The following is a 230,686-nucleotide window of genomic DNA, read 5'->3' as shown; positions in this document are numbered from 1 at the left end:
TAACAGTTTACTTGTAACCATTGGATACAATTTTTTTGGCACGCGCATTCCAGTCATCCTGTCTAAGTAAAGGTGCGTACACTTATTCATTTCGAATAATAGAATATTTCGTGAAAAACCTACTTCGCTGGGTTGCTGTTGGGTATTAGTTGCACTGAGCGTAAAAACTCTTAAAAAACCACATCATTGTTACATTTTAGTTGTATGATTTGGACCCTATGGCTTCTCATCCACAAGGGAGAGGTAGCCGCCCGTCCAGTCTCAACAACCCAGTATCACGATGAATTCAACGAATGAACGGGAGAGCTTCAGTGAGCGACTGCAGCAGGCGCTGAAGAACGCACACTACTCTCCCGACAGCCCGACCCGCCTCGCCCGAGAATTTAATATCCGCTTCGAAGGCCGTCCGATCACGGTCCATGCCGCCCGCAAATGGCTGGTAGGCGAAGCCATCCCCACCCAGGAAAAGCTGCGCATGATCGCCCAATGGCTGGGCGTGCCGGCCGACTGGCTGCGCTTCGGCGGCGCCGAACAGGCCGCCAGCCTTGACGCCGCCAACGGTGGCGGCGCCCGCTTCGAATCGGCGGACGTCAAGCTGATCGCCGACCTGCAACGCCTGGATGAACATCACCGCCAGCTGGCGCGCGAGTTCATCCGCATGCTGGTGCGCATGAACCACCAGAAACCAGAAGCGAAGTAAGCCGGCTTACCCCGGGCTTGCACTTTTCGTCATGCCGGGCCGCACAAACGGCCGCAGCTGGGTCATAATCTGTTCAGGTGGCAGCATGTTCGCCACCGCCTCAGGACCACCCAGGAGCAGCTGACGCATGCGAAACAACTACGCCAATACCGCCCAGCTCAAGGATTTGATGACGGCGCCGCCCATGACGGCAGCGCGTCATGCCGAGGTCATGCGAGAACGCAATGCCCGGCGACGAATGCTTGAAGAGGCGCGCGAGTTGAAGAAGTCCGAAGACAAGTACGACGACAAACGCTGAACGCGTGCGCCGGCAGGACGCTGGCGCGCGTTCAGGCGTCTTGTTCGCCCTTCATGCCGCCCCAGCGAGCGGCTTGGGCATTCTCTATCCCTAATAAATCCACGACACGGTCCACCGTGTGCTCGACCATGTCCGCGATCGTCGCCGGTCGGTGATAGAAGCTTGGCAGGGGAGGGAAGATGATGCCGCCCATTTCGGTCACGGCCGTCATATTGCGCAAGTGTGCCAGGTTGAAGGGCGTTTCGCGCACCATCAGGACCAGGCGCCGGCGTTCCTTGAGGATCACGTCGGCCGCGCGTGTCACAAGGTTGTCAGAAAAGCCATGGGCGACGGCCGCCAGCGTTTTCATCGAGCAGGGGGCGATCACCATGCCGTCGGTCTGGAACGAGCCGCTGGCGATCGAGGCGCCGACGTCGCGGTTGCGGTGGACGACGTGGGCCAGTGCTTCGACGTCACGCCGCTGCAGGCCGAGTTCCTGGTGCAGGGTGAGGGAAGCGGCGTCGGAAACGACCAGGTGGGTCTCGACGCCCGGGGCGCCGTGCAGCCGCCGCAGCAGCTGCACGCCATAGGCCGCGCCGGTCGCGCCGGTGATGGCGATGACGATCCGACGCTCGGCCATGCGATCAGCCGTTTTTCAGCAGGGCCTGCAGTTCGCCGGAGTCGTACATCTCGTTCATGATGTCGGTGCCGCCGATGAACTCGCCGTTCACGTACAGCTGTGGCACGGTTGGCCAGTTCGAGAAGTCCTTGATGCCCTGGCGCACTTCAGGGTCGTCCAGCACGTTGACGGTGGCAACGTTGTCAACGCCGCAGGCTTTCAGGATCTGGATGGCGCGGCCCGAGAAGCCGCACTGCGGGAACTGGGCGGTGCCCTTCATGAACAGCACGACCGGGGTGGAGGTCACGGTTTCTTTGATCCAGGTTTGCACGTCGCTCATTTGATTCTGCCTTTGAAGAAAAGGAATAAGTAGATGGCGACATTCTATAACGACTTGGCCGACGAAGTTGGCCAAGTCGCCCCCACGCAGATGGGGGCCAAGTTTGCGACATCGTCGGCAGCCGGCGGTCTGCGGTATCATCGACTGGTTCAAGATTATCAAGAAACACGATGAAGACGTTTGCTACCTTGCCCCCAGTGGCCATGTGGGTGTTCGCGGCCGTGCTCGGCCTGCCCGCCTTGTTCGATATCGCCAGCGCCCTCTCACGCGGCTGGTTCGCCGGTATCTTCTTCGCGCTAGGGCCCCTGATGATGGCGCTGTACCTGGCCTGGTGCGCCTGGCAGCGCCAGGCCGGCCGCGCCGCGCTGCTGGAGTCGCCGCGCGTCACCCTGATCGGCTACGTCTGCTTCGGCGCCTTCGTCGGCAGCTTCCTGGTGAAGATCATGACCCAGGGCTCGACCCTGAGACTGCCTGGCTTATGACGATATGCGGCCGGCATTGCGGTATGATCGTCCGGTTTGTCATTCGATTATTGGAGTAAAGATGCAGCAACCCCGCCCGCGCGTACCATCGCCGAACATGAATTTCGTGATCGCCGCCCTGCTGGGCATTCCCGGCCTGCTGAACATCTATAGTGGCATCACGCGCTCCAGCGTGGGCGACATCCTGTCCGGCGCGGCAGCCCTGGTGTATGCCGTGCTGCTGCTGCGCGACGCCCTGCATATCAAGAAGACCGGCCTGCCGGCCATCCCGCAGGCGCGCATGCTCCTGATCGGCTTCGGCTGCCTGACGGTCTACCTGATCGGCATGTTCATGAAGCACAGCGGATAAGCGTCTTGCCCAGGCAGATCGAGACGGCGCGGCCGACGTAGCGGCCGTAAGGCGGCACTTCCAGATAGCCGTGGCGCTGATAGAAGCCGACCGCGCGCAGGTTGACGCGCCGCGTCGACAGCGACAGGCGATGGTAGCCGCAGGCAGCGGCCTGCCGTTCCAGCCCGGCCAGGATAGCCGCGCCGGCCCCGCTGCCGGGACGCGCATACATCCGCTTGATTTCACCCACCCCTTCTTCGAGCGGACGCAGCGCGCCGCAGCCGACCGCGGCGTCTTGCGTGTCGTAGGCGATCACGAAGACCGCGCCGGCCCCACGGCAATCCTGCGGGTCGAACGACGAGGCGCCGCTGTCGCCCGTGACCGCGGCCAGCGCCGCGTCGAGTTCCGCGACCAGCCGCCGTGCATCGGGACTGTCCGGATCGACGCTGGCCAGCCGCAGCATCCGCTTATTTTCCGCGCAGCTTGGCGAAGGCGTCGGCCATCGCATTATTGGACGGCGGCGCCGAACGTTCCTGGCGCCCGTGCTGGGCCACGCGCCTGGCGTCCGTGCGGTCGGGGCGCTGTTCCGGCCGCGCACCAGCCTGCGGCGCGCTGTCCGACAGGCGCATGGTCAGAGCGATGCGCTTGCGCTTGGGGTCCACCTCGAGCACCTTGACCTTGACCACCTGGCCGGCCTTGACCACCGTGTGCGGATCCTTCACGAAGGTGTTCGACAGCGCCGAGATGTGCACCAGGCCATCCTGGTGCACGCCGATGTCCACGAAAGCGCCGAAGGCCGCGACATTGGTCACCACGCCTTCCAGGATCATGTCGACACGTAGGTCCGAGATCTCTTCCACGCCTTCCTTGAAGGTGGCGGTGGTGAATTCCGGACGCGGGTCACGGCCCGGTTTTTCCAGCTCCTTCAGGATGTCGCTGACGGTCGGCACGCCGAATTTGTCGTCCGCGTACTTCGACGGATTCAAACCCTTGAGCAGCCCGGCGTCGCCGATCACCGTCTTCATGTCGCGCTTCACGTCCGCCAGGATCTTCTCGACCACCGGATACGATTCCGGGTGCACCGCCGATGCGTCCAGCGGATTGGCGCCGTTCACCACGCGCAGGAAGCCAGCCGCCTGCTCGAAGGTCTTGTCGCCCAGGCGGGGTACCTTCTTGAGCGCCGCGCGCGAGGCGAAGGCGCCGTTGGCGTCGCGGTAGGCCACGATGCCCTGGGCCACCGTGTTCGACAGGCCCGAGACCCGCGCCAGCAGCGGCGCCGAGGCGGTGTTCACGTCCACGCCCACGGCATTCACGCAATCCTCGACCACCGCGTCGAGCGAGCGCGCGAGCTGGGTCTGCGAGACGTCGTGCTGGTACTGGCCGACGCCGATCGACTTCGGATCGATCTTGACCAGCTCGGCCAGTGGATCCTGCAGGCGGCGCGCGATCGAGACCGCGCCACGCAGCGACACGTCCATGTCGGGCAGTTCGCGCGAGGCGAATTCGGACGCCGAATAGACCGAGGCGCCCGCTTCGGACACCACGATCTTGGTCAGCTTGAGTTCCTGGTTTTGCTTGATCAGGTCTTGCGCCAGCTTGTCGGTCTCGCGCGAGCCGGTGCCGTTGCCGATCGAGATCAGCGACACATTGTGCTTCGCCGCCAGCTGGCCCAGCGTGTGCAGCGCGCCATGCCAGTCGTTGCGCGGCTGGTGCGGATAGACGGTGGCGGTATCGACTACCTTGCCGGTGGCGTCGACCACGGCCACTTTCACGCCGGTGCGCAGGCCCGGATCGAGGCCCATGGTGGCGCGCTGGCCGGCCGGCGCCGCTAGCAGCAGGGCTTTCAGGTTGCGCGCGAAGACGCCGATCGCGTCCTGTTCCGCCTTGTCGCGCAGGGCGCCCATCAACTCGGTATCCAGGTGCATGAAGCTTTTCACGCGCCAGGTCCAGCGCGCGGTGTCCTGCAGCCACTTGTCGGCCGGGCGGCCCTGCGCCTTGATGCCGAAGCGCGCCGCGATGCGGCCCTCGCACGGGTTCAGCGGCGCATCCCACTTCGGCTTCTCGGGTTCCGAATCCAGGCGCAGGGAGACGTCCAGTACGCCCTCGCGGCGGCCGCGCAGCAGGGCCAGCGCGCGGTGCGACGGCACGGCGGCGAGGGGCTCGTTGTAGTCGAAGTAGTCGGCGAATTTTTCGCCTTCGTCTTCCTTGCCGGCGACGACCTTCGATTCGACCACGCCGTGGTCCTGCACGTACTCGCGCAGCGATTGCAGAAGTTCGGCATCCTCGGCAAAACGCTCCATCAGGATCTGGCGCGCGCCGTCCAGGGCGGCCTTGTTGTCCGCCACGCCGGGGTTGGCGCCGCCGTCGGCATTGGTGAATGCCTCGCGCAGGTATTCACTAGCGACTTGCTCCGGGTTCAGGGCCGGATCGGCCAGCAGAGTCTCCGCCAGCGGCGCCAGGCCGGCCTCGATCGCGATCTGGGCCTTGGTGCGGCGCTTCTGCTTGTAGGGCAGGTACAGGTCTTCGAGGCGGGTCTTGTCTTCCGCCATGGCGATGGCCTGCATCAGCTCGGGCGTCATCTTGTTCTGTTCCGTGATCGACGCGACGATCGTGGCGCGCCGGTCTTCGAGCTCGCGCAGGTAGCGCAGGCGTTCTTCGAGCAGGCGCAGCTGGATGTCGTCGAGGCCGCCCGTGGCCTCCTTGCGGTAGCGCGCGATGAAGGGCACGGTGGCGCCTTCGTCGAGCAAGGCGATGGCGGCGGCCACTTGGGCTGGGCGGGCGGCGAGTTCTTGGGCGAGGCGTTGTTCGATGGAGGGCAGCATGTCTGAATCGTTGTATCGGTGACCAAGCGGTCAATGATACGCCCTCATCGACGATGCGCCAGTCTTGACAGCGTGTCGCGGACATGAGAGAACAACCGGTTGAGGTGAAAGCGTGCGCATTGCGCACGGATGAGATTTGTCCGCTACGTGCGATTCCGAACAAAACGGAAGTGTTCGTATGCGAGATAATGCCGTTTATTGCCTTTTTTGATACGCAGCCACGAGACCCAATGACCACAGTCGATTATCTTCGCGAGAAAGCCAGCGACGCACCTCCGGTCCGCGCCCCCGCACGTTCCCCGGCTCTTCCGGCGCCGGTGGTGAGCTGGCTGCAACGGGTCGAGGCTGCGGCCCACCCCCAGCCGAAGCTGACCGATGAAGTCGTCGACCCCAAGGCCGCGCAATACAAATTCGTCTACGTCATGGCGCCCACCAGCGGCGGCCGCCACGTCGCGCTGTGCCTGTGCAAGGCGCGCCTGCGTCCGAACGGCGACGTGGCCGCAGCCAGCCCGGTCAGCGAAGTGTTCTCGTTGCTGTCGGCGCCCCCCAGCTACCTCGAAGGCGACGACGTCGACCTGGTGCGCTTCTTCATCGCCATGCGCAGCGGGTCGGCCCAGGGCACCAGCGCCACCGAACCGAAAGGCAAAGTGGGCGCGATCCTGCTGCAGATGCTGCTCGACCAGGGCAAGCTGCTGTGGGCGAACTCGTGGTCCGACATGGCCAGCGGCCTGGTCTACCCGCTGCAGGGCGGCCCGACCCGCCTGGCCAGCCTGGCCTGGCGCGACGAAGGCCGCGTGTCCAAGCTCGGATGGTCGGTGGAGCCGGTCGGTGGCGCCGCCACCCACAGCGCGGCCGACCAGATCGACTACATGCTGCCGACCGATCCGCCGTGGTACATCGACAACCTGTCCTGCGGGCCGCTCGACCTCAATCGCGGCGGCATCGACATCTCGCTGGCCGAACTGCAGGCCCTGGTGGCGCAAGCCCCGGCCCTGACCGGCACCGATAAGAAACGCGTCTCGCAGCTGCTGCTGGCCCACGGCCTGCAGGGGCTGATGCCATTGCCGCAGCCGCTCACGCAACGCCTGAGGAACGACGTCAAGCCGATTCCGCACCTGCTGCTCGACGCCGTGCAGCTCGCCGACGGCAACGTCACTCGCTGGCAGGACTTCGCCGTGCTGGCCTTCGACTACGACGGCCAGCGCGTCTCGTTCGACCCGTCGCAGCGCGTGGTGCGCCAGATCGGCGACCTCACCGAAATCATCGAACGCGACCCGAAGGCCGAGAGCGACGCCCTCGATAAACTGGGCGAGATTGGCTTTCGCAAGCCGGCCACCGCCCCGTTCAACGCCATGGCCGGTGCGCTGCAGCTCGAAAGCCAGGCGCACTGGCTGCGCTTCGCCGAGAACGACGTCGACGCGCTGTCCGACGCCGGCTGGCACCTGCAGAAATCGAACAAGTACCGGTATGACGTCGTCCCGGTAGAAGACTGGTATGCCGACATCGACGAACCGGCTGAAGCAGGCAATGCCTGGTTCGAGCTGGAACTGGGCATCGTGGTGGCGAAGAAGCGCGTGCCGCTGCTGCCGGTGCTGGTACAGCTGATCCGCAGCGCGCCGCTCGAATTCGACCCGGCCGTGCTGGCGGCCCATGCCGAAGCCGACCAGATGCTGGCCGTCCTGCCTGACGGCGTGCGCGTGGCGTTGCCGTGGGGCCGCCTCAAGCCGATCCTCGCCACCCTGGGCGAGCTGTACTTCAACGACAAGATCAAGGGCAAGCTGCGCCTGTCCACGCTGGATGCGGCGCGCCTCGAAGAGCTGGCGCGCGGCGTCGATCTGCGCTGGACCGGCGGCGAGCGCTTGCGTGAAACCGGCCGCAAACTGAGCCAGTTCGGGGCCGTGAAGAAGGTCGAGGCGCCTGCCGGCTTGCAGGCCACCTTGCGCGACTACCAGCTCGACGGCCTGTCGTGGATGCAGTTCCTGCGCGAGTATGACCTGGGCGGCATCCTGGCCGACGATATGGGTCTGGGCAAGACGGTGCAGACGCTGGCCCACATCCTCACCGAGAAAGAAGCCGGCCGTCTCACCAGCCCGGCCCTCGTGATCGCCCCGACCAGCCTGATGGCCAACTGGTTCGACGAGGCCGCGCGCTTCGCGCCGAGCCTCAAGGTGCTGCTCCTGCAGGGCAAGGAGCGCATGGACCAGTTCGACCAGATCGACGGCGCCGACATCGTCCTGACCACCTATGCGCTGCTGCCGCGCGATGAAGAAGAACTGCGCAAGCACCACTACCACCTGGTGATCCTGGACGAATCGCACTACATCAAGAACACCCGCTCCAAGGCGGCGCAGACGGCCGGCTCGCTCGACGCCAGCCATCGCCTGTGCCTGTCGGGCACCCCGCTCGAGAACCACCTGGGCGAGCTGTGGTCGCAGTTCCACTTCCTGCTCCCGGGCCTGCTGGGCGACGAGAAGACCTTCAACACGCAGTTCCGCCATCCGATCGAGCGGCAAGACGATCCGGTGCGCCGCACGCTGCTGAACCGCCGCATCCGTCCCTTCCTGCTGCGCCGCACGAAAGACCACGTGGCCAAGGAACTGCCAGAGAAGACCGAGATGGTGCGCCGCATCGAGCTGTCCGGCCCGCAGCGCGACCTGTACGAGACCGTGCGCCTGGCGATGGACAAGAAGGTGCGCGACGAGATCGACCGCAAGGGCGTGGCGCGCAGCCAGATCGTCATCCTCGAGGCGCTGCTCAAGCTGCGCCAGGTCTGCTGCGATCCGCGCCTGGTCAAGTCGATGCCGTCCAAGAAGAACACGGCGGCGATATCGGCCAAGCTGACCGACTTGATGCAGATGGTCGAAGACCTGCTGGGCGAGGGCCGCAAGATCCTCGTGTTCTCGCAGTTCACCAGCATGCTCGGCCTGATCGAGGAAGAACTCGACGCGCGCAACATCCCGTACGCCATCCTCACCGGCGAGACGCGCGACCGCTCGGCCCAGGTAGCGGCCTTCCAGCAAGGCGCGGTGCCGATCTTCCTGATCAGCCTGAAAGCCGGCGGGGTAGGACTCAATCTTACAGCGGCCGACACCGTGATCCACTACGACCCGTGGTGGAACCCGGCGGCCGAAAATCAAGCGACCGACCGCGCCTGGCGCATCGGGCAAGACAAGCCGGTGTTCGTGTACAAGCTGATCGCGAAAGGCACGCTGGAAGAAAAAATCCAGCTGCTGCAGCAGAAGAAGTCCGAGCTGGCGCAGTCGATCCTGTCCGAAGGCGAGTCGCAGAAGATGGCGTTGACGCAGGAAGACCTGCAGGCGATCTTCGCGCCACTGGACGATTAATCCGCTACCTCTTCACCGTAACGCATGCACGTCGTTACCTCCAGTGGAGGTAACGACGTGCTTATGCAGCAGGCGGCGTTCCACCAAGGTGAGTGAGCAGGCTGCGCATTGGTGACGACAAGTCATCCCAGTCCTTCCAGCACAGGCATAGCTGGCGCCGCGCCCACGGTTCGTCGAGCGTGATCGTGCGCAAGCCATGGCTGCGCCGGTTGCGGCTGGCCACGTTCTGCGGCACGATCCCGATGCCCACGCCATGCCCCACCATCTCGCATAATCCCGTGAACGTCGTCATCTGGATGCGCAGCGCCAGCGCGCGGCCGGCGTCCAGCGCCTGCGCGTCGATATAGTCCTGCAAGGCGCTGCCGTGCGTGAGCCCGACGAAGGCTTCATGCAGCACGTCCGCCAGGCGCAGCGCGTTCGCTGCCGCCAGCCGGTGGCCCGGCGCCATGATCAGCACCAGGTGATCCCGTTCGACCGGCTGCAGGTGCAGGCCCGGCGCCTCGACCGCATCCGACACCACGCCGGCCTCGACCAGTCCGGCCGCGATCGCGCGCACGATGTCGGCGCTGGTGCGCTCCTTCAGTTCGACGTGCAGGCGCGGCCGCTCGGCCAGCCAGGGCGCCAGGCGGCGCGGCAGGAATTCGGCCAGCGCCGCGGTATTGGCATGCAGGTGCAGCGTGCCCTGGGCACCCTGCGCGAAGTCGCGCAGCTCGCCCTTGAGCAGCGCCTGCTGGCGCAAGATGAGGCGTGCGTGGTGGGCCAGCGCCTCGCCGGCCTGGGTGGCGACCACGCCACGCGGACGGCGTTCGAACAGCGTCACGCCGGTATCGAGCTCGATGCTGCGCAGCCGCTCGCTGGCCGAGGCCAGCGCCAGGTTGGCGCGCGCGGCGCCGGCCGAGATGCTGCCGGCGTCGAGGATGCACAGGAACAGCTGCAGGTCGGCCAGGTCGAGGCGCATGGGATGCCCTTTATTGTCTTTCGTTGCCTTCGGAGAGGCCGAAGGCAACGACGTGAAAACCGCATTGTGCCGGGCCTGGCGCGCTGGTTCAATACGCGCCATGAACGAATCTACCTTCCTGCTGGCCAGCCTGGCCGCGACTTTCCCGGCCGCGGGCCTGGTCAAGGGCGTCACCGGCATGGGCCTGCCCACGGTGGCCATGGGCCTGCTGGGAATGGCCATGACGCCGGCCGCCGCCGCCGCGCTGCTGGTGCTGCCGTCCTTCGTGACCAACGTCCTGCAGATGACGGCGGGCCCGGGCGTTCTCCGGCTGGTGACCCGCCTGTGGCCGATGCTGCTGGGGACCGTGGTCGGCACGGCCGGTGGCGTGGTGTTGCTGGCGCGGGTCGATCCGCAGACGGCGAGCCTGGCGCTGGGCCTGACCCTGATCCTGTACGCCGGCTACGCGCTGGCGGCGCCGAGTCTGGTGCTGCCGCGGCGACATGAAGTCTGGCTGGGGCCGGTGGTGGGCGTGGCGACGGGACTGGTCACCGGCGCCACCGGCGTGTTCGTGGTGCCGGCCGTGCCCTATCTGCAGGCGCTGCGGCTGGACAAGGATGAACTGGTGCAGGCGCTCGGCCTGTCGTTCACCGTATCGACCGTGGCGCTGGCCATCGGCCTGGCAACCCACGGCGCCTTCGCATTCGAGCAATTGGGCCTGTCGGCGCTGGCCATCGCGCCGGCGCTGCTGGGAATGTGGCTGGGGCAGGCGATCCGGGCGCGCATCAGCGCCAAACGCTTCAGGCAGTGCTTCCTGGCGTTCCTGATCGGACTGGGGCTGGAGCTGGCGTCGCGCTCGCTGGCCTGAGCGCTGGCGGGGAAGGGAAGGGAAGCGGCGCGAGGCCGCGTGAAAAAGGGCCGCATGCGGCCCTTGAATCATTTGTAGAAAGCTTCGACCTTGCCCTTGAGCTTGATGAGCATCGGCTTGCCCTTGCGATCGAGGGTCTTGCCGGCGGCGACCTTGATCCAGCCTTCGCTGAGACAATATTCTTCGACGTCGTAGCGATCCTTGTCGTTGAAGCGAATGCCGATCTCGTGCTGGAACACGTCACGGTTGTGGAAAGGGCTGCTCGGGTCGATCGACAGCCGGTCTGGGAGCGGGGGGAGGGTTGCGGTATCGTTCATGGTGCGCGAATTATCCCTCAACTACAATCTGCGTGGCGCATTTGTTTATTTCCCACTTAAGCTAGCGCCTATTGTTCAATATCTAATCGAGCAGATCATGAAATGATCTTGGCGATATAGTTCACAAATATTGTCCCACAGCTATATACTTCGTGGTAAACCTCAAATACTTGCTAGTTGGTTAAGAAAGATCCCGATCATGTCCAGCCTCGATACCGCCGTCCAGTCCCCCGCGTCGGGTAGCCAAGACGACGAGGCCTTGCCGGCGCGGCAGTTCCGCGCGATAGCCGAACTGGGCGGCGACGCGGCCTTCGCCATTGCGCTGCCGGCGCGCCGCTTCCTGTATCTCAGTCCCGCCTTCGGCGCGCTGAGCGGCTTCGACCGCGAGGCGCTGCAGCGTGCGCTCGACGGCGATGTTGTCTCGCCCCTGGCGCCGCTCGCGGCCTGGCTGCGCGAGGCGGCCGGTGGCGAGCCCGGTGCGCGCAGCCAGCGCGAATTCGACCTGTTCGACGCCGAAGGCCGGCCACTGGCGCTGGAAGGACTGGCCACGGTGTCGGCCGATGCTGCCCCGACCCTGGTCGGCCAGCTGCGCGACCTGTCGGCGCGGCGCGACCATCAAAGCGAGCAGAAGCGCTTTGCCAGCATGCTCAACCATGAATTCCGCACCCCGCTGGCCACCATCGACGGCGCCATCCAGCGCCTCGAGGCGACGTCGAGCCACGCCGACGAGCCCACGCGCACGCGCTACCGCAAGATCGGCGCCGCGGTCGACCGCCTGATCGGGATGCTCGACGAATACCTGTCGCCGGACCGCATGACCGCCCTGGGCCGCGCGCGCCAGCCGAACACGATCACCGTGCGCGACCTGGTGGAAAGCGGCGCCACCCAGATTCGCGCGGCCGGACGCGAAGCCGCGCTGCGGCTGGAGGAGCTTCCACTGACCCTGCGCGGGGAGCCGGAAGGCCTGCGGCTGGCGCTGAAGGTCTTGATCGATAATGCGCTGGCGTTTTCGCCGCCGTCGGCGCCCGTGATCCTGCGTGCGCGGCGCAGCGGCGGCGGGGTCGAGCTGGCGGTGATCGACGGCGGCGCCGGCGTGCCGCTGGAAGACGTGGCACGGGTGTTCGACAAGGGCTACCGCGGCCGCAACGCCGCCGGCCTGCCCGGCAGCGGCCTCGGTCTGTACATGGCGCGCTCGATCGTCGAGGTGCATGGCGGTGTGCTGAGCCTGGCGCCGGGAGCGGAAGGCGCAGGCGCCGAATTCCGCCTGTGGATGCCTGCTTTGGCATTGTAGAGGAACAACTCCTTGCTTCAGGCAGCCTCAGCAACGATAATCGGACCGCGACCCGGCAAGGATAACGCTACCATTGGTATCATCATCGGGTTAAAGAATAATATGGCCAAGGCATGACGCAGATACTGATTGTTGAAGACAATGGCGAATACGCCGACGACATGGCCGAGTTCCTGAAGGAGCTCGACCATGACGTGACGATCGCCAGGACCGCCAGCGAAATGTGGGCGGCGCTGACGCGCACCCCGGCCGCGGTGGTCGTGCTCGACCTTGGCTTGCCGGACGAGGACGGTTTCAATGTGATTCCGCGCATGCGCCAGCTGTATCCGGAGATCGGCCTGCTGGTGCTGACGGGCCGGGTGGCGTTCGACCACCGCATCCTGGGCCTGCGCCTGGGCGCCGACCATTATTTGACCAAGCCGATCAAGTTCCCCGAACTGGCGGCCCACATCGAAGCCCTGGACCGCCGCGTGCGTCCGCCCGATCCGGCCCCGACCCCGAGCAAGTGGACCCTGCGCGTGAGCGCGCGCCAGCTCGAGCTGATGGGCAAGGTGATCGACCTGACCGAAAAAGAGTGTAATTTCCTGCACCTGTTGACGATCAACACCCGCCCGGTACCGCGCCACGTGATCGTGGCCGGCATGGGCGGCGAAGACCCGGACGCCAGCCGCCGGGTCGACATGCTGGTCTACCGCCTGCGCAAGAAAGCCCGTTCCGGCCTCGGCCAGGACCTCCCCCTGCGCAGCGCCTACGGCGAAGGCTACAGCCTCTCCGCCGGCTTCACCCTCTCATAATTAGGGTCAGAGTAGAATTATTGGCCAGTAGCCACTCGGACAATTAGGGTCAGAGTAGAATTATTGGCCAATTTCTTTGACGATCTTGTCATTTTCACTCAGATTTACACAAAATTTCTTGGCTTTTATTGCGCTTGACTTATTTGTCCAATAAATGGGGACAGAGTGAGCGCAGTTTTGCCGCGGCTTGCGATTAATTAGGGACAGAGTCAATTTCTATTGTAGAATCGTCTGCTCAACATTTGAGCAGACGCCATGGCACGCCAACCACGACTCATCGTTCCCGAGCAACCGCACCACGTCATCCAGCGCGGCAATAACCGTCAGGTGATCTTTCGCGAGGAAGCCGATTACCAGCGCTTCCTGGTGTGGCTCAAGGAAGGCGCCAAGTTCTACGATGTGGCGATCCACTCCTACGTCCTGATGCCGAACCACCTGCACCTGCTGGCCACGCCCAGCGACGCCACCGGCTTGGCGCTGATGATGCAGAAGGTGGGCCGGCTCTATGTCCCCTGGTTCAATCTCAAGTACGAGCGCAGCGGCGGCCTGTTCGAAGGGCGTTTCCGCACCTCGCTGATCGATTCGGACCGCTATTTCATGACCTGCAGCCGCTATATCGAGCTCAATCCGGTGCGCGCACAGCTCAGGGTGGCGCCGGAGAACTATCCCTGGTCCAGCTACGCCCACCACGCCGGCATTCGCACCGACACCCTGGTCGCCGATCATCCGCTGTTCTGGGCACTGGGCAACACGCCGTTCCAGCGCGAGGCGGCCTATATCGACATGGTCCGGCAAGGGCTCAGCACGGAAGAGGTCGATTTCATCACGATCGCCATTCTCAAGAACCAACCGCTCGGCTCGCTCACCTTCAAGACCGAACTCGAGCGTAAAACGCAACGGCAGATCTTGCCGGCCAAGCGCGGACGCCCGTTCAATCCGCCACTTCCGCCGCTTTCAGCAGCCTGAAGCGCACAATTCCTGACACTGCGGCACGGTTATTCGTGCCGTTTTTTTTGCCAAAAAAATCTGCAACATCAAAGACTTAGGGTCGATCCAAGCGATATCGAACAGATTGGGTTGACTCTGTCCCCAATTAATCGCTCAAACAAAAAGTTGTCAAACAATTCGACTCTGACCCTAATTATTCTGGTTGACGGGGCATTTTGCAGTGCACTATTCTCGGCGTTCGACCCCCGAAAAGTTGTGGAGAATGCCTCATGATTGCCCAAGGTTTGTATGACCCAGCCAATGAACACGATGCCTGCGGGGTCGGTTTCATCGCCCATATCAAGGGCAACAAGAGTCATTCGATTATTGAACAGGGTCTGCAGATCCTGAAAAACCTCGACCACCGGGGCGCCGTGGGCGCCGATGCGCTGATGGGTGACGGGGCCGGTATCCTGATCCAGATCCCGGACCAGTACTTCCGCGACGAGATGGCCAAGCAGGGCGTCGAACTGCCGCCGCCCGGCGAATACGGCGTCGGCATGGTGTTCCTGCCGAAGGAGCACGCCTCGCGCATCGCCTGCGAACAGGAAATCGAGCGCGCGGTGCGCATCGAAGGCCAGGTCGTGCTGGGCTGGCGCAACGTGCCGGTCGACGAGACCATGCCGATGTCCCCCTTCGTGCGCGCCAAGGAACCCGTCATCCGCCAGATCTTCATCGGCCGCGGCCCGGACATCATGGTCACCGATGCGCTCGAACGTAAGCTCTACGTGATCCGCAAATCGTCGGGCCACGCGATCCAGGCCCTCAAACTCCTGCACGGCAAGGAATTCTTCGTGCCGTCGATGTCGGCGCGCACCATCGTCTATAAAGGCCTGCTGCTGGCCGACCAGGTTGGCGTCTACTACAAGGACCTGCAAGACCCGCGCTGCATCTCGGCCCTGTCCCTGGTCCACCAGCGCTTCTCGACCAATACCTTCCCCGAGTGGCCTCTGGCCCACCCTTACCGCATGATCGCCCACAACGGCGAGATCAACACCGTCAAGGGCAACTTCAACTGGACCCGCGCGCGCGAAGGCACGCTCAAGTCGGCCGTGCTGGGCGAAGACCTGAACAAGCTGTTCCCGCTGATTTACGAAGGCCAGTCCGACACCGCCTGCTTCGACAATGCGCTCGAACTGCTGGTGATGGCCGGCTATCCGGTGGCCCAGGCGATGATGATGATGATCCCGGAAGCCTGGGAAAACCACACCGAGATGGACGACAACCGCCGCGCCTTCTACGAATACCACGCGGCGATGATGGAACCATGGGACGGCCCGGCCGCCATGGCCTTCACCGACGGCCGCCACATCGGCGGCACCCTGGACCGCAACGGCCTGCGTCCGGCGCGATACGTCATCACCGAGGACGACCTGGTCGTGATGGCCTCCGAATCGGGCGTGCTGCCGATCCCCGAATCGCGCATCGTCAAGAAGTGGCGCCTCCAGCCGGGCAAGATGTTCCTGATCGACCTCGAAGCCGGCCGCATCATCGACGACAAGGAACTCAAGGACAGCTTCGCCAACGCCAAGCCGTATAAAGCCTGGATCAAGTCGGTGCGCATCAAGCTCAATGAAATCAAGCTGTCCGAGTCACAGTTGATGGCCGGCCGCGCCAAGGATGCGCAAGGCGAAAAGCATGCCCTGACCCTGCTCGACCGCCAGCAAGCCTTCGGCTACACGCAAGAAGACCTCAAATTCCTGATGGCGCCGATGGCCGTGCTGGGCGAGGAAGCCACCGGCTCGATGGGTAACGATTCGCCGCTGGCCGTCACCTCGAACAAGCTGAAACCGCTGTATAACTACTTCAAGCAGCTGTTCGCCCAGGTGACCAACCCGCCGATCGACCCGATCCGCGAAAGCATGGTGATGTCGCTGGTGTCCTTCATCGGCCCCAAGCCGAACATCCTCGACACCAACAACGTCAACCCGCCGATGCGCCTCGAAGTGGCGCAGCCGATCCTCGGCTTCGACGACATGGCGCGACTGCGCGCCATCGGCCAGCACACCGGCGGCAAGTTCAAGGCCTATGAGCTGAACATCTGCTATCCGGTCGCCTGGGGCAAGGAAGGCATCGAAGCCTCGCTCGCCTCGCTGTGCGCCGAAGCGGTCGACGCCGTCAAGTCGGGCCACAACATCCTGATCGTGTCGGATCGCCGCCTGTCGCCCGACCTGGTCGCCATCCCCGCGCTGCTGGCCACCTCCAGCGTCCACCAGCACCTGGTGGCGAAAGGCCTGCGCGCTTCCACCGGCCTGGTGATCGAGACCGGTTCGGCGCGCGAGACTCATCACTTTGCCCTGCTGGCGGGCTACGGCGCCGAAGCCGTCCACCCCTACCTGGCGCTGGAAACCCTGGCCGAACTGGCCCACAGCCTGCCGCACGAGCTGTCGGCGGAAACCGCGAGCTACAACTACATCAAGGCGATCGGCAAGGGCCTGCTCAAGGTGATGTCGAAGATGGGCATCTCCACCTATATGTCCTATTGCGGCGCCCAGATCTTCGAGGCCGTGGGCCTGAACAAGTCGCTGGTCGACAAGTACTTCAAGGGCACCTCGTCGAACGTGGAAGGCATCGGCCTGTTCGAAGTGGCCGAGGAAGCGCTGCGCCTGCACGCCCTGGCCTTCGGTAACGACCCGGTGCTGGCCAATGCGCTCGACGTCGGCGGCGAATACGCCTTCCGCGTGCGCGGCGAAGACCACCTGTGGACGCCGGACGCGATCGCCAAGCTGCAGCACTCGACCCGTTCCAACAACTTCTCGACCTATAAAGAGTACGCCCAGCTGATCAACGACCAGACGCGTCGTCACCTGACCCTGCGCGGCCTGTTCGAGTTCAGGATCGACCGCGACAAGGCGATCCCGATCGAGGAAGTCGAACCGGCGAAAGACATCGTCAAGCGCTTCGCCACCGGCGCGATGTCGCTCGGCTCGATCAGCACCGAGGCCCACGCCACGCTGGCGATCGCGATGAACCGCATCGGCGGCAAGAGCAATACCGGCGAAGGCGGCGAAGATCCGGCGCGCTACATGAACGAATTCAAGGGCATCGCCATCAAGAAGGGCGAGACCCTGGCCTCGCGCCTGGGCGCCGACCGCGTGATGGTCGACATCCCGCTGGAAGACGGCGATTCGCTGCGCTCGAAGATCAAGCAGGTGGCCTCAGGCCGCTTCGGCGTCACGGCCGAATACCTGAACGCGGCCGATCAAATCCAGATCAAGATGGCGCAGGGCGCCAAGCCAGGCGAGGGCGGCCAGCTGCCGGGCCATAAGGTGTCCGAGTACATCGCCTCTCTGCGCTTCTCGGTGCCGGGTGTCGGCCTGATCTCGCCGCCGCCGCACCACGACATCTATTCGATCGAAGATCTGGCCCAGCTGATCCACGACCTGAAAAACGCCAACCCGCGCGCCTCGATCTCGGTCAAGCTGGTATCGGAAGTCGGCATCGGCACCGTCGCCGCAGGCGTCTCGAAGGCCAAGGCCGACCACGTGGTGGTGGCCGGCCATGACGGCGGCACCGGCGCCTCGCCGCTGTCCTCGGTCAAACACGCCGGCACGCCGTGGGAGCTGGGCCTGGCCGAGACCCAGCAGACGCTGGTGCTCAATGGCCTGCGCAGCCGCATTCGGGTCCAGGCGGATGGCCAGATGCGCACCGGACGCGATGTCGTCATCGCCGCCATGCTGGGCGCCGACGAAGTGGGTTTTGCTACCGCGCCGCTGGTGGTCGAAGGCTGCATCATGATGCGCAAATGCCACCTGAATACCTGCCCGGTGGGCGTGGCCACGCAGGATCCGGTATTGCGCGCCAAGTTCCAGGGTAAACCCGAGCACGTCGTGAATTACTTCTTCTTCGTTGCCGAGGAAGCGCGCCAGATCATGGCCCAGCTGGGCATCCGTACCTATGACGAATTGATCGGCCGCGCCGACCTGCTCGACAAATCGAAGGCGATCGGGCACTGGAAGGCGCAGGGCCTGGACTTCTCGAATATCTTCTACCAGCCGCAGGTCGACTGTCGCAGCGCCCTGTATCACACGGGCGAACAGGATCACGGCCTCGATAAAGCCCTGGACCACAAGCTGATCGCGCAAGCGAAAGCCGCACTGGAGAAGGGCGAGCGCGTCTCGTTCATCTCGCCGGTGAAGAACCTGAACCGTACCGTCGGCGCCATGCTGTCGGGCGAAGTCGCCAAGCGCTATGGCCATGCCGGCCTGCCGGACGACACCATCCACATCCAGCTGCAGGGCACCGCAGGCCAGTCGGCGGCGGCCTTCCTGGCTGGCGGCATCACGATCGACCTGGTCGGCGAGGGCAACGACTACGTCGGCAAGGGCCTGTCGGGCGGCCGCATCATCGTGCGCCCGAACACCGAGTTCCGCGGCTGGGCGGTGGACAACATCATCGTCGGCAATACCGTGATGTACGGCGCGATCTCGGGCGAAGCCTTCTTCAACGGCGTGGCCGGCGAGCGCTTCGCGGTGCGTAACTCGGGCGCCATCGCGGTGGTCGAGGGCTGCGGCGACCACGGTTGCGAATACATGACCGGTGGTACCGTCGTGGTGCTGGGCGAGACCGGACGCAACTTCGCGGCCGGCATGTCGGGCGGCGTGGCCTTCGTCTACGATCCGAAAGGCGAGTTCGCGGGCCGCTGCAATACCACGATGGTCAACCTGGAACCGGTGCTGTCGGCCAAGGAGCAGTGCGACCCGGCGGCCTGGCACAGCCAGACCCGCAATGGCGAACGCGAATGCGACGAAGTCATCCTGCGCCGCCTGATCGAACGTCACTTCAAGCACACCGGCAGCACGCGTGCGCGCAATCTGCTGGATGACTGGGCCAATAGCCGCGGCAAGTTCGTCAAGGTATTCCCGACCGACTACAAGCGCGCCCTCGAGGAGATGCACAACTCGAGCATGGAAGAAGCGAACGACAAGATCGAACTGGCCGCTTAAGCGCCGTAAGCAAAGGAAAACAACGTGGGCAAAATTACCGGCTTCATGGAATTCGCACGGCAGGAAGAGGAATACCTCGACCCGCCCGTCCGTCTCAAGAACTACAAGGAATTCGTCGTCACCCTCACCGATGGCCAGGCCAAGGTGCAGGGCGCGCGCTGCATGGATTGCGGCATCCCGTTCTGCAACACGGGCTGCCCGGTCAACAATATGATCCCGGACTGGAACGACCTGGTCTTCCATGGCAACTACCGCCATGCGCTGGACAATCTCCACTCCACCAATAACTTCCCCGAGTTCACCGGCCGCATCTGCCCGGCGCCGTGCGAATCGGCCTGTACCCTGGGCATCAACAACGACCCGGTCGGCATCAAGTCGATCGAGCGCAAGATCATCGACACCGGCTGGGAGCACGGCTGGGTGGTGCCGCAACCGCCGAGCGTCAAGACCGGCAAGAAGGTTGCCATCGTCGGCTCCGGTCCCGCCGGCCTGGCCGCGGCCCAGCAGCTGGCGCGCGCCGGCCATGACGTGACGGTATTCGAAAAGAGCGACCGTATCGGCGGCCTGCTGCGCTACGGGATCCCCGACTTCAAGATGGAGAAGGGCCTGATCGACCGCAGGGTGGAACAGATGCAGGCCGAAGGCGTGACCTTCCGCACGGGTGTCCTGATCGGCAAGGATTTCCCGGCCACGGTCAGCAATATGGCGCGCGAGACCATCTTCCCGGAAGACCTGGAAAAAGACTTCGACGCCGTGATCCTGGCCGGCGGCGCCGAGCAGCCGCGCGACCTGCCGGTGCCTGGCCGCCAGCTGAAGGGCGTGCACTACGCGATGGACTTCCTGCCGCAGCAGAACCGGGTCAACGCCGGCGACAAGGTAAAAGACCAGATCAAGGCCACCGGCAAGCACGTGGTGGTGATCGGCGGCGGCGACACCGGTTCGGACTGCGTCGGCACCTCGAACCGCCACGGCGCGCTTTCCGTCACCCAGTTCGAACTGATGCCGCAGCCGCCGGAACAGGAAAACAAGCCGCTGGTCTGGCCTTACTGGCCGACCCGCCTGCGCACCTCGTCCTCGCACGAGGAAGGCTGCGAGCGCGACTGGGCGGTGGCGACCAAGCGCCTGGAAGGCAAGGGCGGCAAGGTCGAGAAGCTGATCGCCTGCCGCGTCGAGTGGAAGGACGGCAAGATGGCGGAAGTGCCGGACAGCGAATTCGAACTCAAGGCCGACCTGGTGTTCCTGGCGATGGGCTTCGTCTCGCCGGTGCAGCAGGTGCTGGACGCCTTCGGCGTGCAGAAGGACCCGCGCGGCAACGCGCGCGCCGCCACCGAGGGCGAGAACGCCTACCAGACCTCGAACCCGAAGCTGTTCGCGGCCGGCGACATGCGCCGCGGCCAGTCGCTGGTGGTGTGGGCGATCCGCGAAGGCCGCCAGTGCGCGCGTTCGGTCGACGAGTTCCTGATGGGCGTCTCGAGCCTGCCGCGCTAATCACGCAATGAGACCTCAGTGGCGGCCGCGCAAGGCGGCCGCCACCGCCTTCGCTCCCGCATCGATCTGCGCCTCATCGAAGGCGGCGAAGCCCATCACCAGCGATGGCGGCAGCTGCGCCTGCGCGCAATAGGGCCCGAGCGGAAACGCCGTCAAACCGGCCGCGTTCAGGCGCTGCCAGGCGTCGCGCTCTTCATGCGCCAGCAGCCGCGTCACCACGTCCAGCCCCGCCGTGACCGGCGGCACCGCGATCAATCCCTGCCAATGCGCGTGCGCCGCTGCTTCGAAGGCCGCGGCGCGACCGGCATACACGCGCCGCATGCGCCGCACGTGGCGGTCGAAGTGGCCATCGTCGATGAAGTCGGCCAGCACCGCCTGCGAGAGGGCGTTGGCATTGCGCGCGGCCAGCGAGGCGGCGCGGACGAACGGGTCGACCAGCTGCCAGGGCAGGGCGACGAAGGCCAGCCGGATCGCCGGGAACAGCAGCTTGCTGAAGGTGCCGGCCAGGACCACGTGCGACTCGGCCCCTTCCATGCTGCGCAGCGCCGGGACGGGCTTGGCGGCGAAGCGGTATTCGCTGTCGTAGTCGTCCTCGAACACGATGGCGCCGCGCTCGCGCGCCCACTGCAGCAGCGCCAGCCGGCGTTCCGGCGACAGCGCCATGCCCAGCGGCGCCTGGCGCGCCGGCGTCACATAGGCCAGGCGCGCATCCGACGCCGCCGCCAATGCCTCGTGCACCCGTATGCCGTCCTCGTCGACGGCGACGTCGACCACTCGCGCGCCGTGTGCGTGCATGGCCTGGCGCGCGCCGGGATAGCCGGGATCTTCCATCCATACCGCGTCGCCCGGCGCGACCAGCAGCCGCAGGCAGATGTCGAGCGCCTGCTGCACGCTGCCCAGGATCACGATCTGGTCGGGCGACACCGCCACCCCGCGCGCCAGGTCCAGGTGGCGCGCGATCGCGGCGCGCAGCGGCGCCATGCCAGCGGCTTCGGTCTCGGACAGGACCGCCAGTTTCGAGGGCCGCAGATGGCGCCCGTGCAGGCGCCGCCACAAGTCGATGGGGAAGCCGCGCACGTCGCAGCGGTGCGGGTGGAAGGCGGGCGGCAGGCCGCTGCCGGGACGTAGCGGGAAGGCGGGGGCCTGGTCGCCGACGTTGCGCAGCCAGGGGCCGTCAGGCTGGAAGCGGGAAGGTTCTTCGAGCACGCGCACCGGGGCCGGCCCGGCCTGCAGGCTGGCGTCCGGCAGCACCCGGCTGACCCGGGTGCCGCTGCCGCGCAGCGCCTGCAGATAGCCCTCGGACAGCAGCTGGTCATAGGCCAGCTGCACGGTGCCGCGCGCCATCGCGTATTGCTGTGCCAGTGCGCGCGTGCCGGGCAACAGGGCGCCTTCCCCGAGACGGCCGTCGAGAATCGCCTGGCGCAGGCTGCGGTACAGCCAGCGCTGCAGCGTCTCGCCGGGCGCCGGTGCGCCGAGTGCCAGCGCGCGGCGGCTCGATCGTGTGGCGGGTGCCTCTGTCATGAGAAGTGGATCAATCGTTTGTGAGAGGACTGGATCAATACATGAGGCCAGTCTACCCCCAGAATCCATGCATCGACAACCCACCTCCAAGGAGACCATCATGATCCAGAACGTCATCATCGCCGGCAACGGCTTCGCCGGCCTGTGGGCCGCCATTGCCGCCGCGCGCGCCGCCCACGTGGCCGGCAAGTCGGACGAGCTGGCCATCACGGTGGTGTCGCCAGTCGCCGAGCTGCACATCCGTCCGCGCCTGTACGAGGCCTCGCTGGACAATATGGCGCCCGAACTGGGCCCGCTGTTCACCGCCGTCGGCGTGCGCCACGTGGCCGGCCGCATCGAGAAAATCGATGCCCAGGCGCGCCAGGTCGCGGTGACGCTCAACGACGGCAGCCACACCACCTTGCCCTACGACCGCTTCGTGCTGGCCACTGGCAGCCAGGTGGTGACGCCGAACGTGCCGGGCCTGGCCGAGTATGGCTTCAACGTCGACCAGCTGCAACAGGCCGAAAGGCTGGAGCGCCACCTGCAAGGCCTGGCCACCCAGCCGCAAAGTGAGGCGCGCGACACGGTGGTGGTGGTCGGCGCCGGCTTCACCGGCCTTGAGACCGCCACCGAGATGCCGGAGCGCCTGCGCGCCATCCTGGGCCAGGAAGCCAAGGTGCGTGTGCTGATGCTGGAACACGCGCCGGTGGTCGGCCCGGAACTGGGCGCCGGCCCGCGTCCGGTGATCGAGGAAGCGCTGCGCGAAGTCGGCGTCGAGGCCATCACCTCGGCCGGCGTGGCCGCGATCGGCGCCGGCGGCGTGGTCACCTCGGATGGCCGCAGCTTCCCCGCCGCCACCGTGATCTGGACCGCCGGCATGCGCGCCAATCCGCTGGCCGAACAGGTCGGCGGCGAAGTCGACCGCTTCGGCCGCGTCCACGCCGACCCCTATCTGCGGGCGCCGGGCGCGGACGGCGTCTACGTCACCGGCGACGTGGCGCGCGCCGCCACCGACGACGAAGGCAATGTGGCCGCGATGTCGTGCCAGCATGCGCTCAGCCTGGGCCGGGTGGCCGGCTACAACGCGGTGGCCGAACTGGTGGGATTGCCGCTGCACGCCTACAGCCAGCCGAAATACGTGACCTGCCTCGACCTCGGGCCGTGGGGCGCCTTGTACACGGAGGGCTGGGATCGCCAGGTCAGGCTGACGCGCGAGGAAGGCAAGGCGCAGAAGCGCATCATCAACACCCAGTGGATCTATCCGCCGGCACCGGACCGCGACGCCGCCTTCGCGCTGGCGCGTCCCGACCACGTCATCGTTCCCTGAAGGAGAGCACCATGACCGGCATCGACCTGTCCCGTCGCGGCGCCATCCCGACGTCGACCACCCTGCAGGCGCACTGGTTCGCGGCGCCGCTGGCAGCCAGCGTCTATCCCTGGCTGCTGGCCCTGTACCATGCCGCGGCCAGGGAGGTCGAGCGCGGCGCCGGCCCCGCGGCCTGGATCGGCGCCGGCCTGGCCCTGGCGGCGGCGCTGGCGATGCCGGCGGTCGCCTTCGGCGCCGCGCTGCGCCTCGGCCGTATCGGGGAGCCCAGCGCGGCCGAACTGGCGGCGCGCCGCACGGCGCTGCTGGCGGTGGCGGTGCCGCCGATGTTTACGCTCACCGGCGTGGCGGCGCTGCTGCTTGGTCACCCGGGCTGGGACATCGGCTTCCTGCTGCTGGTGTGGGCCGCGCTGGCGCTGCGCATCGCGACCGCGGACCGCACGCCGCGGCGCCGGGCGGCGTCCGACGCGGGTGGGGCCAGCGGCAGCTGGCGCAAGGCCCACGGCGTCGGCGCCGTGCTGGCCCTCCTGTTCCTGGCCTTCCACTTCAGTAACCACCTGGTCGGCCTGGTGGGGCCGGACGCCCATATGGCGGTGATGAAAGTGCTGCGCGTCGTGTACCGCTCGCCCGTGATCGAGCCGCTCCTGATCGGCGTGTTCGCCTTCATGATCCTGACCGGCCTGCGCCTGGCCTGGCGCTGGAGCGCACGGCCGATGGATGCGGCACGCATCCTCCAGGTGGCCGGCGGCGTATTTCTGGTGTGGGCCGTGATCAGCCACGTGAACGCGGTGCTGTACCTGGCGCGCGTGCACTTCGGGATCGACACCGACTGGGGTTTTGCGGTCGGCGCCCCGGTCGGCATGCTGCTCGACCCGTGGAACATCCGCCTGCTGCCGTATTACCTGGGCGCGGTATTCTTCGTGGTGGCGCACGCCTTCTGCGGCCTGCGCATCGTGATGCTGGCGCACCATGCGCCGCGCGCCAGCGCCGACCGCGTGCTGGCGGGCGGCATCGTGTTCGCCGCGCTGCTGGCCACCACCATCATCCTTGCGATGTGCGGCCTGCGCCTGGACTTCGCCTGACGTTTCAACCTTATCTGGAGACCGCATGAACATCCTGCATATCAGCGCCAGCCCGCGCGGCCCGCAAGCGGCCAGCCGCGAACTGTCCAACCATGTCGTCGAACGGCTGCTGGCGCACCATCCCGGGGCCTCGGTCACGATGCGCGAACTGGCCGGCGTGGACGACGAAACGGCGCTGCCCCACATCGACGCCGGCTATGCGCTGGCCCTGTCGAGCGCCGCCAACGAGCCGGGCGTCGACGGCGCGCAGCTGCGCTCCGACGGCCTGATCGAGGAGCTGGTGCGCGCCGACATCGTGGTGATCGGCACCCCGATGCACAACCTCACCGTGCCCTCGACCCTCAAATCCTGGATCGACCACGTGGTGCGCATCAACCGCACCATGCGTCCGACGCCCGAAGGGAAGGTGGGCAACCTGTCCGACCGCCCGGTCTACCTGGCGCTGGCCAGCGGGGGCATCCGCACCGGCGAACGGGCGCGCCAGCCGGACTTCCTCGAGCCCTACCTGCGCGCCATCCTGGCCATGATCGGCCTGAAGGACGTGACGGTGTTTTCGGCCGAGGGACTGGCGCTGGGCGCGGAGCGGGCGGCCGAGGGACGCGCGCGCGCCTGGACTGCGGTGGAGCGCCATTTCGGCGGCTGATCGGGGGCTCGATGTTGCGTTGACAAAATGGCGACAGAGTATTGCATATTCTGTCACTTGCTATTTCGTCAAATCGTCCCCAAATCATGGTGCGGCGCAAAAACACGACTTACCGGGCCAGTAATTAGGAGGAGCTTAAACCGGCTCCTTCGGGCGTTTTTTGGATGCAGCTTATTGATACAATTCAATAATACTAATATTGTGAAACATACATATACCAACAAAAACAAGGGCTTATGAGCGGAATTAGCTGACTCATTAGTTATTAGTGTTGTAATAGTACGTCGCCGCCTGGGGGTAAAATCGGGTCCCCCAAGCAGGTAAATAGCTTTCTGCACTACAATACCGGATTCCCTAAACATTAATTATGCTGTGTCGAACCTAGTCGAAATCCGCGATCTGCATTTTGCTTACGGTGAGCGTTCCATCCTGTCGAATCTCCGTATGGACTTCCCACGCGGCAAGCTCATTGCCGTCATGGGCGGGTCGGGTTGCGGCAAGACCACGGTGCTGCGCCTGATCGGCGGCCAGATCCGTCCCCAGCGCGGCGAAGTGCGCATCGGCGGTGAAGTCGTGCACCAGCTCGATACCGAGGGCCTGTACCGCCTGCGCCGTCGCATGGGCATGCTGTTCCAGTTCGGCGCGTTGTTTACCGACCTGTCGGTATTCGACAATGTCGCCTTCCCGCTGCGCGAGCACACCGACCTGCCCGAAGAACTCATCCGCGACCTGGTCCTGATGAAACTCAACGCCGTCGGCCTGCGCAATGCGCACCGCCTGAAGCCGGCCGAGATCTCGGGCGGCATGGCGCGCCGCGTGGCCGTGGCGCGCGCGGTGGCGCTGGACCCTGAACTGATCATGTACGACGAGCCGTTCGCCGGCCTCGATCCGATCTCGATGGGCGTGACCGCCAACCTGATCCGCAACCTCAACGACGCGCTGGGCTCGACCTCGATCCTCGTCTCGCACGACGTGCACGAGTGCTTCGCGATCGCCGACTACGTGTACTTCATGTCCGCCGGCAAGATCGTGGCCGAGGGCACGCCGGACGACCTGCGCGTTTCGGAAGACCCCTACGTGAAACAATTCGTCAATGCCGCCCCGGACGGTCCGGTGCCGTTCCACTATCCCGGCAAGTCGCTGGCCGACGACCTGGGCCTGGGAGTGCGCAAATGATCGCCCGCGTCCTCGGCCTGGTCGGCTGCACCGTGCGCGAAGGCTTCGCCGGCCTCGGCTTTGCAGTGCGCTCTTTCTTTAGTGTATTGAAGGTATCGCCGGGCGCTTTCCGCCGCCCCGGATTGATTTCTGAGCAGATCCATTTTATTGGCAACTACTCGCTGGTGATCATCGCCGTGTCCGGCCTGTTCGTCGGCATGGTGCTGGGCCTGCAGGGTTATTACACGCTGAACCAGTATGGCGCCGAGCAGATGCTGGGCCAGGTGGTGGCGCTGGCGCTGGTGCGCGAACTGGGCCCGGTCGTGACCGCGCTGCTGTTCGCCGGCCGCGCCGGCACCTCGCTGACCGCCCAGATCGGCCTCATGAAGGCCGGTGAACAGCTGTCGGCCATGGAAATGATGGCCATCAACCCGGTGCAGCGCGTACTGGCGCCGCGCTTCTGGGCCGGCGTGATCGCCATGCCGGTGCTGGCCACCGTGTTTTCGGCGGTGGGCGTGCTCGGTGGCTACATCGTCGGCGTGAAACTGATCGGTGTGGATGAGGGTTCGTTCTGGGCGCAGATGCAAGCCGGCGTCGATGTGCGAGCTGACGTACTGAACGGCGTCATCAAAAGCTTTATATTTGGCATCGCAGTGACCTTTACCGCCCTGTTCCAGGGCTACCAGGCCCAGCCGACGCCAGAAGACGTGTCGCGCGCAACGACGCGCACGGTCGTGATTGCATCGCTGTTGGTCTGGGGGCTGAATTTCGTCATGACGGCCCTGATGTTCAATAAATAAGTTTAATAAACGGTTAAAACGGTTACTGTAGGGTATTCAAAATGCATCGCAAAACTATCGACGTCTGGGTCGGCCTGTTCGTTCTGCTGGGCCTGGCCGCGCTGCTGTTCCTGGCTTTCCAGGCAGGAAACATGAGGTCTCTGTCGTTCGGCCAGACGTATTCGGTCACGGGCCGTTTCGACAATATCGGCGGGCTCAAGCCGCAGGCGCCGGTCAAGAGCGCCGGCGTGGTGGTCGGTCGCGTGGGTGAGATCACCTTCGACGACAAGAGCTTCCAGGCATCGGTGCGCCTCGATATGGAGTCTGAATATAAATTCCCTAAAGACAGCTCGCTGAAGATTTTGACGGCTGGCTTGTTGGGTGAACAATACATCGGCATCGAAGCCGGTGGCGATGAACAAAACCTGGCGGAGGGCGATCGCATCAATCGCACCCAGTCGGCGACGGTCCTGGAAGACTTGATTAATCAATTTATCTACAGCAAGGCTGCAGAAGGAAAGGAAGGTAGTGAATGAACTACGCCGTCACGCTCTCGCACTTGCGCCTCGGCGCCGCCGCTGCCGCCATCCTGGTCCTGACCGGATGTGCTTCCACCGCGAATAATCCCCAGGATCCGCTGGAAGGCTATAACCGCGCCATGTTCACCTTCAACGATGCGGTCGACCGCACCGTCCTGAAACCGGTGGCCACCGGCTACAAGAACGTCGTGCCGGGCTTTGCCCAGACCGGCGTTGGCAATTTCTTCGGCAACCTGTCGGATGCCTGGAGCTCGGTCAACAACCTGCTGCAGGGTAAACCCGAGCAGGCCGGCACCGATTTCGGCCGCGTTGCGCTGAACTCGACCTTCGGCATCTTCGGCCTGCTCGACATCGCTTCCGAAGCGGGCATGCAAAAGAGCGACGAAGATTTCGGCCAGACCCTGGGCAAATGGGGCGTGCCAAGCGGCCCCTACTTGATTTTGCCACTGCTGGGCCCATCTACCGTACGTGATACCGCGGCCTTGCCGGCCGATATCGGCGGTGACATCTGGAAGTACAAGGAGCCGGCCAACTGGCGCAATATCGGCGCCGGCATCCGCGTGATCGATACCCGCGCCAGCCTGCTCGACGCGTCCGGCCTGCTCGAAGACGCCGCCCTCGACCGTTACGAGTTCCTGCGCGACGGCTATCTGCAGCGCCGCCAGAGCCAGGTGTACGACGGCGACGTGCCGCGCCAGAGCGCCGACGAGCAGTAACAACAAGATCAATCGTGCGTGCGGCTGTCGCCGCCGCCAATCGAAAGGAAATCTATGAAGCCATTCATGCACCTGGTCGCCGCCGCCGCCACCGTGGCCTTCTCCACCGTCCTGGTCGCCGCCCCGGTGGCCGCCGCCGAAGCGCCGGACGCGCTCGTCAAGCGCATCAGCAATGAAGTGATCGACAGCGTCAAGGCCGACAAGGACATCCAGTCCGGCAACCGCAGCAAGATCATGGGCCTGGTCAACGAAAAAATCCTGCCCTACGTCGACGCCGAGAAGATGACCCAGCAGGCGGCCGGCCGCCACTGGCGCACGGCCACCCCGGAACAGAAGCAGAAGCTGACCAAGGAGTTCCGCGACCTGCTGGTGTACACCTACGCCGGCGCGCTGTCGACCATCAAGAACGAGACCGTCGAGTTCAAGCCGATGCGCGGCGCGCCGACCGACACCGACGTCGAAGTGCGCTCGCAGGTGAACGTCGCCCGTGGCGAACCGATCACCCTGAACTACCGCCTGAGCAACGAAAAGGGCAGCTGGAAGATCTATGACGTGAACGTGCTGGGCGCCTGGCTGGTCCAGACCTATACCAGCACCTTCAACAGCGAGATCAGCAAGAACGGCGTCGATGGCCTGATCAAGCGCCTGGCCGACCGCAACGCCCAGCTGGCCTCCAAGCCGCTGGCCGCGCCGGCGAAGTGATCCGTCAACATGGCTGAATCCAACCCGATGCTGTCGATCGACGCCCTGACCTTCCTGACCGCCCACCAGGCGCTGGAGCAGGGCGAGGCGGCGATCCGCGCCGGCGAGACCGTGTTCGATCTCGGCGGCGTGCAGGCGGCCGATTCGTCCGGCGTGGCCCTGCTGTTGGCCTGGCAGCGCCGCGCGCTCGATGCCGGCCACCGGCTCACCTTCGTGAACGTGCCGGACAATGTGCAAAAGCTGGCGGCCCTGTACGGGGTCGATACGCTGCTGCCGCAAGCCTGACGACATCGGCGGCCATTGGCCGCCGATTGTTTTTTTGCCTGTCGTTTCGCCTACCCCCTGCGCACCCCGTGCAAATACCCCCTTTGGCCGCTTGACGTGGCGATTTCACCTATAATGGACCGTTTCACCGCACGGTTCCCACGGTGCGCGTCGGGTCCCATCCCATTTTGCGCGCGCCGCGCCATCCAACAAGCATGACAGCAATCCAGATTGACAGCGTCGAGAAGAGCTATAAAGGCTTCAAGGCCCTGAAGGGCGTCTCCTTGGACATCGAGGAAGGCGAATTCTTCGGCCTCCTGGGCCCGAACGGCGCCGGCAAGACCACCCTGATTTCCACCATCGCGGGCCTGATCCGGCCCGATGCCGGCCACGTGCGCATCCATGGCCACGACGTCGTCTCCGATTTCCGCGAAGCACGCAAGCGCCTGGGCGTGGTGCCGCAGGAGCTGGTGTTCGATCCCTTCTTCACGGTGCGCGAAACCTTGCGCCTGCAGTCGGGCTACTTCGGCATCCGCAACAACGATGGCTGGATCGACGAGGTGATGCACAACCTGGACCTGACCGACAAGGCCGACGTGAACATGCGCGCGCTGTCGGGCGGCATGAAGCGGCGCGTGCTGGTGGCGCAAGCCCTGGTGCACCGTCCGCCCGTGATCGTGCTCGACGAGCCGACCGCCGGCGTCGACGTCGAGCTGCGCCAGACCTTGTGGAAGTTCATCGCACGCCTGAACCGCGAGGGCGGCCACACCGTGGTGCTGACCACCCACTACCTCGAGGAAGCGCAAGCCATGTGCCAGCGCGTGGCCATGCTCCGGCGCGGCAATGTGGTGGCGCTGGACACCATGAGCGCGCTGCTGCGCCGCGTGTCGGGCTCGCAGCTGGTGGTGCACCTGAAGTCGGGGAATCTGCCCGAAGGCCTGCGCCATCTGGTGTCGCACGATGAGCACGGCAACGGCAGTGGCGACAAGTACACGCTGCGCGTGAACGAGGTCAGCGAGGTCGAGCCGATCCTGGCGCGCCTGCGCGAGAACGGCGCCGTCATCGACGAGATGCAGCTGGAGCAGGCCGATCTCGAGGATATCTTCATCCAGATCATGGAGGAAGGTAAGTAATGTTCTCGATCGGTTTCCGTACCCTGTTCTACAAGGAGTCGCTGCGCTTCTGGAAGGTCGCGACCCAGACCGTGGCCGCCCCGGTGGTCACCGCCATGCTTTACCTGCTGATCTTCGGCCACGTGCTCGACGGCCGGGTCGAGATGCTCGACGGCGTCGCCTACACCTCGTTCCTGATTCCCGGCCTGGTGATGATGAGCGTGCTGCAGAACGCTTTCGCCAACTCGTCCTCGTCGCTGATCCAGTCCAAGATCAGCGGCAACCTGGTCTTCATCCTGCTGCCGCCGCTGTCGCACGCCGAGATCCTGTCGGCCTACGTGCTGGCCTCGGTATTGCGCGGCCTCGTGGTCGGCGCCGGCGTGTTCATCGTCACCGCCTGGTTCGCCCACCTGGAGTTCGTGGCGCCGGTGTGGATCGTGGTGTTCGCCCTGCTGGGCGCGGCCATCCTCGGCACCATGGGCACGATCGCCGGGATCTGGGCCGAGAAGTTCGACCAGCTGGCGGCTTTCCAGAACTTCTTGATCATGCCGGCGACCTTCCTGGCCGGTGTGTTCTATTCCGTCCAAAAACTGCCGCCTTTCTGGCTGGCCGTCTCGCATTTCAACCCGTTCTTTTATATGATTGACGGGTTCCGCTATGGGTTCTTCGGCCAGTCCGACGTTTCGCCCTGGATCAGCCTGGCCGTCGTGACCGTGTTTTTCGCGGTGCTGACGGGCGTGGCGATCAATCTGCTCAAGCGCGGCTACAATCTGCGCCATTAATAGTACAAAGTTTAACTGGAGTTAACGTGGCGACCACACCCGAACTGATCCACGGCTATATCAGCGCCGGCCTCGAATGCACCCACCTCGACGTGAAGGGCGATGGCCATCACTTCGAGGCCGTGATCGTATCGCCTGCCTTTGCCGGCAAGCGTCCCATCCAGCGTCACCAGATCGTGTACGCCGCGCTGGGCGACCGCATGCGCGAGGAAATCCACGCGCTGTCGATGAAAACCCTGACCCCTGAAGAATTCAAAGGATAAGCATGGACAAGCTCCAGATCGTCGGCGGCAAACGCCTGCAAGGTGATATCTCGGTCTCCGGCGCCAAGAATGCGGCGCTGCCCATCCTGTGCGCGGGCCTCCTGACCGCCGGCGACCTGCATCTGTCGAACGTGCCGCGCCTGCACGACGTGCGCACCATGCTCAAGCTCCTGGAAAAGACCGGCCTGAAGGTCGTGCAGGACGATGAGAAGGTCACGATGAACGGCAGCGCCATCGACACGCTCGAGGCGCCGTACGAGCTGGTGAAAACCATGCGCGCCTCGATCCTGGTGCTGGGCCCCCTGCTGGCGCGCTTCGGCGAAGCCAAGGTCTCGCTGCCGGGCGGCTGCGCGATCGGCTCGCGTCCGGTCGACCAGCACATCAAGGGCCTGCGCGCGATGGGCGCCGAGATCACGATCGAGGGCGGCTACATCTACGCGAAAGCCAAGAAGCTCAAGGGCGCGCGCATCCACACCGACATGATCACCGTGACCGGCACCGAGAACCTGCTGATGGCCGCCACCCTGGCCATCGGTGAGACCGTGCTCGAGAACGCCGCGCGCGAACCGGAAGTGACCGACCTGGCCAACCTGCTGGTGGCCATGGGCGCGAAGATCGACGGCATCGGCACCGACCGCCTGGTGATCCAGGGCGTCGCTGAACTGCACGGCGCGCAGCATGCCGTGATCTCGGACCGGATCGAGGCCGCTACTTTTCTCTGCGCAGTGGCGGCCACCGGCGGCGACATCGTGCTGACCAACACCCGCACCGACATCTTCGACGTCGCGCTCGAGAAGCTGCGCGAGATCGGCCTGCAGCTGACCGTGGGTAGCGACACCATCCGCGCGAAGATGGACGGCCGTCCGCGTCCGGTCTCGTTCCGCACCACCGAGTATCCGGGCTTCCCGACCGATATGCAGGCCCAGTTCATGGCCGTGAACACGATCGCCGACGGCCCGTCGAAAGTCACCGAGACGATCTTCGAGAACCGCTTCATGCACGTGCAGGAGATGAACCGCCTGGGCGCGCACATTTCGACCGAGGGCAATACCGCCTTCATCAAGGGTGTTGCGCGCCTGGTCGGCGCGCCGGTGATGGCGACCGACCTGCGCGCTTCGGCCTCGCTGGTGATCGCCGGCATGGCGGCCGAAGGCACGACCCTGATCGACCGCATCTACCACCTCGATCGCGGCTACGACCGGATGGAAGTGAAACTGTCGGCGGTCGGCGCCGATATCGTACGTATCAAGTAAGCGAAAAGTAAGCGAATCACATGACATTCAATGGCGTAAATGGCGAGCCCCAACTGATCCTGGCGCTCTCCAAGGGCCGGATCTTCGAAGACACCCTGCCGCTGCTGTCGGCGGCAGGGATCGAGGTGCTGGAAAACCCCGAGACTTCGCGTAAACTCATCCTCTCGACCAACGACCCGGGCGTGCGGGTGCTGATCGTGCGCGCCTCCGACGTGCCGACCTATGTCCAGCATGGCGCGGCCGATTTCGGCGTGGCCGGCAAGGACGTGCTGCTCGAGCATGGCGGCGAGGGGCTGTACCAGCCGATCGACCTGCGCATCGCCCAGTGCCGCATGTCGGTCGCGGTCAATGCCGGCTTCGACTACGACAAGGCCGTGCGCCAGGGCGCGCGCCTGCGGGTGGCGACCAAGTTCGTCAACACCGCGCGCGAGCACTTCGCCAGCAAGGGTGTGCACGTCGACCTGATCAAGCTGTATGGCTCGATGGAACTGGCCCCGCTGGTCGGCCTGTCGGACGCCATCGTCGACGTGGTCTCGACCGGAGGCACCCTGCGCGCCAACAACCTGGTCGAAGTCGAAAAGATCATGGACATCTCATCGCGCCTGGTGGTGAACCAGGCTGCGCTCAAGCTCAAGCGCGAGCGCCTGCAACCGATTCTCGAGGCGTTTGAACGCGCCTCCCAACGACAAGGCTGAAGCACAATCATGGCAGTACAGATCCGCAAGCTCGATTCCACCGCGCCCGACTTCAAGACGACCCTCGATGCCCTGCTGGCATTTGAAGCGGAAACCGATGACGCCATCGAGACCGCGGTCGCGCATATCCTGCGCGACGTGAAGGCGCGCGGCGATGCGGCTGTGCTGGAGTACACGAACAAATTCGACCGCATCCCGAACGGCGGCGCGACCTCGATGGCGGCTTTCGACATCGGTCAGGCCGAGCTGGAGCAAGCCCTGGCGGCGCTGCCCGAAGCCCAGCGCGCGGCCTTGCAGGTCGCCGCGGATCGCGTGCGCGTATTCCACGAGCGCCAGAAAGACGCCTCGACCGGCTTCACCTTCACCGAGCCCGATGGCACGGTGCTGGGCCAGCGCGTGACGCCGCTGGACCGGGTCGGCATCTACGTCCCGGGCGGCAAGGCGGCCTACCCGTCGTCGGTGCTGATGAACGCGATCCCGGCCCACGTCGCCGGTGTCAAAGAGATCATCATGGTCGTCCCGACCCCGGACGGCGTGAAGAACCAGATGGTGCTGGCCGCCGCCGCGATCGCCGGCGTGACCCGCGTGATCACCATCGGCGGCGCGCAGGCCGTCGGCGCGCTGGCCTATGGCACCGAGACGATCCGGCCGGTCGACAAGATCGTCGGCCCCGGCAACGCCTATGTCGCCGCCGCCAAGCGTCGCGTGTTCGGCACGGTCGGCATCGACATGATCGCCGGCCCGTCCGAGATCCTGGTGCTGTGCGACGGCACCACCGACCCGGACTGGGTGGCGATGGACCTGTTCTCGCAGGCCGAGCACGACGAACTGGCCCAGGCCATCCTGCTGTGCCCCGACGCCGACTACATCGCGAAAGTGGAGCAAAGCATCCACAAGCTGCTGCCGTCGATGCCGCGTCAGGCCACCATCACCACGTCGCTGACCGACCGTGGCGCCTTGATCCTCGTGCGCGACATGGATGAAGCCTGCGAGATCGCATCGTCCATCGCCGCCGAACACCTCGAGATTTCGGCGGTCGAGCCGATGCAGTGGGCCGATAAGATCCGCCACGCCGGCGCCATGTTCCTGGGACGCTTTTCGTCCGAATCGCTGGGCGACTACTGCTGCGGCCCCAACCACGTGCTGCCGACCTCGCGCACGGCGCGCTTCTCGTCGCCGCTGGGCGTGTACGACTTCCAGAAACGCTCGTCGATCATCCAGGTCAGCGAAGCGGGCGCCCAGACGCTGGGCAAGGTCGCGGCCACGCTAGCCTACGGCGAAGGGCTGCAGGCGCACGCGCGCAGCGCCGAGCTCCGTTTGAACCCAGTGCCGCCGCAGGCATCATGACGTCCTGGGTCAACCAGGTATTCTGCGAGGATGCGCTGGCCGGCCTGGCGCGCATCCCGGACGGGTCCATCGACCTGATCCTGACCGACCCGCCCTACAACCTGGGCAAGGACTACGGCAACGCGTCGGACCAGCAAAGCGTCGAGGCCTATCTCGCCTGGACCGAGCAGTGGATCGACGCGGTCGTCCCCAAGCTGAAACCCAACGGCAGCCTGTACATCTTCCTCACCTGGCGCTTCGCGCCCGAGATCTTCGTGATGCTGAAAAAACGCATGACGATGATGAACGAGATCATCTGGGACCGCCGCGTGCCGTCGATGGGCGGCAGCGTGCGCAGCTTCTCGTCGGTGCACGACACCATCGGCTTCTTCGCCAACCGCAAGGACTACTATTTCGACCTGGACGCGGTGCGCATCCCGTATGACGCCGAGACCAAGAAGGCGCGTTCGCGCTCGATCTTCGTCGGCGCCAAGTGGCTCGAAGTCGGCTACAACCCGAAGGACGTGTGGAGCGTGTCGCGCCTGCACCGCGAACATCCGGAGCGCGCCGACCATCCGACCCAGAAGCCGCTCGAGATCATCGAGCGCATGGTCAAGGCCTCCTGCCCGCCGGGCGGCGTCGTGCTCGACCCCTTCATGGGCAGCGGCACCACCGCCATCGCCGCCAGGCGCCTGGGCCGCCAGTACACCGGCTTCGAACTGAACCCCGACTACTGCGCCATCATCGCCGAACGCCTGGCCGCGCCGGAGGTGCCGGTCACCGGGGCGAAGGCAAAAAAACTGCGCAAGGCGGCCAAGGCCGTTACGGCCGCCAACCTCACGGAAGAAACATCATGACCGACATCGCCAAACTGATCGAGAACACCATCCGCGCCGACGTGCGCGCCGTGGGCAGCTATCACGTGCCGGACTCGATCGGCTACGTCAAGCTCGACTCGATGGAAAACCCGTACCAGCTGCCGGACGCGTTGCGCGCCGAACTGGGCACGCGCCTGGCCGAGGCGGCGCTGAACCGCTATCCGGTGCCGTCCTACCGCACGCTGAAAGACCGGATCTGCAGCAAGCTGGGCGTCCCGGAAGGCTACGATGTCTTGCTCGGCAACGGCTCGGACGAGCTGATCACGATCCTGGCGACGACCATCGCGCGCCAGGATCGCGAGGCCGGCAGCCGCCGCGCCGTGGTGATGGCCCCGGTGCCTGCCTTCGTGATGTTCTCGCGCTCGGCCCAGTTCGCGGGCGCGGATTTCGTCGGCGTGCCGATCAAGTCCGACTTCTCGCTCGACCTGCCAGCCATGCTGGCGGCGATTGCCGAGCACAAGCCGTCGCTGGTGTTCCTGGCGTATCCGAACAACCCGACCGGCAACCTGTACGATGCCGGCGACATGGTCGCGATCATCGAGGCCGTGGGCGAGCACGGCATCGTGGTGGTCGACGAGGCGTATCAACCGTTCGCCCGGGTCAGCTTCATGGAGCGCCTGCCGCAATACCCGAACCTGGTCGTGATGCGCACCCTGTCCAAGCTGGGCCTGGCCGGCATCCGCCTCGGCTATATGTCGGCCGCGGCGCCGCTGCTGGCAGAGTTCGAGAAGGTGCGTCCGCCGTACAACGTCAATGTGCTCACGCAAGTGGCGGCCGAGTTCGCGCTCGACCACCTGGACGTGCTGGACCGCCAGGCTGGCCTGCTCAACGAGGAACGCACCCGCCTGGCCGCCGCATTGACGGCCTTGCCGGGCGTGGAAGTGTTCCCGTCGGCCGCCAATTTCATCTCGCTGCGCGTGCCCGATGCCGAGCGCGCCTGCGCGATTCTCCATGGCGAGAAGGTCTTGATCAAAAATTTGAGTAAAATGCATAAATTGCTGGCCAACTGCATCCGCGTGACGGTCAGCACCCCCGAAGAGAACGACCAGTTCCTGGCAGCCCTGAAGACGTCGCTGTAATCCAGCGCCCCTGACGGACACCATTTAATCCAGCCGGCTTTCCCCAGCGAAAGACCGGCCACGAATGCCCTGAGCAATGACCCGCACCGCCGACATCACGCGCAATACCAACGAGACGCAGATCCGCGTCTCGATCAACCTCGACGGCACCGGCCGCCAGAAGCTCAATACCGGGGTCCCCTTCCTCGACCATATGCTCGACCAGATCGCGCGCCATGGCATGTTCGACCTCGAGGTCGAGGCCGTGGGCGACCTGCATATCGACGCCCACCACACGGTGGAAGACGTCGGCATCACGCTGGGCATGGCCGTGGCCAAGGCAATCGGCGACAAGAAGGGCATCGTGCGCTACGGCCATTCGTATGTGCCGCTGGACGAGGCGCTGTCGCGCGTGGTGATCGATTTCTCGGGCCGTCCCGGCCTGGAATTGCATGTGCCATGGACGCGCGCCATGATCGGCGCCTTCGACGTCGACCTGACGGGCGAATTCTTCCGCGGCTTCGTGAACCACGCGGCCGTCACCCTGCACATCGACAACCTGCGCGGTGTGAACGCCCACCACCAGTGCGAGACCGTGTTCAAGGCCTTCGGCCGCGCGCTGCGCATGGCCACCGAGCTGGACCCGCGTGCGGCCGGCATCATCCCGTCGACCAAGGGCAGCCTGTAATCATGGCCAACAAGATCGTCGTCGTCGATGGACTCGGTAATTTGCGCTCGGTGGCGCAGGCGCTGCGCGCCGCCGCGCCCGACGCCGACGTCCTCATTTCCAGCTCGGCCGCGGATATCGACCGCGCCGACCGCATCGTGCTGCCGGGCCAGGGCGCCATGCGCGACTGCATGAGCAGCCTGCGCGAATCCGGTCTCGAAGACGCGCTGCTGCGCGCCGCCAAAACCCGTCCGATCATGGGCGTGTGCGTGGGCGAGCAGATGCTGTTCGAGGAGAGCGAAGAGAACGAAGGCACTCCCGGCCTGGGCCTGTTGCCCGGCAAGGTGGTGCGGTTCCAGCTGGACGGCAAACTGCAGGCCGACGGCTCGCGCTTCAAGGTCCCGCAGATGGGCTGGAACCGGGTGCGCCAGGCGCGCCCCCACCCGCTGTGGGAAGGCGTCGAGGACGGCAGCTATTTCTACTTCGTGCATAGTTACTATGCGGCGCCGGGGAACGCCGACGACGTGATCGGCGAGACCGATTACGGCAGCCCGTTCTGCTGCGCCGTCGGCCGCGATAATATCGTCGCCACCCAGTTCCACCCCGAAAAGAGCGCCGCCGCCGGGCTGCGCCTGTACCGCAATTTCATCCACTGGAATCCTTGATTCCGCGTCTCCGATTTAATCCGTCAACCAACCGACAACGACCATGCTGCTGATCCCCGCCATCGACCTGAAAGACGGTCACTGCGTTCGCCTGAAACAAGGCGATATGGACCTCGCCACCGTGTTTTCCGAAGATCCCGCCGACATGGCGCTGCATTGGCTCAAGAAGGGCGCGCGGCGCCTGCACCTGGTCGACCTGAACGGCGCATTCGCGGGCAAACCGAAGAACGAGAGCGCCATCAAATCGATCCTGCAGGTAGTGCAGGAATACGCCGAAGACAACGGCCTGGACGAGATCCCGGTCCAGCTGGGAGGCGGCATCCGCGACCTCGACACCATCGAGCGCTACCTGGACGACGGCATCAGCTACATCATCGTCGGCACCGCCGCGGTCAAGAATCCGGGCTTCCTGCACGACGCCTGCGGCGCGTTCCCGGGCCACATCATCGTCGGCCTGGACGCCAAGGACGGCAAGGTCGCGACCGACGGCTGGAGCAAGATGTCGGGCCACGAAGTCATCGACCTGGCCAAGAAGTTCGAAGGCTATGGCGTCGAATCGATCATCTACACGGACATCGGCCGCGACGGCATGATGGCCGGCGTGAACATCGAGGCGACCGTCAAGCTGGCGCGCGCGGTGAAGATCCCCGTGATCGCCTCGGGCGGCGTGCACGTGCTGGCCGACGTCGAAGCGCTGTGCGCGGTGCAGGACGAAGGCATCGAAGGCGTGATCTGCGGCCGCTCGATCTACGAAGGCACGCTCGACCTGGCCTCGGCCCAGGACCGCGCCGATGAACTGACGGAAGGGGCGCAGACCTGAATACGTCGTTCCCGCGCAGGCGGGAACCCAAGGTTGCATGCTCAGTGGTACTGAATGCATTTCCACTATGCGTAAAACTTGGGTCCCCGCCTTCGCGGGGATGACGGTTTTTGGGTTAACGCAGAGAACGACTATGCTAGCCAAACGCATCATCCCTTGCCTCGACGTCACCGGTGGCCGCGTGGTCAAGGGCGTCAACTTCACCGAGCTGCGCGATGCCGGCGACCCGGTCGAGATCGCGCGCCGCTACGACGGGCAGGGCGCCGACGAGATCACCTTCCTCGACATCACCGCCTCGAGCGACAATCGCGACCTGATCCTGCCGATCATCGAAGCCGTCGCCTCGACCGTGTTCATCCCGCTCACCGTCGGTGGCGGCGTGCGCAAGGTCGAGGACGTGCGGCGCCTGCTCAATGCCGGCGCCGACAAGGTCAGCATGAACACCTCGGCCGTCACCAATCCGCAACTGGTGTTCGACGCCGCCAACAAGCACGGCTCGCAGTGCATCGTGGTGGCGATCGACGCCAAGCAAACCGGTCCCGGTAAATGGGAAGTCTTCACCCATGGCGGCCGCAATGCCACCGGTCTCGACGCGGTGGAATGGGCGCGCAAGATGGAGAGCCTCGGTGCCGGTGAGTTGCTGCTCACTTCGATGGACCGCGACGGCACCAAGATCGGCTTCGACCTGGGCCTGACCCGCGCCGTCTCGGACGCCGTGGGCATCCCCGTGATCGCTTCCGGCGGCGTCGGCGGCCTGAAGGACCTGGCCGACGGCGTGCTCGAAGGGCATGCCGATGCGGTGCTGGCCGCCAGCATCTTCCACTACGGGCAGCACACGGTCGGCGAGGCCAAGCGCTTCATGTTTGACCGCGGCATCCCGATGCGCCTCGATTAAGGACGCCACATGCCTACCAATGCCAAATGGCTCAACAAGGTGCGCTGGGACGAGCACGGCCTGGTGCCGGTGATCGCCCAGGAAGCGGCGACCGGCGACATACTGATGTTCGCCTGGATGAACCGCGAAGCGCTCACGCGCACCGTCGAGACGGGCGAAGCCGTGTACTGGAGCCGTTCGCGCAAGAAGCTGTGGCACAAGGGCGAAGAGTCCGGCCACATCCAGAAGGTGAGCGAGATCCGCCTCGATTGCGACGAAGACGTGGTCCTGCTCAAGATCGAGCAGGTGGGCGGCATCGCCTGCCATACCGGCCGCCATTCCTGCTTCTTCCAGAAGTACGATAATGGCGACTGGCACAGCGTCGAACCGGTGCTTCAGGATCCCGACACCATTTATTCCCCGGACAAGAAGAAGACCCCATGAGCGTTACCCTGGCCCGTGTCGCGGCCGTGATCGAATCGCGCAAGCCCGAACATGGCGGCGACCCTGCGACCTCGTATGTCGCCAAGCTGTTCGCCAAGGGCGACGACGCCATCCTCAAGAAGATCGGCGAGGAAGCCACCGAGCTGGTGATGGCCGCCAAGGATGCGCGCGTGGCGAACGATCCATCGAAGGTGCTGTATGAATGCGCCGACCTGTGGTTCCATTCGATGGTGTTGCTGGCCAAGTTCGACCTCACCCCACAACAGGTGCTGGACGAGCTGGCGCGGCGCGAAGGCGTGTCCGGTATTGCCGAAAAAGCTGCACGCAAGGAATAATATTCCGGATGCGCTGCAAGTGAGCACCTGCTCACTGTGCGTCGCGCCCCTTCCGGTGTCATAATCGGTTTCTTGCCGTCATAGCGATGTCACGTGGCGCTGATACGATGCCTCGGCTTCATGGGTCGGTAAGTCCTTGAAAAGTTGTAATAATCTGGAGACAAGATGGATAACTGCATTTTTTGCAAGATCGTCGCCAAGCAGATTCCGGCCGCCGTCGTCTATGAAGACGAGGACGTGCTGGCATTCAAGGACATCAACCCGGCGGCGCCGGTGCACCTGCTGGTGATTCCGAAGCAGCACGTGTCCACCTTGTCCGACTGCACCGAGGAACACACGTCGGTGCTGGGCAAGATGCTGGCGCTGGCGCCGAAGCTTGCAAAAGAGAATGGTATTGACGTCAAGACCGGCGCCGACGGCAAGCAGAACGGCGGCTTCAAGACGCTGATCAATACCGGTCCGGATGGCGGGCAGGAGGTATATCACCTGCACCTGCATATGTACGGCGGTCCGCGTCCGTGGCGCGGACTGGGCCTATAAGCCAGGACTAAGTTTCAGGGGGGCAGAGTGCCCCCGCATCGCGTATACTGAGGTAGACGCTTTCACCGATTTTTTCAGGCGCATGCGCCTTGCTAGGAGAACAACATGGGTGGTTTGAGTATTTGGCACTGGGTCATCGTGCTGGTGGTCGTGATGCTGATCTTTGGCACCAAGAAGATCGGCAATATGGGTTCCGACCTGGGCAAGGCCGTCAAGGGCTTCAAGGACGGCGTGAAGGGCGACGAAGAAAAAGCTGCAGAAGCGAATCCGGCGGCGCCAGCCCAGCCGGCCCAGCAGGTGGCCGACAAGTCGACCATCGACGTGGAAGCCCGCGACAAGACCCGCCTGTAAGCCGCGAGTTCCATGATCGATCTTGGACTGTCGAAAATCGCGATCATCGGCGTGGTCGCCCTGATCGTGATCGGCCCTGAAAAGCTGCCCAAGGTGGCGCGCATGGCCGGGACGCTGTATGGCCGCGCCCAGCGTTACCTGCACGACGTGAAGTCCGAGGTCAGCCGCGAGATCGAGCTCGACGAGCTGCGCAACCTGCACAAGGAAGTGCAGGAGAAGGCGCAATCGTTCAAGAGCGAGGTCGAATCGGCCACCAGCGATTTCGAGTCGTCCGTCACCAGCCACGTCGACGAAGTCGAAGCCTTGTGGGATGGCCGCGCGTCTCACGACGCCGGCAACACGATCGCGCCGACCGTGGCCGACATCGACCGCAAGGCCAAGGACTTCCGCCGCAAGAAGCTGGTGCGTACCTCGAGCGTCCCGGCCTGGTACAAGAACCGCCATGGCACCAAGCGCCATGTGATGTCGGGCGCCGCCCGGGTGCGCAAGTTCCGCCCCGGCAGCGCCAGCAAATCCAATTCTTCCTTCTTCTAAATGACAGAGCAAGCCGCCGGCGAAGACACCTTCATCTCGCACCTGGTCGAGCTGCGTGACCGCCTGGTCAAGGCCTCGATCGGGATCGCGATCGTATGCGCCGTGCTGATGGCGTGGCCGGGGCCGTCGCATATCTACGACCTGATCGCCGCGCCGATGATCGCCTCGATGCCGCCCGGCTCGACCATGATCGCCACCGGCGTCATCTCGCCGTTCCTGGTGCCGATGAAGGTCACCCTGCTGCTGTCCTTCATCCTGGCGCTGCCCTGGGTGTTCTACCAGGCCTGGGCCTTCATCGCGCCCGGCCTGTACGCCCACGAAAAGCGCCTGGTGCTGCCGCTGGTGATCTCGTCCTCGATGCTGTTCATCGCCGGCGTGGCGTTCTGCTACTTCTTCGTGTTCGGCCGCGTGTTCCACTTCATCGGCGAATTCGCGCCGACCTCGATCGCGGTCATGCCCGATATCGAGAACTACCTCGATTTCGTGATGTCGATGTGCCTGGCCTTCGGCGCCTCGTTCGAGGTGCCGGTGGTGGTCGTGATCCTGGTGCGCATGGGCGTGGTCAGCCTCGAGAAGCTGCGCGCGATCCGTTCCTACGTGATCGTCGGCGCCTTCGTGATCGCCGCCATCGTCACCCCGCCGGACGTGGTCAGCCAGCTGGCCCTGGCCATCCCGATGTGCCTGCTCTATGAGCTGGGCCTGCTGGTGGCGCCGATGTTCGCGCGCGCCACCCGCGCGCCGGAAGAAACCGCCTGAACCTTCTTCCACTTCCACGCCGGCGCCCGCCGGCGTAGCAAGATTTCAACTTTTTCTTGATTTAAATTTCAAAATATCAAGAAAATAAGCGTGAATCGTTGCCGTACGACAACGAATTGAAAATATATCTAAGTAGGAATTGTCCTACGGAAATAGTACGTTCCATAATTGTTCGCATGTGAATGTTCACGAAAGCGTCCCTTTCGTCTTCCGCCATGCGACTGCCTTTCCGTCTTCCCCCCGCGCCGAGTATCACCCCCCACCGGTACAGGCTGGCCCTGGCCGGCATGCTCGTGCTCGCCGCCCTGCCGCTGCTGGATGGGGTGGCGCTCCTCGACGCCCTGTCGTTCTGCGGCCTGGCCCTGCTGGCCGGCGCCGCCCTGTGGTGCGCGCCCGCGGCGCCGGCGTCCGCGCCCGAGGCCGGGATCGCCAGTGCGGATGACGATGGCATGGCCCCGCTGGTGGCCGAGGTGGCGCCGGTCTGGGGCCGTCACGTGCGCAGCGTCAAGGACCAGAGCGAGACCGCGATCGCCCAGCTGCTGGGCGGCTTCAGCGCGCTGCTGCAGCACTTCGAACAGGCCGGCTTTTCCGGCATCCGCAGCGGCCAGGAAGCGGCCGGCAGCGGCAGCGCCCAGCGCCTGGCGACCTGCGAACAGAAGCTCGACCCGGTCATGTCCTGGCTCGAGCAGATGGTCGACAGCAAGACCGAACTCCTGACCCACGTCCGCACCCTGTCGGAAGCGACGTCCGAACTCAAGTCCCTGGCCGGCGAAGTCGGCAAGATCGCGGCCCAGACCAATCTGCTCGCCATCAACGCCGCCATCGAGGCCGCGCGCGCAGGCGAAATGGGGCGCGGCTTCGGCGTCATCGCCGCCGAGGTGCGCAAGCTGTCGAACGTGTCGGCCGACATCGGCACGCGCATCACCAAGGGCATGGACCGCATGTCGGCCACCATGACGCTGACCCTGGCGTCGGCCGCCGACGCCGACGAGAACGACCGCCGCACCATCGGCGCCTCGCGCGGCGTGGTCGAGGAAGTGCTGGGCCATGTGCGCGGCCTGGGCCAGGACGCCGACACCATGCGTGCGCAGGGCAGCGCGATCCGCGGCGAAGTCGAGCAGATGATCGTCGCGCTGCAGTTCCAGGACCGGATTCGCCAGATCCTGGAAGTGGTCGACGCCGACATCGCCAGGCTGGCGCGGCTGGCGGCCGACGCATCGGCGCCGCTGCCCGCGGCCGAGACCTGGCTCCTCGAGCTGAGCGGCAAATACACGATGGCCGACGAGCACGTCAGCCACGCCCCGGCCGCCAGGCGCGCCGACGCCGACGACGAAGTGACGTTCTTCTGAGCGGCGTTCCCCGATTTCATCCCCTAGCAAAGTGAGCAAACCATGGCAAAAACCGTGATGATCGTCGACGACTCCATCTCCATCCGGCAGGTGGTCGGCCTGACCCTGCGCGGCGCCGGCTACGACGTGGTCGAAGGCAGCAACGGCAAGGACGCCCTGGCGAAACTGGGCAAGCAGAAGGTTCACCTGGTCGTCAGCGACGTCAACATGCCCGAAATGAACGGCATCGAATTCGTCAAGGCGGTCAAGGCCCAGCCGGAATACCGCTTCCTGCCGATCATCATGCTCACCACCGAGTCGGGCGACGAGAAAAAGCGCGAAGGCCAGGCCGCCGGCGCGCGCGCCTGGGTGGTCAAGCCGTTCAAGCCGGAAGTGCTGCTCAACGCCGTCCAGAAACTGATCCTGCCTTGACATGAAGCTGACCTCCCAACCGGACGGCAACGGCGGCCTGTCGATCCACATCGACGGCGACCTGACTATTTATGAGGCAGCCGAGGCGCGCGCGTCGCTGCTGGCGCTGATCGACGGCGTCCGCTCGGTCGAACTCGACCTGGCCGACGTCGGCGACATCGACAGCGCCGGCCTGCAGCTGCTGCTGGCGACGGCGCGCACCCTGGGCGGCTGCCTGACCCTGGTGCACGCCAGCGGCGCCGTGGTCGAAGCCATCGGGCTGCTCGGCCTGGGGCCGCGGCTTCCCATCGCCCGTGCTGCCTGAAAGGAATCCCCATGTCGATGGAACAGGCATTGCAGACCTTCACCGCCGAGTGCCGCGAACTGCTGCATGAAATGGAAGACGCGCTGCTCGCCGGCTGCAAGGGCAAGATGTCGGCCGACAGCATCAACGCGGTATTTCGCGCTGCGCACACGATCAAGGGCTCGGCCGGATTGTTCGGGCTCGACCACATCGTCGGTTTTACCCACGTCGCCGAAAGCGTGCTCGACGCCGTGCGCGCCGGACAGCTGGACTTCACGCCGTCACTGGTCGAGCTGATGCTGGCCTGCCGCGACCATATGGCGCACCTGGTCGATGCGGTGGCGGCCGGCCAGCTGGACGAAGACCCGGCACTGGCCGTGGCCGGGCTGCCACTGCGGCAGCGGCTCTCGGCGTATCTGGACGCCGACCCCGCTGCCACTGCTGCCGCCGCCGCTGCCGCAGCGCCTGCCGCGCCGGCCACCGACATCGACGTCGTCCCGGGTGGCGGCCACTGGCATATCTCACTGCGCTTCGGCTCCGAGGTGCTGCGCAACGGCATGGACCCGATGTCCTTCCTGCGCTACCTCGCCACCCTGGGCGCCGTCGCTCACGTAGCGCCGGTGCTGGAGGCGGTGCCTCCACTGGGCGAGCTCGATGCTGAGGCCTGCTACCTGGGGCTGGAGATTGCCCTGCACAGCGACGCCAGCCGCGAAGCGATCGAGGGAGCCTTCGAATTCGTGCGCGACGATTGCCGCCTGCGCATCGTGGCTCCCGGCAGCACGCCGGCGGCTTACCGCGCGTTGGCCGATGAATTCCCCGAGCAGCGCGCCATGATGGTGGCCCTGCTGCAGGAATGCGGCAGCTGGCCGGCCGCAGATGCGCAGGCGCCCGCTGTCCTCGCGCCTTGTGCCGACCCTGTGGCCGACCCTGCGGCCAACCTCGATGCGGCCGAAGGCGCCCGCCCGCGGCGCAGCCAGGAAAAGAACAGCGTGCGCGTCGACGCCGACAAGCTCGACCATCTGATCAACCTGGTGGGCGAACTGATCGTGGCCACCGCCGGCGCCAACCTGGCGGCGCGGCGTGCGCAGAACGTCGAGCTGCAGGAATACGGTGCAACCCTCAATTCGCTGGTCGAGGACGTGCGCAACAGCGCCCTGCAGCTGCGCATGGTCAAGATCGGTTCGACCTTCACGCGCTTCAAGCGCGTGGTGCACGACGTCGCGCGCGACCTGGGCAAGGACATCGAACTGGCGATCGACGGCGAGGATACCGAGCTCGATAAAACGGTCGTCGAGAAGATCGCCGACCCGCTCACCCACCTGGTGCGCAATGCGATCGACCACGGTATCGAGCCGGCCGCGCTGCGCCGCGAGCGCGGCAAGCCGGAGCACGGCACCATCTGGCTCAATGCCTATCACGATTCCGGCACTGTCGTGATCGAGGTCGGTGACGACGGCGGCGGCCTGCAGCGCGAACGCCTGCTGGCCAAGGCGATCGAGCGCGGCATCGTCGAGGAGGGGCGCCACCTGAGCGACGCCGAGGTCTATGCGCTGATCTTCGAGCCCGGCTTCTCGACCGCCGAGCAGGTGACCAACCTGTCCGGCCGCGGCGTCGGCATGGACGTGGTCAAGCGCAATATCACCGCGCTGCGCGGCACCATCCAGATCGACAGCACTCCGGGCGTGGGCACCACGATGCGGGTGCGCCTGCCGCTGACCCTGGCGATCATCGACGGCTTCCAGGTCGCCGTCGGCGGCTCGGTGTTCGTGGTGCCGCTCGAGATGGTCGAAGAATGCGTGGAGTTCAGGAGCGATGAAACCCAGGACTACGCCAACCTGCGCGGCACGGTGTTGCCCTTCATCCGGCTGCGCGAGCTGTTCGCCCTCGACGGCGCGGCCTCGAGCCGCCAGAGCCTGGTCGTGGTGCGCTATGCGGGCCAGCGCGCCGGCCTGGTGGTCGACGGCCTGCTGGGCGAATCGCAAACCGTCATCAAGCCCTTGGGCAAAGTATTCCGGCATATGCGCTGCATCAGCGGCTCCAGCATCCTCGGCAGCGGCGACGTGGCCCTGATCCTGGATGTGCCTTCATTGATCCATCAGGCGGGAGCCGAGAACGCGCGCCTGGCGCAGCCAGTCGAATCGGCTGCTGCATGAACACCCACCCCCACCCAACTACACCTACCTGTTTGAAGGAATACCATCATGTTTAAGAGTATGCGGGTTGCAACCCGGCTGGCGCTCGGGTTCGGGATTGTCCTGGTCATGCTGATCGCACAATCCATCATCAGCCTGAACAAGATGCAGGAGATGAACGAGCAAACAGTCCTGATCACCGAGGACCGCTACGTCAAGGCCAAGCTGGCGGCCAGCGCCATCCAGAGCACGCTGGACAACGGCCGCCTGGTGCGCAGCGTGCTGCTGGCGGTCGACGAGGCCGAGGCCGAGCGCTACAAGGAAACCATCGCCGCCAATCGCGCCACGAACACCGAACTGTTCGAACAGATCGAGAAAATGATCGGGAGCGAGAAGGGCCGGGCCCTGATGAAGGATACGCTGGAGAAGCGGCGCATCCTGTCGGGCAAGTATGAACCGTTGTACCAGCTCGCTCGCACCGACCAGGCCCGCGGCATCGCCTACCTGAAGAACGATTTCGCGCCCGCCAACGATGCGCTGATCGGCGCATTGCGCGCGCTGTCGTCCTTCCAGGAAGAGCTGATGATCGCCTCTGCCAAGGATGCGGCCATCGCCTACGACGACGCGAAGAGCATGATCGTGGTCCTGTCCAGCGCCGCGGCGCTGCTGTCGATCCTGGTTGCCGTCCTGATCACCCGCAACCTGCTCAAGACCCTGGGCGGCGAACCGGCGTATGCGGCCGACATCCTGCTCGAAGTCTCGAAAGGCAACCTGGCGGTCGAGGTCGAGACCCGCAAGGGCGATGCTTCCAGCATGATGTATGCGGTCAAGCAGATGGTCGAGCGCCTGTCGAGCATCGTGCGCGAAGTCAACAGCGCCACCGACGCCCTGTCGAGCGCCTCGGAAGAAGTCAACGCCACCGCCCAGTCGCTGTCGCAGTCGTCCAGCGAGCAGGCGGCCGGGGTGGAAGAAACCAGCGCCTCGATCGAGCAGATGACCGCCTCGATCTCGCAGAACACCGAGAATGCGCGCGTCACCGACGGCATGGCGACCAAGTCCGCGGCCCAGGCGCAAGAGGGCGGCGAAGCGGTCAAGGCCACCGTCAGCGCCATGAACCAGATCGCCCAGAAGATCGGGATCATCGACGACATCGCCTACCAGACCAACTTGCTGGCGCTGAATGCCGCGATCGAGGCGGCGCGCGCCGGCGAACATGGCAAGGGCTTCGCCGTGGTGGCCGCCGAGGTGCGCAAGCTGGCCGAACGCAGCCAGGTGGCGGCCCAGGAAATCAGCACCGTCGCCAGTTCGAGCGTCGAACTGGCGGGCCGTGCCGGCCGCCTGCTCGACGAGATGGTGCCGAACATCCGCAAGACCTCCGACCTGGTGCAGGAGATCACCGCCGCCTCCGAAGAGCAGTCGTCGGGCGTCGGCCAGATCAATGCCGCCGTCGGCCAGCTGAGCATGGCGACCCAGCAGAACGCATCGAGCTCGGAAGAATTGGCGGCAACCGCCGAGGAACTGGCAAGCCAGGCCGAAGAGCTGCAGCAGACCATGGCCTTCTTCACCGTGTCCGGTGAAAAGCAGCGCGACCAGCGCAGCCGCAAGGCCCCGGCAGCCAAGCCGGCGCTGGCCAATCGCGGCGCGGCGCGTGCCGGCGCGGTCCGGATGGCGGCTGCGGGCGACCTCGATGAAGCCGCCTTCACCAACTTCTAAAGGCCGCGCATGAGACCAGCAACGACGCAGTCGGCGGCGCCCAAGGCGGAGCCGACCCAATACCTGACCTTCAGTTCCGGCAGCGAGACCTTCGCGATCGGCATCCTGGGGGTCAAGGAGATCATCGAGTATTCCGGCGTCACCGACGTGCCGATGATGTCGGAGTGCATCCGCGGCGTGATCAACCTGCGCGGCGCGGTGGTCACCGTGATGGACCTGGCGGCGCGCTTCGGCCGCCCGCGCGCCGAGATCGGCAAACGCAGCTGCGTGATCATCGTCGAACTCGAAGAAGCCGGCGAACAGCACGTGGTCGGCATCCTGGTCGACAGCGTCAGCGCGGTGCTCGAGATCGCGTCCCAGGACATTGAACCGCCGCCCGGCTTCGGCGCCCGCATTCGCACCGATTTCATCGCCGGCATGGGCAAGGTCAACGACCGGTTCGTGATCCTGCTCGACGTCGCGCGCGTGTTCTCGATCGAAGAGATTGCGCTGCTGCAGGCGGCCGGCACCAGCGCCGAATAGACTCGCATGGATCGTCCCGCCATCAGCGACCAGGAGTTCGCCCAGTTCCAGCGCTTCATCTTCAACGCCGCCGGCATCAGCATGTCGGGCGCCAAGAAGGCGCTGGTCAGCGGGCGCCTGGCCAAACGCCTCGATCATTGCGGCCTGGCCAGCTACGGCGCATATTTCAAGCTGCTCAGCAGCGGCAAGGCCGAGGGCGAGTTCCAGACGGCGGTCGACCTCCTGACCACTAACGAAACCTATTTTTTCAGGGAAGGCCGTCACTTCGAGCTATTACGCGAGTATGCGCTGGCAGCCTCGGAACGGGGCCGCGAATTCCACGTGTGGAGCGCCGCCTGTTCCAGCGGCGAGGAACCGTACAGCATCGCCATGACGCTGGCCGACTGCCTCGGCAAGCGCACCCGCTACAGTGTGCTGGGATCGGACATCAGTACCGCCGTGCTGGCGCGCGCCCGGCGCGGTCACTATCCGCTCGAGCGTGCGCGGCTGGTGCCCACGTCGATGTTGCAGCGCTTCTGCCTGAAGGGCACCGGCGAGCAGGAAGGTACCATGCTGGTATCGAAAGAAGTGCGCAACCAGGTGCAGTTCGCCCAGGTGAACCTGAACGAAGACTTGCCGCGGCTTGGCCCCTTCGACATGGTCTTCCTGCGCAATGTGATGATCTATTTCAGCAAGGAGACCAAGCGCGAGGTCGTGCGCCGCATCGCCTCGACCCTGCGCCCCGGCGGGGTGCTGTGCATCGGCCATTCGGAAAGCCTGCACGATATCTCTGGCGAATTGCTTACGGTCGCACCGTCGGTTTATCGCAAGCCCGGGACTGGGGCGTGACGGCGCGCCGTATCAAGGTCATGATCGTGGACGATTCCGCGGTCGTGCGCCAGGTCGCCTCCGAGATCCTGGGGAGCGACCCCGCTATCGAGGTGATCGGCGTGGCCGCCGATCCGATCCTGGCGATGGCCAAGATGAAGAACGCCTGGCCGGACGTCATCCTGCTCGACATCGAGATGCCCAAGATGGATGGCTTGACCTTCCTGCGCCGCATCATGGCCGAGCGCCCGACGGCGGTCGTGATCTGCTCGACCCTGACCGAGCAGGGCGCGCGCACCACGGTCGAGGCGCTGGCGGCAGGCGCGGTCACCACTATCGGCAAGCCCAGGCTCGGGCTCAAGCAATTTCTCAACGAATCGACCGAGAGCTTTTCGAGCGTGGTCAAGGCGGCGGCGCGCGCCAACGTCGGCGTGCTGGCGGCGCGCGCACGCAGCGCACCGGTGTCGATAGCCCGAGCCCCCGGCGCACCCGGTGTGCCGGGCGCGCCGGCGCCGAAGCTCAATGCCGATGCGGTGCTGCCCCCGGGCGGTCAGGCGCCCATGACGCAGACGACGGAGCGGGTGGTAGCCATCGGCACCTCTACCGGCGGCACCCAGGCGCTGGAACAGGTGTTGACGGCGCTACCCCAGGTCGCCCCGGGCATCGTGATCGTCCAGCACATGCCCGAGAAATTCACCGCTGCCTTCGCCGCTCGCCTCGACAGTATCTGCCGGATCCGCGTGCTCGAGGCGCGCCATGGCATGCGGGTGATCGCCGGACAGGCCCTGCTGGCCCCGGGCGGCAAGCACCTGCTGCTGCGGCGCAGCGGCGCCCAGTACCACGTCGACGTGGTCGACGGGCCGCTGGTCAACCGCCACCGGCCCTCGGTCGACGTGCTGTTCAGGTCAGTGGCCAAGAGCGCCGGCGCCAACGCGCTCGGGATCATCATGACCGGCATGGGCGACGACGGCGCGGCCGGCCTGTTCGAGATGAAGCAGGCCGGCGCCGCCACCGTCGCCCAGGACGAGGCCAGCTGCGTGGTCTACGGCATGCCCAAGGAAGCCGTCAAGCGCGGCGGCGTCGAGCGCAGCCTGCCGCTGCGCGGGATCGCGGGCGAGATCATGAAGCAGCTGCGCATGTGACTGCCGCGCCGCGGCCTCACGGACAGTTCCCCACGATGTAATAGCCCTGCGCCGTCTGCGCCAGCGTGCTGGTGAAGAAGGTGTTGTACAGCCCCATGTTCTGGTTCGAGCCGTTGGCCAGCGCATAGCCGCCGCTCGCGTGGGCGCGACCCGCCTGCACATGGGCGTAGTTGCTGGCCAGGCTGGTCGTGCAGGTGAACACCGGCGGCGGCGTGCCCGCGCCCACCTGGAAGGCGGGGATGGCGCAGGCATTCGACGCTTGTCCGTTATTGCCGATGGCCGTCACGCTGCCGCCATAGCTGCCGTCGGCGCGGTTCGCATAGGCCTTGCTGAACGCCGCGCCGCTGCCGGCTGCAGCGTCGTCGACCGGCGACGGGCCATTGAGCAGCACCCGGTAGCCGGCGATCGACCCTTCGGCGAAACTGGCGGCGCCATTCACCGTGACCGTCGACCCCGACACGCTGGCGCTGCATGAGGCCATGACGGGCGCCGGCGCCTGCGACACCCGCAGGTTCTTGTTGAACCAGAAATCCATGATGAAGGCCGGGTAGTTCACGCGGGTCGCATTCACGTAGTTGGCGTTCTGGCCGCCGGCGCCGGCCGGCCAGGCGTGGGCTAGCCCTGTCACCGTGATCTGCGACGTGCGCACCTTGCCGTTCGCGTCCGTGTATTCCACATTGCTGCCGCTGCCCGGCACGGTCACCGCCGCGCCCTGCATCCAGGCGCCGCCATACACCTGGCGCATGGCGGCGGCGTCCAGTGGGCCATAGGCTTGCGCCACCGTGTAGTCGCTCGTGCCCCAGATCACGCCGGTGACCTGGGTTGCGAAATGTCCGGATGCGCTGCCGGCCATGGCCGAGCAGGCATTGGCGGCGGTGGTCGCGCTGTAGCCCGATGGGACCAGCGAGATCTGGCCGGTGGTCACGCCCGGCGGCGGTGCGGCGGAGAGGCCCAGGCCGGCGAAGACCTCGGGCGCGGTGCAGCCCAGCACCATGGCCTTGGCGCCGCCCGAGGACAGTCCGGCCACGTACACCTGTTTCGGATCGATCGCGTACTGCGGGTTGGAGAGGAAGCGGTTGATCAGGTCGAGCAGCACCGCGGTGTGGCCATAGGAGCGGCTGCGATTGGTGGCGGCCCAGTCCCAGCAGTGGGTGCCGTAGACGTTGCCGGTGGCGTTCGGCGCCAGGATCACCGCGCCGTACTGATCGGCTACCGCCTTCCAGTTGTAGCCGGCGTCGCCGCTGCCGTTGATCACGTCGCCGCCGGCGGTCTGGGCGCAGCCGTGCAGCACCAGCACCAGCGCGCGCTTGTTGTCCAGGACCGGCGGCGTGGCCGGCCAGTAGTAGTAGCCGCCCAGGGCGCCGCCGTGGGTGGTGTCGTTGGCCCAGACCTGGTTGGCGCTCCAGGCGCCGGGGCCGGCCTGGACCGGGGTTTGTGCGAGGGAAGAAGTGAACGGCGCGCAGAGCGCCAGGCAGATCGCGGCTTGCGCCGCTCGTTGGTGGAAGGGCTGCATGCGTGTCTCCGAATATGATTGTCGTGGGCTGGCCGGGGACGGCCTGCCACATTCATCATAGTTCGGGAGACGGGGCGCACAAGCGGGCGCGCGAGCACGCCGCTTGTGCGTTTTTGCACGGCCAGGGCGGCCATGCAGAGAGGGTTATTGCATCAGTTCCGAGATCATCTTGACCGGCGCATTGCCGTAGCTGAGGAACTGGTCGTGGAATTGTTTCAGCTTGAAGCGTTCGCCCAGCTGCTGCTTGCGGCGTTCGCGTAATTCCATGATCTGGTGGTAGCCGCTGAAGTAGCTGGTCAGCTGCACCGAGGTCAGGGTCACGCGGCGCCATTTTTCGTCGGCTTCCTGGCGCGTCTGGAAGGCCTGGCGGGTGAGCAGGTCGATCGCCGCCTCTTGCCCCATGCCGTTCACATGCACGCTGTAGTCGAGGATGGTGTTGGTCACGCTGCGCAGGTTCCACTTCGAGTACATCAGCCACATCTCGGGCGCGTTGTCGCCGTAGCCCGATTCGAGCATCATGCGTTCGCCATACACGGCCCAGCCTTCGACCATGGCGCCATTGCCGAACAGCGACTTGATCAAGGAAGGCGAGCGGTTGGCATGCACCAGCTGCGCGTAGTGGCCGGGGATCGCCTCGTGGATGTTCAGGATCTGCAGGATCCACTCGTTGTACTCGCGCAGGCTGCTCTCGGCCTGTTCCGGCGTGAGGTTGTCCATCGGCGTGACGTTGTAATACGTCTTGTCCTTGGAGCGGTAAGGGCCCGGCGCGTCGATGCTCGCGCCGGCCACGCCGCGCTGGTACATCGGCGTTTCGCGCACCTCGAGCGGCTTGCTCGGGTCCAGGGTCAGCAGGTCGTGCTTGATCACCCAGTCCTGCAGCAGCGGGATCTGGCGCCGGATCTCGGCGAAGAAGTTCTCGCGCGCGACGTGGCGGCTTGATAACTTGTCGATCATCATGCCGATCTTCTGGAAGCGGTCCTGTGGCTTGTTCACGCCCGCCATATAGCGCGGCCACAGCTCGTCCGAGATACGGTCCATATGCGACAGCAGTTCTTCGCGCGTGACCAGGGCCTTGCGGAAGGTCTCTTCGGCGCTGGACGACGACTGGATGTCGAGCGCGAACTTCTGCTCGTACAGCGCCTTGCCGGCGCGGAAGGGACGCGCCTGGCCGCTGGCCGCCTGGCGCTTCTCGACACCGCTCAGGAAGTCGACGTAGCCCAGCACCGCGCTGCCGGCGTTGGCGATGCGCTGGGCGAAGATCGCCTTCTCTTGCGCCGTCAATATCGATTCCTGGGCCGCACGGCCCAGGTCGGCCAGCACGGCCATCGTGCCCGGCGCCTGGCCGATCGCGAGCTGGGTGTGCTCGCGCGTCGGGTTGGTGATGGAGGCCTGCGCCGCCGCGTAATAGGCCGGCACGTCGGCCAGGCGCTTGAGGATGGTGCGCAGGCGCTGCGGCTTGGCCGCGTAGTCGGTGTTCAGGATCAGGTCGAGCGGCGCGGCGACGTTGTACTGCGACGGGTTCCACTCGTATTCGCGCCAGGTGGAGAGGCGCCAGCGGTCCTTCTCGAGCTTGTTGACCAGCAGGGCCAGGTCGGTGCGGTAGCGCGGCGACAGCTGTTTGGGATCGAGCTTGCCGAATTTTTCCAGCCACTCGTTGGCGAAGGCCAGCTGCCTGGCGCGCGTGTCGGCATCCGGAATGGTGAGGTTGGCGGCGTTGTCGAACTTGCCTACATAGATGCCGCCTTCGGGATCCACACGCCACAGGGCGGTCAGGTATTGCATGCTCAGCGTCGACATGCGGCGGTCGAGGCGTGCTTCGGCGGCGTTCGCGCTGGCAGCACCTGCGGCGGCAGCGCCGGCGCCGACGGCAGCGGCGCCGACCAGGGCCTTCTTGCCCTTGCTGGAAGTCTTCTTCTTGACGACCTTCGAGGATTTGGCCTTGCCCTTGGCTGGCTTGGAGGTGGCGGCGACGGCCGGCGTCAGCGCGAAACACGCCAGCAAGGCCGCCAGCGCGATTTTCGTTTTCATCATCGTATTCAGCCCTGTAACTAAGGAGATGTCTTGGCTCGCGGCAGGCGCGAAGGCGTGCAGATTAGCACTAATTGCATCATTTGCGGGCAGCTGAAACATTCCGACACGCATGAATGCCAACGTTGAATGAAATGCAAATCAGCGTCCCAGCCCCGCCTTGAGCATCTCCAGCATATCCCCCGGCGACATGCGCGCCGCCATCTCGGTCCCTTCGAGCAGGCTGTCGGCCAGGTCGCGCTTGTGGCGGTGCAGGTCGACGATGCCTTCCTCGATCGTGCCGCGCGCGACCAGGCGGTAGATGGTCACCGGCCGCAGCTGGCCCATGCGGTGGGCGCGATCCGACGCCTGGTCCTCGACCGCCGGGTTCCACCACGGGTCCATGTGGATCACGTAGTCGGCCGCCGTCAGGTTGATGCCGACGCCGCCCGCCTTCAGGCTGATGAGGAACAGGTCGCCCTCGCCGGCCTGGAAGGCATCCACGCGGCGCTTGCGCTCCTGGATCGGGGTCGATCCGTCCAGGTACTGGTAGGCGATGCCCTGCGCGTCGAGATACTGGCGGATCAGGGTCAGGTGATCGACGAACTGGCTGAACACCAGCACCTTGTGCCGGTTCTCGAGCAGGTCGGTGGTCAGGCGTGCAAACGTCGCCAGCTTGCTGCTGGCGATGCCGGCGCCGGGCGCCACCAGCTCGGGATTGCAGCAGGCGCGGCGCAGCCGCATCATCTCGGCCAGGATCTCGATCGCCTTTTGCCCCTCCGGCGCTTCGAGCGCGGCCAGCTTGTCGAGGGCCTGGCGGCGCAGCGATTCATACAGCGCGTTTTCTTCGGCGCTCAGTTCCACCGGGACCACGATCTCGGTGCGCGGCGGCAGCTCGGACAGCACTTGCGCCTTGGTGCGGCGCAGGATGAAGGGTGCGGTCAGGCGCCGCAGGCGGGATCTAGCGCCGGCTTCGGCGCGTTTGTCCTGCGCCTTCTCGATCGGGCCGGCAAAGCGCAGCTGGAACTGGTCGGCGCTGCCCAGCAGGCCCGGATTGATGAAGCGGAACAGGTTCCATAATTCTCCCAGGTGGTTTTCCAGCGGCGTGCCGGTGGCGGCCATGCGGAAGTCTCCCTGCAGCGCCATCACCGCCTGCGAGCGCTTGGTGTGCATATTCTTGACCGCCTGGGCCTCGTCGAGCACGATGCTGCGCCAGCGCCGGCCCTTGAAGCGCGCCGCTTCCAGCTGCAGCAGGCCGTAGCTGACCACGACCACGTCGAATGGCCCCGCGTTGTCGATCGTCGCGGCCCGTTCGCCGGGTCCGAACAGGTGCAGCTTCAGGGTCGGCGCGAAGCGCGCGGCCTCGTCGATCCAGTTCAGGCACACCGAGGTCGGCGCCACCACCAGCGCCGGGCCATCCTTGGCGCGCGTCAGCAGCAGCGCCAGCGCCTGCAAGGTCTTGCCGAGACCCATATCGTCGGCCAGGCAGGCGCCCACGCCCCAGTGCGCCAGGCGCGCCAGCCACTGGAAGCCGTCGACCTGGTAATCGCGCAACTCGGCCTGCAGGGTGGAAGGCAGCTCGGGCAGGTACGCGGCATTGTCGGCCATGCGTTCCAGGTGCCCCTGCCAGGCCTTGTCGGCGTCGACGTGGCCGGCCTCGCGCGCCAGCTCGTCCAGCGCGAAGCTGGCCAGCGCGTGGGTGCGGATGCCGTCGCCATGGAGTTCGCCATAGGCGCCCAGCTCCGTCAGGCGCCGGTGCAGCTCGTCGGACAGGGCCAGGTATTCGTTCTCGCCCAGGGCCACGAAGCGGCTGCCGCTCTCCTGGATCTTTTCCAGCAGGGTGCGCAGGTTCATCACGCGGCCTTCGTCGATCACGACGTCGCCGCTGGCCGCGAACCAGTCGCGTTCGCGCCGGATCTGCACCCGCACCGATTTGGTCGTGGCCTTTTTGGTGACCCTGAATTTTTCGCCCTCGGGCCAGGCGACCACGATCGCTTCGCCATCCAGCGCGCGCAGCTGGTCGACCAGTTCCAATGCCAGCAGCGGCTGGCCGAGCAGCCATTCGCCGTGGTCCGGTTCCGCGTGTTCGAGCGCCTGGCATGTGCCGACCAGCTGGCGCTCGGCCTCGCGTTCGGCGTTCAGGTTGCGCCGGGCTTCGGTGCGGATGCCCTCAACGTCGGCGATCACATTGGCCGCGCCTTCGCCGGGGCCATAATAAGCGCCGCCCGGCACGGGACGCACCAGCAGCTGCATGCGCATGCCATGCTGGTAGGGACGCAGCAGCACGTGCAGGCGCGGGTCGGCCGGCACGGTCTCGATATCGCTGCTGCTGGCGCCGATGTCCGATTGCACGGTGACGATCGACGACACCGCGCCGATCGCGCGCAGCACGCGCCGTTCCGCTTCCATCGGCACGGTCAAGCCTTCGCCGACGATGGCGGCGATGCGCCGATGCTCGTCCCTGATGTGCACCAGGCGCAGGCGGGTCGGCGTCTCGCGCGTGACCACGACGTCGCCAACATTGTCTTCGACCGGCGGGTTCAGCACGATCGACACCTTGTCGCCCAGTTTCTTGACCAGCAGTTCCGGCTCGCCCGGCAGCAGCTCGACCCGGGTGCCCGGCGCATCCATCCAGAACAGCAGCGGGTGGCCGACCAGGGCCGCCAGCGCCTTGTGCACCTCGAGTTCGAAACGGATGCCGCTGCCGGCGTAGTAGCGGCGGCCGGCGATCGCGTTCACGGCCTGCAGGTCTTGCGCGGTCAGGAAGTCGAGCTGGGCGCCTTCCTCGGCCAGGCGTTTCAGGCCCATGGCGCGGCCGCGGCTCCAGCCGCCTTGCGCATCGCGCTTCTGCTCGCGCGGCTCCAGTTCCTGCACGCCCAGGTGCGGGTCGTAGCGGATCAGCCAGACCAGCCTGGATTCGCGTACGTTCTCCACGTTAGCCGCCGGCTGCAGGTTGATCAGGGCATTGAGCTGGCGTTCCCACGGTTCCTCGCGCGCGAACCAGCCGGTCATGTCGGGCAGGCGGTGCTTGCGCCGCAGTTCGCTCGCACGTTGTTCATGTGCCAGGTGGCCGGCCTGGCCCATCTGCGCCAGCACGCCGGCCAGCTGGGCCGACCACAGGTCGAAGCCGGCCGCCTCGGATTGCAGCAGCATGTCTTCCAGCCGCGCGCCTTGCGCGTTCAGTGTGGGCAGGGCCAGCCAGTGATGGATCAGGGCGCGGAACACGGTCGGTTCCAGCGACATCTCCCAGCTGCGCGTGCCGAACAGTGCCGCGTCGACGGTGCCGCGCTGGATCTCGTGCAGCATGCCGAGCTGGAACCAGACCGCGTTGTCGGCCCGCTGTACCGCGCGCGTCTCGATCTCGAGCCAGGCGTCGGCCAGCTTGAGGTGGCCCGGGTCGCTGCTGCGCAGCAGGGCGGCCATCGCGATGTGCGCACAGTGGCCGTCGAATACCGCCTTGCGCTTGCCGGTTTCGCGGCGCAGCTGCTTGATCGACGCATCGATGCCGGCCAGGCCCGCATCGCTATCGTCGCGCAGCACCTGCACCACGCTGCGCAGGAACAGGCCGGGCGAGTCGCTCATCTCGTTCACCAGCGCCAGGGCGTCGTCCAGGCGGCCGCACAGGATGTAATGTTCCCCGAGCGAACGGCGTAGCGGGCTTTCGGGGCTGCTGCGCGGTATCAGGCGCTCGGCGTACTCGCGTACGCCCGGCGCCAGCGCCGGTTCGCTGCGCGCATGCATGACCAGGATGTGCAGGATGCCTTCGCGCAGGCGCGGATGGATGCGTTCCATCAGGGCCGGGGCAAAGGGGCGCGCGCAGACGTCGACCAGCGGATGCAGGTAGCTCGACTCGTGGCAGCGCTGGCAGGCATCGAGCAGCGGGAATACGACGTCGTGCTCCTGCCCGGTGAGCAGGGCGATGCGCAGCAGGGCCAGGCCCTGGCGGTAGGTGCGCAGCATCAGGGTACCCTGCCAGTCGCGGCGCACGGTCGACACCTGGGCATAGGCGCCGGCCACATTGTCGAACAGGCCATCGTCGAGGGCCGCATCGAGCACCGGCCAGGCCAGGTCGGGAGCGATGGCGACGCCGCGCTCGCTCATATCGACCACCAGGCCGCGCTCGCGCAGGCGCGCCAGTTCATCGGCCCATTGCGCCAGCGGCAGCGCCACGCCCAGCGCCCGCATATGTTCCAGGATGCGCTGGCGGCCCATCGGCTCGCCCGCGATCGCCAGCACGACCAGCAGCGCGCGTTCTTCCGCCGTGCAGGTGTCCAGGCGTGCAGTAACGTCTTCCACCATCATGCGAGGTTCTCGATCTCGATCGCAGGCAGGTCGGCCGGCACCGGGATGCCGAACACGCGCAGGTAGAAATACAACTCCGCTTCCAGCGTGCGCACCACGCTGTCCGTTTTGCGGAAGCCATGGCCCTCACCCTCGAGCGTCAGGTAGGCCACCGGCAGCTTGCGCGCGCGCAGCGCCTCGACCACGCTCTCGGACTGCTGCGGCGGCACGACCTTGTCGTCCAGGCCCTGGAAGAAGATCATCGGCCGGCGCAGTTTATCGGTATGGTGGATCGGCGAGCGCTCGCGGTACACCGCTGCGGCGGTTTCCGGCGGCGCGATCAGGTACTGGTTGTAGTGCGATTCGAATTTGTGCGAATCGGCGTCCAGTCCGGCCAGGTCGGACACGCCGTAGTAGCTGGCGCCAGCCTTGAACACGTCATGGAAGCTCAGTGCGGACAGCACGGTCAGGCCGCCGGCGCTGCTGCCGCGGATCAGCAACCGTTCGGGGTCGACGACGCCTTGCGCCGCCAGGTGGCGCGCGCCGGCCACGCAATCCTCGACGTCGACCACGCCCCACTGGTGCTTGAGCAGGTTGCGGTAGGCGCGGCCGAAACCGGTGCTGCCGCCATAGTTCACGTCCAGCACGGCGAAGCCGCGGCTGGTCCAGTATTGGGTGGACAGCTTCAGGGTGCTGGCCGCCATGCCGGTGGGGCCGCCGTGGCCGATCACGATCAGCGGCGGCAGCTCGCCGTCTTGCGGCGCGTGGTCGGCATTGGCCGGCGCGTAATAGAAGGCGTGGGCGGTGCGACCATTCTCGCTCGGGTAGTCGATCGCCAGCGGCACCGACAGGTAGCCGGTGGCCGGCAGTTGCGGGATCGAGTGGGCCAGCACCTCGCTGGCCCCTAGCTCCAGGTCGATCCGCGCCAGCTCGGGCGCAATGGTCGGCGCGCCGCCCAGCAGGGCCACGACGTCGCCCTGCACCCGCAGCTCGCGGATTTCTTCATACGGCGACTCCAGCGGAATCAAGTTGCCGCCCGCCAGCCTTGCCAGGTAGCTGACGCCTTGTTCGACGTAGGCGCACACGATCTCGTCCTCGGAACGGAAGCCGTACAGCGCACCGCCGAAGCTCCAGTGGGGGCCGGCGAATTCCGCCTCGCGCGGGCACAGCGCGTGCACGACGCCGTGGTCGTAGCGGTACAGGTTCCACCAGCCGCTGCGGTCCGACACGAAGTGCAGCACGCCGCCGGGCGACCATTCGGGTTGGCAGATCGATTCTTGCGCACCGCCCGCGACCAGGCGGCCGTTCACCAGCGTCCCATCATCAAGCACGTCGGCCAGCCACAGTTCCGTGCCTTCCCAGGGCATGCGCGGATGGTCCCAGCACAGCCAGGCCAGCTGGCGGCCATCGGGCGACAGGCGCGGCGCCGCATAGAAGTCGTTGCCGTCCACGAGCACGGTCTCGACGCCATCGAAGCCGATCGCGGCCAGCGTATTGACGGGATAGGTGGCGCCGGCCGAGTGATCCTCGCGCACCGAGATCAGGCGCCGGCGCGCGCCATCGAGCACGAAGTCGGCAAAGCGGTGGCCGGTGCCCTCGGCGCTCACGGCGACCGGCTGGCCATCCGCCTCGACCCGGTACAGGCGGTTGTCCACATGGTGCGAGAACCAGGCCACGCCGCCGGCCAGCAGGCAGGCGCCGCCGCCGTATTCATGGACGCGGCTGCGCACATTGAAGGGCGCCGGCGTCAGCTCGCGCGTGCCGCCGGCGTCATGCACCATGAGCGTCGTGCGTCCGCCCTCGCTGGCGCGGCCTTCGAGCCAGCCCAGGCGCGGCCCGTCGAGCATCAGCTGGGCCAGCGGCACCGCGCCGGCGGCGACCACCGCGGCGCTGATCGGGGACGGCCAGGCGCCGCAGGGCAGGGGTTGTTTGCTGGTGGCAATCGTCATGATCTGGGCTCTTTCCTTGGTCGGACGAGCATTATAGTGTTTGCCCAAGAATGCGATAATAGCCGTTTCCTTACCAACGCCATTGTCAGCCATGCCACAATTTGCCCCGCTCCAGAACGACACCTTCCTGCGTGCGCTGTTGCGCCAGCCGACCGACTACACCCCGGTGTGGCTGATGCGCCAGGCGGGTCGCTACCTGCCGGAATACCGCGCCACCCGCGCGCGCGCCGGTTCGTTCCTGGGGCTGGCGAAGAATCCCGACTACGCCACCGAAGTCACGCTGCAGCCGATCGACCGCTATCGGCTGGACGCGTCGATCCTGTTCTCGGACATCCTGACGGTGCCGGACGCGATGGGCCTGGGCCTGTATTTCGCCGACGGCGAAGGCCCGAAGTTCGAGCGTCCGCTGCGCACCGAGGCGGAAGTGAACGCGCTGGCCGTCCCGGACATGGCCTCGCTCGACTATGTGTTCAAGGCCGTGACCTCGATCCGCACCGCGCTGAACGGCCGCGTGCCGCTGATCGGTTTCTCGGGCAGCCCGTGGACGCTGGCCTGCTATATGGTCGAAGGCGGCGGCTCGCGTGAATTCCACACGGTCAAGAAGATGCTGTACAGCCGTCCGGACCTGATGCACCGCATCCTGGACATCAATGCGCAGGCCGTGACCCAGTACCTGAACGCCCAGATCGACGCCGGCGCCCAGGCCGTGATGATCTTCGATTCCTGGGGCGGGGCGCTGGCCGACGGCGCCTACCAGGAGTTCTCGCTGGATTACATGCGCAAGATCCTCGCCGGCTTGACCCGCGAACACGATGGCGTGCGCATCCCGGCCATCGTCTTCACCAAGGGCGGTGGCATCTGGCTGGACGAGATGGCCGACATCGGCGCCGATGCGCTGGGCCTGGACTGGACCGTCAACCTGGGCCGCGCGCGCGCGCTGGTGGGCGACCGCGTGGCGCTGCAGGGCAATCTCGATCCGGCCATCCTGTTCGCCGAGCCGGACCAGATCCGCGCCGAAGTCGAGCGCTCGCTCAGTGCCTACGGCGCGCCGTCGGCCGGCCATGGCCATGTGTTCAACCTGGGCCACGGCATCTCGCAATTCACCCCGCCAGAGTCGGTGACGGCGATGGTCGAAGCAGTCCACAGCTTCAGCCGCAAGCAGCGCGCCGGCTGAATTTTCCCCCGTGAATGGCGGCCCTCTTGACAAGGCCGCCAGTCTTGCTCCTCACTTGTTCACAACTTCCTAAAAGTGGGTAAAAATTCCTGTGGACATCTCAGCATCTTCTCAGTCTGCGTAAAGCGATGATTTATAAGCGTTTTTTGCTTCGGGCTAGTGCTGAGTGCGTCCTGCACCACAAGGTTGTCCAGTAGAATTCAGCAAAATTCGGCTCTTGTTCACAAAGTTATCAACAGACGTTTTAATAATGGGGAAAAGTGCTTGGTTTACCGGCACTTAGCGCGCTTCTTCAAGTATTGCCTTAAGTTTGTGACGCAATGCAGCGAGTTTTCCACGCCGGATACCCCAGTTATGCACAATGCGGAAAAAGCGCTCGAGCTTGTTAACAGGTCTGAGGACGAATATGCAAGCCATTGATTCATAAGCAAAAAATTGTCTTGAATTAGAGAATTATCGATTGCGACTTGATCTAACGTAAACCTTTGATGGGGTCAAGCCCCACGCTATTCACAAAGTTTTCCACAGATTTGCACAGGGCCCAGATTGTCAACCAGCACCGATAGCACGCATTGCTTCCTCGAAGTCGTGCTCGATACTCCGCTGAACAGCAGTTTCGACTACCGCTGGCCATGCCGGCCGGGCGAAGAGCCGCTGCCCGGCCAGCTGGCGCTGGTGCCGTTCGCGCGCCGCGAAATCATGGCCCTGATCGTCGCGGTCAAGGACCGGACCGACGTCCCGTCCGAAAAACTGAAGGCTGCGCTGGCCGTGCGCAGCCAGCTATCCCCGCTGCCGGAGCGCTGGATCGCCCTGGCGCGCTTCGCCGCCGACTACTACCAGCGGCCGCTGGGCGAGGTGGCGCTGCCCGGCCTGCCCAAGAACCTGCGGGTGCCCAAGACGGTGGCGCTGGACCGCGCCCTGAAGAAACTGGCCAAGCTCGACCCCCAGCAGGATGCGACGGCGGTCGACATGCCGGTGCTGAACCCCGCCCAGCAGGAGGCGGCCGACGCGATCGGCGGCGCCGACGGCTTCACGCCGCTGCTGCTGTGGGGCGTGACCGGCAGCGGCAAGACCGAGGTCTACCTGCAGGCCTGCGCCCGGGTGTTGGCGCGCGACCCGCAGGCGCAGATCCTGATCATGGTCCCCGAGATCAACCTGACGCCCCAGCTGGAAGGGAATATCCGGGCCCGTTTCCCGGGCATGATGCTGGCCACCCTGCACAGCAGCCTGTCCGAGGGCGAGCGCATGCTGCACTGGCTGGCCGCGCACAGCGGCCAGGCGCGCATCGTGCTCGGCACCCGGCTGGCGATCCTGGCCTCGTTGCCGAACCTGCAACTGATCGTGATCGACGAAGAGCACGACCCCTCGTACAAGCAGCAGGAAGGCCTGCGCTATTCGGCGCGCGACCTGGCCGTGTGGCGCGCGCACCAGCTGGGGATCCCGATCGTGCTCGGCTCGGCCACGCCGTCGCTCGAGTCCTGGCATCACGCGCGCTCCGGCAGGTACAAGCGGCTGGATCTGCGCGAGCGCGCCGTGCGCGACGCCGTGCTGCCGAAAGTCAGGCTGGTGGACATGGAACGCGACCGCGCGCGCGACGGTCTGACGAGCGAGGTGCTGGCGGCCCTGCGCGGGCGACTGGAGCGCGGCGAGCAGTCGCTCCTGTTCCTGAACCGGCGCGGCTATGCCCCGGTGATCAGCTGCGACGCCTGCGGCTGGATCAGCAACTGCACCCGCTGCACCGCCTTCATGGTGCTGCACAAGCCCGAGCACCGGCTGCGCTGCCACCACTGCAGCCTCGAATTGCGCATCCCGCGCTCCTGCCCGACCTGCGGCAACGTGGACCTGCAGCCGCTGGGCCGCGGCACCCAGCGGGTAGAGGAGCATCTGCACGCCTTGTTCCCGCAAGCGCGCATCCTGCGCATCGACGCCGACTCCACGCGCCTGAAGGGCAGCGCGCAAGCCGCCTTCGACAGCGTGCACCGGGGCGAAGTGGACATCCTGATCGGCACGCAGATGGTCGCCAAGGGCCACGACTTCAAGAAGCTGACCCTGGTCGGCATCCTGAACCCCGATACCGCCCTGTTCTCGCAGGATTACCGCGCCAGCGAGCGCCTGTTCGCCCAGCTGATGCAGGTGGCGGGACGGGCCGGCCGCGGCGGCGCGCCGTCCGAGGTGCTGGTGCAGACCAGGTATGCGCAGCACCCGCTGTACGGCGCGGTGATGCGCCACGATTACGAGCGCTTCGCCGGCCAGCTGCTCGAAGAGCGCAAGGAAGCCGGGCTGCCGCCCTATATGTACCAGGCCTTGCTGCGCGCCGAGGCGAAGGAACTGCCGATCGCGATCGAATTCCTGGAAGCGGCGCGCGACTGCCTGCCGAGCGACGCCATCCTGATCAACGACCCGATCCCGATGACGATGACCCGGGTCCACAACGTGGACCGCGCCCAGCTGCTGGTCGAGTCCAGCTCGCGGCCCGCGCTGCAGGCCTTCCTGCGGGTCTGGGTCGAGGAGCTGCGGGCGATGAAGTCGCGCGTGAAGTGGTCGCTCGAGGTCGATCCGCTCGATATCTGAGATGCGGTCGGCGTTGTGGCGCACGGGACTGAAAGTAATTCGCAAAAATTGACTCTGGTCAATAAGCTGATATCCTCAGGGAAATGAAGTACTTTGCTCCACCACTTGTCGCGGTTGCCATAATTTCCAGAATTGCATGAAAGCTGAACCGAGTGTCGACCAGCGGACCGCACAGCCGCGCCTTGAGGCAAAGCAGGACCGCGCGAACGCCGGCGCGTTCGCCGACACAATCGACAACAGCCCGCGTATGACTGCCCAGCGCGCACTGGTCGCGCAACTGTTCGGGAACCGGCAGGCCGGGCGTGGCGCCGTGCAGGGCCAGGGCACGGCCCAGTTGGCGCAGGACGTCGCCGCTGTGGCGGTCAACCGCACTGGCCTGCCTGACGGGCTCAAGTCGGGCGTCGAGTCGCTGTCGGGACACGATCTAAGCGACGTCAACGTTCACTATAACTCGTCTGCGCCGGCCCGCTTGAACGCGCATGCCTATGCGCAAGGCCGCGATATTCACGTGGCGCCGGGGCAAGAGCGGCATTTGCCGCACGAGGCCTGGCACCTGGTGCAGCAAGCCGAAGGACGGGTCCAGCCGACCCTGCAAATGCAGGGCGGCGTGGCGGTGAACGACGATCCGGGCCTGGAGCATGAGGCGGATGTGATGGGCGCGAGGGCACTCTCGGCTGCGCCCCAGGCAGGCGCGGCCGTCGAACCGGCACGCCAGGCAGCCTCGGGCGGCACAGCAGTCGCGCAGGCGGTATGGGTCGACGGACATCACCGTCCGCTCGACGATGGGTTGAGGGAAAAGGTATGGAACGATCCCCTGCAGGAGCTCGCGAATTTCGGCCACCAGTTCGGCATGACGGAAGCCGCCACGGAGCTGCACCGGCGTATCGCCATTGTCTACGAGAGCGGCAATGTCGAATTGATCGACGACGCCAGGACCGGACTTCGCCAGGCTTTAAATAGCGACCAAGCATGGACTATCGAGAAATTACTGACGAACACGCTGGATCATCTGCATCTGCCCGAGGATCCGATGGGGGATCCCGAGCACGCCGAGGACCAGGGTAGTGACAATCCGGAAGAGGAACTCGATCCGGGGGACTTGATGTTGTCGGAAATCGGGTCTGACGAGCAAACGACGCTGGCCGAGGCCCTGGTCATGCGCCACCCTGGGCTGTATCAGCAGTTTCAAGACCTGGCGCGGAATGCAAATGCGCAACCGACCCCCTCTCTGTTCCTGGCATGGTTCAATCAAGGCGTGTTGACGCGCACGCAGTTCAAGCAGCTCGTGAACGGCGGCAAGCCGATACAGAAGGCACGCACGCCCGGCGCGCTGAGTTACCAGGCCGGGTACACCACCCATACGCACGGCAATTTCAAGGACGTCACCTATAAGCTCGACAACCTTGGCAGCATCGACTTCGGCAAGGTCAATAAACAAAAGGTCTGGCAGAATCCGATGAAGCCGGGCAGCGAGGTCCAGTTGAACAAAGGTTCGGGCAAGGCCAACTACGGCATCACGCTGAGTGGAACCAAGATCAAGATTCCCGGCGCGAGCCGCGGGCAGCATTTTTCCATGGCTAACCGGATCATGAAGAATGGCTTCGGCAGCAGCAGCCCGACCGACTGGACCTGGCACCATCTGACCACTTATTACAAGATGGTGCTGGTAGACCGCACCGTCCATGCCAAGCACGGACACAATGGCGGGGTCTACGTCTGGAAGTAAGCTTTCCGGAACCTGCTCAGGCGGCGCTTTTGCCGGCGGCGCGGCGGCGGCCGGTGTAGCCCAGCATCGCGAGACCGGCACCTATCAGCAGGCCGCTCGCAGGTTCGGGCACTTCGCCGGCCGCCGGTTCCACGTTGAAGGTGATGGTGCCGAAGTCCCATTGGCCGTCCACTCCCAGCAGATCATCGAAGTCTTCGAAGAATTCCAGGCGCAGGATGCCGTCGACGCCGACTTCGAACGCCAGGCCCAGCTCGACCAGGTCGGCGAACCCCGAATAGCTCTCGGTGCCCGGGTACCACTCATTGATGCCCGGCGTGAAGAAGACCCCATCGGTCTGCTTGGAATTTTCGAACGCGATCACCATGTCCGCCAGCCAGCCCGGCGAATAAGCGGTCAGGGTGAAATCGTAGGCGACGCTGGTGACGACCGAGTTGGCGCCGACGTCGAGCAGGATGACCGTGTTGTCGGCGTCGCCGTACAGTCCATGACTCTGGATGCCGGTGAGGTCGACAGTGATCGGCGCGGCGAACAGCGACGACGAGGCGAGCAACGACAAGCTGACGAGCAGTTTCTTGAAAGTAGTAATTTTCATGACGATCTCCCTGGTTGTGGAATTCATCGATGAGCAACAAACGTGCCGGAGCCCTTGGCTTCTTGCAATCAACTGATTTCTAACGAGAAATTAATAAAGTGTGTCTCCGGTATCGAACGTCATGTAAAGTTGCTCGACATGCAAGATGCATGTCGCCACCGGCAGCGGCAAAATAGCGTATCGTTTTGCCTGTCATTAGCGCAGCAGTGGAGACCAGTAATGAAACAATTGAACGTGGACGTCGCCATCATCGGCACCGGCACCGCCGGCATGACCGCCTACCGCGCCGCCAAGGCGCTGGGCGCCCGGACGGTGGCGATCGAGAGCGGGCAGTACGGCACCACCTGCGCCCGGGTCGGCTGCATGCCGAGCAAGCTCCTGATCGCGGCGGCCGAGGCGTCCCACGTGATCGACACTTCCGCGCCATTCGGCGTGCATGCCGGTGAAAAACGCATCGACGGTCGCGCCGTGATGGAACGGGTCAAGCGCGAACGCGATCGCTTCGTCGGCTTCGTGCTCGAAGGCATCGAGGCGATGCCGGTGCAGGACCGCCTGCAGGGCCGCGCGCGCTTCACCGGCCCCTGCACGCTGGTGGTCGACGACCAGACCGAGATCCAGGCCGGCCGCATCGTGATCGCCACCGGCTCCACGCCGCTGCGCCTGCCGCAGCTCGAGAACGTCGGTCCCGGCATCGTCACCAGCGACGACGTGTTCTATTGGGACGACCTGCCGCGCTCGGTGGCCGTGATCGGCACCGGCGTGATCGGCCTCGAACTGGGCCAGGCCCTGGCCCGGCTGGGCGTGCGCGTGCGCTTCTATGCGCGCGGCGGCAGCATTGCCAACATTACCGATCCCGAAGTACTGCGCTGCGCGGGACGGGTCTTGATGGAAGAACTCGACATCGCCTTCCAGACCGAGGTGGTCGGGGCGGTGCAAGAGAAGGAAGATGGCGACGTGGCGCTCACGGTGCGCGATGCGCTGGGCAAGGAAAGCACCGAGCACTTCCAGTATGTGCTGGTGACGGCCGGCCGCACGCCGAACGTGCACGACCTGGGACTGGAGCACACCGGCCTGGAGCTGGGGCCGGACGGCATCCCCCATTTCGACGCGCGCACCATGCAATGCGGGACCAGCAATATCTTCATCGCGGGCGACGCCAACAACGAGCGGCCATTGCTGCACGACGCCGCCGACCACGGCAAGATCGCCGGCGACAACGCGGGCCGCTATCCGGACGTGCGTCCGGGCCTGCGCCGCGCGCCGATCGCGGTCGCCTTCACCGAACCGAATATCGCCACCCTGGGCAAGAACTACAAGACCTTGTGCGCCGGCGGCCAGCGCAAGTTCGCGGTTGGCAGCGTGTCCTTCGCCAACCAGGGCCGCAGCCGGGTCATGTTGCAGAACAAGGGGATGTTGCGGGTGTATGCCGAGTACGGCACCCGGCTGTTCCTGGGCGCCGAGATGATCGCGCCGCGTGCCGAACACCTGGCGCATCTGCTGTCATGGGCATTCCAGATGCGGCTGACGGTCGACCAGATGCTCGAGATGCCGTTCTATCACCCGGTGATCGAGGAGGGCGTGCGCACCGCGCTGCGCGACCTGGCCAACAACCTGTCGAAGGGCGACAGCCAGACCGACCCGGCCGATACCGAGCCGGGGACTTGACGCTCAGTTCAGCAGCGTGGTGTTCAGCTTGCCTTCGCTGGCCAGCTTGCGCAGGATGCGCACCGTGTCGAGGTCGGCTTCTTCATAGGCCGACTTCTTGAACTCGTCATACATCGCGTTGGCCGGATCGGCGTGTTCGCCGGTGCCGTCGTCGTAGCAAAAACGCACCAGCAGCATGGCATTGGTCGGCGCCTCGATGATCATGCGCAGGCTCGAGGCCGCGATCTCGCCCTGGGCCGGCACCTCGTAGCGCACTTCCTGCAGCGGGGTCAGGAACACCTGGTCTTCGATCACCAGCTCGCCGAAGGTCAGGCGGCGGCGGAAAGCGCCCGCCTCGCGCTCGACGATCTCGCTGGTGTCCAGGTGCGGAATGAACATCTTCGGGTCTTCGGCGCGCAGGACCAGGCCATGCCATACCTGCTCGCGGGTGAGGGTATCGATCAGCGGGTTCATCGGGTCGTTGATTTCAACGAGATGTTCGAATTTCATAGGGCAAATGTCCAGAGAATTGGGGGCGCAGCGGCGCACGCCGCAAAGAACGCATGTTACTCGATTGCGCGCCAGTATGCCCTGCCTCTCCCGATCGGTCCTGCACCGGCCGGTGTGTTGCAATCCGGTGCAGGCGGCGCGTGCCATCGCCCGTTGGGCCCGCCAGATTGTTACAATCGCTGCCTGTCCCTCCAGAAATAATTCCCATGTCCACTGCACCACGATTCGGCCTCAACGGGCCGCAGAGCGAAGCCGCGCTATATCTCGACGGCCCTTGCCTGGTGCTGGCCGGCGCCGGCTCGGGCAAGACCCGCGTGATCACGCAAAAGATCGCCTACATGATCGAGCATTGCGGCTACGACCCGCGCACCATCGCCGCCCTGACCTTCACCAACAAGGCGGCGCTCGAGATGCAGGAGCGCATCGGCAAGCTGCTCAAGCAGCCCAAGCAGGCCAAGCAATTGACCGTGTCCACTTTCCACTCGCTGGGCGTCAAGATCCTGCGCCAGGAAGCGGCCGGGGTGGGCCTGAAGGACAAGTTCTCGATCATGGACAGCGACGACTGCTACACCATCGTCTCCGACCTGGCGATGAGCACGGATAAGCAGGAAATCCGCGGTATCCAGAACACGATTTCGCTGTGGAAGAACGGCCTGGTCGACCCGGAAGACGCGATCAAGGCGGCGCGCGACGAGGACGAGGCCATGGCCGGGCGCGTCTACCGCAGCTATGTGGCGACCTTGCAGGCCTACCAGGCGGTCGACTTCGACGACCTGATCCGCCTGCCGGTGGAACTGTTCCGCAATAACGAACCGATCCGCGACCGCTGGCAGCGGCGCCTGCGCTATCTGCTGATGGACGAATACCAGGACACCAATACCTGCCAGTACGAGCTGGTCAAGCTGCTGGTGACGGGTGTGGGCAAGAAGCCGATGTTCACCGCCGTTGGCGACGACGACCAGGCGATCTATGCCTGGCGCGGCGCCTCGGTCGAGAACCTGAAAACGCTGGGCGACGATTTCCCCGACCTCAAGGTGATCAAGCTCGAGCAGAACTACCGCTCCACCACCCGCATCCTGCAGGCGGCCAACGCCGTCATCGGCAACAACCCGAAGCTGTTCGAGAAGTCGCTGTGGTCCGAGCACGGCCTGGGCGAGCCGATCAAGGTGCTGGGCATGCAGAACGACGACCAGGAAGCCGACCAGATCGCGATCATGATTTCGTCCGAGCATTTCCAGCGCAAGAACAAATGGTCCGATTTCGCCATCCTGTACCGCGGCAACCACCAGGCGCGCGTGATGGAGCAGGCGCTGCGCAAGGAGCGCATCCCGTACACGATGTCGGGCGGCCAGAGTTTCTTCGACAAGGCCGAGATCAAGGACATCATCGCCTACCTGCGCCTGATCGCCAACCAGGACGACGACCCGGCCTTCATCCGTGCCGTCACGACCCCCAAGCGCGGGGTCGGCATGGCCACGCTGGAAGTGCTGGGCGAATTTTCCAAGCAGTGGAATTGCTCGCTATACGAGGCGGCGCGCAAGGGCGGCATCGAAGCCAAGCTGGCCGACCGCCAGCTGGGTTCGCTGCGCGACTTTTGCCAGTTCATCGCCGAGCTGGAAGACCGCGCCACCCGCCCGGGACCGTCGGGCAGCGGCGACCATGCGGCCGAGGTGCTCGACGACATGATGAAGGAAATGAACTACGAGCATTATCTCTACGAGAATTTCGACGACCGCGCGGCCCAGGCCAAGTGGCAGAACGTGCTCGAGTTCAATAACTGGCTGAAGGAGCGCGGCCGTGGCGGACGCGACCGCGACGGCGAGGAAAAGAACCTGCTCGAGCTGACCCAGATGGTGGCCCTGATGTCGATGCTCGAAGGCCAGGACGAGGAAGAGGATGCGGTGCGCATGTCGACCCTGCACGCGTCCAAGGGGCTGGAATATCCGCATGTCTACCTGGTCGGGGTGGAAGAGGGGATCTTGCCGCACAAGGGCGATCCGGACGCCTCGGTCGAGTCGATCGCGGCGCGCATCCAGGAAGAGCGGCGCCTGATGTATGTGGGCATCACGCGTGCCCAGCGCACCTTGCACGTGAGCTGGTGCAAGCGCAGGAAACGAGCGGGCGAACTGGTGAATTGCGATCCTTCGCGCTTTATTAAGGAGATGGCGCTGGACGTCGGCGAAGCGGCGCCGATGGAAAGCGAAATCCTGAGCCCGAAAGAAAGATTGGCGAACCTGAAAGCCTTATTGGCAACACCACGGCCGGTTCCTGAATAAATAGGAAATAGAACGTTGCGCGCAAGCCTTGGCGAATCGACAAGACCTGCGCACGATTGAAATCGCATTTGACTTCAACTGTCGAGCAAGAAATACTTGCCCGAATGCGAGTTTTTCGATAGCTAAAGTTTCACGGCAATTGCCGTGTGGCAAGCGTAATGTTCTTTTTCCGATCCATGGCCACCGTTTCCGACATCACCACCACCCCGCTCTCGGGTTTGAACCACATCGACGCCCTGCTGGACAAGGGCCCCGACTGGAACTACCTCAGCAATTCCAACGCCAACATCCTGTACTACACCTTTTCGACGGACTCGGGCAACGAGGCCGATAAGAGCGGCCAGGAAACGTTCAGCGTCTCCCAGCAGGCGGCGACCCGCACCGCCTTCACCTATCTGCAGCAGATCACCGGCATCGAATTCCGTGAAACGGGATCGGGGACGGCGGCCCAGATTCACCTGGCCAATATGGATCTCGAAGGACGGTTCACGACGGGGCTGTGCAGTTGGCAGGCCGGCTACCGCTCGACCTCGAACGGCACGCTGACCGAGTACACGGCGAACGCCTATGTGTACCTGGACAATGCCGAGTGGGAGCACATTACCGGGAACCTGACGCTGGGCACCCAGGGCTATGAAACCCTGCTGCACGAGCTGGGTCACGCACTGGGCCTGAAGCACCCCTTCCGCGAGGGTTCGGAAGCGCAGATCGTCTTGCCCGGCAACGAAAACAATACCAGCAACACGCTGATGTCCTACGACTCGCTCGGCGGCTGGCACAGCACCTACCGCCCCTATGACATCGCCGCCTTCAACTGGCTGTACGGTGGCGACGGCCTGCGCGGAGCGCTCGGCATCAACGGCAGCGGCGGACGCTACATCACTGGCAGCTACAAGGACGACGTCCTGGTGGGCACCCAATTCAACGATACTTTGCAAGGTAATGGAGGCAACGATATGATCGACGGCGGAGCAGGAATCGATACGGTGGTCTATAACGGCAACCGCAACAACTATACCTTCGGCACTTTGGGCGACGGCGCACTGACGGTGTCGGGCGCGGAGGGGACGGATACCCTGCGCAATATCGACTGGCTGCAGTTCGCCGACATGACGGTCGAGCGCGCCAATGTACTGGCGGACACGGCGGCGCCAGCGGCGCCGGTGCTGGCCGTGACGCAGAACGGCAAGGGTTACGCGACCACCGGCAACATCCTGCTGCTGAACGGCAGCGCCGAGGCCAACTCGACGGTCAAGGTCTATCTGGGCGACAAGCTGATCGCCACGGCCCAGGCCGATGGCAGCGGCCTGTGGAGCACCCGTTCGACGGATCCCTTCGTGGATAGCCGCGACTACCGGATCTTTGCCACCGCCACCGATGCAGCCGGCAATGTCTCGCAGGCGAGCAACCAGGTGCTGTTCCACATCGACGCGACCGCGCCCGTGGTCCCGACGATGAACATCGCCCTGGCGGCAGGCAGCAACCGTCCGCTGTTCACGGGTACCGGCGAAGCCGGCACCACGATCGAGCTGTACCGCGATGGCGACTTCACAAAAATCGGCACCGCCACCGTCGCCGGCGACGGCAAGTGGGCGCTGGCCTCGCAGCCGCTGCCGAACGGCAGCTACAACGTCACCGTGGTCTCGCTCGACGATGCGGGCAATGCGCGCGCAGGCCAGCAGAGCATGCCGATGACGATCGGCCACAACGGCTTCCAGGGCGGCACCGCAGGCGCCGATACCATCACCGCCAATGCCGGCAGCAATGCCATCGATGGCGGCGCCGGTCTCGACGTCGCGGTCTACAGCGGTTCGCGCGACGCCTACGCGCTCAAGAAGGAAACCTGGGGCTATACGGTGACCGCGCCAAACGGCGAGGTCGACGGCCTGTTCAACGTCGAGCGCATCAAGTTCGACGATGGCTGGAAGGCGATCGACACGGTCTCGGCGCAGATCTTCCGCCTGTACGAGGCGGTGCTGGACCGTACTGCCGAGGAAACCGGCCTGGGTTACTGGAACTGGCGCATGGATAACGGCACCTCGCTGCACCAGGTGGCCACCGAGTTCATGATCCAGCCCGAGTTCAAGAAGCTGTACGGCGAGAACCCGACCGACCAGGAATTCATCCACAAACTCTATGAAAACGTGCTGGACCGCGAACCGGATACCGGCGGCCTGCTGTACTGGTCGCAGATGATCGGCCAGAACGGTCGCGCCCAGATGCTGATCGACTTCGCCGAAAGCCCGGAAAACCAGGCCCTGGTGATCGACGTTGTCGGCAAGGGCCTCGATTTCGTGCCCTGGCAGGGCTGATGGCCGACATGCCGGGCCGCCCTGCGCGGCCCGGCTGGCATAATGCCTGTTTTACGCAGGATGCCGCCGCCATGAACCAGGAAGACCGTTTCATCAGTCTCGAAATCAAGCTCGCCCAGCAGGAAGACCTGCTCGATGAGCTGAACAAGACCATCTATCGCCAAGAGCGCCGCATCGACGGACTCGAGGCGATGGTTGCCAAGCTGGCCGACCATGTGCGCACCCTGCGCGACGCCGGCCAGTCTCCGCTCAACGAGCGTCCCCCGCATTATTGAGCCTTCGTTTCGTCGTGCAGCGCTGTGTTTACGCCCGTAAACACAGGGGCTCTCCGCTGATACATTGCAATACTTTTTAATTGTTACGGTGGCCTTGCAAGCCTGCTATGATCTTTAGCGCACTGCTGTCGAGCCAGCCCCGGCAGTACCTTCCCTAGTGTTCGCGAAAGACCTCATGATCCGTCCAAAACTGCTCATCGTGGCTGCCAGCGTCGCGCTGGCACATGCAGCCATTGCCGCTCCCGTCCTCGACGCCGCCAACCCCTTCGCCCAGCCCAGCAGCCTGCCGCTGAACTACCCCGCCTTCGACAAGATCAAGGACGCGCACTTCCTGCCGGCCTTCAATGCCGGCATGCGCGAGGAACTGCGCGAAGTCGAGGCGATCGCCAACGACAAGGCCGCGCCGACGTTCGAGAACACCATCGTGGCGCTGGAGCGCTCCGGCCAGCTGCTGGCGCGCGTGTACGCGACCTTCTCGAACCTGCAGGGCGCCAATACCAACGACACGCTGGACGCGGTCGACCGCGAGATGTCGCCCAAGCTGGCGGCGCATTCCGACGCGATCCACCTGAATCCAAAACTGTTCGCGCGCGTAAAGGCGCTGCACGACAAGCGCGCGTCGCTGGGCCTGGACGCCGAGTCGGTCCACCTGCTCGAGCGCTACTACAAGGAATTCGTGCGCGCCGGCGCCAACCTGTCGAAGGCCGACCAGGCCAAGCTCAAGAAATTCAATGGCGAGATCGCTTCGCTGCAATCGGACTTCCAGCAGCGCGTGCTCAAGGGCGCGAACGCCGCCGCCCTGATCGTGGACACCCGCGCCGAACTGGCCGGCATGAGCGATGCGCAGATCAGCGCCGCCGCCGACGAAGCCGCCAAGCGCGGCCAGAAGGGCAAGTTTGCGATCCCGATCGTGAACACCTCGAGCCAGCCGGCCCTGTCGTTTTTGACCTCCCGCGCTACCCGCGAGCGCCTGATGAAGGCCTCGCTGGAACGCGGCACCCATGGCGGCCAGTTCGACACCACCAAGCAGGTGCTGCGCCTGGCCAAGCTGCGCGCCGAGCGCGCCGTGCTGCTGGGTTATCCGAACTTCGCGGCCTATTCGCAGGAACTGGAAACCGCGCGCAACCCGGCCGCCGTCAACAAGCTCTTGGGCGACCTGGCCGCGCCTGCGGTCAACAACGCCAAGAAGGAAGCGGCCGAGATCCAGAAGGTCATCGACAAAGAGGGTGGCAAGTACCAGGTCGCGGCCTGGGACTGGCCGATGTACCAGGACAAGGTGCGCGCCGCGACTTTCAACTTCGACGAGAGCCAGCTGCGCCCTTACTTCGAATTGAACCGCGTGCTGGTCGACGGCGTGTTCTTCGCCGCCACCCGCGAATTCGGCATCACCTTCAAGCAGCGTACAGACCTGCCGGTGTACAACCCGGACGTGACCGTGTACGACATCTTCGACGTCGACGGCAAGCCGCTGGCGATCTTCATCTTCGACCCCTATGCACGCGGCAACAAGCAGGGCGGCGCCTGGATGAACGAATACGTCTCGCAGTCGCACCTGCTGGGTCACAAGCCGGTGATCGGCAACCACCTGAACATCCCCAAGCCAGCGGCCGGCGAGCCGACCCTGCTGACCTACGATGAAGTGGTCACCACGTTCCACGAGTTCGGCCATGCGCTGCACGGCATGTTCTCGGACGTGAAGTATCCGAAGTTCTCGGGCACCAACGTGCCGCGCGACTTCGTCGAGTATCCGTCGCAGGTCAACGAGATGTGGGTGACCTATCCCGAGGTGCTGGCCAATTACGCGAAGCACCACCAGACCGGCGCGCCGATGCCGAAAGAGCTGCTGGACAAGGTGGTCGCCTCGAAGAAGTTCGCCCAGGGCTACCGCACCACCGAGTACCTGGCCGCCGCGCTGCTCGACCAGCGCTGGCACCAGCTGACCCCGAGCCAGGTGCCGACGGACGTGCTGTCGTTCGAAGCCAAGGCGCTGCAGGATGCCGGCGTGGCCTATCCGCCAGTGCCGCCGCGCTACCGCACCGGCTACTTCTCGCACTCGATGGGCGGCGGCTATTCGGCCGGCTACTACGCCTACCTGTGGAGCGAGCGCCTCGACGCCGAGACCGTCAAGTGGTTCACCGAAAGCGGCGGCCTGACCCGCAAGAACGGCGATCACTTCCGCAAGACCCTGCTGTCGCGCGGCGGCACGGCCGAAGCGATGGACCTGTTCCGCAACTTCCGCGGCCGCGATCCGGAAATCGGACCGCTGCTCGAACGCCGCGGCCTGGTCGAGACCAAGCCTGCCGCAAACTGATATCGCGCCGCCCTCCTTCGCTGCCACGAGCAGTGAAGGAGGGCGGTGTGCTATTCGCACTACCTTTCCCACAACGCACAAGAGACACTATGAACCGTCCCCAACTGCTGCTGATCGCAGCCAGCGTCGCCATGGCCACCTTCTCCTTCGCCCAACCGGCGGCTGCGGCCCTGGAGGCCTCGAATCCGTTCGCCAAGCCGAGCACCCTGCAATACGGCTACCCGGCCTTCGACAAGATCAAGAACGAGCACTTCGCGCCGGCTTTCGCCGAAGGCATGCGCCTGGAAGCGGCTGAAGTCGTGAAGATCGCCGACAACAAGGCCGCGCCGACGTTCGACAACACGATCGTGGCAATGGAGCGTTCGGGCGCACTGCTGACGCGCGTGCGCGCGGCGTTCTACACGCTGACCGGTTCGTACACCAACGACACGCTGCAGGCGCTGCAAAAAGACCTGGCGCCGAAATTCGCCGCCCACGGCGATGCGATCCGCCTGAACCCGAAGCTGTTCGCGCGCATCAAGACCCTGCACGACAAGCGTGACACCCTGAAGCTGGACGCCGAATCGAAGTTCCTGCTCGAGCGCTACTACAAGGACTTCGTGCGTTCCGGCGCGGGCCTAGCAGACGCCGACAAGGCCAAGCTGAAAGGCTACAACGCCCAGCTGGCCGCGCTGCAGACCCAGTTCAGCCAGAACGTGCTGAAAGAAGTGAACGCATCGGCCTTCGTGGTCGACACCCGCGAAGAGCTGGCCGGCCTGCCGGAGAAGGCGATCGAAGCGGCCGCCGTGGAAGCGAAGAAGCGTGGCCTGGACGGCAAGTTCGTGATCCCGGTGGTGAACACCACCCAGCAGGCGCCGCTGGCCGTGCTGACCAACCGTAACGTGCGCGAAAAACTGCTCACCACCTCGATGATCCGCGGCAGCCGCGGTGGCGAGTTCGATAACCGCAACGTCGTGCTGCAACTGGCCAAGCTGCGCGCCGAGCGCGCCGAACTGCTGGGCTACGAGAGCTATGCGGCCTATTCGCTCGAAGACCAGACCGCCAAGGACACCGCCTCGGTCAACAAACTGCTGGGCGACCTGACCGCGCCGGCCGTGCGCAACGCCAAGAAAGAAGCGGCCGAGATCCAGCAGGTGATCGACGCCGAAAAAGGTGGCTTCCAGCTGGCCGCCCAGGACTGGAGCATGTACAGCGACAAGGTGCGCACTGCCAAGTACGCCTTCGATGCCAACCAGCTCAAGCCTTACTTCGAGTTCAACAATGTGCTGGAGAAGGGCGCCTTCTTCGCCGCCACCCAGCTGTGGGGCATCACCTTCAAGCAACGCACCGACCTGCCGACCTACGATGCCGACGTGCGCGTGTACGACGTGTTCGAAGAGAACGGCGAGCACCTGGCGATCTTCATCATCGACCCGTATGCGCGTCCGAACAAGCGCGGCGGCGCCTGGATGAGCTCCCTGGTCGACCAGAGCTTCCTGCTGAACCAGAAGCCGGTCATCACCAACAACTTGAACCTGACCAAGCCGGCCGCCGGCGAACCGACCCTCTTGACCTGGGACGAAGTGCGCACCACCTTCCACGAACTGGGCCACGCGACCCACGGCTGGTTCTCGAAGGTGAAGTATCCACGCTTCTCGGGCACCAACGTGCCGCGCGACTACGTCGAGCTGCCGTCGCAGGTCTACGAGATGTGGATGGCCTGGCCCGAAGTGCTGGCTAGCTACGCCAAACACTACCAGACCGGCGCGCCGATGCCGAAAGAACTGCTGGACAAGCTGCGCGCCGCCCAGCGTTTCAACGAAGGCTACCGCACCACCGAGTACCTGGCGGCCGCGGTGCTGGACCAGAAATGGCACCAGCTGGGCTCCAAGCAGATGCCGAGCGACGTGATCGCGTTCGAGAAGCAGGCACTGAAGGACGCCGGCCTGGACTTCGCGCCGGTGCCGCCGCGCTACCGCAGCACCTACTTCTCGCACGCCATGGGCGGCGGCTACTCGGCCGGCTACTACAGCTACCTGTGGGCCGAACGCCTGGACGCCGACGCCGGCGAGTGGTTCAAGGAAAACGGCGGCCTGCTGCGCAAGAACGGCGACGTGTTCCGCCAGAAGGTGCTGTCCAAGGGCGGCACCATGGACGCGGTCGACATGTACCGCGACTTCCGCGGCCGTGACCCGGTCATCGAGCCGTTGCTGGAACGCCGCGGCCTGAACTGATGACGTGAGGAGGCCGGCCCCGCGCCGGCTTCCTCCTGCACTATCTTCACAACGAGAAGCAAACAATATGAAACGTACCCACTTCCTGCTGGCCGCCGCCGTGAGCGCCGCCGTCCTGAACATCGCCCACGCGGCGCCAGCGGCCCAAGCCGCGGCGCCAGTTGCCGCTTCCGCGAAATTCGACGCATCGAACCCGTTCGCGAAAGAGAGCACGCTGCCGTTCAACTTCCCGGCCTGGGACAAGATCCGCAACGAGCACTTCGCCCCGGCCTATGCCGAGGGCATGCGCCAGCACGCCGCCGAGATCGAAAAGATCGCCAACAACAAGGCCGCGCCGACGTTCGAGAACACCATCGTCGCGATGGAACGCGCCGGCCGCATGCTGTCGCGCGTGAGCACCGCCTTCGGCACCCTGTCGGGCTCCTATACCAACGACACCCTGATCGCCCTGGGCCGCGAGATGGCGCCGAAGCTGTCGCAGCACAGCGACGCGATCCGCCTGAACGGCAAGCTGTACCAGCGCATCAACACCCTGTACAACAAGCGCGACAGCCTCAAGCTGGACGCCGAATCGGCCTACCTGCTGGACCGCTACAACAACGACTTCGAGCGCGCCGGCGCCAAGCTGTCGGATGCGGACAAAGAGAAGCTGAAGGAGTACAACAGCAAGCTGGCCGCCCTGCAGACCCAGTTCGCCCAGAACACGCTGAAGGAAGCCAACGCCTCGGCGCTGGTGATTGACAGCCGCGCAGAGCTGGCCGGCATGAGCGACAAGGCGATCGACGCCGCCGCCGCGGAAGGTAAAAAGCGCGGCCTGGACGGCAAGTTCGTGATCCCTGTCGTGAACACCACCCAGCAGGCCGCCCTGTCGGTGCTGACCAACCGCGACACCCGCGCCAAGCTGCTGTCGGCATCGATGGCGCGCGGCAGCCGCGGCGGCGAGTTCGACACCCGCCAGACCGTGCTGCAGATCGCCAAGCTGCGCGCCGAACGCGCCGTGCTGCTGGGCTACCCGAACCACGCCGCCTACAACCTGGAAGAGCAGACCGCGAAGACCACCGACGCCGTCAACAGCCTGCTGGCGGAGCTGGCCCCGCCGGCCGTCAACAACGCCAAGAAAGAGGCGGCCGACATCCAGAAGGTGATCGACGCCGAGAAGGGTGGCTTCAAGGCCGCGGCGCATGACTGGGCCTTCTACAGCGACAAGGTGCGCGCCCAGCGCTACGCCTTCGACGCCGGCCAGTTGCGTCCTTACTTCGAGATCAACCGCGTGCTGGTGGACGGCGTGTTCTTCGCTGCCAACAAGGAATTCGGCCTGACCTTCAAGGAGCGCAAGGACCTGCCGGGCTATAACGAAGACGTGCGCATGTTCGACGTGTTCGACGTCGACGGCAAGCAGCTGGCGATCTTCACCTTCGATCCGTACGCGCGCTCGAACAAGCGCGGCGGCGCCTGGGCCAATGCCTGGGTCCCGCAGAGCAAGCTGCTTGCTACCCGCCCCGTCATCGCCAACAACCTGAACGTGGCCAAGCCGGCCGCCGGCGAGCCGACCCTGCTGACCTACGACGAAGTGCGCACCACCTTCCACGAGTTCGGCCACGCGCTGCACGGCATGTTCTCGGACGTGCAGTACCCGCGCTTCGCTGGTTCGCGCGTGCCGCGCGACTACGTCGAGTTCCCGTCGCAGGTGAACGAGATGTGGATGGCCTGGCCCGAAGTGCTGGCCAACTACGCCAAGCACTACCAGACCGGCGAGCCGATGCCGAAGGAATTGCTGGACAAGGTCCAGGCTTCGTCGCAGTTCAACGAAGGCTTCCGCACCACCGAGTACCTGGCCGCGGCGCTGCTGGACCAGGCCTGGCACCAGCTGGCCCCGAACCAGATCCCGCAGGACGTGCTGGCCTTCGAGGCTGAAGCGCTCAAGAAGGCCGGCGTCGACTTCGCCCTGGTGCCGCCGCGCTACCGCAGCGCCTACTTCTCGCACACCTTCTCGGGCGGCTACTCGGCCGGCTACTACGGCTACCTGTGGGCAGAGAAGCTGGACGCCGACACCGTCGAGTGGTTCAAGGCCAACGGCGGCCTGACCCGCAAGAACGGCGACCACTTCCGCAAGACCCTGCTGTCGCGCGGCGGCACGCTGGATGCGATGCAGATGTACCGCAACTTCCGCGGCAAGGATGCGGATATCAAGCCGCTGCTGGAGCGTCGTGGTTTGACTGGCGAGTGATGCTGGTGTGCGCCGGTCGCGGGTTGCGATTGGCGCAGGTAGTTGGTTGAAAACTTGGGCTCCCACCTCCGTGGGAGCGACGTTGTTTGAGGGTGGGGAAGAGTTGACTGCAGCTCTTTGGCCAATAACTCATGCACGTCGCTCCCGCCCTCGCCGGGCGCCTTGGCGGGAGCCCAATTTCATTTGCACAGCCACAATCGCCAACCGAGCCATACAGCCGTGTTCCTGCTCCCGCCCCCCATGGCTTACAATGAAATCGAGCCAACACCGGAGACCACGATGCAACCCGAACACGATGCCGACCTGAAGGCACGCCTGAAAGCCCTGCACCGCGAACTGCAAGAAACGGGCGACACCGATGTCGAACTGGAAACCCTGCTGCGCCAGCTCGATGGCGACATCGAGAAAGTGCTGGAGCGCCGCGCCGAGCAGCAGCTCGATGCCAACACCTATGGCCTGGGTTCGCGCACCCAGGAACTGGCGGCGCGCTTCGCCGCGCGCCACCCGCGTGTCGAGTCCGGCCTGCGTGAACTGGGGCAAATCCTGTCGAATATGGGCATCTGACGTAGGCGAATTAGCCACAAGTCATTGATTTTAAGCCATTTTTCGGGGTGGTTCGCTGCCCCAAAAATGGTTTTCCGGTACAATGCCGGCCAATGAACTCCCCAGCCAATCTCTTTGCGACGGTCGCCAAGCGCTCCAGTCGCGGTGCAACTGCACCCTTTCTCCCGATGTCCCGCGCCGAAATGGACACGTTGGGCTGGGATTCGTGCGACATCATCCTGGTCACGGGCGACGCCTATATCGACCACCCGAGCTTCGGCATGGCCCTGGTCGGCCGCCTGCTCGAGGCGCAAGGCTACCGCGTCGGCATCATCAGCCAGCCCGACTGGACCTCGGTCGAGCCGTTCCGCGCGCTGGGCAAGCCCAATCTGTACTGGGGCATCACCGCCGGCAATATGGACTCGATGGTCAACCGCTACACGGCCGACCGCAAGATCCGTTCCGACGACGCCTATACCCCCAACGCCGAGCCGAACAAGCGCCCCGACCGCGCCGTGACCGTGTATTGCCAGCGCGCCCGCGAAGCCTTCCCGGGCGTGCCGGTGATCGCCGGCAGCATCGAAGCCTCGCTGCGCCGCATCGCCCACTACGACTACTGGTCCGATAAAGTGCGCCGCTCGGTGCTGTTCGAGTCGAAGGCCGACCTGCTCATCTTCGGCAATGCCGAACGGGCCCTGGTCGACCTCACCCGCCGCATCGCGGCCGGCGAGAACATCAAGACCATCCGCGACCTGCGCGGCACCGCCTTCCTGGTGCCGCAGGGCTGGCTGCCGGACGAAGAGTGGTCGGTGCACAACTCCACCCGCGTGGACGTACCGGGCCGCATCGACAAGCAGCCGAACCCGTACGCGATGGCGCTGGAAGATCCAAAAGCCTGCGCGCTCGACAACGCCGCGCCCGAGCCGGAAGTCAAACCGGTGCTCATCATGACGCGCGAACAGCGCCAGGCCGCGGCCCGCGAAAAGGCCGCCAAGACCGTGGTGCGCCTGCCGTCGTTCGAGACCGTCAGCGAAGATCCGGTGATGTATGCGCACACTTCGCGCGTGTTCCACCTGGAATCGAATCCGGGCAATGCGCGCGCACTGGTGCAGGGCCACGGCGACCGCGACGTCTGGCTCAACCCGCCGCCGCTGCCGCTGGCCATGGACGAGATGGACAACGTCTACGACCTGAACTACGCACGCGCTCCGCACCCGAGCTATGGCAAGGCCCATATCCCGGCCTGGGAAATGATCCGTTATTCGGTCAACATCATGCGCGGCTGCTTCGGCGGCTGCACCTTCTGCTCGATCACCGAGCATGAAGGCCGCATCATCCAGAGCCGCTCCGAGCCGTCGATCCTGCGCGAGATCGAGCTGATCCGCGACACGACCAAGAACTTCGCCGGCACCATCACCGACCTGGGCGGGCCGACGGCGAATATGTACCGCCTGGCCTGCAAGGAAAAGAAGATCGAGGAAAGCTGCCGCCGCCTGTCGTGCGTGTACCCGACCATCTGCTCCAACCTGGGCACCGACCACAGCAAACTGATTTCGCTGTACCGCAAGGCGCGCGCGATCCCCGGCATCAAGAAGATCCTGATCGGTTCCGGCCTGCGCTACGACCTGGCCGTGCGCTCGCCCGAGTACGTCAAAGAGCTGGTGACCCACCACGTGGGTGGCCTCTTGAAGATCGCGCCGGAACACACCGAAGCCGGCACCTTGTCGAAGATGATGAAGCCGGGCATCGGCGCCTATGACGAGTTCAAGCGCCTGTTCGACAAGTATTCGCTCGAAGCGGGCAAGAAGCAGTACCTGATTCCCTACTTCATCGCGGCCCACCCCGGCTCGACCGACGAGGACATGCTGAACCTGGCGCTGTGGCTCAAGAAGAACAACTTCAAGCTGGACCAGGTGCAGACCTTCACGCCGACGCCGATGGCGATGGCGACCACCATGTACCACTCGCGCAAGAACCCGCTGGCCAAGGTCACCGAGGATTCCGAGATCGTCGAAACCGCCAAGAGCGGCAAGACGCGCAAGCTGCACAAGGCCTTCCTGCGCTATTACGATCCGGAGAACTGGCCGATCCTGCGCGAGGGGCTCAAGCGCATGGGACGTGGCGACTTGATCGGCAATGGCGAGCGGCATTTGATTCCGCCGCCGGGAGGCGAGCTGCCGGGTGCGGCGCGTGAAGAGCGTCGTCCGGCCGGTGCGCCGCCGAAGGGGCGTGTGATCGAGGTGGCGACGAAGCGGGCGCTGCCAGGCGGCGACCGCCGCAGCCAGCGTGTGCCGGCCGCGCGTTCGACCGGGGCGCCGGCAGCCAAGGCGGCGCCGTCGATCCTGTCGACCATCAAGTCCAAGCCGAAGACCGTCAGGAAGTAATCATGCCTCGGGGGGCGCGCTGGACGTCGCGTTCAGCGCGCCATTCGGCGTCGGCGCCCCGCGCCGCTCGCGCGCGATGTCCAGGTCGACGCTGGCCTGCCTGGTCCGCAAGGCCCGCGCATAGCGGTGCCTTGCCCGCAGCCGCGGATTGGTCACCAGTGTTCCCAGCGTCTCGCCGATCACCATCACCACCCCCAGCAGCGGCAGCACCAGCATCAGCCCCACCACCCCCGCCAGCATGCCGCCAATAAAAATCATCAGCACCGTCACCAGCGGGTGGATGTGCAGGCTGCGGCCCAGCGTCAGCGGCATGAACAGGAAATCGTCCAGCAGCCGCACCAGCACGAACACCCCGATCGCGCCGTAGGCCATCAGCGGATTGCCCGGCGCATCGGTCGATGCGACGATCACCACCAGCACGCAGCCGGCGATCGAGCCGACGAACGGCACCCAGGCCAGCACGGCCGAAATCAGCCCCAGCAGCAGGGGCGACGACACCCCGATCACCCACAGGCCCAGCGCCAGCACCAGCGTGTCGAGCACGGTCAGCTTGAGCAGCCCCTCGAAATAGCGGCGCGCGGTCTGGTCGACCTCGTGCAACAGGTACAGCGCACGCTCGAAATAGGCATTCGGCACCGCCCGTGCCAGGAACTTCTTGAAGCGCACGCCGTCGCGCAGCAGGAAGAAGGTGAGGAAGGGCGCCAGCAGCAGCGACGGCACCCAGGTCATGACGCCGACCACGATGTCGCCCAGGTGGTTCTGCGCGAAGTCGTTGGTATAGGTGGTGAACGCCATGTCGACGGTCGAGGTCAGCCGCATCTCGGCCAGGATCGGGAAGCGCGCCTCGAGCATGGCCAGCGAGGTGCGCACGAAGGCCACGCCGCCATCCAGGTACAGGCCGATGGTCGCTTCCCACGAGTCTTCTTCCGGCCCATCGCTCCAGCTCAGGGCCAGCGCCAGCGCCAGCGCGGCCAGCGTGAAGAACAGGGTGCAGACCCAGACCGCGGCGGCGTTGCGGCCAAAGCCCGAGCGCACCATGCGCTGCATCGGTCCCAGCAGGATGTAGTAGAGCACGGTGCCGAAGATGAAGGGCAGGAATAGCCATAGCAGTTGCTGGACCACCAGCAGCAGCAGGCAGGTGGCGGCGACAATCCCGGTCCAGACCACGGGACCGGCGCGCTCGGGGCCGTTGACGATGCCCGGCACCGGACTCATAGCGCTTCCAGTTGCGGCCGTCCGGTACCCATCCATTCGCGCAGGCGCAGGCCGATGTGGCGCGCCAGCGCCAGCGAGATCTTGTAGCCGAGGACGGCGTCGGTTTCCATCAGGCCCAGGAAGTCGGCGCGGAAGAATACCGCCACCTCGCAGGGTTCGAGCGCGCGCGCCTGGGCATTGCGCGGCGAGTTGTCGAGCAGGGCCAGGTCGCCGAAGAAGCCGCCCGGCTCCAGCTCGGCCACCACCTGGGTCACGCCCTCGTGCAGGCGGCTGATCCGCATCCGGCCGCTCATCAGGAGATACAGGGCCTGGCCTTCCTCTCCTTCGTCGAAGACGATCTCATCCTTTAGATAGCGGCGTTCGTGCAGCAATCCATCGACAATCTTCAATTCCAGCGGCGTCAGCGCACTGAACAGGGAGGAACTCTTCAGCCGGTGCAGGCGCGGCGACATCCGAGGGGGCTTGAGGAAACGAAAAATCACTAGTGCTCCGGCGTGGTGCGGTGTGTTGTCTGTTTGATTATCCGCGATTGGATGCTGCTACGCATCAAAAAGCGTCAGCCGCGCACAACAGTGTGGCATTTGTCCATACCTCTACCAAACGTGCGCGCCGTGTTTTTGGAAAACGTGTAACATAAATTCTTTAAGGCAACATTAGTTGCTGCGATGTTATGTGCTGCGCGAGCCGTCGCGCGTGGCCCGGCCAACGTTCCGAAGAGGACAGGCAGTGATCGATATACAGACTTTTCTTCTTGCGCTCGGGATCGGTAACGTCGGCTTTGCGATCCTGATGGCAGGATATACCCATGGCGCCGACCGCAATCCGGGTTTGCAGCTGTGGATGTGGGCGCGCCTGGGCATGGGCCTGAGCCAGCTGGCCGGCTGGGCCCGTCCCATGCTGGCGCTGCCGCTCCTGAGCGGGCTCGAGGGCATCGGCTGGATCCTCGCGGTATCGCTCGAGATGGCGGCCTACTGCGTCTTCTTCGGTTTCGCGCGCTGGGGACGGATCGTCTTGCCGGTTGCCGTGCTGTCGTCCGCGGTGGTGATCGCGGCCGGCATCCACGGCGCCAGCCACGCCCAGCTCAGCGCCATGGTGGCGGGCGTGGTGGCGCTGTTCGCCGCCGCCATGGCATGGGTGCTGCTGCGCCGGCGCCATGCGTCGCTGCTGCAGCGGATCATCGGCATCAACGATGCGCTGTTCGCCGTCGCGGTCGCGCTGTGGGCCGGCTCGGTCCTGCTGGGCAAGGGGCCGTTCGACCATGTGCTCGCGCGCGAAGCCGCCTATCTCGCCGGCTACCTGCTCATGATCGTCAACGGCTTCGGTTTCCTCTTGCTGTGCAAGCAGAAGGACGATGCGCGCATGGCCAGGCTGGCCTCGACCGACTGCCTGACCGGCCTGCCCAACCGTCATGCCTTCCTGGAGCGCGCCGAACGCGCGCGCCTGGCGGCCCAGCGCCAGCGCCATCCGCTGGCCTTGATGATGATCGACATCGACCACTTCAAGCAGATCAACGACCGCTGGGGCCATGCCAGCGGCGACGACGCCCTCCAGGTATTGGCCCGCACCGCGCGCGAGGTGATGCGCGAGCACGAGAGCATCGGCCGCGTTGGCGGCGAGGAATTCGCGATGATGCTGCCCGGCGCCGACATCGACGCCGCAGTGCAGGCCGCCCAGCGCCTGCGCCAGGCGGTGCGCGCGGCCACCGTGATCACCAGCGGGCCACGCTACACGATGACGGTCAGTATCGGCGTGGTGGTGCTCGATCCGAACGAAGACCTGAGCGCGGCGCTGGCGCGCGCCGACCATGCGCTGTATGTGGCCAAGCGCGCGGGGCGCGATCGGGTGGAAGTCGGGGATCCGGTGCGACGCCGGGCGTGAGCGGGGCCGTCGATAAAACGGAAACGGAAAAAGAAAAAGGGCCCGACGAATCGGACCCTTCTTCCTTGATGCTGGCGGAGCGGACGGGGCTCGAACCCGCGACCCCCGGCGTGACAGGCCGGTATTCTAACCAACTGAACTACCGCTCCGTTTACTCTGATCATTACTTCGATCGACCATCGAGATGCTTGGTGGGCGCTGAGAGGCTCGAACTCCCGACCTAATCCTTGTAAGGGATCCGCTCTACCAACTGAGCTAAGCGCCCATCTCGGTGGTTTGTCGTCTGACGCTTGTCATTGCGTCCGAAGAGGCCCGAATTATAGAGGGTGGGTTTCAAGGTCTGCAAGGGTTTTTCGAAAAATAATTCACAAACCTTTTTCAGACCCATGACGGATGGGGCGGAAGGCGTAGCCCGAACCGGCACATCTGCATGTGTTGTAATCAAGGCGTAACGTTCGATATTTACTTGCCGTCGCACATACCCTTCACGGACAATACCGCCTTTGACAAGTCGGCAACCTTAAAAACATCGCAAAGATGTGCGCCTCAGATGCGCTGCCGAGGGCGGGTCATATCCGCTCGCGCACCCGGCGGGGGTAGCGTCCATAAGAAGAGGAACGGGGACATCGGTTCTTTTTTTAATCACCAGGAAAACATTCCATGACCAAGATGTCCAAGATGCACAAGCGCGTTATCAGCGCGCATGGCGCAATGCTGGCGCTGTCCGCCGCGTTGCCGATCGCACCGGCGTTCGCCCAGACGACCGAGTCCAACCAGTCCCTCCAACTGCAATCCGTGACCGTGACGGCCCAGCGCCGCACCGAGAACATCCGCGACGTGCCAGTCTCCGTCACCGCGCTCAAGGGCGACAAGCTGGATGTGCTGGTCTCCGGCGGCGACGACATCCGCCTGCTGGCCGGCAAGGTGCCGAGCCTGAACGTCGAATCGTCGAACGGCCGTACCTTCCCGCGCTTCTACATCCGCGGCTACGGCAACACCGACTTCAATACCTTCGCCTCGCAGCCGGTCTCGCTCGTCTATGACGACATCGTGCAGGAGAACCCGATCCTCAAGGGCTTCCCGATCTTCGACCTGGCCAGCGTTGAAGTGCTGCGCGGCCCGCAAGGCACCCTGTTCGGCCGCAACACCCCGGCCGGCGTCGTGAAATTCGAATCCGAGAAGCCGAACCTGAAGAAGGTCGAGGGCTACTACAACCTGTCGGCCGCCTCGCACTACACGATGAACGCCGAAGGCGCCGTCAACGTGCCGCTGTCGACCAATGTGGCGATGCGCGTGTCGGCCGTCGGCCAGCACCGCGACGACTACGTCAACAACTTCAGCGACGTCGCCAAGACCCGCAAGACCGGTGAACTGGACGGCTACAACGAACACGCCGAACGCGTGCAGTTCTTGTACAGCAAGGACGGCTTCAGCGGTCTCTTGGGCTTCCACCAGCGCCAGACCAACGGCAGCGCGCGCCTGTTCCGCGCCAACCTCATCAAGAAGGGCAGCAACACCTTCGCCGACGGCACCGACCTGGACGACATCGTCACCAACGCCCAGAACTTCCAGAGCCTGAAAACCAACGGCATCAACCTGCGCCTGCAGTGGGACCTGGGCAACTACAAGCTGCACTCGATCACCGGTTACGAGCACATCGTCGACTACTCGAGCCGCGGCGACATCGACGGCGGCACCCCGGCCGGTCCGGGCTTCATCCCGTTCCAGGTCGAGACCAACGGCTATATCGAGAACCTGGACCAGTACACCCAGGAATTCCGCCTCGAGTCGGCCTACGCCGGCCCGTTCAACTGGCAGACCGGCCTGTACTTCTTCGATGAAGACGTGACCGGCGGCAGCGACAACTTCAACAGCACCACCTATGCGCGCACCTCGCGCCTGCGTTCGAACCAGAAGAACGAAGCCTGGGCCGCCTTCGCATCGGCAAGCTACGACCTGACCCCGGACTGGACCGTCCGCGGCGGCCTGCGCTACACCAAGGACGAGAAGGACTTCCGCACCATCGAGGCGACCAATGTCGTCCAGATCGGCCCGTCGTCGGTGAAGGAAAACAAGGACAAGATCAGCTGGGACGTGTCGGCCACCTATAAAGTGACCCCGACCGTGAACGTCTATGGCCGCGCCGCCACGGGCTTCCGCGCGCCGAGCATCGCCGCCGCCTCGGCCGAAGTGCCGATTACGATCGCCGATTCGGAAACCATCAAGTCGTTCGAGCTGGGCGTGAAAGCCGACCTGTTCGACCGCCGCGCCCGCACCTCGTTCTCGATCTATGACTACACGATCGAAGACCAGCAGCTGACCGTAGTGGGTGGCAATTCGAACGTCAACCGCCTGATCAACGCCGACAAGACCAAGGGCAAGGGCGCCGAGTTCGACTTCGAAGCGGCCGTCAGCACCGCCCTGCGCGTGAGCGCCGGCGCCAGCTACAACTACACGCAGATCCGCGACGGCAGCCTGTCGGTGAACAAGTGCGCACAGTGCACCATCACCAACCCGCTGAACGCCCTCGGCCGCGTCGTCATCGACGGCAACCCGCTGCCGCAGGCGCCGCGCTGGACCTTCAACGCGACCGCCCGCTACGGCGTGCCGTTCCGTGACGGCGAGCTGTATGTCTTCACCGACTGGTCGTATCGCAGCAAGATCAACTTCTTCCTGTACGAGGCCACCGAGTTCACCGGCGCCCCCCTGACCGAAGGCGGCGTGCGCGTCGGCTACATCTTCGGCAACGGCAAGTACGAAGTCGCCGCGTTCGGCCGCAACATCCTCGACCAGCGCCGCATCACCGGCGCCATCGACTTCAACAACCTGACCGGCTTCACCAACGAGCCGCGCCAGTGGGGTATGCAGTTCAAGGGCAATTTCTGATCGTTTAATTTCAGTTAGCCTGAAACCGAAGGGCCGCGCATTGCGCGGCCTTTTTTTCGTTTTGGCGCACGATACACGGCATAAAAACCAGAAGTGTGACATGAATATTTATCTGATAATTACCATATTCACCATGCATGCTTGTTCAGTATCTTTACTGTGGCATTAAATATTCTGCATATTTAACGATTTTCCGAAGAAATGATGTTTTTGCGGGATATGCCGATTTAACCGTTGTATGCACGCCGAAAACGATTGGAATTTATTCCTGCCGGTTCTTTTCTTCAAGCTAAGCTGAGCTCGCCGCCTCGAGACGGCACCGGCACTGCCGGTCCTACAACGACACAAGCGAGCCATCGCTTGACGGAAAACCTTGAAGAAGGAAGAACCATGAAGCAAACGCATTCGATTCATCCGACCGTGTTGAAGATGTGTGCAGCGGTCGCGCTGGCGCTGGGAGCCGGATCCGCCCTCGCGGCCGCCGGCGAGGCCGGCAGCGGCGCGCCGCAGTTCGTCGTGGAGACAGACCGTATCATCGTGAAGTACCGCGACTCGAAGGCCGCCGCCAACGGCGTCGCGGCCAGGGTCGCCAGTGTGAGCCCCGACCGCAAGGCCAAGCTCGACCGCGCCGGCCAGCAGTTCGGCGTGGTGGTCAAGGAAAGCCACGCCATCTCGACCGGCGCCCAGGTGTTCAAGCTCGACCGCCGGCGCCACCTGAAGGAAGTCGAATCGCTGGCCGCCGAGATGATGGCGCGCGACCCGGCCATCGAATACGCCGAGCCGGACCGCATCATGACCCATATGGCGACGCCGACCGACCCGCGCTACACCGACCAGTGGCACTACTACGAAACCGCCGGCGGCCTGCGCCTGCCGACCGCCTGGGACAAGTCGACCGGCAGCGGCGTGGTGGTGGCCGTGATCGACACTGGCTACCGTCCGCACGCCGACCTGTCCGGCCAGCTGCTGGCCGGCTATGACTTCATCAGCACCGCCACCATCGGCAACGACGGCAATGGCCGCGACAGCGACGCCCTGGACCCGGGCGACGCCGTGGTGGCCGGCGAATGCGGCAATGGCCAGCCGACGCGCGACCAGGGTTCGAGCTGGCACGGCACCCACGTCGCCGGCACGGTGGCGGCGCGCACCAACAACGGCGCCGGCGTGGCGGGCGTGGCCTACAACGCCAAGGTCGTCCCGGTGCGCGTGCTCGGCAAGTGCGGCGGCTACACCTCGGACATCGCCGACGCGATCACCTGGTCGTCGGGCGGCAGCGTGTCGGGTGTGCCGGCCAATGCCAACAAGGCGCGCGTGCTGAACCTGTCGCTGGGCGGCGGCGGCGCCTGCGGCGCGACCACCCAGAACGCCATCAACGGCGCCCGTTCGCGCGGCGCGGTGGTGGTGGTGGCCGCCGGTAACGACGCCGTCAACGTCAGCAACGCCAGCCCGGCCAACTGCTCGGGCGTGATCGCAGTGGCGGCCACCGGCCGCACGGGCGGGCGCGCTTCGTACTCCAACTACGGCACCCTGGTCGACGTGGCGGCGCCGGGCGGCGACGGCGCCAACGGCGTGCTGTCGACGCTGAACACCGGCACCACCGTGCCGGCCTCGGACAGCTACGCGGCCTACCAGGGCACCTCGATGGCCACGCCGCACGTGGCGGGCGTGGCGGCGCTGATGCTGGCGCTGAACACCAACCTGACGCCGGACGACATCGAGTCGAAACTGAAATCGACGGCGCGCGCCTTCCCGGCCAGCTGTTCGGGTTGCGGCACCGGCATCGTGGACGCCACCGCGGCGGTCAATGCGGCCACCACCGGCGGCACCGCGGCCACCACCCAGGCCGAGGCGGAGTCGAACAACACCACCGCCAGCGCCAATCTGGTCACTTCGGGCAATACGACCGTCAACGGCAACCTCGGCTCGACCACCGACACGGATTACTTCCGCGTCGACCTGCCGGCCGGTAAGACGCTGAGCGCGGCGCTGACCCCGGGCCTGTCCAACGCCGACTACGACCTGTACGTGTACAACGCCTCGGGCACGCAGCTGGGCACCAGCCAGAACGGCGTCGGCGCGGTGGACAGCGTCAGCTCCAGCAACACCGGCAGCAGCGCGTCGACCCGCTTTGTGCGCGTGACCTACTATAGCGGTGGTACTGGGGCGACCAATGGCAAGTACTCGCTGAAGCTCAGCTGGTAAGAAGAGTAGCCCCACGTCGTCCCCGCGCAGGCGGGGACCCAAGTCTGCAAACTCAGTGTCTACGAAATTTGTAGCGGCTGCGCTGAAACACTTGGGTCCCCGCCTGCGCGGGGACGACGTTTTTACGCTAACTGGCGAGACGCTGCACGCGCTGTTTCTGCCGGTACGCCCCCGGCGCGCAACCGCTGCTGCGCTTGAACGCCGCGCTGAACGCGCTTTCCGACGCGTAGCCGAGACGCCAGGCGATGGCGGCGACCGGCGTGTCTTCTTGATGCAGGGCCTTCCGCGCCAGCCGCATGCGCCAGGCCTGCAGATACTGCAGCGGCGCCATGCCGACCAGCTGGCGAAAGCGCAGCGCCAGCGCCGAGCGTGACATCGCGGTTTCCCGCGCCAGCTCTTCGACACTCCAGCGCCGCTCGGGCGCGCCGTGCAGCAGGCGTAGCGCGGGGCCGATCTTCGGGTCGGCCAGGGCGGTCAGCCAGCCGTGCCGCGCGCCGCCCGGCTCGCGCAGGGCCTGCACCAGCGCGATGCGCGCCAGGCCGTCGGTCATCAGGCGCGCGCCCGCATCCGGCGCGCCAGCCTCCCTGCCATACAAGTCCAGCAGCGCGCGCAGCGCCGGCGCGGCCTGCGCATCCGCAGGGATGTGCAGCTCGGGCGGCACCACCTGCTCAAGCAGGTCGCGTTGAAAGGCGTCGAACTCGAAGCGGCCGGCGATCATCTCCATGCCGTCCGTAGCATTCGGATCGCCCCACGTGGCCGCGCCGCCGCGCAATGCCGCGAAGTGGGCCGGGCCATCCTGTTTCGATAGCGTGAGGTCAGTGGCCGCGACATAAGGCCGGCCGCTGCGCATCAACAGGCAGTCGCCCGCCTCGAGCCGATAGGGATGGGCGTCGCCCTCGACCTGCAGGAACAGGACGCCGCGCAGCTGGGCGATGAATTTCAGGTAGGGGTACGCAGGAAATCGCAGCGCCCACGGGCCGCCCGCCGTCATGTGCAGCGCAGCGCCGCTGCGCACCTGGAGCAGGGCCAGCACGTCGGAGAGCGGATCGGAAGGTGGGTCAGTGAGCAAGTCTGGACGGTCGCGCATGAACGGTGGAGGACGCAGCATGGTGGGCCGCGCCGCCCGATTCTACACTGGCCTCATCGCTTTTTTGGAAAGGTCTCTCTCATGCAATACCGACGACTCGGCAACTCCGGCATCATCGTCTCCCGCCTGTGCCTGGGCGCCATGACCTTCGGCGGTGCGGCCACGCCGCCCTACGACAAGGTCGGCGGCCTGGACCTGGCCGCCACCGAGCGCCTGGTGGGAACGGCGCTGGACGCCGGCATCAACTTCATCGACACCGCCGACGTGTATGCCGACGGCGAATCCGAAAGCCTGCTGGGGCAAGCCCTGGCCGGCCGGCGCGAACAGGTGGTGCTGGCTACCAAATTCCACGCGCCGATGGGGACGGGGCCGAACGACGCCGGCCAGTCGCGCCTGCACCTGACGCGTGCGCTCGAGGCCAGCCTGCGGCGCCTGAAAACAGACCACATCGACCTGTACCAGATCCATAACGTCGACCAACTCACGCCGATGGAAGAGACGCTGCGCGCGCTCGACGACGCGGTGCGCGCCGGGAAGATCCGCTACATCGGCTGCTCGAACCTGTCGAGCTGGCAGACCGCCAAGGCGCTCGGCTTATCAAGCCTGCACGGCTGGTCCTCGTACGTGTCGGTGCAGGCCTGCTATTCGCTGGCGGTGCGCGACGTCGAGCGCGAGATCCTGCCGCAGGCGCAGGACGCGCAGCTGGGGCTGATGGCCTGGAGCCCGCTGGCCGGCGGCCTGTTGTCCGGCAAGTTCGACCGCGCCGGCAGCAGCGATCCGGATGCGCGCCGCATCCACATCGATTTCCCGCCGATCGCCCCGGAGCATGGCTATACCGTGATCGACGCCGTCAAGCGGGTGGCGGCGCGGGTCGAGGCCACGCCGGCCCAGGTGGCGCTGGCCTGGCTGCTGGCGCGACCCGGTGTGACCACCGCCATCGTCGGCGCCCGTCGTCCGGAGCAGCTGCAGGACAATCTGCGCGCGCTGGCGCTGGCCTTGTCCGACGAAGACATGGCGGAACTCGATGCGGCCAGCAGCCTGCCGACGTACTATCCGGCCTGGGTGCAGGCGATGACCAACGTGCACCGGGACGGCTTCCTGGCGCGCTAGCTTGCGCCAAACGGGATTTCGGACGATACTGTATGCAATTACAGTAGTCCTCCCCACACGGGGTGGCCTCCAGCGTGAACGCCCCGGCCCGAAAAATCATCCACTGCGATTGCGATTGCTTCTATGCGTCGGTCGAAATGCGCGACGATCCGTCGCTGCGCGGCCGGCCGCTCGCCGTGGGCGGCCGGCCCGACCAGCGCGGGGTGGTCGCCACCTGCAACTACGAGGCGCGCCGCTTCGGCATCCATTCGGCGATGGCCACCGCCACCGCCATCAAGCTGTGTCCCGATCTGCTGGTGATCCCGCCGGCGATGGAAAAATACCGCATCGCATCAACCCAGATCATGGACATCTACCAGGACTACACCGAACTGGTAGAACCGCTCTCGCTCGACGAAGCCTACCTGGACGTCACCGATTCGCCGCACTGCAAGGGCAGCGCGACCCTGATCGCGCAAGAGATCCGGCGCCGCATCTTCGAGACCGTCGGCATTACCGCCTCGGCCGGCGTGGCGCCGAACAAGTTCGTGGCCAAGATCGCCAGCGACTGGAACAAGCCCGATGGCCTGTTCCTGGTGCGGCCCGACGAAGTCGACGCCTTCGTCGCGGCGCTGCCGGTCAAGAAGCTCCACGGCGTGGGCAAAGTGACGGCGGAAAAGATGAACCGGCTCGGCCTGCAGACCTGCGCCGACCTGCGCGGCTGGAGCATGGACCAGCTGCAAGAACACTTCGGCAGCTTCGGCGCGCGCTTGTATGACCTGAGCCGCGGCATCGACTACCGGGAAGTGAACGTCTCGCGCGAGCGCAAGTCGATCAGCACCGAAGAAACCTATACGCCCGACGTGCCCGACCTGGCTGGCTGCCTCAAGTTGCTGCCGGACCTGTATGAGCACCTGCTGGGCCGCATCAAGCGCGCGAATGCCGAAAAATTCATCAACAAGCTGTTCGTAAAAATCAAATTCTCGGATTTCCAGCAGACGACGGTCGAGTGCGTGGGCTATGCGCCACATATTCCGACCTATGCGCGCCTGATGGAAACCGGCTGGGCCCGCGCCAGCCGCCCGGTGCGCCTGCTGGGCGTGGGCGTGCGGCTGGGCGAGTCCGAAACCGTCGAGCAGCTGCGGCTGTTCGACGACGTTCTGGACGATTCGATAACGTCCTGAGCTTTTTATATGTAGTTGCCGATCGGCAGCGTAAAATATCGATCCCTCGAAATAGCGAAAATACCGGATAACCTATGTGGTTCAAGAATCTACAGATCTACCGTCTGCCGGCCCCTTGGGCCTACACCCCTGAACAACTGGAAAAAGCCCTCGAGCCGCAGGCTTTCGTGCCTGCCAGCAGCAATGAATTGCTGCGCCAGGGCTGGGACGCGCCGCGCCCGAACGGCGGCCTGGTCCACGTGGTCAACAAACAGATGCTGATCATGCTGGGCACCGAGAAGAAGCTGCTGCCTGCATCGGTCATCAACCAGGTGGCCAAGGCCAAGGCGGCCGAGCTGGAAGAGCAGCAGGGCTTCCCTCCTGGCAAAAAGGCAATGAAAGAGCTGAAGGAACGCGTGGCCGACGAACTGCTGCCGCGCGCCTTCACCCTGCGCAGCAATGTCTGGACCTGGATCGACCCGGTCAATGGCTGGCTGGTGGTCGATGCGGCGAGCCCGGCGAAGGCCGACGACATCGTGAAGCTGCTGCTCAAGGCCGTCGACAAGATGCCGCTGGAATCGCTGCGCGTACAGAAGTCGCCAGTCGCCGTGATGACCGGCTGGCTGGAAGCCGATGAAGCGCCGTACGGCTTCACGATCGACCAGGACACCGAGCTGCGCGCAACCGGCGAAAGCCGCGCCGCCGTGCGCTACGTGAAGCACACGCTGGAACCGGACGACATCCGCCGCCACATCGCCGCCGGCAAGCAGTGCACCCGCCTGGCCATGACCTGGAATGACCGTGTCAGCTTCGTGCTGACCGAATCGCTGGCGATCAAGGGCATCAAGCCGCTGGACGTGATCAAGGAAGGCGAGAGCCCGACCTATAACGACGATGAGCGTTTCGATAACGACATCATGTTGATGACCGGCGAACTGGCCAAGTTGCTGACCGACGTGGTCGAGGCGTTGGGCGGCGAAGCCAAGGCGTGATCGCCAGGTAACCCGACGGACGCCCACAATGGCCGGACCTTGCGTCCGGCCATTGTCGTTTACAACTGCTGGAACACGCCTTCGCTGCGGTTCTTGGTCACGTTATCCCACGGGAAGACCTGGCCGTTCATGGCGACATACACGCCGGCCGGCAGGGTCTGCGCCACGCCGCAGGCAAAGCCCAGGTTGAACAGCGCATCCGAATTGGCGATGGAATACGGGATCATGGCGCCGGTCAGCACGATGGTCTGGTCGAGCCTGGCGGCGCCGAGGACGGCGGCCGTCTGGGGCATGGTGTCGGTGCCGTGCACGATCACGATCGCCTTCTCGCTGGCGGCCTGGCACGAGGCCAGCACGCGCTGGCGATCGGCGTCCCCCATGTCGAGCGAATCAAGCAGCGGCAGCACGTCGAGCGCGACCGGCACCGTCATGCGGCTGCGCTTGATCACCTCTGGCAGATGGCTTTCAGCAAAGCCGAGTACGCCGTTCAGTTCGTTGTAATGCTTGTCGAAAGTGCCACCGGTGGCGATGAGTCGCAAAGTCATGTTGGTTTATCTACTCGCAGAAAAAAGGTGCGTCATGATAGCCGCAAACCATAGTGTATCCGACTGTGACTGCGCTAGAATCGTCCGGATCGGATGAGTACACTCATTGTCTTTCTTCTCTACCTTCCCCTGGCCATGAAAGCAGTTGCACCCGGCACCGTCATCTTCCACCGCCATCGCGGCTATGGCGTGATTACCCACGTCAACCTGTTGACTGGCTGGATCTCGGCGCGTTTCAACGACGAGGCGCGCGCCCTCGACCTGAACCTGTCGAGCGACGAAGTCCAGCACGCCGACGGCGAGCCGATCCTGTTCCGGCGCGCGCCGCCAGACCGCATGCCGCATGCGCGCCTGATGGCCGTGGTGCGCGCATTGCACGAGGCCGGCTACCAGAAGCTATACCTGTATTCTTGGCCCAAGCCTTCCGGCCTGCACTGGCGCTGGCACCTGTTCACGGGGCCGCGCAACTGGATGCAGCGCACCTGGCGCGAAGGCTGGTATGGCTCGGGCGCCGACTACAACAATAATCCCGTCATGGGTTGGGGCGACGTGCCTGGCGCCACCACCGAAGAGCTGATCCACGCGCTGGCGAAGTTCGATCCGCAAGGGCTGGCGCAGGCGCTGGGCCGCGACGAAGACCACACCGCCTGGTTCGCGCAAGCCTGCGACCTGCTGCTGCCGGGGTATATGTACAGCCTCAATATGGAACGCCCCGCGGGCGGCGGGCTGATCGAGACGCCTGCGGTGCCGGTCGTGCCGGTACGGGCGGGCTTGAAAGGCTACAGCGGCCCCGACATCGGCTGGCCGCCAGGCTGGGCGGGACTCTGGACCGGCACCCACGTGATGCCGGCGCCAAAGATCAAGCTCACGGGCGAGCCCGAGCTGGGCTGATCAGCGCTTGCCCAGCGCTTCCGGATTGAGGATGTTCACCGGCTCGCCTTGCGCGAATTTCACGATGTTCTCGAACGCCGCCTGGAAATAGATTTCGTAACTGTCCTTCTCGACATAACCCAGGTGCGGCGTTGCCAGCACCGTCGGGATGCGCAGCAGTGGCGCATCCTGCGCCAGCGGTTCGCTGGTGAACACGTCCAGCGCCGCCGTGCCCGGACGTCCCCCCTTGAGGGCTCCCTCGAGCGCGCCATCCGTCACCAGTTCGGCGCGGCTGGTGTTGACGAATAACGCATCCGGCTTCATGCGCGCCAGGTCGCTGGCGGTGACGATGCCGCGCGTGGATTCCGCCAGCCGCAAATGCAGGCTCAGCACATCGGCCTGCTCGAACAGCGCTTCGCGCGATGGCGCGGCCTCAAGGCCGTCGGCGACGGCCGCCGCGCGGCTGGCCTCGCTACCCCAGACCAGCACCCGCATCCCGAAGGCGCGCGCATAGCCGGCCACCAGCTTGCCGATCTTGCCGTAACTCCACAGGCCCAGGGTACGCCCGTGCAACACCCGTCCCACGCCATTGAGCGCCGGATTGACCGAGGCCGTCTGCCACAAGCCATCCTTCAGATTGTTCGCATACGGCACGATCTTGCGGCTGGCCGCCATGATCAGGGCCCAGGTCAGCTCGGCCGGCGCGAATGGCGAGCCGACGCCTTCGGCGATGGCGACGCCGTGCGCGGTCGCGGCGGCCACGTCGATGTGGCCACTGACCTTGCCGGTCTGCGAGATGAGCTTCAGGTTCGGCAGCTTCGCCAGCAATGCCGGCGACAAGGCGGTGCGTTCGCGGATCAACACCAGCGCATCGAAAGGAGCCAGGCGGATCGCCAGCTGGCCCAGTCCACGGGTGGTGCTATTGAAGACCTTGACCTCATGGCCGTCGAGCAGTCGGAAGCAGTCAAGACCGCGCACGGAGTCTTGATAATCGTCAAGAATCGCGATTTTCATTGGTGTTATCAGAGTTATATCAGTTAAATGTAAACAAATAACAGGGTAGGGCATTTGCCCAAATAGCCTACTACATTACTAGGGCATTTCTCCTACTTTTTTGTAGTGAAAGGGCCCGTAAGGCGGTTTTTGGGGTGTACAATCGGCGCAGAACTTACAGGAATGACACGTATCCAACGGTGCTCATGAGACGCACCGCTCAGCCTTGCCAGAGGCTGTCGACCCAACCGCTGACCCGACCGCTGACCCACCGCGATCCTGACCAGGCCGATTGCCCAATGATTGATCCCGACCCAGCGATCCACCCGAATTCTTTATTGGCATTTGGAGGACTCCCCATGAACCAGCCCGTGATGGGCGGCATTGCCGCACTGAACGTTCCAGCTTACATCAAACATCAAAAGCTCATCAATTGGGTCGCGGAAATCGCCGCCCTGACCAAGCCTGACAGCATTTACTGGTGCGACGGTTCGGAAGAGGAATACGACCGCCTGTGCGCACAAATGGTCGAAGCGGGCACGATGAAAAAGCTCAACCCCGCCAAGCGTCCGAATTCCTACCTGGCCTGGTCCGATCCGTCGGACGTGGCGCGTGTCGAAGACCGCACCTATATCTGCTCCGCTACCAAAGAACAGGCCGGCCCGACCAATAACTGGATGGAGCCGGCCGAGATGCGCCGCACCCTGCACGGCCTGTTCGACGGCTGCATGGCCGGCCGCACCCTGTACGTGGTGCCGTTCTCGATGGGCCCGCTGGGCTCGCCGATCGCCCATATTGGCGTCGAACTGTCCGACTCGCCTTATGTCGCGGTCAATATGCGCATCATGACGCGCATGGGCAAGGCCGTGTACGACGTGCTGGGCCCGGACGGCGAGTTCGTTCCCTGCGTCCACTCGGTCGGCGCGCCGCTGGCTGCCGGCCAGAACGACGTCGCCTGGCCATGCAATGCCACCAAGTACATCGTGCACTATCCGGAAACCCGCGAGATCTGGTCCTTCGGTTCCGGCTACGGCGGCAACGCGCTGCTGGGCAAGAAATGCTTCGCCCTGCGCATCGCCTCGAATATGGGCTATCAAGAGGCGCAAGCCGGCGGCACCGGCTGGCTGGCCGAACACATGCTGATCCTGGGCGTCGAGTCGCCCAAGGGTGAAAAACAATATGTCGCGGCAGCTTTCCCTTCGGCCTGCGGCAAGACCAACTTCGCCATGCTGATCCCGCCGAAGACTTTCGACGGCTGGAAAGTGACGACCATTGGCGACGACATCGCCTGGATCAAGCCGGCGGCGGACGGCAAGCTGGTCGCGATCAATCCGGAAGCCGGCTACTTCGGCGTGGCGCCGGGCACCAACGAAAAGACCAATCCGAACTGCATGGCCTCGCTGCGCGAGAACGTGATCTTCACCAACGTGGCGCTGACTGACGACGGCGACGTGTGGTGGGAAGGCATGACGAAAGAAGCCCCGGCACACCTGATCGATTGGCAGGGCAAGGACTGGACCCCGGCCTCCGGCAGCAAGGCGGCGCACCCGAATGCGCGCTTCACCGTGGCCGCGACCCAGAATCCGGTGATCGACCCGGCCTGGGACGATCCGGCCGGCGTGCCGATCTCGGCCTTCATCTTCGGCGGCCGCCGCTCGACCACGGTGCCGCTGGTGACCGAGGCCAACAACTGGGTGGATGGCGTGTACATGGCCGCGACCATGGGTTCCGAAACCACCGCCGCCGCCGCCGGCCAGATGGGCGTGGTGCGCCGCGATCCGTTCGCGATGCTGCCTTTCATCGGCTACAACATGAGCGACTATTTCCAGCACTGGCTGGATCTCGGCAAGAAAGTGGCCGCAATCAATCCGGCTGTGCTGCCGAAGATCTTCTGCGTCAACTGGTTCCGCACCGGTGAGGACGGCAGCTTCGTATGGCCGGGCTACGGCGACAATATGCGCGTGCTGAAATGGATACTCGACCGTACCGAGGGCAGCGCCGCCGCCGGCAACGCGCACCTGTTCGGCACAACGCCATCGTATGGTGACCTGAACTGGGATGGCGTGGAGTTCACCGAAGCGCAGTTCACCCAGATCACGTCGATCGACAAGAACGCATGGGCCGAAGAACTGAAGCTGCACGGCGAATTGTTCGACAAGCTGGCCTATCGCCTGCCGCAAGAGCTGGTGGATACCAAGGATCGGTTGGAGAAGCAACTGGCTGGCTAAGACTGGCCGAGTGGGGGAGAGGCCGCCGTTGAAAGCGGCCATACAAAAAAGAACAGGGGCAACGCCAATGGTGTTGCCCCTGTTTCATTTGGGTCTGAAGATCACCCCTTCAGCAGCGGCTTCAGGTACTTGCCCGTCGGGCTGTCCTTGACCTTCGCTACTTGCTCCGGCGTGCCGCAGGCCACGATGGTGCCACCGCCCGCGCCGCCTTCCGGCCCCAGGTCGACGATCCAGTCCGCGGTCTTGATCACGTCAAGGTTGTGCTCGATGATGGCGAGCGTATTGCCCTGGTCGCGCAGGCGGTGGATCACCTTCAGCAGCAGGTCGATGTCGGCGAAGTGCAGGCCGGTGGTCGGTTCATCCAGGATGTACAAGGTGCGTCCGGTGTCGCGCTTGGACAGCTCGAGCGACAGCTTGACGCGCTGCGCCTCGCCGCCCGACAAGGTGGTCGCGCTTTGTCCCAGCTTGATATAGCCCAGGCCCACGTCCAGCAGGGTCTGCAACTTGCGCGCGATGACCGGCACCGGTTTGAAGAAATCGTGCGCATCCTCGACCGTCAAGTCCAGCACTTCGGTGATGTTCTTGCCCTTGTACTGCACTTCCAGCGTTTCGCGGTTGTAGCGCTTGCCATGGCAGACGTCGCACGGCACGTACACGTCCGGCAAGAAGTGCATCTCGACCTTGATCACGCCATCGCCCTGGCACGCTTCGCAGCGGCCGCCCTTGACGTTGAACGAGAAGCGGCCGGCGCTGTATCCGCGTTCCTTGGCGGTCGGCACGGTCGAGAACAGGTCGCGGATCGGCGTGAAGAGGCCCGTATAGGTCGCGGGGTTCGAACGCGGCGTGCGGCCGATCGGCGCCTGGTCGACCGAGATCACCTTGTCGAAGTGTTCCAGGCCATGGATCGAGTTGTGCTCGGCCGGCTCGGTCTGCGAACCGTACAGGTGGCGCGACAGCGCCGGATACAGCGTGTCGTTGATCAGGGTCGACTTACCGGAACCCGAGACGCCAGTCACGCAAGTCATCAGGCCCACCGGCAAGGTCAGGGTCACATCCTTGAGATTATTGCCTTTTGCGCCCGTGATCACCAGCTGGCGCGCCGGGTCGGCCTTGGTGCGCTTCTTCGGCACTTCGATCTTGCGCCGGCCGTCCAGGTACTGGGCCGTCACCGAATGCTCGTTTTTCATGATCTGCTCGAGCGTGCCTTCGGCAATGATCTGGCCGCCATGCACGCCCGCGCCCGGACCCATGTCGACGATGTAGTCGGCGGTGCGGATCGCGTCTTCGTCATGCTCGACCACCAGCACGCTATTGCCGATGTCGCGCAAATGCTTCAGGGTGGCGATCAGGCGATCGTTGTCGCGCTGGTGCAGGCCGATCGACGGTTCATCGAGCACGTACATGACGCCGGTCAGGCCAGAGCCGATCTGCGAGGCCAGGCGGATACGCTGGGCTTCGCCGCCGGACAGGGTATCCGCGCTGCGGTCGAGCGATAGGTAGTCCAGGCCGACGTTGTTCAGGAACTTGAGGCGCGAAATGATTTCCTTGATCACGCGCTCGGCGATGTCCTTCTTGGCGCCGGTGAGTTCCAGCGTCTCAAAGAAATTCAATGTTTCGCGCAGGGGGCGATCCGACACTTCGTAGATCGCGCGCTGCTGCTCGCCCTGGCCGATCTTGACGAAACGCGCTTCGGTGCGCAGGCGCGCGCCTTCGCAGGCCGGGCACTTTTTCTCGTTGATGAACTTGGCCAGCTCTTCCTTGACCGCCATCGAATCGGTCTCGCGGTAGCGCCGCTGCAGGTTATTGACCACGCCTTCGAAGGTGTGCTCGCGGATCACGGTGCGGCCGCGTTCGTTCACATAGCTGAACGGGATCGCGGTCTTGCCCGAGCCGAACAGCACGGCTTCCTGCGAGGTCTTTGGCAATTGCTCGAAAGGCTTGTCGAGGTCGAAGTCGTAATGGGTCGCCAGGCTTTGCAGCATCTGGAAGTAGAACTGGTTGCGGCGGTCCCAGCCCTTGACGGCGCCGGAAGCCAGCGACAGGTGCGGGAAGGCCACGACCCGCTTCGGATCGAAGAACTCGATATGGCCCAGGCCATCGCATTCCTGGCAGGCGCCCATCGGGTTATTGAACGAGAACAGGCGTGGTTCCAGTTCTTGCAGCGAGTAGCCGCAAACATTACAGGCGAACTTGTTCGAGAAGACGGTTTCCTTCTCGGTATCCATCTCGTAGGCCACGGCGCGACCGTCGGCCAGGCGCAGGGCGGTCTCGAAGCTTTCGGCCAGGCGCTGCTTGATGTCCGGGTTCACTTTCACCCGGTCGATCACGACGTCGATGCTGTGCTTCTCGGTCTTCTTGAGCTTGGGCAGTTCATCGATCTCATAGATCTTGGCGGCATTGACGCCGCTGGCGATGCGGAAGCGCACGAAGCCCTGGGCCTGCATGGCCTGGAACAGGTCGCCGTGCTCGCCCTTGCGGCCGGCCACGACCGGCGCCAGGATCATCAGCTTGGTGCCTTCCGGCATGCCGAGCACGGCATCGACCATCTGCGACACGGTCTGGGCCGACAGCGGCTCGTGCGGGTGCTGCGGGCAGTACGGCGTGCCGACGCGCGCGTACAGCAGACGCAGGTAGTCGTGGATCTCGGTGACGGTGCCGACGGTCGAGCGCGGATTGTGCGAGGTCGCTTTCTGTTCGATCGAGATCGCCGGCGACAGGCCTTCGATCAGGTCGACGTCGGGCTTCTCCATCAGCTGCAGGAACTGGCGCGCATAGGCCGACAGCGATTCGACGTAGCGGCGCTGGCCTTCGGCGTACAGGGTGTCGAAGGCGAGCGAGGACTTGCCCGAGCCCGACAGGCCGGTGATCACGATCAGCTTGTTGCGCGGCAGGTCGAGATTGATGTTCTTCAGATTGTGCGTGCGGGCACCACGAATGCGAATTTCTTCCATTAAGTTGGGCAGACTTTCTATCAGTTTTTGCGGGGCCGCAAACGCCAGCAGCGCGGTAAGCGGGCCAATCGGGGAGAACCCGTAAGTGTAGCGCGTTTTTGTTTCGGCTGTACATCTATCCAGTGGTTGCTGTACCAGGGATGCCAAGTTGGCATACCACTTTGACAAGCGCAGGAAGGCCGGGTCTATGCTATGTGGGCCGATCCCCCGGCGCTTCAATGACAAAGCGTTCAGAACTGGAAAATAATTTTCAGGGCGGTTATTTATCTGACTTAATCGACAACGAAACAGCCGATTCGGTGGTGCGTCTGGACTGATGCCAGCCAACGAAAAGGATTGCTGAAACCGGGTGGCCGACCGCATAATAGTCAGCTGCAACACACCGTTCCCTGACGCCTAGAAATACGCAGAGTCAGGGCTTACCATACCCAGCAGGAGTAACACCATGGCATCAGTCAACAAGGTCATCATCGTCGGCAACCTCGGCCGCGATCCGGAAATTCGCTACATGCCAAGCGGCGACGCCATCGCGAACATCGCGGTCGCCACTTCGTACAAATCCAAAGACCGCAATACCGGCGAGCAGAAAGAGCTGACCGAGTGGCACCGCATCTCGTTCTTCGGCCGCCTGGCCGAGATCGTGGGCCAATACCTCAAAAAAGGTTCGTCGGTCTACGTCGAAGGCCGCCTGCAGACCCGCAAGTACACCGACAAGGATGGCATCGAGCGCTACGCCACTGACATCATCGCTGAAAACATGCAGATGCTGGGCGGTCGCCAGGGTATGGGCGGCGACAGCATGGGTGGCGGTATGGGCGGCGGCATGGACGACGACTACTCGGCCCCGCAGCGTCCGGCCCCACGCCAGGCGCCACCGGCCCCGGCCGCGCGTCCACAGCCGAAACCGGCGCCGAACTTCTCGGATATGGATGACGATATTCCGTTCTAGAACCTACTTCGCGTTTTTGTTGATAAAGCCTGCGTTCTCCAAGGAACGCGGGCTTTTTTATTTACCCACACTACGTTTCGTGATGTAGTAGAGCTGTCATGGCGTGTGCAGGGTGTTGGCATTGCTGCCAGGGTTGCCAATTCCAATGTTTTGGCTTGCCGAAATTGATAAGAGCAAAGCTTCTCCCTGTTTTGACGTGACACCACCTTGGTTTTATGGTTCAGTCAGCATTGCTACGTTCCTCGGCACGACCAAAGATAAACATCACGCTCGCCCCCGCAAGCGCTGAAAAAATCACATAAACGATCACGCCCTCTGAGCCGGATATGTCAATGATCAAGCCTCCGAGAACCGCGCCCATGGCAATGGCAACCTGGAAAACCGATGACAAAAGCGCGCCAGCGCTCTCGGCGTGATCGGGTGCCGCACGCGCGTTCCAGATCGAGATCGAGACCGGAAATGCTCCGAACGCGAACCCCCAGAGTGCGATCGCCGTGAACGCGACGCCCGCGATCGTCCCAAAGACGCTAAGCGCGAGCGTGACGCCGGCAATCAGGAGCGATGCACTGGCTACCGCCCACGCAGGACTACGTTCGGCGATGGCCCCACCGGCGAAGTTGCCGAGGAATCCGCCGAACCCGAAGACCAGGAGAGCGAGCGAAACGGTCGAAGCGTCAAGACGCGGCACTTCCTCAAGGAAGGGGCGGATAAACGTGAAACCGGCGAAGTGCCCGGAGATGACAAGAAGTGCTGTTGCCAGGCCTATTGCCACCGAGCGGCGCGATAGTGCTGCCTTGAATGAGGCAAGGCCAGGGGCCGAGGTGGCTGGGAGCTTGGGTAGAGTCAGCATCTGGACGACGAGCGCCACCGCGCCAAGTCCGGACGCAGCCAGAAAGGTTGCTCGCCATCCCCACAGTTCTCCCAGAAATGCACCCAACGGCGCAGCAAAGACTGTCGCCGCCGAAATGCCCATAAGGATAATTGAAATGGCTCGCGGTACTTTATCAGTAGGAACCAGCCTCAGGGCGAGCGCAGCCATCATGGCCCAGAAGCTGCCGAGGGCGAATCCCAACAGTGCCCGGGCTATCAGGAGGATCGTAATATTAGGTGCATAAGCCGAGAGACCGTTGGAGAGAACGAGCATTCCCATCAGTGCCCAGACGACCTTCTGCCTGTCCAGTCGGCCCGAGCCCAGAATAAGAAGCGGACCGGCTATGGCAGCGATCACAGCCGTGGCGGTAACAGTTTGGCCCACCATACCATTGGAGACGCCCAGCTCTATGGCCATCGGAGTCAGCAAACTAACAGGCAGTAATTCTGCCGTCACCAGCCCAAAAGCTCCGAATGCCAGAGAAAAGACTGCCAACCATGCGGCATGCGACACAGCAGCGGACTGGGTCAGAGTGCTCGAATCGCTTGTATTAGACATGCATTGATCCTCGATTGTGTAATGGGGTGCGGTTGTCATCGAACTGCACCAGTTCTAGCGAGGGCAGCGGCCCACCTGGGAACTGCGTCATGCGTCCACCCACGGCTAGCGTGCCAAGATCGATACCGGCAAAGCCCAACTGGTCGATCAACGCACTGACCTGCGCCTTGGCGTGGGCATCGTCGCCAGCAAAGAACAGAACGCGTCGCCCTCCGCGCGCCGTTGGATCGGCGAAGAGCAGTTGGGGACGTAGATGATTGAATGCCTTCACCACGCGCGCGCCCGGCACCAGATCGGCGAATGACTGGCTTGATGTGCGGCCATGAAGGTCGATGGGCTTGAACAGCGGTGCCTCGATCGGATTGTTAGCATCGATAACGATGCGCCCCTCGAAATCCGGCAGCCCGGCTAGGGCACTTGGCAACTTCGACCAGTTCACCGCGACCAACACGATGGCCTGCGCTGCCGCTTCCTCTCGTGTGCCGGCGCGTATGCTGGTGCCAATGGTCTGTGCTAGCGCTTGTAGACTCTCTGGCCCGCGACTATTGGACAGGATAGCCGGGAGACTGCAACGTGCCAGCGCGCGCGCGAAGGCCGCGCCGATATGGCCTGCACCGATGATGCCAATAGAAGGAAGCGACTTGTTCATGATGATTGTCTTCGACCGAAGATGAAGTTTGCCCGATAACGAAGATCGGCTTTGCAGTCGTGTGGAGCAGACCAACGGGCCCACTCCAGAGACGCTTAAGACGTGAAGCCGCCGTCGACAAGGATGTCGGCGCCCGTGACATAGGAGGCCTGTGGACTCGCGAGAAACGCCACGACGCTGGCGATTTCATTCGGCTTGCCGTAACGGCCCACCGCGATACCGGGGATCAGCAACTTAGCCCACTCACTATCGGCCGGGTTCATGTCCGTGTCTACGGGCCCGGGGTGTACGGTGTTGACTGTAATGCCGCGCGGCCCCAGGTCGTATGCCAGGCTACGGTTGAAGCCAGCGATGGCTCCCTTCGTCAGCCCGTAGGCCGAGAGACCTGCCACCCCGACATACTTCGTCGCCGAACTACCAATGTGCACGATGCGGCCACCTTCTTTCATGTGGCGTACGGCTTCCTGCGTGGCAACGAAAACGCCGGTAACGTTGACTGCGAGCATCGCTTGATAGTCCTCGAACGTAACCTGGTCGATCGGGCTCGCCGACGCGATTCCGGCGTTGTTCACCAGAATGTCCAGGCCGCCAAATGTCTCGACCGTCTTGGTGATGGCCGCGCGCACGGCGTCCGGATCTGCAGCATCGGCTACGATGGCCAGCGCGCGGCCACCGGCCGACTTGATGTCTGCGAGCGTTTGCTTGGCCGAGTCAGGCGAGCCACGGTAGGTGAAGGCGACTTGAGCGCCATCGGCAGCGAGTCGCTTGGCGATGGCCGCCCCGATCGAGCGGGAACCACCGGTGACGAAAGCCGTCTTGCCGACCAGAGGAAGAGATTGGATAGAAGTTGTGTCGTTCATGGGTCACTCCGTTTAAATGCCGAGGGATTCGGTGGAGTGACTTTCTCATTTTCATTGCCCCTTGATTAGTACCAAATGACTTGGATCATTTTCAAGTAATGATTAAAGCTTCGCGAGGAAGCTCGAGCCAAGCTAGAGACTGTTATAAGCCGTCTTCTCGGCCCGTCTCCATGGAAGCCGCAGTCATCGCAACCAGAAGCTGATCGATGGCGTGCGTGCAGCAGTCAAGGAATTGCAATGGTCCTAGCCCATCGCATCCGAATCGATCCGAACAACGTCCAGGCGACGTACCTGGCGCGTGCCGCCGGCACTGCACGTTTCGCCTACAACTGGGCCTTGGTCGGGTGGAGGCGGCAGTACGAGGCAAGCAAGGCCGACGCGACGGTGGACAAGTTAAATGAGGCGGCATTACGGCGCCAGCTCAACGCGATCAAAGCGCGAGCAATTGCCCTGGATGCTCGAAGTGACCAAGAACGCACCGCAGATGGCGATCATGCAGTTGGGGCAAGCATTGGGTTGGGTCCGCATGCGCGAATCCCTGCGTTTCTCCGGGCGCATCGTCTCGGCCTCGATCAGCCGGATTGCGGATCACTGGTACGCGAGCATCACCGTTGACATCGACGATCAACTTCAACCGCCAGCTGAAACCCAAGGCGCGGTGGGAGTCGACTTCGGTGTCTCGGCGCTGGCCACGCTGTCGACCGGTGATGTGTTTAACGGCCCGAAAGCGTTGGGCACACTGCTCGCTCGTGTGCAACGCCCGTCGCGCGAGGTTTCACGCAAAGTCAAAGGATCGCGCAATCGTGCGAAGGCGAAAGCCAGGCTTGCCCGGCTATACGCCCGGACCGCCGATCTGAGGCGCAATGGCCTGCATCAGTTGAGCACCCACATCACCCGCCGCTTCCACACCATCGGTATCAAAGATCTGAACGTGAAGGGTATGCTCGGAAACCGTTGTCTGGCCAGAGCGATCGCTGACATGGGATTCGGTGAGCTGCGCCGCCAGCTGGAATACAAGGCGACGCGGCGTGGCGAGTGGGCGTCAGCCGACATCGCCGGCTTCGGCGGCGAGACCACGCAGCTGCCGCTCGAATTCCTTGGGGGGTTGCGCGCCGGAGATCGCGTGTCGGTCGTTGACGATCACCGCCGGTACGCTCCTGATACCGCGACTACGCCAAAGCTCCTCCTCGGCACGTACCTCTTCGACGTATCGATCGGATTCGAGGACCGCACGCGCCGCTGATCCGTCCAGACCTACTTCTTCGGCGGCCGCCACGAGAGCTTCATGGTCGCCGGGATCGACCTGATCGGTGTGATACAGCGCCAGCAAGCGGCGCTTCATGTCCAGCTGCCGGCCCTCATCCTTCGCCCAGGCGAGCAGCCTATGCGCATCGAACGTGTTGTAGATCCGGCTCACGTCGGAGGCGTTCATCGTGACGCCGACGCCGGCGGCACGTTCCCGGATCATCTCGCGGCTGGAGCGAATCTGGTCATGCGGCATGCCGAACTTCCTGTTGATGTGCTCCAAGGCGTTTTGCCCGCCCGCCTGCATGTCCGGGCTCAGCTCATAGGGATGAAACGTGATATCGGCGTCGATCTGGCCCTCCAAGGCTGCGAGCGCCTGCTCCAGGCCTGCTAGCGCGATCGCGCACCAGGGGCAGGCGATATCCGAAACGAAGTCGATCTTGAGCTTGGTGGTCACGGCGAAGTCTCCTGCTGGCTGCATGATAAGTCGATTTCGCCGTCGGCCCGACAAGCCTGGCGACGCGACCCTTCCTTGGTTTTCAGCGATTAGAGTTAATTAGGTCGGGTTGGGCCAGATGCTGGCGATGACCCGTTTTCGCGCCCTGTGTGATCGCCTCGAGCACCCGGTGACGATCGAGTGCGACCGCGAAGGCGGGCGCATCTGCGGTTCCGTCGCGAAGGTCGGCGGCGAGCTGGGCGTAGAGGCGGGCGACACCCGCTGCGGGTGGGTCGAGTTGCAGGTCGCGAGTCACATATGCGGCTGGCACCTGTAGCTGCTGGACAGGCTCGCTGCCGCGGCGCAACGTGATGCTCATATCGCCGAAGTGGATGTAGCCCGACGCCGTCTCGACCCGCAGACTGCCTGCGGTACCCTGGATTTCCCACACCGCGCCGGCGGACTGTCCGGCACTGTAATGCAGCGAGGTGACGATCCCGCCCTTTAGAACGCCGGCGACGACGATCTCGTCGGGCGCGTCCTTCGGGACGGACGTGCCATCCGAGAGGCGGACGCCGTCGCCGCGCTGATTGGCGACGATGGCGGACAAGCTCTCGAATGTGCCGAGGACGTGCGCAAGCGGTTGGAGCGCGTGGCCGAGCATGATGCTTTGAAGCGTGGCGCCATTCTCTGCGCGAGCCATATATTCGAACGGCGGATCATATCGGCCGACCCACATGTCGTCGTTCAGATGCGCTCGGATGCTCGTGCTGAGCGGCTTGCCGATCACGCCCTGCCGGACCAGGTCGTGAAGGTAGCGGATCGGTGGATGCAGGCCGCCTTGCAAGCCGATGACCGTGCGCACCTGCCGTTCGCGAGCAAGTCCTTCAAGCGCTTCGGCTTCCGACAGGTTTCGCGCGAGAGGCCACTCGCAATAGACCATCTTGCCCGCGGCGAGCGCGTCGGAAACGATCTGCCTGTGATCCGGCACCTTCACTGCAACCACCACCAAGTCGACCTCCGGCCGCAGGACCAGCGCCTGATGTGTGTCAAAGGCGAGATCGGCGCCCAGTCGGCTAGCGGTCGCTTTCGCGCTCTCCATACGAGTCGTGCTGACGGCACGGATCTGGAACGCATCGAGCGCCCGCAGCGCCGGGACGTGAGCAATTCCGCCCCAGCCTCGATCGGCACTGGCGCCGACGATGCCGACGCCGATCCGGGTGTTTGCTGAATTGGTCATGTAGGCATGCTCCTGTGTGGTGCGGCCCGGGCAATGCTCGCCGTGCTGCTTCACCATGGCTTCGTTTCCGGACGAATGCTTGGGCGGATAGCGAGTGACCAAGCCTTGCCGGTCGCGCTGCGGATGCGTGGGTTTGAGCCCACGTGACGCAAGCGCAGGGAGTTAAACTTGAGCCCAATGGGCCTCGAGTTCGCGCGCGACATCGGCCGGACGCTCTATCATCGGCCAATGCGAGGCGCGCAGCTTCACGACGGCGCGTGCGTGGGCGGCATTGCCGAGCTCGTCGGCGAAGCGGTGCGGCAGAAACGGATCGTCCAGGCCCCAGATCACCAGCGCTGGGGCGGTCATGTTGCTCAAACCAGGCTTCCACTCCGCGCCGACCTCGATTGCGGAACGGTAAAGAGCGAGAATACTTGCCCGCATGGTGGCATCCATATGCCGAACCGCTTCATCCGCCGCATCTTTCGGCATCTGCGCCTCGACGAGGTTCGCCGCAAATTCCTCGAGGTCGAGGTCTTGCATCCATTGCTCGCCCTCGCCTGGCGTCTGCCAGATCTTGGCGAGATAGTGCCACGGATATTCAGGATCGATCGGCCCGCTGATGCCGGTCCAGGTCCGCACCAGATCCGGTCGGATCGACGTGAGACGGCCTGTCAGCAGGCATCCCCAGTCATGACCGACCAGATCCACGGGTTCGCCGATCTCAGCGATCCGATTGACAAGCCAGTCAAGATACTCTTCCTTTGTTGACCTGAAGTCCGGCGGCAACGGATTGCCAAAGCCGGGGAGATCGACCGTGATAATGTCGTTGCGCTTAAGATGATAGCGGACGGTGTCCCAGAGCCGGTGGGTGTCGGGTACGCCGTGGACGAGGACTGCAGGCATGTCGCGATCTCCTAGTGATTGTTATCAGGAGTATAGGGATGTGGCGGCGTTGCGGAAGCCGGCGCTGGAGAAACACGGCGTTGCTAATAATGGAACGCTCGCCGTCGTGCGCTCTGAGCGAATTCGCTGTCGCTGGCCCGTCTGAGCTGCTCGCTCGACGGCGGCAATGAGCCGGCCGTTGTGTGCGGCGCGATCAAAGCCAGGCATCTCATTGGTGCCGGCCACCAGATCACGGGTACCGGTGCACCGCTGGTAGTTTTTGCAATGAGGTCGACGTGATCGGGGGATCTCCTGAATGGACGTCTCGCCCGTACCGACAATTTCGATCTCCCGCCACAGAAGCTAGTGTCCTGAATTGGAAGTTCGTTGAACAATCAATGTGGCGAAATCGGTCCGAGACAAGGAGCAAAGCACAGCAAGGCCGGGGCCTTGCGCGCATTTGCGACGCAGTATCGGGCCGATTCTCGCCATATTTATTCAACGAATCTTCAATTCAGGATACTAGGAGCGTGCGTCGACCTCAACGAGGTTGCCGAGCATGGCCTCAACAATGTCAAGGACATGGCCGGTCGTTATCGTCAGAAAGCTGGCGCCAGAGGCGGTTTTGTTGAAGTAGTCATAGTTACTAGTGGATTGCGGCCTCAAACCGAATGTCGTCGCATTGACACGCGCCGACAGCAATCGACCGAGCTTTCCTGCCCCACCAGCTCCGCCGCACGGCTTACTGCGGAACATGGCGACCCTGCAGGCCAATAGAGGTGTGCAACAAACCGACTCCAGCCGCCACCTCTTCGGTCTCGTCAACAGTTGCACCCGGGGGAGACTCGCAGTAGACCGCCTTGCCAGCCTTGATAGCAGCAAGGACGAGCTCTTTGTGTGCGGGCACTTTTACCGCGATAGTAGCGATGTCGATGGTTTCGTCGTTGATTAACGCACAGGCATCGGCATACCAGCGCTCAGCACCGCACACCTCGGCCGCGGCCTTCGCGCTCTCTTCCCGACGGGTTGCCACTGCTGCAAGTTGAAGATTCGGTTGCAACTGGATGGCGGGCTGGACACTTCCAACTCGTTGCTTTTGACCATCGTCAAAATCGTGTATGAAGGCATTGAACCTGTAGAACTTGAAGTGGATACTCGTGCTTCAACCAGCACCGATTCGCACCGCTCCAAGAGGTTCGAGTCGCGGACGAATATTGCGCGAAGATTGACTGAATCCATCCATCGGTTATGCCATGAGGCTCACTCGCCTAAAGCTCGGGAATCAGTCCCTCAGGCCTCTCTTCAGCTTCATCGTCTATGGCATCAGCACGGGCAACCCATCCAGTGCTCGATCATCAATGTCCTGATGCACTCGGACAATCTCTTCGAACGGGTACCTGGCCACGTCTAGATCATCGAATACACCAGTGCGAACCAGCTGCCAAAGCTCTTCTGTCGCGACCTTAACAGCCCGCCCGTGCACGAACTGCGGTGCTCCACCACTACGCACTTCGACGCCTCTCCCCGCAAGGCCAGAATAATTCGAAGGTGTCTGACCGGATGCTGCCCCTATGGCAACCACTACGCCTCTGTCACGCACATGCCCTACAGCCAACGAGGAAGTAGCTTGGCCAACAAGGTCATACACTACGTCGAAGCCATTCGGGGTGATATGACGGAGTTTGTCGCCCAGATCAGGATCTTGGGAATGAAAAGCGTGGTGAGCCCCGCGTGCGGCCTTATCAAGCTTGCTGAGTGATCCTGCAACACCAACTACGTCTGCGCCCAGTGATCTGGCCCAACGAGAAAGAACAGAGCCAACGCTGCCAGACGCACCGAGAATCAGAACGGTTTCGGCTGGCTTTAAATCATGCAACGCCCGTAGCCCCATCCAAGCGGTAGCCCCCTTTGCCAAAAAGGTGGCTGCGACCTCATTAGATATGTCATCCGGGAGTCGAATCAATGAGGAGGTTGAGATGACTTTCTCTGTTGCGTAGGCACCCTGATCAAAGAAATATGCAACCCGATCGCCCACCGACAGGCTTTCTACGCCTGGCCCAACCTTCGTGACAATACCCGCTGCCTCGAATCCAGGCACCGCGGGCAACGGCACAGGGTACTGACCCTTACGAATCATGGTATCCACAAAGTTGATGCCAATAGCGTCCTGGCGAAGAAGAACCTCACCTGTCCGTGGGGCGCGAACGTCCGCATCGACGATCGTCAGCACCGACGGACCGCCGGTGGTTTGCATCTGAATTTTCCTGGCCATAATGTTTTCTCCGGTGCTCTAACCTGCCTGTGTCAGCGGCATGCGTGTGAAGGTAAATTTAGGTCGACAGTCTTGCGACGCGTCGACGTTTGGCAAACTCAAAAGATAGACTTCTGTTGAATCCAGCGATCGCTCCTTTGGTCAGCCCATCCGCAGGAAGACCAGCAATGCCTGCGTACTTGGTAGCCGAACTGCCGATGTGCACGATGCGGCCACCTTCCTTCATGTGGCGCAACGCCTCCTGAGTCGCCACGAAAACCCCGGTGACGTTCACCGCCAGCATCGCTTCGTAGTTTTCAAACTTCATGTCGTCTATCGAACCCGCCATCGGAATGCCTGCGTTGTTTACCAGAATGTCGAGGCCATCGAAGGATTCAACCGTCTTTGCGACGGCAGCACGAACGGCCTCCGGGTTGGCGGCGTCGGCAACGATTGCCAATGCAGCCCCCCTTTAGACTCGATGGCATCAACGGTCTGTTGGGCTCGCTCGGCAGATCCGCGACAGGTGAAAGGCCACTCGCGCTCCGTTCGCGGCCAGGCGTTGCGCAATCGAGGCGCCAATTGAGCGAGAGCCGCCAGTGACCAGCGCGATCTTGCCGGCCAAGGGATGAGTAGCAGGGGAAGTTGCTCTGTTCATGAGTCACTCCGTGGGTTGTTTAGAAATGCACGGAGCAAACTTTAGCGTTTTAACTGCTTTATAATTAGTATCAAGTGACTTGTATTACTTTCAAACATATGTTTAAGATCGAACATGGAGACCTTGTCAAACCTCGAATCCTTCGTGCGCAGTGCTGAGGGCGGCAGCTTCTCTGCGGCCGCTAGACGGCTGGCGTTGAGCCCAGCGGCGGTAAGTCGGAATGTTGCGATCCTGGAACGCAATCTGGGGGTGCGGCTTTTTCAGCGCTCTACTCGAAAGCTGACGCTAACTGAGGCAGGAGAGGCTTTCCTTGCCTCCATCCGTGGCAATCTCGAGTCATTGCAGAATGCGATCAGTGCTGTGTCCGCCGATAATGGTGAGCCGGCGGGCATGCTGAAAGTCAGCCTGCCCCCCTCTTTGGGCATTGATTACTTTCTCCCATTGCTGCCCGAGTTCTTACTGCGCTATCCTCGAATTCGGCCAGAGTGGCACTTCGAGAATCGAATCGTCGACCTCATTGCGGAAGGCTACGATGCCGCCATTGGTGGTGGCTTCGACCTGATGCCAGGCGTGGTGTCGCGGACTTTGGCGCCGCTGCACGTTATTGCCGTTGCTTCTCCTGAATATTTCCGTCAAATCAACGCGCCGGTTGACCCATCGGGTCTTGTAGAACTGGACTGCATCACGCTGCGTTCGCTGTCTTCTGGTCGTATCCGCTCTTGGCGCATGCGAAACGCCGCTGGCGAAGAACATGTGGCGCACTTGGCGGAGGGAGTTGTTGTCAACGACCCTCCTGCTGCTCGACAGGCGGCCAGACTAGGTCTGGGTGTGGCCCTACTTGCAGTATCAGACGTTCTCCCTTGGTTGGAGTCAGGTGAGTTGATTCGCGTGTTGCCCCGCTGGTGGGGTGATGCCGGCGCACTTTCGCTTTACTACGCCGGCCGCGAACTTCTTCCAAGCAAGACCCGCGTCTTTATCGATTTCGTCGTTGAATCGTTTGAACGAGAGGACTACGCGCGACGTTTTGCAGGTAGCGTCTCTTAGCTGACCTACCTGGTCCATCCAATCGGTTTCGCCGACCTTGGAGCGTCAACGGGCGCATCTTGCCGGCATGCGGGAAGCGACCCTGCCGATATGCATCGTAGTAACCAGCCAGCGCTTCCCTAGTTCCGGCAATGAACGGACCTTGCGCTACTACCGAGATGTTCTGAGGCTGACCGGCATACAACAACAATCGCGCGCCGCTAGTGCCTGCCTGCAGTTTTAGGGAGCTATCGCCGCCTCCCTGAGGGCCTGTCCAACCGACGCTGTTAGCTCCCAGAACCTCGTTGTCTCCCCGCGTTGAACTCGCCTTCGATACCAACCACAAAAGCATTGTAGGAAGCAGGAAACTCCGGCTTAAAGATCGCTCCAGGCTCAAGCCAATTGTCGAACAAGGTGGTAGACACGGCATTCAACGTTGGAGCAACGGCATCTCCCATGCTGCCGCTGTAGACCCTGGCCACGACGCCTGCATCAATGTGTGTCGGCATGCTGTGCCGACGTAGGATCTGAATGCGCGGCGCCATGTTGCGTTGAGCTTCGGGGCAATGCCGCTACCAGCCGCCATTCATTCAACATCACCTTCCTCGAGCCGCCCGCCGGTGTCCTCCTTGCTACCGTTGAGCATGAAAGTGACCGTCTCAAGTCCGGCATGTGGATGTGCCTCACCGAACCTGCCTTCCAGGGTGATGTGACCATCCGCCATGAGGAAGAAGGGGGCGGTCTTGGACAGCTCGCCTGGGGCGACGACCAACGCGGCCTTGTGTCTATCCCCACCGAAGCCCCGGCCCAGCGGCGGGATCTTGGTGGTGCGATCAATGGATCTAGAAGTCATGGCCTAGTGTCGTGAATTGAAGATTCGTTGAATAAATATGGCGAGAATCGGCCCGATACTGCGTCGCAAATGCGCGCAAGGCCCCGGCCTTGCTGTGCTTTGCTCCTTGTCTCGGACCGATTTCGCCACATTGATTGTTCAACGAACTTCCAATTCAGGACACTAGGTACTCCTCTCAATTCGCGGCGTGGAGCGCCGCGAAGTGGTGTGGCATGGCGGCACTCTCCATGATCCAGGCAGGATTCAAGCGACCGGCATCTAGATGCGAGTTCGCGAACGCTGCGTTGCTCAGTCAGGAACCCTTGCGCAGGCGATTGGTGTTCTATCATTGTCGCATGCATGGCTCTTCAAACAGCAAGCCTGATCGGCAACCTGCCTGGAGGATCGCTTCGCTCCTGGAAGAAGAAGCTGTCGAGATTCCAGTGCATGAGCGATCTCCGGTCGTTGGTTCGCCAGCCACACCGACACATGGTTGGGCCATCCAACTGGCCTACGCACTTGTTGCCGTCCTGCTTGGCACGACGGCGGGGCTGGGGAATGCGCTCGTGGCGGCCAACATGGTCCAACTCCAGCAGGTGCTGGATTTGAGTGCGGCGCATGTTGCGTGGTTGGCGACCAGCTACGTGATGGCGGCGGCATCAGCTAACCTGGTGCTCATCAAGATACGTCAGCAATGTGGACTGCGTCGCTTCTCCATGGTGTCGTTAAGTGTCTATGCGACGCTTGCGCTCGCACATCTGTTTGTCACATCCTTCTCGGCTTCACTGCTATTGAGGGCGGCGAGTGGATTCGTTGCTGTCTCGTTGATACCGCTGTGCATCTTCAACATGATGCAGGTCTTCCCGGCGAAGTGGCGTCTCAAGGGGCTAGTCCTGGCCGTTGGTATCACGCAGTGTGCGATGCCGCTGGCGTATGTCCTGTCACCCTCTCTTCTAGCCACATATGGGTGGCGCTCGCTGTTCCTCCTTGAAGCGGGCCTGGCGTTGCTCTCTCTTGCAGCGGTAGGCGCCTTGCGGTTACCTCCAGCCGAGCGTGCACGGCGCTTTCAGCCACTCGACTTGCTGACCTACACACTGTTGGGCGCGGGTTTGGCGCTCACCGCTGCAGTGCTCGGGCTGGGTCGATGGCAGGACTGGCTGGCTGAGCCATGGATTGCAGCCTCCATCATAGCTGCGCCAGTTGCACTACTGGTCGGTTCTTTGGTCGAAAGGCAACGACAAGAACCGCTTTTGAACATCAGCTGGTTGAGCAGTGGTGATGTCGCGCGGTTTGCGCTGGCGATCTTTCTGATCCGTATGGTCCTGACCGAACAGGACATCGCCATCGCGGCGGCAAGGGCTCTTGGCGCAACGACGCACCAACTATCGGTGCTCACATTCTCCATGCTGCTGGGCGCCGCCACAGGCGTCCTGGTCAGCACCATTTCGATCAGCATCGAGAGGATTGCCAGACCCATGATGCTCGCTGTTGGCATTATTGCTGTTGCGACGATGCTGGTTAGTTCGGTAAGCGGAATTGAGCATATGCCGCGCTTCTACCTAAGCCAAGCGGCCATCGCATTTGCCGGGACCTTCTTCCTGGGGCCTGCGCTGCTCTTCGGTATCTCCAGTGCCCTACAACGAGGCAACACAGAACTGATCAGCTTCATCGTGCTGTTCGGTATTCTCAATGCCCTCGGCGCGCTGGCTGGACAGGCAGTAATGGGGAGCTATATCGACTGGAGGCAGGCTACAGGTGTCAGCGCCTTGTCGGCGCAGCTGGATACACTTCGTCTGACAGCGGGCCTTGCTGGAGGAACGACAGCCTACCTTGCGATTCTGCTTGGCATGCGAATACGCCTGCGGTTGATCGAGTTGCGCGAGCAGGCTGATGCCAACATGCCTGCCCAGCCTCCACCTGGCCCCCGAACAGGGTCCCCAGATAGTGGATGGCGGCCGCCTCTTCCGCACCCGGTTCTGGCGGTGGCATTCGTGCTGATCTTTGCGATAGGCCTGATCCTGATCTTGGCCGCATGGGGCATACCATCATGGGACGCAGACTAGGTGCCTATACCTCCTGGCCGATCCTCTCGACGAGGAAGTTAACCAAGGCGCGCACGCGAGCTATGCGGGCGCGTGCAGGCGGCATGTAGATCCGGAGATCAGCGCCCTCGTGCGGGTAGGTTGGAAGGATGACCTCCAACTCCCCATGAGCAAAGGGCGAGTCGATCATGAACTTGGGAACCAGCGTCATACCCAGACCGGCTCGCGCAGCCGCCAGCAACATTTGTCCGTTGCCAGTGCGAAGGACGGAGTTGATACAGACATGCTCCCACCCCGCCGGCCCCATGAAACGCCAATGTCCCGAGTCCAGGGCATAGAGCACGGCGTCGTGCGCGGTCAGATCACCTGGCGTCGTTGGTCGCCCGCGTTTCTCAAGATACTCCGAGCTGGCCACGACTACCCAACGAACGTTGGCAAGCTTGCGCGTGATGAGGGCTTGATCTGCCACATCACCCACCCACACGGCAAGATCGTAGGCAGCAGCATTCATGTCCACCAGGCGATCTTCGAAGCAAATATCGAACTGGACACGCGGATTGAGGCGGGCGAATTCCGCCAGTAGCGGCGCGAGGACAAACTCGCCGAAGGCCGTTTGCACCTGAACACGAAGCGAACCGGAAACTTCGGTCGTCAGGCTGCTCACGACCTCTCGTGCGGACTCAAATTCAGACAGACCGGCGCTTGCGCGCACGTGGTATGCGCGTCCAACGTCTGTCAGCGTCGTGCCCTTTGGAGTACGAGTCAGAAGCTGCGCACCGAGTACAGACTCCAGACGACTGACGCGGCGACTGACGATGGACTTGGCTACACCAAGGCGCACGGCGGCATTGGCGATGCTGCCGGTCTCGACAACCCGAACGAATGCGATGACATCTAGAAGGTCTACGGGAGCGGGTTCCGCCATTAGCAACTCCAGGTTTCTGGTTTGGTACTTAGTGCAACCCTGCAAAATCGCTATTCTAAACGAAAAGGTTGGCTGAAGCAGTTGCCGAACCTCTTCGACAACGCAATGGAGGCGAATGATGGACTACTCAGAATCTTCCACACGTGAGAATACTCATCAGGAGCGCGGATGAGTACGCAAGCATGTGCAGCCGTGATCGAACGAAAGGAGGATCCCTTCGTCATGCACGATGTAACTGTGGAAGACCCGCGCCCGGATGAGGTTCTCGTCCGTATGGTAGCAACTGGCATCTGTGCAACGGACGCACATGTCCGACAGCAGTTGATGCCCTCTCCGCTGCCAGCGATTCTCGGCCATGAAGGAGCTGGTGTCGTCGAACGCGTGGGGTCGACGGTTACGCATCTCAGGCCTGGCGACCACGTCGTTCTTTCCTATCACTCATGCGGTCAGTGCAAGCCTTGTCTTTCTTCGCATGCTGCCTACTGCGACAAGGTATGGGAGGCGAACTTCGCCGGTGCCCGGCTTGACGGTACCGTTGGGGTTGCAGCGGAGAGCTTGGGCGACCTGCATGCCCACTTCTTCGGGCAGTCCTCGTTCGCAACTTACGCTCTTGCCCATGAGCGCAACACAGTCAGGGTTCCCAACGACGTGCCTTTGGAGATACTGGGGCCACTGGGCTGCGGACTTCAGACTGGTGCCGGCGCGATCCTGAAGGCCATGAAGGTCCCAGTGGGTGCGACCGTCGCCGTCTTCGGGGTCGGTGCGGTTGGACTTGCGGCGATCATGGCAGCTAAGGTGGCTGATGCAGCCACCATCATTGCAATCGACGTCAATGAAGGGCGGTTGAAGCTTGCGCAAGAGTTGGGCGCAACGCACATCATTGATGCTTCCGGCGTGGATGTCGCAGCCGCAATTCGGGAGATCGAGTCGCGGGGTGTCGAGTTTGTCCTTGATACCAGCGGGCGCGCCTCCAATCTCGATGCAGGTGTTGCGGCGCTGGCCCCATTGGGACACTTCGGGTTCGTCGCCTTCAATGCACACTCCAAGGCCATGGTGGATGCGTCCCGCTTCACCGTCGGCCAGACACTGCAGGGAATCATTCAGGGCGATGCCGTCTCGGCCCTGCTCATTCCCGAGCTAATCGGGCTTTATCGAAGCGGTCGCTTCCCCTTCGACCGTCTGATCACCTTCTACAACTTTTCGGAGATCAACCAGGCCTTCGATGACGTGGCGGCAGGTCGCGTTATCAAGGCGGTGCTCCGCTTCGAGGCGCCAGCCCCCTGACCGTGCCCCACCCATTTCCGAGAAAAGGACGCTAGCCATGTGTGATAAACATCAGAAGCCGATCATCGCATCCGACACCCCCGAATTTTTCGGTATCGACCGCTATGGCTTTCCAGAGGCCGGCGAACATCCTTTGGACCCGGCCGAGTACTACCCTCCCTACTTCAGGAGCGAGCGATTCCAGAAGGTGGGGTACCACTGCGAAGAGCTGCGTGACGGATTCTATTGGGTGACCAGCGGTGGCTACGATGCAGCCTTCGTCGTCACCAGTGACGGCGTAATCGCAATCGACGCGCCGCCGACCCTGGGCGAGAACATGCTCGCGGCCATCGAGGAAGTCACCGACAAGCCGGTGACCCACGTCATCTACAGCCATTGGCACACCGACCATATCGGCGCTGCGTCGATCTATGGCCCGAACGTGGAGATAGTCGCGCACGAGATTACTAAAGAGTTGCTGGAGCGCTTTCCTGATCCCGGTCGTCCCGTTCCTACGCTGACTTTCGACAAGGAGTACACGCTTACGATCGGCGGCGTGACACTGGAGCTGTCCTACAAGGGCGAGAACCACTGCCCAGGTAACATTTTTATTTACGCACCAGCGCACAAGGTGCTCACGGTCATCGACATCCTGAGTCCTGGCAGTGCGACTTTCATGCATTGTGATGCCTCGCAGAACATCACCGCGTGGTACGAAGCTCAGCATCAAATCATGGAGTATGACTTCGACTTCCTGGTGGCGGGGCATCACATGAAATACGGCACGCCGGAGCTGGTCAAGGAAGCCATCGAGTACTTCGGCGACATCCTCGAGGGCGCTCAGGCAGCCATCGACATCTACTCGCGCTCCGACCGCCTGATCGACATCGTTCTCAAGCCTGGTCTGGACCGCTTCTGGGTCGGCACGGAGAACTGGATCAACTCCATGGCCAACTATGCGACCAAGCACGTGCTGGAGAAGAGAACCAGCAATGGCAAGATCTGGTCCGAGCGGCTGGCTGGTGTTACCACCCAGACCAAGTACCACGCCTACACCGTTCTCGAATCGATCCGGCTGGAAAGGCCGCGACCGAACTACAGGCTGCGCGGCGAGAATCCACCTCCCTTCTTGGCTTGAAGCGCTGTTTGCTTCAACGCCCGCCGGATCCCATAACCCCTACTGCACGCCATTCGCGTCTTCCTGTCACCTGCCAGGTGAGTGGCGCGATGGCCTGCAAGCTTCCGAAGGATCATCCATGACGTTCTACGCCGCTGAGAACTGGATCGACGGTGTCTTCGCCTCCTCGAGAAAGCGAGGAAAGTCCATTAACCCGGCAACCTACGAGCAAATCGGGGACTACGCAGATGATGGTGGTGTGGCGGCATCTTCTGCTATCGCAGCAGCACGCCGTGCCTTCACGGAGACGGCTTGGCCGCACGATGCCGAGCTACGCGCCAAGGTACTGGATCAGATGGCCGATGCGATCGATCGCAATCGCGACCGTTTAATGGACATCCTGTCACTGGAGAACGGAAAGATTCGCGCTGAGGCTGCCATGGAAGCGTTTGGGTCCCCTGGCAAGCTTCGGTACTGGGCGGCCATGGCGCGTACCGAGTCCGGACGTGCTACACGGCCAAAACCCGGCAGCATATCCGTCGTCCTGAGGCAGCCGATTGGTGTGGCAGGCGTCATCGTGCCATGGAACTCACCGGTCATCTTGGCGGTTCGCGCGTTTGCTCCAGCATTGGCAGCCGGCTGCACGGTCGTGGTGAAGATGCCGGGTCAGGTCGCCCAAACGGCGGCAATCTTGGCAGAGATCTTGAGCGAGGCGACGGATCTCCCGAGAGGGGTGATGAATATCTTCTCCGAGAGCGGCTCCGAAGGAGCCGCGCTTCTGGTGGAGAGCGAACACGTACCGACGATCAGCTTCACCGGGAGCACCAGGACCGGCGCAGCAATCGGCGCGGTCGGCGCCCGCCGCATGAAGCGGTTCGGCCTGGAGCTGGGTGGCAAGGCGCCGATGATCGTATTCGAAGACGCCGACATCGAGCCCATGTTACCGGTACTGGAGAAGGCGCTCACTGTGTTCGCCGGCCAGTTTTGCATGACCGGCTCCCGCCTGCTGGTACACGAGGCCGTCTATGAAACGGTTCGAGACGAGTTGGCCGAGCGGCTGCGTAAAGTGCGTGTCGGACCTGCTGCCGATCCGGTAAGCGACATGGGTCCGCTTATCGACAAGGCCAACGTCGCACGTGTCGAGAAAGTCGTTGAGGAGGCACTGGGCCAGGGCGCCATAGCCATTGTTAGGGGCGGTCCTGTGACGGAAGGTCCGATGGCCCACGGCGCGTTCTTCCGACCCGCGATGATCGAGGTGACAAACAACAGCCTTCCAATCGTACAACAAGAGACTTTCGGCCCCGTCATCACGATCCAGAGGTTCAAGGATGAGAACGAGGCCATCGGATTGGCCAACGACAACGAATACGGATTATCTGCAAGCATATGGACGCGCGACTTGGATAGGTCGTTTCGCGTTGCCGGCGCACTAGATGTGGGTAGTGTCTTTGTCAATGACTGGGCAAAAGTCTATGACAGCACCGAGGAGGGCGGATTCAAGCTCTCTGGATTAGGCAGGCTCAACGGGCATGCTGCGCTGGAGGACTTCATTGAGTACAAGCACATTGCACTACGGCCTGGGCTGTTCGGGCACTGATGACCTTTGGAACTGCTTTTCAGCGAGGACTAACAAGATCAACGCTTGGCAAAACCGAACATCAGACCAAATTCCGCTTGGCATTTGAGCAGTCCAGATGTACCACGTCGAGCCTGGCGGGAACGTGGTCGGACTGGCTCACAACGTACCGCAATTGATCTGCTGTTCTTCGGCGATGTGAGCGTGGTTCGCACGTTGGGTGCGGTGCCCGAGTCCTTGTCCACGTCCTATTCGCATCAAGTTGCTACATAGGGGGAAGGTCCCAGTCCGGAATGCGGCGATGACAGCGCACAGTAATTGCGGAGTCAGATGATGGGCACTCGTTGTCGCGTAACTTCCCATAACAGAGGTAGGCGTTCACGTTTTGAACCACCCGGTCGAGCCCGGCTGCCGGATGCAGGGCGGCGAGCACCTGCTGGCGCTGCGGCTGGTTCAGTAGAGGCAGCTGGCCGAACAGCTTCGCGAACTTCAGCGCTTTCATGGCGCTTTCCCGATCGATGGCGACCAGGATTGGACCGCGGGTCAGCTCAGCAGTTCAATGCTCATCCATATCTAACGATAACCGCGCCAAAAGAATAAGGCTGGCTTTAGAGTCCACCAACTTGCGAACTGCCATTTCCGACGAAGGGCATTTTACTCCTCACCCAGAGGGAGCTGCCCACGCTTGTCGGTAGGCATAAGCCTTCTAAGTCGTAACTTCTTCATAGAACTGAAAAAACCCATTCCCACTAAAAGGAAATGGGTTTTTTTGTTTACAGTGCTGTCGAGTGCCTTCTCAACGAGCAGCCGCCGTGCGCCATGCAATGCGCGCGGAGGCTGGGACGGCTAGACGCTCGACGCGCGGATCAGCGGGCCGGAATCGGCGCCAGCACCTCGTGCGTGCCCTGGGCGCGCGCTGGCGCCTTGTGCACCATGGTGTATGCGTAGTCCACGCCCATGCCATAGGCACCCGAGTGCTCGGTGACGACCTTCATCACATCGTTGTAGGTGTCGCGATGCGCCCAGTCACGCTGCCACTCGAGCAGCACCTGCTGCCAGGTCACCGGCACCACGCCGGCCTGCACCATGCGCAGCATGGCCATGTCGTGCGCTTCAGCGGTGGTGCCGCCTGACGCATCGGACACCATATAGATTTCGTAATCGCCTTCCAGCATCGCGCACAGGGCGAAAGTGGTGTTGCATACTTCGGTCCACAGGCCGGCCACGACGACCTTCTTGCGGCCGTTGGCCTTGAGCGAGTCACGCACCTTCTGGTCGTCCCACGAATTCATCGAGGTGCGTTCGAGGATCTTCTGGCCGGGGAAGACATCCAGCAGCTCGGGGTAAGTGTTGCCCGAGAACGATTCGGTCTCGACCGTCGTGATCGTGGTCGGGATGTTGAATACCCTGGCCGCCTTGGCCAGGCCGACCACGTTGTTCCTGAGGGTCTGGCGGTCGATCGATTGCACGCCGAAGGCCATCTGCGGCTGGTGGTCGATGATGATGAGCTGCGAGTTCTGCGGGGTCAGTACTTCGAGTTTTGGATTGCTCATGATGGTCTCCTGTTGGTGGTGGTCGGCCGCGCACTGCGCGTCCATTCAAACATCGCAAGCGCCCTGGATTGCGCCGCCGCGTGTGCCTGAAGAAATGCAATGGATGTATGTGTCTCCTGGTGTGAAGCGCCGAGCCCGGTGCCTACTCCAGGAAGTATGCTCAGGCGATTGCCGAGTCGATAGAATCAGCTTGCTTTTTTCACGGTGCGACGGCGCGGCTGCTGCTGGCGATAGCCGCTCACTTCCAGTTTCGCCAGACATACCGATCGTCATGGAATTCGATAGCAGGAATATACAAGTCCTGGTGCCGAGGTCATTACACAATGCTGCTTGCGGCAAGCCAGCATGGATCCGGTGCTGGCATGGAGATGATCGATAAAACTGAACAGGAGAAAGCATGAACACGACCGCCAAGCTTGAACGAAAGACCGCCGTCCACGGCGTCCCTTGGGAAGAAGCCTATAGTTACTACCAGGCTGTACAGGTGAAGGACGTGATCTACGTCTCCGGCCAGCTCAGCCACGACAAGGAAGGCAATTTCATCGCGCCAGCCGAGCTTGGCGCAGATGGCAAGCCGGTCGACTTCTCGACGATGGAAGCGCAGATGCGCCAGACGTACAAGAACACCATTGCCATGCTCGCCGAATTCGGCGCCACGCTGGACGATGTCGTCGAGGAGACCCTGTTTGTAGTCGATGTCGATGCCGCGTTCGCCGTTGCTGGCAAGGTCAGGAACGACGTGTATGGCGTCCCGCGCCCGCTGTGCGCCAGTAACCTGATCGGTGTTTCAAGGCTCGCACAGCCGGTGCAGCTGATCGAAATCAGCTTCCGCGCAGTCCTGAAGTAGTACGCAACGCCGCGCGCCCGGGTCCATCGTCCGTGCACACCCACCCCGATCCGGCGCCAGGTCCGGCTCGGGGTGTTGCCTTGACTGCGCCTTCAACGACGCCTGGCTGCCCGCGTATGGACAAGACAGGTCTCGCCCGGCTATCGTTGCCGGCATTGCCGCTGAGTCGAAACATCGCACTAACCGTCATGCCCCTTCGGAGCAACCAGTCCAGCCATGTCCATCGTCCGCCTGCTCCTTGCACTGTCGCTATCGCTGGCATTGCTCTCCCCGTGTGGCGAGGCGGGCGCCCATGGCCAGGACGATTACCAACGCAGGGTGTGGACCCAGCAGGAAGGTGCGCCTCCGGACATCGGCAAGCTGGCGCAAACCAGCGATGGCTGGCTCTGGCTCGGTACCAGTGATGGGGTGTTTCGCTTCGATGGTGTGAGCTTCGAGCAATACACACCGCCAGGACATCCTGCGCTTGCGAATCGGCAGGTGACTGACATGCACGCCACCGACAATGGCGACTTGTATATTTCCTATTTTCCTTTGCCAGTGGCCGTGGTGCGGCGCGATGGCCGTTACGAAGTGCTGCCGCCCACTGCGGATACACGCCGCATGACCCCGCTTGCCATGCTCGTCGACCGCGATGGTGCGTTGTGGACGATCGGCGATGGCATTCGTCGCTTCGCGGATGGTCGTTGGACCACGGTCGAGAACGATGCGACCTGGGCGGCTTTCGGCCATTACGACCTGCTGCTCGACCAGGATGGGCGGCTCTGGGCAAGCTCACCCACGGGCACCTGGCGCCTCGACAGGACGCGCGGGCGGTTCCACGAGGTGTCCTCCCTGGCCGGTGGATTGACGGAAGAACCGAACGGCGACGTATGGCTGCTTGGACTCGACGGTGGCCGGGCGGTGCGTCTTGCACGCGCTTCGCGTGGAAAGGGGCAGTTGGCACACGATAACGCCATCACTTCGCGTTTTGCTGGCCAGTTCGCCTCGAATGGCGTCTTGTGGACCCTGGGATGTGCCGCCCCTCCATGCCTGGTCGACGAGGAGGCCAGCAGTGTCGATGGCGCGCTGCCAAGGGAAGGTGCAGGTCCAGCGGGAGTGGGGCGGGGCAGCGCGGCAGGCCGGCAACGACTGGCGATTCTCGAAGATCGGGAAAGCAATATGTGGGTCGCGTCGAACGATGGCTTGATCCGGTTCAGACCCAAGCGCTTTATCGTGACGGGAATGGATCTGTCCGATGACCTCTACAGCATCGCCTCCGACCGTTCCGGCGAGGTGTGGGTTGCCCATACCGTGGAGGGAAAGCGCTGGCGTCTCGCGCCCGACGGTACGCCAGTACCCCAGCCCGGCCAGCCCTCGTACCAACTTGCCCGGGGCCGCGATGGTAACTTGCTGATGGCCGGCAAGCAGCACATCCTGCGGGTCTCGGAAGCAGCCGTCGAGACCATCCCGCTGCCGTCCGGCCAGGATGGCAAGCCGCGCATCCACCGATCGATGGGCTTGCTGGACGACGGGAAGCTGCTGTGGTCGGAATCGTTGGACGCCGGTTCGATCGCCTGGAATGGCCGCGGGTGGGTGACCAGTGCCGAGCTGGGATTACCGAAAGGCGTCTATTTGCGCCAGGCAGGCGATCTGGGCCAGCAATGGCTGGCGCTCACGAATGGTGAACTGGTCCTCTACGACGATACCAGGCTGACCCGCTACGATGCAACGCTGGTCAATGTAGTGACCGGCATTTTCCCTGGGCACCCACTGGTAGTAGCGGGCACGAGCGGTGTGGCGGTGCTCAAGCACGGCAAGCTGCATTTGCTGCACTCCAGTAATCCCAACGCGCTTCGCAGCGTCTCCGGACTGGCCGTCACGGCCAACGGTGACCGCTGGCTCAATGGCGTGGCCGGTGTGGTGCACGTGCGCGCGGCCGACTGGAAACGCGCCGTTGACCGTCCCGACCTGCCCTTGCGCCACGAACTGTTCGGGGTGACCGATGGCTATCCCGGCCGCGCCAGCCTGCTGTCACGCCAGAACACGGCCATTACCGGCGACGGCCGCCATGTGTGGTTCCATTCGACAAATGGCATTGTCGGGCTGGACAGCGAGCATGTGCGGCGCAATACGGTGTCACCGCAGCCGATAGTGCAGCAGGTGACGACCGACACTGGCCGCTTCGATGCCGGAAAATCGTTGCGGCTGCCACCCGGCTCGGACAGCTTTCGGCTGCATTTCACTGCCCCCATGTTGCGCCAGCCCGAGCACACGCGCTTCGAATACCGCCTGGACGGCGTGGACACGGACTGGCGCGACGCGGGTACGCTGCGCACTACCTCCTATACCAATATCGCGCCGGGCGCCTATGTATTCCGACTTCGTGCCATCAACGAAGACGGCGTCTACAGCAAGGAAGATACGGTGCTGCAGCTGTCCGTCGCGCCCACATTCGTACAGAGCATGCCTTTCCAGGTCGCCGTTTCCATCATGGTCGCCGCCCTGCTCTACACCTTGTATCGCCTGCGCGTGTTCTACCTCACGTCGCGGCTGGCCGAGCGCTACCGCATCAAGCTTTCTGAACGCGAACGTATCGCGCGCACCCTGCACGATACCTTCCTGCAGACCATCCAGGCCCTATTGCTGCGCCTGGGTACGCTGGAGCGGAACCTGCCCGATGATGGACGCGCACGCCAGCAACTGCAGACCATGCTCGACGACGTAGAGCGTGTCATCGAAGAAGGCCGGGACCAGGTGCAAGCCCTGCGGGCGCCCCAGGCCAGGATGTTCGAAGAAGTGATACAGACTTGCATCGACGAGCTGCGGATATTGCATCCTGAAATCGAGTTCGCGCTGCACAGCGAAGGAGCGGCACGCGTCCTGGTGGGAGAAGTCATCGAGGAAATGGGACAGATCGCCTGCGAGGCGTTGCGCAATGCTTCAGCCCATGCACGCGCCAGCCGGATCGTGGCGTCGGTCAGGTATGGACGGCGCGAGTGCGTGCTCACCGTGCAGGATGACGGCAGCGGTCTCGATCCGGATGTGGCGGCGCTCGGGTTCCGCACCGGGCACTGGGGACTGATCGGGATGCGCGAGCGAGCCAGCCGCATCGGAGGCCGCTTGCGCATCGAAGGCACGGCCAACGGGGGGACGACGGTCAGCGTGAGCCTGTCGGGAGCCAGCGCCTACCTCAGGCGCGCCGCCTGATGCTGCACGGCCGACTTACTGGCGCCGCTCCGCCTTCAGGAACAATCCATGCGCCGGCGCGAAGTTCGCATGCAGAGGCAGATACGCCGCGCCGATAACCTTGGCCGTCATCCCGATCGTCCCCGCCATCACCAGCGGCCGCTCGGTGCCCTGCCAGCTGTAGCGCGTCATCTGTTCCTGCATCGCGGCGATCAGGCGTTCGAGCAGGGCGCGGCTGACGGCGCCGTCGACGATCACCCCATCCAGGTCGAGCAGGCAGGCCGCACCGGTGACGCCGAAGGTGATCGCATTGGCGGCTTCCTCGATCCAGCGCAGGGTCACGGCTTCCCACGGCCCGCTCAACAGGCGTTCGTCGCCGAACGCCAGCAGTCCCAGGCCGGCCTGGGCATGCATCTCTTCCAGCCGCACCAGCGAGGCGGCGCCGAGCAGCTGCGGCGCCACGCCGCGCTCGTCCGTTCCGGCCAGGCCCAATGGCATCGAGCCGATCGCGCCGGCATTGCCGAACTGGCCACTGTGCGGCTCGCCGTCGATCACCAGGCCGCCGCCGACCAGGGTGTCGACGAACACGTACAGATAGCTTTTCAGCTTGCGTCCGCGGCCGGCCACCAATTCGGCCACGCAGGCGGCGATGGTGTCCTTGGCGAAGTCCACGCGCAGCGGCGTCATGGCCTGCAGGCGGACGCGCACGTCGACCCGGCGCCAGGCTTCTGCCTCTTGCGGCAACAGGCTTTCCAGGCCGTGCCAGGTGCCCAGGGTGAGCGGGGCGGCCAGGCCGATGCCGGTCAGGCGCGGCGCCAGTTCCGGGCCGAGGAAGTCGTCCACCTCGCGCAGCCTGGCGTCGATGGCGGCGAATACCTGTTCCACCTCGGGGCTGGCGTAGGGCGTCGACGACTGCCAGCGCAGCGCGCCCGTGAAATCGAGCAGGACCACGTCCAGCGCGCGCCTGCCGATCTGGATCCCGATCGAGAACGCGCCTTCCGGGTTCAGGGCGATCGGCTGCGACGGCTGGCCGACCTTGCCCCGCACCGCGTCGCGCTTGACCACCAGTTGCTCGTCCAGCAGGCGATTGATGATCACCGAGGCCGTTTGGGTACTGAGCTTGGTCAGGCGGGCGACTTCGGCCTTGGGCAGGCTGCCGTGGGTGCGGATCGCCTGCAGCACGACCCGCTCGTTGTACTCGCGCATGCCGACCTGGTTCGAGCCGACGCTGCGCAGCAGCGGCATGGTGGCGGGATCAAAGGCAGTAGGCGGTGCGTTATAGGGCGGCATGGCGCGGCGTTCAAGGGAAGGGACGGCTGGAAGCCGCCAGTATAAATCCATTCCCGGTAAATAAACCCGTGCGATTTATTTTTACGGGCGATCCAGCTTGCGCAGCGCCGGCGACAGGAAGCCGCTCAGGCTCACGAGCGTGCCGGCCACGCCCATCGCCACGAACAGCCAGCGCACGCCGATCGCCTCGCCCAGGGGCGTGGCAAGCGCGAGCCCGACCGGCGCCGCCAGCGCCATGACCATGTTCAGCAGCGACAGCACCCGGCCCTGCAGGTGGTTCGGGATCGTCGATTGCAGCAGGGTCGTCAGCGGCGTATTCCCGGCGATGAAGGCGGCGCCGCTCAGGCCCCACCAGAACACGGCCACGCCGAACAGCGTGGGCGGCACCAGCGCCGTCAGCGCCAGGGTCGCGCACGAGGCGCCAAAGCCCAGCAGCACCCACGGCATCCCGTGGCGCGGCGAGATCGCCGTGACGAACATGCCGCCGGCAATCATGCCGACGCCGGCCATCGCTTCCATGAAGCCCACTTGCGGTGCGCCGCCGCCGAAGTAGTCCTTGACCAGCAGCGGCACCAGCGTGAAGGCGGGCATGATCACCAGCACCACCGCGCCGAGCAGCAGGTACAGGCGGGCGAGGCCCGGGTTCGACGTCACCACCGCCAGGCCGGTGCGGAACTCGCGCCACAGGCCCTGCCGGTCATCAATCGCCACGCGCGGCTGCGGGATGCGCAGGAACAGCAGCGGCACGATGCCCAGCAGGGCGGTGCCGACGTCGATCCCCAGTGCCCACCCCATCGGCAGGATGCTGATCGCGAGCGCGCCGAGCGGCGCCGCGGCCACCGTCATCAAGGCCTGCACCGTCTGGCTCAGGCCCACGGCGCGCGGCAGGAAGCCCGGCGGCACCAGCATCGCCACGCTGGCCGCCGCGGCCGGCGCCTGGAAGGCCTGCATCGCGCTGCGGACCGTCAGCATCGTATACACCTGCCACAGCGCGACACTGTCGGAAAGGAATAGCGCGATCAGGACCACCATGCACAGCGCGCTCACCAGGTCGGCGCAGATCATCAGCAGGCGCCGGCTGTAGCGGTCGGCCAGGGTGCCGCCGAGCGGGCTTAAGACCGCCTGCGGCAGCAGGGCCGCGATGCCGGCCGTGGCCAATGCAGAGATGTCGCCGGTGGTGTCCGTGATCCACCACAGCAGCACGAACTGGGTCAGCGCGGAGCCGAGCAGCGACAGCGACTGGCCGGCGAAGATCAGGCCGTAGCGCAGCTTCCAGGGCGAGCCCGGGGCGATGGTCGGGGCGGTCAGGGAGGCTGGCGGCGGTGGTGAAACGGAGGTCATGGCGTGGGTCGGCGAGGATCGTGGAACATCGGATTGTGACCGGATTCGATGGCATTCCGGTGTCAGCCGGATGGAGATTCGGTGGAGATGCGGCGCTTGCCGCCGGCGCGGGCCGAAAAAATAATACGGTGACAACTGGTCGAAGTTGGCGGTAGAATCGCGCCCAATCAAGTGAATGGTGCCTTCCTGCTCGTCTGCAGGGAGGTGAAACGGGAAGCCGGTGACGTGCGCGATAGCCATCGCGCGCCAGTCCGGCGCAGCCCCCGCTGCTGTAAGCCTGACGACCGCGGTCGAACGCCACTGTGCCCCGCGCACGGGAAGGCAGGACCGGGGAAGGAAGACGGCGAGCCAGAAGACCGGCCATCCACGATGCATTCGTACGTCCCGGGGTGAGGGCGTGCCTGTTGGTTGTTCGCTGTTCCTTCTTTTGCTGCTCGTGCTATCGCCCATGCGGTCGTGCGCCCTCGTGGCGTGCGCGCACGCGTCCCTGTTCATCGCGGAAGGATGGCGGCTGCCTGTTGTCATGCGCGCTTTGGTGCGCAGCTAAAAGGTCGACGTTCACATGAACACGCTTTTCCTTGTCCGCATCTGCGCCGCATTGGCGTTCCTGCTCGCCTGCGCTTCCAGCAGCGCCGCGACCCTGTTCGCCGTGGTCACCGAGCGCGCAGCGCCGGGCGCCATCGAGGCCGCCCACCGCCACCTGGCCAGCCATCCGCGAGACCGCATCCTGCTGCGCACCCCGGCCCAGCTGATGGCGGCGGGTGAGCGCGACGTGGCAAAGTGGATCGCCGGCGCCGACACCATCCTGGCGGTGTCGCTGTTCGGCGACCCGGCGCGCCGCATGAAGGATGGGCTGGCGCGCCACGCCAGGCCAGCCACCGCGGTGCTGGCGCTGAACGGCGAGGCGACCCTGAACCTCATGACGCGCTCGCGCCACGGCAGCCTGGCCGGCTTTTCGCCCGAGCTGTTGCGCCAGCTGGCGGGCGAGGCGCCGCCGCCGGCCGCGTTGCAGGCGGCCGACGCCGATCCGGCCGCCCGCCACTGGCTGGCCGCGCGCCGCGTGTGGCAGGCGGGCGGCGTCGACAACACCACGGAGCTGATGCGGCACCTGCTCGCGCCAGGCACGCCCCTGGCCGCTCCGCAGCCCGAGCCCACCCTGCGCCTGCGCGCGGGACAGCGCGAGCTGCAGGACGCCGCCGCCTGGGGCAATGCTTCGAAGCTCGGCCTGCAGGACCGGCCGACCGTGGTCGTGCTCGACCTGGCGAATATGGATGGCGTGGTGCCCGCGGCGCTGTGCCGCCGCATCGAGCAACTGGGCCAGCCCTGCGTGCAGCTGCTCACGCGCTGGGGCGGCGCCTCGCGCGAAGCGCTCGAGCGCCTGCCGCAGCTGGTCGCGCCGGCCAAGCCTGCGGCGCTGGTGGTGCTGCAGGACTTCGTGGTTGGGGCCGCCGAGGGCCGTGTGGCGGTGGACGAAGCCTTCAAGCGCCTGGACATCCCGGTGTTCAAGGCGATTCGTCTGTCGGACCGCACCGCGATGCAGTGGCAGTTGTCGCCCGACGGCCTGCCGCCCGATTCGGTCCAGTACCGCGTGGCCCTGCCCGAGCTGCAGGGCATCAGCCAGCCGATGGTGGTGGCGGCCCTGGGCCAGCCTCAGCGCGACCGCCAGACCGGCATCGAGAACCGCCCGCCGGTGCTGCTGCCGGCCGAAGTCGACCGCCTGTCGGGGCGCGTGGCGCGCTGGCTGGCGCTGCGCGCCAAACCGAATGCCGACAAGAAGGTCGCGATGGTCTACTACAACCATCCGCCGGGCCGCCAGAACATCGGCGCCGACAACCTCAATGTGCCGGACACGCTGTTCGAGATGCTGCATGCCCTCAAGGCGGCCGGCTACACGGTCGGCGAGCTGCCGGCCTCGCCCGAGGCGCTGCTCGACATGATCATGGCGCGCGGCGTCAACCTGCCGGAAGACCGCGCCGCCCTGCGCGAGATGGCCGGCACCGTCAATGGCGTCACGGCCCAGGATTACGCGCGCTGGTTCGCGACCCTGTCGCCGCGGGTACGGGGCGAGATGCAGGACGGCCTGCTGGGGCGCCTGCATGCCGACGTGCTGGCGGCCGAAAAGGCCGGCGAGCGCGCGCTGGGTCGCAAGCAGGCCGAGACCGTGATCGAGGAGCTGCTGCACCTGGTAGAGGGCGTCGACCATCCGCAGCGCGTCCAGGCCACGCGCGACCTGCACGCGCTGGAAGAAGGGTATTTTGCCTGCCTGGACGACGTCAAGCCACGTCCATGCCAGTCGCTTGCTCCCCTTTATCGACGCCTGATCGGCTACGGCATCGAAGGCATGCGCGGCTGGGGCCCGGCGCCGGGCAAGGTGATGGTCGATGGCGGCAAGATGCTGGTGCCGGGCCTGGTGTTCGGCAACGTCTTCATCGGCCCGCAGCCGCCGCGCGGCTGGGAAGTGGACGAAGAACTGCTGCACGCAAACACCAGCATCACGCCGCCGCACCAGTTCCTGGGCTTCTATCACTGGATCCGCGACCGCTTCAAGGCCGACGCCGTGGTGCACGTGGGCCGCCACTCGACCTACGAATTCATGCCGGGCAAGGCCGTCGGCCTGTCGAGCGACGACTATCCGAGCCTGATCGCGAGCGACCTGCCGGGCATCTACCCGTATATCGTCGACGGCGTCGGCGAAGGCACGCAGGCCAAGCGCCGCGGCCTGGCCATCATCGTCGACCACCTGACGCCGCCGCTGGCCACCACGCCGCTGTACGACGAGCTGCTGTCGCTGCGCCAGATCGTCGAAAGCTTCGAGGCCGCGTCGTCCGAATCGCTCAAGACCCAGGCCGCGCAACTGATGCGCGAGCGCGTCGTGGCCCTGAACCTGCGCGCCGAGCTGGAGGCGTCGATGTCCGACGTGCTGGAGGTGCGCGGCATCGGCTTCGACGCGGCCGACGACGACCTGCTGGCGCACGAGATCGGCCACTATCTGACCAAGCTGCAGGAACGATTCATGCCGTACGGCCTGCACGTGTTCGGTCGCCCCTGGGACGAGAAATCGCTCGACCTGATGCTCGATTCGATGAAGAAGAGCGGCATCGACGATCCCGACGTCGCGCATAAGCTGCGCGATTCGCCGCGGCGCGAGATGGCGGCGTTGCTGGCCGGCCTGGATGGGCGCTACATCGAGCCGGGCAAGGGCAACGATCCGCTGCGCTCGCCCGAGGCGCTGCCGACCGGCCGCAACTTCCACGCGGTCGACGGCGACATCCTGCCGACCCAGCTCGGCTACGGCCTGGGCCGGCAGATGGCGGGGAAAGCCGCAGAAAGAGACAAAGTAGGCGAGGGCAGCGAAGGCATCATCCTGTGGGCGTCCGACGCAGTACGCGACGAAGGCGTGATGGTCGGCTTCGCACTGGCGATGATGGGTGCCGAGCCGGTGTGGAATGCACGCGGCATCGTCACCGATGTGAAGCTCACACCGGGCGCCGTCCGGCGCGATGCGGTGGTCACCACTTCCGGCCTGTTTCGCGACCTGTACCCGAACCTGATCCGCCTGATCGACCGCGCCGGCCGGCTGGCGCTGGCGGCGTCGGCGCAGACGCTGGTCGAGCAGGATCCATCGCTGCGCGAGGGTCTGCAGGCGGCGCTGGCGCCGATCGAAGGAGCAGCGTGGGGCAGCGAGCCGGCCACGAGCAATCGCGTGGCGCGCGAATGGCTGACCCGCCAGCGCGCGCTGGCGGCGGGCGGCATGGCGCCAGGCGAAGCCGGGCAGGCGGCCGCGCTGCGCGTGTTCGGCGATGCCCCGGGCGCCTACGGCACCGGCGTGAACCGCCTGGCCGAGCGCTCCGGCGCCTGGCGCGAGCGCGAGGAAATCGGCCGCGCCTACCGCAACCGCATGGGCCATGCCTATGGCCTGGATGCCGAAGGCGGCTCCAGTCACCGCGCCTTCGACGTGGCGCTGGACGGCATCCACCGCACCTATCACGGCCGCGCCAGCAATCTGTACGGCCTGCTCGACAACAACGATGCCTTCGACTACCTGGGCGGCCTGTCGCTGGCGGTCGAGACGCGCACTGGCCGCGTGCCGGACGCGCTGATCCTGCAGCATGCGCAACCGGGCCAGGCCGATGTCGAGCCGCTCGCCAGCGCCCTGCTGGGCGAGCTGCGTGGACGCTTCCTGAACCCGGCCTGGCTGCGCCCGCTGATGGACAACGGCTATTCCGGCGCGCGCACCATGGGCCAGGAATTCATCGAGAACCTGTGGGGCTGGCAGGTGACGCGACCCGACCTGGTCAAGAACTGGGCCTGGGACGAAGTGAAAGCCGTCTACTTTGACGACCGGCACAAGCTCGGCCTGCCCGAATTCCTGGGCCAGCGCCACAACGCGCACGTGAAGGCGCACATGCTGGCGGTGTTCATGGTGGCGGCCGAAAAAGGATTCTGGAAGACCGATCCCGAGACCATCCGCCGCATGGGCGGCGAACTGGCGCGCCTGGTGGCGGCCAATGGCTTGCCGGGTAGCGGACATACGGCGCCCGATCACCCGATGTGGGGCTGGCTGGCGCCGCAACTGGATGGAGCGGATGCGCAAAAGCTCGGCGTGACGCTTGCCAAGGCGCGTGGCGAGCTGCTGCCGGCAGTGGCCACGTCCATCCCTGCCGTCGCCGCCGCGGCGCAGCAAGCTGCAGCGCCTGACGCTGGTGAAGCGACCGAACCGGCGCCGCCGGCGCCCGCGCTGTTGCCTGAACCAATGCGCGTCTACGAACTGAAGCAGCAACCAGAACCCGCGCAGCCTCCTGCTTTACGCATCGTGCAGGTGCTGGCCATCCTGGCCGCCTGCCTCGCCCTGTTCTCGCTCGGCCTGTGGCGTGGCCGGCACATTCCTCAACCTCTCAGGAGTCATCCATGATCGAAACCCTTTCCTACGCCTGGCTGCACGACGCCGTCAGCTGGCTGCTCGCACCGTCCCTGGTGGCGCTGCTGGCCGGCTGCGCGATCGCGCTGGTCGAATCCGGCATCGCCGTCGGTGAACGCTTCCACGGCCTGGCCAGGTTGCGTGACAGTGGCGATGTCGAGGCGGTGCAGCGCATTGCGCGCCACCGCCTGGAGCGCGCCGACCTGCTGGCGCGCATCCCCCCGATGCTGGGCCTGATGGCCACCATCATCCCGCTCGGACCGGGCCTGGCGGCGCTGGGCGAAGGCGATCCGGCCAAGCTGGCCAGCGCCGTCACCGTCGCCTTCGACGCCACCGTGCTGGGCCTGGTGGCAGGCATCGGCGGCCTGGTGATCGGCAAGCTGCGCCGCCGCTGGTACGAAGAGACGCTGGACGCGATGGAGCCGCAGCCATGAGTGGGCGCGGCAGACTGCGTCTCTACCGCCACCTCGACGCGCGCTTCGACCAGAGCGACGAAGACCCACGCGCCAGCCTCGTCAACCTGGTCGACGTGATGCTGGTGTTTGCCTGCGGCCTGATCGCCGCCATCGCCGGCACGCAAGGGAGCCTGAAAACCCCGCAGCCAGTGGAGAAGGGCCGCCAGATCGAGCGGCCCGCCAGCGGCGTGACCCAGGACGGCAGCGGCTATGACCGCGTCGGCGAGGTATTCCGCGATCCCAAGACCGGCCAGCTGATGCTGATCGAACCTGCACAAACCAAGAACAAATAATGAACGCCATTTTCCAAGCCCGCCCGCTTGCCGCGGCCATCGCCCTGCTGTGCGCCACCAGCGCCTTCGCACAAGACCTTCCGACCGTGACGATTCGCGGTGCGGCTGGTGACGAAGGCCTGGCGCTCGACCGCCAGAACACCACCGGCAGCCGTCTGGACATCAGCACGCTCGACCTGCCGGCCAGCGCCGAGAGCCTGAGCGCGGCCACCATCGCCGCGCGTGGCGACCTGCTGGTCAAGGATGCGGTGACCCGCACTACCGGCCTGACCGACAGCAGCTCGCCCGGCAGCGGCATCAGCTATTCGGCGCGCGGCTTCAACGGCAACAACTCGATCGCGATGCTGGAGAACGGCCAGCGCCTGCTGGTCGGTTCCACCACCGCGACCTATCCGGCCGATCCCTGGGGCTACGAGACGATCGAAGTGCTGCGCGGCCCCGGTTCGGTGGTCCACGGCAGCGGCACCACCGGCGCCATCGTCAATGCCGTGCGCAAGGCGCCGCGCCGCGAATCCTCGCTCGAGATCCTGGGCGGCATCGGCGGAGGGGAATCGCTGCGCGCCGGTATCGGCGCCACCGGTGCGCTGGGCGAGCAGGGCGCCTTCCGCGTCGACGCCTACGCCGGCCGCAGCGACGGCTTCATCGACCGGGGCGAATCCCGCCACGGCAAGATCCTGACCAGCATGACGACCACCCTGGCGCCAGGCGTAACCCTGTACGCCCAGCTCGATCATGCCGAACAAGAGCCGATCCGCTACTTCGGCACGCCTCTGGTGAACGGCGGCTTGGCCGAACGGCTGCGCGACGAGAACTACAATGCCGGCGACGCCGTGCTGCGTTTCGTCGACGACAAGGCCGTCGCACGCCTGAACTGGCAAGTGACGCCGAACCTCGACATCAGCAACGAACTGGCTTACTTCAAGTCGCGCCGCGACTGGCGCAATATCGAATCGTATGCCTACGATCCGGTGCGCGACGTGGTGGACCGCAGCGACTATATCGGCATCCGCCACGACCAGGAACAGACCGCGAACCGCCTGGAGGCGCGCTGGAAGACCGGCGCCAACCAGGTCGTGGCGGGCTGGGAAGCGTCGACCATCAACTTCAAGCACACCAACAACTCGCCCTATGGCGGCGCATCGACGGTGGCGCCGAGCGGCTTCGACCCGGGCAGCTTCTGGGACACCCCGGACCCGTTCCGCCCGAACTTCGCGACGGACACCACCACCCATGCCTTCTACCTCGAGGATTCCTGGCGCGTGGACGAGCGCCTGCTGCTGACGGCGGGCGCACGCCATGACCGCTACAAGATCGACCGCCGCAACCTGCTGGCCGACAGCGGCCACTTTGGCACCACCCTGCGCGCCAATTCGGTCCGTCTCGGCGCGAGCTGGAAGCTGGCGCCGGATACCTCGCTCTACGGCCAGGTCAGCACCGGCAGCGATCCTTTGATGAGCCTCTTGTCGATGACCCTGGCCAACAGCAAGTTCAAGCTGACCGACGCGCGCCAGGTCGAGGCGGGCGTCAAGCAGATGCTGGCCGGCGGCCGCGCCGAGTGGACGGCGGCGCTGTACCGGATCAGGAAGGACGACATCATCACGCGCGACCCGGATAATCCGGCAGTATCAAGGCAGGGCGGCTCGCAAACGTCCCAGGGCGTAGAGGTGAGCGCCAGCGTAAGCCTGGCCCCAGGCTGGCGCATGGATGCCAACGTGGCCTACACGGATGCCGAGTTCGACGAGCTGCTGGAAGCAGGGAACATCTCGCGCGCCGGCAATCGGCCGGCCAATGTGCCGAAGGTCTCCTCGAACCTGTGGCTGACGCACCGCGCCGGCGACTGGCGCACCAGCGCCGGCCTGCGCTACGTAGGTGAGCGCTTCATCAGCAATGCCAACACCCAGGCCTTGCCAGCCTATACCACGCTGGACGCCTCGATCGGCTGGGCCCTGAGCCGCAACGTGCAGCTGCAGCTCAACCTACGCAACCTGACCGACAAGCTGTATGCGATCACCTCGTATGGATCGTCGCAATACCTGCTGGGCGATGAGCGTCATGCCGAGCTGACCGTCCACTGGCGTTACTAAGTGACTTCCTGGAAGCGCCAGCTCTATTGGTGGCACCGCTGGCTGGGCATCGCGATCGGCTTGCTGGTGCTGCTGTGGTTCGGTTCCGGCATCGTCATGATGTACGTGCCGTATCCGGAGCTGACGGAACAGGAACGCATGGGCTGGCTGGCGCCGCTCGACCCGGACCGGGTGCAGGTAACGGCCGCTGAAGCATGGGCCGGAGGTGGGACCGAGAGCGCGGCGCCGGATGCGGTGCGCCTGAATACCGTGGCGGGCCGCCCGGCGTGGCACTTCCAGCACGAACGCAGCTGGCATTCGGTATGGGCCGACAGTGGGGCGCCGCTGGAAGTGAACTACCTGATCGTCTCGAGCAGCGCGCGCAGCGCGGCGCCCGATGCGCGTTCGCTGGCAGTCGACAAGATCGAACTCGATCAATGGACCTTCGGCGCCGTGCGTGTGCACCGGCCCCTGTACCGCGTTGCCGCCGACGATGATGCCGGCAGCGTCCTGTACGTGTCCGGCCGCACCGGGGAGTTGGTGCGCGACACGACCCGCAGCGAGCGCGCCTGGAACTGGGTCGGCTCCGTCATCCATTGGGTGTACGTGACGCCGCTGCGCAAGCACAACGAAGCCTGGCGCCAGGCCGTGATGTGGACGTCCGGCGTGGCCATGCTGCTGGCTGTGACGGGCATGGTGATCAGCATCTTGCGCCTGCGGGTACGCAAGGGGCGGCGCTATACGGGAGGCCGAATGTCGCCCTATACGGGTTGGAAGGCCTGGCACCACTGGCTGGGTCTCGGTATCGGAGCGCTGGTCATCACCTGGCTGTTCAGCGGCTGGTTGTCGGTCGGTCCGTTCGGCTTTCCGTCAGGCGGCGGCGTCACCGCGCACGACCGGCAGGCGTTTGCCGGTGGTGCCCTCGACAGCGACGACCTGGCGCTGGATGCGGCCGCGCTGCTGCGCGCGCATCCCGGCACCCTGGAACTGGAATGGCGCCGCGTAGGCGGCAAGCTGTATCTGAGTGCGCTCGGCCGTCAAGGGCGCAAGCTGGTCGATACGCGCGACAGCGCCGCCGTGCCTGGCGTGCCGTACGAGGCGCTGCTGCATGCCGCGCAGGCGATCCGCCCCGGGGCGCCGATGCAGGCGGAACTGCTCACCGGTCCGGACGATTATTACTACAGCCACCACCGCGAAGCGGCCTTCCCGGTCTTGCGCGCACGCTTCGACCTGCCTGAAGCGCCGGTGTTCTACATCGACCCGGCCCAAGGCCGCCTGGCCGGCTACGTCGACCGCGACAAGCGCTGGGACCGCTGGCTGTTCAACGGCCTGCACCAGCTCGACTTCGCCTTCCTGCGCACAAGGCCGCTGTGGGACGTGGTCGTGATTGTCCTGTGCGTGCTGGGCTTTGCCCTGACCTTCAGCGGCCTGGTGCTGGGCTGGCGGCGCCTGATGAAAGGGTAATCAGCGCTGCTGGCCGCGGCCGGTCGCGGCCCAGTAGATCCCTCCCAGCAGGTGGCCCAGGTATTGCGGGTCGCGGTACATCTCGCCGTTGTGTCCGAGCGTGGTGACGAACACGCGGCCTTTCTCGTGCTGGTGGTGCCAGGCGATCGGGTGGTCCTTGCCCATGCCCTTCACCGTCTGGCCCGGCCAGATCAGGGTCGGGTCGTAGCTCGACTCGTCCACGTTCAGCACCGGATTGATCGTCACGCTATAGGGATTGGTGAAGGTGTAGAACTCGTCGCTCCAGACCCAGCGCTCGGGCAGGCCGAAGGTGGCGGGGAAACGCTTGTCGACGACGGTCACCACCCCGGTCTGCAGCTTCGGATGCAGGCCGACCGTGCGGCCCACCATCTTCTCGAACCAGACCCAGTCGTTCGGCTTGGCGATCGCCGCGCGGTGCACCACGACGGCATTGCCGCCCCCGCGCATATAGTCCTCGAAGTTGGCGCGCTGCGCGGGGTTCAGCTCCTCGCCCGGCGTGTTCAGGAACATCACGGCGGCATACTGTTTCAGGTCGCCTTCGAACACCTGGGTCTTGCTGGTGTAGGTGAGCGCGAATGAATGCAGCTTGGCCAGGCGCTCCAGGTTGTCGCGCGCGATCGGGATGTATTCGTAGTGATACTTGCCGGGCGTGGCCAGTACCAGCAGCTTGAACTGGTCTTCGGCCAGGCTGTCCGGTACTGCGATCGCCATGATGGCCAGGCCTGCGGCCAGGGATGTCATTGGTTTCATCGAGTCTCCTTGTCTGTTCTTATGGCGCGGGCACGCCTTCGGGCTGGCGTCCGGCGCGCGGCACCAGCCAGCCGCCGTCAAGCAGCCAGTCAGCCAGCCGGTCCGGCCAGTGCTGCAGCGAGACGCGCTCGCCCCGCTGGCCCATATTGAAGGCGTGGTCGGTGTCGGCATACAGGTGCAGTTCGGCCGAGACGCCGGCCGCCACCAGTTGCTGGTACAGGGCGATCGTGGGCGGCATGCAGCAGGCGTCGCGCGAGCCGGCGACCAGGAAGGCCGGCGGCGCGTTTTTGGCATCGGTGGCGGTCGTGCCTAGCGGTCCGGGATAGACCAGCACCTGGAAGTCGGGCCGGGCCGACTGGCGGTCCAGCGCATCGCTACCAGCCTGCGGTTGCGGGTGATTGGCCACCAGTGCCGCCAGTTCGCCGCCGGCCGAAAAACCCATCACTCCGATGCGTTCGGGATCGACGCCGTAGCGCGCCGCATTGGCGCGCACCCAGCGCACCGCGCGCCGCAGGTCGCCGGCGGCATCGCCCTCGATGCTGTAGCCCGAGTTTCCGTCGCGCGCCAGCCGGTACTTGAGCACGAAGGCCGTCACGCCGATCCGGTTCAGGGTCCTGGCCGCCACCATGCCCTCGTTCTGGAACACCAGCATGCGGTGCCCGCCGCCGGGGACAACGATCATGGCGGCGCCGTTGGCATGGCGGCGGTCGGCCTGCGCCACCGTCAGCGACGGCGCGTGCACATTGCTGAAGTAGACGCCGTCCTTGACCGTCTCGGGTTCATGCTGGCGGCCCTGGGAGCCGGGCGCCCCTTCGGGCCACAGCTGGATCACTGGGGGCTGCTGCGCGATGGCGCTGCCGGACACCAGCAGCGCCGCGCACAGGATGCGGATCGCACGCATCAATCGCCGACCCGGGTCGAGTACAGCGAGTGGTGGGTCAGGATGAACAGCGTGCGTTTGTCGGCGCCGCCGAAGATCAGCTGCAGTGGACGTTCCGGCACGTCGATGCGGCCTTTCTGTTTGCCGTCCTTGCCATAGACGAAGACCTGGCCGTTGGCCACATAGACGTCGCCGTTCGGGCCGACCGCCGCGCTCTCGCCGCCGCGGTTGGCCAGCAGCTTGAGGTCGGTGATGCCGCCGCCCGCGTTGACGGTGCCGCTGAAGGTGCGGTTCTCGGAGCCGTTGGTGAACACCACGCGCTGGCCCACCGGCGCCGTGACAAGGCCGAAAGCCTGCAGCGAATCGGCCCAGCGCCAGCCCAGGTGGTCCGCCGCACCCTGGCGCAGCACGCGGTAGGCGGGCAGCACCAGGCTGCCGTCGGGCGACACGTATTCTTCCTTCTTCGGCAGGGCGACGTCGCGTGCGAACATCTCGGCCAGGGTCGTGAATTCGAAGGTGTCGTAATTGAGCTGGTCCTTGAATTCGCCGTTCTGCCAGAAGTTGACCGGCACCGCGACCCGCGCGCCCTGGCGCGGTGCGACCGGGGTCGGCTTGATCATCGTGATCTCCGTTCCCGGCGTGCCCGGCTTGAAGGCGTAGACGCTGGCCTGCGGACCGTAGTTCGAGATCACCATCAGGTTGCCGCTATTGTCGATGGCCAGGTTGACCGGATCGAGCGGTGCGTCGCGCACCACCACCAGGCCCTCACCCTGGGTGTAGCTGTAGATGCGCTTCCAGTGGCGGTCGACGAAGTACAGCTTGCCCTTGGGATCGACTGTGGCGCCGGCGATCGAATAGAAACCGCCTTCCAGCTTGTCGACCTTGCCCAGCGGGGCGGGCGCCTTGCGCTGCTTGCCGGTATAGTCGAACACGGCGAACTCGCGCTCGCGCACTTCGAGCTTGTTGGAGACGTCGCGGATCGCGTTCTCGTAGGCGAACTTGCTTGCGCGCAGATAGGTGGTGCAGCCATTGTCGTCGCAGGTGGCGAAGCCGCTCTCGCCGTTCACGTGCACATTGCGAAAGCGGATGTCGCTGGAATTGGTGATCAGGATCGCCGTCGGCATCGGCTTGTAGGAACGCGTCACGCGGTAGCCGTGGTAGTTCGCGAACAGCAGGTTTTTCGAATTGCGGATCTCCAGCGACACCGCATCGGCGCCGTCGCGGATTTCCTCTTCGGTCTGCGGCGCCAGGAATTCCCAGTTCTCTACATTGTCCAGTACGATCTCGGCGCGGATATGGTGTTCGGCCGACAGCTCATAGACCTTGCCCGGCGTTTTGGTATTGTTCACGTAGAAGCCGGCCTGCGCATAGCCGCTGGGCGACCAGATGCCCGAGAAGGTGCCGCCGCCGCCGTCCGTCACCCAGACGCTCGGATACTGGCGGTCCCAGTGCGCGGTGGTGTCGAATTTTGCGTCCTTCTGGTATGGGTCCGCGCGGCGGCCGTCGTACAGGCGGGTGCCATGGCCGCCCTGGATGCGCACGTCGTCCACCAGCGAGTGTTCGCCGGCGCGCCACAGCAGCGCCACCGCGCGGTTGTTGATCTCGCCGGTCGCAAGGCCGATGCCGGACACGATGCCTTCGCCGCCTCGTGCGCTCTCGAGCAGCGCCTTGGGGCTGTCGACGCCCTGGAACTTGGGCGAGCCGTTCGGGATCAGGAGCTGGGTCAGGCCCGGGTGCAGGGCGATGATCACGGTATCCGGTCGCATGCGGATGGTGTCGTTGACGACATAGAAGCCCAGCGGCAGGTAGACCACGCGGTTGCTGTCGATCGCCTTCTGGATCGACGCCGTGTCGTCGGTCTTGCCGTCACCTTTCGCGCCAAAGGTGTGCACATTGGCCCATTCCTTCGACGCCGGCAGCGGGCGCAGGGCGCGGGTTGGCGCCTTCGCCGAAGATGGTAGCGCCGCCGTCTTGTAATTGGTCGAGAACGTGCCCGGCTCGCCCATCTGCTTGATGAACAGCCCGTAGTTGAATTCGCTGACGGTATAGTCGCGGCCCTTGCCCGCCAGCGTCTTGCCGCTGTCGCGGAAGCGCACAAACGTTGGCACGTTGCGGGCGACGGCATTCTCCATCCCGACCTGGGTGTACACGTTGTCTTCGTTGCTGACGATGAGCGCGGCCTTGCTGACGTTCTCGAAACGCACGTCCTTGCCCCACAACCAGTCGCCATAGCCGCGGTTGATCTCGATGCCGACCGGGGTGTCCTTGATTTCCGTGTTGATCATCGTGAGGCTGGCTTCATGCTCGCGGATCGCTGCGTCGCGCTGGCCCTCGAACGTGGAATCCATCAGCGTGAACTGCCAGGCCGGCGAGGTCTTTTCGCTCAGGATGCCGTAGCGGCCGCCGTAGAAGCGCAGGTTGTAGGCCACGTTGCCGACCTGGTAGACGCCGGCCAGGCCGGAGCCCAGGTGGAAGTCGATGTGGCTCAGGTTCGAGTGCTGGGCCGTGTGCATGCGCACCGCGGCGGCGGCCGGATTGCCGTCCTTGATTTCGAAGTCGACGTTCGACAGCGCCGAATAGAAGGTCGAGGAATTCGCGTTACGCACCGCCTTGCCTTCCTCGGTGCTGAACGGCACCGCGCTCGGCACCGGCATCGGCACCTTGCCGACGCTGTACTGGTCGCCGCCGGTGAAGATGATCATATTGGCCACGCCCTTCTGGAAGCCGGGCGTGTTCTCGGCCAGCACGAACACGGGGCGGGTCGGGCCGACGCCGTACAGGCGCACAGCTAGCGGAATCAGCAGCGAGCGGGTGATGCGATAGCGGCCCGACGGCAGGAACACGATGCCGCCCTGGCCCTTGTTGGCGGCGGCGTCCAGCGCCTGCTGGATCGCGGCCGTATCGTCGGCCTGGCCGTCGCCCCTGGCGCTTACGACGACGGCGCGCGGGTCTTCGGGCATGGCCTGGTAGGCCGAGATGGATGCGGCGTTTGCGGCGCCGGCCAGCAGGAGCGACAGCGCCAGTGCGCGCGGAAGTACGGAAAGTGTTGTCATCATTGATCTTTTCCTCAGCTATTGAGAAACAGCGACAGAAGCATCACGAACAGCAGGCCGAATACGCCCACCAGGGTCTCCATCAGGGTCCAGGAGCGGAAGGTATCCTTCAGCGACAGGCCAAAATATTCCTTGAACATCCAGAAGCCGGAATCGTTGACGTGGCTGCACATCAGGCTTCCCGCGCCGATCGCCAGCACCATCAGGTTCGGGTCGACGCCCGAGCTGTGCACCAGCGGCGCCACGATCCCGCCGGCCGTCACGCCGGCCACCGTGGCCGATCCGAGGCAGATGCGGATCACCGTGGCGACCGACCAGCCCAGCACCAGCGGCGGCACCGGAAGGCTGGACAACAGCGCGCCGAGATCCGCGCTGACGCCCGATTCCACCAGCACCTGCTTGAGCGCGCCGGCGCCGGCGATGATCAACAGGATCGGCGCGATCTCGCGCATCGCCTCCGCCGGGCCCTGCATCACGGCGGAAAAGCGTCGCCCTTGCGCCAGGCCCAGCGTCCAGATCGCGACCACATACGACACCAGCATCACCACCAGCGGATTGGCGAGGAAGGACAGGCTGCCGTTCAGGTCGGGCCGCGCCATCATGAGCACCGTCGTCGCCCCCAGCAGCAGCACCGGCAGCAGGGCGGTGGCGAAGCTGTTGAAGACGCCCGGCAGCTCGCCCTCCTGCAGCGCGCGGCTGTCCTGGAACATGGCGGCCGGTTGCGCGTGGATGCGGCGCAGCGACATCGCGAACACCGGACCGGCGATGATCAAGGTCGGTATCGCCACCACAATCCCGTACAGCAGCGTGGTGCCCATGTCGGCATGGATCGCCGACACGAGCGCCACCGGCGAAGGATGCGGCGGCAAAAAGCCGTGCGCGATCGACAGCCCGGCCAGCAGCGGAATGGCCAGCGCGACCGCCGGCCGTCCCGAGCTGACCACCAGCGAGAAGATCAGCGGCACCAGCAGCACGAAGCCGACGTTGTAGTACAGCGGAATGCCGACCACGAAGCCGGTGACGGTCAGCGCCACCGGGATGCGCGATGGCCCGAGCGCGTCGACCAGGCAGGTGGCGATGCGGCGGGCGGCCCCGCTGTCGGCGATCAGCTTGCCGAACACGGCGCCCAGGCAGATGATCACCACCAGGGAGCCGAGCAGGTCGCCGATGCCTTTCTCGATCGCGCCCGGGATCCTCAAAAGCGGCACCCCGAGCAGCAACGCCGCCGCGATCGACGCCGCCACGAAGGCCAGCAGGGGCTGGACCTTGCCCCAGGCGATCAACAGCGTCAGCAGGCCGACCGCCAGCAGTACGGAAGCGATGTTCCACACGGCCGGCCCCTGTCAGAAGCCGTAGCGCAGGCCGGCCCGGTAGGTGCGTCCAACCACGTCGTACAGCGCAGGATTGATGCCATAGCTGGCATTGGTCTGCGGCGCCGCTTCCGGCGCCCGGTCGGTGACGTTGTCGATCTTGAAGTAGGCCTGCAACTGCTTCGACAGGTTGTAGCTCGCGCCGATGTCGAGATAGGCCGCCCCCTTCATCTTGTTGTCGTAGATGGTCGGGTGGATCAGGGTCGACATCGGGCAATTGGTCTGGCACTCGATGAAGTCGTTGCGGTAGGTGCCGTCGCTGATCCAGCGCTCGGTCAGCGTGAGGCTCAGCTTGTCGTTTTCCCAGGTCTGCGTCGCCAGCACCTTCCACTTCGGCGTATTGCCCATGTTCGAGCCGGCCGAATCCACCGCGATGGTGCCGACCACGCCCGACTCGGTGATGTAGTGCAGGTTGCGGGTGGCCAGCGCGCGGAAGGTGAAGCGGCCCGGCAGGTTCAGGCGCTCAAGACCGGTTCTGTAGGCGGTTTCGAGATCGAAGCCCTTGACCTTGAGCGAGGCCAGGTTGAAGTTCTGCACCGTGACGTAGTTGTTGCCCGGGCTGTTGAGCACCATCGCCTGGCAGATCTCCTGGTTGCCGGCCACGCACAGGTCGACTTCCTGCTGGATCGTCAGCGCCGAGATCACGCCCTTGACTTCGATGTCGAAGTAGTCGGCCGAGATGGAAAAGCCCGGCGCCCATTTCGGCTGGCTCAGGACGATGCCGAAGGTGTTGTTGCGCGCGATCTCTGGGCGCAGGCCGGTGTTGCCGACCGTGCGTTCCTGGACGCTGATGGTATTGCCCTGGTACTGGACCACGTTGTTGACCACCACCGGCGCCGCGAACAGCTCGGAGAGGTTGGGCGCGCGCACGTCCTTCGAGGTCACGCCGCGCAGGCGCAGGCCATCGATCGGCGTCTGCCAGGTGGCGCCGAGCTTCCAGCTGCCCACGCTGCCGGCGGTGCTGTACTTGGTCTCGCGGTCGGCCAGGTTCAGGTTGGCCTCGCCCCAGGTTTCGGACTTGAACACCGGGATGTTCAGTTCCACATAGGCTTCGCGCACGTTGTAGCTGCCTTCGCCGGCGTGGAAGTTACCGGCGTACCAGTTGTTGCCGACGGTGGTGTTGAGCAGCGGGTCGGCCGGGTACATCGCATTGTTCGGCGACGATGGCATCACGCCGTTGCCATAGGCGTCGCCGCGCACGCGGTATTTCTCGCGCCGGTATTCGGCGCCGGTCGCCAGCGAGATCGGGCCGGCCCAGCCTTCGAACAGCTCGCCATTGATGTTGAAGCTGCCCACGTCCTGGCTTTGCGTGGTGCGCTGGCGCGGGCCGTTCTCGGGCGCGATATAGGCCCAGGCGGCCGGATCGATCGGGTTGTCGCCGATGATGTTGAGCGGCACGCAGCCGGATGCCGCGGCCACCGGATTGCGGCAGACGATGCGCCCGTCCGGTGCGCGCACCGCATCGATCGCATTGTTGTAGCGCGCGTTGAGCGTCATGTTGCGCGCATCGAGGTTGGTCTTGTTCTCGCCGTGGGTCACGTAGGCGTCGTATGACCAGTCCTTGCCGAACAGGGCGAACTTGCCTTCGGCGCCGAGCACGAAGCGGCGCTGGGTGCGGGTCGGCTGGACGTCGATGTTCTCGGGGAAGACCGCGTTCGCGGTGCCGTACTGGAAGCTGGTGATGTTGTTGCGCGCGCAGGCATCGACGATCGACGCCGGCAGGAAGGGGTTCGAGCACTGGATGTTCAGGTTGGCGTTCTTGGCCGCGCCCGGGTTGGGCGAGAAGCGCGAGTCCACCTTGCCGAAGTTGGCGGTGAAGTAGAGCTGGTGGTCCGGGGTGAGGTCATACGACATGCGGGTGTAGGCCACCTGGCGCTTGAAGTTCATCGCCAGGTTGGTGCCCGAGCCCACGCTGCCGCTCAAGTCGCCGCCGATGCAGAACGGGTTGACGCAGTTGGTGACGGCGCCGGTGCCGGTCGGCCGGCCGTTCGAGCCGTACTGGAACTGGTAAGGCACACCGCCCGCGCCGAAGGCCGTGCCCTGCAGCGGGCCGCTGGTGATCAGGCCATATTTGGCATACTGGTATTGCTGCGCCTGTTCGATCACGCGGTATTGCGGCAGCCCGTCGCCGGTCTGGTTCAGCGGACGCACCGAGTAGGCCGGGTTCTGGTACCAGGTGCGGCCGTTCGGGCCCTTGCCGCCGAAGCCGGGCGACTCGATGCCGTTTTCCTTCGTGAACTCGGCGCTGGCCGTCACGTGGAAGCGGTTGTCCAGGAAGGCCTTGCCCCAGGCCGCCTGCACGCTGCCGCCGCGGTCGTCGTCGTACTTGGTCTGGCCGCCCTGGACGTGGGCCTTGAAGCCCGTGAATTTTTTATCGGTGACGAAGTTGACCACACCGCCCACCGCGTCCGAACCATAGGACGCCGAGGCGCCGCCGGTGACCACGTCGACGCGCTTGACCAGCAGCTGCGGGAACTGGCTGACGTCGGTCACGCCGGTGACGTTGGCGCCGACCACGCGCTGGCCGTCGAGCAGGGTCAGGGTCCGGATCGTGCCCAGGCCGCGCAGGCTCAACGAAGACAGGCCCTGGATGCCGCTGCTGGTGCTGTTGGTGCTGGTGGTGCGGCCGGTGCTGCCCTGCAGGGCCGGCAGTTCGGCCAGGGTGTTGAACAGGTTCGGCTTGGCCGATTTCTCGAGGTCGGCGCTGGTGAGGCTGGTGGTCGGCGTCGGCATGGTGAAGCCGCGCGCGGCGATGCGCGAACCCGAGATGCGCACGACGGTGGTGGCGCTGCCGTCGGCAGGTGCTGGAGCGTCGGCCGCTTGTGCGGCGTCGGCCGGCACGGTCTGTTCCGCGCTGTCGGCGGCGGGCGCCGGCTCGGGCTGCACTTGCTGGGCGTGGGCGATGCCCACATTCCAGCAGGCGCTGGCCACGGCCAGGCTGATGAGAGTCCGTTGAACTGGTGTACGCATGATGTCTCCTCGATGCTTGTTGTATGGGAGCGCGCCGTCTCTATGGTCGGCTGCGCGACAGCTTGCAAAGGCTGCTTGCGATGAATCTCCCAAACCCCGGTGCCAGGGCCGTGGTTCAGGCGCCGTGATTCAGGTGCTGCGGGTGATGCTTTCCACCAGCGCCGACGGGGCCTGGGTGATGTCGAGCGTGAGGCCGGCTTCGTCGGCCTGGAGCGGTTCCAGGATGCTCAGCTGCGAATCGAGCAGCGAGGGCGGCATGTAGTGGCCGGGGCGGCCGTGCATGCGCGCGGCGATCAGCTCGCGCGGTCCGGCCAGGTGCACGAAGCGCAGCGCCGGATCGGCCATGCGCAGCAGGTCGCGGTAGCGCCGCTTGAGGGCCGAGCACGACAGAACCAGGCCTTCGCCCCGGCTGCGGGCCTGGCCGATCTCGCCCGCCAGCGCATCGAGCCAGCCGGCGCGGTCCTCGTCGTCGAGCGGGATCCCGGCCGTCATCTTGCTGACGTTGTCGGCCGGGTGATAGGCGTCGCCTTCGAGGAAGGAGACGGCGAAGTGGCTGGCCAGGGCGGCGCCGATCGTGCTCTTGCCCGATCCGCTGACGCCCATGACGACCCAGCGCAGGGCGCCGGAAGCTGCGGACGGGGTGTTGACGCTTGATGCTGACATCGTTTCTCCTCGAAGACCGTTAGCGCTAACATCGCGGTTTTCGAAGTGTTGTTCAGCTAATTTTTTTTGTAAACACGTTATCGATGTTGCAATGCAATGTGATCCGGGGCTGGTTTTGCCGCTTTGCGGTGGGCGCAAATGGTGGCGCCGATGGTTTTTCACTCAGCAAGCGTCATGAAAACCTGATAGCGCTAACATTGTTGCGGCGCGCAATCTATTTTTCGCGATGTTGTATTTACTCGACGTTAGGGTGCACGAGACGATGAAAAAAAACGGCCTGGAGTATTTCCAGGCCGAGTTCGAGTTCGAGACTGTCGCCGGTGTCCTACTCGCGCGAGATGGTATAGACCTCGCCCGCGGTGGCGCCCGCGTCGCCCTTCTTCGCGCGCAGGTCGCGGTAGACGGCGGCGCGCATGATCATCATCGCCACCACCGGCGCGGTCAGGAGCACGAACACGGTGATGATGATCTCGTGCACGACCACGCGCGATTGCGCCACCGTAAAGTAGAGCATCGACGCGATCAGGAGGCTGCCGGCGCCCAGCGTGACCGTGATCGCCGGGCCGTGGATACGCTGGTAGAAGCTGCGCAGGCGTATCAGGCCGAGCGCGCCGATCAGGATGATGCTGGAGCCCAGGATCAGCAGCAGCGAGACCAGCAGGGCGGCCCAGTCGGGCAGGTGTTCGATGCCGGTCATTCGATGATCTCCCCGCGCATCAGGAACTTCGCCATCGCGATGGTCGAGACGAAGCCGACCAGCGCGATCAGCATCGCCACTTCAAAATAGATCTGGGTGCCGAAGCGGATGCCCAGCACCAGGGCCAGCAGCATGCCGCACATCCAGAGGGTGTCGAGGGCCAGCACGCGGTCGTGGGCCGAGGGGCCGATCAGCAGGCGGGCGGCGCACAGCGCCATTGCCGCCAGCACGCACACCAGGGCGTAGCCGATCGAGAGTTCAAGCAGGGTCGCCATGGCGGGCCTCCGTGTCGAAGATTTGAATGAGGGGCTGTTCGTAGCGGGTCTTGATGGTGTCGACCCACCACGCGGCATCGTGCAGGTCGAACACGTGCAGCACCAGCTCATGTTTGTCGGGATCGCCCCCGGGCTGCAGCTCGGTCCACACCGTGCCTGGCGTCATATTGATCAGGCAGGACAGCGCCGCCAGGCCGTAGGGATCGCGGATGTCGAGCGGCACGCGGATGAACTGCGAGTTCAGGTTGGCATAGTCGGCGAACAGGATGACCTTGCTCACGTTGAGGCACGAGCGCACCACCTCGACCGAGGCGAAGCCCAGCAGGCGCAGCGCGACGATGGGCTTGCGCAGGCGCGGGTAGCCCAGCGGGTTGAGGTGGCGGGTCAGGATCGGACCGGCGATGCCCAGCAGCGCGCCGAGCAGGATGTGGCCCGGATACAGGGTCTGGTTCAGCAGCAGCCACAGGCCGCACAGCGCCAGCGACACGAACGGGTAGGGTAGCCAGCGCATCATGGCGCCTCCTTGGGCGAGAGCGTCGCGGGCGCGAGGCCAGGCGCGGAGCCGGGTCCCGGCACGGTCGGCTCGGACAGCACGCGGCCGATGTAGTTGCCCGGACGGTGGATGTCGTCGCTGGCGCGGGCCAGGTAGCCGAATAGCGGATTGGCCTGCACGGTCATCAGGACCGACAGCGCCAGCAGGAACAGGATCGGCGCCACTTCGGAGCGGTGCACCTTGGGCGGCTCGGTGGCGCCGCTGGCCCAGAAGGTGCGCACGCCGAAGCGCATCATCGAGATCACGGCGATCAGGCCGGAGAGGATGATCAGGGTCATCAGGACCCAGCCGGACGTGGAGATCGTAGCCACGCCCGACACCGCGTCGACCTGCGGATTGAGCAGCGCATGGAACATGCTGAACTTGGCCACGAAGCCCGACAGCGGCGGCAGGCCGGCGATCATCAGCGCGCAGGCGGCGAAGGCCAGCGACAGGAAGGCCATCGCGGCCGGCACGCCGCGGCCGGTCGGTTCGTCCGGCGCATCTTCGACCGCGAACGCTTCCATGGTCAGCGCCAGCATCGCCGAGCGCGGGGTGCGGATGCGGTCGATCAGTTCGATCAGCAGCAGGAAGGCGGCCACCGCGATGGTCGAGCCGATCAGGTAGTAGATGCCGGCTGTGACCAGGGCCGGCTGGCCGTAGCCGATCACCGCCAGCAGGGTGCCGGACGAGACGATCGCGCCATAGCCCGCCATGCGGCCGGCGGTGTCGGTCGACAGCATGCCGGCGGCGCCGAACACGATGGTCGCCATGCCGGCATACAGCAGCGCATCGCCGCCGAAGCCGGCGGCGGCGCCCGCGTTGTCCGAGAAGATCAACAGCCACAGGCGCAGCACCACATAGGCGCCGACCTTGGTCATCAGGACCAGCATCACCGCCACCGGCGGCGAGGCCGCGGCATAGGTGGTGGGCAGCCAGAAGCCCAGCGGCCACATGGCGCCCTTGGTCAGGAAGGCCAGCGCCAGCACGCTCGCGCCGACCTTGAACAGGGCCAGTTCTTCGCCCGACAGCAGCGGCACGCGCGCGGCCAGGTCGGCCATGTTCAGGGTGCCGGTGGTGGCGTAGATCAGCGCGGTGCCGAGCAGGAACATCAGGGCGGCGGCCAGGTTGATCGCGATGTACTGCATGCTGGCGCGGATGCGCTCGGCGTTATACCCGTGCAGCACCAGTCCATACGACGCGGCCAGCATCACTTCGAAGAACACGAACAGGTTGAACAGGTCGTGGGTCAGGAAGGCGCCGTTGATCCCCATGAGCAGGAACTGGAACAGCGTGTGGTAATGCACGCCGATCCGGCCCCAGCGGGTGCGGGTGAAGTGCAGCGAGGCCAGGCCGAGCACCGCGGTGAGCAGCAGCATCAGGGCGGAGAGGCGGTCGGCCAGCAGGGCGATGCCGAATGGCGCGCTCCAGTTGGCGGCCAGGTAGATGCCCATGCCGTCCTGCCAGTGGCCGCCGTCGGTCATGAAGATCAGCGCCAGCGCCGTGGCCAGGAGGCCCAGCAGCGAGGCGTAGCTGAGCCAGTACTTCAGACGGTGCCAGCCCTGCGTCAGCGGGGCCAGGGCGGCGCCCACCAGCAGCGGCAGCAATACCGGCACCAGAATCAGGTGCTGGGTCCAGTGCAAACTCATAATTCAGGCTCCTTGCCATCCACGTGGTCGGTGCCGGTCAGGCCGCGCGAACCGATCATCACCACCAGGTACAGCGCGGTGGTGGCAAAGCCGATCACGATCGCCGTGAGCACCAGGGCTTGCGGCAGCGGGTCGGCCAGCAGCGCCGGATTAGGGGTGGTGCCGGCGGGTGTGAGCGGCGGGGCGTCGACCCACAGGCGGCCCATCACGAAGATGAACAGGTTGACGGCGTAGGACATCAGCATCAGGCCGGCCAGCACCTGGAAGCTGCGCGGACGCAGGATCAGCCAGATGCCGGAGCCGAACACGATGCCGATGGCGAGCGAAATGACGAGCTCCATCAGAAGATCTCCTTGGCGGGCGGGATGGTGGCGCGCGTGGCGTCGGCCGCCGCGCGGTGGCTGCGCAGCGACTGGTGGGCCAGCGCGACCAGGGTCAGCATGGTGGAACCGACCACCACCAGGAATACGCCCAGGTCGAACATGAAGGCGCTCGGGATGTGGATCTCGTCCAGGATCGGCAGGGTGACGTGGGCGGTATGGCTGGTCAGGAACGGATAGCCGAGGAACCAGGCGCCGATGCCGGTGAAGGCGGCGCACGCCAGGCCCCAGGCGATCCAGCGGTGCGGCCGCAGGCGCAGGTGCGATTCGACCCAGTCTGTGCCGGCCACCATGTACTGCACGATCAGCGCGGTGGCGAAGATCAGGCCGGCGACGAAGCCGCCGCCCGGCAGGTTATGGCCGCGCATGAAGAAGTAGGCCGCCATCACACCCATCACCGGCAGCAGCAGGCGCAGGTAGACGGCAGGCACCATCAGGTAGCCGGTGCTGGCCTGCTCGGCAGGCGTCTGGGTGACGGCCGGATCGACGTCGCTGGCCTGCTGCACCGGAATCGCGATCGATTCGGTGGCGGGGCGGAAGCGACGCAGCAGGGCATACACAGTCAAGGCCACAGCCGACAGCACGGTAATTTCACCCATGGTGTCGAAGCCGCGGAAGTCGACCAGCAGCACATTGACCACGTTCGAGCCGCCGCCTTCGGTGAGCGCGCGCAGAACGAAGAATTCGCCGATCGAGGGCGGCGGGGACAGGCTCAGGACCGCATAGCTGGCGGCAGCGATGCCCAGGCCGCCGGCGACGGCGATGGAGCTGTCGCGCCCGCGCCGGAACCAGGTGCTGAACGGCGCCCTTTGCTTGAGGCCGGCCGGCGCGAAGCGCGGCGGCAGCCAGCGCAGGCCGAGCAGGATCAGCACCGTGGTCACGGTTTCCACCATCAGCTGGGTCAGCGCGAGGTCGGGCGCCGACAGCCAGACGAAGGTAATCGCGGTCACGATGCCGGTGCCGCCGACCAGGGCCAGCGCCACCAGACGGTGGTATTTGGCGCTGTAGGCCGCGCCCAGTGCGCAGCCGGCGCCGATGATCCACAGCACCGCGAACAGCGGGTCGAGCGCATGCACGCTCAGGGTCGGAATGGTGGGCAGCGGATCGACCAGCAGCAGCGGCGTGGCCACCATGATGGCCATCAGCACCAGCATTTGCGGTTGCAGGCGGCGGGTGCCGGTCCAGCGGATCAGCGCGCTGGCGCCGGTCGACAGCGCCAGCATGGTGTTCTCGTAGGCTTGCGCGCCCTTCAGGCGGTGCAGCACTGGCACCTGGGTGCGCTCGCGCAGGTCGTGGCGGCGCAGCAGGACCCAGTACAGCAGGGCGCCCAGCAGCAGCGCGGCGCCGCTCATCCCGAGCGCCAGGTTGAAGCCGTGCCAGATCGCCAGGTCGTATTCCGGCATGGCGCTGCCCAGGATCGAGCCCGACGCGACGGCCAGCACGTCGCCGACCACGCGCTCGGGCATCACGCCGACCGCGATGCACAGCACCACCAGGCACTCGACCGGGAAGCGCATCCAGCGCGCCGGCTCGTGCGGCTCTTGCGGCAGGTCCTTGGACAGGCGGCCGAAGAACACGCTGATGAAGCGCAGCGAGTAGGCGACGCTGAAGATGCCCATCGCCACCGCCACGTACGACAGGGTCCAGTCTTCACTGCCGCCCACGTGGGCGGTCTCGGCGAAGAACATCTCCTTCGACAGGAAGCCGTTCAGCAGAGGCACGCCGGCCATCGAGGCCGAGGCCACGATCGCCAGCGCGGCCGTCACCGGCATCGCCTTGCGCAATCCGCGCAGCACGCGCATGTCGCGAGTGCCGGTCTCGTGGTCGACGATGCCGACCGCCATGAACAGCGAGGCCTTGAAGATCGCGTGGTTCATGATGTGGAACACCGCCGCGACCACCGACAGCGGGGTGCCGATGCCCAGCAGGCAGGTGATCAGGCCGAGGTGGCTGATGGTCGAGTAGGCCAGCAGCCCCTTCATATCGTTCTGGAAGATCGCGAAGAACGAGGCCAGCACCAGGGTGGTGGCGCCGGCGCCGAGGATGAGCCAGGTCCATTCCGGGGTGCCGCCGAGGGCCGGGTACAGGCGCGCGAGCAGGAACACCCCGGCCTTGACCATGGTGGCCGAGTGCAGGTAGGCCGACACCGGGGTCGGCGCCGACATCGCGTGCGGCAGCCAGAAGTGGAACGGGAACTGCGCGCTCTTGGTCAGCGCGCCGAGGGCGATCAGCACCAGCGCCGGCAGGTAGAGCGCATGGGCGCGGATCTGGTCGCCGGCCGCCAGCACCGCCTCGAGCTCGTAGCTGCCGACGATGTGGCCGAGGGTGAGCACGCCGGCCAGCAGGCACAGGCCGCCGGCGGTGGTGACGGTGAAGGCCATGCGCGCGCCGCGGCGGGCGTCGATACTGTCTTGCCAGTAGCCGATCAGGAGGAAGGACGTCAGGCTGGTGAGTTCCCAGAACACCACCAGCTGGATCAGGTTGCCCGACAGGACCACGCCCATCATCGAGCCCATGAAGGCCAGCATGTAGGCGTAGAAGCGCGCGACGGGGTCGCGCTTGGACATGTAGTAGCGCGCGTACAGGATCACCAGCAGGCCAATGCCGAGCACCATTATCGAGAACAGCCAGGCCAGGCCGTCCATGCGGATGATGATGTCGAGGCCGAACATCGGCAGCCAGCTGTGGCGTGATTGCAGCACCTCACCGGCATCGAGGGCGGGGAACTGGGCAATGGCGAAGATGAGGGCCGTCAGGGTAAACGCGCCGGCCGCGATGGCGGGACGGTTGCGTGACCCATTGGGCAGGCAGGCGGAGACGAAGGCGCCGGCGAAGGGAAGAAGGACGAGCAGGATCAGTGGCAGTGAGGTCATCGACATCATCCTTCGGGGCAGTGCGACATATAGCGGCGCGCGCAGAGGCGCAGTGCGATTTTAGGTTTTCTCATTCTCATCATATTCTCCAGGGCGCACAGGGGGACGCACAAGCAGCGTGTCGCACACGACTGCCTGCAGCAGGTATTCACTGCGGCTACCGGTCAGGAGGCGCATCAGCGCCGATTCTTCATGCAGGCCGAGCACGACCAGATCGATACTATTATCCACTACATGGCGCGCAAGCTGGGAGGCGGGTTCGCCTTCGCCGATCACCGGGTCGACCAGTTCACGCGCGCCGGGTGGCAGCGCGCAGCGGTCGAGGAAGCGGATCAGTTCCGCGTGCGGTGGCGCATCCGGCGCCAGGGTGTCGGCGTCATGGGCGTGGAACACGGTGATCCGGCGCCCGGGGAACAGGCCGGCCGCCGTTTCCAGTGCCAGGGTCGATGCCGGTGTGAGGTCGGTCGCCACCATGATGCGGCGGTAGGGGCCGCGCACGCGCTGGCGCACCACCAGCAGCGGCTGCGCCAGGGCGCGCGCCAGTTTCTCGACGGTGGACCCGAGCAGCAGGTCGCCCAGGCTGTCGTGCTGCGAGGCGCCGGCGACCACGATGGCGCCGGGCAGGGTGGCCGCGCTGTCGAGGATGGCGGCGGGAGCCGCACCGGTGGCGAAACGCTGGGCGACCTGCAGGGACGAGCCGGCGAACTCGCGTGCGAACTCCTCGCGCGCCGCGCGTTCCTGGTGGGCGCGGCCGGCGTCGCCGTCGAGCCATTGGAGTACGTCGCCGGGCGCCTGGGGTGCGTCGTGCACCGTCAGGACCACCAGCGGTATTGAAAATTCGTCGGCCAGCTGCTTGGCGCGGGCCAAAGGCCGGTCGCAGCGGGCGCTCAGGTCCGTCGCAAGCAACAATCCGGGGGGCGTAGTCGGGCTAGGGTCTGGCATGCGCCGCCTCATGGAAAGTCTTCTCGGAAGGCGACACTCTACCGTAGTTGACTACCTGACTACAACGCGTTTCTTCAGTTATTTTGAATTTACTTCGTATAACTCCGGGTGCAGTGCAGCATTCTCGCGCATCGTCGACCCGGATCTCTGCGTCAGGCGGTAACGTCGAGCGCCGGCGCGGAGCCCTCGTCCTGTCCATACGCGGCGCGCACCTCGGCCTGTTTTTCGTTTTGCTCGCGTAGCTTGGCCTCGTAGGCGGCGCGTTCCTCGTCGCTGACCGTCTTGTCCGAATTGGTGTCGGCTTCGGCGATGTAGTCGGTGTCGGTGGTCTCCGAGGACGCCGCGGCGCCCCCAGCTCCGCCCGCCGGCGCAGGGGGCGCCGCAGCCGGGGCCTGGGCACTCCCGGTTTCCTCGACCGCCTCACTGTCCTCACTGTCCTCGCTCGACGCCGTGGCCGACGCCGACGATGCGTCCACGGCGCGCTGCACGCGCGCGGCGTCGGCCTGGGCATTCAATTCGTCGCCCAGGCGCGCCCCGGCCGCCGACTCGGCGCTTTGGGCGGGCGCCGCTGGCGTCGCGTCGGCATCCGGGGGCGTGACCGTGGCGGTGGAGGCAATCGCCGCCTCGTCGTTCTTCTTCGGGCTTGGGGCGAATGCCGCCTGTGCGGCGCTGGCGCCGCCGATGCTGTCGATCATGATGGTTTCCGGTTGCGGGTTTCGTCCATGATTAACGGCCGGGCGGGCAGCGCGCCACAGGGCGGGAAATGTAAAGCGGCGTAAAACCAACACGTTTGGGGGGATGGATCTCCCCTCGATTGGGGATAGGCCCGGACGGGCCCCATGGCTGACAATTCTGGCAAGGAGAGTCTTCGATGAGTAAATACTTGCGCCGCAGTGCGCTGGCGTTCGCGGCATGCGCCGCCGCCCAGACCCAGGTCCAGACCCAGGCCCAGACCCAGGTCCAGTTCTACGGCCGCCTGAACGTCTCGGCCGAATACGTGAAGGCATCCGCCGGCGCCGATGGCCCGCGCCTGAGCCAGCAACGGGTATCGAACAACCGCTCGGTGCTGGGCTTTCGCGGCAGCGAGGCCCTGGGGGACGGGGTGAGCGCCATCTTCCAGATCGAGGCAGCGCTCGCCCCCGACACGGGGGCTGGCGAACTGGCGCGGCGCGACACCCGGGTCGGCCTCGATGGCGACTTCGGCACCCTGTTCGCCGGCCACTGGACCGCCGCCTACAACGGCGCCACCTCCAGCCTCGATCCCTTCTATCCGACCACCGCCGGCTATATGAGCATCATCGGCAACGGCTCGGCCGCGTCGACCGACAACGTCAGCAACACCTCTTCCTTCGACCGGCGCCAGGCCAACTCCATCCATTACTGGAGCCGGCCCTGGAAAGGCCTGGGCCTGCGCCTGACGCATGGCCTGGCCGAGGAGCGCCCGGCCAGCGGCGCCAAGCCGTCCATGACGTCGGTCGCTGCGGTCTACGATCAGGGGCCGTGGTATGCGACGCTGGCCCACGAGCGGCATCACGAATACCAGGGGCCGGGATTGCGCGACAGCGGCACCAAGCTGGCCGTGGCGCGGCGCTTTGGCGATACCCGGGTGGCGCTGCTGGCCGAACGCCTCGAATACGAGACCGCTGCCGGCGGCCTGGATCGCAATGCCTGGTATGTCTCGGTCACCCATCAACTCGGCGCGCACGGCCTGCGCCTCGGGCTGGCGCGTGCCGACGATGGCAAGGGCGCCGCCGGCAACCGGGTCGGCTTCATTCGTGGCGGCGCACAGACCGGCGCCACCCACCTCACGCTCGGCTACGAGTACACGCTGTCGAAGCGCACCGCGCTGCATGCCTACGTCACCCACCTCGACAACGAGGCGAACGGCGGCTACGACTTCGCGATCAACAGCCTGGGCGCGGCGCCCGGCGCCACCCTGAAAGGCGCCGCGCTCGGCCTGCGCCACGCCTTCTGATCCGGGCGATTGTCCGAAGACTATCCTGGCGCTACACTTGGTCATGCATTCGTAAATACGGGCATTCAACCGAGGAGAAGCCGATGAAAACGCTGTTGGTGGCAGTCGTGTCGCTGTTCCTGGCCAGCTGCTCGAGCGCGCCGCGCGGGCCCGACCCAGGCTTCTCGGACCGTGACATCGAGGCCCTGATGGCGCGCGGGCAGGTGGTGGGGCTGGCGCTGGCGCTGATCGACGAGGGCCAGGTGGTCAAGGTCGCGGCCTACGGCAAGCGCAATCTGGAACGCGACCTGCCGCTGCAGCCCGACACCGTCATGTACGGCGCCTCGCTGACCAAGACCGCCTTTGCCTACATGCTGCTGCAGCTGGCCAGCGAAGGCCGGCTCGATCTCGACGCCCCGCTCACGCGGCTGCTGCCCAGGCCCTTGCCCGACTACCGGCTTGGCGAGCGCCGGGATTTCAGCGACCTGGCGCTGGATGAACGCTGGCGCCAGCTCACGCCGCGCATCCTGCTCACGCATGCGGGCGGCTTCGCCAACTTCCGCTGGCTCGAGCCGGACGAGAAGCTGCGCTTTCACTTCGACCCCGGCGCGCGCTATGCCTATTCGGCTGAAGGCATGTACATCCTGCAGCTGATCGTCGAGCAGGGCCTGGGGCTCGATGCCGGCCGCGAGATGCAGGTGCGCGTGTTCGATCGCCTCGGCATGCCCAACACCGCGATGCGCTGGCGGCCGGACTTCGCCGCCAACCTGGCCGACGGCTACACCATGGAAGGCAAGATGGAGCCGCACGACCAGCGCAGCGCCGTCACCGCCGCCGGCTCGATGGACACCACGATCGCCGACCAGGCCCGCATGTGGGCGGCGCTCGTGCGCGGCGACGCACTGAGCGCCAAGTTGCGCGCCGAGATGGTCCGCCCGCAACTGCCGATCCTGAGCGCCGGCCAGTTCCCGACCCTGGTGTCGCGGCCCGGCGCGCAGGTAGAGGGGCTGGCCGCCGGCCTGGGCGTGGTCACCTTCCAGGATCGCAGTGGCGCCGGATGGTTCAAGGGCGGGCACAACGACAGCACCGGCAATATGGCGATCTGCCTGGAGGCGCGCCGGCGCTGCCTGGTGATGCTGTCCAACGACGTGCGCGCCGAGCGCATCTTCCCCGAGATCGCGCGCCTGGCGCTGGGCGAGAACGACATGCCGTGGCGCTGGGAGTACGGCTGGTACGGGAGCGCGGCGCAGCCCTGACGGTTTTCCCCAGGGCATCCGTGCCTGCCTAAAAGGTCGCGGCTGGTAGCATGGGCGGGCATTCAACCATCCGCCAGCCGATGAAAACTTTTCCGACCTGGCCCGCCGTGCCGGCGGGCGCCGCGATCGCCTGCCTGCTGATCGCCCTCACCACGCTCGCCGGGTGGGGCCTGGGCTCGCCATTGCTGATCGGCGCGGTCACCGGCAGTCCGCAGATGTATCCGGGAACCGCGGCCGGCTTCGTGTGCGTCGCCGCCAGCGTGCTGCTGCAACTGCATCCGGTGCGCGCCGTCGCCCGCGCCGGCCGCTTGCCGGCCTTGCTGGCGCTGGCGATCGGCATCGGTAGCGTGGCCATGCGCCTGTCCGGCTGGGCGCCGGCGCCGCTGTCGCTGGGCCTGGGCAGCGCGTCCACTGCCTGGAGCCTGCCGGCGCCGCTGACGGCCGGCCTGTTCGTGGTGCTCGGCGCCAGCCTGGCGTTTGTCGGGGTGCGGCGCACGGTCGGCTTCGCGCAGGCACTGGCCGCCAGCGTGCTGCTGTTCTCGTTGCTGACCATCGCCGGATTCGTCGCCGAGGACACCTTCCTGTACCAGCTGCTGCCGGGGCGCGGCACTTCCCTGCGCACCGCGCTGGCCTTCATGCTCGGTTCGAGCGCGGTGCTGGCACTGCGCCCGCACCAGGGCATGGTGGTGGCGCTGGCCAGTCCCACGCCCAGCAGCAGGACGCTGCGCCAGCTGATGGTGCCGCTGGTGCTGGCTCCGATCGCACTGGGCATGGTCGCCACCGCTGCCGTGCGCGCCGCCGATCCCGGCATCGACCTGACCACCATGATCTGGCTGTTCGTATGGGGCCTGCTGGTGATCCTGATTGCCGTGGTATGGCGCTTCGCCTACCAGCTGTACCGCCAGGACCTGACGCGCGGCATGGCCGAGCGCGAACGCAATGAGGCGCTTCAGGCGCTGCGCCTGGCGGACGAGCGCAAGAACGAATTCCTGGCCATGCTGGCGCACGAGTTGAGGAACCCGCTGGCGCCGATCAGCACCGCAGCTGGCCTGCTCAGGAGCGTGTACGCGAGCGACCCGGGCGCGGTGCGGCGCACCAGCGAGATCATCGCGCGCCAGGTCGACCACATGGTGCACCTGGTGGACGACCTGCTCGACGTGTCGCGCGTCACGCGCGGCGTGATCGAACTGCAGCGCGACCGGGTGGACCTGCGCCAGGTCGTCACCGCCGCGCTGGAGCAGGTGCAACCGCTGCTGGAGATGAAGCGCCACCGCCTGCGCACCGCACTGCCGGATACCAGGGTGCTGGTCGAGGGCGACGCCAAGCGCCTGATCCAGGTGCTGGCCAACCTGGTCAACAATGCCGCGAAATACACGCCGGACGAAGGCAGCGTGCTGGTCACGGTGCGCACCGAGGGCGGCGAGGCGGTGCTGGCGGTGCAGGACGACGGCATCGGCATCGCCCCCGAACTGCTGCCCGACGTGTTCGGCCTGTTCACCCAGGCGCGGCGCACGCCGGACCGGGCCCAGGGCGGCCTGGGCCTGGGCCTGGCGCTGGTGAAAAACCTGGTAGAGCTGCATGGTGGACGGGTGCGCGTCGACAGCGCCGGATTGGGCCACGGCAGCACCTTCATCGTGACCTTGCCGCGCCTGGCAGAGACGTCCGCGCCCGTGGCCGACACGGCGGCGCCGGCCGCGCGGGTGCGTGGCGACGAGGCGGGGCGGGTGCTGGTGGTGGACGACAACGCCGACGCCGCGACTTCACTGGCGCTGCTGCTGGAGGCCCAAGGCTACCGGGTGGACGTCGAGCACGCGCCAAGGCCGGCCTTGCGGCGCGTGCTGGAAGAAACCCCGGACGCCTGCATCCTCGACATCGGCCTGCCCGATATGGACGGCCGCGAACTGGCGCGCCGCATCCGCGCCGGGCTGGGACAACGCACGCCGCTCCTGATCGCGCTGACCGGCTACGGCAGCGACGCCGACCGCCAGGCCGCGCTGGACGCCGGCTTCGACCACTACCTGGTCAAGCCGGCCAATATCCAGCAGCTCGAAGCGCTGCTGGCCAGGTCTCAGGCGTCGCTCGGATAGCGCAGCCCGATCTGCCTGCGGATCGTGTCGAGCAGGTCCATGATCGCCAGCGTCTCGTCGTGGGTCATGTCGGGATGCTCGAGCAGGCCGTCGCGCAGGCACTGTCCGGCGGCGATCGCCTCGTGGGTGTAGCCGTTGCCGAGCCAGGGCGTGGCAATCGTGCGCGAAGGGCCGTCCAGCAGGTCGACCGTGACGCTTTCGGTCATGTGGAACATGCGGTGCATGCGCACGCTGCCGCGCGTGCCGGACACCACCAGCTCGCTCGGCGCGCGCGCCCGCAGCGAGCAGCTGCAGATCGACAGGGTGCCGCCCGCGTGGCGCATGGTGAAGGCAGTGGTGAGATCGACGCCGGTCTCGCCCATGACGGCCTGCGCCTGCACCGCCTCGACCCGGCCCAGCAGGGCGCAGGCGATCGATAGCGGATAGATGCCCAGGTCGAGCAGGGCGCCGCCACCCAGGGTCGGATCGTTGACGCGGTGGCTTGGCTCGGGCGTGGCGGAGAAGCCGAAGTCGGCGTGCAGCTGGGTCACGGCGCCGAGCTCGCCGGAGGCGATGATGCGCCTGACCTCGGCCAGGGCCGGCATGAAGCGGGTCCACATCGCCTCCATCAGGAACAGGTTTTTCGCCCGGGCCAGCGCCACGACCTCGCCCGCCTCGCGCCGGTTCATCGCGAACGGCTTTTCGCACAGCACCGCCTTGCCGCCGCGCAGGGCGAGCAGGGCGTTGGCGGCGTGCATCGGGTGCGGCGTGGCGATGTAGACGATGTCGACCTCGGGCGAGTCGGCCAGCTCCTCGTAGCTGTTGAACGCCAGGGGCACGTCGAACTGCTGCGCGAAAGCCTGCGCGCCTTCGCTGCTGCGCGAGGCCACCGCGGCCAGCACGGCGTCGGGCGTGGCGCGCAGGCCGGCGGCGAAGTCGCGGGCGATGCGCCCGGTGCCGAGGATGCCCCAGCGGATGATGCGTGTCATGGCTGCTCTCCGATATGCAGATGGTCTTTCAGCGCGGCCACCACCAGCGCGTGGTCGTCGGCGCCGGGCAGGCCCGACGCCGTGACCGTGCCGACCGCGCCGCGGCCGCGCACGACGATCGGGTAGGCGCCGCCGTGGGCCGCGTAGTCGCGCATGTCGAGGCCGGGCAATTTGTCATGGTCGCCGCCGGCCTGGCGCACTTCGTTGTGGGTGTAGTAGGAGCTGTGGCCGGTGCGCCTGACCAGGTTGTTCTTGCGCCGGATCCAGTCCGCATGGTCGGGCGAGGCGCCCGGCATCGCATGCGCGAACAGGACCGTGTCGCCCTGTTTTATCTCGAGCGTCACCGGGCGGCTGGCGCTGCGCGCCCGCGCGACCAGCGCGGCGCCGAGGGCGGCGGCGGTGTCCTGGTCGAAGCGGTCGAACTGGAGCTGTCGTTCTTCCTGCAGCAGGGCGTCGAGCGAAATGGTGGCGATGTCGGTCATGGCGGATGGTGGTGGAGCTTGCTGCGCCGCGGCCGTGGCCATGGATAGCAGCAGGCAGGAAGCAAAACCGGCATGGCGCATCATGCCGGCACCGTCTTGCCCTCGGCATCGAGGTCCGGCTCCGCCTTCGGCTGGCTGCCGTCGTCGTGGTAGAACGGCGCGAACCAGGTGGCCAGGAAGGAGGGGATGGTGGCGACCATCACCAGCACGAAGTAGCCGACGTAACCCATCATCTCCTGCAGGTGGCCGCTGATCACGCCGGTGACCATGCCGCACAGGCCCATCAGGCCGGTGCCGAAGGCATAGTGGGTGGTGGTGTACTTGCCCGGCGCGAGCTGCTGCATCAGGTAGATCATGAAGCCGACGGCGCCGAAGCCGAAGAAGAATTTTTCGATCGCGACGCCGAGCGTGATCAGGACCAGGCTCGATGGCATGGTGAGCGCCAGCACCAGGAAGGCCACGTTCGGGATGTTGATCGCGCAGCACAGCACGAACAGCGTCGCCTTCAGGCCGCGCTTGGCGACGTACAGGCCGCCGAGCAGCGAGCCGACCAGCACCGCGGCCAGGCCGTAGGTGCCATAGATCAGGCCCAGCATCTCGTTCGACAGGCCCAGGCCGCCCTTCGAGGCGGGATCGACCATGAAGAAGGGGCCGATCTTTTCCAGCAGGCCCACGCTGAAGCGGAACAGGAAGGCGAAGGCGATCATGCGCCACACGCCGCGCTTCTGGAACAGGGTGACGAAGGCGTCGAGCAGGATGCGACCGGCGTCTTTCACCGAGGACGGCGTGTCGGCCGCGCGCGCGCCTTGCGGCATGGTGCGCCAGTGCCACAGCGCCATCAGCAGGGTCAGGCCGCCGACCAGCAGGAAGATGATGCGCCAGGCGTCGATCCAGTCCGGCCCGAACACGGTGGGATCGTGGCCGAAGACGTGGGTGTGCAGGTAGCCGGAGAGGTAGACCATGCCGCCGGCGGCCACGATCGGGCCGATATTCCAGGACAGGCTCTGGATGCCGCAGTACAGCGATTGCGCACGGGCGTCGAGCGAGGTGACGTAGACGCCGTCGCTGGCGATGTCTTGCGTGGCGCCGATGAACGACAGGGCGAAGAAGATCGCCATCAAAAAGGTCATGTAGCCGGGCAGTTCCATCAGCAGCGCGACCCCGGCGAAGCCGGCGCCGATCGCCACCTGCGCGCACAGCACGAAGAACTTCTTGGTGCGGTACATCTCCACGAACGGCGCGAACAGCGGCTTGACCGTATACGCCAGGATCAGCAGGCTCGAATACTGGGCGGCGCGGCCGTTGTCCATGCCCAGGTTCTTGAACATGATGGCGGTGACGCTGGTGAGCATCACGTAGCCGAGCGCCATCGTGAAGTAGCCGGTCGGCACCCACAGCAGCGGCGAGGCGATCTTACGCATGGGCGGCCTCCGTGCTCGTGCTCGTGCGCGGTGCTGTCGCATGGGTCCAGGCCAGGTGGTCCGACAGGATCGCCGAGGCGCCCTGCAGGGCCGGATAGGGCGCCGTGATCAGCCAGGTGGGGATGCGCGCGGTGAATTCGCTGAAGCGGCCCTTGCGCTCGAAGCGCGGGCGGAACGGCGAGGCGACGAAATAGGCGCCCAGGCGCGGCACGACGCCGCCGCCGATATAGATGCCGCCGCGCGCGCCGAGGGTCACCGCCAGGTTGGCCGCCACCGTGCCCAGCATGCCGCAGAAGCAGTCGATCGCTTCCAGCGACAGGGCGTCGCCGCCGGACAGGCCGCGCGTGACGATGTCGGACGGCGACAGGTCCTTGTCCGGCGCCATGCCGCGGCTCATGGCCAGCGCCTCGCGGATCAGCACCAGGCCGGGGCCGGAGACGAAGCGCTCGGCCGAGACGTGGTCGTAGCGCTGCCAGGCGTGGCGCAGCACGGTCACCTCGCGCTCGTCGAGCGGAGAAAAGGCGACGTGGCCGCCTTCGCTATTGAGGGGAAGCCAGCGCTCGCCGCTCGGGACCAGCCCCGAGACACCGAGGCCGGTGCCGGCGCCGACCAGGCCGATGGCGGCGCCGGGTAGCGCTGTCCCGCCGCCGACCTGGGCCAGGTCGCCCGGCCGCAGGGCCGGCAGCGACATGGCCAGCGCGGTGAAATCGTTCACCACCAGCAGCGTCTCGAGGCCCAGCGCACGGCGCGCCGCCTCGATCGAGAATGCCCAGTGGTGGTTCGTCATGCGGATGGCGTCGCCCTCCACCGGATTGGCGATCGCGATCACCGCGTGGCGCACGCGGGCGCCGTGGAGCCGTTGCGTGCCGGCCAGGTAAAAGCGCAGCGCGTCTTCGAAGCGGGCGTGGTCGGCGCAGGCCAGCGTCCGCACGGCCTGGATCGTGCCCGGCGCCAGCTCGAGGGCGAAGCGCGCGTTGGTGCCGCCGATGTCGGCCAGCAGGCGCGGGCCGTCGGGGTAGGTGTTCGTTTGCATGTCTCCTCCTTGTCGCTCTTATTTGTGGCGATCAAGTCTTGATGCGGTTTGCCCTGTTACGGGCCGCAATGAATTCGCGATACCACAGCGCGCTGTCCTTCAGGGTGCGCTGCTGGGTCGCATAATCCACGTGCACGATGCCGAAGCGCTTGGCGTAGCCCGAATTCCACTCGAAGTTGTCGAGCAGGCTCCAGAGGAAGTAGCCGCGCACGTCGACGCCGGCATCCATCGCCTCCTTGAGCGCGGCCAGGTGGCTGCGCACGTAGGCGATGCGTGCCGGATCGTGGACACGGCCGTTCTCGACCAGGTCGGGATTGGCCATGCCGTTCTCGGTAATGTACACCGGCGGCAGGTCGGGGTATTCAGCTTTTAATTTAATAAGCAGTTCGGGCAGGCCTTCGGGGAAGATCTCCCAACCCATGTCGGTGACGCCGTGGCGGGCCGGTGGCGGCACCGGCGGCGTGTCGGCGCTGCACCAGCTGCGGAAATAATAGTTCGAGCCGAGGAAGTCGATCTTCTGCTTGATGATGTCGAAGTCGCCGTCGCGGACCTGCGGCGCGTTGGCGCCATGGCCGCGCAGGGCCAGTTCGGGGTAATGGCCCTTGAAGATGGGGTCCATGAACCACTGCACCGAGCGCGCATACTCGAATTCGGCCATGGCGCGGTCGGCGTCGGAACCGGTGGCAGGATCGGCGGTCCACTGATTGAGCACGATGCCCAGTTGCGCTGCGCCGCCCACCTCGCGCATGGCGCGCATGGCCAGGCCGTGCGACAGCAGCAGGTGGTGCGAGACCTGGATCGACTGCTTCAGGTCGACCACGCCCGGCGCGAACTGGGCGTTGCCGTAGCCGAGGTTGGCCGTGCACCACGGTTCGTTGTGGGTGGCGATCGCCTCGATGCGGTTGCCGAAGCGGCGCGCCACTTCATGCGCGTAGTCGGCGAAGCGGTGCGCGGTGTCGCGATTCATCCAGCCGCCATCGTCCTGCAAGCCTTGCGGCAGGTCCCAGTGGTACAGCGTGGCGTGCGGGCGGATGCCCCTGTCGAGAATCTCGTCGAGCAGGCGGTCGTAGAAGCCGAAGCCGGCCTCGTTCCAGGCGCCCTTGCCATCCGGCTGGACGCGGGCCCAGGCCATCGAGAAGCGGTAGGCGTCCACGCCCAGCGAGGCCATGATCTCGACGTCTTCGCGGTAGCGGTGGTAGTGGTCGCAGGCGACGGTGCCGTCGCTGCCATCCTTGATGTTCGCCTTGTCCTTGCAGAAGGTGTCCCAGATCGACGGACCCTTGCCGTCGACGTCGTGCGCGCCTTCGATCTGGAAGGAACTGGTAGCCACGCCCCAGGTGAAGTCGGATGGGAAGTCGTTGTTGAAGTCGAAGTTGGGGCTCTTGGTCATGGAACTCTCGAATCTGGAACAAATCCACGTGAAAAACAAAAAAGCAGGCCCGGTGAACGGGCCTGCCGTGCTGCGGCTTAGAAATCGAAGCCGGTGTTGATGCCGACGGTGCGCGGCGGCTTGTACTGCGCCAGCCACGGACCGAAGCCGTTGAAGGCGCTGGTTTTGATCTTCTTGTCGCTCACGTTGCGCACGAAGGCGTCGACCCACCATTTGTCTTTCGCATAGCGCAGGCCGAGGTCGGCGCTGGCATAGGCCTTCTGGCGGTCTTCCTCACCCAGGTCGAACACGCTCAGGCGAACGTCATCCTCGTAGCGCGCCGTGATGCGCGGCACGATGGTGCCGCCGTTGGCCAGGTAGAAGGTGTGCTGGTACTGGACCGTGGTCGAGAACTTGGGCGCATGCGGCAGCTTGTGGCCGGTGACCTCGAGGCAGTTCGAGATGCGCGGGTCGACCGTGCAGGGCGGCAGCGCGTAGTCGTTCGAACCGGCGATCAGGCGACCGAGCTTGGTGTCGAGCACCGCCAGCGCGATCGACAGGCGGCCGTCCTTGGCAATGCGCGCCGCGATCTCGGTCTCCAGGCCGTACACCTCGGCGCCCTCGGCGTTCTCGATGGCCAGGCCGCGGCTGCCGTCGGCGAAGCTGACCGGCGAATTGAACTGGAAGTCCTTGAAGTCCATGTAGAACAGCGCGTTGTTGATGCGCAGGGCGCCGTCCATGAAGGTGCTCTTGGAGCCGATCTCGTAGTTGGTCAGGGTCTCTGGCTGGTACGGCAGGCCGCGGTCCTGCACGCCGCCCGACTTGTAGCCCGTCGACACGCTGGCATAGACCATATTGTTACGGTCGATGTCGTAGTTCAGGCGCACCAGGCCGGTGGCCTTGTTGTCGCTGTAGCGGCCATCGTTCGGCACGCCTTCGACATAGCCGTTGGCCGGGTCGCGCGGGTCGATGTGCGGGTTGAGCGGCAGCTGCGGCGCGGCTGGATCATAGCCCCAGGTATAGCCGCGGCCACCGATGTGGACGCGCTTGTCGTGCGTGTAGCGCACGCCGCCGGTCAGGTGCCAGGCGTCGTTGATGTTCCAGGTGGCCTGGCCGAACACGGCCGAGGTGTCCACGGTCTGCTCCGGCTGGATGAAGGAACCCTGCCAGTTGACGGCGCCGTCCGGGGTGCCTTTCATGCCGGCGATGTCGAAGCGGATATCGTTCTTCTCGTGGCCATAGTAGGCGCCCACCTGCCAGTCGATGGTGCGGGTGCCAGTCGATTGCAGCAGCACCTCGTGGCTGTAGCTGCGGTAGTTGGAATCGACCGTCGTGTGTTCCTGGAAGATGCCGCCGGTGGTGATCGAGGTCGGGACCACCGTGCCGCCATCCTGGTCGAAGCGCATGTCGCCGCTGTACTTGGACCAGCCGGCCACGTATTGCAGCGCCATGTCGGGGCTGATGTCCCAGCTCAGGCGGCTTCGCACATTGTGGCTGTCGCGGTTGATCCAGGGCGCGCTGTCCGACAGCGTCGACCAGTGCTTTTCGCCGGCGCGCGGGACTTGCATCAGGTTGGCGCTCGGGGTGCCGCGGTCGATGAATTTTTCGTAGGCGATGTCCCAGCGCAGGTTGGGCGCCAGTTGCCACAGCAGCGACAGGCGCGCCGCGCTCTGGTCCTGGGCGCTGTACTTGTCGCCGCCCGAGACGAACTGGTTCGGATTGATCGGACGGAACGCCGCCGGGTCGGCGCCCGAGGCCAGGTAGGCGGCGCGCTGCGACTCGACCGACGGGTTGTTGAAGCGCTGGTAGTCGACGTAGCCGTCGTGGCGCTCGTGCACCACGGCGAAGCGCAGCGCCGCATTGTCGGCGATCGGGATGTTGATCGCGCCGCGCGCGCCCAGGCGGTTGTAGTCGCCGATGCCGCCTTCGACATAGCCCGAGCGGCTGTTCAGTTCCGGCTTGACGGTCTGGATGTTGACTGCGCCGACGGTGGAGTTGCGGCCCCACAGCGTGCCTTGCGGACCGCGCAGCACCTCGATGCCCTCGACGTCGAACAGCAGCGCGGTGGCGCCTTCGGCACGCGGCGAATAGACGTTGTCGACGAAGGTCGCAACCGCAGGATCGGCGTACTCGGTCTTGGCGCTGTCGTTGCCGATGCCGCGCAGGGTCATGGTGGTGACGCCATGGTCGCCCTGGGCCGTGGCCTGGAAGCCCGGCACCAGCGCCACCACGTCGAGCATGGTCTGCACGTGGTTGTCCTGCAGGGTGGCGGCGTTGAGCGCGGTGACCGCGATCGGGGTGCGCTGCAGCGAGGTCGAACGCTTGGTGGCGGTGACCTTCACCTCGGCGATCTGGCCGTTGTCGACGACGGCGGGCGGTGTGGCGGCGGCAGGGGAGGCGGGGTCGGACGCGGTCTGCGCCTGGGCGCTGCCGATGCCGGCCAGCAGGGTCAGGATGGCGAGGCGGATGGGGGTGGACGACGAGGTGCGTACTGCGGCCCCCGCGGGCGTAGTCTTGGTCATTGCTTGTCTCCGAGTATTGTTTTATGGGGTAAATCAGGCGCTGAGAGCGCTAACACATGAATTGATGAGAAATCGATTTCATTAATTCTGAAAACGGTTTCATAGTAGTTTCGTCCGCAAAAAAATGTCAATTAGAATTTGTGAACACCCTTGTCGGGTTTGTTGCATCTCAACGACGGCCGTCTCATGAAAGATTTTCATGATGTCGCGCTTTCTATCCTTTCCGGGTGAGTATCGGTGATATACTTCAAGCAACTATCTGCCTTGAATGGGTCCGGAACGCTTCATGAAAAACGTCGAGAGCAGCACCAGCACCCTGTACCAGGTCGCCAGCGCTGCCGGCGTCTCTCCCGCCACGGTCTCGCGCTTCCTGAACGGCACCGCCAAGGTGTCCGAAGACAAGCGGCGCACCATCGAGCGCGTCATCGATGAACTGAACTACCGGCCGAACCGCCTGGCGCAAAGCCTCAAGATCGGCAGCACCCGCACCATCGGCGTGCTGACCCAGTCGCTCGAGAGCGGCTACTTCAACCGCGCCATGGTCGGCATCGAGGATGCGATGAAGGCGGCCGGCTATGCGCTCCTGATCATGAGCGGTCACTGGCATGCCGACGAAGAAGCCGAGCGGGTCGAACTCCTGATCGGGCGCCGCGTCGACGGCGTGGCCATCCTGACCGGCAATATGAGCGACCAGCAGATCCTCGATTTCTCGAAGCGGGTGCCGATCGTCGCCTTCGGGCGCGACGTCCAGGGTGCGCGCACCCACGGCTTTTGCCTCGATAACTACCGCGGCGCCTGCGAGGCGGTCGAATACCTGATCGCGCAAGGCCATCGCCGCATCGCCCACATCACCGGACCGGACGACCACCGCGACGCGCGGGCGCGCCTGGCCGGCTATCACGACACCCTGGCCAAGCATCGGATCGAGGCTGATCCGCGGCTGGTGGTGGCGGGCGACTTCAGCGAGTCCGGCGGCTTGCTGGCGCTGAACGGGCTGCTGGCCGCCAACCTGCGCTTCACCGCGATCTTCGCGGCCAACGACCTGACGGCATATGGCGCGCGCCTGGCCCTGTACCGGCGCAATATCCGGGTGCCGGAAGACATCTCCCTGGTCGGCTTCGACGACCTGGAAAGCTCGATGTATACGACGCCTCCGTTGACCACGGTGCGCCAGCCGCTGTACGACGCCGGGATCGGTATCGGACGCCGCATGCTGGCAATGCTGGCGCACGAGCAGCCGGAGGGCGAGGTGCCGCAACTGAGCCTGATCGTCAGGGAATCCGTCAGATTGCTGTGAGCCCATGCAGGCCCGCAGTTACATCTGGTAACAAGTCGGCGATATAAATCGTTTGCAATTAAATCGTGAGCTATGTAATATGCTTTCCATGGCAGCGCCGAACGGACAGATAAACGGGTCGGCGGGCCAAGGCAGCAAGTCATTTAAATAGCGCGCTACTAAATAGCGAATTAATGAAATCGGGCGGCACGCGCCGTCGACCAAGACAAGGAGTCTCATCATGGCAATCGAACAAGTCCTCTACCGTGCCAGCGCCAAAGCCACCGGCGGCCGCGAAGGTCGCGCCGTTTCCTCGGATGGCGTGCTGGACGTGAAACTGACCACCCCGAAAGAACTGGGCGGCGCTGGCCTGGAAGGCACGAACCCGGAACAGCTGTTCGCGGCCGGCTACTCGGCCTGCTTCCTGGGCGCCATGAAATTCGTTGCCGCCCGCGACAAGCTGAAAATCTCCCCGGATGTGTCGGTGGAAGGCAGCGTCGGCATCGGCGCGATCCCGACCGGCTTCGGTATCGAAGTCACCCTGAAGATCAGCCTGCCAGGCGTGCCGGCCGACGAAGCGCAAACCCTGGTCGACCGCGCCCACATCGTCTGCCCATACTCGAACGCGACCCGCGGCAATATCGACGTGACCCTGCAACTGGTGTGATGCACCGCTCCCCCGGGAAACCGGGGGACACCGGAACCATGTGAATACGCAAGTAGCCAGAGTGAATAGGTAGTGTGCGATTTAATCGTGAATATAATCACTAGTCCACCACCACCGAATGATCCGTTTATGCAATGAAGGCCCGCGGCGCGCTGCTAATGTGGCAGACGGCCCACGCCCGATTCAATCGAACCCAACAAGAAAGGACGCACCATGAACACCCTGAGCAAAGCCCTCGTCGCCGCATCCCTGGCCCTGACCTACGGCGCCGCCGCAGCCGCCGATATCCAGCCCACCGTGGAACGCCGCACCGCCGAATTCCTGAAGGCGCTCAACGCCGGCGGCGGCAAGCCGATCGAACAACTGTCGCCAGCGGACGCCCGCAAGGTGCTGGAAGGCGCGCAAAAAAGCGTCAAGGTGAACCTGCCGGCGGCCGACGTCTCTGACAAGGTGATCACCGTCGACGGCAAGCAGATCAAGCTGAAGATCGTGCGTCCGGCCGGCGTCAAGGGTGTGCTTCCCGCCTTCATGTTCGTCCACGGCGGCGGCTGGGTGCTGGGCGACTATCCGACCCACGAACGCCTGGTGCGCGACGTGGTCGAGAGCTCGGGTGCGGTGGCGGTGTTCGTCGACTATACCCGCTCGCCGGAGGCCGGCTACGGCGTGGCGATCAATGAGATCTATGCCGCGACCAAGTGGGTGGCGGAACATGGCAAGGAATTGAATATCGACGGCAGCCGTCTGGCGGTAGCGGGCAATAGCGTCGGCGGCAATATGGCGGCCGCGCTGACCCTGATGGCCAAGGACAAGGGCGGACCGAAACTGCGCTATCAGGTGCTGATGTGGCCGGTGACCGATGCCAACTTCGAGACCGGTTCGTACAAGCAGTTTGCGGATGGTCACTTCTTGAGCCGCAATATGATGAAGTGGTTCTGGGACAGCTATACGAAGGATGCCGCCAAGCGCAAGGAAATCTATGCCTCGCCGCTGCAAGCCACCCTGCCGCAACTGAAGGGCCTGCCGCCGGCGCTGATCCAGGTCGCCGAGAACGATGTGCTGCGTGACGAAGGCGAAGCCTATGGCCGCAAGCTGGACCAGGCCGGCGTCGACGTGACCGTCACCCGCTACAACGGCATGATCCACGACTTCGGCCTGCTCAACCCACTGGCCACCGTGCCGGGCGTGCGTTCGCAAGTGCTGCAGGCCGGCACTGAACTGAAGAAACACCTGGCCAAGTAAGATTGCTGCTTCCTGTTTGGGCCGCCTGAGGGCGGCCCTTTTTTGTGCGCCGTCATCGATCGGTGTCGCCGGGGTAAATAAATTTAACAATTGAGGGAATGGTTTACTGGCTGGCGCAGGCGAATCAAAAGTGATGGGAAATCATGAACATGGTCTGGTCTCGGCGACGCGCGAGTTGATCCGATGACATGTCACTTTGCCCAAAAAACAGACTTTTTTTGAACGAAACTGCTGCTTTGCAGCAATCTAATGAATGGGTCCAGCGCCGACAGTCACAGCAATAAATAGTTACATCTGCCGCTAAATTCCAACTTCTCCTTCCGTAAATCATGCTGGGCTGACATGAATTCGTATGTGTCCAGCAAGTATGTTGTCATATTTGCGTCAGCGCAATACAACGACGCGAAATATTTTTCCGCACGGAAAACAAAAGCGAAAAAAGGTGTTTAGAATTGCCGTCCATCAGATTCCTAACGTAAATATTTCAGACGCGTCCGGACTGTAAAAAGCGCTCTAGCAATTACTTTACACCTCAAGAAATTTAACAATTCGCCGCTTCCATGCAAACCACTGTTTCTGTTTCACGTCGTTCGTCTTCGGTACTCGTACAAGCCCAGCTGTTCTCGCTGCCGGTCGTGTTCGCCCTGTTCGGTCTGATCATGGGCTCGTGGGCCGGCCGCATCCCGGCCCTGGCTGCCGGCGTCAACATCTCGCACGCGGCACTGTCGATGGTGCTGCTGTGCGGCGGCCTCGGCGCCGTGATCTCGTACCCGATCTCGTCCTTCCTGATGGCCCGCTTCGGCGCGCGCAAGACCATCATGATCGCGGGCCTGGCCCTGCTGTGCGTGCTGGTGTCGATCGGCATGGCGCCGGACGTGTCGCGCCTCATGATGGCGGTCCTGATGCTGGGCATCACGGCCAGCACCTTCGACGTCGCCATGAACTCGGCGGCCGCCCGTCGCGAAAAAGAGAGTGGCAAGTCGGAAATGTCGCGCCTGCACGGTCTGTGCTGTGCCGGGGGCCTGGTCGGCGCCACGCTTGGCAGCCTGATGGCCAGCATGAAGATCGCCCCGGCCACCCACTTCCTGATGCTGGCCGGTCCGCTGGCCGTGCTGCTGTGGCTCGCCGTCAACATGCTTGAAGCGGATGAAGTCGGTGAGAAGGTCGAGAAGAAGAAGTTTGCACTGCCGCGCGGTCCGCTGGTCCTGCTGGGTCTGCTGGGCTTCTTCGGCTCGATGGCCGAAGGCAGCATCGCCGACTGGAGCGGCGTGTTCCTGAAAGAGCATTTCGGCGCGTCGGATGGCCTGGCGCCGCTGGCACTGTCGGCGTTCTCGATGATGATGCTGATGTCGCGCATGGTCGGCGACAAGCTGAAGGAACGCTACGGCGCCAAGCGCCTGGTGACCCTGGGCGCGCTGGTTGCCGCATCGGGCCTGTTCTTCGCGGTGCTGGCGCCGAACGCCTATATCGCCCTGGGCGGCTTCGCGATCGCCGGTGTTGGCCTGGCCCTGGTGTTCCCGTTCGTGTTCAGCGCCGCCGGCGCACAGGGCCCGGCGGCCCTGGCGGCTGTGGCCAGCATGGCCTACAGCGGTAGCCTGATGGGTCCGCCGGCAATCGGCGCCGTCGCTCACTTCATCGGCATGCAGGCAGCCATCGCCTATGTCGGCGGCCTGTCCCTGGTGATCGCCATGGTGGCGTGCCGCACCCGCCTGCTGAAGTAAGCGAGATGGCGGCCTCGACGGCCGCCGTGTAGTAGTTCCGCAAGAATTGATCACGCAGACGCATCCGCAAGGGGCGTCTGCGTTTTTTATTAGCCGGCGGCCTGCTTGAGCCACTCGCGCGGCGAGGCGCCCATCATCGTGGTGAAGGCGCGGGTGAACGTGGAGGGGCTGGTGTAGCCGGTGCGGCTGCTGACCTGCTTGACCGGCATGCCCTGGCGCAGCAGGCGGCTGCCGACGCCGATGCGCCAACGTGTGAGGTATTCGCCCGGCGGGATGCCCATCACGTCGCGGAAGCGTTCGGTGAAAGCGGCGCGCGACATGCAGGCGACCTGGGCCAGCGACTGCAGGCTCCAGGGTTCATGGGGCCGCTCATGGATGGCGGCCAGGGCCAGCGACAACTGGCGGTCGGACAGCGCGGCCAGTAAGCCCACCGACAGCCTGCCACTGTCGAACTCGCGGCGTATGACCTGGATCAGGAGGACGTCGCACAGCCGGTCCAGGATCACTTCGCGTCCCGGTTCACTGCGGGCGGATTCGTCGAAGAGCAGGTCGAGCGTCGATTGCAGTCCGGCCATCTCGCTCAGCGGCAGCACCAGGCATTGCGGCAGGATGCGCGCCAGCGGATTGCTCATCCCGTCCTGGAACACGATGTGCGCGCACAGCAGGCTGGCGCTGTGGCCCGTATGCACCTGCAGCCGGTGGCTGGTGCCGCGCGGATAGAACAGCAGGCTGGGCTCGGTAACGTTGATCACCGTGCCATCGTCATGGATGAAGTCCACCGGGCCGGACCGCACCACGTGCAGCTGGCCAGATACCCCGTCTTCTGCGAAGTGGTTGGCATCGCAAAACGTTCCGTTGAAGAAGATGCGTGCGTTGAACGAGTGGCGGCCGACCAGTAATGACAGTTTGTCCATGACGATAAGGATGTCGAATTGATCCAGGTATTCTGGACGAAAAAATAGTTTGCCGCGTGGGAATTGGTGAGATTTAGGATGCGGCTACAACGCTTTGTGACATCCCGGGTATGTCGCAGGTGTTTTTGGCAAGGGAAAGACTTGGCCGGTGCCGGCTCCGTCACGGGGTGTGCTCGAGTGCGCGCAAACCTTGCAGTCGCAGCAACATACAGTGGAAAGCCGGTGTGTGGCGACGGCTGGCTGTACATCATCGGTTCATAGCCAGTTCACCGCCGTCGATGACCAGCCAAGGCGGCCGGCCAATGACGGCGGCAGCTTTCTTGCGGACGCGCGGGCCGCGGCCGCTTACCAATAAGGCCACATTCCGGCTGCCCGTTGCCTGCTGGGTTCGGCGCCAGTGAGCAAGGTGCGCGCATGCTGCAGCACGACGGTGGCGCGCTCGGCGCCGGGATCCCAGATGCAGCGGTGGCGCAGGCGGTCGAGCGGCGCCCAGCGCGCGATGTCGGCCTTGCTGAAGATGACCACGCTGTTCAGCCCCAGTCCGGCCGCGATGTGCGACACCCCGGTGTCGTTGCAGATCAGCAGGCGCGCGCGGCTCATCAGGGCCGCCATGGCGCCGATCGAGATCGGGGCGGCGGCGATGATGGCAGGCGCATGCATGCGATCGGCGACCGCCTGCGCGAGCGGCGCCTCATCCGCCGATCCGGTCAGGACGATGCGCATGCCGAACTCGTCGGCAAGCCGGTCGGCCACCCTGGCGAAGCGTTCCGGCGGCCAGCAGGTGTCGCGCTGGCGCGCTCCCGGGTGCACGCAGATATAGCTGCCCGGCTCGAGCCCTGCCGCCAGGCCGCTGGCGGCAAGCTCGTCCTCGTCTTCGTGCAGGATCGGGAACTCGAGCTGCGTGCTGGCCGCCGGCGCCCCGAGCTGGCCGACCAGGTGCAGCAGGCGTTCTGGTTCGGCGCCCGTCTCGGGGTAGGGGACGAGGACGGTCTTTTCGGTGGTCAAGGGCTTGCCGCGGGAGTGGCCCGCCATCGCCGCGGCCCCGAAGCCGGACACGATGTGGTTCGCGATGTCGCCGCTGCCATGCAGCTGCACGGCCAGGGTGAATTCGCGTGCGCACACTGTGGCATAGAACGGGGGCAGGTCGTCATGGTGCACGGTTTGCTCGGGCAGCAGGGGATGGCCCGGAAACAGCAGGAATTCATCGAGGTAGGCGCCAAAACGGTGGACGAACTGCGCCGCCCAGGGCAGGCCGACCAGTGCAATATGGGCCTTGGGCAAGGCGGCGCGCAGGGCGCGCAAGGCAGGAACCGCACACAGCATGTCGCCCAGATGCAGGGCGCGGAACACCACGACGGACTGGACCGGGAGACGATGCAGCAAAGGTCGCCGGAGCATGGTTTTCTCCTCTCACTATCGTTTTTCATCGCCGCGAATTCTTGTCGTTCGCCGATGTTTCATCGTGTTGCGCTACCTACGCCGGCCCATGCCGCTCGCGCGAAGGAAGGTCTTGCCAGTGGCGGTCGAGGTGGCAGGCCGCCAGCACCGGATAGCCGCGGATCATGCCGGCAGCCCGGGTTCGTGGCGCTTCATGACGAGGTAGGGCGGCATGGCCAGGCCGTGCAGGGGCAGGCGTCGGAAGGCGGCGACGGCTTCTTGCGGCGTCTCGACCAGGGGCTCTTGCTTGCCGCACAAGGAGGTGTTGAGCAGCACCGGCACCCCGGTGCGCACTTCGAAGCCGGCCAGCAGGGCGCGCAACACCGGATCGTCGCTGGGGCCCACCGTTTGCAGGCGCGCGCTGCCGTCGACGTGGGTGACCGCCGCCAGCAGCGGCATCACGCTGCTGCGCACCGTGACCGAGAATTGCATGAAGGGCGATGGCGCCTGCAGGTCGAAATACTGGGACGCGCGTTCTTCGGCCACCATGGGGGCGAAGGGGCGGAACCACTCGCGTTCCTTGACGCGGACATTGATCCAGTCGCGCATGCGCTCGCGGCGCGGATCGGCCAGGATGCTGCGGTGGCCCAGCCCGCGCGGGCCGAATTCGCTGCGGCCCTGGTACAGGCCGACGACCCGCCCCGAACACAGCAGGTCGAGCATGCGTGCGCACAGGGCGTCGCGCCCGCGCGGATGCTCGACGATCAGGTCGCTCGCGCCATCGAGCGCCGCCTCGATGTCGGCCAGCTGGGGCGCCGGACCGAGATAGTCGTGGGTCCAGCGGAAGTCGGCGCTGCGGCTGGCCAGCTCGAGCAGGCCATAGATGGCGCAGCCGAGGGCGGCGCCGGCCGCGCCCGGCGCCGGCGGCACGAACACGCGCCGGAACGGGCTTTCGCGCAGCAGGCGCGCATTGGCCGCGCCATTGAGGGCGGCGCCGCCGGTGAGGCACAGGTCGTCCAGGCCGGTGCGCCCGTGCAGCCAGCGGGCCAGCGCCAGCAGCGCTTCTTCGAAAGCGCGCTGGCCGGCCGCCGCCAGGTTGGCGCAATCGGTGAAGCTGGCCTTGGGCGAGCCGAAACGGAAACGCTCGGCGTCGTCGAGCAGCACCGGCCAGGCGTGCGGGATGGCGACCTGCATGCCGTCGACCCCGAGGGGCGGCAGGCCAAGCGCGTGCGGATCGCCGTAGGGCGCCAGGTCGGCCACCTTGCCTTCGTTGCCCTGACCCGGGAACAGCGCCTGGGTGAGGCTGGCGTAGAACATGCCGAGCCCTGCGGCATGCCGGTCGCCATCTCCCCTCAGTTGCTGGCCGATGCAGGCGATGCGTTCGCGGTCGATGCGATGGCAGGAGGCGACTTCGCGCCGCCCGTCGGCCGCCAGGCTGCCCTGGCCGCCCACGACCATCACCGCCGCCTCGCGGAAGGGCGAAGGGTGGAAGGCGCCAACCACGTGCGCCAGGTGCTGCGGGATGCGGGCGCGCCGCGCGCCGCGGGCGAAGACGAGCGCGCGGTCACCATCTCTGCCCTCCACCTCGTTGGCGACCTCGTTGGCAACCTCGCTGGCCAGCTCGTTGGCAACCCCGCCGGACGCATGGCATTCGACCAGCACGTCGAGCGGCCGTTCGAGGCCGGACAGGTGGGGCAAATAGGAGGCGTCCATATCGCCCGGTTCTCCCGGGTGGTGCTTGTGGCGCGTGAGGCGCTCTTTCTGGATGGCCCATTGCACGTGTGAGCCGTGCATGAGGCAGATGCTCGCATGCCGGTCGCGGTTTATGCCGAGCACAACGGGGGTATCGTCCATCGTCTTCTCCTGGTTAGTGCAGCGGCAGATCAGTGGATTGAACACCGGGGGCGAACGCCGGTGTTATATGCCGGGTTGAAAGCAGCGGGCAGCGTGCAACTGTCAACATGCGGTGGTCAGCCATTCTTTGAGCGCGACCGTTCAGGATTAGTTCGCGGCCACGCGGCGAATTCGGCCAACCGGCCTGGGCCGCCAGCGCCGGGCCGGCGCCTGTACGTTGCCGGGAAAGGCGGTATCATCATTGGATCCCGGCCACCATCCTCCCGACCATGCTCCAGACGCCCGCCTCATTCACGCCGCTGTTCGCGCCGCATCCCGACCCGGACCCCTTGAACTTCATTTTCCACAAGGGACAGCTGCTGGTGCGCGAAGACGGGCCGGCATTGCCGGACGCGGCGGCCCTGGAGCGCATGGGCGTGGCGCCCGACACGCTGCAGCCGCTGGGCCTGCTGGACGGGCGGTATTGCCAGGCCGGCTGGTTCGACCTGGAACCCGCGCTGCCGCCGGGCCATGCCTGGCGTGGCCTGCGTGCGCTGTTCGGGGCGATCGACGAGGCGCTGGTGGGCGTCGCGGGACGCGCGGCGCAAGTGGCCGAGTGGGCGCGCACCCACCGCTTCTGCGGCGTATGCGGCAGCGGCACCGTGCTGGCCGTCGGCGAGCGCTGCTTCAAGTGCGTCAATTGCGGCCACATGGCCTATCCGCGCATCTCGCCGGCCATGATGGTGCTGATCCGCAAGGGCGACTCGGTGCTGCTGGCCAAGCATCTGCAGCATGCGACGCAGCGCTTCGTGCCGCTGGCCGGTTTCCTGGAAGCGGGCGAGTCGATCGAGGAAGCGATCCACCGCGAGGTGTTCGAAGAGGTGGGCCTGCGCGTGCACAATCTACGTTACTTCGCCAGCCAGTCGTGGCCGTTCCCGCATTCGCTGATGCTGGCCTTTACGGCCGACTACCTCGACGGCGAGATCCGGGTCGACACCAGCGAGATCGCCGAGGCGCGCTGGTTCGGGCCGAACGACGAATGGCCGGAGCGGGTGCCGCAGATGTCGATCTCGAGCGTCCTGGTGGACGCTTACCGTCCGCCCGGCCGCTAGGGACGTACTCGGAGCAGCACGCTCAGGACTGGACCGGCGCCACCACCACGGTCACGCCATCCGGCGCGCGTGCGGCGGCCGGCGCCGGCGTGGGCGCCATGGCCTGTTCGACATTGAGCGGGGCCGGCTTGGCGCCGGTGCTGCGCAGGTTGATCGCGCGCTGCAGGATGTCGAACCAGAACGGCGCGCCGAACAGGGTGGTGCTGGCGGTGACCAGCCAGCCCGAGGCCTGCAGCGCGAAATCGGCATTAAGCAGCGGCGGAAAGGCTTGCCAGCCGATCGGCAGCACCCACAGCTGGGCCATCACCTCGGCGTCCAGCCCGTCGGGCACGGCGGTGATGTGGGCTGCCATGGCGGGATGCTGCCACAGGGTCTGGAACAGGTGGATGCTGTCGATGTTGAACAGGATCGTCAAGAGCAGCGAGACCAGGAACGAGATCAGCAGCTGGCGCCGCTTGTAGACGCCGGACAAGCGTTCCATGGCGGTTTCGAACCAGCCGGCAAGGGCCGCCTGGAAACGCTGCAGGTCGCCGCCCGCCTGCTGGTACAGGGTCTGCAGGGTGCGCCGCAGCTGGGGATCGGGAACGGCCGCGATGTCGGCCTCGAGCGAGCCCTGGCTGCCGCGGATGGCGTCGATCAGCGCGATCGCGAAGTTTGCCGGTTCGATGTAGGATGGACGCAGCCTGGCGGGCAGGCGTGCGCCGGGATCGAGCCCGCCGGCGCGCGGGTTGACCAGCGGATGCGCGTACAGCACCCGCGCCGTGGCGTCGAAGCGGGGATCGTTGAGCATGCGCTTGACGGCGTCTTGCAGCATGCCGGCGCGCAGCTGGAAGCTTGCTGCCAGCGCCTCTTGCAAAGTGGTGACGACCAGCGCCAGGGTGCCGTAGCAAAATGCCAGGCCGATGGCGACTTCCAGAACCGTGCTGCCGAACATAGCGCTCTCCCAGGCTGGAACCACGCTCAACGCTAAGCGATATGTGTCATATCGGATTTAATTTTCCTCAAGAATAGGTCGGCCGCCAGCCGGCTACAGTGCTTCCCTATATACTTGCGGCAATCGTTTTTTTAAGGTGCACCATGTCTGACAAAGAAGCTTTCACCGAACACGACTGGCGTCGTCTCCTGACCAGCCTGGGCGAAAATCCGGAACGTCCGGGCCTGGTCGAAACGCCGGCGCGCGTCGCGAAAGCCTGGAAACACTGGACCTCGGGCTACAACCAGGATCCGGTGGAAGTGCTCAAGGCGTTCGAGGATGGCGCCGAGGAATACAATGAACTGATCGTGGTGCGCGGCATCCCGGTCTACAGCCACTGCGAACACCACCTGGCGCCGTTCTTCGGCAAAGCCACCGTTGGCTACCTGCCGAACGGGAAGATCGTGGGCCTGTCCAAGTTGACCCGCCTGGTCGACATCTTCTCCAAGCGGCTGCAGGTGCAGGAACGCATGACGATGCAGATCGCCAATGCGCTGATGGAAGTGCTGGAACCGAAGGCCGTCGGCGTCGTCGTCAAGTGCCGCCATATGTGCATGGAAAGCCGTGGCATCCGCGCCATCGGCGAAGAAACCATCACCTCGACCCTGCTGGGCGAGCTGCAACCGAACCTGGCGCTGCGCACCGAGTTCCTCGCATTGGCGCGCGACTGAGATTCCGGGAATAGGTTACGTTGTAAATACAACGGGAACCTGTTCCAGATCAGGACCTCCAAGTTGTTTTGGAGGTCAGTATGGATCGTCCAGCCTATCCCAGCGATATTCCCCGCGAGCAGTTCGAGGCGATACGCGCCATGCTCGAGGCAGCCCGGCGCAAGACGCGTCCACGCAAACATGATTTGTACGATGTGTTCTGCGCCGTGCTGTACTTCTTGCACACCGGCACCACCTGGCGTGCGATGCCGCCCGGCTATCCGCCCTGGCGCACCGTGCACGAGTATTTCACCCAGTGGACCATGCAGCGCGAGAACGGTCAGTCCCTGCTAGAAAGTGTGCTGGAGAAAGCCGAGAGGCAGCCCGAACTTGCCCAGCTACGCTTCTTGCTGCATAAACGCTAGGCACTGCCGCGCGCGCTGTCACCAACTTGTCACATTCTGTTGCACTTTGCCAAAGGTGCGCAGGAATGGATGGGCTAAGCTATGGAAAAAGTTATCAATTTTTCATCAATAGCCCCGCGCCATGATCGAGCACGTCAACCTTATCCTGTTTTCCGTCCTGAACGCCCACGCTGGCCTGACTGGCTGGCAATTGCTAGGGGCTATGTTTGCGGCCGAGTGGCTGATTTTCCTGGTGCCTTTTTCTCTGGTGCTGTTGTGGGTCAGCGGAACGGGACCGCGGCGCGAGGTGGCGCTGCGCGCCTTCCTGGCGGCGGCCTGTGCGCTGACCGTGAACGCCATGATCGGCCACCTGTGGTACAGCCCGCGTCCCTTCGTGGCCGAGATCGGCCATACCTTCCTGCTGCATGCACCCGACAGCTCTTTCCCCAGCGACCACGCGACCAGCATCTTCTCGGTGGCACTGGTGCTGGCCTTCAGCCGCGTGCCGCTGGCGCGCAGCCTGGGACTGGTGATGTTGCCGCTGTCGCTGATCGTGGCCTGGTCGCGCGTCTATCTGGGCGTGCATTGGCCGAAAGACATGTTCGGCGCGCTGCTGGTGTCGGGCGGCTTCGCGCTGCTGGCCTACACGCCGCTGGCCCAGGCCACCTGCGCACGGGCGCTGCCGGCGCTCGAGCTGGTCTATCACCGGCTGCTGGCGCTGCCGATCGGGCGCGGCTGGCTGCGGCCCTGATTCCGTGATTATTCGGTCGCGGCTTCCGGCTTTTCGAAAGTCAGCTTGTCGTCGTTGCCGAGTTCAAAAATCCCCAGCGGCAGGCCGGTGATGGCGTCGGCATCCGGCGCTTCGTGCCCGCTGCAATCCGTGGTGTCGATCTGCCAGGCCTGGTCGTCGGCGCGCAAGGTATACACGTTGTTGCCGTTGCCGAACAACTCGACCTGCAAACCCGACAGCCATACCGAACCCAGCTCGACCTGGCGCTGGCACTCCGGCAGGCGCGACATGATCACGCGCAGCGTTCCTTCCTTGGCCCAGAAGGTGTCTTTTTCGACCCTGACCGTGATCGCGTGATCGGTATTGGGATCGATGGAATAGGTGGCCGTCTCGATGAAGCAGCCGGTCAGCAGCAGGGGAGCCAGGAGGATGGGAAGTAGACGCATCGGCAGTGTCATTGTTCATTCATGCAACAGTGTAGTGTGCCGAGTATAGCAATAGCGATAAGGGCGGGGCCAATTCAGGCAGGCAGCATGGATTGTCGTTTTGCGCCATCATGCGCCGCATGGAACAGAACGACTACGACGTACTCGGCCCTGGCCAGGGCGATCGCCCCATCAAGATGTGGACCCGGGGCGTGCCGGTCGAGCTAGACGCGAAGGAACAGTTGTCGAAACTGGCGCAATTGCCTTTCGTCTTTCACCACATCGCCGTCATGCCCGACGTCCACGTTGGCAAGGGATCGACGATCGGCAGTGTGATCCCGACCCTGGGCGCGGTGATCCCGGCCGCGGTCGGCGTCGACATCGGTTGCGGCATGATGGCGACCAAGACCACCTTGCGCGCCGACGACTTGCCCGACAACCTGGGCAAGCTGCGCAGCGCCATCGAGCAGGCGGTGCCGCATGGCATGTCGCCGAAGACGCGCAACGCCAGGGGTCGCGACGCCGGTTCCTGGGACAAGCCGCCGGCGGCCGTCGATGCCGGCTGGATCAGGCTCAAGGACGAGTTCGACGAGATCTGCCGCAAGTACCCAAAGCTGCGCCATGCGAACCACTACAAGCACCTGGGCACGCTGGGCAGCGGCAACCACTTCGTCGAGGTCTGCCTGGACGAGGAAAACTTCGTCTGGCTGATGCTGCATTCCGGCTCGCGCGGCGTGGGCAATGCGATCGGCACCCATTTCATCGAGCTGGCGCGCCAGGACATGCGGCGCCACATGGTCAACCTGCCGGACCAGGACCTGGCCTACCTCGAAGAAGGCACCCAACATTACGACGACTACGTCGAGGCGGTTGGGTGGGCCCAGAAGTTCGCGCGCATCAACCGCGAAGTCATGATGCAGAACCTGATCGGCGCCGTCCGCAGCGTAATCAGGAAGCCGTTCGAGACGCATGTGGAAGCAGTCAATTGCCACCATAACTATGTGCAGCGCGAGCGCCACTTCGGCAAGGACGTCCTGATCACGCGCAAGGGCGCGGTGTCGGCGCGCGAAGGCGAGCTGGGCATCATTCCCGGCTCGATGGGCGCGCGCAGCTTCATCGTGCGCGGCAAGGGCAATCCAGAAAGTTTCAACAGCTGCAGCCATGGCGCGGGACGCGTGATGAGCCGCACCGAAGCCAAGCGCCGCTTCACGGTGGCCGACCAGGAGCGCGCCACGCGCGGGGTCGAATGCCGCAAGGACGAAGGCGTGATCGATGAAATCCCGATGGCCTACAAGGACATCGACGCCGTCATGCACGCCCAGCGCGAGCTGGTCGACGTGGTCCACACCCTCAAGCAGGTGGTGTGCGTGAAGGGATGAGCGCCATCTTCCACCAAGCGAACCTGTCCATGAATGAAGACCAGAGCCTGACTGCGCGTTCCGGCAACGCGCCGGTAGCGCCACGCGCCGAGGGGTGCAATCCGGAGCGCACCCCGGCCCCATGCGCGCCGCCCGACAACCTGTGCCGAACCGGCAGCTATGCCGGCCTCGTCACGGCGGTACGCAAGGCGGTCGAGCGCTAGGCCGACTTCGGCAGCTGAGGCGCCTGAGGGGCGCTACCGCCGCGCCAGCGACAGCAGGTCGGCCGGCGCGCCGAATTCGCGCTCCGGCGCCACCCGGCGCAGCATCTCGATCGGCGCATAGCCCCAGCTGACCGCGCCGAAGCCGATGCCGGCGCGGCGTGCGGCGTCGGCGTCCGTGGTCTGGTCGCCCACGTACAGTGCCTGCGAGGGCGGCGTGTGCGCCAGCCGCACCACCTTGCGGATGCGCGCGGCCTTGCCGAAGATCGACATCCCGCATTCGTACTGCCCCATCAGGGCCCCCAGCTCGGGCCCGAGCACGGCGCGCACGTTTTCCTCGGCATTCGAGGACACCACCGCCAGCCGCACGCCGGCGCGGTCGAGCGCGTGCAGGGTCGGGCCGATGCCGTCGAACAGCGGGATGCGGCCCGAACCGGTGACGGCGCGCATGCGGTCGATGAAGGAGCGCGAGGCGAACGGCAGCTTCCAGGCCGGCATGCCGACGTGGCGCATGACGTCGCGCGGACCGTAGTGGCGCAGCCGCTCGGCCTGTTCGGCGTCGACGCGCCGAAAGCCATGCTGGTCGGCGATATCGTTGAACACGCTCAAGAAGAAGGGCCAGGAATCGGCCAGCGTGCCGTCGAAGTCGAAGATCGCCAGGCGGTAGCTCATGCGGGCAGTCGGGAAAGAGTGGTCATGGCGCGATTATAGGAGGCGGTGGCCATGGGACGACGCAAGCGAAACCGAATGGCATGCGTCTTGCTTAACGGGAAGTAGATTTTACCCCTTCCTCCCATGAACCAAGAACCCGATATCGATCTGGTGGAGAACTTCCTGCCATACATGCAGGATGTCGTGAAGCGCCAGGCGGCGCTGCATGAGCTGCACCAGACATGGCGCCTGATCGAGGCGTCCGCGAAGATGAATTGCCCGCTCGAGGCGCGCCTGCTGTTGCCGGCCGTGCTGGCCACGCGCACCGGCCTGGTGCAGCTGGAGCGCGACCTGGTCGCCAATATGGTGACCGAAAAAGTGCGTCAGGTGATGCGCGAGGCCGCCACGCGCGCCCAGTATGCACTCGACCTGCTGGTGCGCAACCTGTTCGAACGCACCGCCGACGTGGGCTTCCTGGCAGCCGACCTCGACCTGTGCCGCTTCCTGGCGCGCCTGGCCGCCGGTGAGGCGCCGGACCGCGAGGCGGCGCGCCGGCGCCTGGAGGCCTATCGCGACAAGTACACCGTGTACGACGACATCGTGCTGCTGGCGCCGGATGGCGCGGTGCTGTTGCGCGCCGATGCCGGCGCCACGCTGGCGGCTAGCTGCGACCCGCTGGTGGCGGCCACCCTGGCGGCCCCGGGCTATGTCGAAACCTTCCGCGCCAGCGACCTGCGTCCCGGTGCGCCGCATGCACTGCTGTATTCGCAGGCCATGCGCGATCCCGACAGCGGCGCCATCCTCGGGGTGCTGTGCCTGAGTTTTTCTTTCGAACACGAGCTGGACGCGATCTTCAAGGCCTATGGCGGCGCCGACCGGCGCGCCAATATGCTGCTGCTCGATGCCGGCGACCGCGTCGTCAAGAGTCTCGATCCGCTGTGGATCGCACCCGGCGTGCGGGTGCCGGTCAACCTCGATGGCGACCCGGCTCCGTGCCTGTTCGCCGGCCGCGAATACCTGGTCGCCACCAGCATCTCGCAGGGCTACCAGGGCTATCCCGGCCCACCCGGCTGGAAGACGCAAGTGATGGTGCCGCTCGAGCTGGCCTTCCGCGGCGCGCACCCGGACGCGGCGGCGCAACTGGTGCCGCGCATGCTGCAGGGACTGCTGTCGCACGCCCACACCTTCAGTCCGGCGCTGCATGCGCTGATGTCGTCGGTGCTCGGCGCCACCCAGGCGATCAAGCGCATCGTCTGGAACGGCAAGGTGACCAGCAGCGGCGCCGCTGCAGGCATTGGCAACGGCCGCCTGGATCCGGTACTCGACCAGATCACCGAGACGGGCGAGCGTAGCGACGCAGCATTCTCGCAGTCGATCCAGGGCCTGTACCAGACCGTGCTGGCGTCGAGCCTGCAGGAGGCCGGCGCCACCGCCCAGCTGCTGGTCGACATGCTCGACCGCAGCCTGTACGAGCGCGCCAATGACTGCCGCTGGTGGGCCCTGGCCGGCCAGCTGCGCCAGGCGCTGGCCGACGGCGACGACCCGCAACAGGCCGAGGCGATCGGCGCGCTGCTACGCCACATCAACAGCCTGTACACGGTCTACAGCCGCCTGTTCGTGTACGACCGCAGCGGCCGCATCGTGGCCGCCACCGGCTCGCAGGAGGTACTGGGCAGCCACGTCGCCAGCGATACCCTGGGCGCCGTGTGCGGCCTGCGCAGCGAGATGGACCACCATGCCGAGCCGTTCGGCGCATCGGCGCTGCACGACGGCCGGCCGACCTTCGTCTATCACGCGGCGATCCGCCATCCGGAGCGCGAAGCGGCGGTGGTTGGCGGCATCGGCATCGTGTTCGACAGCGGGGTAGAGCTGCGCAATATGCTGGACAGCGGCGTCGCCGGTCGCGCCGACATGCAGGCCTTCCTGGTCAGCCCCGACGGCCGCGTGCTGTGCGGCACCGACCCGGACCAGCCGGCGGGGACGCAGCTGGCGCTCGATCGTTCATTGCTGGACGCGGCGGGGCGGAACGGCGCCGCGCGCCGTATCGTGGAGCATGCCGGCCACTACTGCGTGGCGGCCTGCGCGCGCGCCGGGGGCTACCGCGAATTCCGCGCCGGCGCCAGCCGCGAGGAACCGGTGCTGTCGGTGCTGCTGCAGTCCTTCGGGCCGGTGCGCGAGGACGCCGAGCTGGCGGCACTGGCCGGCGCCGAACGCGTCCGCTCGGAGCACGAGCATGGACGCGACTATGCGCTGTTCCAGGTAGCCGGCGCCCTGATGGCGCTGGACGCCGCGGCCGTGATCGAGGCGCTGCCGTTCTCACGGGTCAAGCGCACGCCACCGACGGACGGCGCGCGCATCGGCATGCTGGACGTCGAGGCCGAGCTTGGGCAGCACGCTGGCCAGGCAAGGCGACCAGGTTTCGTATGGGTGTTCGACCTGGCGCGCCTGGTCTTCGGCCGAGCACATGCGCCGCGCGCGGACGGGCAGGTGATCCTGGTGCGCCACGGCGCCACCACGGTCGGCCTGCTGGTGGACGACGTGCATTCGGTGCAGCGCTTCGATCCGGCGGCATCGACCCCGATCGGACTAGCGGGCAACGATGGCGCGCTGGCGGCCAGCCTGATCAAGGCAAACGGCGGCGCGCTGCTGATCCAGGAGCTCAGCGCGCAGCGAATCCTGGAGCAGGTCTGCGGCGCGCCGGTCGCTGCCTAGCGCATCGCCTGCAGCAGGCTGGCGCCACCCTGCGACTGGCGCAGCCGCGTCGAGTCGCGCCCCGGCGACAGGCCGAAGAAGCGCGCGTACTCGCGCGAGAACTGCGAGCTGCTCTCGTAGCCGACCGCATGGCCGGCGCGCGCCGCGTCCTTGGCGCCGGTGAGCATCAGGCGTCGCGCTTCCTGCAGGCGCAGCTGCTTCTGGTATTGCAGGGGACTCATCGAGGTCACCGACTTGAAGTGCTCGTGCAGGGTCGATGAGCTCATGCCCACGTCGCCGGCCAGGCGCTCCACGCTCAGCGGGCGGTTGAAGTTGTCCTTGATCCAGCAGATCGCGCGCGTGACCTGGGCCATGCGGCCTTCGCCGCGCGCGATGTGGCGCACCACGTCGGCGTGTTCTCCGGTGAGCAGCCGATAGTGCAGCTCCTTCAGCAGCAGCGGGGCCAGCACCGGGATGTCGTCCGGGTTCTCGAGCAGGCGCACCAGGCGCGCCGCGACGTCGGCCAGGCCGGGCGTGGTCTCGCTCAGGAACAGGCCGCGCGACGACGCCGTGCCGCGCGCACGCGAGGTGGGCCGCCCCGGCAGTTCGAGGTCGAGCGCGGCCAGCATGTGCGGATCGAGGTCGACCCGCAGGCACAGATAGGGTTCTTCCTCGCTGGCCTGGGTGACGCAACCGGTCACCGGCAGGTCGACCGACACCACCAGGAACTTGGCCGGGTCGTAATGGAAATCGCTGCCGGCCAGCGACACCAGCTTGGCTCCCTGGGCGATGATGCAGACCGCCGGCGCATGCACCACGTGCAGCGGTTCGGTGGTGCGGTCGCTGCGGATCAGCCACATGCCCGGCACCTGGCTGCGGTGCATGCCTTCGTCAGGCGCATGGCGGGCAATCAGGTCGGCGAGGTCACGGATCGCTTGCATTGTCGGTCTCTTGGCGGTTGGGATTCGTGCGCCTATTACACCTTATTTGCCGGGTACGATGCTCCGCAAGACTTGCCCAATCCTCCGGCGTTGGCTAGACCACGCCGCCGTTGGCGCGCAAGACCTGGCCGTTGACCCAGCCGGCGTCGGGACCGGCCAGGAAGGCGACGACGCTTGCAATATCCTCCGGCTCGCCCAGGCGCTCCAGCGGCGGCAGCCCGGCGAAATGGGCGATCTGCTCGGGCGTCTTCCCGTCGAAGAACAGCTCGGTCGCCACCGGGCCCGGCGCCACCACGTTGACACGAATGCGGCGGCCGCGCAGCTCCTTGGCGAAGATCTGGCTCATCGTCTCGACGGCCGCCTTGCTCGCGCCGTAGATCGCATAGCCGGGCGGCTTGAGGCCGACCACGCTGGTCGAAAAGTTGACGATGCTGCCGCCTTCGTTCAGGCGGGTGGCCGCTTCGCGCATGGTGTTGAAGCTGCCTTGCACATTGATGGCGAAGGTGCGCGCGAACAGCTCGTCGGAGGTGTCGGCCAGCGGCGCGGTCTTGAGGATGCCGGCATTGTTGACCAGGACGTCGACCTTGCCCAGCTCGCGCTCGACGGTGTCGAACAGCGAGCGCACCTGGTCGGGCAGCGCGACGTCGGCCTGCACCGCGATGGCCGTGTGGCCGGCAGCGCGCAGGGCGGCGACGGTGCGCTCGGCTTCCTCGGTATTGCTGGCGTAGTTGATGGCGACGCGGGCGTGCGTGGATTCTTGCATGGGATTCTCCTGGTAAATGACAGGGATCCATCATGCAGTGTTATCGCAAAAAGATCATTCCATCGAAACTGAAACGATTATCTACGAATGAATAACAAACTTCAGGTGCAAAAGTCGTTGGCATTCATCATGCACATCGTTGCGACCCGCGAGCGCTCGACATAGTCAGGTCGCGGCACGCTGCCGTTGTCCGGGCACTCCGTACCGCTTCCATTGCACGCGACCGCCTCGATCCGGTAGATGCGTTTCTTGAGGGCCGTGCCTGCAGTGCCGGGCGTTTCACCTTCGTTGTAGGTGCGGAAGGTACATCTGACGCTGACCAGGAATCCGGACTCGCTGCGGAAATCCGCCAGGTGGTGCGGCTGCGCTTGCGGAGTGTCGGTGCAACGATCGGCTGGCCGGTGAAATGCCCATTCGATGCCGGCGCGGGCCGCGAGGCCGGCGCGCGCTGCCAGCACGGCCTGGTTGACGGTCGTTTGCTGAACATCCGTCAGGCGCAGCAGCGCCACCGAAAGGCCCGCGACCACCACCAGCAGGACGACCGCCGCGATGTAGGCGAAACCGGATTGCCGGCGAGGAAAGACGATGTGGTTCATGGCTGGTTGTCCACGTAGGCGCCGATCGTGAGCGGAACCGACTCGCCTTTGTCGGTCAGGGTCAGTTGCAGCTGGATATAGCCGCTGTCCTGGGTTGCGCCCTGGTTCGCATAGAACACGAAGGCGCAGGCTTCGACCCGGGTGGCGACGACCGCCGCACCGTCCGGTGCAGCGAGCAGAGGCGGCGCGCCGAAGTCGTTGCGGGCGATGCGCAGCAGCCGCCCGGTGCCGCTGCCTGTGGCCTCGTCGCGGCCCGGCGTATCGCACAGGTAGGTCACGACGCGCTGGCCGTCCGGCACGACCACGAAACGACCGCCGTCGTAGCCTGGCGGAACCTGGATATCGCCGTTCAGCTCGATGCGATTGAGGCCGGTCCCGTTGGCCAGCGCCGTTACCTGATTGACGACGGCAACGTTCGACTGGCCGTACACGTCGGCCGGACTGCGGTTGCCGATCACGATCGCGTCGCCGGGCCGCGGTGTGTTCTTGAACGGCGTCAGCACATCGAAGACCTTGCCTGGCTCGGCCTCGTTGATATGCCTGGTGTCGCCGGGCTTGTCGATGTCGGGGCCGGCGCGATAGCGGCCGCCGTCGCGGGTCGGCACCAGGTCCAGGGATACGGACGAGTTCAGGCGCAATGAATTGGGCACGGCGCTGCGCACATCGGTCACGATCCGGCGCAGGGCGGTGTCGGCCTGGCTGGTCAGGTTGGCGCGCTGGCTCACCAGCAGGTAGCTGCGGATCGCCGGGGCGAGCTGCAGGGCCAGCACGCCGCCGATAATGCCGACCAGGACGATCACGACGATCAGCTCGACCAGCGTGAAGCCGGAATGGCGTCGATTGGCGCTACCGATCCGGTTCATGGCTGGGTCCTCCAGCCGGTCAGGATGACGGGAACGGGATCGGGCTGGTCGCCGGCAACGGTGACGGCCACCCGGATGCGCAGCGCCTCGCCTTGCGGAATGCCCTGGATGGGCGGCACGCCTTGCGCGCCGGGCGACGCGACCGTGACGGCGACACGGTAGCGCTCCAGGCCCTGCACCGCATCGCCATTGACGTTGCTGATGGCGGCGGGACCGTAGTTGTTGTAATCCCGGACGTCATCGAAGAAGCGACGGTCGTTCGTGGCCGGCCCTCCCACGGCGAAAGGCTTTTGCATGACTTCTTCCATCATGGATTCGGCGATGGCCAGCTTTTGCTGGGTCAGCAGGGGATCGGCCGAGGCGGTGTTGACGCGGTTGTACACCGCGACGAGCCCGGCCAGCGCCGTGCCGACGATGACGATTGCGACGATCAGTTCGACCAGCGTCACGCCGCTCATGCGCTTAATCAACATTGCCGGTGCTTCCTTCAAGACGGATGGTACGGTGGACGACGTCGTCCGACTTGATGCGGACTTCCAGCCGCCCGATCTGCTGGCCGTCGTCGCCGGTAATCGCGCCGTCCGGCTGGAAGCGCAGGGTGGACGGCATGCCGTCGATGACGATGCCGGCATCCTTGCTTACATACAGGTCGTCCGTGATGCCGTCGATACGGACATCGCCGCATGTGCCGTTGCCGACGTCGGTACGGATGCGGATGGTGATCGCCGAAGCAGCAGCACCGACGCAGACGGTGCGGCGGCGCGCCACCGCCGCCTTCTGCGCCAGCCGTAGTCCGCTCGTCACCTGCTCGGCGAACACCACGGCGCTGATGTCGTTCCCGCCCATCAGCCGCGGAATGCCGATCGCCGCCAGCACGCCGATCAGCACGATCACGGTGATCAGCTCGACCATCGTGAAGCCGGCCTGGGGCCTCAATTGAACACCTCGCGCATGTGGATGATGCGGCGGTTCTCGGGCGACTGTTCGCCGAATACCGCCCGTGCCGAAGGGTCGCGGCAACCTGCGGGCAGGCGCAGGTAGGCCAGTTGCGCGCCGGTGCTGTCTGGATAGCTCGCATTCCCGCAGGCCAGGACCTTCTTGTCCACACCGAGATTGAGCGCCACGTCGATCCAGCCAGCCTTGTCTCCGGTCCGCTCCAGCGTTGCCCGGCCGCCTTCGATTTTGAGATCCTTCCCGACCGGCACGACCTGCGGACCGCCGGCCCCGCCGCCCTTCGCGTACGGTAGTTGCGCGAAGGCGCCGGCCGGAATGACGGTGGCATTGTCGGTCTGGTTGAACAGCCAGCTCTTGCCGGTCCAGTAGTGCGCTTCGACCGGCATCCCCACCGTGTCCCCGGCACGGCCGAAAGCATTGCCGATGCGAAGGCGGCCGCTGTGGACATCCGGGCGCGCCTTTTCGTACGTTCCCTTGCCGTCGGCGGACGTCACCGGCGCTACGCCGGAGCTGCTGGCGGCCCGCAGCACGAGGCCTTTCACCGCGATTGGCGTGGCGCCGGCCGGCCAGTATTCCGGCCTGGCCGAGGCCATGCCGGCGCTGAATGCGCTTGCGGGCACGGCCGTCGCTTTCAGGACGCCGCTGCCGGGGTTCTCCGTGCCTTGCGGCGTGTCGAAGGCCGTCAGTGTGACGGCGGCGCTCAGGCTGTTCGCGGTGGAATAGTTCGTGGTGACGCCGCCATGGGCGTTCATCGCGGTGACCGTCACGGGGATCGGCTCGCCCGCATAATAAAAGGCGCGCGCCGCGCCGGGCGCGGCGATCGGGCCGTCGACCTGGAAATACTTGGGAATGAATGGACCGACCTTCGCCAGGCAGCCGTTGCCATTGCCGGCGGTGGTGCCCTCGACGTCGATTCCACTGCCGAGAAACTTGTCCAGCTTCGCTTTCACGTCCATGGAACCCACCTCCGACCACGACAGCGAAGCGCTGGCGATGCCCTTGTTGAATTCCACCCCGGCGGCAGCGAGTTTGCCCTCCGCTCCTTTTGCAACGCAGGCCACCGACAAGGCAGTGTTCGTGGCGCCGCTTCCCAGGAGCGTCTTGTCGAAGCTGGGCGTCACGTCGCCCGCGACGTTCACGGCCTTGACCGTCAGCCCGAACGTGTCGCCGGCGCGCACGAACGTCGTCGGCAGGTCGGAGAAGAGGAAGGCAGAGGGCGCGACGGTGAAGGGATCCTCGCCACTGGCGTCCTCGAATTCGGCCTTGAGATTCAATGTGCCGGCATCCTTGTAGTTCAGCGTCAGATCTGCCTTGCCGGTGGCGTCGAATTTGGTGCTGACCGCGCCGGCGCCGCCGGTGTCGCAGCGCAGTGTGGCACTGGCCTTGGTAAGGACACCGGTCACGCTCAGTCCCTGCTGGTCGCTGCTTTTCGTCATATGCCGGCAGCTGTACGCGATGGACTTGGTTTCGCCCCGGAAGGCCGCGGCGCACTGGCCGGTGGCCGGATCCAGCTCACGCGCACGGATGGTCGCTCCGGCGCTTTCACCGGCCCGGTGGTCGGGAGCCACGATCTCGAAGCTGACGCCGCTGCTGAACTTCATCGTGCAACTGGATGTCGCGCCAATGAAGCATGAAAACGTCGGCTTGCTTCCATTTTGCGTCAGCGCCAGGGACACGTCACCGGGTTTGTTGTTGGACAGCTGCGCCGAGACGACGCCGGTGCTGCCCGTATTGACGGTCGGTCCGCCCGGCAGCAGCGTCACTTGCGCGCCGCCCTTGTAATATTCGGTGCAGTTCGCATTGGCGCAGGCCTTGATCGTCACAGTCTCTGGGGCGCAGGTGCGTCCCTCGCCGTCGTGCTCGATGCGGAAGTGATTCAGCGGACTGGGTTCGGGCGGCCGCACCTGCCCGCACTTGGGCCCGAGCGTCGAATTGAACGGATAGCCGCTCTGGTTATTGACGCAACTGCAGTCGCTCACCGTGGCGCCCTTGCGGCACTCGATAAGCTCGGCAACACGGCCATGCCAGAACAGGTCGGCGCGGTCGACGATGGCCGTCCCCTTGATGATGGCTTCCGAGCTTTGCAGGGTCAGCACACCGGTATCGACGTTGCCGTTCACGGTCACGGATGAGCCGAGCGTCAGCGTCTGCGTTGCCGTCACCTTGCCGGTCACGACGCTGTTGGAAGCCAGCAGGTCGGCCACCAGCGCCGTGACGTCGCCATTGACGGTGCTGCCCGACGCCAGGGTGAACCTGCCGTTCTTTGCGTCGATCTTGCCGTTGAGGACCACCGGCGAACTGGTCGTGATGTCGGAGCCGGTGATGGGCCCGTTGATCCTGGCATGCGAAGCGATGGCCACCGGCCCGCTCGCGTTGATGACGCCGGTGATCTCGAGCTGCGAGCCGCTGCCCAGTTGCATCGAGCCGGCGGTGATGTCGGCGGTGATTTTCTGGTTCTGGTTGCCGATCGTGAACTTGCCGCCGGCCTGGAAGGAGCCGCCCGAGATCAGCGTGCCGCTGGGCCGGATGTCCCCGATATGGAGATCGCCGCTGCTGGTCAGGCGCGCATTGCCCGACATCGTCAGGCTATGGTTGTAGCCGAATGTGACGCTGATCGTGAAATCGACGGTGTAACCGTTTTCGATGATCATCGCGTCATCCCATGCGGTCAGGGGAAACGCGGTACAGGTATAGACTTTCTTGTCCTGTTTGCAATTATCGACCTTGGGACCACCGAAACGATAGGTGGTGCCTGCGTGCGCCGACTGGGCAGCGCACAGCGCAAACGCGAGCAGGCATAAGGGCAGCCAGCGCCGCGCTGCATGGATCAATGCCGACATGACAGGAAGTGGAAGCACGAGAAACCTTACGCTGAGCGTGATGCCGAAAGTGTGCACCGGATTGCCGCCAAGCGACAATAAGTTTTTCACTTCGGCAACGATTCCCCAGCTTTCCCCGCCAATAGTGCGTTCCCCCGACAACGGTGTGTGACTATCATGGAAACAGACTTACAATAGTTTCCACCTTACTAACGCTTGCGGACACCATGGCCCTTATCCAACCTGCCGGCTGGCGCGAGATGGCCGTCACCGGCGCCGCTGCGCGCGAGATCGAAACCCTGAGCGACCTCGAGCAGCGCCTGGCCGACACCCCCTATGTGATCTACCACGGCGTGCACTGGACCAATGTCGAGCAGGGCTACTCCGTATATGGCGACGTCGACTTCATCGTGCTCGCCCCGAACGGCCGCATGCTGGTGATCGAGCAGGTCGCGGGATTCCTCAACGAGACCCCGGAAGGCCTGGTGAAAAGCTACCAGGGCAAGCCGCGCAAGATCCGCAGCCAGATCCTGACCACCATCGAGGGCCTGACCAGGCGCTACCACGGCACGCTGTCGGTCGACTACCTGCTGTACTGCCCCGACTACATCGTGCGCGACCAGCAGCTGGCGGGGATCGACCCCGACCACATCATCGACGCCACCAACAAGCCCAAGCTGGCGCGCGTGATCCGCGAGTCGCTGCCGGTTACGGACCGCACCGACGACTTCGACAAGGTCACGCGCTTTTTGGGCGACACGCTGAACCTGCGCCCCGACCCCAGCGCCATGATCGGCAACGCGGTGAACATGGTGACGCGGCTGTCGGGCGGCCTGGCGACATGGGCGCGGCGGCTGGAGTTTTCTCCGTTCCGCCTGCACGTGATCGGCACCGCCGGCAGCGGCAAGACCCAGCTGGCGCTGGCCGAATACACGGCCGCGCTCGACGCTGGCCTGCGTCCGCTCTACGTGTGCTTCAACCGGCCGCTGGCCGACCATATCGAACGGCTGGTGCCGGCCGGCGGGCGGGTGGCCACCTTCCACATGCTGTCCGACGCCTGGCTGCGCGCGCAGGACGTCACGCCCGACTACGGCGCGGCCGACGTCTGGGACCGCATCGAGCATTCGATGACGGACGCCGAGCTGCCCGAGACCTGGCAGTTCGACGTGGTGATCGTCGATGAAGGCCAGGACTTCTCGGTGGCCTGGCGCGACATCGTGCTGCGCATGCTCAAGCCGGGCGGGCGCGCGATCTGGATGGAAGACCCGGACCAGAACCTGTACGGCCGCGCGATGGTGCCGTTGCCGGGCTGGGTCACCCTGCATTCGCACACCAACTACCGCAGCCCGCGCCAGATCGTCGATATGCTGACGGCGCTCGGCGCCGCGCGCCAGCCGGTGGAGGCGGGCAGTCCGTTCAAGGGCGCCGACATCGAGGAGCTGACGTATCCGGAAGGGGACGAGGAAGCGATGCTGGCGCAGACGCGGCGCGCCGTGACTTCCTGCCTCGCGGCCGGTTTCGGACGCCAGGACATCGCGATCTGCGCATTTCGCGGACGCGAGAAATCGGCCATCCTGCGCCTGGACCGCCTGAGCGACGCGCACACGCTGCGCTCGTTCACCGGCGCCTACGATTTGTTCGGCAACCCGGTGTTTCGCGAAGGGGGCTTGCTGGCGGAATCGGTATACCGCTTCAAGGGCCAGTCGGCGCCGGCGCTGATCTTCACCGAGATCGATTTCGAGGAACTGGACGAACGCGCGTTGCGCAAACTCTTTGTGGGCATGACGCGTGCACGGCTGAAGCTGGTGCTGGTGATGAGCGAACGCGCCTCGCTGCAGATGCTGGACCGGATGAGCGGGCCGGGCGCCGCGGCGTGAAGCGCGCGCCGCATGGCGCCGGGCGGCGTATAGTCGGAATATCCGGCCACATCGGCAGGGAACAGGAGGCAGCATGCGCGAAGCGACCCCGGGCACCACGTTCCACGGCCTGCCATTGACCGCCGAACAGCATAGCGAGATCCAGCACTACATCCACTGCCGGCAGCGCGCCGGCAAGGACTGGGACACGCCGGAACTGCAGGCCATGCTGGCCGACATGCTCGATCCCCCCGAAGCAGCACTCGACTCCCGCCTCGACGACGATGCGTCGACCGCCACCGAACGTTTCACTGCCGGCCGCGACGACAGCGAAGAGCCGATGCCGCATTGAGACAGTACGAACATTATTTTGTGCGCCGCACAAAAATGCTGTTATACTCGGCCGCTCGATCAGGCAACGCCTGTTCGACAGTTCTCCGATCCGTGACCGCGCCTGTGCAGTGCGCGACTTTCCGGGGGACGTGTTTTCGGTATGTCAGTCAGCCTGTACAGCGGACGCACCGCGCAGATAGCGCGGGCGTCCATAGCTCCGGCACCACGCAGATAGCATGGGCGGGAGCGGCGATAAATCGGTAATGCTTTGAAACGAAGCCCGCAGGATGCGGGCTTTTTTTTCATCCCTCTCCTGGCGTTGCATGCCGGGCCCCAACGATCCCCCGCATCCACGACGCCCGGCGCCTGCCGGCGCCACACCAGGAGAACCCGCATGGCAAAAGAAGAACTGATCGAAATGAACGGCCTCGTGTCCGAAGTGCTGCCCGAACTGCGTTTTCGCGTCGAGCTGGAAAACGGCCACAAGATGATCGCCTATACGGCCGGCCGCATGAAGAAGAACCACATCCGCATCCTGATGGGCGACCGCGTCACGCTGGAGCTCTCGCCCTACGACCTGACCAAGGGCCGCATCGTGTTCCGCCATCTCGAGTCGCGCGGACCGGCCGGCCCGCGCCGCGCGCCGCAGCGCCGCCGCTGATCGATCGGCGCAGCGTCAGGGCGTCCCGCGCCCCGCCGCACGCTCCGAACCTCAGGCCGCCAGCGCGGCCGAATTCTCTCCGCCCGCCGCCATGTGACGGTTCACCGCCGACAGCACCGACTTGAACGAAGCGGTCACGATATTGCTGTCGATGCCCACGCCGAACAAGGTCGGGCCATTCCCCACGCGCAGTTCGACGTAGCAGGCTGCGCGCGCATCGGCGCCCGAGCCGATCGCGTGCTCGTGGTAATCCATCAGGCGGATATCCAGGCCCAACGCCGTCACGAAGGCGTCGATCGGACCGTTGCCGGTGCCGGTGAAGGATTGCTGCGCATGGTGGCGCGTCACCGTCACGTCCAGCTGCACATCATGCTCGCTGTCCTCGACCATGCGGTGCGAGACGTAGTGATATGGCTCGTCCTGCTCCAGGTACTCGCGCGCGAACAGCGCGTGCAGGTCGCCCGCGTTGATCTCGCGGCCGCTCTCGTCGGCCACGCGCTGCACGGCGCGCGAGAATTCAATCTGCAGGCGCCGTGGCAGCTGCAGGCCGAATTCCTGCTCCAGCAGGTAGGCCATGCCGCCCTTGCCCGACTGGCTGTTGACGCGGATGACGGCGTCGTAGCTGCGGCCCAGGTCGGCCGGGTCGATCGGCAGATACGGCACTTCCCAGATCGCGTCGGGCTGCTGCTTGGCGAAGCCCTTCTTGATCGCGTCCTGGTGCGAGCCCGAGAAGGCGGTGAACACCAGGTCGCCCGCATACGGATGACGCGGATGCACCGGCAACTGGTTGCAGTCTTCCACCAGCTGGCGCACGGCGTCGATGTCCGAGAAGTCCAGGCCTGGGTTGACGCCCTGCGTGTACAGGTTCATCGCCAGGGTGACCAGGTCGACGTTGCCGGTGCGCTCGCCATTGCCGAACAGGCAGCCTTCGACGCGGTCGGCGCCGGCCATCACGGCCAGCTCGGCGGCGGCAACGGCGGTGCCGCGGTCGTTGTGCGGGTGGACGCTGATGACCAGCGATTCGCGGTTGTTCAGGTTGCGACACATCCATTCGATCTGGTCGGCGTAGACGTTCGGCGTGGCCGCCTCCACCGTTGACGGCAGGTTGACGATCATCTTGTTATCCGGCGTCGGCTGCCATACGGCGCTGACCGCATCGGTGATCTGCTTCGAGAAATCGAGTTCGGTGGTCGAGAACGATTCCGGCGAATACTCCAGGCCCCACTGGGTCTGCGGGTGCTGGCCCACCAGTTCCTTGATCAGCTGGACGCCCTTGACGGCGATCTGCACGATCTCGTCGCGCTCCATATTGAACACCACGCGGCGGAACACGGGGGCCACCGAGTTGTAGACGTGGACGATGGCGCGCTTGGCGCCGACCGCCGATTCCACCGTGCGGCGGATCAGCTCATCGCGCGACTGGGTGAGCACAATGATGGTGACGTCGTCGGGAATGTGCTTGTCTTCCACGAGCATGCGCACGAAGTCGAAGTCGGTCTGCGAGGCGGACGGGAAGCCGACCTCGATCTCCTTGATGCCGATCTTGACCAGCATCTTGAAGAAGCGCAGCTTCTTCTCCACGCTCATCGGCTCGATCAATGCCTGGTTACCGTCGCGCAGGTCGGTGCTCATCCAGATCGGCGGCGTGGTGATGCTGCGGCTCGGCCACTGGCGGTCGGCCAGGGGGACAGCGGGGAAGGGGCGGTATTTGGTGGCGGGGTTGTTCAGCATGATCGGGGCTCCTGATGGGGTGGTCACTGGGCGACCTTGTGGGTCTGAAGGGGTGGCGACAGGCTGCCGGGCGGGCCACGAAAACGCTAGGCCCGGCAACCGATCGGTAGCTTTAGCAGCAGGCGAATGCCTGCGCGCGAGCCAGTCGCCAGGACGAACCCGGTGAGGAAAATCGATGGTGTGAAAAATGGCGTGGTAGACATCGGTGCGAATCCTACTGCTGTTGGGGCCGGCGGAGCCGGGACGTACGGCGGAATTTACGCGCGTAGTAGCAGGGCAGCCAGCGATAGCGCGCCGGCGGCTGGTAGGGTGGTCGACAGATGCAGGGCGAAAGACATAATTTCGACTTTAAGGAACTCTTGGCCGTATGTCAAGCGGGCAATTGGCAATTGTGGGAAAGAAAGTACGGGAAATTCGTTGTGTTTCTTGGGCGGATTGCTCAGCGAAAGTGTCACTTTGACGCCGGGTTGGCGCTGCGGCGATGCAGTTTATGCAGCTACCATGGCTGAGAACAGGGGCGGGTAGTTTGCTGCGTGATAGCATCGAAGACGGACCTTTCTGGAGAGATTCATGACCCGCCGCGCCGTGACCGACACCGCCCTCGATACTGCCCGACTTCGCCTCAAGCTGTGCGGCGCCGCCGCCCTGATGCTGCTGTCCTCCGCCTGCGGCGACGGCATCCCGAAGGACAAGGACGACGAGGAAGGCGGCGATCCGCCCTCGACGCCGGTGGCGGCGCTGTCGATCCTGGCGGGCGATCCGACGATCGAGGGCACGATGGACGGCAGCGGCACGGCTGCGCGCTTCAAATCGCCGCGAGGCATTGCGATCGATGCCGATGACAATCTGTATGTCGCCGACACCGGCAACTACGTCATTCGCAAGATCACGCCGGCAGGCGTGGTCACGACGGTGGCCGGGGCAGCCGGCACCAGCGCCTTTGCCGATGGCGACACGGGCAATGCCCGGTTCGACAATCCGGTGGCCGTGGCGGTGAACCGGCGCGGGACAATTTATGTTGCCGATAATTTGCGCATCCGGAGCATTACTTCCGCGGGACGCGTCAGCACCACGGCCACGATTCCGATCGGAAGTAACGTGGGCGCGGGCCGGTTGAACTCGGTAGTGCCTGGCGCGATCGCGGTCGATGCCAACGATAACCTGTTCATCACCAATAGCTACAGTACACGCAGGATTTCGGGGAGCGACACGCTGATGCTGGAAGGCCAATCCGTCGTGAACGGTCTGACCGGCGTGAGCCTGCTCGAACCGCGCGGCGTGGCGCTGGACAACAACAATAACCTGTTCGTGTTCGACCTGGATCGCGAGATCAGCCGCTGGAATCCGAATGGCTTTATCGGCGTCAATAATATGATTACCCTGGCCGGCGCGCCGAATGCGCGGGGATCGTCCAATGGCGTCGGCAATGCCGCGCGCTTCGAGCAGGTGGTGGCGCTGACGGTCGACCCGCGCGGCAATGTGTACGCGGCCGATGCGATCAATAACCTGGTGCGCAGGATCACGCCGGAAGGCGTCGTCACGACGGTGGCAGGCTCGACGCGCTCGACCACCCTGCGCACCGGCGACCTGCCGGGCAGCCTGGCCGACGTGCGCGGCGTCGTCACGGATGGCAAGGGCAATCTGTATGTCACGTCCGGCAATGCGGTGGTCAAGATCAGGCTGCCGTAGGCGCTGATCCGCATCTTCGGATGATCGTGCAAGCTTCCCGGATGATCGAGCTAACGTGCGCCAGCGCGTGCGCTGCACACTAGCCGGAAGCGGAAGAGCCGGGATGGCCTTCCCATTCAACGATCATCAAGGAGTGCGATATGGAATTCTCTCGATCCGGTTCGGGTGCTGCGTTACGCTGGATGGCTGCCTGGGTGTTGATGGCTGCGCTGGCCTGGTTCGCGTCCCCGGCGCGTGCCGACAGCGGCGCGGCCCAAGCGCAAAGCAACAAGGAAGCGGTCAGCAAGGCATTCGCCGCCTGGGCTGCCGGCGGGCGCACTTTCTTCGACGATATGCTGGCGCCGAATGTGGTCTGGACCATCAAGGGCAGCAGCCCGACCGCGCGCGTTCTTCGCGGCAAGCAGGAGTTGATCGACGGTGCCGTCACACCGCTGTCGACCCGCCTGCAACGCCAGATCCGGCCCACGATCCGCAACCTGTGGGCCGATGGCGATCACGTCATCATCGAATGGGACGGCGAAGCAGTGGCAAAGGACGGCAAGCCCTATCGCAACAGCTATCTGTGGATCTTCCGCATGCAAGGCGGCCGCGCGACCGAGGTGACGGCTTATCTCGATCTGGCGCCTTATGACGACGTGTTGCGGCGGGTGCCTGCCTCGCAATAAATCCAGTCAGGCTTTAATCGCGTCAAGTTAAGGCAAATTTCTTCTCGAGTTAGCATAAAACGTCGTCCCCACGAAGGTGGGGACCCAAGTGCTGCAAGCGTTTCGACGACGTTTGCAGCACTTGGGTCCCCGCCTGCGCGGGGACGACGTGGGGTTAGCTTAGCAGCCCAGCTTAACGGCATTACCCTCAGCCTGGCATCACGACAGCCTGCTTCCCATACTCGACCATACGCCCGCCGTGCTCGCGCTGCCAGGCCGCGGCGGTGGGCTGGTCCGCAAACCAGATCTGCTCATGGTCGCCGAACGCGCCGAGGTCGAGCCGGAAGCGGTCCAGCACTTCCGGTGGACGGCGGTCGATGTCGCGCTTGCAGGCATCCCAGGTCGCGTAGCCCAGCTCCGCGGCCAGCGTGCGGAACATGTGCTTGAGCTGCAGCGCCGTGCGTGCGTGGTAGAGCTGCGTGACGCGCGTGCCTGCCGTTTTTCCAGCCGCGTGCACGCGGCGCACGATGGGCAAGGCTTTGCTGGGCTGCTCCGAATGGGCGCTGCGCAGCATGCCGCGGGCGTGGCGGCGCAGGAAATCGGTATTGGTGTCTGGAGGGGTGTTTCGGTGGAGGCGCATGCCAAGTCCTTTTCACATGGTATTGGCCGCTCTCGCTACGGCATCAGTGAATGAACAGGGGATGAACTCCTGAAAAACGGTCACGTCGTGGACGTTGGCAGGTGCGCTGGCTTTCGCGAGAGTGGGCGTCCTGCACAGCCCGGAGCGGATGGTAGCACGAGTTTTATGTCTTGTTGTCGCTGTGTTGCAAACATGCCATGGCAAAAAAGGCGCAACCGGTCAGTGATCGTGTTTGATACCATCCCGAAATGAACGTTACCCCTACTCACCTGTCCGCGACTTCGCGCATCCGCTACCGCCAGAATCTGGCACTGACGCTGCTGGTCGTCACCGGCGTCATCAACTACCTCGACCGCGCCACGCTGGCCGTCGCCAATGAATTCATCCGCGCCGACCTCGGCCTCTCGCTCGGCGAGATGGGCGTGCTGCTGTCGGCCTTCTCGTGGAGCTATGCGCTGTGCCAGCTGCCGGTTGGCGCCCTGGTCGACAAGATCGGGCCGCGCTGGCTGCTCGGTGCGGGGCTGGTGATCTGGTCGCTGGCCCAAGCTGCCGGAGGTCTGGTCTCCACCTTCGGCTGGTTCGTACTCGCGCGCGTCGTGCTGGGCATCGGCGAGGCGCCGCAGTTCCCGGCCGCGGCGCGGGTGGTGAGCAACTGGTTCCCCTTGCGCGCGCGCGGCACGCCGACCGGCATCTATAACTCGGCCTCGCCACTGGGTTTCGCGCTGGCGCCTTTATGCCTGTCGCCGCTAATCGCCGCGACCAGCTGGCACTGGGCTTTCTTCATCACTGGCGCGCTGGGCATCGTCGCGGCGATCGTCTGGGTCATGCTGTATCGCGACCCGGTGCGCGACGAGTTGACCGACGCCGAGCGTGCCTACCTGGACGAAGGGCAGACTTCGGAAGCCGCGCCGGCGGCGGGCTTTGCATCCTGGCGCGCGCTGTTCCGCCAGCGCGCCACCTGGGGCATGCTGCTCGGCTTCTTCGGATCGGTGTATCTGAACTGGGTTTTCCTTACCTGGCTGCCGGGATATCTGCGCACCGAACGCCAGATGGACGTGGCCTATGTCGGTGTGGCGGCGACGATTCCCTTCCTGTGCGGCTTCCTGGGTGCGCTGTCGGCCGGCTGGGCGTCGGACCAGATTACCCGCCGCGCGAAATCGGTCGTGGCGGGGCGTCGAACGGCGGTGGTGCTGTCGATGCTGGGGATGGTGGCGTTCACGATTCCGGCTGCGCTGGTCGAGAGCAATACCGCGGCCATTGCCTGCATCTCGGTCGTGATCTTCCTGGCCAATGCGGCGTCGGCCTGTTCGTGGTCGCTGGTGACGGCGGTGGCGCCGCGCAGCCGGATTGCCTCGCTGGGTGCGATCCAGAACTTCGGCGGCTTTATCGGCGGCGCACTGGCGCCGATCTTTACCGGCTATATCGCTCAGAGCTGGTCGTTCGTGCCAGCCTTGCTGACCGGCGCCGGCATTGCCTTCCTTGGCGCGATGTCATATCAATTTTTAGTCACTAGACCAATCCCTGAGATGGATAAGCCAGTTGCTAGATAAGTTCTTTTAAGCAAATCTTTTCTTTTCTTTAATGTCTTTGTGAAAATCACGGAGCTTAGGATTCACTATTTTACGAAGCTCATCGAGCGAGGGGCATCCTAGTCGATGGATGATCCGATGGCAGGTCGGACACAATACTGCGAAATCCCGCTCTGTAAGCTGTACACCCTGCTCAGGTACTTGTGATAGCGGAATTAAATGGTGGGCTTCGATAAATTCTTTTCCGATTTTGCCATAGATAGAATCGAGGGCTGCCTCGCATCCTTCGCATGTGTAGCCGCGTACACTTTTGACGTCTCTAACGAGCTTTGAGTTGCGTTCTCTACGCTCACGCTTTTTGTGCTCATCTACTTTAAGCGCTCCGTCAAGACCAGTTGCACCAGTCGGAAGCTCTCCGGTCGCTACAAGACTTTCGATAGCGATTTCCTCCTCGATGAAAGTATCGCCAAGCCTATCGTAAATGCTTCCATAGAGCTCTAAAATCGCACTAATATCGCTTAAAAACTCTGCTGAATTTGGCGGGTTGTCAATAAAATATCGCTTGCCAAAAGCCACTGAAACGGCCCATGGGTCATCGGCATCGCGTCCCAACGCGGCATTTCCGCGGCTGTAGGTTTCGAAGGGCCCTATCGAAAATCCTCTAGCTTGCCAATTGGGCGCCGCCTCTCTAATTCTGGGCGCGCGTGCCTTCAGTTCTCTAAGAGCTGCTTTATTTCCCAAACTGTTCTTTAGTCGATCGGCACCTTGCGCCATAACTAAACAAAAGGATTTGAAGCCGCGTTCATATAAGAATACTGGGTAGTATCCACGTTGCGGTGATGTTGTTAGGCGTTCATCTAAAAATGCCATGAAGGGCGCCGCATTCCAGCCACCTATTCCTGCACTGGATTTTGCGATTATTGGTGTATTTATATTTTCTAATATATGAGCAACTGATGCTGGCCAATCGCTACGAATAATGTTGGCTAGATAATTTCCTTTGAGGGGTTGCATACGTTCAATCTCGAATTCGTTGCCAATCTTAATTGCTATCTGAAGCGCGTCCATAAGGTTTCCTGTTCAATATCTGAGCAGCAAACATACTATGGATTTGAATTGTGGAAAAGATATTGATCACGGCTGTGTCACTAACGATACAGTCGGTTGCAAGTCATTGTTGGAATAACACGCTCGCCCTAACACGCCAGAATGAAAAACGGCCTCAAGATGAGGCCGTTTTGAACATAAAAGTGTGTGCTTACACGTCGATATTGCCAGCGCGCAGAGCATTGGCCTCAATGAAATTCCTCCGCGGCTCCACCTCATCCCCCATCAGCGTCGTAAAGATCTGATCCGCCGCAATCGCATCCTCAATCTGCACTTTCAACAAACGACGCACGGTCGGATCCATCGTGGTCTCCCACAGCTGCTCCGGATTCATCTCGCCCAGACCTTTATAACGCTGCTTGGACACGCCACGTTCCGCTTCTTCACGCAGCCATTCCATCGCTTGATGGAAATCGCGCACCGCGAATTCCTTCATGCGCTCGCCTTCGCCGCGGCGCACGAAGGCGCCTTCGCCCATCAGGCCCTGGAAGGTCGCAGCCGAGTCGGCCAGCAGCGCGTAATCCGCACCTGCGACGAAGTCGGCGTCGATCGACGTCACCTGCACGTTGCCGTGGTAGATGCGTTCGATACGCAGGGCATGCTTCTCGGACAGCTCGTCCGAACGCACCTTGACCTGCACAGCCTTGTCGTTGATCGCGCTTTCCATGGCCTTGGCCGATGCCTCGGCGCTCTCGAGCGTCGTCAGGTCCAGTGCCACGCCGCCGCTGTAGATCGCGGTCAGTGCGGCGCGGTCGATCACGCGCGCAAGGCGCAGCATGATGGCGTTGGCCAGGTTGTACTTGCGTGCCAGTTCGCCCAACGCTTCGCCGTTCACCGGTTCCGCGCCTTCTTTCGGCAGCAGCGACGCGGTGTTCAGCGCGAACGTCATCATATAGCTGGCTTCTTCGACGTCATCCTTCAGGTAACGCTCGTCGCGGCCGGCCTTGACCTTGTACAGCGGCGGTTGCGCGATATAGATGTGGCCGCGTTCCACCAGTTGCGGCATCTGGCGGTAGAACAGGGTCAGCAGCAGGGTACGGATGTGGGCGCCGTCGACGTCCGCATCGGTCATGATGATGATGCGGTGGTAGCGCAGCTTGTCGACGTTGAACTCGTCCGGGCCGATCGAGGTGCCGAGGGTCGCGATCAGGGTCGTGATCTGTTCCGACGACAGCATCTTCTCGAAGCGCGCCTTTTCCACGTTCAGCACCTTGCCGCGCAGCGGCAGGATGGCCTGGAACTTGCGGTCGCGGCCCTGCTTGGCCGAACCACCTGCCGAGTCACCCTCGACGATGTACAGTTCGGCCAGCGCCGGATCGCGTTCCTGGCAGTCGGCCAGCTTCGACGACAGGCCCAGGCCGTCCATGATGCCCTTGCGGCGGGTCAGGTCGCGCGCCTTGCGCGCCGCTTCGCGGGCACGGGCGGCTTCGACGATCTTGCCGCAGATGATTTTCGCGTCGTTCGGCTTTTCCATCAGGTAGTCGGTCAGCGTCTTGGCGACGATTTCCTCGACCGGGCCGCGCACTTCGGACGACACCAGTTTATCTTTAGTCTGCGACGAGAATTTAGGTTCAGGCACTTTAACGGACAGCACGCAGGTCAGGCCTTCGCGCATATCGTCGCCCGAGATCTCGACCTTGGCCTTCTTGGCGAAGTCGTGCTCGTCGATGTACTTGTTGATCACGCGCGTCATCGCCGCGCGCAGGCCGGTCAGGTGGCTACCGCCATCGCGCTGCGGGATATTGTTGGTGAAGCACAGCACCTGTTCGTTGAACGAATCGTTCCACTGCATCGAGACGTCGACCGAGATGTTCGTGTTCTGGTCCGACATACGGTCGCCGGTCGCCTGGAACACGCTCGGGTGCAGCACGGTCTTGGCCTTGTTGATGTACTCCACGAAGCCGCGGGTGCCGCCTTCGAAGGCAAACAGCTCTTCCTTGCCGGTGCGCTGGTCGGTCAGCTTGATGCTGACGCCATTGTTCAGGAACGACAGTTCGCGGATACGCTTCGACAAGATTTCATAATGGAACTCCACCAGCGTGAAGATCGTTTCGTCGGCCCAGAAGTGCACCTCGGTGCCGCGCTTGTCGGTTTCGCCGATCACCTTCATCGGGGAGACTTCGAAGCCGTCACGCATCTCGATCAGGCGATCGACCGGGACGCCGCGCGTGAATTCCATCTGGTGCACCTTACCGTTCTGGCGCACGGTCACGCGCAGCAGCTTCGACAGTGCGTTCACGCAAGACACGCCGACGCCGTGCAGGCCGCCCGACACCTTGTAGGAGTTCTGGTTGAACTTGCCGCCCGCGTGCAGTTCGGTCAGGGCGATCTCGGTTGCCGAGCGCTTTGGCTCGTGCTTGTCGTCCATCTTGACGCCGGTCGGAATGCCGCGGCCGTTGTCGGTGATCGAAATCGAGTTGTCGGAGTGGATGGTGACGTGGATCTCGGTGCAATAACCGGCCAGCGCTTCGTCGATCGAGTTGTCGAGGACTTCGAACACCAGGTGGTGCAGGCCGGTGCCGTCCGAGGTGTCGCCGATATACATGCCCGGGCGCTTGCGCACCGCTTCGAGGCCTTCCAGGATCTGGATGGAGGACGCGCCGTAATCATCCGCGCTTGGGGCGGGCTGTTCTGCTGGGATATTCTCGGACATGGACTGCTTTCTATAAAACGGTGAATCCGGTTGCCTGCGGCCAGCCGGCTTCAGCACTGGCCTGCAACCCCGGAACCGTCGTTCCCGCGTAGGCGGGAACCCAAGTTTGCTGGCAGATCACACAGCGCTTGGATTCCCGCCTGCGCGGGAATGACGGGTTTAAGCTAACTCATGATTCTTGGCGATGCCGTTGAGCCAACCTTCTTAAATGCGCATCGGCATGACGACGTACTTGAAATCGCCATTGTCGGGAATCGAGATCAGCGCCGACGAGTTCGAGTCGCCCAGGGCGATGTTCACCTGGTCGCACTTCAGGTTGTTGAGCACGTCGAGCAGGTAGGTGACGTTAAAGCCGATATCGATCGAATCGCCACCGTAGTCGATCTCGAGTTCTTCGACCGCTTCTTCCTGGTCGGCATTGGTCGAGCTGATCTTCATGACGCCCGGCTCGATGATGCAGCGCACGCCCTTGAACTTGTCGCTGGTCATGATCGCGGCGCGCTGCAGCGAACGCAGCAGTTCATCGCGGCTGATCGTGAAGTCGTTCTTGTAACCCTTCGGGATCACGCGGGTGTAGTCAGGGAACTTGCCCTCGACCAGCTTCGAGACCAGCTCGATATCGGCGAAGCTCAGTTTTACCTGCGAGGCCGCGATATCCAGGCGCACGGTTTCATCGCTTTCTTCCAGCAGGCGCTGCAGTTCGATGATGGTCTTGCGCGGGATGATGACTTCCTGGCGCTCGAACTGCTGCTCGGTCTCCACCTGGCAGAACGCCAGACGGTGGCCGTCCGTTGCCACGGCAATGATATTGCTGCCGTCGAGCACCAGCAGCAGGCCGTTCAGGTAGTAACGGATGTCCTGCTGGGCCATCGAGAAGTACACCATATTGAACAGGTGCTTCAGCGTTTTCTGCGGCAGGGTCACCGAGGCGTTATAGCTGTCGGCCACCGAGACGGTCGGGAATTCCTCGGCCGCCAGGGTCTGCAGCGCGAAGCGCGACTTGCCGCTCTGGACCGCCAGGCGCTTGTTCTGCAGGGTCATGGTGACGTCGCCCGATTCCGGCAGCGCGCGCAGGATGTCGAGCAGCTTGCGTGCGGCCACCGTGGTGCCGGTCACGTCGTCGCCCGAGCCGATATTGGCGTGCGTGGTGATCTGCACTTCGGTGTCGGTCGACAGGAAGGACACGCTCTCGCCGGTCTTGCGAATGAGGATATTGGCCAGAATCGGCATAGTGTGCCGACGCTCGACAATACCACTCACGATCTGCAGTGGCCGGAGAAGCGTATCTCGGGTGGTTTTGACCAATTGCATAGTTATCCTCAGTACGTTTGAAAGGTGATGTATTACTAAAGCGATATTGTGCCATTGCCTGAGGCAAACACAAAAAAACTGCTCAAAGGCAGGCAATCAGCCCTTGAGCGTCTGTTCCAGCACGTGCAGCTCGTGGTTGCATTCCGGATTCTTCTGGCGGTCGCCGGCGATCTTGCGCACCGCGTGCAGCACGGTCGTGTGGTCCCGGCCGCCGAACAGTTCGCCGATTTCCGGCAAACTCTTTTGCGTGAGTTCTTTTGCCAGGTACATGGCGATCTGGCGCGGACGGGCGATGTTCGCCGGCCGGCGCTTCGAATACATGTCCGCAACCTTGATGTTGAAGAAGTCGGCCACCGTCTTCTGGATGTTTTCCACCGAGATCTGGCGGTTCTGCACCGACAGCAGATCCTTCAGGGCTTCCTTGACGACATCGATGGTGATGTCCTTGCCGTGGAAGCGCGAGTAGGCCAGGATCTTGCGCAGCGCGCCTTCGAGTTCGCGCACGTTGGAGCGCAGATGCTTGGCCACGAAGAAGGCGACGTCGTCCGACAGGGTCACGTCTTCGGATTGCGCTTTCTTCAGCAAGATCGCCACGCGCATTTCGAGCTCGGGCGGTTCGATCGCCACCGTCAGGCCGGAATCGAAGCGCGAGATCAGGCGGTCGTCCATGCCCGTGATTTCTTTTGGATACGTATCCGAGGTGATGATGATCTGTTTCTTGGCCGCGATCAGCGCCTCGAACGCATAGAAGAATTCTTCCTGCGTCCGGCTCTTGCCACCGAAGAATTGAATATCATCGATGAGGAGCATGTCGAGCGAATGATAGTAATGCTTGAAGTCGTCGAAGCCCTTGCGCTGATAGGCGGTGACGACGTCGCGCACGTACTGCTCGGCGTGGATGTAGCGGATGCGCGCGTTCGGCTGGTCGGCCATGACCTGGTTGCCGATCGCATGGATCAAGTGGGTCTTGCCGAGGCCGACGCCGCCGTAGAAGAACAGCGGGTTGTACGACACGCCCGGGTTGTTGGCGACCTGGATTGCGGCGGCGCGCGCCAGCTGGTTGGCCTTACCGGTCACGAAGCTATCAAAAGTAAGCTCGGTGTTGATCCGGCTTTGCTCACGCTTGGGCGAGTTGGCGATATTCAGGTTCTGGGTCGGGCTCGGGCCGGCAGACGGATGCGGGTTCTCGGCGCCAGGCGCAGGGCGCGGCGCATTGAAATCGACGGTGGCCGAGTTGCCGGATGCGCTCGAGTCGCTCGCTTTGCGGGCAGGATGGTTCTTTGGGTCGAGCACGAACTGCACCTCGACCGGCGCTTCCCAGTACTGGGCGGCCAGTTCGGTGATGCGTGTGGCGAACTGCGTCTTGACCCAGTCGAGCTTGAAGCGGTTGGGCGCAGCAATGCGCAGCTTGCCGTCTTCGTAGTCGAGGGCGACCAGCGGTTTGATCCACGCGCTGAATTGCTGCGGCGTGAGCTCAAGCTCAAGCTGCGCGGATGCTGACTGCCAAAAATTTTCCATACTTCGCTTTTGATACGTAACACGCTATTTTACCTGTCTCGGCCGAAGTTATCCACAGGCGCTGCACATATTTTCCACCGAAATGCCGAGCCGGGCCGACCCCTTGCCAAGCTGGAAACGCGTACGGGCGTCGCTTGGTGAAACAACACCCGCCTTGACATGAAGGTGCGAAGTAGAGTCTAATTCAGGGTTCCCCGTCCATGCGCCATGCCAGGCTGTGATTTTTCAGCGGCTGGTGGTTGGGCGACGAAAGACTTGCTGTGGCGTGACGCTGGTATAACCTTGAGCGAAACTGTCATCGGCGCCGAATCTGACACGACGTCAGACCCGATTTTGCATCTTATTTTGCTTTAAGCGAGACCACCATGAAACGTACTTACCAACCTTCCGTCGTCCGTCGCAAGCGCACGCACGGCTTCCGCGCACGTATGGCTACCCGTGGTGGCCGTCAAGTCCTGAACGCTCGCCGCGCCAAGGGCCGCAAGCGTCTGGCTGTCTAAGTCACGCACCGCAGATCGATTGCGGTCGGTGATGACAGGCGAAGGTTCGCACGACTTCGCGCGCGCTCGGCGCATCGTTAAAACGGATGAATTTTCATCCGTTTTTCGTTTGCGGCCGACGCAAAAAACGGCGCATTTCGTGCTCTACACGCGTCCAAACGACCTGCCGCATGCGCGGCTGGGCGTCGTTGCGGCCAAGCGTTTCGCGCCGCGTGCGGTGACCCGCAATACGATCAAGCGCATGACGCGCGAGCTGTTCCGTACGAGCAGCCTGGCGCAGGTCGATTGCATCGTTCGCCTGTCGCGTCCCGTCAACGCCAAGGATGGCCCGGCCACCACGCGCGCCCTCAAGGCCGCGCTGAAGGTGGAACTGGTGCGCCTGTTCGCGTCGCAACAGCGGCCGCGTACCACCACGGCCAGCACGCCATGAAGACGCTGCTCGTCTGGTTGCTTCGCGGCTACCAGCTGCTGCTGTCCCCCATGCTCGGGCCGCGTTGCCGGTTCTATCCCAGCTGTTCCAATTACGCAATCGAAGCGCTGCGCGTCCATGGCGCCGCACGCGGCTCCTGGCTGGCCGCGCGCCGCGTGGGCCGCTGCCATCCGTGGAACGCGGGTGGCGTCGACCCGGTGCCGCCGAAAGACGGCCCCAAGGAATCCCATTCAGCCGCTTGCGGTTGCAACCACTCCTGAAGACTCCAATGGAATTCAATAAACGTACTGTCCTGTGGATCGTGTTCGCCATCTCTCTGATCGTTCTCTGGAACAATTGGATGGTGGCTAACGGCAAGCAGTCGCTGTTCTCGGCGCAACCGCCGGCGCAAGTCGCGCAGCAGAATAAACCGTCGGACGTGCCGGCTGCCGCGCAGCCGGGCAGCGCCGCCGTGCCGGGTGCTCCGGCCGCCGCGGCCACCGCGGTACCGGGTGCGCCAGTTGCGCCAGCCGCACCGGCGAGCCAGATCGTCACCGTCACCACCGACGTGGTGAAAGTCGACATCGACTCGGTCGGCGGCGTCATCAAGCGCCTCGAGCTGCTGCACTATCCGGATCACTTCGACAAGACCAAGAACCAGGTCCTGTTCAATGTGAACGGCCCGAACGTCTATCTGGGCCAGACCGGCCTGATCGGCACCAGCGCCGCCGGCGTGCTGCCGAATCACACGACGCCATTCACCGTCAAGTCGGCGCAGACCACGCTGGGCGGCAACAACCAGGCGCAGGTCGTGCTGGAAGCCGAGCAGGGCGGCGTGCGCCTGACCAAGACGCTGACCTTCCGCAAGGGCGATTACCTGGTCGGCGTGCGTCATGACGTCACCAATATCGGCACCGCGCCGGTCCAGCCTTCGCTGTACCTGCAGCTGCAGCACGACGGCACCAAGCCGGCCACCGATTCCTGGTTCATGCCAAGCTACACCGGCCCGACCCTGTACACCGACGCCGACAAGTACCAGAAGCTGACGTTCGAGGAAATCGAGAAGGGCAAGGCCGATCACTCGACCAAGGCCGACAACGGCTGGGTCGCGATCTCGCAGCACTTCTTCGTCTCGGCCTTCATCCCGGCCGACAAGTCGCCGCGCGACATCTTCACCAAGAAGATCGCCAACAACCTGTACGCGATCGGCACCGTGCAATCGCTGGGCACCGTGGCGCCTGGCGCGACCGTGTCGAACGACACCCGCCTGTATTCGGGTCCGCAGGACGAGCAGATCCTGGAAACCATCACTCCGGGCCTGGAGCTGGTGAAGGACTACGGCATGCTGACCGTGATCGCCAAGCCGATCTTCTGGGTGATGACCCAGCTGCACTCGATGCTGGGTAACTGGGGCTGGACCATCGTCGCCCTGACCATCCTGATCAAGCTGGCCTTCTTCCCGCTGTCGGCGGCCGGCTACCGCAGCATGGCGAAAATGCGCGTCGTGACGCCGAAGATGCAGGCGATCCGCGAACGCTACAAGAGCGATCCGGCCAAGATGCAGCAGGCCACCATGGAGCTGTACAAGACCGAGAAGATCAACCCGCTGGGCGGCTGCCTGCCGATCCTGGTGCAGATGCCGGTGTTCTTCGCCCTGTACTGGGTGCTGCAGGCATCGGTCGAAATGCGCGGCGCGCCATGGATCCTGTGGATCCAGGATCTGACCCAGCCTGACCCGTTCTACATCCTGCCGGTGATCTACGCGGTGTCGATGTACATCACGACCAAGCTGAACCCGCAGCCGACCGATCCGGTGCAGGCCAAGATGATGCTGTTCATGCCGATCGCGTTCTCGGTGGTGTTCTTCTTCTTCCCGTCCGGCCTGGTGCTGTACTGGGTGGTCAACAACATCCTGTCGATTGCCCAGCAGTGGGTTATCACCCGCAAGTTCGAGACCGCCGCGGCGAAGTAAGCTGCGTGGTTCTTCGCAAAAGCCCGCGCCGTGTGCGCGGGTTTTTTTTGGGTATGCGGTACACGCAGTACTTGGGTTCCCGCCTTCGCGGGAACGACGTGCGTCGGGAGCGGGCCAAGGCATCTGCCATAGTCCGCTACCGCGAAACCGTCGTTCCCGCGAAGGCGGGAACCTAAGGTTCCCCGCGTACCTGCAACGCCCGCCAGCACCTCCAATCCCTTACAATCGCTCCATGAAACTCGACACATCCTCCATCGCCGCCATCGCCACCGCCCCGGGCCGCGGCGGTATCGGCGTCGTGCGCGCCTCCGGCAAATCGCTCGGCTTCCTCATCGACGCCCTGTTTCCCGGCGTGACCCTGGCGCCACGCCACGCGACCTATATCCCGTTCAAGGCCGCAAATGGCGACATCCTCGACGAGGGTCTGGCCCTGTTCTTCAAGGGGCCGCATTCGTATACCGGCGAGGACGTGCTCGAACTGCAGGGCCATGGCGGCCCGGTGGTGCTGCAAATGCTGCTGGCGCGGGTGCTGGAAGCCGGCGCGGCATCCGGCCTGCGCCTGGCCGAACCGGGCGAATTCACGCGCCGCGCTTTTCTGAACGATAAACTCGACCTGGCCCAGGCCGAAGCGGTGGCCGACCTGATCGACGCCTCCACCGAGGCCGCCGCCAAGTCGGCGTCGCAATCGCTGTCGGGCGCCTTCTCGCAAGTGGTGCACAAGCTGGTCGACGGCACGATCAACCTGCGCATGCTGGTCGAGGCCACGCTCGACTTCCCGGAAGAAGAAATCGACTTCCTGGAAAAGTCGAACGCCCGCGGCCAGCTGGCCGGCATCATCGAATCGCTCGAAAACGTGTTCCGCCAGGCGGCGCAGGGCGCGCTGCTGCGCGAAGGGTTGAACGTGGTGCTGGTCGGGCAGCCAAACGTTGGCAAGTCCTCACTCCTGAATGCGCTGGCCGGGGCCGAGGTGGCGATCGTCACGCCGATCGCCGGCACCACGCGCGACAAGGTGAGCGAGACGATCCAGATCGAGGGCATCCCGCTGAACATCATCGACACCGCGGGCATCCGCGCAGTGAGCGAAGAGATCGACGTGGTCGAGCGCATCGGCATCGAGCGCACCTGGGGAGAGGTCGGCAAGGCCGACGTGATCCTGCACCTGCTGGACGCGAATCTCGGCCCGAGCGCCGCCGACGAAGCGATCGTCGCGGCCTTCCCTCCGAACGTGCCAGTGGTGCGCATCTGGAACAAGATCGACCTGTCGGGGCACAAGCCGTCGAAGGACGAGAGCTCGGACGCCGTTCACCTGTACCTGTCGGCGCACGAAAAGCTCGGCATCGACCTGCTGCGCGCCGAACTGCTGCGCATCGCAGGCTGGCAGCAGACCGGCGAGTCGCTGTACCTGGCGCGCGAGCGTCACCTGATCGCGCTGCGCGCCGCGCGTGAACACCTGGAGCTGGCGCGCCAGCACGCGATGCAGGACGACCAGTCGCTCGACCTGTTCGCCGAGGAGCTGCGCCTGGCGCAGGATCGGTTGTCGAGCATCACCGGTCAGTTTACGCCGGATGATTTGCTGGGCGTGATCTTCAGCCGCTTCTGTATCGGCAAGTAACGATCAACAGGCTGCTGGACGGCTCGTGCTAGGCTTGGAATATGGATAAATACACGCCACCTCATTCTTCCACGCCGATGCGGCGTACGGTGCTCAAGCTGGCCGCCATCGCGGTCGGCGCCAGCCTGCTCGCCTCCTGTTCCAGCCTGATCGGCCCGCGCCAGGTCGAGCTCCCGCTGCACAAGCTGCAGGCCGGCCTGGACAAGCGCTTCCCGGTCAACGAGCGCCTGCTGGAACTGTTCGACGTCCAGCTCACCCGTCCGCAGCTGGCCATCCAGCCAGAGGACGATCGGGTCGCGCTGGCCGTCGAGGCCTCGGTCGCTCCGCCGTTCGCGCGCGCATGGACCGGCAATATCGCGTTCTCGGGCCGCCTCTACGTCGATCCGGGGCGCACCGCCGTCATGATGGCCGAGCCGCGCATCGATCGCCTGCAGCTCGGTAACCCCGAAGCCGAGCGTCACCTGACCCGCGTCGCCAACGGCCTGATCGACACCGTCGCGCGCGATATGCCGGTCTACACCTTCGAGCAAAAAGACTTGCGCTATGCGGGTGTGCAATTCGTCCCGACGCGAATCCAGACCACGCGCACCGGCCTGGTCGTGACGCTCGAGCCGGCAAAATAAGCCTTCGCACACAAGCGTGCATGCCGATAGTTGGCATTACACTACGATTTTTGGCGGTGCATTGTGGCTCGTGCAGCGGAAACGTTGCACACATGTCAAATCGCTCTTTGGGAGCGTGGCAGGGGATTGCACCCGCCTGGCATTGGGCGCACACTGATACGCAACGAAAGTCGTGATGGGTTCGCCTGTCGCAGTCCGGCTTGCGCTTTCTCATGCGCACGGAGTTCCGCTGAAGTAATCTTTCTCTGACTAAAGGCTGCCGTATCAGGGGGTGGATCTTGGAAACGACACACGAGAGTCTTCCGGACAGTGGGTTGCCCGCTGAGGCCTCCACAGGCAGCATGCCGACCCGCGCCAGTCTTCCGGCCAAGGGCTCGTGCTGGTACTGCGAAAAGCCGCTCGACAGCGTGCGGCGCTTTTGCGGCAAGTCCTGCGCCGACTCCTTCGACGAAGAAGCCGAGTACACGCGCTGACGGCGCGCGCCGCGCAGCAGACGCGGCCAGGGTCTGACTGAATCAAGGCACACGAAGTTATCTGCGTTGGAATCGCAAGCGAACACGTCGTTCCCGCGGAGGCGGGAACCCAAGTCCTTTGCGTTGCAGCTCCGTCGAATGTAGCGTTAGCGCGAGCAAACTTGGGTTCCCGCCTTCGCGGGAACGACGTGGCGATGGAGGCCGTGTCGTAAAACTCAGTCAGCTAAACCCTGGCGCCGGCCGGCCTGCTCCAGCAGCGCCAGCGCGTTTTCGAAATCGAAGCGCCTGAGCGCCGCGTCGAACGCCGCCACCTTCTCGCTTCCCATGCTCGCCAGCAGGCGCGGACGCAGTTGCGTGGCCAGGTCCGGCGCACGGCCATCGCCGAGGTCGAGCATGTCGCGCAGGCGCGCCAGGTCGGCCCTGGCGGCCGGCGAGCTTGCCGGCGCAGGCATCGGCGCTAATGTCTGCGTCTCAGGTGAAGCCAGCAGCGTGTCGACTTCCGCCAGCACCCGCGCCAGCTCCTGGTCCAGCGCCGCGATCAGCGCCAGCGGCGCCGCACCGCCGGCCTTCAACGCCAGTTCGACCTCCAGCGCCAGCTGGCGCAGCCGGTTTGCCTCGATCATCCCGGCCGCGCCCTTGAGCGTGTGGGCGATGCGGTGGGCCAGCACGGCGTCGCCGGCATCCAGCGCCGCATGCAGGCGCGCCGCGAGGTCGCGGTAGTCGCCGGCGAAGCGTCCCAGCACGCGCAGGAACAGCGCGCGGTCATCCATCACTCTTTCCAGGCCAGCCGCGAAGTCGATGGCCAACGCTGCGCCGCTCACCGCGTCGTGAACGACCAGGCGCGCGCAACTGCCACGCCATTGACCGTACCGGTGAAACTGACCTCGTAGGTCGTGGCCGCGCGCAGCGGGGCCACGGGGATGATGGAGGCGGCCGTCGCCTGCCCGAGCGGATCGACGCGCAGCACCTGCAGGTTGGCGCCGCCGCGCGGGCGCACCGTGAAGCTGCTAACTGCGAGCGTCGAATCGAGATTGGCGTGCACGCTGATCGGATACCCTACCTCGTTGCGGTCGGGGACCGGGTCCGGTTCCTCGGTATCGCTGAAGAAGTTGGGTGCGACTCCGGTCTGGCCGCTGAAGGGCCAGGTGACGATCGTGCCGCGCGCGATGCCGGGGCCGTAGCCGTTGCGGCTGGCGAAATCGGCGGTGAAATAATGGTAGCCGCGGCTGGCGCTGGCGGCGCCGGTGCCGAGCTCGCGGAACATCGGCTCGAAGATCACGAAGCGGTGATAGATCGCCGTGATCAGTTCTTCGGTCATGAAGAAGCCTGAGCCGTTATTGCTGCCGGAGATCACTTCGCCATAGGCAAAACCGCGCGCCCGATCCAGCGTGTAGCCGGCCGCGTTGAGGCGGTCACCCAAGGTGGCGCCGGTGAAGCCCTGGCGGCCCGGCACCTGGTCGTGGCTCATCAGGTTATTGATGCGCAGGTATTCGGAGTGTCCGAGCGCGGCATTGTCGATCTGCGCGTTCTGGGTGACCGTCGGCACGCCAGCCTGGGCGCGCCGGTAATTGATCCAGTTGCGGCCATCGAGGGCGATATTGCCGCTCAGGGCGGGGGCATCTACCGCCGGGGCGGGCGCGGGTGCTGGTGCAGCGGGGCTTGGCGCGACCGCCATGCCGCCACCGGCCTGGGGCGTCGGACTGCTGCTCCCGCCGCCGCCGCATGCACTCATGGCCAGGGCAGCACCCAGGATCGCGGCAATCGACTGCCAGCGTGGCGTATAGCTCATCTTGCAACTCCTGTCAATACATAAGCGTGGGGCATCATTCTAGGCCAAAAACGACGATCGTGACCGGCGCTGCAACCATCGCGCAACACCCTTACAGGGCTCACTGTAAAATAAGCCAACATTTCCCTTGCCGAGTCGACCATTGAAGCTATCTAACCAGCAACGCCTCGCGCGCGCCAAGTTCGCCCTGCCCAGTTCCGTGACGCTGCTGTCGATCGCCTGCGGCTTTGCCAGCATCGTGATCTCGGTCGACAACGCGCGCGTCGGCGACCCGGACGACTTCCGCCTGGCCGCGATCCTGCTGGTGCTGGCCGGCGTGTTCGACGCGCTCGACGGTTTCGTGGCGCGCGCCACCAATACCCAGTCCAGCTTCGGCGTGCAGCTCGACTCGATCGCCGACGTGATGAACTTCGGCTGCGCGCCCGGCCTGCTGCTGTACTGCTACGGCTTTACCCAGCTGGGCGACGTGCACCCGACCCTGGAGCGCATGGGCGGCCTGGCCTGCTTCGTGTTCGTCACCTGCGGCGCGCTGCGCCTGGCACGCTTCAACATCAGCCATGGCCGCACCGACCCGCGCTACTTCGTCGGCATGCCGATCACCGCCGGCGCGGCCTGCGTCGCCTCGGTGGTGGTGGCCTGGCCCGATCCCGTCGTCTCCCTGGCGCCGGCCTTCATGGTGTGCGCGCTGATGGTCTGCGTCGGCGCACTGATGGTGTCGACCATCCGCTTCCCCAGCTCCAAGCACCCGAAAGGCAAGGTGATGCTGGCGCTGGTGGGCGTGAGCCTGGTGCTGCTCGCGCTGCTGCAGGAGCGCTTCTTCGTGCTGTTCTTCCTGCTCTATGTGTGCGTGACCCTGCTGCTCAACATCGGCTGGAAGCTGGGCTGGCGCGGCGTGGCGCCGCCGAAGGTGTTCGAGGACTGATGCAATACCGTCGTTCCCGCGGAGGCGGGAACCCAAGTGTGCTCGCGACGACGCTGCGCTCGATCTATCGACTACGCAGACTGACTTAGGTTCCCGCCTGCGCGGGAACGACGTTTTTACGCTATTTGTTCAAGCGAACTTGTCGAGCATCGCCGCCAGGTGGGCGGCGCGGGCGCGTGCGTCTTCGAGGTCGGTGGCGTCGCCGGTCTGGGTCAGGATCGATGAGGTCAGCAATTGTACGAAGGAGCGGTCGAGCGCCTTGCGCGCCGCCGCCATCTGCTGCGCCACCGCGTCGCAATCCGACGGCGAGTCGGCCAGCGCGATCAGTTTCTGCACGCCGCGCAGCTGGCCCTCGATCCGGGCCAGCCGGTTCAGCAAATCCTTCTTTTGCTGCGCGCTGAGGGCCTTGCCCTCGACAATCCGGAGCGGGCCCTCGACCATCAGGCTACCTCGTGTCCGCGCGCGGCGCGCAGGATGCGGAACCAGTCTTCGCGTTCGAGCTCGAAGCTGGCGCCCAGCACCGCCTCGCGGATCGCCGCGATGCGTCCGCTGCCGGTGAGCGGGATCGGCCGGCAGGGCAGGCGCATGATCCACGCGAACACCACGCTGCAGAACGGCTTGTCCACGCGCTCGGCCACGTCCTGGATGGCCTGGCGAAGCGCGGCGCCATGTTCATCCTGCGCGCCGAACAGGCGGCCGCCGCCCAGCGGCGACCAGATCATCGGCGCGACGCCCAGGTCTTGCAGGCCGTCGAAGGTCTCGTCGAACATCGGCGCGGTGTGCAGCGGAGAGAACTCGACCTGGTTGGTGGCCAGCGGTATGCGGCGATTCAGCGACTCGAACTGGTGGCGCGTGAAGTTCGACACGCCGAAGTGCAGGACCTTGCCATCCTGCTTCAGGCGCGTGAAGGCGGCGGCGATCTCGTCGAATTCCATCAGCGGATCCGGACGGTGAATCAGCAGCAGGTCGAGGCGGTCGGTGCCCAGCTTGCGCAGCGACTCCTCGGCCGAGCGCATGAGGTGGCTGGCGCTGGTGTCGTAATGCTGGATGGAGTGGCCCGGGTGCTTGTTCGACAAGAGCTTGATGCCGCACTTGCTCACCAGTTCCATGCGGTCGCGCAGCGACGGTTGCGCGCGCAGGGCTTCGCCGAACAGCTCCTCGACGCCGTAGTTGCCATAGATGTCGGCGTGGTCGAAGGTCGTCACGCCCAGCGCCAGGCACTGTTCGATGAAGTCGATGCGCGCCGCCACCGGCATGTCCCATTCGACCATGCGCCACATGCCGGCCACGATGCGCGACAGTTCGAGACCGCCCTCGCGCGTCGGAATGCGGGGGAAGAGAAGTTCGGCGGGCGCTTGCGGCATCGGGGTTCTTTCGTGATGACTGGATTGCATGATTATAGCGGCCCGAAGCCTGCCCCGCGTCAGCCGCCGTGCATGAAAAAAGCCCGTCCGGCGTGACGCGCGGACGGGCTTTCTGAGATCAAGCGCGGGAGATTACTGCATCCAAAGCCGCATCGAATCCCACGCGCGACCAAAAATGCTCGCTTCCTGCACTTCTTCCAGCGCCACCACCGGCAGCACCAGCAGAGGCTTGCCATCGACGGTCATCTTGAGGGTGCCGACCTGGCCGTTCAGCGCCAGCGGCGCGACCAGCGGATCGCGGCGTTCCAGCACCGGCTTGAGCTTGCCCGCCACGCCTTTCGGCACGGTCACCAGGATGTCGCGCGTGAAGCCGATCTTGACGGTCGACTGGGCGCCCTTCCAGATCGACGGGGTCTGGATCGCCTGGCCTTTCGAGTACAGCTTGACGGTGTCGAAGTTCTGGAAGCCCCAGTTCAGCAGCTTCTGGCTTTCCTGCGTGCGCACGTCGGTCGAGCTGGTGCCCAGCACCACCGAGATCAGGCGGCGTTCGCCGGTGCTGCCGTTCGGACGGCGCGCCGAGGTGATCATGCTGTAGCCCGAAGAGTTGGTGTGGCCGGTCTTCATGCCGTCCACGGTCGGGTCCAGCCACAGCAGGCGGTTGCGGTTCTGCTGGGTGATTTTGTTATAGGTGAACTGCTTGATCGAGTCGATCTTGTACAGCTCCGGGAAGTCGCGGATCACGTGGGCGGCCAGCTGCGCCAGGTCGGCCGCGGTCGAGTAGTTGTTCGCGTCCGGCAGGCCGTGCGGGTTGGCGAAACGGGTACCCTTCAGGCCCATGCGCTGCGCTTCGCGGTTCATCAGGGTGACAAAGGTGGCTTCGTCGCCCGCCACCGCTTCGGCGATGGCCACGGCGGCGTCGTTACCCGACTGGATCATCAGGCCATGCAGCAGGTCGTCGATCGAGACCGGCACGCGCGGATCGATGAACATCTTCGAGCTGCTGGAGTCGACCTTCCAGGCACGCTCGGACACGTTCACCATCTGGTTCAGGGTGATGCGCTTGTCGCGGATCGCGACAAACGCGACGTAGGCCGTCATGACCTTGGTCAGCGATGCCGGTTCGATGCGCATATTCTGTTCTTGCGAAGCGATGACCTGGCCGCTCGTCGCGTCGAGCAGCAACCACGATTTGGCGGCGATGGCGGGCGCGGGCACGGTTTGCGCACTGGCCGAGACCATCACCAGGCTGGCGGCGAAGGCCGCTAACAGTTTTTTCATGGGGAGAATTTCGTCATTAAAAAGGTAGGGCGGTGTTAAAGCGCAAGGCAATGTCTCAAAGGAAGCATTGCCTCAAGAGAAGGGAATTATTATAGGGGACTGTGACGACTAAATGTCACGCCGCCACAGTTGAATCACGAGATTTTTAATGTGGCCGAGCTTGCGATGGAAGAAGTGGTCGGCGCCTGTAATGACGGTGACAGGCAGGTCGAGCGGTCGCGCCCAGTCGAAAACTTCCTTCAGGGTAATAGTGTCGTCCAGTTCGCCGTGAATCAGGATGGTGTCTTGCGGCACTTCCGGCATCGGCCATTTGCCGGCCGCCGTGCCGACCAGCACCAGGCGCTCGGCCGGCTGCCCCTCGGCCGCCAGGCGCAGCGCGAACTGCGCCTGCACGAAGGTGCCGAACGAGAAACCGGTCAGCGTGATCGGCAGGTCCGGGTATTGTTCGCGCATGTGCGCATACATGACGGCCATGTCGTCGACTTCGCCCCGGCCTTCGTCGTGCACGCCTTCGGATTCGCCCACACCGCGGAAATTGAAACGCGCCGCCGCATAGCCGAGCGTCACGAAAGTGCGCGCCAGAGTTTGCGCAACTTTGTTTTCCATGGTGCCGCCATACAGCGGATGCGGGTGCGCCACCAGGGCGACGCCGCGCGGCGCGCCATCAGGCAGGTCGAGCAGGCATTGCATCTTGCCGGCGGGGCCGTCGAGTTCGAATTTGTGCGAATGGATGTTCATAAGGCGTCTTGTCAGATCAGATCTTGAGGCGGTCGACGACCTTGCCGCCGACCAGGTGGGTGTCGATGATGTCGTCGATGTCATCGGTGTCGACGTAGGTGTACCAGGTACCTTCGGGATAGACCACGAGCACCGGGCCTTCCTCGCAACGGTCGAGGCAGCCGGCCTGGTTGATGCGCACCTTGCCCTGGCCGCTCAGGTCCAATTCCTTGATGCGTTTCTTGGCATGCTTCTGGGCTTTTTCGGAACCGCACTTGCCGCAGCTCGGGCGCGCGTCCTTGCCCTCGCGGATGTTCATGCAGAAAAATACATGGTGTTTATAAAACTGTTCGGTCGACTGATCGGTCATGTCATTCTCGCTGGAAAGAGTAGCGCGGCCATGGGCCAAAGCGCCATGATACGCGCTCTTATTGACGATTGAGTTTATGCGAGGGCAGCAGCAAGAACCACAGGGCAACGAATGGCCAGGCCAGCGCCAGGCCCTGGGCCGCGCCATTGAAGTTGAGGAACTTGCCTTGCACCCAGCCCTGCAGGGTGGACGAGAAATACGGGTTCACCGGGATCGTATTGACCACCACCAGCGCCAGGATCAGGGTCACGACCGCCAGCCGGCGCTGCGCCACCTGCGGCGCGAACACCAGGCCGGACAGCATGATCAGGCCGATCAAAAAGCCCCCTTCGGCGCCCGGCGTGACCCAGACGAAGGCGTTATCGGGCCGGAACAGCAGCGAGCTCGCGAAGGCCTTCACCACGAGCGCGCTCGCCAGCAGGGCCAGCATGAGCCAGAAGCGCGGCGCGCCGCGGCGCACGAGGCACATCAGGGTGAGGGCGGCGCCGGTCATGCCGCAGGCGGTAATGATGGTCTCCGACAGCCAGTACTGTTCCACGCTCATTGTGTCGCCGCCGGGACGCAGCAGGGCCACCAGGTCGATCTCGGTGTCGAACCAGGACGACATCCAGCCGGACAGGATCGGCAGCACCTGGCCATGGCCGAACAGATAGCTCTGCGGGTAGATCTGGGCCAGCGGCCACATGGCCACCAGCACCAGGCCCTGGCTGGCGTGCGGCGCGAACCAGCGCTGGCGCAGCTTGAACAGGCGGCTGCGGTCGAGCAGGCCGGGAGCCCACAGCGCGCCGAGGATGGCGCCGATGAAGCAGCCGCCGGCATTGGTGACGAAGTCGAGGTTCGACGGCACGCGGCTGGGCAGGTAGGTCTGCACCGCCTCCATCGTGCCGGTGGTGAGCAGGCCGGCGAGCGTGGCCAGCAGCACCGCCCATATGCCGCGCACGCGCGGATACATCGACAGCACCAGCAGCATGCCGAACGGGATGTAGCCGGCGATGTTGACGCCGGCGTCGAAGCCGGTCCAGTAGCGCTGCTTGACCAGGTTCAGGAAGGCCAGCGGCGAGATGCCGCTATCGCGCCAGCCGGTGAACGGGAACCAGCTGGCGTAGACGATCAGGAGCAGATAGGCCAGCAGCGCGGCGCGCACGATGGGCGAGCCGCGCGAGCGGCCGGCGGCGACGTCGGCAGGGACTTCCGCTTCGGTCATTTGCCTTGCAGGTTGAGGGTGGCCAGCCAGCCGCCGATGTCGTCCGCCAGCCCGTCGGTGCTGGCCGCCAGCGCCGCCGCGCCGCCGGCCGCGTCATGGCTCGATGCCGGCGTGCTGCGCTCGAAGCTGCGCTGGTCGACCAGGCGGTGCTCGGTAAATACCGAGGCGCGCAGCATGATCCGGCCTTCGCTCCGGTCCGCGCTCGGGAACGCATGCACGAAGTCGTCGAGTTCGATGCGCAGGATCGGCACGCCGGTCGCGGCGTCGGTGGCCGACAGCACCTTCATGTGCGCCTGCGACAGGCGCGTCTTGATGCGGGTGGTGAACAGGTTCACCGGCGTGGCGCTCCAGCGGCTGCTGGCATAGGTGCGCGCCTGCTGGGCGTCGGCATAGTCCAGGCGGTAGAACATGCGCTCGGTGTCGAGGCCACCGGGGCCGGTGACGTCCATCACTACGATGGCGAGCGGAGAGGCGGGTGGCGTGGCCGGGGTGAAAGGCCGCAGCGACGGCGCGCCGAAGTCGTAGACGGTATTCGAGGTGCGCTCCTTGCTGGCGCAGCCGGCCAGGAACAGGGAACAGGCAAGGGCGATGACGGCAGGGATGCGCAAGGATTGACGATTCACGGTGGTCCTCATTTGGTCGGTGGCACGAAGCCCGGCTCGCCGGGGCCGGGCGCGTCGCCCGGGGTGCCGAACAGGATGCTTTGCGGGCGATCGGAGAACGAGTTGGCGGTGCGCCGCACCGCGCGCAGAGAAGCGCGCGCCTCGTCGGTCATCTGCACCACGTGCGGCAGCGTCTCCAGTTCCAGGTGGCTGGTGGCGGCGCCGAGCGCGCCGATGGTGGTGTTCAGGCGCTCGATCGGGCCGTCCGGCGCTTGCAGGCGGGTCGCCAGCTGGTCGTAGTTGCGGGTCATCGAGGTGGCGCTGGTGGCCAGGGTGTCGACCGAGTCCATGCTGCGGTTGACCTTGTTGACAAGGCCAGGCAGCTGGTCGAGCACCGGATCGAGGCGCTGAGGAATGGCGGCGTAGGCGTCGGCGGCGCGGTCGACGCTCTCGAAGGCGCCGACCATCTTGGCGCGGTTGTCTTCGCTCAGCAGCTCATCGAGACTGGCGGTCACTTTCTCGGCTTTCTCGAGGATCGCCAGGCCGCGGTCTTCCAGCTGGTCGAGCAGGCCCGGACGCAGCGGAATGCGCGCGATGCGATCGCTGCCGGTCGCCATGCGCGGCGAACCGGTACGCTCGTCGTCGAGCTGGATGAAGGCGATGCCCGTGACGCCCTGGTAGCCGAGGGTGGCGAAGGTGGTGTTGGTGATCGGCGAGGCGGCATCGACCGACAGGCGGATCAGGATCTGGCCGGTGACGCGCGGGTCGAAGATGATCTCGTCGACGCGGCCGATCTCCAGGCCGCGGTAGCGCACCGTGGCTTGCGGGTTCAGGCCGGGGATCGACTGGGTGGTGACAATCTCGTAGGGCACCAGCTCGGTCTTGTCGCGGTTGAACCAGAGGCCGATCAGGACGGTCGCCACCAGCAGGGCGATCGTGAAGATGCCGGTCATCAGGGCATGTGACCTGTTTTCCATAACTATCGATTCTCCGATTCATGCTGGGCGTGGCGCTCGTCGAGCACTTCGAGCGCTCGCTGGCCGCGCGGGCCCAGGAAAAAGTGTGTAATGAAGGGATGCTCGACCTGCAGCACGTCGCACGACGGTCCCACCGCCAGCACGTGCTTCTCGGCCAGCACCGCGATGCGCGAAGACAGCGCGAACAGGGTGTCCAGGTCGTGCGTGACCATCACCACCGTGAGCTTCAGTTCGCGGTGCAGGGTCTGGATCAGGGTGACGAAGGCGTCCGACAGGTCGGGGTCGAGCCCGGCCGTCGGCTCGTCCAGGAACAGCAGCTGCGGCTCGAGGGCCAGCGCACGCGCCAGGGCGGCGCGCTTGACCATCCCGCCCGACAGGTCGGCCGGCATCTTGTTGGCGTGCTCGGGGCCCAGGCCCACCATATTCATCTTGAGCAGCACGGCGTCGCGGATAACGTCCTCGGGCAGCGAGCGCAGCTCGCGCATCGGCAGGGCGATGTTGTCGAACACGCTCAGCGCCGAGTACAGCGCGCCCTGCTGGAACAGCATGCCCCAGTGGTTGCGCATGCGCTGCAGCTGTTCGGGCGAGGCCGCGCTGATGTCCTCGCCGAACACGTGCACGCTGCCCTGCGATGGACGCTCCAGCCCCAGCATCTGGCGCAGCAGCACGGTCTTGCCGGTGCCCGAGCCGCCGACGATGGTGAGGATTTCGCCGCTGTAGATCTCGAGGTTCAGGTCCTGGTGCACCACCGTGCGGCCGAATTTGGTCCACAGGTTGCGGATCTGGACCACCGGAGCGCCGACTTCCTCGTCGGGGCGCAGGTTCAGCTCTTGCTTGCGGGCTTGTTTGGAATCCGGCATCTAGAAACCCGTCCCGCTGAAGATGATGGCGTACACCGCGTCGGCCAGGATCACCACCGTGATCGCGGTGACCACCGAGGTGGTGGTGCCGCGGCCCAGGCTCTCGGTGTTGGGCTTGATGCGCAGGCCGTAATGGCAGGCGATCAGGGCGATCAGCACGCCGAAGGTCGCGCCTTTGAGCAGGCCGATGGTGTAGTTCACGAACGGCACCGCGTCCGGCAGCTTTTGCAGGAAGTAGCGGAACGACATGCCCATCTCGATCTTGGCCGAGACCATGCCGCCCAGGAGGGCCATGGCGTCGGTCCAGACCACCAGCAGCGGCATCGAGATCGCCAGCGCGATCACCTTGGGCATGATCAGGCGGTAGCCGTGCGAGACGCCCATGACCAGCATGGCGTCGAGTTCTTCGGTCACCCGCATCACGCCCAGCTGGGCGGTGATCGAGGAACCGGAGCGGCCGGCGACCAGGATCGCGGCCAGCAGCGGGCCCAGTTCGCGGATCACCGCCATGCCGAGGATGTTGACCAGGTAGGCGTCGCCGCCGAACATGCGCAGCTGCTGCGATGACAGGTAGGACAGCACGATCCCGATCAGGAAGCCGACGATGGCCGTGATGCCCAGCGCCTGGAAGCCGGAATGGTAGATATTGGCCGAGATCTCGCGCCACGGCCCGCTTTGCGGACGGCGCAGGAAGCGGCCCAGGTCCTGGATCACGATGCCGATCAGGCCAATGAAGCTGCGCAGATGCTCGAAGAAATTCAGGATGCCGGCGCCCAGCTTGATTACCCAGTCGAAGGGGCTGGTGCGGTGGCGCGGCAGCTTGATGTGGCTGGCCTCTTCGATGCGCTTGAACAGGTCTTCCTGGCGCGGGTCGAGCTTGAGGCGCTTGGGGCGCTCCTTGTTCCAGGTGTTCCAGAACATCTGGGCGCCGATGTGGTCGAGGCTTTCGACACCCGACAGGTCCCAGTCGCAGGCGCCCTTGTCCTTCAGGCCGGCCAGCTGGCGCGTGATGCCCTTGAGGACGCCGCGCTGCGACAGGCCGTGGACTTGCCACACCCCCTCGGCAATGACGGACTGGCCGGCTCCCTGGCCGGACTGTTGAATGGTTAATGTTGGCGCATTTTCAATCCGCATTGCGCCAGTGTAAAAGAGAATCGTTAGTGTTGCCAGCCACGATCCTCTTGCGTGCTTGCCCCATCAGGCAGCCAGATGCCGGACCTGGCGCGCCGGAGCCACCGCTTTCGGCGCATCCGCCGGCTGCTTCACGGGACGGGCCGGGGCGTCGACCTTGCCGGCATAGTCGCTGGCCAGCAGCGCCGCCGCCTCACCGGCACCCATGCCGCGTACCTGCAGCCACTGGGCCACCAGCTTGGCCAGGCGGTCCAGGGCGATGCGGTGGGTGGCGTCGGTATGGGCATAGATCCAGTCCGAGAAGGCCATGAAATTATCGAACGGCGTATCGCCCAGCAGCACCGGGATGGTGTTGGCGAAGCGGCCCGAGTTGGCCACCAGGTCCCAGTAGCGGGCAAAACGCACCAGGCGCTGCATGGTGGCGAAGTCGATTTTACTTGTCGCCAGCACCGTATAGGGCGGGTAGGGATCGTAGACCATGCCGAATTCCTGGGTATGGCGGATGATCGGCGTGCCGCGCAGGCGCTTGAGGATGCCGAACTGGATCTCTTCGGCGCCCAGGCTCACCAGGTGGTCGAAGCCGCGCGCGAAGCTGGCCACGTCCTCGCCCGGCAGGCCGGCGATCAGGTCCACGTGCAGGTGGGCGGTGGAGTGCTGCGTCAGCCAGCGGATGTTCTCGGCCGCTTTTTCATTGTTCTGGCGGCGGCTGACCAGGGATTGCACCTCGGGGTTGAAGCTCTGGATGCCGATCTCGAACTGCAGCGCGCCAGCCGGGAATTTGGCGATGGTCTCCTTGAGCGCCTCGGGCAGGTGGTCGGGCACCAGCTCGAAGTGGGCATAGACCGGGTCGTTTGGCGCCGCCTCGATCTTATCGAGGAAGAACTGCATGATGCGCAGGCTGGTCTTGACGTTCAGGTTGAAGGTGCGGTCGACGAACTTGAACAGGCGCGCGCCTTTCTGATACATCGCCTCCATCTCGGCCAGGAAGGTATCCAGGGGGAAGGGCCAGGCCGTCTTGTCCAGCGAGGACAGGCAGAATTCGCACTTGAACGGGCAGCCGCGCGAGGCTTCCACGTACAAGGTGCGGTGGGCGATGTCTTCTTCACTATATAAGGAGTAGGGCAGGGCGATGTCTTCCATCGGCGGCTGCACGCCCGCGTGCACCTTCATGATCGGCTTGGGGCCGTCCAGGATCTCGCGGCACAGCTTGGGGAAGGTGACGTCGCCCCAGCCGGTGACGACATAGTCGGCCAGCTTGACGATTTCCTGCTCGCCCGTCTCGTGCGAGACTTCCGGGCCGCCCAGGATGATGGTCAGATGCGGCGCCACGCGCTTGAGCATGGCCACCAGGCGGGTGGTCTCTTCCACGTTCCAGATATAGACGCCGAAACCGACGATGCGCGGCGTGTGCGCCAGGATGCGCTCGACCAGGTCGGTGGTCTTGGCGCCGATGACGAATTCCTGGATCTTCGTCTGCTCTTGCAGCGGGCCCATATTGGCCAGCAGGTAGCGCAGGCCGAGCGAGGCGTGCGTATAGCGGGCGTTGAGGGTCGAGAGCAGGATCGTCATGGCGGGGAGCAGGAGGGGCGGCGGGAAAGGCGGTATTTTACTTTGATCACAAGCACTTGCCGTTATATAGAAGCGTCTCTCTGGTGTGTTTCTGTGGCGTGGCGGCCAATAACGCTGGCGCTTGGCAGGATTGCTTGTTAGAATGCTCGCCGGAATTCAGGAAGCCTGTTGCCCAGTAGAGGAACAGTTTTCCAGCAAGTTATGCCTGATGACCATAGCAAGTCGGTCCCACCCCTTCCCATCCCGAACAGGACCGTGAAACGACATTGCGACGATGATAGTGCTGCAACCAGTGTGAAAGTAGTTTATCGTCAGGCTATTCAATAGAGAGAAAGCCCACCAGATGTCTGGTGGGCTTTTTTGTTTTCTGGCCTTGTTTCTGGTCTTGCCTAGCGCCAGGACCTTACAACGCCGATGCTGCGGGAGTGGCGATCGCTTCCAGTCGCGCCAGGACATCCGCCGACAGCATCAGCTGCGCCGCCGCCAAGTCGTCGCGGTAGGGGCAAAGCGCTTCGCGGATCGGCTGGTTGGTGATGTGCGGGCCATAGTAATCCGACGTGTCGATGTGGTTGACGCCGAGTTCCACGGCTTCGCGCAGTACCGCCCGCGCGGCATTGGTGTCCTTCAGCGGGCCGTAGACATGCGGGCCGGCCAGTTGCATGGCGCCATAGTCGAGACGGCGGACTGTGCGGGTGCCGGGCGCGCTTTGCCAGCGATGCGATGATTTATTGGACATTCGAGCGGGGCCGCGCTGCGGGCCTTCATCGATTTCCTCCATAACGACGCCGTTTCGTCACAAAACTGAAAAATAAGGTGTTGACGAAGCTCAGCAGGACGAGCATAATCTCATTCCTCTGCTGCTGACGAACAAAACGATTCGAAGCAAACGGCAGATGAAGCAGTGCCGGATAAAGTTCTTTAAAAATTAACAGTCGATAAGTGTGGGCGTTTGATGAAGGTGCCAAGAACTTCGGTTCTTGATTACTTAAATTATCAAATG

194 protein-coding genes, 2 tRNA genes, 1 rRNA gene, 6 pseudogenes and 1 riboswitch (1 of these 204 cut by a window edge) are annotated in these 230,686 nt (G+C 64.8%); of the genes and pseudogenes, 111 read left to right on the top strand and 92 right to left on the bottom strand.

The window, feature by feature from the left end:
• The 3 genes from SOM61_RS13655 to SOM61_RS13645 all read left to right on the top strand — a co-directional run.
• Positions 1-3, top strand: the final stretch of a protein-coding gene (locus tag SOM61_RS13655; RefSeq protein ID WP_320474593.1) for an MBL fold metallo-hydrolase. Its footprint begins 1,050 nt before the window's first position; 3 of the gene's 1,053 nt are visible here — the last part of the coding sequence; its start codon lies beyond the left edge, outside the window; it ends in the stop codon at positions 1-3.
• Positions 4-280: 277 nt separating this feature from the next.
• A complete protein-coding gene (locus tag SOM61_RS13650) occupies positions 281-700 on the top strand; it encodes a hypothetical protein (protein WP_320474592.1) in 420 nt (139 codons plus the stop codon).
• 127 nt (positions 701-827) lie between these two features.
• On the top strand, positions 828-998 hold the full coding sequence (locus SOM61_RS13645) for a hypothetical protein (protein WP_320474591.1): 171 nt from the start codon (positions 828-830) through the stop codon (positions 996-998).
• A 31-nt stretch (positions 999-1,029) separates the two neighbouring features.
• Here the strand turns inward: SOM61_RS13645 and SOM61_RS13640 are convergent, their stop codons facing one another.
• Together SOM61_RS13640 and grxD are read right to left on the bottom strand one after the other, a co-directional pair.
• Positions 1,030-1,617 carry a UbiX family flavin prenyltransferase gene (locus SOM61_RS13640; RefSeq protein ID WP_320474590.1) on the bottom strand — a complete coding sequence of 196 codons (588 nt, stop codon included), beginning with the start codon at positions 1,615-1,617 and terminating at the stop codon, positions 1,030-1,032.
• 4 nt (positions 1,618-1,621) lie between these two features.
• Positions 1,622-1,936 (bottom strand): Grx4 family monothiol glutaredoxin, encoded by a 315-nt coding sequence (gene grxD / locus SOM61_RS13635; protein ID WP_123070195.1) that lies wholly within the window; start codon positions 1,934-1,936, stop codon positions 1,622-1,624.
• A 170-nt stretch (positions 1,937-2,106) separates the two neighbouring features.
• On the opposite strand from grxD, the gene SOM61_RS13630 reads away from it, so the two are divergent.
• Together SOM61_RS13630 and SOM61_RS13625 are read left to right on the top strand one after the other, a co-directional pair.
• Positions 2,107-2,418 carry a hypothetical protein gene (locus tag SOM61_RS13630; RefSeq protein WP_320474589.1) on the top strand — a complete coding sequence of 104 codons (312 nt, stop codon included), beginning with the start codon at positions 2,107-2,109 and terminating at the stop codon, positions 2,416-2,418.
• Positions 2,419-2,479: 61 nt separating this feature from the next.
• On the top strand, positions 2,480-2,767 hold the full coding sequence (locus SOM61_RS13625) for a hypothetical protein (RefSeq protein WP_320474588.1): 288 nt from the start codon (positions 2,480-2,482) through the stop codon (positions 2,765-2,767).
• Here SOM61_RS13625 and SOM61_RS13620 read toward each other — a convergent pair.
• Together SOM61_RS13620 and SOM61_RS13615 are read right to left on the bottom strand one after the other, a co-directional pair.
• On the bottom strand, positions 2,748-3,209 hold the full coding sequence (locus SOM61_RS13620) for a GNAT family N-acetyltransferase (RefSeq protein ID WP_320474587.1): 462 nt from the start codon (positions 3,207-3,209) through the stop codon (positions 2,748-2,750). The two genes, SOM61_RS13625 and SOM61_RS13620, sit on opposite strands and share 20 nt — an antisense overlap.
• A 4-nt stretch (positions 3,210-3,213) precedes the next feature.
• Positions 3,214-5,568 (bottom strand): Tex family protein, encoded by a 2,355-nt coding sequence (locus tag SOM61_RS13615; protein ID WP_320474586.1) that lies wholly within the window; start codon positions 5,566-5,568, stop codon positions 3,214-3,216.
• Positions 5,569-5,798: 230 nt separating this feature from the next.
• On the opposite strand from SOM61_RS13615, the gene SOM61_RS13610 reads away from it, so the two are divergent.
• Positions 5,799-8,912 carry a DEAD/DEAH box helicase gene (locus SOM61_RS13610; protein WP_320474585.1) on the top strand — a complete coding sequence of 1,038 codons (3,114 nt, stop codon included), beginning with the start codon at positions 5,799-5,801 and terminating at the stop codon, positions 8,910-8,912.
• A 61-nt stretch (positions 8,913-8,973) separates the two neighbouring features.
• On the opposite strand, the gene SOM61_RS13605 is transcribed toward SOM61_RS13610, so the two are convergent.
• A complete protein-coding gene (locus tag SOM61_RS13605; RefSeq protein WP_320474584.1) occupies positions 8,974-9,870 on the bottom strand; it encodes a LysR family transcriptional regulator in 897 nt (298 codons plus the stop codon).
• A gap of 100 nt (positions 9,871-9,970) precedes the next feature.
• Between SOM61_RS13605 and SOM61_RS13600 the strand changes: the two genes are divergently transcribed.
• On the top strand, positions 9,971-10,717 hold the full coding sequence (locus tag SOM61_RS13600) for a sulfite exporter TauE/SafE family protein (RefSeq protein ID WP_320474583.1): 747 nt from the start codon (positions 9,971-9,973) through the stop codon (positions 10,715-10,717).
• 68 nt (positions 10,718-10,785) lie between these two features.
• Here SOM61_RS13600 and SOM61_RS13595 read toward each other — a convergent pair whose 3' ends face one another.
• Positions 10,786-11,034 carry a DUF3297 family protein gene (locus tag SOM61_RS13595; RefSeq protein ID WP_123071180.1) on the bottom strand — a complete coding sequence of 83 codons (249 nt, stop codon included), beginning with the start codon at positions 11,032-11,034 and terminating at the stop codon, positions 10,786-10,788.
• A gap of 199 nt (positions 11,035-11,233) precedes the next feature.
• Between SOM61_RS13595 and SOM61_RS13590 the strand changes: the two genes are divergently transcribed.
• The 5 genes from SOM61_RS13590 (at position 11,234) to SOM61_RS13570 (ending at position 20,540) form a co-directional block, all read left to right on the top strand.
• Positions 11,234-12,325 (top strand): sensor histidine kinase, encoded by a 1,092-nt coding sequence (locus SOM61_RS13590; protein ID WP_320474582.1) that lies wholly within the window; start codon positions 11,234-11,236, stop codon positions 12,323-12,325.
• A gap of 113 nt (positions 12,326-12,438) precedes the next feature.
• On the top strand, positions 12,439-13,119 hold the full coding sequence (locus tag SOM61_RS13585; RefSeq protein ID WP_123071179.1) for a response regulator transcription factor: 681 nt from the start codon (positions 12,439-12,441) through the stop codon (positions 13,117-13,119).
• 255 nt (positions 13,120-13,374) lie between these two features.
• A complete protein-coding gene (locus SOM61_RS13580; RefSeq protein ID WP_320474581.1) occupies positions 13,375-14,085 on the top strand; it encodes a transposase in 711 nt (236 codons plus the stop codon).
• A 251-nt stretch (positions 14,086-14,336) separates the two neighbouring features.
• Positions 14,337-19,052 carry a glutamate synthase-related protein gene (locus SOM61_RS13575; protein WP_320474580.1) on the top strand — a complete coding sequence of 1,572 codons (4,716 nt, stop codon included), beginning with the start codon at positions 14,337-14,339 and terminating at the stop codon, positions 19,050-19,052.
• A gap of 24 nt (positions 19,053-19,076) precedes the next feature.
• Positions 19,077-20,540: a glutamate synthase subunit beta gene (locus tag SOM61_RS13570; protein WP_320474579.1), complete on the top strand. Its 1,464-nt coding sequence runs from the start codon at positions 19,077-19,079 to the stop codon at positions 20,538-20,540.
• 15 nt (positions 20,541-20,555) lie between these two features.
• On the opposite strand, the gene pdxR is transcribed toward SOM61_RS13570, so the two are convergent.
• The gene (gene pdxR / locus SOM61_RS13565) at positions 20,556-22,061 is read right to left on the bottom strand and encodes a MocR-like pyridoxine biosynthesis transcription factor PdxR (protein ID WP_320474578.1); all 1,506 of its coding nucleotides are present in this window, start codon (positions 22,059-22,061) and stop codon (positions 20,556-20,558) included.
• A 100-nt stretch (positions 22,062-22,161) separates the two neighbouring features.
• Here pdxR and SOM61_RS13560 point away from each other — a divergent pair, with 100 nt between their 5' ends.
• The 35 genes from SOM61_RS13560 to SOM61_RS13390 all read left to right on the top strand — a co-directional run bounded on the left by SOM61_RS13560 (position 22,162) and on the right by SOM61_RS13390 (position 50,959).
• On the top strand, positions 22,162-23,370 hold the full coding sequence (locus SOM61_RS13560) for an NAD(P)/FAD-dependent oxidoreductase (RefSeq protein ID WP_320474577.1): 1,209 nt from the start codon (positions 22,162-22,164) through the stop codon (positions 23,368-23,370).
• A gap of 11 nt (positions 23,371-23,381) precedes the next feature.
• Positions 23,382-24,449 (top strand): hypothetical protein, encoded by a 1,068-nt coding sequence (locus SOM61_RS13555; RefSeq protein WP_320474576.1) that lies wholly within the window; start codon positions 23,382-23,384, stop codon positions 24,447-24,449.
• 25 nt (positions 24,450-24,474) lie between these two features.
• On the top strand, positions 24,475-25,092 hold the full coding sequence (locus SOM61_RS13550; RefSeq protein WP_320474575.1) for an FMN-dependent NADH-azoreductase: 618 nt from the start codon (positions 24,475-24,477) through the stop codon (positions 25,090-25,092).
• A gap of 372 nt (positions 25,093-25,464) precedes the next feature.
• Positions 25,465-26,268, top strand: a complete 804-nt coding sequence (locus SOM61_RS13545; protein WP_320474574.1) for an ABC transporter ATP-binding protein — start codon at positions 25,465-25,467, stop codon at positions 26,266-26,268.
• The gene (mlaE, locus tag SOM61_RS13540) at positions 26,265-27,047 is read left to right on the top strand and encodes a lipid asymmetry maintenance ABC transporter permease subunit MlaE (RefSeq protein ID WP_123070207.1); all 783 of its coding nucleotides are present in this window, start codon (positions 26,265-26,267) and stop codon (positions 27,045-27,047) included. Before SOM61_RS13545 ends, mlaE begins: the two co-directional genes overlap by 4 nt.
• A 41-nt stretch (positions 27,048-27,088) precedes the next feature.
• A complete protein-coding gene (gene mlaD / locus SOM61_RS13535; protein WP_123070208.1) occupies positions 27,089-27,562 on the top strand; it encodes an outer membrane lipid asymmetry maintenance protein MlaD in 474 nt (157 codons plus the stop codon).
• The gene (locus SOM61_RS13530) at positions 27,559-28,281 is read left to right on the top strand and encodes an MlaA family lipoprotein (protein ID WP_320474573.1); all 723 of its coding nucleotides are present in this window, start codon (positions 27,559-27,561) and stop codon (positions 28,279-28,281) included. Before mlaD ends, SOM61_RS13530 begins: the two co-directional genes overlap by 4 nt.
• A 54-nt stretch (positions 28,282-28,335) precedes the next feature.
• The gene (locus SOM61_RS13525) at positions 28,336-28,983 is read left to right on the top strand and encodes an MlaC/ttg2D family ABC transporter substrate-binding protein (protein ID WP_123070210.1); all 648 of its coding nucleotides are present in this window, start codon (positions 28,336-28,338) and stop codon (positions 28,981-28,983) included.
• 9 nt (positions 28,984-28,992) lie between these two features.
• On the top strand, positions 28,993-29,268 hold the full coding sequence (locus SOM61_RS13520) for an STAS domain-containing protein (RefSeq protein WP_123070211.1): 276 nt from the start codon (positions 28,993-28,995) through the stop codon (positions 29,266-29,268).
• Between the two features lie 194 nt (positions 29,269-29,462).
• Positions 29,463-30,380, top strand: a complete 918-nt coding sequence (locus SOM61_RS13515) for an ABC transporter ATP-binding protein (protein WP_320474572.1) — start codon at positions 29,463-29,465, stop codon at positions 30,378-30,380.
• Positions 30,380-31,141, top strand: a complete 762-nt coding sequence (locus SOM61_RS13510) for an ABC transporter permease (RefSeq protein ID WP_109345838.1) — start codon at positions 30,380-30,382, stop codon at positions 31,139-31,141. The genes SOM61_RS13515 and SOM61_RS13510 overlap by 1 nt, the downstream gene beginning before the upstream one ends.
• Positions 31,142-31,167: 26 nt before the next feature.
• Entirely contained in the window at positions 31,168-31,404 is a 237-nt protein-coding gene (locus SOM61_RS13505) for a BolA family protein (RefSeq protein WP_109345839.1), read from the top strand.
• 2 nt (positions 31,405-31,406) lie between these two features.
• Positions 31,407-32,657: a UDP-N-acetylglucosamine 1-carboxyvinyltransferase gene (murA, locus tag SOM61_RS13500; protein WP_320474571.1), complete on the top strand. Its 1,251-nt coding sequence runs from the start codon at positions 31,407-31,409 to the stop codon at positions 32,655-32,657.
• Positions 32,658-32,677: 20 nt separating this feature from the next.
• The gene (gene hisG, locus SOM61_RS13495) at positions 32,678-33,352 is read left to right on the top strand and encodes an ATP phosphoribosyltransferase (protein ID WP_320474570.1); all 675 of its coding nucleotides are present in this window, start codon (positions 32,678-32,680) and stop codon (positions 33,350-33,352) included.
• A gap of 9 nt (positions 33,353-33,361) precedes the next feature.
• Positions 33,362-34,699, top strand: a complete 1,338-nt coding sequence (hisD, locus tag SOM61_RS13490; protein WP_320474569.1) for a histidinol dehydrogenase — start codon at positions 33,362-33,364, stop codon at positions 34,697-34,699.
• On the top strand, positions 34,696-35,535 hold the full coding sequence (locus SOM61_RS13485; protein ID WP_320474568.1) for a DNA-methyltransferase: 840 nt from the start codon (positions 34,696-34,698) through the stop codon (positions 35,533-35,535). The genes hisD and SOM61_RS13485 overlap by 4 nt, the downstream gene beginning before the upstream one ends.
• Positions 35,532-36,635: a histidinol-phosphate transaminase gene (gene hisC, locus SOM61_RS13480; RefSeq protein ID WP_320474567.1), complete on the top strand. Its 1,104-nt coding sequence runs from the start codon at positions 35,532-35,534 to the stop codon at positions 36,633-36,635. The genes SOM61_RS13485 and hisC overlap by 4 nt, the downstream gene beginning before the upstream one ends.
• 76 nt (positions 36,636-36,711) lie before the next feature.
• The gene (gene hisB, locus SOM61_RS13475; RefSeq protein WP_109345845.1) at positions 36,712-37,302 is read left to right on the top strand and encodes an imidazoleglycerol-phosphate dehydratase HisB; all 591 of its coding nucleotides are present in this window, start codon (positions 36,712-36,714) and stop codon (positions 37,300-37,302) included.
• 2 nt (positions 37,303-37,304) lie between these two features.
• Positions 37,305-37,946, top strand: coding sequence for an imidazole glycerol phosphate synthase subunit HisH (gene hisH, locus SOM61_RS13470; protein ID WP_320474566.1), 642 nt, complete (start codon positions 37,305-37,307; stop codon positions 37,944-37,946).
• A 43-nt stretch (positions 37,947-37,989) separates the two neighbouring features.
• Positions 37,990-38,766 carry a 1-(5-phosphoribosyl)-5-[(5-phosphoribosylamino)methylideneamino]imidazole-4-carboxamide isomerase gene (gene hisA / locus SOM61_RS13465; RefSeq protein ID WP_320474565.1) on the top strand — a complete coding sequence of 259 codons (777 nt, stop codon included), beginning with the start codon at positions 37,990-37,992 and terminating at the stop codon, positions 38,764-38,766.
• Positions 38,767-38,899: 133 nt separating this feature from the next.
• Complete coding sequence (gene hisF, locus SOM61_RS13460) at positions 38,900-39,661, top strand: imidazole glycerol phosphate synthase subunit HisF (protein WP_320474564.1); 762 nt, start codon at positions 38,900-38,902, stop codon at positions 39,659-39,661.
• A 9-nt stretch (positions 39,662-39,670) separates the two neighbouring features.
• Positions 39,671-40,084, top strand: coding sequence for a phosphoribosyl-AMP cyclohydrolase (gene hisI / locus SOM61_RS13455; RefSeq protein ID WP_314436239.1), 414 nt, complete (start codon positions 39,671-39,673; stop codon positions 40,082-40,084).
• Positions 40,081-40,419: a phosphoribosyl-ATP diphosphatase gene (locus SOM61_RS13450; protein WP_320474563.1), complete on the top strand. Its 339-nt coding sequence runs from the start codon at positions 40,081-40,083 to the stop codon at positions 40,417-40,419. Before hisI ends, SOM61_RS13450 begins: the two co-directional genes overlap by 4 nt.
• A 165-nt stretch (positions 40,420-40,584) precedes the next feature.
• The gene (locus tag SOM61_RS13445) at positions 40,585-40,959 is read left to right on the top strand and encodes a histidine triad nucleotide-binding protein (protein ID WP_320474562.1); all 375 of its coding nucleotides are present in this window, start codon (positions 40,585-40,587) and stop codon (positions 40,957-40,959) included.
• Positions 40,960-41,064: 105 nt separating this feature from the next.
• Positions 41,065-41,310 carry a Sec-independent protein translocase subunit TatA gene (tatA, locus tag SOM61_RS13440; protein WP_320474561.1) on the top strand — a complete coding sequence of 82 codons (246 nt, stop codon included), beginning with the start codon at positions 41,065-41,067 and terminating at the stop codon, positions 41,308-41,310.
• 12 nt (positions 41,311-41,322) lie between these two features.
• Positions 41,323-41,844, top strand: coding sequence for a Sec-independent protein translocase protein TatB (gene tatB, locus SOM61_RS13435; protein ID WP_320474560.1), 522 nt, complete (start codon positions 41,323-41,325; stop codon positions 41,842-41,844).
• Positions 41,845-42,600, top strand: a complete 756-nt coding sequence (tatC, locus tag SOM61_RS13430) for a twin-arginine translocase subunit TatC (RefSeq protein ID WP_320474559.1) — start codon at positions 41,845-41,847, stop codon at positions 42,598-42,600.
• A 287-nt stretch (positions 42,601-42,887) separates the two neighbouring features.
• Complete coding sequence (locus SOM61_RS13425) at positions 42,888-43,949, top strand: methyl-accepting chemotaxis protein (protein ID WP_320474558.1); 1,062 nt, start codon at positions 42,888-42,890, stop codon at positions 43,947-43,949.
• A 42-nt stretch (positions 43,950-43,991) separates the two neighbouring features.
• Positions 43,992-44,360 carry a response regulator gene (locus SOM61_RS13420; RefSeq protein ID WP_320474557.1) on the top strand — a complete coding sequence of 123 codons (369 nt, stop codon included), beginning with the start codon at positions 43,992-43,994 and terminating at the stop codon, positions 44,358-44,360.
• Between the two features lies 1 nt (position 44,361).
• A complete protein-coding gene (locus SOM61_RS13415; RefSeq protein ID WP_320474556.1) occupies positions 44,362-44,664 on the top strand; it encodes an STAS domain-containing protein in 303 nt (100 codons plus the stop codon).
• Positions 44,665-44,675: 11 nt separating this feature from the next.
• Positions 44,676-46,796 carry a chemotaxis protein CheA gene (locus SOM61_RS13410; RefSeq protein ID WP_320474555.1) on the top strand — a complete coding sequence of 707 codons (2,121 nt, stop codon included), beginning with the start codon at positions 44,676-44,678 and terminating at the stop codon, positions 46,794-46,796.
• A gap of 48 nt (positions 46,797-46,844) precedes the next feature.
• On the top strand, positions 46,845-48,488 hold the full coding sequence (locus SOM61_RS13405; RefSeq protein ID WP_320474554.1) for a methyl-accepting chemotaxis protein: 1,644 nt from the start codon (positions 46,845-46,847) through the stop codon (positions 48,486-48,488).
• A gap of 9 nt (positions 48,489-48,497) precedes the next feature.
• Positions 48,498-49,010 carry a chemotaxis protein CheW gene (locus SOM61_RS13400; protein WP_320474553.1) on the top strand — a complete coding sequence of 171 codons (513 nt, stop codon included), beginning with the start codon at positions 48,498-48,500 and terminating at the stop codon, positions 49,008-49,010.
• A gap of 6 nt (positions 49,011-49,016) precedes the next feature.
• Positions 49,017-49,838, top strand: a complete 822-nt coding sequence (locus tag SOM61_RS13395; RefSeq protein WP_320474552.1) for a CheR family methyltransferase — start codon at positions 49,017-49,019, stop codon at positions 49,836-49,838.
• Between the two features lie 20 nt (positions 49,839-49,858).
• Entirely contained in the window at positions 49,859-50,959 is a 1,101-nt protein-coding gene (locus SOM61_RS13390; RefSeq protein WP_320474711.1) for a protein-glutamate methylesterase/protein-glutamine glutaminase, read from the top strand.
• Positions 50,960-50,975: 16 nt separating this feature from the next.
• On the opposite strand, the gene SOM61_RS13385 is transcribed toward SOM61_RS13390, so the two are convergent.
• The 4 genes from SOM61_RS13385 to SOM61_RS13370 all read right to left on the bottom strand — a co-directional run bounded on the left by SOM61_RS13385 (position 50,976) and on the right by SOM61_RS13370 (position 60,709).
• Positions 50,976-52,472: an extracellular catalytic domain type 1 short-chain-length polyhydroxyalkanoate depolymerase gene (locus tag SOM61_RS13385; protein ID WP_320474551.1), complete on the bottom strand. Its 1,497-nt coding sequence runs from the start codon at positions 52,470-52,472 to the stop codon at positions 50,976-50,978.
• 144 nt (positions 52,473-52,616) lie between these two features.
• Complete coding sequence (locus SOM61_RS13380) at positions 52,617-54,503, bottom strand: DUF885 domain-containing protein (RefSeq protein WP_320474550.1); 1,887 nt, start codon at positions 54,501-54,503, stop codon at positions 52,617-52,619.
• Positions 54,504-54,641: 138 nt separating this feature from the next.
• Positions 54,642-58,781 carry a DEAD/DEAH box helicase gene (locus SOM61_RS13375; protein ID WP_320474549.1) on the bottom strand — a complete coding sequence of 1,380 codons (4,140 nt, stop codon included), beginning with the start codon at positions 58,779-58,781 and terminating at the stop codon, positions 54,642-54,644.
• Positions 58,778-60,709, bottom strand: a complete 1,932-nt coding sequence (locus tag SOM61_RS13370) for a S9 family peptidase (protein WP_320474548.1) — start codon at positions 60,707-60,709, stop codon at positions 58,778-58,780. The genes SOM61_RS13375 and SOM61_RS13370 overlap by 4 nt, the downstream gene beginning before the upstream one ends.
• A gap of 91 nt (positions 60,710-60,800) precedes the next feature.
• On the opposite strand from SOM61_RS13370, the gene hemE reads away from it, so the two are divergent.
• The 3 genes from hemE (at position 60,801) to SOM61_RS13355 (ending at position 66,180) form a co-directional block, all read left to right on the top strand.
• Positions 60,801-61,883 carry a uroporphyrinogen decarboxylase gene (gene hemE / locus SOM61_RS13365; protein WP_320474547.1) on the top strand — a complete coding sequence of 361 codons (1,083 nt, stop codon included), beginning with the start codon at positions 60,801-60,803 and terminating at the stop codon, positions 61,881-61,883.
• Between the two features lie 546 nt (positions 61,884-62,429).
• Complete coding sequence (locus SOM61_RS13360; protein WP_320474546.1) at positions 62,430-64,454, top strand: primosomal protein N'; 2,025 nt, start codon at positions 62,430-62,432, stop codon at positions 64,452-64,454.
• 136 nt (positions 64,455-64,590) lie between these two features.
• Positions 64,591-66,180 carry an eCIS core domain-containing protein gene (locus SOM61_RS13355; protein ID WP_320474545.1) on the top strand — a complete coding sequence of 530 codons (1,590 nt, stop codon included), beginning with the start codon at positions 64,591-64,593 and terminating at the stop codon, positions 66,178-66,180.
• 16 nt (positions 66,181-66,196) lie between these two features.
• On the opposite strand, the gene SOM61_RS13350 is transcribed toward SOM61_RS13355, so the two are convergent.
• On the bottom strand, positions 66,197-66,772 hold the full coding sequence (locus SOM61_RS13350; protein ID WP_320474544.1) for a PEP-CTERM sorting domain-containing protein: 576 nt from the start codon (positions 66,770-66,772) through the stop codon (positions 66,197-66,199).
• A 219-nt stretch (positions 66,773-66,991) separates the two neighbouring features.
• Between SOM61_RS13350 and SOM61_RS13345 the strand changes: the two genes are divergently transcribed.
• Positions 66,992-68,437 carry a dihydrolipoyl dehydrogenase gene (locus tag SOM61_RS13345; protein ID WP_320474543.1) on the top strand — a complete coding sequence of 482 codons (1,446 nt, stop codon included), beginning with the start codon at positions 66,992-66,994 and terminating at the stop codon, positions 68,435-68,437.
• A 3-nt stretch (positions 68,438-68,440) separates the two neighbouring features.
• On the opposite strand, the gene SOM61_RS13340 is transcribed toward SOM61_RS13345, so the two are convergent.
• Positions 68,441-68,926, bottom strand: a complete 486-nt coding sequence (locus tag SOM61_RS13340; protein WP_320474542.1) for an SRPBCC family protein — start codon at positions 68,924-68,926, stop codon at positions 68,441-68,443.
• Between the two features lie 206 nt (positions 68,927-69,132).
• On the opposite strand from SOM61_RS13340, the gene SOM61_RS13335 reads away from it, so the two are divergent.
• The 8 genes from SOM61_RS13335 (at position 69,133) to SOM61_RS13300 (ending at position 83,467) form a co-directional block, all read left to right on the top strand.
• Positions 69,133-71,202, top strand: a complete 2,070-nt coding sequence (locus tag SOM61_RS13335; protein ID WP_320474541.1) for a UvrD-helicase domain-containing protein — start codon at positions 69,133-69,135, stop codon at positions 71,200-71,202.
• Positions 71,203-71,378: 176 nt separating this feature from the next.
• Positions 71,379-73,514 carry a DUF4214 domain-containing protein gene (locus SOM61_RS13330; protein WP_320474540.1) on the top strand — a complete coding sequence of 712 codons (2,136 nt, stop codon included), beginning with the start codon at positions 71,379-71,381 and terminating at the stop codon, positions 73,512-73,514.
• The gene (locus tag SOM61_RS13325; protein ID WP_320474539.1) at positions 73,514-73,789 is read left to right on the top strand and encodes a SlyX family protein; all 276 of its coding nucleotides are present in this window, start codon (positions 73,514-73,516) and stop codon (positions 73,787-73,789) included. The genes SOM61_RS13330 and SOM61_RS13325 overlap by 1 nt, the downstream gene beginning before the upstream one ends.
• A gap of 175 nt (positions 73,790-73,964) precedes the next feature.
• Positions 73,965-76,100, top strand: coding sequence for a M3 family metallopeptidase (locus SOM61_RS13320; protein WP_320474538.1), 2,136 nt, complete (start codon positions 73,965-73,967; stop codon positions 76,098-76,100).
• Between the two features lie 89 nt (positions 76,101-76,189).
• Positions 76,190-78,313, top strand: coding sequence for a M3 family metallopeptidase (locus tag SOM61_RS13315; protein WP_320474537.1), 2,124 nt, complete (start codon positions 76,190-76,192; stop codon positions 78,311-78,313).
• A gap of 67 nt (positions 78,314-78,380) precedes the next feature.
• Positions 78,381-80,540: a M3 family metallopeptidase gene (locus SOM61_RS13310; protein WP_320474536.1), complete on the top strand. Its 2,160-nt coding sequence runs from the start codon at positions 78,381-78,383 to the stop codon at positions 80,538-80,540.
• Between the two features lie 279 nt (positions 80,541-80,819).
• Positions 80,820-81,104 (top strand): DUF4404 family protein, encoded by a 285-nt coding sequence (locus tag SOM61_RS13305; protein WP_109345866.1) that lies wholly within the window; start codon positions 80,820-80,822, stop codon positions 81,102-81,104.
• A 167-nt stretch (positions 81,105-81,271) separates the two neighbouring features.
• Positions 81,272-83,467: a YgiQ family radical SAM protein gene (locus SOM61_RS13300; protein ID WP_320474535.1), complete on the top strand. Its 2,196-nt coding sequence runs from the start codon at positions 81,272-81,274 to the stop codon at positions 83,465-83,467.
• On the opposite strand, the gene SOM61_RS13295 is transcribed toward SOM61_RS13300, so the two are convergent.
• Complete coding sequence (locus SOM61_RS13295; protein WP_320474534.1) at positions 83,468-84,682, bottom strand: AI-2E family transporter; 1,215 nt, start codon at positions 84,680-84,682, stop codon at positions 83,468-83,470.
• Entirely contained in the window at positions 84,679-85,164 is a 486-nt protein-coding gene (locus SOM61_RS13290) for a cyclic nucleotide-binding domain-containing protein (RefSeq protein ID WP_320474533.1), read from the bottom strand. Before SOM61_RS13290 ends, SOM61_RS13295 begins: the two co-directional genes overlap by 4 nt.
• 244 nt (positions 85,165-85,408) lie before the next feature.
• Between SOM61_RS13290 and SOM61_RS13285 the strand changes: the two genes are divergently transcribed.
• Positions 85,409-86,560 carry a GGDEF domain-containing protein gene (locus SOM61_RS13285; RefSeq protein WP_320474532.1) on the top strand — a complete coding sequence of 384 codons (1,152 nt, stop codon included), beginning with the start codon at positions 85,409-85,411 and terminating at the stop codon, positions 86,558-86,560.
• Between the two features lie 72 nt (positions 86,561-86,632).
• On the opposite strand, the gene SOM61_RS13280 is transcribed toward SOM61_RS13285, so the two are convergent.
• Both SOM61_RS13280 and SOM61_RS13275 read right to left on the bottom strand, forming a co-directional pair.
• Positions 86,633-86,709: transfer RNA gene (locus SOM61_RS13280), tRNA-Asp, on the bottom strand.
• Positions 86,710-86,749: 40 nt separating this feature from the next.
• Positions 86,750-86,825, bottom strand: a tRNA-Val gene (locus SOM61_RS13275).
• Positions 86,826-87,220: 395 nt separating this feature from the next.
• Between SOM61_RS13275 and SOM61_RS13270 the strand changes: the two genes are divergently transcribed.
• Together SOM61_RS13270 and SOM61_RS13265 are read left to right on the top strand one after the other, a co-directional pair.
• Entirely contained in the window at positions 87,221-89,446 is a 2,226-nt protein-coding gene (locus SOM61_RS13270) for a TonB-dependent receptor (RefSeq protein WP_320474531.1), read from the top strand.
• 390 nt (positions 89,447-89,836) lie between these two features.
• Positions 89,837-91,648 carry a S8 family peptidase gene (locus SOM61_RS13265; protein ID WP_320474530.1) on the top strand — a complete coding sequence of 604 codons (1,812 nt, stop codon included), beginning with the start codon at positions 89,837-89,839 and terminating at the stop codon, positions 91,646-91,648.
• 127 nt (positions 91,649-91,775) lie between these two features.
• Here the strand turns inward: SOM61_RS13265 and SOM61_RS13260 are convergent, their stop codons facing one another.
• Complete coding sequence (locus SOM61_RS13260; protein WP_320474529.1) at positions 91,776-92,756, bottom strand: AraC family transcriptional regulator; 981 nt, start codon at positions 92,754-92,756, stop codon at positions 91,776-91,778.
• 60 nt (positions 92,757-92,816) lie between these two features.
• On the opposite strand from SOM61_RS13260, the gene SOM61_RS13255 reads away from it, so the two are divergent.
• The 3 genes from SOM61_RS13255 (at position 92,817) to SOM61_RS13245 (ending at position 95,979) form a co-directional block, all read left to right on the top strand.
• The gene (locus SOM61_RS13255) at positions 92,817-93,845 is read left to right on the top strand and encodes an aldo/keto reductase (protein WP_320474528.1); all 1,029 of its coding nucleotides are present in this window, start codon (positions 92,817-92,819) and stop codon (positions 93,843-93,845) included.
• A gap of 62 nt (positions 93,846-93,907) precedes the next feature.
• Complete coding sequence (gene dinB, locus SOM61_RS13250; protein ID WP_475439526.1) at positions 93,908-95,008, top strand: DNA polymerase IV; 1,101 nt, start codon at positions 93,908-93,910, stop codon at positions 95,006-95,008.
• 74 nt (positions 95,009-95,082) lie between these two features.
• Positions 95,083-95,979, top strand: a complete 897-nt coding sequence (locus tag SOM61_RS13245) for a recombination-associated protein RdgC (protein ID WP_123070554.1) — start codon at positions 95,083-95,085, stop codon at positions 95,977-95,979.
• A gap of 59 nt (positions 95,980-96,038) precedes the next feature.
• Here SOM61_RS13245 and SOM61_RS13240 read toward each other — a convergent pair whose 3' ends face one another.
• Positions 96,039-96,524: an asparaginase domain-containing protein gene (locus tag SOM61_RS13240; protein WP_320474527.1), complete on the bottom strand. Its 486-nt coding sequence runs from the start codon at positions 96,522-96,524 to the stop codon at positions 96,039-96,041.
• A gap of 135 nt (positions 96,525-96,659) precedes the next feature.
• On the opposite strand from SOM61_RS13240, the gene SOM61_RS13235 reads away from it, so the two are divergent.
• Positions 96,660-97,415: an L-asparaginase gene (locus SOM61_RS13235; protein WP_320474709.1), complete on the top strand. Its 756-nt coding sequence runs from the start codon at positions 96,660-96,662 to the stop codon at positions 97,413-97,415.
• Here the strand turns inward: SOM61_RS13235 and SOM61_RS13230 are convergent, their stop codons facing one another.
• On the bottom strand, positions 97,416-98,408 hold the full coding sequence (locus tag SOM61_RS13230; RefSeq protein ID WP_320474526.1) for a D-2-hydroxyacid dehydrogenase family protein: 993 nt from the start codon (positions 98,406-98,408) through the stop codon (positions 97,416-97,418).
• Positions 98,409-98,746: 338 nt separating this feature from the next.
• Between SOM61_RS13230 and SOM61_RS13225 the strand changes: the two genes are divergently transcribed.
• A complete protein-coding gene (locus SOM61_RS13225; RefSeq protein ID WP_320474525.1) occupies positions 98,747-100,615 on the top strand; it encodes a phosphoenolpyruvate carboxykinase (GTP) in 1,869 nt (622 codons plus the stop codon).
• Between the two features lie 101 nt (positions 100,616-100,716).
• Here the strand turns inward: SOM61_RS13225 and uvrA are convergent, their stop codons facing one another.
• Positions 100,717-103,566, bottom strand: a complete 2,850-nt coding sequence (gene uvrA, locus SOM61_RS13220) for an excinuclease ABC subunit UvrA (RefSeq protein WP_320474524.1) — start codon at positions 103,564-103,566, stop codon at positions 100,717-100,719.
• Positions 103,567-104,011: 445 nt separating this feature from the next.
• Between uvrA and ssb the strand changes: the two genes are divergently transcribed.
• Positions 104,012-104,515 (top strand): single-stranded DNA-binding protein, encoded by a 504-nt coding sequence (gene ssb / locus SOM61_RS13215; protein WP_109345880.1) that lies wholly within the window; start codon positions 104,012-104,014, stop codon positions 104,513-104,515.
• A 220-nt stretch (positions 104,516-104,735) separates the two neighbouring features.
• Here the strand turns inward: ssb and SOM61_RS13210 are convergent, their stop codons facing one another.
• The 3 genes from SOM61_RS13210 to SOM61_RS13200 form a co-directional block, all read right to left on the bottom strand.
• On the bottom strand, positions 104,736-105,944 hold the full coding sequence (locus SOM61_RS13210) for an MFS transporter (RefSeq protein ID WP_320474523.1): 1,209 nt from the start codon (positions 105,942-105,944) through the stop codon (positions 104,736-104,738).
• Positions 105,937-106,593: an NADPH-dependent F420 reductase gene (locus tag SOM61_RS13205; protein WP_320474522.1), complete on the bottom strand. Its 657-nt coding sequence runs from the start codon at positions 106,591-106,593 to the stop codon at positions 105,937-105,939. Before SOM61_RS13205 ends, SOM61_RS13210 begins: the two co-directional genes overlap by 8 nt.
• 95 nt (positions 106,594-106,688) lie before the next feature.
• The gene (locus tag SOM61_RS13200) at positions 106,689-107,453 is read right to left on the bottom strand and encodes a 3-oxoacyl-ACP reductase family protein (protein ID WP_320474521.1); all 765 of its coding nucleotides are present in this window, start codon (positions 107,451-107,453) and stop codon (positions 106,689-106,691) included.
• Between the two features lie 237 nt (positions 107,454-107,690).
• Between SOM61_RS13200 and SOM61_RS13195 the strand changes: the two genes are divergently transcribed.
• The gene (locus SOM61_RS13195; RefSeq protein WP_320474520.1) at positions 107,691-108,068 is read left to right on the top strand and encodes a helix-turn-helix domain-containing protein; all 378 of its coding nucleotides are present in this window, start codon (positions 107,691-107,693) and stop codon (positions 108,066-108,068) included.
• A pseudogene (locus SOM61_RS13190) lies at positions 107,980-108,426 on the top strand (RNA-guided endonuclease InsQ/TnpB family protein); the annotation flags it as partial. The gene SOM61_RS13195 and the pseudogene SOM61_RS13190, both read left to right, overlap by 89 nt.
• A 69-nt stretch (positions 108,427-108,495) precedes the next feature.
• On the opposite strand, the gene SOM61_RS13185 reads toward SOM61_RS13190, so the two are convergent.
• From SOM61_RS13185 to SOM61_RS13160, 7 genes and pseudogenes are all read right to left on the bottom strand, one after another.
• The gene (locus SOM61_RS13185; RefSeq protein WP_320474519.1) at positions 108,496-109,155 is read right to left on the bottom strand and encodes a DsbA family oxidoreductase; all 660 of its coding nucleotides are present in this window, start codon (positions 109,153-109,155) and stop codon (positions 108,496-108,498) included.
• Positions 109,156-109,237: 82 nt separating this feature from the next.
• Complete coding sequence (locus SOM61_RS13180; protein ID WP_320474518.1) at positions 109,238-110,431, bottom strand: Gfo/Idh/MocA family protein; 1,194 nt, start codon at positions 110,429-110,431, stop codon at positions 109,238-109,240.
• A 105-nt stretch (positions 110,432-110,536) separates the two neighbouring features.
• On the bottom strand, positions 110,537-111,259 hold the full coding sequence (locus SOM61_RS13175) for an alpha/beta fold hydrolase (protein ID WP_320474517.1): 723 nt from the start codon (positions 111,257-111,259) through the stop codon (positions 110,537-110,539).
• Positions 111,260-111,760: 501 nt separating this feature from the next.
• Positions 111,761-111,994, bottom strand: a complete 234-nt coding sequence (locus SOM61_RS26485; protein ID WP_414674984.1) for a hypothetical protein — start codon at positions 111,992-111,994, stop codon at positions 111,761-111,763.
• Positions 111,981-112,304, bottom strand: coding sequence for a Gfo/Idh/MocA family protein (locus SOM61_RS13170; RefSeq protein ID WP_320474708.1), 324 nt, complete (start codon positions 112,302-112,304; stop codon positions 111,981-111,983). The genes SOM61_RS26485 and SOM61_RS13170 overlap by 14 nt, the downstream gene beginning before the upstream one ends.
• A gap of 249 nt (positions 112,305-112,553) precedes the next feature.
• Positions 112,554-113,492, bottom strand: coding sequence for a zinc-binding dehydrogenase (locus SOM61_RS13165; protein WP_320474516.1), 939 nt, complete (start codon positions 113,490-113,492; stop codon positions 112,554-112,556).
• Positions 113,493-113,568: 76 nt separating this feature from the next.
• A pseudogene (locus SOM61_RS13160) lies at positions 113,569-114,147 on the bottom strand (SDR family NAD(P)-dependent oxidoreductase).
• Positions 114,148-114,261: 114 nt separating this feature from the next.
• Between SOM61_RS13160 and SOM61_RS13155 the strand changes: the two are divergent.
• A complete protein-coding gene (locus SOM61_RS13155; RefSeq protein WP_320474515.1) occupies positions 114,262-115,191 on the top strand; it encodes a LysR family transcriptional regulator in 930 nt (309 codons plus the stop codon).
• Here SOM61_RS13155 and SOM61_RS26480 read toward each other — a convergent pair.
• Positions 115,121-115,522 carry a pirin-like C-terminal cupin domain-containing protein gene (locus SOM61_RS26480; protein WP_414674992.1) on the bottom strand — a complete coding sequence of 134 codons (402 nt, stop codon included), beginning with the start codon at positions 115,520-115,522 and terminating at the stop codon, positions 115,121-115,123. The genes SOM61_RS13155 and SOM61_RS26480 overlap by 71 nt on opposite strands.
• A 234-nt stretch (positions 115,523-115,756) precedes the next feature.
• A complete protein-coding gene (locus SOM61_RS13150; protein ID WP_320474514.1) occupies positions 115,757-116,023 on the bottom strand; it encodes a cupin domain-containing protein in 267 nt (88 codons plus the stop codon).
• 212 nt (positions 116,024-116,235) lie between these two features.
• Here SOM61_RS13150 and SOM61_RS13145 point away from each other — a divergent pair, with 212 nt between their 5' ends.
• Positions 116,236-118,065: an MFS transporter gene (locus tag SOM61_RS13145; protein ID WP_320474513.1), complete on the top strand. Its 1,830-nt coding sequence runs from the start codon at positions 116,236-116,238 to the stop codon at positions 118,063-118,065.
• A gap of 4 nt (positions 118,066-118,069) precedes the next feature.
• Here SOM61_RS13145 and SOM61_RS13140 read toward each other — a convergent pair whose 3' ends face one another.
• The gene (locus SOM61_RS13140; protein ID WP_320474512.1) at positions 118,070-118,969 is read right to left on the bottom strand and encodes a LysR family transcriptional regulator; all 900 of its coding nucleotides are present in this window, start codon (positions 118,967-118,969) and stop codon (positions 118,070-118,072) included.
• Positions 118,970-119,137: 168 nt separating this feature from the next.
• On the opposite strand from SOM61_RS13140, the gene SOM61_RS13135 reads away from it, so the two are divergent.
• The 3 genes from SOM61_RS13135 (at position 119,138) to SOM61_RS13125 (ending at position 122,946) form a co-directional block, all read left to right on the top strand.
• Entirely contained in the window at positions 119,138-120,253 is a 1,116-nt protein-coding gene (locus SOM61_RS13135) for an NAD(P)-dependent alcohol dehydrogenase (protein WP_320474511.1), read from the top strand.
• A gap of 37 nt (positions 120,254-120,290) precedes the next feature.
• Positions 120,291-121,370 carry an MBL fold metallo-hydrolase gene (locus SOM61_RS13130; protein ID WP_320474510.1) on the top strand — a complete coding sequence of 360 codons (1,080 nt, stop codon included), beginning with the start codon at positions 120,291-120,293 and terminating at the stop codon, positions 121,368-121,370.
• Between the two features lie 118 nt (positions 121,371-121,488).
• Positions 121,489-122,946, top strand: a complete 1,458-nt coding sequence (locus SOM61_RS13125) for an aldehyde dehydrogenase family protein (protein WP_320474509.1) — start codon at positions 121,489-121,491, stop codon at positions 122,944-122,946.
• Positions 122,947-123,223: 277 nt separating this feature from the next.
• Here the strand turns inward: SOM61_RS13125 and SOM61_RS13120 are convergent.
• Together SOM61_RS13120 and SOM61_RS13115 are read right to left on the bottom strand one after the other, a co-directional pair.
• Positions 123,224-123,427 (bottom strand): annotated as a pseudogene (locus SOM61_RS13120) (hypothetical protein); the annotation flags it as partial.
• 364 nt (positions 123,428-123,791) lie between these two features.
• Entirely contained in the window at positions 123,792-124,478 is a 687-nt protein-coding gene (locus SOM61_RS13115) for a hydrolase (RefSeq protein ID WP_320474507.1), read from the bottom strand.
• A 397-nt stretch (positions 124,479-124,875) separates the two neighbouring features.
• On the opposite strand from SOM61_RS13115, the gene SOM61_RS13110 reads away from it, so the two are divergent.
• On the top strand, positions 124,876-125,325 hold the full coding sequence (locus SOM61_RS13110) for a RidA family protein (RefSeq protein WP_320474506.1): 450 nt from the start codon (positions 124,876-124,878) through the stop codon (positions 125,323-125,325).
• A gap of 216 nt (positions 125,326-125,541) precedes the next feature.
• A complete protein-coding gene (locus tag SOM61_RS13105) occupies positions 125,542-128,514 on the top strand; it encodes a sensor histidine kinase (RefSeq protein WP_320474505.1) in 2,973 nt (990 codons plus the stop codon).
• Between the two features lie 15 nt (positions 128,515-128,529).
• On the opposite strand, the gene SOM61_RS13100 is transcribed toward SOM61_RS13105, so the two are convergent.
• On the bottom strand, positions 128,530-129,783 hold the full coding sequence (locus tag SOM61_RS13100; protein ID WP_320474504.1) for an ROK family transcriptional regulator: 1,254 nt from the start codon (positions 129,781-129,783) through the stop codon (positions 128,530-128,532).
• A gap of 81 nt (positions 129,784-129,864) precedes the next feature.
• On the bottom strand, positions 129,865-131,124 hold the full coding sequence (locus SOM61_RS13095; RefSeq protein ID WP_320474503.1) for an MFS transporter: 1,260 nt from the start codon (positions 131,122-131,124) through the stop codon (positions 129,865-129,867).
• Between the two features lie 159 nt (positions 131,125-131,283).
• Positions 131,284-131,503, top strand: a riboswitch (cobalamin riboswitch).
• 183 nt (positions 131,504-131,686) lie between these two features.
• Between SOM61_RS13095 and SOM61_RS13090 the strand changes: the two genes are divergently transcribed.
• From SOM61_RS13090 to SOM61_RS13070, 5 genes are read left to right on the top strand one after another with little or no spacing between them, the layout of a single operon-like run.
• On the top strand, positions 131,687-136,036 hold the full coding sequence (locus tag SOM61_RS13090) for a cobaltochelatase subunit CobN (protein WP_320474502.1): 4,350 nt from the start codon (positions 131,687-131,689) through the stop codon (positions 136,034-136,036).
• Positions 136,033-136,476, top strand: coding sequence for a MotA/TolQ/ExbB proton channel family protein (locus SOM61_RS13085; RefSeq protein WP_184240196.1), 444 nt, complete (start codon positions 136,033-136,035; stop codon positions 136,474-136,476). Before SOM61_RS13090 ends, SOM61_RS13085 begins: the two co-directional genes overlap by 4 nt.
• Complete coding sequence (locus SOM61_RS13080) at positions 136,473-136,790, top strand: DUF2149 domain-containing protein (protein WP_320474501.1); 318 nt, start codon at positions 136,473-136,475, stop codon at positions 136,788-136,790. The genes SOM61_RS13085 and SOM61_RS13080 overlap by 4 nt, the downstream gene beginning before the upstream one ends.
• Positions 136,790-138,874: a TonB-dependent receptor gene (locus tag SOM61_RS13075; RefSeq protein ID WP_320474500.1), complete on the top strand. Its 2,085-nt coding sequence runs from the start codon at positions 136,790-136,792 to the stop codon at positions 138,872-138,874. Before SOM61_RS13080 ends, SOM61_RS13075 begins: the two co-directional genes overlap by 1 nt.
• Entirely contained in the window at positions 138,875-140,317 is a 1,443-nt protein-coding gene (locus SOM61_RS13070; protein WP_320474499.1) for a PepSY domain-containing protein, read from the top strand.
• On the opposite strand, the gene SOM61_RS13065 is transcribed toward SOM61_RS13070, so the two are convergent.
• The 14 genes from SOM61_RS13065 to SOM61_RS13000 form a co-directional block, all read right to left on the bottom strand.
• Positions 140,318-141,088, bottom strand: a complete 771-nt coding sequence (locus SOM61_RS13065) for a ThuA domain-containing protein (RefSeq protein ID WP_320474498.1) — start codon at positions 141,086-141,088, stop codon at positions 140,318-140,320.
• Between the two features lie 19 nt (positions 141,089-141,107).
• Positions 141,108-141,989 (bottom strand): alpha/beta hydrolase, encoded by an 882-nt coding sequence (locus SOM61_RS13060; RefSeq protein WP_320474497.1) that lies wholly within the window; start codon positions 141,987-141,989, stop codon positions 141,108-141,110.
• Positions 141,989-145,024, bottom strand: a complete 3,036-nt coding sequence (locus SOM61_RS13055) for a glycosyl hydrolase family 28-related protein (RefSeq protein ID WP_320474496.1) — start codon at positions 145,022-145,024, stop codon at positions 141,989-141,991. Before SOM61_RS13055 ends, SOM61_RS13060 begins: the two co-directional genes overlap by 1 nt.
• An 11-nt stretch (positions 145,025-145,035) precedes the next feature.
• Positions 145,036-146,352 (bottom strand): gluconate:H+ symporter, encoded by a 1,317-nt coding sequence (locus SOM61_RS13050; protein ID WP_147933525.1) that lies wholly within the window; start codon positions 146,350-146,352, stop codon positions 145,036-145,038.
• Positions 146,353-146,364: 12 nt separating this feature from the next.
• Positions 146,365-149,361, bottom strand: a complete 2,997-nt coding sequence (locus SOM61_RS13045; protein WP_320474495.1) for a TonB-dependent receptor plug domain-containing protein — start codon at positions 149,359-149,361, stop codon at positions 146,365-146,367.
• 129 nt (positions 149,362-149,490) lie between these two features.
• Positions 149,491-150,024 carry a gluconokinase gene (locus SOM61_RS13040; RefSeq protein ID WP_320474494.1) on the bottom strand — a complete coding sequence of 178 codons (534 nt, stop codon included), beginning with the start codon at positions 150,022-150,024 and terminating at the stop codon, positions 149,491-149,493.
• Positions 150,025-150,349: 325 nt separating this feature from the next.
• A complete protein-coding gene (gene mnhG, locus SOM61_RS13035) occupies positions 150,350-150,721 on the bottom strand; it encodes a monovalent cation/H(+) antiporter subunit G (protein ID WP_123068469.1) in 372 nt (123 codons plus the stop codon).
• A complete protein-coding gene (locus SOM61_RS13030) occupies positions 150,718-150,996 on the bottom strand; it encodes a K+/H+ antiporter subunit F (protein WP_123068470.1) in 279 nt (92 codons plus the stop codon). The genes mnhG and SOM61_RS13030 overlap by 4 nt, the downstream gene beginning before the upstream one ends.
• Complete coding sequence (locus SOM61_RS13025; protein ID WP_320474493.1) at positions 150,980-151,510, bottom strand: Na+/H+ antiporter subunit E; 531 nt, start codon at positions 151,508-151,510, stop codon at positions 150,980-150,982. The genes SOM61_RS13030 and SOM61_RS13025 overlap by 17 nt, the downstream gene beginning before the upstream one ends.
• On the bottom strand, positions 151,507-153,177 hold the full coding sequence (locus SOM61_RS13020) for a monovalent cation/H+ antiporter subunit D (RefSeq protein WP_320474492.1): 1,671 nt from the start codon (positions 153,175-153,177) through the stop codon (positions 151,507-151,509). Before SOM61_RS13020 ends, SOM61_RS13025 begins: the two co-directional genes overlap by 4 nt.
• Positions 153,174-153,518 carry a Na+/H+ antiporter subunit C gene (locus tag SOM61_RS13015; RefSeq protein ID WP_123068473.1) on the bottom strand — a complete coding sequence of 115 codons (345 nt, stop codon included), beginning with the start codon at positions 153,516-153,518 and terminating at the stop codon, positions 153,174-153,176. Before SOM61_RS13015 ends, SOM61_RS13020 begins: the two co-directional genes overlap by 4 nt.
• Complete coding sequence (locus SOM61_RS13010) at positions 153,518-156,430, bottom strand: monovalent cation/H+ antiporter subunit A (RefSeq protein ID WP_320474491.1); 2,913 nt, start codon at positions 156,428-156,430, stop codon at positions 153,518-153,520. Before SOM61_RS13010 ends, SOM61_RS13015 begins: the two co-directional genes overlap by 1 nt.
• A gap of 60 nt (positions 156,431-156,490) precedes the next feature.
• A complete protein-coding gene (locus SOM61_RS13005; RefSeq protein ID WP_320474490.1) occupies positions 156,491-157,372 on the bottom strand; it encodes a universal stress protein in 882 nt (293 codons plus the stop codon).
• Positions 157,373-157,524: 152 nt separating this feature from the next.
• Complete coding sequence (locus tag SOM61_RS13000; RefSeq protein ID WP_320474489.1) at positions 157,525-158,067, bottom strand: hypothetical protein; 543 nt, start codon at positions 158,065-158,067, stop codon at positions 157,525-157,527.
• Between the two features lie 176 nt (positions 158,068-158,243).
• Here SOM61_RS13000 and SOM61_RS12995 point away from each other — a divergent pair, with 176 nt between their 5' ends.
• From SOM61_RS12995 to SOM61_RS12985, 3 genes are all read left to right on the top strand, one after another.
• On the top strand, positions 158,244-159,347 hold the full coding sequence (locus SOM61_RS12995; protein WP_320474488.1) for a porin: 1,104 nt from the start codon (positions 158,244-158,246) through the stop codon (positions 159,345-159,347).
• 83 nt (positions 159,348-159,430) lie between these two features.
• A complete protein-coding gene (locus SOM61_RS12990) occupies positions 159,431-160,582 on the top strand; it encodes a serine hydrolase domain-containing protein (RefSeq protein ID WP_320474487.1) in 1,152 nt (383 codons plus the stop codon).
• Positions 160,583-160,662: 80 nt separating this feature from the next.
• Positions 160,663-162,669, top strand: a complete 2,007-nt coding sequence (locus tag SOM61_RS12985) for a hybrid sensor histidine kinase/response regulator (RefSeq protein ID WP_320474486.1) — start codon at positions 160,663-160,665, stop codon at positions 162,667-162,669.
• Here SOM61_RS12985 and SOM61_RS12980 read toward each other — a convergent pair.
• From SOM61_RS12980 to SOM61_RS12955, 6 genes are all read right to left on the bottom strand, one after another.
• Positions 162,651-163,637 carry a Gfo/Idh/MocA family protein gene (locus tag SOM61_RS12980; protein WP_320474485.1) on the bottom strand — a complete coding sequence of 329 codons (987 nt, stop codon included), beginning with the start codon at positions 163,635-163,637 and terminating at the stop codon, positions 162,651-162,653. The genes SOM61_RS12985 and SOM61_RS12980 overlap by 19 nt on opposite strands.
• The gene (locus SOM61_RS12975) at positions 163,634-164,203 is read right to left on the bottom strand and encodes a heme-degrading domain-containing protein (protein ID WP_320474484.1); all 570 of its coding nucleotides are present in this window, start codon (positions 164,201-164,203) and stop codon (positions 163,634-163,636) included. Before SOM61_RS12975 ends, SOM61_RS12980 begins: the two co-directional genes overlap by 4 nt.
• Entirely contained in the window at positions 164,200-165,540 is a 1,341-nt protein-coding gene (locus SOM61_RS12970; protein ID WP_147933514.1) for an MFS transporter, read from the bottom strand. The genes SOM61_RS12975 and SOM61_RS12970 overlap by 4 nt, the downstream gene beginning before the upstream one ends.
• A complete protein-coding gene (locus SOM61_RS12965) occupies positions 165,533-166,573 on the bottom strand; it encodes a glucokinase (protein WP_320474483.1) in 1,041 nt (346 codons plus the stop codon). Before SOM61_RS12965 ends, SOM61_RS12970 begins: the two co-directional genes overlap by 8 nt.
• A 31-nt stretch (positions 166,574-166,604) precedes the next feature.
• Complete coding sequence (locus tag SOM61_RS12960) at positions 166,605-167,963, bottom strand: GH1 family beta-glucosidase (protein ID WP_320474482.1); 1,359 nt, start codon at positions 167,961-167,963, stop codon at positions 166,605-166,607.
• Between the two features lie 77 nt (positions 167,964-168,040).
• Positions 168,041-170,464: a TonB-dependent receptor gene (locus SOM61_RS12955; protein WP_320474481.1), complete on the bottom strand. Its 2,424-nt coding sequence runs from the start codon at positions 170,462-170,464 to the stop codon at positions 168,041-168,043.
• A gap of 286 nt (positions 170,465-170,750) precedes the next feature.
• On the opposite strand from SOM61_RS12955, the gene SOM61_RS12950 reads away from it, so the two are divergent.
• The 4 genes from SOM61_RS12950 (at position 170,751) to SOM61_RS12935 (ending at position 175,367) form a co-directional block, all read left to right on the top strand.
• Positions 170,751-171,761: a LacI family DNA-binding transcriptional regulator gene (locus tag SOM61_RS12950; RefSeq protein ID WP_320474480.1), complete on the top strand. Its 1,011-nt coding sequence runs from the start codon at positions 170,751-170,753 to the stop codon at positions 171,759-171,761.
• A gap of 220 nt (positions 171,762-171,981) precedes the next feature.
• Positions 171,982-172,407, top strand: a complete 426-nt coding sequence (locus SOM61_RS12945; protein WP_320474479.1) for an organic hydroperoxide resistance protein — start codon at positions 171,982-171,984, stop codon at positions 172,405-172,407.
• Between the two features lie 213 nt (positions 172,408-172,620).
• Complete coding sequence (locus SOM61_RS12940) at positions 172,621-173,646, top strand: alpha/beta hydrolase (protein ID WP_320474478.1); 1,026 nt, start codon at positions 172,621-172,623, stop codon at positions 173,644-173,646.
• A gap of 560 nt (positions 173,647-174,206) precedes the next feature.
• Positions 174,207-175,367: an MFS transporter gene (locus tag SOM61_RS12935; RefSeq protein WP_320474477.1), complete on the top strand. Its 1,161-nt coding sequence runs from the start codon at positions 174,207-174,209 to the stop codon at positions 175,365-175,367.
• An 89-nt stretch (positions 175,368-175,456) separates the two neighbouring features.
• Here SOM61_RS12935 and SOM61_RS12930 read toward each other — a convergent pair whose 3' ends face one another.
• The 3 genes from SOM61_RS12930 to SOM61_RS12920 all read right to left on the bottom strand — a co-directional run bounded on the left by SOM61_RS12930 (position 175,457) and on the right by SOM61_RS12920 (position 179,452).
• Entirely contained in the window at positions 175,457-176,281 is an 825-nt protein-coding gene (locus tag SOM61_RS12930; protein ID WP_320474476.1) for an AraC family transcriptional regulator, read from the bottom strand.
• A 345-nt stretch (positions 176,282-176,626) separates the two neighbouring features.
• The gene (locus tag SOM61_RS12925; RefSeq protein WP_320474475.1) at positions 176,627-177,679 is read right to left on the bottom strand and encodes a glycosyltransferase family 9 protein; all 1,053 of its coding nucleotides are present in this window, start codon (positions 177,677-177,679) and stop codon (positions 176,627-176,629) included.
• A 162-nt stretch (positions 177,680-177,841) separates the two neighbouring features.
• The gene (locus SOM61_RS12920; protein ID WP_320474474.1) at positions 177,842-179,452 is read right to left on the bottom strand and encodes a carbamoyltransferase C-terminal domain-containing protein; all 1,611 of its coding nucleotides are present in this window, start codon (positions 179,450-179,452) and stop codon (positions 177,842-177,844) included.
• Positions 179,453-179,781: 329 nt separating this feature from the next.
• On the opposite strand from SOM61_RS12920, the gene nudC reads away from it, so the two are divergent.
• A complete protein-coding gene (gene nudC / locus SOM61_RS12915) occupies positions 179,782-180,603 on the top strand; it encodes an NAD(+) diphosphatase (protein ID WP_320474473.1) in 822 nt (273 codons plus the stop codon).
• 22 nt (positions 180,604-180,625) lie between these two features.
• On the opposite strand, the gene SOM61_RS12910 is transcribed toward nudC, so the two are convergent.
• On the bottom strand, positions 180,626-181,537 hold the full coding sequence (locus tag SOM61_RS12910; RefSeq protein ID WP_320474472.1) for a hypothetical protein: 912 nt from the start codon (positions 181,535-181,537) through the stop codon (positions 180,626-180,628).
• A gap of 143 nt (positions 181,538-181,680) precedes the next feature.
• Here SOM61_RS12910 and folE point away from each other — a divergent pair, with 143 nt between their 5' ends.
• The 3 genes and pseudogenes from folE (at position 181,681) to SOM61_RS12895 (ending at position 183,381) form a co-directional block, all read left to right on the top strand.
• Entirely contained in the window at positions 181,681-182,247 is a 567-nt protein-coding gene (gene folE, locus SOM61_RS12905) for a GTP cyclohydrolase I FolE (protein WP_005664537.1), read from the top strand.
• 80 nt (positions 182,248-182,327) lie between these two features.
• Positions 182,328-182,600: pseudogene (locus SOM61_RS12900) on the top strand (transposase); the annotation flags it as partial.
• A 172-nt stretch (positions 182,601-182,772) separates the two neighbouring features.
• Entirely contained in the window at positions 182,773-183,381 is a 609-nt protein-coding gene (locus SOM61_RS12895; RefSeq protein WP_320474471.1) for a phosphatase PAP2 family protein, read from the top strand.
• Positions 183,382-183,389: 8 nt separating this feature from the next.
• On the opposite strand, the gene SOM61_RS12890 is transcribed toward SOM61_RS12895, so the two are convergent.
• Positions 183,390-183,806 (bottom strand): hypothetical protein, encoded by a 417-nt coding sequence (locus SOM61_RS12890; RefSeq protein WP_320474470.1) that lies wholly within the window; start codon positions 183,804-183,806, stop codon positions 183,390-183,392.
• 119 nt (positions 183,807-183,925) lie between these two features.
• On the opposite strand from SOM61_RS12890, the gene SOM61_RS12885 reads away from it, so the two are divergent.
• On the top strand, positions 183,926-185,164 hold the full coding sequence (locus SOM61_RS12885; protein ID WP_320474707.1) for an RtcB family protein: 1,239 nt from the start codon (positions 183,926-183,928) through the stop codon (positions 185,162-185,164).
• 29 nt (positions 185,165-185,193) lie between these two features.
• Positions 185,194-185,367, top strand: coding sequence for a hypothetical protein (locus tag SOM61_RS12880; RefSeq protein WP_320474469.1), 174 nt, complete (start codon positions 185,194-185,196; stop codon positions 185,365-185,367).
• 33 nt (positions 185,368-185,400) lie between these two features.
• Here the strand turns inward: SOM61_RS12880 and SOM61_RS12875 are convergent, their stop codons facing one another.
• Entirely contained in the window at positions 185,401-186,036 is a 636-nt protein-coding gene (locus SOM61_RS12875; RefSeq protein WP_320474468.1) for an HAD hydrolase-like protein, read from the bottom strand.
• Positions 186,037-186,159: 123 nt separating this feature from the next.
• Here SOM61_RS12875 and SOM61_RS12870 point away from each other — a divergent pair, with 123 nt between their 5' ends.
• Positions 186,160-188,727 carry a chemotaxis protein CheW gene (locus SOM61_RS12870; RefSeq protein ID WP_320474467.1) on the top strand — a complete coding sequence of 856 codons (2,568 nt, stop codon included), beginning with the start codon at positions 186,160-186,162 and terminating at the stop codon, positions 188,725-188,727.
• Here the strand turns inward: SOM61_RS12870 and SOM61_RS12865 are convergent.
• The 7 genes and pseudogenes from SOM61_RS12865 to SOM61_RS12835 form a co-directional block, all read right to left on the bottom strand.
• Complete coding sequence (locus SOM61_RS12865; RefSeq protein ID WP_320474466.1) at positions 188,724-189,647, bottom strand: AraC family transcriptional regulator; 924 nt, start codon at positions 189,645-189,647, stop codon at positions 188,724-188,726. The two genes, SOM61_RS12870 and SOM61_RS12865, sit on opposite strands and share 4 nt — an antisense overlap.
• Before the next feature lie 94 nt (positions 189,648-189,741).
• Positions 189,742-190,386 (bottom strand): annotated as a pseudogene (locus tag SOM61_RS12860) (SDR family oxidoreductase); the annotation flags it as partial.
• Between the two features lie 125 nt (positions 190,387-190,511).
• On the bottom strand, positions 190,512-191,006 hold the full coding sequence (locus SOM61_RS12855) for an MSHA biogenesis protein MshP (RefSeq protein ID WP_320474464.1): 495 nt from the start codon (positions 191,004-191,006) through the stop codon (positions 190,512-190,514).
• The gene (locus SOM61_RS12850) at positions 191,003-191,869 is read right to left on the bottom strand and encodes a prepilin-type N-terminal cleavage/methylation domain-containing protein (RefSeq protein WP_320474463.1); all 867 of its coding nucleotides are present in this window, start codon (positions 191,867-191,869) and stop codon (positions 191,003-191,005) included. Before SOM61_RS12850 ends, SOM61_RS12855 begins: the two co-directional genes overlap by 4 nt.
• Positions 191,866-192,342, bottom strand: coding sequence for a prepilin-type N-terminal cleavage/methylation domain-containing protein (locus SOM61_RS12845; protein WP_320474462.1), 477 nt, complete (start codon positions 192,340-192,342; stop codon positions 191,866-191,868). The genes SOM61_RS12850 and SOM61_RS12845 overlap by 4 nt, the downstream gene beginning before the upstream one ends.
• Positions 192,332-192,805: a pilus assembly FimT family protein gene (locus SOM61_RS12840; protein ID WP_320474461.1), complete on the bottom strand. Its 474-nt coding sequence runs from the start codon at positions 192,803-192,805 to the stop codon at positions 192,332-192,334. Before SOM61_RS12840 ends, SOM61_RS12845 begins: the two co-directional genes overlap by 11 nt.
• Positions 192,802-195,753 (bottom strand): polymer-forming cytoskeletal protein, encoded by a 2,952-nt coding sequence (locus tag SOM61_RS12835; protein WP_320474460.1) that lies wholly within the window; start codon positions 195,751-195,753, stop codon positions 192,802-192,804. Before SOM61_RS12835 ends, SOM61_RS12840 begins: the two co-directional genes overlap by 4 nt.
• Before the next feature lie 116 nt (positions 195,754-195,869).
• On the opposite strand from SOM61_RS12835, the gene SOM61_RS12830 reads away from it, so the two are divergent.
• The 3 genes from SOM61_RS12830 to infA all read left to right on the top strand — a co-directional run bounded on the left by SOM61_RS12830 (position 195,870) and on the right by infA (position 198,492).
• Positions 195,870-197,519 (top strand): ATP-dependent helicase, encoded by a 1,650-nt coding sequence (locus tag SOM61_RS12830; protein WP_320474459.1) that lies wholly within the window; start codon positions 195,870-195,872, stop codon positions 197,517-197,519.
• Positions 197,520-197,592: 73 nt separating this feature from the next.
• Positions 197,593-197,850, top strand: a complete 258-nt coding sequence (locus SOM61_RS12825; protein ID WP_320474458.1) for a hypothetical protein — start codon at positions 197,593-197,595, stop codon at positions 197,848-197,850.
• Positions 197,851-198,225: 375 nt separating this feature from the next.
• Positions 198,226-198,492: a translation initiation factor IF-1 gene (gene infA / locus SOM61_RS12820; RefSeq protein WP_005664553.1), complete on the top strand. Its 267-nt coding sequence runs from the start codon at positions 198,226-198,228 to the stop codon at positions 198,490-198,492.
• A 51-nt stretch (positions 198,493-198,543) separates the two neighbouring features.
• Here the strand turns inward: infA and leuA are convergent, their stop codons facing one another.
• On the bottom strand, positions 198,544-200,226 hold the full coding sequence (leuA, locus tag SOM61_RS12815) for a 2-isopropylmalate synthase (protein WP_320474706.1): 1,683 nt from the start codon (positions 200,224-200,226) through the stop codon (positions 198,544-198,546).
• Positions 200,227-200,793: 567 nt separating this feature from the next.
• Between leuA and SOM61_RS12810 the strand changes: the two genes are divergently transcribed.
• Positions 200,794-201,912 carry an NHL repeat-containing protein gene (locus tag SOM61_RS12810; protein ID WP_320474457.1) on the top strand — a complete coding sequence of 373 codons (1,119 nt, stop codon included), beginning with the start codon at positions 200,794-200,796 and terminating at the stop codon, positions 201,910-201,912.
• A 140-nt stretch (positions 201,913-202,052) separates the two neighbouring features.
• The gene (locus SOM61_RS12805; protein WP_320474456.1) at positions 202,053-202,577 is read left to right on the top strand and encodes a nuclear transport factor 2 family protein; all 525 of its coding nucleotides are present in this window, start codon (positions 202,053-202,055) and stop codon (positions 202,575-202,577) included.
• 187 nt (positions 202,578-202,764) lie between these two features.
• Here the strand turns inward: SOM61_RS12805 and SOM61_RS12800 are convergent, their stop codons facing one another.
• Positions 202,765-203,196, bottom strand: coding sequence for a hypothetical protein (locus SOM61_RS12800; protein WP_320474455.1), 432 nt, complete (start codon positions 203,194-203,196; stop codon positions 202,765-202,767).
• A gap of 248 nt (positions 203,197-203,444) precedes the next feature.
• Between SOM61_RS12800 and SOM61_RS12795 the strand changes: the two genes are divergently transcribed.
• A complete protein-coding gene (locus SOM61_RS12795; RefSeq protein ID WP_320474454.1) occupies positions 203,445-204,746 on the top strand; it encodes an MFS transporter in 1,302 nt (433 codons plus the stop codon).
• Between the two features lie 6 nt (positions 204,747-204,752).
• Here SOM61_RS12795 and SOM61_RS12790 read toward each other — a convergent pair whose 3' ends face one another.
• The 4 genes from SOM61_RS12790 to dnaA form a co-directional block, all read right to left on the bottom strand.
• Positions 204,753-205,793 (bottom strand): MrcB family domain-containing protein, encoded by a 1,041-nt coding sequence (locus SOM61_RS12790; protein ID WP_320474453.1) that lies wholly within the window; start codon positions 205,791-205,793, stop codon positions 204,753-204,755.
• 190 nt (positions 205,794-205,983) lie between these two features.
• Positions 205,984-208,485, bottom strand: coding sequence for a DNA topoisomerase (ATP-hydrolyzing) subunit B (gyrB, locus tag SOM61_RS12785; protein WP_320474452.1), 2,502 nt, complete (start codon positions 208,483-208,485; stop codon positions 205,984-205,986).
• 204 nt (positions 208,486-208,689) lie between these two features.
• Positions 208,690-209,796, bottom strand: coding sequence for a DNA polymerase III subunit beta (gene dnaN / locus SOM61_RS12780; RefSeq protein ID WP_320474451.1), 1,107 nt, complete (start codon positions 209,794-209,796; stop codon positions 208,690-208,692).
• 96 nt (positions 209,797-209,892) lie between these two features.
• Positions 209,893-211,314 (bottom strand): chromosomal replication initiator protein DnaA, encoded by a 1,422-nt coding sequence (gene dnaA / locus SOM61_RS12775; protein ID WP_123067963.1) that lies wholly within the window; start codon positions 211,312-211,314, stop codon positions 209,893-209,895.
• 365 nt (positions 211,315-211,679) lie between these two features.
• Between dnaA and rpmH the strand changes: the two genes are divergently transcribed.
• From rpmH to SOM61_RS12740, 7 genes are all read left to right on the top strand, one after another.
• Complete coding sequence (gene rpmH, locus SOM61_RS12770) at positions 211,680-211,814, top strand: 50S ribosomal protein L34 (protein ID WP_040378179.1); 135 nt, start codon at positions 211,680-211,682, stop codon at positions 211,812-211,814.
• 31 nt (positions 211,815-211,845) lie between these two features.
• On the top strand, positions 211,846-212,244 hold the full coding sequence (rnpA, locus tag SOM61_RS12765; protein ID WP_123067962.1) for a ribonuclease P protein component: 399 nt from the start codon (positions 211,846-211,848) through the stop codon (positions 212,242-212,244).
• A complete protein-coding gene (yidD, locus tag SOM61_RS12760; protein ID WP_123067961.1) occupies positions 212,241-212,504 on the top strand; it encodes a membrane protein insertion efficiency factor YidD in 264 nt (87 codons plus the stop codon). The genes rnpA and yidD overlap by 4 nt, the downstream gene beginning before the upstream one ends.
• Before the next feature lie 8 nt (positions 212,505-212,512).
• A complete protein-coding gene (gene yidC / locus SOM61_RS12755; RefSeq protein WP_320474450.1) occupies positions 212,513-214,195 on the top strand; it encodes a membrane protein insertase YidC in 1,683 nt (560 codons plus the stop codon).
• Positions 214,196-214,427: 232 nt separating this feature from the next.
• Complete coding sequence (mnmE, locus tag SOM61_RS12750) at positions 214,428-215,807, top strand: tRNA uridine-5-carboxymethylaminomethyl(34) synthesis GTPase MnmE (protein ID WP_320474449.1); 1,380 nt, start codon at positions 214,428-214,430, stop codon at positions 215,805-215,807.
• A 41-nt stretch (positions 215,808-215,848) separates the two neighbouring features.
• Positions 215,849-216,430, top strand: a complete 582-nt coding sequence (locus SOM61_RS12745; RefSeq protein ID WP_320474448.1) for a DUF1439 domain-containing protein — start codon at positions 215,849-215,851, stop codon at positions 216,428-216,430.
• A gap of 341 nt (positions 216,431-216,771) precedes the next feature.
• A complete protein-coding gene (locus SOM61_RS12740; RefSeq protein WP_320474447.1) occupies positions 216,772-216,903 on the top strand; it encodes a hypothetical protein in 132 nt (43 codons plus the stop codon).
• Between the two features lie 215 nt (positions 216,904-217,118).
• Here the strand turns inward: SOM61_RS12740 and SOM61_RS12735 are convergent, their stop codons facing one another.
• Positions 217,119-217,673 (bottom strand): Hpt domain-containing protein, encoded by a 555-nt coding sequence (locus SOM61_RS12735; protein ID WP_320474446.1) that lies wholly within the window; start codon positions 217,671-217,673, stop codon positions 217,119-217,121.
• Between the two features lie 47 nt (positions 217,674-217,720).
• On the bottom strand, positions 217,721-218,692 hold the full coding sequence (locus tag SOM61_RS12730; RefSeq protein WP_320474445.1) for a CAP domain-containing protein: 972 nt from the start codon (positions 218,690-218,692) through the stop codon (positions 217,721-217,723).
• A gap of 142 nt (positions 218,693-218,834) precedes the next feature.
• On the opposite strand from SOM61_RS12730, the gene pssA reads away from it, so the two are divergent.
• Complete coding sequence (pssA, locus tag SOM61_RS12725) at positions 218,835-219,614, top strand: CDP-diacylglycerol--serine O-phosphatidyltransferase (protein ID WP_320474444.1); 780 nt, start codon at positions 218,835-218,837, stop codon at positions 219,612-219,614.
• 129 nt (positions 219,615-219,743) lie between these two features.
• On the opposite strand, the gene SOM61_RS12720 is transcribed toward pssA, so the two are convergent.
• The 11 genes from SOM61_RS12720 to SOM61_RS12670 all read right to left on the bottom strand — a co-directional run bounded on the left by SOM61_RS12720 (position 219,744) and on the right by SOM61_RS12670 (position 229,686).
• A complete protein-coding gene (locus tag SOM61_RS12720) occupies positions 219,744-220,055 on the bottom strand; it encodes a metal-sensitive transcriptional regulator (protein WP_123068602.1) in 312 nt (103 codons plus the stop codon).
• The gene (locus SOM61_RS12715; protein ID WP_320474443.1) at positions 220,055-220,978 is read right to left on the bottom strand and encodes an aldo/keto reductase; all 924 of its coding nucleotides are present in this window, start codon (positions 220,976-220,978) and stop codon (positions 220,055-220,057) included. The genes SOM61_RS12720 and SOM61_RS12715 overlap by 1 nt, the downstream gene beginning before the upstream one ends.
• A gap of 132 nt (positions 220,979-221,110) precedes the next feature.
• A complete protein-coding gene (locus tag SOM61_RS12710) occupies positions 221,111-222,256 on the bottom strand; it encodes a D-alanyl-D-alanine carboxypeptidase family protein (protein ID WP_320474442.1) in 1,146 nt (381 codons plus the stop codon).
• Positions 222,257-222,364: 108 nt separating this feature from the next.
• Positions 222,365-222,994, bottom strand: coding sequence for an alpha/beta hydrolase (locus SOM61_RS12705; protein WP_320474441.1), 630 nt, complete (start codon positions 222,992-222,994; stop codon positions 222,365-222,367).
• A gap of 16 nt (positions 222,995-223,010) precedes the next feature.
• On the bottom strand, positions 223,011-223,343 hold the full coding sequence (locus tag SOM61_RS12700) for a (2Fe-2S) ferredoxin domain-containing protein (protein WP_320474440.1): 333 nt from the start codon (positions 223,341-223,343) through the stop codon (positions 223,011-223,013).
• Positions 223,344-223,401: 58 nt separating this feature from the next.
• Entirely contained in the window at positions 223,402-224,547 is a 1,146-nt protein-coding gene (locus SOM61_RS12695; protein ID WP_320474439.1) for a VanZ family protein, read from the bottom strand.
• A complete protein-coding gene (locus SOM61_RS12690) occupies positions 224,544-225,170 on the bottom strand; it encodes an ABC-type transport auxiliary lipoprotein family protein (protein ID WP_320474438.1) in 627 nt (208 codons plus the stop codon). The genes SOM61_RS12695 and SOM61_RS12690 overlap by 4 nt, the downstream gene beginning before the upstream one ends.
• A gap of 8 nt (positions 225,171-225,178) precedes the next feature.
• The gene (locus SOM61_RS12685; RefSeq protein WP_320474437.1) at positions 225,179-226,126 is read right to left on the bottom strand and encodes an MlaD family protein; all 948 of its coding nucleotides are present in this window, start codon (positions 226,124-226,126) and stop codon (positions 225,179-225,181) included.
• A gap of 2 nt (positions 226,127-226,128) precedes the next feature.
• Positions 226,129-226,986 (bottom strand): ABC transporter ATP-binding protein, encoded by an 858-nt coding sequence (locus SOM61_RS12680; protein WP_320474436.1) that lies wholly within the window; start codon positions 226,984-226,986, stop codon positions 226,129-226,131.
• Positions 226,987-228,120 (bottom strand): MlaE family ABC transporter permease, encoded by a 1,134-nt coding sequence (locus SOM61_RS12675; RefSeq protein ID WP_320474435.1) that lies wholly within the window; start codon positions 228,118-228,120, stop codon positions 226,987-226,989.
• Between the two features lie 63 nt (positions 228,121-228,183).
• Positions 228,184-229,686, bottom strand: coding sequence for a B12-binding domain-containing radical SAM protein (locus SOM61_RS12670; RefSeq protein ID WP_320474434.1), 1,503 nt, complete (start codon positions 229,684-229,686; stop codon positions 228,184-228,186).
• 204 nt (positions 229,687-229,890) lie between these two features.
• On the opposite strand from SOM61_RS12670, the gene rrf reads away from it, so the two are divergent.
• Positions 229,891-230,003: ribosomal RNA gene (gene rrf / locus SOM61_RS12665) — 5S ribosomal RNA — on the top strand.
• Between the two features lie 167 nt (positions 230,004-230,170).
• On the opposite strand, the pseudogene SOM61_RS12660 reads toward rrf, so the two are convergent.
• Both SOM61_RS12660 and SOM61_RS12655 read right to left on the bottom strand, forming a co-directional pair.
• Positions 230,171-230,422: pseudogene (locus SOM61_RS12660) on the bottom strand (aldo/keto reductase); the annotation flags it as partial.
• Between the two features lie 25 nt (positions 230,423-230,447).
• Positions 230,448-230,686 (bottom strand): hypothetical protein (locus SOM61_RS12655; protein ID WP_320474433.1); only part of this gene is annotated, 239 nt, incomplete at its 5' end.

The organism is Massilia sp. CFBP9012, assembly GCF_034045115.1.
Classification (GTDB): Bacteria; Pseudomonadota; Gammaproteobacteria; order Burkholderiales; family Burkholderiaceae_D; genus Telluria.
The sequence above is the reverse complement of the archived record's forward strand: the minus strand, read 5'-3'. Positions and strand labels throughout refer to the sequence as shown.

What these genes read in the sequence shown, in the direction of transcription:
- SOM61_RS13650 (WP_320474592.1), top strand. Translation starts at nt 281, where the DNA reads ATGAATTCAACGAATGAACGGGAGAGCTTCAGTGAGCGACTGCAGCAG.
- SOM61_RS13645 (WP_320474591.1), top strand. Translation starts at nt 828, where the DNA reads ATGCGAAACAACTACGCCAATACCGCCCAGCTCAAGGATTTGATGACG.
- SOM61_RS13640 (WP_320474590.1), bottom strand. Translation starts at nt 1,617, where the DNA reads ATGGCCGAGCGTCGGATCGTCATCGCCATCACCGGCGCGACCGGCGCG.
- grxD (WP_123070195.1), bottom strand. Translation starts at nt 1,936, where the DNA reads ATGAGCGACGTGCAAACCTGGATCAAAGAAACCGTGACCTCCACCCCG.
- SOM61_RS13630 (WP_320474589.1), top strand. Translation starts at nt 2,107, where the DNA reads ATGAAGACGTTTGCTACCTTGCCCCCAGTGGCCATGTGGGTGTTCGCG.
- SOM61_RS13625 (WP_320474588.1), top strand. Translation starts at nt 2,480, where the DNA reads ATGCAGCAACCCCGCCCGCGCGTACCATCGCCGAACATGAATTTCGTG.
- SOM61_RS13620 (WP_320474587.1), bottom strand. Translation starts at nt 3,209, where the DNA reads ATGCTGCGGCTGGCCAGCGTCGATCCGGACAGTCCCGATGCACGGCGG.
- SOM61_RS13615 (WP_320474586.1), bottom strand. Translation starts at nt 5,568, where the DNA reads ATGCTGCCCTCCATCGAACAACGCCTCGCCCAAGAACTCGCCGCCCGC.
- SOM61_RS13610 (WP_320474585.1), top strand. Translation starts at nt 5,799, where the DNA reads ATGACCACAGTCGATTATCTTCGCGAGAAAGCCAGCGACGCACCTCCG.
- SOM61_RS13605 (WP_320474584.1), bottom strand. Translation starts at nt 9,870, where the DNA reads ATGCGCCTCGACCTGGCCGACCTGCAGCTGTTCCTGTGCATCCTCGAC.
- SOM61_RS13600 (WP_320474583.1), top strand. Translation starts at nt 9,971, where the DNA reads ATGAACGAATCTACCTTCCTGCTGGCCAGCCTGGCCGCGACTTTCCCG.
- SOM61_RS13595 (WP_123071180.1), bottom strand. Translation starts at nt 11,034, where the DNA reads ATGAACGATACCGCAACCCTCCCCCCGCTCCCAGACCGGCTGTCGATC.
- SOM61_RS13590 (WP_320474582.1), top strand. Translation starts at nt 11,234, where the DNA reads ATGTCCAGCCTCGATACCGCCGTCCAGTCCCCCGCGTCGGGTAGCCAA.
- SOM61_RS13585 (WP_123071179.1), top strand. Translation starts at nt 12,439, where the DNA reads ATGACGCAGATACTGATTGTTGAAGACAATGGCGAATACGCCGACGAC.
- SOM61_RS13580 (WP_320474581.1), top strand. Translation starts at nt 13,375, where the DNA reads ATGGCACGCCAACCACGACTCATCGTTCCCGAGCAACCGCACCACGTC.
- SOM61_RS13575 (WP_320474580.1), top strand. Translation starts at nt 14,337, where the DNA reads ATGATTGCCCAAGGTTTGTATGACCCAGCCAATGAACACGATGCCTGC.
- pdxR (WP_320474578.1), bottom strand. Translation starts at nt 22,061, where the DNA reads ATGACAGAGGCACCCGCCACACGATCGAGCCGCCGCGCGCTGGCACTC.
- SOM61_RS13560 (WP_320474577.1), top strand. Translation starts at nt 22,162, where the DNA reads ATGATCCAGAACGTCATCATCGCCGGCAACGGCTTCGCCGGCCTGTGG.
- SOM61_RS13555 (WP_320474576.1), top strand. Translation starts at nt 23,382, where the DNA reads ATGACCGGCATCGACCTGTCCCGTCGCGGCGCCATCCCGACGTCGACC.
- SOM61_RS13550 (WP_320474575.1), top strand. Translation starts at nt 24,475, where the DNA reads ATGAACATCCTGCATATCAGCGCCAGCCCGCGCGGCCCGCAAGCGGCC.
- mlaE (WP_123070207.1), top strand. Translation starts at nt 26,265, where the DNA reads ATGATCGCCCGCGTCCTCGGCCTGGTCGGCTGCACCGTGCGCGAAGGC.
- mlaD (WP_123070208.1), top strand. Translation starts at nt 27,089, where the DNA reads ATGCATCGCAAAACTATCGACGTCTGGGTCGGCCTGTTCGTTCTGCTG.
- SOM61_RS13530 (WP_320474573.1), top strand. Translation starts at nt 27,559, where the DNA reads ATGAACTACGCCGTCACGCTCTCGCACTTGCGCCTCGGCGCCGCCGCT.
- SOM61_RS13525 (WP_123070210.1), top strand. Translation starts at nt 28,336, where the DNA reads ATGAAGCCATTCATGCACCTGGTCGCCGCCGCCGCCACCGTGGCCTTC.
- SOM61_RS13520 (WP_123070211.1), top strand. Translation starts at nt 28,993, where the DNA reads ATGGCTGAATCCAACCCGATGCTGTCGATCGACGCCCTGACCTTCCTG.
- SOM61_RS13515 (WP_320474572.1), top strand. Translation starts at nt 29,463, where the DNA reads ATGACAGCAATCCAGATTGACAGCGTCGAGAAGAGCTATAAAGGCTTC.
- SOM61_RS13510 (WP_109345838.1), top strand. Translation starts at nt 30,380, where the DNA reads ATGTTCTCGATCGGTTTCCGTACCCTGTTCTACAAGGAGTCGCTGCGC.
- murA (WP_320474571.1), top strand. Translation starts at nt 31,407, where the DNA reads ATGGACAAGCTCCAGATCGTCGGCGGCAAACGCCTGCAAGGTGATATC.
- hisG (WP_320474570.1), top strand. Translation starts at nt 32,678, where the DNA reads ATGACATTCAATGGCGTAAATGGCGAGCCCCAACTGATCCTGGCGCTC.
- hisD (WP_320474569.1), top strand. Translation starts at nt 33,362, where the DNA reads ATGGCAGTACAGATCCGCAAGCTCGATTCCACCGCGCCCGACTTCAAG.
- SOM61_RS13485 (WP_320474568.1), top strand. Translation starts at nt 34,696, where the DNA reads ATGACGTCCTGGGTCAACCAGGTATTCTGCGAGGATGCGCTGGCCGGC.
- hisC (WP_320474567.1), top strand. Translation starts at nt 35,532, where the DNA reads ATGACCGACATCGCCAAACTGATCGAGAACACCATCCGCGCCGACGTG.
- hisB (WP_109345845.1), top strand. Translation starts at nt 36,712, where the DNA reads ATGACCCGCACCGCCGACATCACGCGCAATACCAACGAGACGCAGATC.
- hisH (WP_320474566.1), top strand. Translation starts at nt 37,305, where the DNA reads ATGGCCAACAAGATCGTCGTCGTCGATGGACTCGGTAATTTGCGCTCG.
- hisA (WP_320474565.1), top strand. Translation starts at nt 37,990, where the DNA reads ATGCTGCTGATCCCCGCCATCGACCTGAAAGACGGTCACTGCGTTCGC.
- hisF (WP_320474564.1), top strand. Translation starts at nt 38,900, where the DNA reads ATGCTAGCCAAACGCATCATCCCTTGCCTCGACGTCACCGGTGGCCGC.
- hisI (WP_314436239.1), top strand. Translation starts at nt 39,671, where the DNA reads ATGCCTACCAATGCCAAATGGCTCAACAAGGTGCGCTGGGACGAGCAC.
- SOM61_RS13450 (WP_320474563.1), top strand. Translation starts at nt 40,081, where the DNA reads ATGAGCGTTACCCTGGCCCGTGTCGCGGCCGTGATCGAATCGCGCAAG.
- SOM61_RS13445 (WP_320474562.1), top strand. Translation starts at nt 40,585, where the DNA reads ATGGATAACTGCATTTTTTGCAAGATCGTCGCCAAGCAGATTCCGGCC.
- tatA (WP_320474561.1), top strand. Translation starts at nt 41,065, where the DNA reads ATGGGTGGTTTGAGTATTTGGCACTGGGTCATCGTGCTGGTGGTCGTG.
- tatB (WP_320474560.1), top strand. Translation starts at nt 41,323, where the DNA reads ATGATCGATCTTGGACTGTCGAAAATCGCGATCATCGGCGTGGTCGCC.
- tatC (WP_320474559.1), top strand. Translation starts at nt 41,845, where the DNA reads ATGACAGAGCAAGCCGCCGGCGAAGACACCTTCATCTCGCACCTGGTC.
- SOM61_RS13425 (WP_320474558.1), top strand. Translation starts at nt 42,888, where the DNA reads ATGCTCGTGCTCGCCGCCCTGCCGCTGCTGGATGGGGTGGCGCTCCTC.
- SOM61_RS13420 (WP_320474557.1), top strand. Translation starts at nt 43,992, where the DNA reads ATGGCAAAAACCGTGATGATCGTCGACGACTCCATCTCCATCCGGCAG.
- SOM61_RS13415 (WP_320474556.1), top strand. Translation starts at nt 44,362, where the DNA reads ATGAAGCTGACCTCCCAACCGGACGGCAACGGCGGCCTGTCGATCCAC.
- SOM61_RS13410 (WP_320474555.1), top strand. Translation starts at nt 44,676, where the DNA reads ATGTCGATGGAACAGGCATTGCAGACCTTCACCGCCGAGTGCCGCGAA.
- SOM61_RS13405 (WP_320474554.1), top strand. Translation starts at nt 46,845, where the DNA reads ATGTTTAAGAGTATGCGGGTTGCAACCCGGCTGGCGCTCGGGTTCGGG.
- SOM61_RS13400 (WP_320474553.1), top strand. Translation starts at nt 48,498, where the DNA reads ATGAGACCAGCAACGACGCAGTCGGCGGCGCCCAAGGCGGAGCCGACC.
- SOM61_RS13395 (WP_320474552.1), top strand. Translation starts at nt 49,017, where the DNA reads ATGGATCGTCCCGCCATCAGCGACCAGGAGTTCGCCCAGTTCCAGCGC.
- SOM61_RS13390 (WP_320474711.1), top strand. Translation starts at nt 49,859, where the DNA reads ATGATCGTGGACGATTCCGCGGTCGTGCGCCAGGTCGCCTCCGAGATC.
- SOM61_RS13385 (WP_320474551.1), bottom strand. Translation starts at nt 52,472, where the DNA reads ATGCAGCCCTTCCACCAACGAGCGGCGCAAGCCGCGATCTGCCTGGCG.
- SOM61_RS13380 (WP_320474550.1), bottom strand. Translation starts at nt 54,503, where the DNA reads ATGATGAAAACGAAAATCGCGCTGGCGGCCTTGCTGGCGTGTTTCGCG.
- SOM61_RS13375 (WP_320474549.1), bottom strand. Translation starts at nt 58,781, where the DNA reads ATGATGGTGGAAGACGTTACTGCACGCCTGGACACCTGCACGGCGGAA.
- SOM61_RS13370 (WP_320474548.1), bottom strand. Translation starts at nt 60,709, where the DNA reads ATGACGATTGCCACCAGCAAACAACCCCTGCCCTGCGGCGCCTGGCCG.
- hemE (WP_320474547.1), top strand. Translation starts at nt 60,801, where the DNA reads ATGCCACAATTTGCCCCGCTCCAGAACGACACCTTCCTGCGTGCGCTG.
- SOM61_RS13355 (WP_320474545.1), top strand. Translation starts at nt 64,591, where the DNA reads ATGAAAGCTGAACCGAGTGTCGACCAGCGGACCGCACAGCCGCGCCTT.
- SOM61_RS13350 (WP_320474544.1), bottom strand. Translation starts at nt 66,772, where the DNA reads ATGAAAATTACTACTTTCAAGAAACTGCTCGTCAGCTTGTCGTTGCTC.
- SOM61_RS13345 (WP_320474543.1), top strand. Translation starts at nt 66,992, where the DNA reads ATGAAACAATTGAACGTGGACGTCGCCATCATCGGCACCGGCACCGCC.
- SOM61_RS13340 (WP_320474542.1), bottom strand. Translation starts at nt 68,926, where the DNA reads ATGAAATTCGAACATCTCGTTGAAATCAACGACCCGATGAACCCGCTG.
- SOM61_RS13335 (WP_320474541.1), top strand. Translation starts at nt 69,133, where the DNA reads ATGTCCACTGCACCACGATTCGGCCTCAACGGGCCGCAGAGCGAAGCC.
- SOM61_RS13330 (WP_320474540.1), top strand. Translation starts at nt 71,379, where the DNA reads ATGGCCACCGTTTCCGACATCACCACCACCCCGCTCTCGGGTTTGAAC.
- SOM61_RS13325 (WP_320474539.1), top strand. Translation starts at nt 73,514, where the DNA reads ATGGCCGACATGCCGGGCCGCCCTGCGCGGCCCGGCTGGCATAATGCC.
- SOM61_RS13320 (WP_320474538.1), top strand. Translation starts at nt 73,965, where the DNA reads ATGATCCGTCCAAAACTGCTCATCGTGGCTGCCAGCGTCGCGCTGGCA.
- SOM61_RS13315 (WP_320474537.1), top strand. Translation starts at nt 76,190, where the DNA reads ATGAACCGTCCCCAACTGCTGCTGATCGCAGCCAGCGTCGCCATGGCC.
- SOM61_RS13310 (WP_320474536.1), top strand. Translation starts at nt 78,381, where the DNA reads ATGAAACGTACCCACTTCCTGCTGGCCGCCGCCGTGAGCGCCGCCGTC.
- SOM61_RS13305 (WP_109345866.1), top strand. Translation starts at nt 80,820, where the DNA reads ATGCAACCCGAACACGATGCCGACCTGAAGGCACGCCTGAAAGCCCTG.
- SOM61_RS13300 (WP_320474535.1), top strand. Translation starts at nt 81,272, where the DNA reads ATGTCCCGCGCCGAAATGGACACGTTGGGCTGGGATTCGTGCGACATC.
- SOM61_RS13295 (WP_320474534.1), bottom strand. Translation starts at nt 84,682, where the DNA reads ATGAGTCCGGTGCCGGGCATCGTCAACGGCCCCGAGCGCGCCGGTCCC.
- SOM61_RS13270 (WP_320474531.1), top strand. Translation starts at nt 87,221, where the DNA reads ATGACCAAGATGTCCAAGATGCACAAGCGCGTTATCAGCGCGCATGGC.
- SOM61_RS13265 (WP_320474530.1), top strand. Translation starts at nt 89,837, where the DNA reads ATGAAGCAAACGCATTCGATTCATCCGACCGTGTTGAAGATGTGTGCA.
- SOM61_RS13260 (WP_320474529.1), bottom strand. Translation starts at nt 92,756, where the DNA reads ATGCTGCGTCCTCCACCGTTCATGCGCGACCGTCCAGACTTGCTCACT.
- SOM61_RS13255 (WP_320474528.1), top strand. Translation starts at nt 92,817, where the DNA reads ATGCAATACCGACGACTCGGCAACTCCGGCATCATCGTCTCCCGCCTG.
- SOM61_RS13245 (WP_123070554.1), top strand. Translation starts at nt 95,083, where the DNA reads ATGTGGTTCAAGAATCTACAGATCTACCGTCTGCCGGCCCCTTGGGCC.
- SOM61_RS13240 (WP_320474527.1), bottom strand. Translation starts at nt 96,524, where the DNA reads ATGACTTTGCGACTCATCGCCACCGGTGGCACTTTCGACAAGCATTAC.
- SOM61_RS13235 (WP_320474709.1), top strand. Translation starts at nt 96,660, where the DNA reads ATGAAAGCAGTTGCACCCGGCACCGTCATCTTCCACCGCCATCGCGGC.
- SOM61_RS13230 (WP_320474526.1), bottom strand. Translation starts at nt 98,408, where the DNA reads ATGAAAATCGCGATTCTTGACGATTATCAAGACTCCGTGCGCGGTCTT.
- SOM61_RS13225 (WP_320474525.1), top strand. Translation starts at nt 98,747, where the DNA reads ATGAACCAGCCCGTGATGGGCGGCATTGCCGCACTGAACGTTCCAGCT.
- uvrA (WP_320474524.1), bottom strand. Translation starts at nt 103,566, where the DNA reads ATGGAAGAAATTCGCATTCGTGGTGCCCGCACGCACAATCTGAAGAAC.
- ssb (WP_109345880.1), top strand. Translation starts at nt 104,012, where the DNA reads ATGGCATCAGTCAACAAGGTCATCATCGTCGGCAACCTCGGCCGCGAT.
- SOM61_RS13210 (WP_320474523.1), bottom strand. Translation starts at nt 105,944, where the DNA reads ATGTCTAATACAAGCGATTCGAGCACTCTGACCCAGTCCGCTGCTGTG.
- SOM61_RS13205 (WP_320474522.1), bottom strand. Translation starts at nt 106,593, where the DNA reads ATGAACAAGTCGCTTCCTTCTATTGGCATCATCGGTGCAGGCCATATC.
- SOM61_RS13200 (WP_320474521.1), bottom strand. Translation starts at nt 107,453, where the DNA reads ATGAACGACACAACTTCTATCCAATCTCTTCCTCTGGTCGGCAAGACG.
- SOM61_RS13195 (WP_320474520.1), top strand. Translation starts at nt 107,691, where the DNA reads ATGGTCCTAGCCCATCGCATCCGAATCGATCCGAACAACGTCCAGGCG.
- SOM61_RS13180 (WP_320474518.1), bottom strand. Translation starts at nt 110,431, where the DNA reads ATGGTGAAGCAGCACGGCGAGCATTGCCCGGGCCGCACCACACAGGAG.
- SOM61_RS13175 (WP_320474517.1), bottom strand. Translation starts at nt 111,259, where the DNA reads ATGCCTGCAGTCCTCGTCCACGGCGTACCCGACACCCACCGGCTCTGG.
- SOM61_RS26485 (WP_414674984.1), bottom strand. Translation starts at nt 111,994, where the DNA reads ATGTTCCGCAGTAAGCCGTGCGGCGGAGCTGGTGGGGCAGGAAAGCTC.
- SOM61_RS13165 (WP_320474516.1), bottom strand. Translation starts at nt 113,492, where the DNA reads ATGCAAACCACCGGCGGTCCGTCGGTGCTGACGATCGTCGATGCGGAC.
- SOM61_RS13155 (WP_320474515.1), top strand. Translation starts at nt 114,262, where the DNA reads ATGGAGACCTTGTCAAACCTCGAATCCTTCGTGCGCAGTGCTGAGGGC.
- SOM61_RS26480 (WP_414674992.1), bottom strand. Translation starts at nt 115,522, where the DNA reads ATGCTTTTGTGGTTGGTATCGAAGGCGAGTTCAACGCGGGGAGACAAC.
- SOM61_RS13150 (WP_320474514.1), bottom strand. Translation starts at nt 116,023, where the DNA reads ATGACTTCTAGATCCATTGATCGCACCACCAAGATCCCGCCGCTGGGC.
- SOM61_RS13145 (WP_320474513.1), top strand. Translation starts at nt 116,236, where the DNA reads ATGGCGGCACTCTCCATGATCCAGGCAGGATTCAAGCGACCGGCATCT.
- SOM61_RS13140 (WP_320474512.1), bottom strand. Translation starts at nt 118,969, where the DNA reads ATGGCGGAACCCGCTCCCGTAGACCTTCTAGATGTCATCGCATTCGTT.
- SOM61_RS13135 (WP_320474511.1), top strand. Translation starts at nt 119,138, where the DNA reads ATGAGTACGCAAGCATGTGCAGCCGTGATCGAACGAAAGGAGGATCCC.
- SOM61_RS13130 (WP_320474510.1), top strand. Translation starts at nt 120,291, where the DNA reads ATGTGTGATAAACATCAGAAGCCGATCATCGCATCCGACACCCCCGAA.
- SOM61_RS13125 (WP_320474509.1), top strand. Translation starts at nt 121,489, where the DNA reads ATGACGTTCTACGCCGCTGAGAACTGGATCGACGGTGTCTTCGCCTCC.
- SOM61_RS13115 (WP_320474507.1), bottom strand. Translation starts at nt 124,478, where the DNA reads ATGAGCAATCCAAAACTCGAAGTACTGACCCCGCAGAACTCGCAGCTC.
- SOM61_RS13110 (WP_320474506.1), top strand. Translation starts at nt 124,876, where the DNA reads ATGAACACGACCGCCAAGCTTGAACGAAAGACCGCCGTCCACGGCGTC.
- SOM61_RS13105 (WP_320474505.1), top strand. Translation starts at nt 125,542, where the DNA reads ATGTCCATCGTCCGCCTGCTCCTTGCACTGTCGCTATCGCTGGCATTG.
- SOM61_RS13100 (WP_320474504.1), bottom strand. Translation starts at nt 129,783, where the DNA reads ATGCCGCCCTATAACGCACCGCCTACTGCCTTTGATCCCGCCACCATG.
- SOM61_RS13095 (WP_320474503.1), bottom strand. Translation starts at nt 131,124, where the DNA reads ATGACCTCCGTTTCACCACCGCCGCCAGCCTCCCTGACCGCCCCGACC.
- SOM61_RS13090 (WP_320474502.1), top strand. Translation starts at nt 131,687, where the DNA reads ATGAACACGCTTTTCCTTGTCCGCATCTGCGCCGCATTGGCGTTCCTG.
- SOM61_RS13085 (WP_184240196.1), top strand. Translation starts at nt 136,033, where the DNA reads ATGATCGAAACCCTTTCCTACGCCTGGCTGCACGACGCCGTCAGCTGG.
- SOM61_RS13080 (WP_320474501.1), top strand. Translation starts at nt 136,473, where the DNA reads ATGAGTGGGCGCGGCAGACTGCGTCTCTACCGCCACCTCGACGCGCGC.
- SOM61_RS13075 (WP_320474500.1), top strand. Translation starts at nt 136,790, where the DNA reads ATGAACGCCATTTTCCAAGCCCGCCCGCTTGCCGCGGCCATCGCCCTG.
- SOM61_RS13065 (WP_320474498.1), bottom strand. Translation starts at nt 141,088, where the DNA reads ATGAAACCAATGACATCCCTGGCCGCAGGCCTGGCCATCATGGCGATC.
- SOM61_RS13060 (WP_320474497.1), bottom strand. Translation starts at nt 141,989, where the DNA reads ATGCGTGCGATCCGCATCCTGTGCGCGGCGCTGCTGGTGTCCGGCAGC.
- SOM61_RS13055 (WP_320474496.1), bottom strand. Translation starts at nt 145,024, where the DNA reads ATGATGACAACACTTTCCGTACTTCCGCGCGCACTGGCGCTGTCGCTC.
- SOM61_RS13045 (WP_320474495.1), bottom strand. Translation starts at nt 149,361, where the DNA reads ATGCGTACACCAGTTCAACGGACTCTCATCAGCCTGGCCGTGGCCAGC.
- SOM61_RS13040 (WP_320474494.1), bottom strand. Translation starts at nt 150,024, where the DNA reads ATGTCAGCATCAAGCGTCAACACCCCGTCCGCAGCTTCCGGCGCCCTG.
- mnhG (WP_123068469.1), bottom strand. Translation starts at nt 150,721, where the DNA reads ATGACCGGCATCGAACACCTGCCCGACTGGGCCGCCCTGCTGGTCTCG.
- SOM61_RS13030 (WP_123068470.1), bottom strand. Translation starts at nt 150,996, where the DNA reads ATGGCGACCCTGCTTGAACTCTCGATCGGCTACGCCCTGGTGTGCGTG.
- SOM61_RS13025 (WP_320474493.1), bottom strand. Translation starts at nt 151,510, where the DNA reads ATGATGCGCTGGCTACCCTACCCGTTCGTGTCGCTGGCGCTGTGCGGC.
- SOM61_RS13020 (WP_320474492.1), bottom strand. Translation starts at nt 153,177, where the DNA reads ATGAGTTTGCACTGGACCCAGCACCTGATTCTGGTGCCGGTATTGCTG.
- SOM61_RS13015 (WP_123068473.1), bottom strand. Translation starts at nt 153,518, where the DNA reads ATGGAGCTCGTCATTTCGCTCGCCATCGGCATCGTGTTCGGCTCCGGC.
- SOM61_RS13010 (WP_320474491.1), bottom strand. Translation starts at nt 156,430, where the DNA reads ATGACCTCACTGCCACTGATCCTGCTCGTCCTTCTTCCCTTCGCCGGC.
- SOM61_RS13005 (WP_320474490.1), bottom strand. Translation starts at nt 157,372, where the DNA reads ATGCCAGACCCTAGCCCGACTACGCCCCCCGGATTGTTGCTTGCGACG.
- SOM61_RS13000 (WP_320474489.1), bottom strand. Translation starts at nt 158,067, where the DNA reads ATGATCGACAGCATCGGCGGCGCCAGCGCCGCACAGGCGGCATTCGCC.
- SOM61_RS12995 (WP_320474488.1), top strand. Translation starts at nt 158,244, where the DNA reads ATGAGTAAATACTTGCGCCGCAGTGCGCTGGCGTTCGCGGCATGCGCC.
- SOM61_RS12990 (WP_320474487.1), top strand. Translation starts at nt 159,431, where the DNA reads ATGAAAACGCTGTTGGTGGCAGTCGTGTCGCTGTTCCTGGCCAGCTGC.
- SOM61_RS12985 (WP_320474486.1), top strand. Translation starts at nt 160,663, where the DNA reads ATGAAAACTTTTCCGACCTGGCCCGCCGTGCCGGCGGGCGCCGCGATC.
- SOM61_RS12980 (WP_320474485.1), bottom strand. Translation starts at nt 163,637, where the DNA reads ATGACACGCATCATCCGCTGGGGCATCCTCGGCACCGGGCGCATCGCC.
- SOM61_RS12975 (WP_320474484.1), bottom strand. Translation starts at nt 164,203, where the DNA reads ATGATGCGCCATGCCGGTTTTGCTTCCTGCCTGCTGCTATCCATGGCC.
- SOM61_RS12970 (WP_147933514.1), bottom strand. Translation starts at nt 165,540, where the DNA reads ATGCGTAAGATCGCCTCGCCGCTGCTGTGGGTGCCGACCGGCTACTTC.
- SOM61_RS12965 (WP_320474483.1), bottom strand. Translation starts at nt 166,573, where the DNA reads ATGCAAACGAACACCTACCCCGACGGCCCGCGCCTGCTGGCCGACATC.
- SOM61_RS12960 (WP_320474482.1), bottom strand. Translation starts at nt 167,963, where the DNA reads ATGACCAAGAGCCCCAACTTCGACTTCAACAACGACTTCCCATCCGAC.
- SOM61_RS12955 (WP_320474481.1), bottom strand. Translation starts at nt 170,464, where the DNA reads ATGACCAAGACTACGCCCGCGGGGGCCGCAGTACGCACCTCGTCGTCC.
- SOM61_RS12950 (WP_320474480.1), top strand. Translation starts at nt 170,751, where the DNA reads ATGAAAAACGTCGAGAGCAGCACCAGCACCCTGTACCAGGTCGCCAGC.
- SOM61_RS12945 (WP_320474479.1), top strand. Translation starts at nt 171,982, where the DNA reads ATGGCAATCGAACAAGTCCTCTACCGTGCCAGCGCCAAAGCCACCGGC.
- SOM61_RS12940 (WP_320474478.1), top strand. Translation starts at nt 172,621, where the DNA reads ATGAACACCCTGAGCAAAGCCCTCGTCGCCGCATCCCTGGCCCTGACC.
- SOM61_RS12935 (WP_320474477.1), top strand. Translation starts at nt 174,207, where the DNA reads ATGCAAACCACTGTTTCTGTTTCACGTCGTTCGTCTTCGGTACTCGTA.
- SOM61_RS12930 (WP_320474476.1), bottom strand. Translation starts at nt 176,281, where the DNA reads ATGGACAAACTGTCATTACTGGTCGGCCGCCACTCGTTCAACGCACGC.
- SOM61_RS12925 (WP_320474475.1), bottom strand. Translation starts at nt 177,679, where the DNA reads ATGCTCCGGCGACCTTTGCTGCATCGTCTCCCGGTCCAGTCCGTCGTG.
- SOM61_RS12920 (WP_320474474.1), bottom strand. Translation starts at nt 179,452, where the DNA reads ATGCACGGCTCACACGTGCAATGGGCCATCCAGAAAGAGCGCCTCACG.
- nudC (WP_320474473.1), top strand. Translation starts at nt 179,782, where the DNA reads ATGCTCCAGACGCCCGCCTCATTCACGCCGCTGTTCGCGCCGCATCCC.
- SOM61_RS12910 (WP_320474472.1), bottom strand. Translation starts at nt 181,537, where the DNA reads ATGTTCGGCAGCACGGTTCTGGAAGTCGCCATCGGCCTGGCATTTTGC.
- folE (WP_005664537.1), top strand. Translation starts at nt 181,681, where the DNA reads ATGTCTGACAAAGAAGCTTTCACCGAACACGACTGGCGTCGTCTCCTG.
- SOM61_RS12895 (WP_320474471.1), top strand. Translation starts at nt 182,773, where the DNA reads ATGATCGAGCACGTCAACCTTATCCTGTTTTCCGTCCTGAACGCCCAC.
- SOM61_RS12890 (WP_320474470.1), bottom strand. Translation starts at nt 183,806, where the DNA reads ATGCGTCTACTTCCCATCCTCCTGGCTCCCCTGCTGCTGACCGGCTGC.
- SOM61_RS12885 (WP_320474707.1), top strand. Translation starts at nt 183,926, where the DNA reads ATGGAACAGAACGACTACGACGTACTCGGCCCTGGCCAGGGCGATCGC.
- SOM61_RS12880 (WP_320474469.1), top strand. Translation starts at nt 185,194, where the DNA reads ATGAATGAAGACCAGAGCCTGACTGCGCGTTCCGGCAACGCGCCGGTA.
- SOM61_RS12875 (WP_320474468.1), bottom strand. Translation starts at nt 186,036, where the DNA reads ATGAGCTACCGCCTGGCGATCTTCGACTTCGACGGCACGCTGGCCGAT.
- SOM61_RS12870 (WP_320474467.1), top strand. Translation starts at nt 186,160, where the DNA reads ATGAACCAAGAACCCGATATCGATCTGGTGGAGAACTTCCTGCCATAC.
- SOM61_RS12865 (WP_320474466.1), bottom strand. Translation starts at nt 189,647, where the DNA reads ATGCAAGCGATCCGTGACCTCGCCGACCTGATTGCCCGCCATGCGCCT.
- SOM61_RS12855 (WP_320474464.1), bottom strand. Translation starts at nt 191,006, where the DNA reads ATGAACCACATCGTCTTTCCTCGCCGGCAATCCGGTTTCGCCTACATC.
- SOM61_RS12850 (WP_320474463.1), bottom strand. Translation starts at nt 191,869, where the DNA reads ATGAACCGGATCGGTAGCGCCAATCGACGCCATTCCGGCTTCACGCTG.
- SOM61_RS12845 (WP_320474462.1), bottom strand. Translation starts at nt 192,342, where the DNA reads ATGTTGATTAAGCGCATGAGCGGCGTGACGCTGGTCGAACTGATCGTC.
- SOM61_RS12830 (WP_320474459.1), top strand. Translation starts at nt 195,870, where the DNA reads ATGGCCCTTATCCAACCTGCCGGCTGGCGCGAGATGGCCGTCACCGGC.
- SOM61_RS12825 (WP_320474458.1), top strand. Translation starts at nt 197,593, where the DNA reads ATGCGCGAAGCGACCCCGGGCACCACGTTCCACGGCCTGCCATTGACC.
- infA (WP_005664553.1), top strand. Translation starts at nt 198,226, where the DNA reads ATGGCAAAAGAAGAACTGATCGAAATGAACGGCCTCGTGTCCGAAGTG.
- SOM61_RS12810 (WP_320474457.1), top strand. Translation starts at nt 200,794, where the DNA reads ATGACCCGCCGCGCCGTGACCGACACCGCCCTCGATACTGCCCGACTT.
- SOM61_RS12805 (WP_320474456.1), top strand. Translation starts at nt 202,053, where the DNA reads ATGGAATTCTCTCGATCCGGTTCGGGTGCTGCGTTACGCTGGATGGCT.
- SOM61_RS12800 (WP_320474455.1), bottom strand. Translation starts at nt 203,196, where the DNA reads ATGCGCCTCCACCGAAACACCCCTCCAGACACCAATACCGATTTCCTG.
- SOM61_RS12795 (WP_320474454.1), top strand. Translation starts at nt 203,445, where the DNA reads ATGAACGTTACCCCTACTCACCTGTCCGCGACTTCGCGCATCCGCTAC.
- SOM61_RS12790 (WP_320474453.1), bottom strand. Translation starts at nt 205,793, where the DNA reads ATGGACGCGCTTCAGATAGCAATTAAGATTGGCAACGAATTCGAGATT.
- gyrB (WP_320474452.1), bottom strand. Translation starts at nt 208,485, where the DNA reads ATGTCCGAGAATATCCCAGCAGAACAGCCCGCCCCAAGCGCGGATGAT.
- dnaN (WP_320474451.1), bottom strand. Translation starts at nt 209,796, where the DNA reads ATGCAATTGGTCAAAACCACCCGAGATACGCTTCTCCGGCCACTGCAG.
- dnaA (WP_123067963.1), bottom strand. Translation starts at nt 211,314, where the DNA reads ATGGAAAATTTTTGGCAGTCAGCATCCGCGCAGCTTGAGCTTGAGCTC.
- rpmH (WP_040378179.1), top strand. Translation starts at nt 211,680, where the DNA reads ATGAAACGTACTTACCAACCTTCCGTCGTCCGTCGCAAGCGCACGCAC.
- rnpA (WP_123067962.1), top strand. Translation starts at nt 211,846, where the DNA reads ATGACAGGCGAAGGTTCGCACGACTTCGCGCGCGCTCGGCGCATCGTT.
- yidD (WP_123067961.1), top strand. Translation starts at nt 212,241, where the DNA reads ATGAAGACGCTGCTCGTCTGGTTGCTTCGCGGCTACCAGCTGCTGCTG.
- yidC (WP_320474450.1), top strand. Translation starts at nt 212,513, where the DNA reads ATGGAATTCAATAAACGTACTGTCCTGTGGATCGTGTTCGCCATCTCT.
- mnmE (WP_320474449.1), top strand. Translation starts at nt 214,428, where the DNA reads ATGAAACTCGACACATCCTCCATCGCCGCCATCGCCACCGCCCCGGGC.
- SOM61_RS12745 (WP_320474448.1), top strand. Translation starts at nt 215,849, where the DNA reads ATGGATAAATACACGCCACCTCATTCTTCCACGCCGATGCGGCGTACG.
- SOM61_RS12740 (WP_320474447.1), top strand. Translation starts at nt 216,772, where the DNA reads ATGCCGACCCGCGCCAGTCTTCCGGCCAAGGGCTCGTGCTGGTACTGC.
- SOM61_RS12735 (WP_320474446.1), bottom strand. Translation starts at nt 217,673, where the DNA reads ATGGATGACCGCGCGCTGTTCCTGCGCGTGCTGGGACGCTTCGCCGGC.
- SOM61_RS12730 (WP_320474445.1), bottom strand. Translation starts at nt 218,692, where the DNA reads ATGAGCTATACGCCACGCTGGCAGTCGATTGCCGCGATCCTGGGTGCT.
- SOM61_RS12720 (WP_123068602.1), bottom strand. Translation starts at nt 220,055, where the DNA reads ATGGTCGAGGGCCCGCTCCGGATTGTCGAGGGCAAGGCCCTCAGCGCG.
- SOM61_RS12715 (WP_320474443.1), bottom strand. Translation starts at nt 220,978, where the DNA reads ATGCCGCAAGCGCCCGCCGAACTTCTCTTCCCCCGCATTCCGACGCGC.
- SOM61_RS12710 (WP_320474442.1), bottom strand. Translation starts at nt 222,256, where the DNA reads ATGAAAAAACTGTTAGCGGCCTTCGCCGCCAGCCTGGTGATGGTCTCG.
- SOM61_RS12705 (WP_320474441.1), bottom strand. Translation starts at nt 222,994, where the DNA reads ATGAACATCCATTCGCACAAATTCGAACTCGACGGCCCCGCCGGCAAG.
- SOM61_RS12700 (WP_320474440.1), bottom strand. Translation starts at nt 223,343, where the DNA reads ATGACCGATCAGTCGACCGAACAGTTTTATAAACACCATGTATTTTTC.
- SOM61_RS12695 (WP_320474439.1), bottom strand. Translation starts at nt 224,547, where the DNA reads ATGACCGAAGCGGAAGTCCCTGCCGACGTCGCCGCCGGCCGCTCGCGC.
- SOM61_RS12685 (WP_320474437.1), bottom strand. Translation starts at nt 226,126, where the DNA reads ATGGAAAACAGGTCACATGCCCTGATGACCGGCATCTTCACGATCGCC.
- SOM61_RS12680 (WP_320474436.1), bottom strand. Translation starts at nt 226,986, where the DNA reads ATGCCGGATTCCAAACAAGCCCGCAAGCAAGAGCTGAACCTGCGCCCC.
- SOM61_RS12675 (WP_320474435.1), bottom strand. Translation starts at nt 228,120, where the DNA reads ATGCGGATTGAAAATGCGCCAACATTAACCATTCAACAGTCCGGCCAG.
- SOM61_RS12670 (WP_320474434.1), bottom strand. Translation starts at nt 229,686, where the DNA reads ATGACGATCCTGCTCTCGACCCTCAACGCCCGCTATACGCACGCCTCG.